Annotated in this window: 191 protein-coding genes, 15 tRNA genes, 9 rRNA genes and 2 riboswitches (2 of these 217 only partly in view); of the genes, 143 read left to right on the top strand and 72 right to left on the bottom strand. The window is 55.1% G+C overall.

Features of this window, described 5'->3' with window-relative positions; all coding sequences use genetic code 11:
- The 3 genes from glnG to glnA all read right to left on the bottom strand — a co-directional run.
- Positions 1-551: the start of a nitrogen regulation protein NR(I) gene (glnG, locus tag ACMYSP_RS12245; protein ID WP_123758056.1), read on the bottom strand. Its footprint begins 859 nt before the window's first position; the window shows 551 of its 1,410 coding nt (coding positions 1-551); the start codon lies at positions 549-551; the stop codon falls past the left edge of the window.
- An 8-nt stretch (positions 552-559) separates the two neighbouring features.
- The gene (gene glnL / locus ACMYSP_RS12240) at positions 560-1,609 is read right to left on the bottom strand and encodes a nitrogen regulation protein NR(II) (RefSeq protein ID WP_123758055.1); all 1,050 of its coding nucleotides are present in this window, start codon (positions 1,607-1,609) and stop codon (positions 560-562) included.
- 187 nt (positions 1,610-1,796) lie between these two features.
- Positions 1,797-3,206 (bottom strand): glutamate--ammonia ligase, encoded by a 1,410-nt coding sequence (glnA, locus tag ACMYSP_RS12235; RefSeq protein ID WP_123710481.1) that lies wholly within the window; start codon positions 3,204-3,206, stop codon positions 1,797-1,799.
- A 379-nt stretch (positions 3,207-3,585) separates the two neighbouring features.
- On the opposite strand from glnA, the gene typA reads away from it, so the two are divergent.
- The 8 genes from typA to fabY all read left to right on the top strand — a co-directional run bounded on the left by typA (position 3,586) and on the right by fabY (position 11,711).
- Positions 3,586-5,409, top strand: a complete 1,824-nt coding sequence (gene typA, locus ACMYSP_RS12230) for a ribosome-dependent GTPase TypA (protein ID WP_123758054.1) — start codon at positions 3,586-3,588, stop codon at positions 5,407-5,409.
- A 218-nt stretch (positions 5,410-5,627) separates the two neighbouring features.
- Positions 5,628-6,338 carry a GntR family transcriptional regulator gene (locus ACMYSP_RS12225; protein ID WP_434587070.1) on the top strand — a complete coding sequence of 237 codons (711 nt, stop codon included), beginning with the start codon at positions 5,628-5,630 and terminating at the stop codon, positions 6,336-6,338.
- Between the two features lie 7 nt (positions 6,339-6,345).
- Entirely contained in the window at positions 6,346-7,326 is a 981-nt protein-coding gene (locus ACMYSP_RS12220) for a sugar phosphate isomerase/epimerase family protein (protein ID WP_434586966.1), read from the top strand.
- 104 nt (positions 7,327-7,430) lie between these two features.
- Entirely contained in the window at positions 7,431-8,699 is a 1,269-nt protein-coding gene (locus ACMYSP_RS12215; RefSeq protein WP_434586965.1) for an MFS transporter, read from the top strand.
- A gap of 138 nt (positions 8,700-8,837) precedes the next feature.
- Entirely contained in the window at positions 8,838-9,428 is a 591-nt protein-coding gene (gene yihX / locus ACMYSP_RS12210; RefSeq protein ID WP_434586964.1) for a glucose-1-phosphatase, read from the top strand.
- 2 nt (positions 9,429-9,430) lie between these two features.
- Positions 9,431-10,285: a virulence factor BrkB family protein gene (locus ACMYSP_RS12205; protein ID WP_434586963.1), complete on the top strand. Its 855-nt coding sequence runs from the start codon at positions 9,431-9,433 to the stop codon at positions 10,283-10,285.
- 2 nt (positions 10,286-10,287) lie between these two features.
- Positions 10,288-10,725, top strand: a complete 438-nt coding sequence (dtd, locus tag ACMYSP_RS12200; RefSeq protein WP_434586962.1) for a D-aminoacyl-tRNA deacylase — start codon at positions 10,288-10,290, stop codon at positions 10,723-10,725.
- 44 nt (positions 10,726-10,769) lie between these two features.
- Positions 10,770-11,711 carry a fatty acid biosynthesis protein FabY gene (fabY, locus tag ACMYSP_RS12195; RefSeq protein WP_154145201.1) on the top strand — a complete coding sequence of 314 codons (942 nt, stop codon included), beginning with the start codon at positions 10,770-10,772 and terminating at the stop codon, positions 11,709-11,711.
- A gap of 15 nt (positions 11,712-11,726) precedes the next feature.
- Here fabY and ACMYSP_RS12190 read toward each other — a convergent pair whose 3' ends face one another.
- The 5 genes from ACMYSP_RS12190 to fdnG all read right to left on the bottom strand — a co-directional run bounded on the left by ACMYSP_RS12190 (position 11,727) and on the right by fdnG (position 18,366).
- Positions 11,727-12,650 (bottom strand): alpha/beta hydrolase, encoded by a 924-nt coding sequence (locus ACMYSP_RS12190; RefSeq protein WP_434586961.1) that lies wholly within the window; start codon positions 12,648-12,650, stop codon positions 11,727-11,729.
- Positions 12,651-12,842: 192 nt separating this feature from the next.
- The gene (fdhE, locus tag ACMYSP_RS12185) at positions 12,843-13,772 is read right to left on the bottom strand and encodes a formate dehydrogenase accessory protein FdhE (protein WP_434586960.1); all 930 of its coding nucleotides are present in this window, start codon (positions 13,770-13,772) and stop codon (positions 12,843-12,845) included.
- Entirely contained in the window at positions 13,769-14,404 is a 636-nt protein-coding gene (fdoI, locus tag ACMYSP_RS12180) for a formate dehydrogenase cytochrome b556 subunit (RefSeq protein ID WP_123758044.1), read from the bottom strand. Before fdoI ends, fdhE begins: the two co-directional genes overlap by 4 nt.
- The gene (gene fdxH, locus ACMYSP_RS12175) at positions 14,401-15,303 is read right to left on the bottom strand and encodes a formate dehydrogenase subunit beta (protein ID WP_434586959.1); all 903 of its coding nucleotides are present in this window, start codon (positions 15,301-15,303) and stop codon (positions 14,401-14,403) included. Before fdxH ends, fdoI begins: the two co-directional genes overlap by 4 nt.
- 12 nt (positions 15,304-15,315) lie before the next feature.
- The gene (fdnG, locus tag ACMYSP_RS12170; protein WP_434586958.1) at positions 15,316-18,366 is read right to left on the bottom strand and encodes a formate dehydrogenase-N subunit alpha; all 3,051 of its coding nucleotides are present in this window, start codon (positions 18,364-18,366) and stop codon (positions 15,316-15,318) included.
- Between the two features lie 156 nt (positions 18,367-18,522).
- On the opposite strand from fdnG, the gene fdhD reads away from it, so the two are divergent.
- Both fdhD and ACMYSP_RS12160 read left to right on the top strand, forming a co-directional pair.
- Complete coding sequence (gene fdhD, locus ACMYSP_RS12165) at positions 18,523-19,359, top strand: formate dehydrogenase accessory sulfurtransferase FdhD (RefSeq protein ID WP_434586957.1); 837 nt, start codon at positions 18,523-18,525, stop codon at positions 19,357-19,359.
- A 128-nt stretch (positions 19,360-19,487) separates the two neighbouring features.
- Complete coding sequence (locus tag ACMYSP_RS12160) at positions 19,488-19,700, top strand: YdgH/BhsA/McbA-like domain containing protein (protein ID WP_123758039.1); 213 nt, start codon at positions 19,488-19,490, stop codon at positions 19,698-19,700.
- A gap of 40 nt (positions 19,701-19,740) precedes the next feature.
- Here ACMYSP_RS12160 and ACMYSP_RS12155 read toward each other — a convergent pair whose 3' ends face one another.
- Positions 19,741-20,064, bottom strand: a complete 324-nt coding sequence (locus ACMYSP_RS12155; RefSeq protein ID WP_434586956.1) for an AzlD domain-containing protein — start codon at positions 20,062-20,064, stop codon at positions 19,741-19,743.
- Positions 20,064-20,723 (bottom strand): AzlC family ABC transporter permease, encoded by a 660-nt coding sequence (locus ACMYSP_RS12150; protein WP_123758037.1) that lies wholly within the window; start codon positions 20,721-20,723, stop codon positions 20,064-20,066. The genes ACMYSP_RS12155 and ACMYSP_RS12150 overlap by 1 nt, the downstream gene beginning before the upstream one ends.
- Before the next feature lie 101 nt (positions 20,724-20,824).
- Between ACMYSP_RS12150 and ACMYSP_RS12145 the strand changes: the two genes are divergently transcribed.
- The 5 genes from ACMYSP_RS12145 (at position 20,825) to ACMYSP_RS12125 (ending at position 27,735) form a co-directional block, all read left to right on the top strand.
- Complete coding sequence (locus ACMYSP_RS12145) at positions 20,825-21,373, top strand: helix-turn-helix domain-containing protein (RefSeq protein WP_434586955.1); 549 nt, start codon at positions 20,825-20,827, stop codon at positions 21,371-21,373.
- A 94-nt stretch (positions 21,374-21,467) separates the two neighbouring features.
- Positions 21,468-22,463: a substrate-binding domain-containing protein gene (locus tag ACMYSP_RS12140; protein ID WP_434586954.1), complete on the top strand. Its 996-nt coding sequence runs from the start codon at positions 21,468-21,470 to the stop codon at positions 22,461-22,463.
- Positions 22,464-22,577: 114 nt separating this feature from the next.
- Positions 22,578-24,701, top strand: coding sequence for an alpha-galactosidase (locus ACMYSP_RS12135; RefSeq protein WP_434586953.1), 2,124 nt, complete (start codon positions 22,578-22,580; stop codon positions 24,699-24,701).
- A gap of 41 nt (positions 24,702-24,742) precedes the next feature.
- Positions 24,743-26,008, top strand: a complete 1,266-nt coding sequence (locus tag ACMYSP_RS12130; protein WP_434586952.1) for an MFS transporter — start codon at positions 24,743-24,745, stop codon at positions 26,006-26,008.
- 338 nt (positions 26,009-26,346) lie between these two features.
- Positions 26,347-27,735, top strand: a complete 1,389-nt coding sequence (locus ACMYSP_RS12125) for a carbohydrate porin (RefSeq protein WP_434586951.1) — start codon at positions 26,347-26,349, stop codon at positions 27,733-27,735.
- 46 nt (positions 27,736-27,781) lie between these two features.
- Here the strand turns inward: ACMYSP_RS12125 and rhaM are convergent, their stop codons facing one another.
- From rhaM to rhaB, 9 genes are all read right to left on the bottom strand, one after another.
- Positions 27,782-28,096 carry an L-rhamnose mutarotase gene (rhaM, locus tag ACMYSP_RS12120; RefSeq protein ID WP_434586950.1) on the bottom strand — a complete coding sequence of 105 codons (315 nt, stop codon included), beginning with the start codon at positions 28,094-28,096 and terminating at the stop codon, positions 27,782-27,784.
- Positions 28,093-29,241 (bottom strand): lactaldehyde reductase, encoded by a 1,149-nt coding sequence (fucO, locus tag ACMYSP_RS12115; RefSeq protein ID WP_434586949.1) that lies wholly within the window; start codon positions 29,239-29,241, stop codon positions 28,093-28,095. The genes rhaM and fucO overlap by 4 nt, the downstream gene beginning before the upstream one ends.
- Positions 29,242-29,259: 18 nt before the next feature.
- Positions 29,260-30,279 carry an ABC transporter permease gene (locus tag ACMYSP_RS12110; RefSeq protein WP_434586948.1) on the bottom strand — a complete coding sequence of 340 codons (1,020 nt, stop codon included), beginning with the start codon at positions 30,277-30,279 and terminating at the stop codon, positions 29,260-29,262.
- The gene (locus tag ACMYSP_RS12105) at positions 30,276-31,283 is read right to left on the bottom strand and encodes an ABC transporter permease (protein WP_434587069.1); all 1,008 of its coding nucleotides are present in this window, start codon (positions 31,281-31,283) and stop codon (positions 30,276-30,278) included. The genes ACMYSP_RS12110 and ACMYSP_RS12105 overlap by 4 nt, the downstream gene beginning before the upstream one ends.
- Entirely contained in the window at positions 31,280-32,791 is a 1,512-nt protein-coding gene (locus ACMYSP_RS12100) for a sugar ABC transporter ATP-binding protein (protein ID WP_434586947.1), read from the bottom strand. The genes ACMYSP_RS12105 and ACMYSP_RS12100 overlap by 4 nt, the downstream gene beginning before the upstream one ends.
- A 53-nt stretch (positions 32,792-32,844) precedes the next feature.
- On the bottom strand, positions 32,845-33,831 hold the full coding sequence (rhaS, locus tag ACMYSP_RS12095; protein WP_434586946.1) for a rhamnose ABC transporter substrate-binding protein: 987 nt from the start codon (positions 33,829-33,831) through the stop codon (positions 32,845-32,847).
- A gap of 78 nt (positions 33,832-33,909) precedes the next feature.
- Positions 33,910-34,740, bottom strand: a complete 831-nt coding sequence (gene rhaD / locus ACMYSP_RS12090) for a rhamnulose-1-phosphate aldolase (protein ID WP_434586945.1) — start codon at positions 34,738-34,740, stop codon at positions 33,910-33,912.
- A gap of 98 nt (positions 34,741-34,838) precedes the next feature.
- Complete coding sequence (gene rhaA / locus ACMYSP_RS12085; protein ID WP_434586944.1) at positions 34,839-36,098, bottom strand: L-rhamnose isomerase; 1,260 nt, start codon at positions 36,096-36,098, stop codon at positions 34,839-34,841.
- The gene (rhaB, locus tag ACMYSP_RS12080; protein ID WP_434586943.1) at positions 36,095-37,561 is read right to left on the bottom strand and encodes a rhamnulokinase; all 1,467 of its coding nucleotides are present in this window, start codon (positions 37,559-37,561) and stop codon (positions 36,095-36,097) included. The genes rhaA and rhaB overlap by 4 nt, the downstream gene beginning before the upstream one ends.
- Positions 37,562-37,872: 311 nt before the next feature.
- Here rhaB and rhaS (ACMYSP_RS12075) point away from each other — a divergent pair, with 311 nt between their 5' ends.
- The 4 genes from rhaS (ACMYSP_RS12075) (at position 37,873) to yiiM (ending at position 41,276) form a co-directional block, all read left to right on the top strand.
- Entirely contained in the window at positions 37,873-38,709 is an 837-nt protein-coding gene (gene rhaS / locus ACMYSP_RS12075; RefSeq protein ID WP_434586942.1) for an HTH-type transcriptional activator RhaS, read from the top strand.
- A gap of 72 nt (positions 38,710-38,781) precedes the next feature.
- On the top strand, positions 38,782-39,630 hold the full coding sequence (rhaR, locus tag ACMYSP_RS12070) for an HTH-type transcriptional activator RhaR (protein ID WP_434586941.1): 849 nt from the start codon (positions 38,782-38,784) through the stop codon (positions 39,628-39,630).
- Between the two features lie 280 nt (positions 39,631-39,910).
- On the top strand, positions 39,911-40,531 hold the full coding sequence (sodA, locus tag ACMYSP_RS12065; RefSeq protein WP_434586940.1) for a superoxide dismutase [Mn]: 621 nt from the start codon (positions 39,911-39,913) through the stop codon (positions 40,529-40,531).
- 70 nt (positions 40,532-40,601) lie between these two features.
- On the top strand, positions 40,602-41,276 hold the full coding sequence (gene yiiM / locus ACMYSP_RS12060; protein ID WP_434586939.1) for a 6-hydroxyaminopurine reductase: 675 nt from the start codon (positions 40,602-40,604) through the stop codon (positions 41,274-41,276).
- A gap of 76 nt (positions 41,277-41,352) precedes the next feature.
- Here yiiM and cpxA read toward each other — a convergent pair whose 3' ends face one another.
- On the bottom strand, positions 41,353-42,726 hold the full coding sequence (gene cpxA, locus ACMYSP_RS12055; RefSeq protein WP_123758015.1) for an envelope stress sensor histidine kinase CpxA: 1,374 nt from the start codon (positions 42,724-42,726) through the stop codon (positions 41,353-41,355).
- A complete protein-coding gene (gene cpxR, locus ACMYSP_RS12050; RefSeq protein WP_004203671.1) occupies positions 42,723-43,421 on the bottom strand; it encodes an envelope stress response regulator transcription factor CpxR in 699 nt (232 codons plus the stop codon). The genes cpxA and cpxR overlap by 4 nt, the downstream gene beginning before the upstream one ends.
- A gap of 155 nt (positions 43,422-43,576) precedes the next feature.
- On the opposite strand from cpxR, the gene cpxP reads away from it, so the two are divergent.
- The 3 genes from cpxP to pfkA all read left to right on the top strand — a co-directional run bounded on the left by cpxP (position 43,577) and on the right by pfkA (position 46,302).
- Positions 43,577-44,080, top strand: a complete 504-nt coding sequence (gene cpxP / locus ACMYSP_RS12045; protein ID WP_123758014.1) for a cell-envelope stress modulator CpxP — start codon at positions 43,577-43,579, stop codon at positions 44,078-44,080.
- A 159-nt stretch (positions 44,081-44,239) separates the two neighbouring features.
- Entirely contained in the window at positions 44,240-45,136 is an 897-nt protein-coding gene (gene fieF / locus ACMYSP_RS12040; RefSeq protein WP_434586938.1) for a CDF family cation-efflux transporter FieF, read from the top strand.
- 203 nt (positions 45,137-45,339) lie between these two features.
- Entirely contained in the window at positions 45,340-46,302 is a 963-nt protein-coding gene (gene pfkA, locus ACMYSP_RS12035) for a 6-phosphofructokinase (protein WP_434586937.1), read from the top strand.
- 61 nt (positions 46,303-46,363) lie between these two features.
- Here pfkA and rraA read toward each other — a convergent pair whose 3' ends face one another.
- The 7 genes from rraA to priA all read right to left on the bottom strand — a co-directional run bounded on the left by rraA (position 46,364) and on the right by priA (position 54,480).
- Entirely contained in the window at positions 46,364-46,849 is a 486-nt protein-coding gene (rraA, locus tag ACMYSP_RS12030) for a ribonuclease E activity regulator RraA (protein WP_123758011.1), read from the bottom strand.
- Between the two features lie 92 nt (positions 46,850-46,941).
- Positions 46,942-47,868, bottom strand: a complete 927-nt coding sequence (gene menA, locus ACMYSP_RS12025) for a 1,4-dihydroxy-2-naphthoate polyprenyltransferase (protein ID WP_434586936.1) — start codon at positions 47,866-47,868, stop codon at positions 46,942-46,944.
- Positions 47,869-48,060: 192 nt separating this feature from the next.
- Positions 48,061-49,395 carry an HslU--HslV peptidase ATPase subunit gene (gene hslU / locus ACMYSP_RS12020; protein WP_123758009.1) on the bottom strand — a complete coding sequence of 445 codons (1,335 nt, stop codon included), beginning with the start codon at positions 49,393-49,395 and terminating at the stop codon, positions 48,061-48,063.
- 9 nt (positions 49,396-49,404) lie between these two features.
- Positions 49,405-49,935 carry an ATP-dependent protease subunit HslV gene (hslV, locus tag ACMYSP_RS12015; RefSeq protein WP_095105382.1) on the bottom strand — a complete coding sequence of 177 codons (531 nt, stop codon included), beginning with the start codon at positions 49,933-49,935 and terminating at the stop codon, positions 49,405-49,407.
- Positions 49,936-50,026: 91 nt separating this feature from the next.
- The gene (gene ftsN, locus ACMYSP_RS12010) at positions 50,027-51,028 is read right to left on the bottom strand and encodes a cell division protein FtsN (protein ID WP_123758008.1); all 1,002 of its coding nucleotides are present in this window, start codon (positions 51,026-51,028) and stop codon (positions 50,027-50,029) included.
- Between the two features lie 76 nt (positions 51,029-51,104).
- Entirely contained in the window at positions 51,105-52,133 is a 1,029-nt protein-coding gene (gene cytR / locus ACMYSP_RS12005; RefSeq protein ID WP_123758007.1) for a DNA-binding transcriptional regulator CytR, read from the bottom strand.
- Positions 52,134-52,284: 151 nt separating this feature from the next.
- Positions 52,285-54,480, bottom strand: a complete 2,196-nt coding sequence (gene priA / locus ACMYSP_RS12000; protein WP_434586935.1) for a primosomal protein N' — start codon at positions 54,478-54,480, stop codon at positions 52,285-52,287.
- Positions 54,481-54,744: 264 nt separating this feature from the next.
- On the opposite strand from priA, the gene rpmE reads away from it, so the two are divergent.
- Entirely contained in the window at positions 54,745-54,960 is a 216-nt protein-coding gene (gene rpmE / locus ACMYSP_RS11995; protein ID WP_045853658.1) for a 50S ribosomal protein L31, read from the top strand.
- Positions 54,961-55,082: 122 nt separating this feature from the next.
- On the opposite strand, the gene metJ is transcribed toward rpmE, so the two are convergent.
- The gene (gene metJ / locus ACMYSP_RS11990; protein WP_004869405.1) at positions 55,083-55,400 is read right to left on the bottom strand and encodes a met regulon transcriptional regulator MetJ; all 318 of its coding nucleotides are present in this window, start codon (positions 55,398-55,400) and stop codon (positions 55,083-55,085) included.
- Between the two features lie 265 nt (positions 55,401-55,665).
- Between metJ and metB the strand changes: the two genes are divergently transcribed.
- On the top strand, positions 55,666-56,826 hold the full coding sequence (gene metB / locus ACMYSP_RS11985; RefSeq protein WP_434586934.1) for a cystathionine gamma-synthase: 1,161 nt from the start codon (positions 55,666-55,668) through the stop codon (positions 56,824-56,826).
- 2 nt (positions 56,827-56,828) lie between these two features.
- Positions 56,829-59,261 carry a bifunctional aspartate kinase/homoserine dehydrogenase II gene (locus tag ACMYSP_RS11980; RefSeq protein ID WP_434586933.1) on the top strand — a complete coding sequence of 811 codons (2,433 nt, stop codon included), beginning with the start codon at positions 56,829-56,831 and terminating at the stop codon, positions 59,259-59,261.
- A 44-nt stretch (positions 59,262-59,305) separates the two neighbouring features.
- Here ACMYSP_RS11980 and ACMYSP_RS11975 read toward each other — a convergent pair whose 3' ends face one another.
- The gene (locus ACMYSP_RS11975; protein WP_123758003.1) at positions 59,306-59,677 is read right to left on the bottom strand and encodes a carboxymuconolactone decarboxylase family protein; all 372 of its coding nucleotides are present in this window, start codon (positions 59,675-59,677) and stop codon (positions 59,306-59,308) included.
- Positions 59,678-59,766: 89 nt separating this feature from the next.
- On the opposite strand from ACMYSP_RS11975, the gene ACMYSP_RS11970 reads away from it, so the two are divergent.
- Together ACMYSP_RS11970 and metF are read left to right on the top strand one after the other, a co-directional pair.
- Complete coding sequence (locus tag ACMYSP_RS11970) at positions 59,767-60,666, top strand: LysR family transcriptional regulator (RefSeq protein ID WP_434586932.1); 900 nt, start codon at positions 59,767-59,769, stop codon at positions 60,664-60,666.
- A 167-nt stretch (positions 60,667-60,833) separates the two neighbouring features.
- A complete protein-coding gene (metF, locus tag ACMYSP_RS11965; RefSeq protein ID WP_123758001.1) occupies positions 60,834-61,724 on the top strand; it encodes a methylenetetrahydrofolate reductase in 891 nt (296 codons plus the stop codon).
- 31 nt (positions 61,725-61,755) lie between these two features.
- Here the strand turns inward: metF and gldA are convergent, their stop codons facing one another.
- The 3 genes from gldA to ACMYSP_RS11950 form a co-directional block, all read right to left on the bottom strand.
- Positions 61,756-62,859 (bottom strand): bifunctional L-1,2-propanediol dehydrogenase/glycerol dehydrogenase, encoded by a 1,104-nt coding sequence (gene gldA, locus ACMYSP_RS11960; RefSeq protein ID WP_434586931.1) that lies wholly within the window; start codon positions 62,857-62,859, stop codon positions 61,756-61,758.
- Positions 62,860-62,913: 54 nt separating this feature from the next.
- The gene (gene fsa / locus ACMYSP_RS11955) at positions 62,914-63,576 is read right to left on the bottom strand and encodes a fructose-6-phosphate aldolase (protein ID WP_123757999.1); all 663 of its coding nucleotides are present in this window, start codon (positions 63,574-63,576) and stop codon (positions 62,914-62,916) included.
- A gap of 201 nt (positions 63,577-63,777) precedes the next feature.
- A complete protein-coding gene (locus tag ACMYSP_RS11950; RefSeq protein ID WP_434586930.1) occupies positions 63,778-64,638 on the bottom strand; it encodes a helix-turn-helix transcriptional regulator in 861 nt (286 codons plus the stop codon).
- A 153-nt stretch (positions 64,639-64,791) separates the two neighbouring features.
- On the opposite strand from ACMYSP_RS11950, the gene zinT reads away from it, so the two are divergent.
- Positions 64,792-65,442, top strand: coding sequence for a metal-binding protein ZinT (gene zinT / locus ACMYSP_RS11945; RefSeq protein ID WP_434586929.1), 651 nt, complete (start codon positions 64,792-64,794; stop codon positions 65,440-65,442).
- Between the two features lie 108 nt (positions 65,443-65,550).
- On the opposite strand, the gene ppc is transcribed toward zinT, so the two are convergent.
- Positions 65,551-68,202 (bottom strand): phosphoenolpyruvate carboxylase, encoded by a 2,652-nt coding sequence (gene ppc, locus ACMYSP_RS11940; RefSeq protein ID WP_434586928.1) that lies wholly within the window; start codon positions 68,200-68,202, stop codon positions 65,551-65,553.
- Between the two features lie 255 nt (positions 68,203-68,457).
- Positions 68,458-69,609: an acetylornithine deacetylase gene (gene argE, locus ACMYSP_RS11935; protein WP_434586927.1), complete on the bottom strand. Its 1,152-nt coding sequence runs from the start codon at positions 69,607-69,609 to the stop codon at positions 68,458-68,460.
- Positions 69,610-69,786: 177 nt separating this feature from the next.
- On the opposite strand from argE, the gene argC reads away from it, so the two are divergent.
- From argC to oxyR, 4 genes are all read left to right on the top strand, one after another.
- Positions 69,787-70,791 carry an N-acetyl-gamma-glutamyl-phosphate reductase gene (gene argC, locus ACMYSP_RS11930; protein ID WP_434586926.1) on the top strand — a complete coding sequence of 335 codons (1,005 nt, stop codon included), beginning with the start codon at positions 69,787-69,789 and terminating at the stop codon, positions 70,789-70,791.
- Positions 70,792-70,797: 6 nt separating this feature from the next.
- A complete protein-coding gene (gene argB / locus ACMYSP_RS11925; protein WP_434586925.1) occupies positions 70,798-71,574 on the top strand; it encodes an acetylglutamate kinase in 777 nt (258 codons plus the stop codon).
- Positions 71,575-71,644: 70 nt separating this feature from the next.
- Positions 71,645-73,018, top strand: coding sequence for an argininosuccinate lyase (gene argH, locus ACMYSP_RS11920; RefSeq protein ID WP_434586924.1), 1,374 nt, complete (start codon positions 71,645-71,647; stop codon positions 73,016-73,018).
- 289 nt (positions 73,019-73,307) lie between these two features.
- Positions 73,308-74,225 carry a DNA-binding transcriptional regulator OxyR gene (gene oxyR, locus ACMYSP_RS11915; protein ID WP_123757991.1) on the top strand — a complete coding sequence of 306 codons (918 nt, stop codon included), beginning with the start codon at positions 73,308-73,310 and terminating at the stop codon, positions 74,223-74,225.
- Here the strand turns inward: oxyR and sthA are convergent.
- Positions 74,208-75,608, bottom strand: a complete 1,401-nt coding sequence (gene sthA, locus ACMYSP_RS11910; RefSeq protein WP_434586923.1) for a Si-specific NAD(P)(+) transhydrogenase — start codon at positions 75,606-75,608, stop codon at positions 74,208-74,210. The genes oxyR and sthA overlap by 18 nt on opposite strands.
- Positions 75,609-75,804: 196 nt before the next feature.
- Between sthA and fabR the strand changes: the two genes are divergently transcribed.
- Complete coding sequence (gene fabR, locus ACMYSP_RS11905; protein WP_123757989.1) at positions 75,805-76,440, top strand: HTH-type transcriptional repressor FabR; 636 nt, start codon at positions 75,805-75,807, stop codon at positions 76,438-76,440.
- 15 nt (positions 76,441-76,455) lie between these two features.
- Positions 76,456-76,815 (top strand): YijD family membrane protein, encoded by a 360-nt coding sequence (locus ACMYSP_RS11900; protein WP_434586922.1) that lies wholly within the window; start codon positions 76,456-76,458, stop codon positions 76,813-76,815.
- Positions 76,816-76,875: 60 nt separating this feature from the next.
- On the opposite strand, the gene trmA is transcribed toward ACMYSP_RS11900, so the two are convergent.
- On the bottom strand, positions 76,876-77,976 hold the full coding sequence (gene trmA / locus ACMYSP_RS11895) for a tRNA (uridine(54)-C5)-methyltransferase TrmA (RefSeq protein WP_434586921.1): 1,101 nt from the start codon (positions 77,974-77,976) through the stop codon (positions 76,876-76,878).
- 115 nt (positions 77,977-78,091) lie between these two features.
- Positions 78,092-78,271: riboswitch (cobalamin riboswitch) on the top strand.
- A 67-nt stretch (positions 78,272-78,338) separates the two neighbouring features.
- On the opposite strand from trmA, the gene btuB reads away from it, so the two are divergent.
- The 9 genes from btuB to ACMYSP_RS11850 all read left to right on the top strand — a co-directional run bounded on the left by btuB (position 78,339) and on the right by ACMYSP_RS11850 (position 86,836).
- Positions 78,339-80,207, top strand: a complete 1,869-nt coding sequence (gene btuB / locus ACMYSP_RS11890) for a TonB-dependent vitamin B12 receptor BtuB (RefSeq protein WP_434586920.1) — start codon at positions 78,339-78,341, stop codon at positions 80,205-80,207.
- Positions 80,152-81,003: a glutamate racemase gene (gene murI / locus ACMYSP_RS11885; protein WP_187042261.1), complete on the top strand. Its 852-nt coding sequence runs from the start codon at positions 80,152-80,154 to the stop codon at positions 81,001-81,003. Before btuB ends, murI begins: the two co-directional genes overlap by 56 nt.
- Positions 81,004-81,383: 380 nt before the next feature.
- A 16S ribosomal RNA gene (locus ACMYSP_RS11880) occupies positions 81,384-82,927 on the top strand.
- Between the two features lie 70 nt (positions 82,928-82,997).
- Positions 82,998-83,074: transfer RNA gene (locus tag ACMYSP_RS11875), tRNA-Ile, on the top strand.
- A 109-nt stretch (positions 83,075-83,183) separates the two neighbouring features.
- A tRNA-Ala gene (locus ACMYSP_RS11870) sits at positions 83,184-83,259 on the top strand.
- 206 nt (positions 83,260-83,465) lie between these two features.
- Positions 83,466-86,369, top strand: a 23S ribosomal RNA gene (locus ACMYSP_RS11865).
- A gap of 93 nt (positions 86,370-86,462) precedes the next feature.
- Positions 86,463-86,578: ribosomal RNA gene (rrf, locus tag ACMYSP_RS11860) — 5S ribosomal RNA — on the top strand.
- Together the 16S, 23S and 5S rRNA genes with 4 tRNA genes alongside form the textbook arrangement of a ribosomal RNA operon.
- A 55-nt stretch (positions 86,579-86,633) precedes the next feature.
- Positions 86,634-86,710: transfer RNA gene (locus ACMYSP_RS11855), tRNA-Asp, on the top strand.
- Positions 86,711-86,760: 50 nt separating this feature from the next.
- A tRNA-Trp gene (locus ACMYSP_RS11850) sits at positions 86,761-86,836 on the top strand.
- A 98-nt stretch (positions 86,837-86,934) separates the two neighbouring features.
- Here the strand turns inward: ACMYSP_RS11850 and hdfR are convergent.
- Positions 86,935-87,756, bottom strand: coding sequence for an HTH-type transcriptional regulator HdfR (hdfR, locus tag ACMYSP_RS11845; RefSeq protein ID WP_434586919.1), 822 nt, complete (start codon positions 87,754-87,756; stop codon positions 86,935-86,937).
- A 118-nt stretch (positions 87,757-87,874) separates the two neighbouring features.
- Here hdfR and ACMYSP_RS11840 point away from each other — a divergent pair, with 118 nt between their 5' ends.
- Positions 87,875-88,213 (top strand): DUF413 domain-containing protein, encoded by a 339-nt coding sequence (locus tag ACMYSP_RS11840; RefSeq protein ID WP_004869479.1) that lies wholly within the window; start codon positions 87,875-87,877, stop codon positions 88,211-88,213.
- 24 nt (positions 88,214-88,237) lie between these two features.
- Here ACMYSP_RS11840 and ACMYSP_RS11835 read toward each other — a convergent pair whose 3' ends face one another.
- Positions 88,238-89,758, bottom strand: a complete 1,521-nt coding sequence (locus ACMYSP_RS11835) for a YifB family Mg chelatase-like AAA ATPase (RefSeq protein ID WP_434586917.1) — start codon at positions 89,756-89,758, stop codon at positions 88,238-88,240.
- Positions 89,759-90,122: 364 nt separating this feature from the next.
- Here ACMYSP_RS11835 and ilvL point away from each other — a divergent pair, with 364 nt between their 5' ends.
- The 6 genes from ilvL to ilvA all read left to right on the top strand — a co-directional run bounded on the left by ilvL (position 90,123) and on the right by ilvA (position 96,667).
- A complete protein-coding gene (gene ilvL / locus ACMYSP_RS11830) occupies positions 90,123-90,221 on the top strand; it encodes an ilv operon leader peptide (RefSeq protein ID WP_001311244.1) in 99 nt (32 codons plus the stop codon).
- Positions 90,222-90,361: 140 nt separating this feature from the next.
- Positions 90,362-92,008, top strand: coding sequence for an acetolactate synthase 2 catalytic subunit (ilvG, locus tag ACMYSP_RS11825; RefSeq protein ID WP_434586916.1), 1,647 nt, complete (start codon positions 90,362-90,364; stop codon positions 92,006-92,008).
- The gene (ilvM, locus tag ACMYSP_RS11820) at positions 92,005-92,262 is read left to right on the top strand and encodes an acetolactate synthase 2 small subunit (protein ID WP_123758140.1); all 258 of its coding nucleotides are present in this window, start codon (positions 92,005-92,007) and stop codon (positions 92,260-92,262) included. Before ilvG ends, ilvM begins: the two co-directional genes overlap by 4 nt.
- 16 nt (positions 92,263-92,278) lie before the next feature.
- Positions 92,279-93,208, top strand: a complete 930-nt coding sequence (ilvE, locus tag ACMYSP_RS11815; RefSeq protein ID WP_434586915.1) for a branched-chain-amino-acid transaminase — start codon at positions 92,279-92,281, stop codon at positions 93,206-93,208.
- Between the two features lie 61 nt (positions 93,209-93,269).
- Complete coding sequence (gene ilvD, locus ACMYSP_RS11810; RefSeq protein WP_434586914.1) at positions 93,270-95,120, top strand: dihydroxy-acid dehydratase; 1,851 nt, start codon at positions 93,270-93,272, stop codon at positions 95,118-95,120.
- A 2-nt stretch (positions 95,121-95,122) separates the two neighbouring features.
- Positions 95,123-96,667 (top strand): threonine ammonia-lyase, biosynthetic, encoded by a 1,545-nt coding sequence (gene ilvA, locus ACMYSP_RS11805; RefSeq protein ID WP_123758137.1) that lies wholly within the window; start codon positions 95,123-95,125, stop codon positions 96,665-96,667.
- Here ilvA and ilvY read toward each other — a convergent pair.
- On the bottom strand, positions 96,664-97,554 hold the full coding sequence (ilvY, locus tag ACMYSP_RS11800; RefSeq protein WP_123758136.1) for an HTH-type transcriptional activator IlvY: 891 nt from the start codon (positions 97,552-97,554) through the stop codon (positions 96,664-96,666). The genes ilvA and ilvY overlap by 4 nt on opposite strands.
- A gap of 149 nt (positions 97,555-97,703) precedes the next feature.
- On the opposite strand from ilvY, the gene ilvC reads away from it, so the two are divergent.
- Positions 97,704-99,179 (top strand): ketol-acid reductoisomerase, encoded by a 1,476-nt coding sequence (gene ilvC, locus ACMYSP_RS11795; protein WP_434586913.1) that lies wholly within the window; start codon positions 97,704-97,706, stop codon positions 99,177-99,179.
- Positions 99,180-99,301: 122 nt separating this feature from the next.
- Here the strand turns inward: ilvC and ppiC (ACMYSP_RS11790) are convergent, their stop codons facing one another.
- Both ppiC (ACMYSP_RS11790) and ppiC (ACMYSP_RS11785) read right to left on the bottom strand, forming a co-directional pair.
- On the bottom strand, positions 99,302-99,583 hold the full coding sequence (ppiC, locus tag ACMYSP_RS11790) for a peptidylprolyl isomerase PpiC (protein ID WP_123758134.1): 282 nt from the start codon (positions 99,581-99,583) through the stop codon (positions 99,302-99,304).
- A gap of 50 nt (positions 99,584-99,633) precedes the next feature.
- Positions 99,634-99,915, bottom strand: coding sequence for a peptidylprolyl isomerase PpiC (gene ppiC / locus ACMYSP_RS11785; RefSeq protein ID WP_434586912.1), 282 nt, complete (start codon positions 99,913-99,915; stop codon positions 99,634-99,636).
- Between the two features lie 112 nt (positions 99,916-100,027).
- Here ppiC (ACMYSP_RS11785) and rep point away from each other — a divergent pair, with 112 nt between their 5' ends.
- A complete protein-coding gene (gene rep / locus ACMYSP_RS11780) occupies positions 100,028-102,049 on the top strand; it encodes a DNA helicase Rep (RefSeq protein ID WP_434586911.1) in 2,022 nt (673 codons plus the stop codon).
- Positions 102,050-102,120: 71 nt separating this feature from the next.
- Here the strand turns inward: rep and gppA are convergent, their stop codons facing one another.
- Both gppA and rhlB read right to left on the bottom strand, forming a co-directional pair.
- Complete coding sequence (gene gppA, locus ACMYSP_RS11775; protein WP_434586910.1) at positions 102,121-103,611, bottom strand: guanosine-5'-triphosphate,3'-diphosphate diphosphatase; 1,491 nt, start codon at positions 103,609-103,611, stop codon at positions 102,121-102,123.
- Between the two features lie 125 nt (positions 103,612-103,736).
- A complete protein-coding gene (gene rhlB / locus ACMYSP_RS11770) occupies positions 103,737-105,002 on the bottom strand; it encodes an ATP-dependent RNA helicase RhlB (protein ID WP_434586909.1) in 1,266 nt (421 codons plus the stop codon).
- A gap of 343 nt (positions 105,003-105,345) precedes the next feature.
- On the opposite strand from rhlB, the gene trxA reads away from it, so the two are divergent.
- The 17 genes from trxA to ACMYSP_RS11685 all read left to right on the top strand — a co-directional run bounded on the left by trxA (position 105,346) and on the right by ACMYSP_RS11685 (position 120,668).
- Entirely contained in the window at positions 105,346-105,675 is a 330-nt protein-coding gene (trxA, locus tag ACMYSP_RS11765; protein WP_123758129.1) for a thioredoxin TrxA, read from the top strand.
- 332 nt (positions 105,676-106,007) lie between these two features.
- Positions 106,008-107,267: a transcription termination factor Rho gene (rho, locus tag ACMYSP_RS11760; protein WP_002883293.1), complete on the top strand. Its 1,260-nt coding sequence runs from the start codon at positions 106,008-106,010 to the stop codon at positions 107,265-107,267.
- 240 nt (positions 107,268-107,507) lie between these two features.
- Entirely contained in the window at positions 107,508-108,611 is a 1,104-nt protein-coding gene (gene wecA, locus ACMYSP_RS11755) for a UDP-N-acetylglucosamine--undecaprenyl-phosphate N-acetylglucosaminephosphotransferase (protein ID WP_434586908.1), read from the top strand.
- A 13-nt stretch (positions 108,612-108,624) separates the two neighbouring features.
- Positions 108,625-109,671, top strand: a complete 1,047-nt coding sequence (wzzE, locus tag ACMYSP_RS11750) for an ECA polysaccharide chain length modulation protein (RefSeq protein ID WP_434586907.1) — start codon at positions 108,625-108,627, stop codon at positions 109,669-109,671.
- Between the two features lie 43 nt (positions 109,672-109,714).
- Positions 109,715-110,848 (top strand): non-hydrolyzing UDP-N-acetylglucosamine 2-epimerase, encoded by a 1,134-nt coding sequence (gene wecB, locus ACMYSP_RS11745; protein ID WP_434586906.1) that lies wholly within the window; start codon positions 109,715-109,717, stop codon positions 110,846-110,848.
- Complete coding sequence (gene wecC / locus ACMYSP_RS11740; RefSeq protein WP_434586905.1) at positions 110,845-112,107, top strand: UDP-N-acetyl-D-mannosamine dehydrogenase; 1,263 nt, start codon at positions 110,845-110,847, stop codon at positions 112,105-112,107. Before wecB ends, wecC begins: the two co-directional genes overlap by 4 nt.
- 78 nt (positions 112,108-112,185) lie before the next feature.
- Entirely contained in the window at positions 112,186-112,860 is a 675-nt protein-coding gene (rffC, locus tag ACMYSP_RS11735) for a dTDP-4-amino-4,6-dideoxy-D-galactose acyltransferase (protein WP_434586904.1), read from the top strand.
- A gap of 4 nt (positions 112,861-112,864) precedes the next feature.
- Complete coding sequence (gene rffA, locus ACMYSP_RS11730) at positions 112,865-113,995, top strand: dTDP-4-amino-4,6-dideoxygalactose transaminase (protein ID WP_434586903.1); 1,131 nt, start codon at positions 112,865-112,867, stop codon at positions 113,993-113,995.
- A gap of 1 nt (position 113,996) precedes the next feature.
- Positions 113,997-115,247, top strand: coding sequence for a lipid III flippase WzxE (wzxE, locus tag ACMYSP_RS11725; protein WP_434586902.1), 1,251 nt, complete (start codon positions 113,997-113,999; stop codon positions 115,245-115,247).
- Positions 115,244-116,323, top strand: a complete 1,080-nt coding sequence (locus tag ACMYSP_RS11720; RefSeq protein WP_434586901.1) for a TDP-N-acetylfucosamine:lipid II N-acetylfucosaminyltransferase — start codon at positions 115,244-115,246, stop codon at positions 116,321-116,323. The genes wzxE and ACMYSP_RS11720 overlap by 4 nt, the downstream gene beginning before the upstream one ends.
- Positions 116,320-117,669, top strand: a complete 1,350-nt coding sequence (gene wzyE, locus ACMYSP_RS11715; RefSeq protein ID WP_434586900.1) for an ECA oligosaccharide polymerase — start codon at positions 116,320-116,322, stop codon at positions 117,667-117,669. The genes ACMYSP_RS11720 and wzyE overlap by 4 nt, the downstream gene beginning before the upstream one ends.
- Positions 117,670-117,677: 8 nt before the next feature.
- On the top strand, positions 117,678-118,418 hold the full coding sequence (gene wecG, locus ACMYSP_RS11710; protein ID WP_434586899.1) for a lipopolysaccharide N-acetylmannosaminouronosyltransferase: 741 nt from the start codon (positions 117,678-117,680) through the stop codon (positions 118,416-118,418).
- Between the two features lie 318 nt (positions 118,419-118,736).
- On the top strand, positions 118,737-120,122 hold the full coding sequence (thrP, locus tag ACMYSP_RS11705; protein ID WP_123758118.1) for a bifunctional threonine/serine APC transporter ThrP: 1,386 nt from the start codon (positions 118,737-118,739) through the stop codon (positions 120,120-120,122).
- A gap of 102 nt (positions 120,123-120,224) precedes the next feature.
- Positions 120,225-120,301, top strand: a tRNA-Arg gene (locus tag ACMYSP_RS11700).
- 64 nt (positions 120,302-120,365) lie between these two features.
- Positions 120,366-120,441, top strand: a tRNA-His gene (locus tag ACMYSP_RS11695).
- A gap of 22 nt (positions 120,442-120,463) precedes the next feature.
- A tRNA-Leu gene (locus ACMYSP_RS11690) sits at positions 120,464-120,549 on the top strand.
- 42 nt (positions 120,550-120,591) lie between these two features.
- Positions 120,592-120,668, top strand: a tRNA-Pro gene (locus ACMYSP_RS11685).
- A 499-nt stretch (positions 120,669-121,167) separates the two neighbouring features.
- Here the strand turns inward: ACMYSP_RS11685 and hemY are convergent.
- The 4 genes from hemY to hemC are packed head-to-tail and all read right to left on the bottom strand — an operon-like array spanning position 121,168 to position 125,276.
- The gene (gene hemY, locus ACMYSP_RS11680) at positions 121,168-122,364 is read right to left on the bottom strand and encodes a protoheme IX biogenesis protein HemY (protein ID WP_123758117.1); all 1,197 of its coding nucleotides are present in this window, start codon (positions 122,362-122,364) and stop codon (positions 121,168-121,170) included.
- Between the two features lie 3 nt (positions 122,365-122,367).
- The gene (hemX, locus tag ACMYSP_RS11675) at positions 122,368-123,576 is read right to left on the bottom strand and encodes a uroporphyrinogen-III C-methyltransferase (RefSeq protein ID WP_434586898.1); all 1,209 of its coding nucleotides are present in this window, start codon (positions 123,574-123,576) and stop codon (positions 122,368-122,370) included.
- Between the two features lie 21 nt (positions 123,577-123,597).
- Positions 123,598-124,338: a uroporphyrinogen-III synthase gene (gene hemD / locus ACMYSP_RS11670; protein ID WP_434586897.1), complete on the bottom strand. Its 741-nt coding sequence runs from the start codon at positions 124,336-124,338 to the stop codon at positions 123,598-123,600.
- Positions 124,335-125,276, bottom strand: coding sequence for a hydroxymethylbilane synthase (gene hemC / locus ACMYSP_RS11665; RefSeq protein WP_434586896.1), 942 nt, complete (start codon positions 125,274-125,276; stop codon positions 124,335-124,337). The genes hemD and hemC overlap by 4 nt, the downstream gene beginning before the upstream one ends.
- 348 nt (positions 125,277-125,624) lie before the next feature.
- Here hemC and cyaA point away from each other — a divergent pair, with 348 nt between their 5' ends.
- Positions 125,625-128,177: a class I adenylate cyclase gene (gene cyaA / locus ACMYSP_RS11660; protein WP_434586895.1), complete on the top strand. Its 2,553-nt coding sequence runs from the start codon at positions 125,625-125,627 to the stop codon at positions 128,175-128,177.
- 62 nt (positions 128,178-128,239) lie between these two features.
- On the opposite strand, the gene cyaY is transcribed toward cyaA, so the two are convergent.
- Positions 128,240-128,560 carry an iron donor protein CyaY gene (gene cyaY / locus ACMYSP_RS11655; protein ID WP_434586894.1) on the bottom strand — a complete coding sequence of 107 codons (321 nt, stop codon included), beginning with the start codon at positions 128,558-128,560 and terminating at the stop codon, positions 128,240-128,242.
- A gap of 138 nt (positions 128,561-128,698) precedes the next feature.
- On the opposite strand from cyaY, the gene lptM reads away from it, so the two are divergent.
- The 8 genes from lptM (at position 128,699) to corA (ending at position 135,626) form a co-directional block, all read left to right on the top strand.
- Positions 128,699-128,902, top strand: a complete 204-nt coding sequence (lptM, locus tag ACMYSP_RS11650) for an LPS translocon maturation chaperone LptM (protein WP_434586893.1) — start codon at positions 128,699-128,701, stop codon at positions 128,900-128,902.
- 35 nt (positions 128,903-128,937) lie between these two features.
- Complete coding sequence (dapF, locus tag ACMYSP_RS11645) at positions 128,938-129,762, top strand: diaminopimelate epimerase (protein WP_174510377.1); 825 nt, start codon at positions 128,938-128,940, stop codon at positions 129,760-129,762.
- Positions 129,759-130,466 (top strand): DUF484 domain-containing protein, encoded by a 708-nt coding sequence (locus ACMYSP_RS11640; protein WP_434586892.1) that lies wholly within the window; start codon positions 129,759-129,761, stop codon positions 130,464-130,466. Before dapF ends, ACMYSP_RS11640 begins: the two co-directional genes overlap by 4 nt.
- Positions 130,463-131,365 carry a tyrosine recombinase XerC gene (gene xerC, locus ACMYSP_RS11635; RefSeq protein WP_434586891.1) on the top strand — a complete coding sequence of 301 codons (903 nt, stop codon included), beginning with the start codon at positions 130,463-130,465 and terminating at the stop codon, positions 131,363-131,365. The genes ACMYSP_RS11640 and xerC overlap by 4 nt, the downstream gene beginning before the upstream one ends.
- Complete coding sequence (gene yigB / locus ACMYSP_RS11630; RefSeq protein ID WP_434586890.1) at positions 131,365-132,081, top strand: 5-amino-6-(5-phospho-D-ribitylamino)uracil phosphatase YigB; 717 nt, start codon at positions 131,365-131,367, stop codon at positions 132,079-132,081. The genes xerC and yigB overlap by 1 nt, the downstream gene beginning before the upstream one ends.
- A 78-nt stretch (positions 132,082-132,159) precedes the next feature.
- Complete coding sequence (gene uvrD / locus ACMYSP_RS11625) at positions 132,160-134,322, top strand: DNA helicase II (RefSeq protein ID WP_434586888.1); 2,163 nt, start codon at positions 132,160-132,162, stop codon at positions 134,320-134,322.
- Positions 134,323-134,470: 148 nt separating this feature from the next.
- On the top strand, positions 134,471-134,527 hold the full coding sequence (ysgD, locus tag ACMYSP_RS11620) for a YsgD/CorL family protein (protein ID WP_350028775.1): 57 nt from the start codon (positions 134,471-134,473) through the stop codon (positions 134,525-134,527).
- 148 nt (positions 134,528-134,675) lie between these two features.
- Entirely contained in the window at positions 134,676-135,626 is a 951-nt protein-coding gene (gene corA / locus ACMYSP_RS11615) for a magnesium/cobalt transporter CorA (RefSeq protein WP_123758105.1), read from the top strand.
- A gap of 50 nt (positions 135,627-135,676) precedes the next feature.
- On the opposite strand, the gene rarD is transcribed toward corA, so the two are convergent.
- Both rarD and yigI read right to left on the bottom strand, forming a co-directional pair.
- Entirely contained in the window at positions 135,677-136,570 is an 894-nt protein-coding gene (gene rarD / locus ACMYSP_RS11610) for an EamA family transporter RarD (RefSeq protein WP_434586887.1), read from the bottom strand.
- 49 nt (positions 136,571-136,619) lie between these two features.
- Positions 136,620-137,084: an acyl-CoA thioesterase YigI gene (yigI, locus tag ACMYSP_RS11605; RefSeq protein ID WP_154145220.1), complete on the bottom strand. Its 465-nt coding sequence runs from the start codon at positions 137,082-137,084 to the stop codon at positions 136,620-136,622.
- A 156-nt stretch (positions 137,085-137,240) separates the two neighbouring features.
- Between yigI and pldA the strand changes: the two genes are divergently transcribed.
- The 3 genes from pldA (at position 137,241) to rhtC (ending at position 140,712) form a co-directional block, all read left to right on the top strand.
- On the top strand, positions 137,241-138,113 hold the full coding sequence (gene pldA, locus ACMYSP_RS11600; protein ID WP_434586886.1) for a phospholipase A: 873 nt from the start codon (positions 137,241-137,243) through the stop codon (positions 138,111-138,113).
- A gap of 67 nt (positions 138,114-138,180) precedes the next feature.
- On the top strand, positions 138,181-140,007 hold the full coding sequence (gene recQ, locus ACMYSP_RS11595) for an ATP-dependent DNA helicase RecQ (RefSeq protein WP_434586885.1): 1,827 nt from the start codon (positions 138,181-138,183) through the stop codon (positions 140,005-140,007).
- Between the two features lie 84 nt (positions 140,008-140,091).
- Positions 140,092-140,712 (top strand): threonine export protein RhtC, encoded by a 621-nt coding sequence (rhtC, locus tag ACMYSP_RS11590; protein ID WP_123758102.1) that lies wholly within the window; start codon positions 140,092-140,094, stop codon positions 140,710-140,712.
- Between the two features lie 45 nt (positions 140,713-140,757).
- Here rhtC and rhtB read toward each other — a convergent pair whose 3' ends face one another.
- The gene (gene rhtB, locus ACMYSP_RS11585; protein WP_434586884.1) at positions 140,758-141,378 is read right to left on the bottom strand and encodes a homoserine/homoserine lactone efflux protein; all 621 of its coding nucleotides are present in this window, start codon (positions 141,376-141,378) and stop codon (positions 140,758-140,760) included.
- A gap of 109 nt (positions 141,379-141,487) precedes the next feature.
- Here rhtB and pldB point away from each other — a divergent pair, with 109 nt between their 5' ends.
- The 3 genes from pldB (at position 141,488) to ACMYSP_RS11570 (ending at position 144,335) form a co-directional block, all read left to right on the top strand.
- Entirely contained in the window at positions 141,488-142,480 is a 993-nt protein-coding gene (gene pldB, locus ACMYSP_RS11580; RefSeq protein ID WP_434586883.1) for a lysophospholipase L2, read from the top strand.
- A gap of 66 nt (positions 142,481-142,546) precedes the next feature.
- Positions 142,547-143,347 (top strand): sugar/pyridoxal phosphate phosphatase YigL, encoded by an 801-nt coding sequence (yigL, locus tag ACMYSP_RS11575; RefSeq protein ID WP_434586882.1) that lies wholly within the window; start codon positions 142,547-142,549, stop codon positions 143,345-143,347.
- Positions 143,348-143,435: 88 nt separating this feature from the next.
- Positions 143,436-144,335, top strand: coding sequence for a carboxylate/amino acid/amine transporter (locus ACMYSP_RS11570; protein WP_123758098.1), 900 nt, complete (start codon positions 143,436-143,438; stop codon positions 144,333-144,335).
- On the opposite strand, the gene metR is transcribed toward ACMYSP_RS11570, so the two are convergent.
- Positions 144,223-145,176 (bottom strand): HTH-type transcriptional regulator MetR, encoded by a 954-nt coding sequence (gene metR / locus ACMYSP_RS11565; RefSeq protein WP_434586881.1) that lies wholly within the window; start codon positions 145,174-145,176, stop codon positions 144,223-144,225. The genes ACMYSP_RS11570 and metR overlap by 113 nt on opposite strands.
- 243 nt (positions 145,177-145,419) lie before the next feature.
- Here metR and metE point away from each other — a divergent pair, with 243 nt between their 5' ends.
- The 8 genes from metE to ACMYSP_RS11525 all read left to right on the top strand — a co-directional run bounded on the left by metE (position 145,420) and on the right by ACMYSP_RS11525 (position 154,610).
- Entirely contained in the window at positions 145,420-147,681 is a 2,262-nt protein-coding gene (gene metE / locus ACMYSP_RS11560) for a 5-methyltetrahydropteroyltriglutamate--homocysteine S-methyltransferase (protein WP_434586880.1), read from the top strand.
- Positions 147,682-147,873: 192 nt separating this feature from the next.
- Positions 147,874-149,304, top strand: a complete 1,431-nt coding sequence (locus ACMYSP_RS11555; RefSeq protein WP_434586879.1) for a PTS transporter subunit EIIC — start codon at positions 147,874-147,876, stop codon at positions 149,302-149,304.
- A 20-nt stretch (positions 149,305-149,324) separates the two neighbouring features.
- Positions 149,325-151,070 (top strand): sulfatase, encoded by a 1,746-nt coding sequence (locus tag ACMYSP_RS11550; protein ID WP_434586878.1) that lies wholly within the window; start codon positions 149,325-149,327, stop codon positions 151,068-151,070.
- A 43-nt stretch (positions 151,071-151,113) separates the two neighbouring features.
- On the top strand, positions 151,114-151,839 hold the full coding sequence (locus tag ACMYSP_RS11545; RefSeq protein ID WP_434586877.1) for a GntR family transcriptional regulator: 726 nt from the start codon (positions 151,114-151,116) through the stop codon (positions 151,837-151,839).
- A complete protein-coding gene (locus ACMYSP_RS11540; protein WP_434586876.1) occupies positions 151,836-152,180 on the top strand; it encodes a YidH family protein in 345 nt (114 codons plus the stop codon). Before ACMYSP_RS11545 ends, ACMYSP_RS11540 begins: the two co-directional genes overlap by 4 nt.
- Positions 152,177-152,506 carry a DUF202 domain-containing protein gene (locus tag ACMYSP_RS11535; RefSeq protein WP_434586875.1) on the top strand — a complete coding sequence of 110 codons (330 nt, stop codon included), beginning with the start codon at positions 152,177-152,179 and terminating at the stop codon, positions 152,504-152,506. Before ACMYSP_RS11540 ends, ACMYSP_RS11535 begins: the two co-directional genes overlap by 4 nt.
- Before the next feature lie 19 nt (positions 152,507-152,525).
- A complete protein-coding gene (locus tag ACMYSP_RS11530; RefSeq protein ID WP_434586874.1) occupies positions 152,526-153,818 on the top strand; it encodes an anaerobic sulfatase maturase in 1,293 nt (430 codons plus the stop codon).
- Between the two features lie 102 nt (positions 153,819-153,920).
- On the top strand, positions 153,921-154,610 hold the full coding sequence (locus tag ACMYSP_RS11525; RefSeq protein ID WP_434586873.1) for a transporter substrate-binding domain-containing protein: 690 nt from the start codon (positions 153,921-153,923) through the stop codon (positions 154,608-154,610).
- A 4-nt stretch (positions 154,611-154,614) separates the two neighbouring features.
- Here the strand turns inward: ACMYSP_RS11525 and ACMYSP_RS11520 are convergent, their stop codons facing one another.
- Entirely contained in the window at positions 154,615-155,427 is an 813-nt protein-coding gene (locus tag ACMYSP_RS11520) for a dienelactone hydrolase family protein (RefSeq protein WP_434586872.1), read from the bottom strand.
- Positions 155,428-155,817: 390 nt separating this feature from the next.
- On the opposite strand from ACMYSP_RS11520, the gene udp reads away from it, so the two are divergent.
- From udp to tatD, 9 genes are all read left to right on the top strand, one after another.
- Entirely contained in the window at positions 155,818-156,579 is a 762-nt protein-coding gene (gene udp / locus ACMYSP_RS11515; protein ID WP_434586871.1) for a uridine phosphorylase, read from the top strand.
- A 139-nt stretch (positions 156,580-156,718) separates the two neighbouring features.
- On the top strand, positions 156,719-158,167 hold the full coding sequence (gene rmuC, locus ACMYSP_RS11510; protein ID WP_434586869.1) for a DNA recombination protein RmuC: 1,449 nt from the start codon (positions 156,719-156,721) through the stop codon (positions 158,165-158,167).
- A gap of 66 nt (positions 158,168-158,233) precedes the next feature.
- Entirely contained in the window at positions 158,234-158,989 is a 756-nt protein-coding gene (gene ubiE / locus ACMYSP_RS11505) for a bifunctional demethylmenaquinone methyltransferase/2-methoxy-6-polyprenyl-1,4-benzoquinol methylase UbiE (protein ID WP_434586868.1), read from the top strand.
- Positions 158,990-159,002: 13 nt separating this feature from the next.
- Positions 159,003-159,608, top strand: a complete 606-nt coding sequence (gene ubiJ, locus ACMYSP_RS11500; protein WP_434586867.1) for a ubiquinone biosynthesis protein UbiJ — start codon at positions 159,003-159,005, stop codon at positions 159,606-159,608.
- On the top strand, positions 159,605-161,245 hold the full coding sequence (ubiB, locus tag ACMYSP_RS11495; protein ID WP_434586866.1) for a ubiquinone biosynthesis regulatory protein kinase UbiB: 1,641 nt from the start codon (positions 159,605-159,607) through the stop codon (positions 161,243-161,245). The genes ubiJ and ubiB overlap by 4 nt, the downstream gene beginning before the upstream one ends.
- Positions 161,246-161,375: 130 nt before the next feature.
- The gene (gene tatA, locus ACMYSP_RS11490) at positions 161,376-161,627 is read left to right on the top strand and encodes a Sec-independent protein translocase subunit TatA (protein WP_434586865.1); all 252 of its coding nucleotides are present in this window, start codon (positions 161,376-161,378) and stop codon (positions 161,625-161,627) included.
- 3 nt (positions 161,628-161,630) lie between these two features.
- Complete coding sequence (tatB, locus tag ACMYSP_RS11485; protein WP_434586864.1) at positions 161,631-162,176, top strand: Sec-independent protein translocase protein TatB; 546 nt, start codon at positions 161,631-161,633, stop codon at positions 162,174-162,176.
- A gap of 2 nt (positions 162,177-162,178) precedes the next feature.
- Positions 162,179-162,952, top strand: coding sequence for a Sec-independent protein translocase subunit TatC (gene tatC, locus ACMYSP_RS11480; RefSeq protein WP_434586863.1), 774 nt, complete (start codon positions 162,179-162,181; stop codon positions 162,950-162,952).
- Between the two features lie 27 nt (positions 162,953-162,979).
- Complete coding sequence (gene tatD / locus ACMYSP_RS11475; RefSeq protein WP_434586861.1) at positions 162,980-163,774, top strand: 3'-5' ssDNA/RNA exonuclease TatD; 795 nt, start codon at positions 162,980-162,982, stop codon at positions 163,772-163,774.
- An 8-nt stretch (positions 163,775-163,782) separates the two neighbouring features.
- On the opposite strand, the gene rfaH is transcribed toward tatD, so the two are convergent.
- The gene (gene rfaH, locus ACMYSP_RS11470) at positions 163,783-164,271 is read right to left on the bottom strand and encodes a transcription/translation regulatory transformer protein RfaH (RefSeq protein ID WP_434586860.1); all 489 of its coding nucleotides are present in this window, start codon (positions 164,269-164,271) and stop codon (positions 163,783-163,785) included.
- A gap of 177 nt (positions 164,272-164,448) precedes the next feature.
- Between rfaH and ubiD the strand changes: the two genes are divergently transcribed.
- Positions 164,449-165,918: a 4-hydroxy-3-polyprenylbenzoate decarboxylase gene (gene ubiD / locus ACMYSP_RS11465; protein ID WP_434586859.1), complete on the top strand. Its 1,470-nt coding sequence runs from the start codon at positions 164,449-164,451 to the stop codon at positions 165,916-165,918.
- A gap of 55 nt (positions 165,919-165,973) precedes the next feature.
- Positions 165,974-166,675, top strand: coding sequence for an NAD(P)H-flavin reductase (gene fre / locus ACMYSP_RS11460; RefSeq protein WP_434586858.1), 702 nt, complete (start codon positions 165,974-165,976; stop codon positions 166,673-166,675).
- 226 nt (positions 166,676-166,901) lie between these two features.
- Here fre and fadA read toward each other — a convergent pair whose 3' ends face one another.
- A complete protein-coding gene (gene fadA / locus ACMYSP_RS11455; protein WP_434586857.1) occupies positions 166,902-168,065 on the bottom strand; it encodes an acetyl-CoA C-acyltransferase FadA in 1,164 nt (387 codons plus the stop codon).
- A gap of 9 nt (positions 168,066-168,074) precedes the next feature.
- Entirely contained in the window at positions 168,075-170,264 is a 2,190-nt protein-coding gene (gene fadB, locus ACMYSP_RS11450; RefSeq protein WP_434586856.1) for a fatty acid oxidation complex subunit alpha FadB, read from the bottom strand.
- A gap of 191 nt (positions 170,265-170,455) precedes the next feature.
- Between fadB and pepQ the strand changes: the two genes are divergently transcribed.
- The 11 genes from pepQ (at position 170,456) to birA (ending at position 182,317) form a co-directional block, all read left to right on the top strand.
- Entirely contained in the window at positions 170,456-171,787 is a 1,332-nt protein-coding gene (gene pepQ, locus ACMYSP_RS11445; RefSeq protein WP_434586855.1) for a Xaa-Pro dipeptidase, read from the top strand.
- Entirely contained in the window at positions 171,787-172,401 is a 615-nt protein-coding gene (locus ACMYSP_RS11440; RefSeq protein ID WP_434586854.1) for an IMPACT family protein, read from the top strand. The genes pepQ and ACMYSP_RS11440 overlap by 1 nt, the downstream gene beginning before the upstream one ends.
- A 40-nt stretch (positions 172,402-172,441) precedes the next feature.
- Positions 172,442-173,893: a Trk system potassium transporter TrkH gene (trkH, locus tag ACMYSP_RS11435; RefSeq protein ID WP_434586853.1), complete on the top strand. Its 1,452-nt coding sequence runs from the start codon at positions 172,442-172,444 to the stop codon at positions 173,891-173,893.
- Between the two features lie 11 nt (positions 173,894-173,904).
- The gene (gene hemG, locus ACMYSP_RS11430) at positions 173,905-174,438 is read left to right on the top strand and encodes a menaquinone-dependent protoporphyrinogen IX dehydrogenase (protein WP_434586852.1); all 534 of its coding nucleotides are present in this window, start codon (positions 173,905-173,907) and stop codon (positions 174,436-174,438) included.
- A 390-nt stretch (positions 174,439-174,828) separates the two neighbouring features.
- Positions 174,829-176,369: ribosomal RNA gene (locus ACMYSP_RS11425) — 16S ribosomal RNA — on the top strand.
- A 70-nt stretch (positions 176,370-176,439) separates the two neighbouring features.
- Positions 176,440-176,516, top strand: a tRNA-Ile gene (locus ACMYSP_RS11420).
- 109 nt (positions 176,517-176,625) lie between these two features.
- Positions 176,626-176,701 (top strand) — tRNA-Ala (locus ACMYSP_RS11415).
- Between the two features lie 206 nt (positions 176,702-176,907).
- A 23S ribosomal RNA gene (locus ACMYSP_RS11410) occupies positions 176,908-179,811 on the top strand.
- A gap of 93 nt (positions 179,812-179,904) precedes the next feature.
- A 5S ribosomal RNA gene (gene rrf, locus ACMYSP_RS11405) occupies positions 179,905-180,020 on the top strand.
- Positions 180,021-180,329: 309 nt separating this feature from the next.
- Entirely contained in the window at positions 180,330-181,358 is a 1,029-nt protein-coding gene (murB, locus tag ACMYSP_RS11400) for a UDP-N-acetylmuramate dehydrogenase (protein WP_434586851.1), read from the top strand.
- Complete coding sequence (gene birA / locus ACMYSP_RS11395) at positions 181,355-182,317, top strand: bifunctional biotin--[acetyl-CoA-carboxylase] ligase/biotin operon repressor BirA (RefSeq protein ID WP_123753640.1); 963 nt, start codon at positions 181,355-181,357, stop codon at positions 182,315-182,317. Before murB ends, birA begins: the two co-directional genes overlap by 4 nt.
- 46 nt (positions 182,318-182,363) lie before the next feature.
- On the opposite strand, the gene coaA is transcribed toward birA, so the two are convergent.
- Entirely contained in the window at positions 182,364-183,314 is a 951-nt protein-coding gene (gene coaA, locus ACMYSP_RS11390; RefSeq protein ID WP_434586850.1) for a type I pantothenate kinase, read from the bottom strand.
- Between the two features lie 502 nt (positions 183,315-183,816).
- On the opposite strand from coaA, the gene ACMYSP_RS11385 reads away from it, so the two are divergent.
- The 14 genes from ACMYSP_RS11385 to dcuB all read left to right on the top strand — a co-directional run bounded on the left by ACMYSP_RS11385 (position 183,817) and on the right by dcuB (position 199,649).
- Positions 183,817-183,892 (top strand) — tRNA-Thr (locus tag ACMYSP_RS11385).
- A 10-nt stretch (positions 183,893-183,902) separates the two neighbouring features.
- Positions 183,903-183,987: transfer RNA gene (locus ACMYSP_RS11380), tRNA-Tyr, on the top strand.
- Positions 183,988-184,107: 120 nt separating this feature from the next.
- Positions 184,108-184,182 (top strand) — tRNA-Gly (locus ACMYSP_RS11375).
- Positions 184,183-184,187: 5 nt separating this feature from the next.
- Positions 184,188-184,263 (top strand) — tRNA-Thr (locus ACMYSP_RS11370).
- Positions 184,264-184,378: 115 nt separating this feature from the next.
- A complete protein-coding gene (gene tuf / locus ACMYSP_RS11365) occupies positions 184,379-185,563 on the top strand; it encodes an elongation factor Tu (protein WP_187042249.1) in 1,185 nt (394 codons plus the stop codon).
- 229 nt (positions 185,564-185,792) lie between these two features.
- Positions 185,793-186,176: a preprotein translocase subunit SecE gene (gene secE, locus ACMYSP_RS11360; RefSeq protein ID WP_123758148.1), complete on the top strand. Its 384-nt coding sequence runs from the start codon at positions 185,793-185,795 to the stop codon at positions 186,174-186,176.
- Position 186,177: 1 nt separating this feature from the next.
- Positions 186,178-186,723, top strand: a complete 546-nt coding sequence (gene nusG, locus ACMYSP_RS11355) for a transcription termination/antitermination protein NusG (RefSeq protein ID WP_002438628.1) — start codon at positions 186,178-186,180, stop codon at positions 186,721-186,723.
- A 156-nt stretch (positions 186,724-186,879) separates the two neighbouring features.
- A complete protein-coding gene (gene rplK, locus ACMYSP_RS11350) occupies positions 186,880-187,308 on the top strand; it encodes a 50S ribosomal protein L11 (RefSeq protein WP_004097640.1) in 429 nt (142 codons plus the stop codon).
- Positions 187,309-187,311: 3 nt separating this feature from the next.
- Positions 187,312-188,016 (top strand): 50S ribosomal protein L1, encoded by a 705-nt coding sequence (rplA, locus tag ACMYSP_RS11345; protein ID WP_123758149.1) that lies wholly within the window; start codon positions 187,312-187,314, stop codon positions 188,014-188,016.
- 299 nt (positions 188,017-188,315) lie between these two features.
- Positions 188,316-188,813: a 50S ribosomal protein L10 gene (gene rplJ, locus ACMYSP_RS11340; protein ID WP_004097644.1), complete on the top strand. Its 498-nt coding sequence runs from the start codon at positions 188,316-188,318 to the stop codon at positions 188,811-188,813.
- Positions 188,814-188,879: 66 nt separating this feature from the next.
- Entirely contained in the window at positions 188,880-189,245 is a 366-nt protein-coding gene (gene rplL / locus ACMYSP_RS11335; protein WP_004118416.1) for a 50S ribosomal protein L7/L12, read from the top strand.
- Between the two features lie 320 nt (positions 189,246-189,565).
- A complete protein-coding gene (gene rpoB, locus ACMYSP_RS11330) occupies positions 189,566-193,594 on the top strand; it encodes a DNA-directed RNA polymerase subunit beta (protein ID WP_123758150.1) in 4,029 nt (1,342 codons plus the stop codon).
- 76 nt (positions 193,595-193,670) lie between these two features.
- Entirely contained in the window at positions 193,671-197,894 is a 4,224-nt protein-coding gene (gene rpoC, locus ACMYSP_RS11325) for a DNA-directed RNA polymerase subunit beta' (RefSeq protein ID WP_123758151.1), read from the top strand.
- Between the two features lie 414 nt (positions 197,895-198,308).
- Positions 198,309-199,649, top strand: a complete 1,341-nt coding sequence (dcuB, locus tag ACMYSP_RS11320) for an anaerobic C4-dicarboxylate transporter DcuB (protein ID WP_434586849.1) — start codon at positions 198,309-198,311, stop codon at positions 199,647-199,649.
- Between the two features lie 52 nt (positions 199,650-199,701).
- Here the strand turns inward: dcuB and ACMYSP_RS11315 are convergent, their stop codons facing one another.
- From ACMYSP_RS11315 to rsd, 10 genes are all read right to left on the bottom strand, one after another.
- Positions 199,702-200,013, bottom strand: coding sequence for a PTS lactose/cellobiose transporter subunit IIA (locus tag ACMYSP_RS11315; protein WP_123758153.1), 312 nt, complete (start codon positions 200,011-200,013; stop codon positions 199,702-199,704).
- Between the two features lie 3 nt (positions 200,014-200,016).
- A complete protein-coding gene (locus tag ACMYSP_RS11310; RefSeq protein WP_434587068.1) occupies positions 200,017-200,277 on the bottom strand; it encodes a PTS sugar transporter subunit IIB in 261 nt (86 codons plus the stop codon).
- A gap of 218 nt (positions 200,278-200,495) precedes the next feature.
- Positions 200,496-202,028, bottom strand: a complete 1,533-nt coding sequence (locus ACMYSP_RS11305) for a sensor domain-containing diguanylate cyclase (protein ID WP_434586848.1) — start codon at positions 202,026-202,028, stop codon at positions 200,496-200,498.
- A gap of 323 nt (positions 202,029-202,351) precedes the next feature.
- Positions 202,352-203,482: a 2-iminoacetate synthase ThiH gene (gene thiH, locus ACMYSP_RS11300; RefSeq protein ID WP_434586847.1), complete on the bottom strand. Its 1,131-nt coding sequence runs from the start codon at positions 203,480-203,482 to the stop codon at positions 202,352-202,354.
- Positions 203,479-204,249 carry a thiazole synthase gene (thiG, locus tag ACMYSP_RS11295; protein WP_434586846.1) on the bottom strand — a complete coding sequence of 257 codons (771 nt, stop codon included), beginning with the start codon at positions 204,247-204,249 and terminating at the stop codon, positions 203,479-203,481. Before thiG ends, thiH begins: the two co-directional genes overlap by 4 nt.
- Before the next feature lies 1 nt (position 204,250).
- Positions 204,251-204,451: a sulfur carrier protein ThiS gene (gene thiS, locus ACMYSP_RS11290; protein WP_434586845.1), complete on the bottom strand. Its 201-nt coding sequence runs from the start codon at positions 204,449-204,451 to the stop codon at positions 204,251-204,253.
- The gene (locus ACMYSP_RS11285) at positions 204,435-205,190 is read right to left on the bottom strand and encodes a HesA/MoeB/ThiF family protein (RefSeq protein WP_434586844.1); all 756 of its coding nucleotides are present in this window, start codon (positions 205,188-205,190) and stop codon (positions 204,435-204,437) included. Before ACMYSP_RS11285 ends, thiS begins: the two co-directional genes overlap by 17 nt.
- Positions 205,183-205,818 carry a thiamine phosphate synthase gene (thiE, locus tag ACMYSP_RS11280; RefSeq protein WP_434586842.1) on the bottom strand — a complete coding sequence of 212 codons (636 nt, stop codon included), beginning with the start codon at positions 205,816-205,818 and terminating at the stop codon, positions 205,183-205,185. The genes ACMYSP_RS11285 and thiE overlap by 8 nt, the downstream gene beginning before the upstream one ends.
- Complete coding sequence (gene thiC / locus ACMYSP_RS11275) at positions 205,818-207,725, bottom strand: phosphomethylpyrimidine synthase ThiC (RefSeq protein WP_434586841.1); 1,908 nt, start codon at positions 207,723-207,725, stop codon at positions 205,818-205,820. Before thiC ends, thiE begins: the two co-directional genes overlap by 1 nt.
- An 86-nt stretch (positions 207,726-207,811) precedes the next feature.
- A riboswitch (TPP riboswitch) is annotated at positions 207,812-207,964 on the bottom strand.
- 53 nt (positions 207,965-208,017) lie between these two features.
- The gene (gene rsd / locus ACMYSP_RS11270; protein ID WP_434586839.1) at positions 208,018-208,515 is read right to left on the bottom strand and encodes a sigma D regulator; all 498 of its coding nucleotides are present in this window, start codon (positions 208,513-208,515) and stop codon (positions 208,018-208,020) included.
- Between the two features lie 93 nt (positions 208,516-208,608).
- Here rsd and nudC point away from each other — a divergent pair, with 93 nt between their 5' ends.
- The 6 genes from nudC (at position 208,609) to ACMYSP_RS11240 (ending at position 212,964) form a co-directional block, all read left to right on the top strand.
- Positions 208,609-209,382: an NAD(+) diphosphatase gene (gene nudC, locus ACMYSP_RS11265; RefSeq protein WP_123758164.1), complete on the top strand. Its 774-nt coding sequence runs from the start codon at positions 208,609-208,611 to the stop codon at positions 209,380-209,382.
- Positions 209,383-209,421: 39 nt separating this feature from the next.
- Positions 209,422-210,486 (top strand): uroporphyrinogen decarboxylase, encoded by a 1,065-nt coding sequence (gene hemE, locus ACMYSP_RS11260; protein WP_123758165.1) that lies wholly within the window; start codon positions 209,422-209,424, stop codon positions 210,484-210,486.
- Positions 210,487-210,495: 9 nt separating this feature from the next.
- On the top strand, positions 210,496-211,167 hold the full coding sequence (gene nfi / locus ACMYSP_RS11255) for a deoxyribonuclease V (protein ID WP_434586837.1): 672 nt from the start codon (positions 210,496-210,498) through the stop codon (positions 211,165-211,167).
- A 42-nt stretch (positions 211,168-211,209) separates the two neighbouring features.
- Positions 211,210-211,800, top strand: coding sequence for a YjaG family protein (locus ACMYSP_RS11250; RefSeq protein ID WP_123758167.1), 591 nt, complete (start codon positions 211,210-211,212; stop codon positions 211,798-211,800).
- A gap of 186 nt (positions 211,801-211,986) precedes the next feature.
- Complete coding sequence (hupA, locus tag ACMYSP_RS11245; RefSeq protein ID WP_004097675.1) at positions 211,987-212,259, top strand: nucleoid-associated protein HU-alpha; 273 nt, start codon at positions 211,987-211,989, stop codon at positions 212,257-212,259.
- A 12-nt stretch (positions 212,260-212,271) separates the two neighbouring features.
- Positions 212,272-212,964 carry a DUF1481 domain-containing protein gene (locus tag ACMYSP_RS11240; protein WP_434587067.1) on the top strand — a complete coding sequence of 231 codons (693 nt, stop codon included), beginning with the start codon at positions 212,272-212,274 and terminating at the stop codon, positions 212,962-212,964.
- A 154-nt stretch (positions 212,965-213,118) separates the two neighbouring features.
- Here the strand turns inward: ACMYSP_RS11240 and purD are convergent, their stop codons facing one another.
- Both purD and purH read right to left on the bottom strand, forming a co-directional pair.
- Entirely contained in the window at positions 213,119-214,408 is a 1,290-nt protein-coding gene (gene purD / locus ACMYSP_RS11235; protein WP_434586836.1) for a phosphoribosylamine--glycine ligase, read from the bottom strand.
- Between the two features lie 15 nt (positions 214,409-214,423).
- Positions 214,424-216,013 carry a bifunctional phosphoribosylaminoimidazolecarboxamide formyltransferase/IMP cyclohydrolase gene (purH, locus tag ACMYSP_RS11230; protein WP_434586835.1) on the bottom strand — a complete coding sequence of 530 codons (1,590 nt, stop codon included), beginning with the start codon at positions 216,011-216,013 and terminating at the stop codon, positions 214,424-214,426.
- Between the two features lie 614 nt (positions 216,014-216,627).
- On the opposite strand from purH, the gene ACMYSP_RS11225 reads away from it, so the two are divergent.
- The 8 genes from ACMYSP_RS11225 to aceK all read left to right on the top strand — a co-directional run bounded on the left by ACMYSP_RS11225 (position 216,628) and on the right by aceK (position 228,125).
- A 16S ribosomal RNA gene (locus tag ACMYSP_RS11225) occupies positions 216,628-218,166 on the top strand.
- 85 nt (positions 218,167-218,251) lie between these two features.
- Positions 218,252-218,327 (top strand) — tRNA-Glu (locus tag ACMYSP_RS11220).
- Positions 218,328-218,545: 218 nt separating this feature from the next.
- Positions 218,546-221,451, top strand: a 23S ribosomal RNA gene (locus ACMYSP_RS11215).
- Between the two features lie 93 nt (positions 221,452-221,544).
- Positions 221,545-221,660 (top strand): 5S ribosomal RNA (gene rrf, locus ACMYSP_RS11210).
- Positions 221,661-222,145: 485 nt separating this feature from the next.
- Positions 222,146-223,075 carry a homoserine O-succinyltransferase MetA gene (gene metA, locus ACMYSP_RS11205; protein WP_434586834.1) on the top strand — a complete coding sequence of 310 codons (930 nt, stop codon included), beginning with the start codon at positions 222,146-222,148 and terminating at the stop codon, positions 223,073-223,075.
- 260 nt (positions 223,076-223,335) lie between these two features.
- Positions 223,336-224,937, top strand: coding sequence for a malate synthase A (gene aceB / locus ACMYSP_RS11200; protein ID WP_434586833.1), 1,602 nt, complete (start codon positions 223,336-223,338; stop codon positions 224,935-224,937).
- An 88-nt stretch (positions 224,938-225,025) separates the two neighbouring features.
- Positions 225,026-226,330, top strand: a complete 1,305-nt coding sequence (gene aceA, locus ACMYSP_RS11195) for an isocitrate lyase (RefSeq protein WP_434587066.1) — start codon at positions 225,026-225,028, stop codon at positions 226,328-226,330.
- A gap of 52 nt (positions 226,331-226,382) precedes the next feature.
- Positions 226,383-228,125, top strand: a complete 1,743-nt coding sequence (gene aceK, locus ACMYSP_RS11190) for a bifunctional isocitrate dehydrogenase kinase/phosphatase (RefSeq protein ID WP_434586832.1) — start codon at positions 226,383-226,385, stop codon at positions 228,123-228,125.
- 33 nt (positions 228,126-228,158) lie between these two features.
- On the opposite strand, the gene ACMYSP_RS11185 is transcribed toward aceK, so the two are convergent.
- Positions 228,159-228,578, bottom strand: coding sequence for an ASCH domain-containing protein (locus ACMYSP_RS11185; protein ID WP_434587065.1), 420 nt, complete (start codon positions 228,576-228,578; stop codon positions 228,159-228,161).
- A 10-nt stretch (positions 228,579-228,588) separates the two neighbouring features.
- On the bottom strand, positions 228,589-229,416 hold the full coding sequence (iclR, locus tag ACMYSP_RS11180; RefSeq protein WP_434586831.1) for a glyoxylate bypass operon transcriptional repressor IclR: 828 nt from the start codon (positions 229,414-229,416) through the stop codon (positions 228,589-228,591).
- A 194-nt stretch (positions 229,417-229,610) separates the two neighbouring features.
- Here iclR and metH point away from each other — a divergent pair, with 194 nt between their 5' ends.
- On the top strand, positions 229,611-230,686 hold the start of the coding sequence (gene metH / locus ACMYSP_RS11175; RefSeq protein ID WP_434586829.1) for a methionine synthase. Its footprint extends 2,608 nt past the window's final position; the window shows 1,076 of its 3,684 coding nt (coding positions 1-1,076); the start codon lies at positions 229,611-229,613; its stop codon lies off the right edge, out of view.

The raw sequence follows: 230,686 nt of genomic DNA, 5'->3' as shown, positions 1-230,686 counted from the left end.
TGGCGATGCAACGCATGTGCAACCAGCTCTTTACCTGTCCCGGACTCACCGTTGATCAATACACTGATTGAGGAGCGCGACAGACGTCCGATGATACGGAAAACATCCTGCATCGCTGGCGCTTCACCGATGATATCGGCCGTCGGGCTGGTGATCGTAATATTGCGCGGCTGCTGCTGCTCCTGATAGTGGCTGATCGCCCGGTCAACCAGCGCGACCGCTTCATCAATATCAAACGGCTTTGGCAGGTAATCAAAGGCGCCTTGTTGATAGGCGCTGACCGCCGCGTCGAGATCCGAATGCGCGGTCATTATGATGACCGGGAGCATTGGGTGACGCTGTTTAATTTGCTTCAGGAGCGCCAGACCGTCCATTCCCGGCATCCGAATATCAGATAACAGGACATCCGGCGTTTTGGTGGTGAGGGCGTCAAGCACCTCGTTGCCACTTTCAAATGTTGTACAGCTTAAGCCTGCTCCGGTTAGCGCGCGTTCAAGCACCCAACGGATGGAGCTATCGTCATCAACGATCCAGGCTATCCCTCGTTGCATAAACACCTCTATTTCCGAATAGGCAGGTATACCGAGAATTCGGTATGTCCCGGCCAACTGGTAAATTCAATTTTTCCGGAGTGCTGATCGATAAGACTGCGGGCGATGGAGAGCCCCAGACCGGTGCCGCCTTCGCGCCCGCTGACCATAGGATAAAACAGCGTATCCTGCAGCTGGGGCGGGATGCCCGGGCCGTTATCTTCGACATCAATACGCGCAGTAAGGCGGTAACGTACACCGTGCAGGGTCAGTTGGAAGGCGGTACGGGTACGTAAGGTAATCTCGCCCCCTTCTGGCCCCAGAGCCTGCAGCGCATTGCGCACGATATTCAGCAAAACCTGTTCAATTTGGTCGGGGTCGTGCGGCAGTTCCGGCAGGCTAGGGTCGTAATCACGAATAAGTTTGACGTTATCCGGCAGCTCCATGGATACCAGCTTCACGACTCGCTCCGCGACCTTGTGGATGCTTTCAGTGACGTGCATCCCCGGGTGTTGCGGTCCCAGCAGGCGATCGACAAGATTTCTTAAGCGATCGGCCTGTTCAATGATCACGTTGGTGTATTCCATCAGTGCAGGGTCAGGCAATGCTTTACTCAGCAATTGCGCGGCTCCTCTCAGGCCACCTAACGGATTTTTAATCTCATGTGCCAGCCCGCGAACCAAATCCCGTGCGGCGATTTGCTGTGCGTGTTGCAGCTGTTCCTGGCTCAGGCGACGCTGATTATCCATCGGCGCCATCTCTAGCAAAATGAAGCCATCAGGCAGACGCTGTGCCGTCAAGGACAGGATATGGGAACGACTATCGATAACCAGCGTGACTTCGTTATCGGTAAACCCCTGGCCGGCGAGCAGGCTTTCCTGCATCAGGCCAATATTCAGGGAAAAATAGCTCAACAGTTCCGGGAGTGGCGTGCCGAAAAGCTTACGTGAACTTTGTGCCAGAAGCTGCTGCGCTGCCGGGTTCGCGTAATGCACCGCCAGGTCGTTATCGACCAATAAAATACTGTTGATTAAAGAGTTAAGGATCTGCCCAGCATCGGGCTGAGTGCCTGTTGCCATCTGACAGTCTCCTGAAATGAGTGCACTGTTATAGTGCAGTATAGCTTTTTATGGATAAAAAGCGCATGAGATCAGCATGTTGGTGGAGAAAAAAGCCCATCCTGAGATGGGCTGAAAGTTTCCACGGCAACAAAATACCCTTGATATGCCACGCCACAACATGGCATACCCAGGATTTACAGCAAAATCAGACGCTGTAGTACAGCTCGAACTCAACCGGGTGCGGAGTCATGCGTACACGGTCGTTCTCTTCAATACGCAGGGCGATGTAAGCATCGATCGCGTCGTTGGTGAATACACCACCAGCAGTCAGGAACTCACGGTCCGCGTCCAGCGCGTTCAGTGCTTCTTCCAGAGAGCCTGCAACCTGTGGGATCTCTTTCGCTTCTTCCGGCGGCAGATCGTACAGGTTTTTATCCATGGCTTCGCCCGGATGGATTTTGTTCTTGATACCGTCAAGACCAGCCATCAGCAGCGCTGCGAAGCACAGGTACGGGTTAGCAGCCGGGTCCGGGAAGCGCACTTCAATGCGGCGTGCTTTCGGAGAGGTTACTACCGGAATACGGATAGAGGCAGAACGGTTACGGGCAGAGTAAGCCAGCATAACCGGTGCTTCATAACCCGGGACCAGACGCTTGTAAGAGTTGGTGGTCGGGTTTGCCAGGGCGTTGATCGCTTTAGCGTGTTTGATAACACCGCCAATGTAGAACAGCGCTTGCTCAGACAGACCAGCATATTTGTCGCCAGAGAACAGGTTTACGCCGTTCTTGGACAGAGACATGTGGCAGTGCATGCCGGAACCGTTATCGCCAAACATCGGTTTTGGCATGAAGGTTGCGGTTTTGCCGAAGCGGTGAGCAACGTTGTGTACCACATATTTGTAAATCTGAATTTCGTCCGCTTTTTTGGTCATGGTGTTGAAGCGGGTAGCGATTTCGTTCTGACCTGCGGTCGCTACTTCGTGGTGGTGAGCTTCAACAACCAGGCCCATTTCTTCCATGATCATACACATGGTAGAACGGATATCCTGTGAGGAGTCTACCGGTGGAACCGGGAAGTAACCGCCCTTCACGCCAGGACGGTGACCTTTGTTACCACCTTCATATTTGGTGGAAGAGTTCCATGCGCCTTCGATATCATCGATAGCAACGTGGGAACCGGAGATAGACGCGCCGAAACGGATGTCGTCAAACAGGAAGAACTCTGGTTCTGGCCCGAACAGTACGGTGTCTGCCAGACCGGTAGAACGCAGATACTCTTCCGCACGTTTGGCGATGGAGCGCGGGTCACGGTCATAGCCCTGCAGGGTGCCTGGTTCCAGGATGTCGCAGCGGATAATCAGAGTCGGTTCTTCATAGAACGGGTCGATCAGCGCAGTGGTCGCATCCGGCATCAGAACCATGTCTGATTCGTTAATACCTTTCCAGCCACCAATCGAGGAGCCATCAAACATTTTGCCTTCTTCGAAGAATTCGGCATTCACCTGATGAGAAGGAATTGTGACGTGCTGTTCTTTACCTTTGGTATCGGTGAAGCGCAGATCGACAAACTTCACTTCATGCTCGTTCAGCATCGTCAAAACGTGTTCAGCGGACATACTTAAACTCTCCCGGATTGGTCATTGTCGTCGTGGTAACGAAAACTTTTTTGCTACGTAAAGTGGCGTTGTTGCCTTAAAAAATATAAAGCGAAATCTGTGCCAACTTTTAAATTGCCCCCAAAAGGCGTTATCATGCACTCCATCGTGCAAAAGGGCTGCACCATTATGAATGCATTGCACCAATATAGTGCAATTGTGTGAACATTGGGCACCAGTTTGGTGCAAACCACCTATAAAAACCCTTTTAACGCGTCGTGAAAGCGATCACAAAGAAACTCTGCAATACTTGTTTGTGGAGGATGTTTGTGATCCTGTTTTGTACTGCGATTAATCCGTGTACAATAACGCGCTATTTCTAAATGCCTGAGGCAAAGTTGTGATCGAAAATTTGCGTAATATCGCCATCATCGCGCACGTTGACCATGGTAAAACTACCCTGGTCGATAAGCTGCTGCAGCAATCCGGTACGTTTGATGCTCGTGCCGAAACTCAAGAGCGAGTGATGGACTCCAACGATTTGGAGAAAGAGCGTGGGATTACCATCCTCGCTAAAAACACCGCTATCAAATGGAACGACTATCGTATCAACATCGTTGATACCCCAGGGCACGCCGACTTCGGAGGTGAAGTTGAACGTGTCATGTCCATGGTTGATTCCGTGCTGCTGGTCGTTGACGCAATGGATGGCCCGATGCCGCAGACGCGCTTCGTAACCAAGAAGGCATTTGCTCATGGTCTGAAGCCAATCGTGGTCATCAACAAGGTTGACCGTCCGGGCGCACGCCCTGACTGGGTCGTCGATCAGGTATTTGACCTGTTCGTTAACCTTGATGCGACTGATGAGCAGCTGGACTTCCCGATCGTTTACGCTTCTGCGCTGAACGGTATCGCGGGTCTGGATCACGAAGATATGGCTGACGATATGACTCCGCTGTATCAGACCATCGTCGATCGTGTTGCGGCACCAAACGTTGACCTGGATGGCCCGCTGCAGATGCAAATCTCCCAGCTGGACTACAACAACTACGTTGGCGTCATCGGCATCGGCCGCATCAAACGCGGTAAAGTGAAGCCGAACCAGCAGATCACTATCGTTGATAGCGAAGGCAAAACCCGTAACGGTAAAGTCGGTAAAGTACTGACTCACCTGGGTCTGGAACGTATCGAGAGTGATGTTGCTGAAGCTGGCGATATCATCGCGATCACCGGTCTGGGCGAGCTGAACATCTCTGACACCATCTGCGATCCGCAGAATGTTGAAGCGCTGCCGGCGCTGTCAGTCGATGAGCCGACCGTTTCCATGTTCTTCTGCGTTAACACCTCTCCGTTCTGTGGCAAAGAAGGTAAGTACGTTACCTCTCGTCAGATTCTTGACCGCCTGAACAAAGAGCTGGTGCACAACGTAGCGCTGCGTGTTGAAGAAACTCCGGATGCTGACGCATTCCGCGTTTCTGGTCGTGGCGAGCTGCACCTGTCTGTTCTGATCGAAAACATGCGTCGTGAAGGTTTCGAGATGGCGGTTTCCCGTCCGAAAGTTATCTTCCGCGAAATCGACGGCCGTAAACAAGAGCCGTTTGAAAACGTAACGCTGGACGTTGAAGAGCAGCATCAGGGTTCTGTCATGCAGGCTCTGGGTGAGCGTAAAGGCGACCTGAAAAACATGAATCCAGATGGCAAAGGCCGCGTACGTCTCGACTACGTGATCCCAAGCCGTGGCCTGATCGGCTTCCGTTCTGAGTTCATGACCATGACCTCCGGTACTGGTCTGCTGTACTCCACCTTCAGCCACTACGATGATGTTCGTGCGGGTGATGTTGGCCAGCGCCAGAACGGCGTTCTGATCTCCAACGGTCAGGGTAAAGCAGTTGCCTTCGCACTGTTCAGCCTGCAGGACCGCGGTAAGCTGTTCCTGGGTCACGGTGCGGAAGTATATGAAGGCCAGATCATCGGTATTCACAGCCGTTCTAACGACCTGACAGTAAACTGCCTGACCGGTAAGAAACTGACCAACATGCGTGCGTCAGGTACCGATGAAGCGACCACCCTGGTTCCGGCTCAGAAAATGACCCTGGAGCAGGCTCTGGAGTTCATCGATGACGACGAACTGGTAGAAGTGACGCCGACCTCTGTACGTATTCGTAAGCGTCATCTGACCGAGAACGATCGTAAACGCGCAATGCGCGGTTCGAAAGAAGACTAATTTTCGCTTCTTATCGATGCCTGAACCCCGCCGCTATGGCGGGGTTTTTTTGCCCTGAAGTTCTGCAATCCCCCACCATCACTCACATCAACGGACTATAGCTTCTTTACCGAGGAGAGGCCGGTCACATTTATCCCCAAAGAATAATGTAGATATTGCTATTTTTTTGCGCGTAAGAGTAAGATTCATTATCTGGTTTAAACCAAATGGGCTAAACAATAACGATGAATCAATCAACCGTCGAAAATGCGAAAGAAAAATTAGACCACTGGTTGAGGGAAGGGATAACGGCACCGGGCGGTAAACTTCCTTCTGAAAGAGAGCTTGGGGAGCTGCTGGGCATTAAGCGTATGACCCTGCGTCAGGCACTCCTGAGCCTGGAAGCGGAATCGCGAATTTTCCGTAAAGACCGCAAGGGATGGTTTGTTACCCAGCCGCGTTTTAACTACAGCCCGGAGCTGTCTGCCAGCTTCCAGCGTGCCGCGCTGGAACAGGGCAGGGAGCCCTCCTGGGGGTTTATCGCCAAGAGCCGTACTGCCAGCTTTCCCGATGCCGCACGGCCGCTTCTCGCAACAACGCCGTCGGATGAGCTGTATCTCATTACCGGTTGGGGTGCGCTGGAAGGACATAAAGTGTTTTATCATGAGACGTTTATTAACCCCAATGTTGCCCCCGGGTTTATTGAACAACTCGACAATCAGTCTTTCTCCTCGGTCTGGAAAAATGAGTACCAAAAGGACGTCGTAACGAAAAAACTGGTGTTTAAACCGGTCAGAATGTCGGGTGATATTGGTAAATTTATTGGCGGCTCCCCAGGCATGCCTGCCATTCTTATTGAGAAACACCGGGCTGACAGTAATGGCAATATCATTCAGATCGATATTGAATATTGGCGGTTTGAGGCAGTCGACCTTTTTATTAACTTGTAGGTGTCTTATGCTAACGAAATACGATGCAGAAAAAATTCTCGCTCGTGTAGATAATCTTCCCCTTTATCTTCACGCCTATGCATACCATTTTAATATGCGCCTTGAGCGGATATTACCTGGTGATTTATTAGATATTGCGCATGAGAATCATCTGCGAGGTGTGAAAATTCATGTGCTCGATGGTGAAACGCGTTCTCTCGGCAATATGAATGATATCGAACTTGCCGAATTTGCAGAAAAAGCAAAACAATTACAGCTTGATGTGCATATAGAAACCAGCGCCTCGGATCAACAAGCTATCGATCATGCTACCCGCATCGCATTAAAAACCGGCGCCACCTCTGTTCGCTTTTATCCTCGTTACGAGGGTCATTTACAAGACGTTCTGCCAAAAATTAACCTTGATATCCAGTATATTAAAGACCGCTATCAGGATAGCGGTCTGACGTTTACGCTCGAACAACATGAAGATTTGAAAAGCCACGAGCTGGTGGCGCTGATTGAACAAAGCGGGATGTCGTCTCTTTCGCTGCTGTTTGATTTTGCAAACATGATTAACGCCAACGAGCATCCGCTGAATGCCCTCGAGACGATGTCACCTTTTATTACTCAGGTGCATATTAAAGATGCCTTAATTATCAACGAGGATAATGGCCTCGGACATCAGGCCTGCAGCTCCGGTCAGGGGGATATGCCTTTTAAAGATTTACTGACCAGGCTGATTTGTCTGGGTGATGAGCAGCCTCAGGTAATGGCTTATGGCCTGGAAGAGGAGGTGGACTACTATGCTCCGGCATTCCGTTTTGCTGATGAAGGTGACAACCCGTGGATCCCATGGCGTGAAATGAGTGAAACCCCTTTACCCGATGCCGCGCTGCTGGAAGCACGCTTAGTGAAAGAAAAAGCAGATGCCATTCGCCAGTTAGAATTTGTCAGAACCACCCTCCAGCAAATAAAAAGTGAGGCCAGCCATATTATTAAATATTAATTTTAAGCTCTGATTTTTTATTTTTATATATGCCACCCGCCAGGTGTGGTCAGGGTTCTTTTTCCTTTTAAAACGAAATGATTATAAAATCATTAAGGAATCATATGCTCACAAGAAAGAAATGGGCACTCTTTAGCTTATTGACGTTGTGTGGCGGTACGATTTATAAACTGCCTTCGCTAAAGGATGCTTTCTATATACCGATGCAGGAATATTTTCATTTGACCAATGGTCAGATTGGGAATGCTATGTCTGTGAACTCCTTTGTCACAACTGTTGGTTTCTTTCTTTCCATTTATTTTGCCGATAAGTTGCCGCGTAAGTACACCATGTCTTTTTCACTTATCGCCACCGGTCTGTTAGGTATCTATCTGACAACCATGCCGGGGTACTGGGGCATACTTTTTGTCTGGGCGCTGTTTGGTGTCACCTGCGACATGATGAACTGGCCGGTGCTATTAAAATCCGTCAGCCGCCTGGGAAATAGTGAACAGCAGGGGCGGTTATTTGGCTTCTTTGAAACCGGGCGCGGCATTGTCGATACCATCGTCGCGTTCTCTGCGCTGGCGGTTTTTGCCTGGTTCGGCAGCGGCCTGTTAGGCTTTAAAGCGGGGATCTGGTTTTATTCCATCATCGTCATCAGCGTCGGGGTGATTATCTTCTTCGTGCTGAATCAGGACGACGACGACGTCAAAGTCGCAGCCGCTGACAGTGAGCCGTCAGATAAGAAAAACACCAGCATCTCTTCCGTACTGAAAGACAAAACGATATGGCTGATTGCCTTTAACGTCTTTTTTGTTTACGCCGTCTACTGCGGGCTGACATTTTTTATTCCGTTCCTGAAAAACATCTATCTTCTGCCTGTGGCGTTGGTCGGGGCTTACGGCATTATTAACCAGTATTGTCTGAAGATGATCGGTGGCCCGGTTGGCGGGATGATCTCCGATAAGATACTGAAGTCACCTAGTAAATACCTGTGTTACACCTTCTTTATCAGCACAGCTGCGCTGGTGGTCTTGATTCTGCTTCCTCATGAAAGCATGCCGGTTTATCTGGGGATGGCCTGTACCTTAGGTTTTGGGGCCATCGTATTTACCCAGCGTGCGGTCTTCTTTGCGCCAATTGGTGAGGCTAAGATCGCGGAAAGCCAGACTGGGGCTGCCATGGCGTTGGGCAGTTTTATCGGTTATGCCCCTGCCATGTTCTGCTTCAGCCTGTACGGCTATATCCTCGACCTCAACCCTGGGATCCTGGGGTATAAAATTGTCTTCGGTATTATGGCCTGTTTCGCGTTCTGCGGCGCCGTAGTCTCGGTGTTACTGGTGAAACGCATTAGCCAAAGAAAACGTGCGTTAGAGGCGGCAGAGGCGTAACGCCCGGCCCGTCAATGCTCCCTGACGCCATCAGGCCGCGAGACTCTGCGGCCTGATGGCTCTCCTGATATTCCCCCCATAGTCAAACCTCTCCTTTCCCGCTACAGTTAAACATCCAGGGTGCGGAAGGAGACAAAAATGCTCTATATCTTTGATTTAGGTAATGTGATTGTCGACATCGATTTCAACCGGGTGCTTGGGACATGGAGTGATTTGAGCCGCATACCGCTCGCGACGCTCAAGCAGCATTTCACCATGGGCGAGGCGTTTCACCAGCACGAGCGTGGCGAAATCAGCGATGAGGCCTTTGCCGAAGCGATGTGCCATGAAATGAATATGCCGCTGAGCTACGAACAATTCGCCCACGGCTGGCAGGCCGTGTTTGTCACTCTGCGCCCGGAAGTTATCGCCATCATGCAAAAACTGCGTGAGCAGGGACATCGCGTGGTGGTGCTGTCGAATACCAACCGCCTGCATACCACGTTCTGGCCGGATGAATACCCGCAGATACGCGCCGCCGCCGATCGTATCTATCTTTCCCAGGAGATGGGGATGCGCAAACCCGAGGCGCGGATCTACCAAAGCGTTCTGCAATCAGAGGGTTTTTCTGCGCAAGATGCGGTCTTTTTTGATGATAACGCCGATAATATAGCTGGGGCTGACCAGTTGGGGATAACCAGTATTTTGGTGACCGGAAAGGAGACTATCCCCGCTTACTTTGCGAAATAACTATGTTCAAAATCGTTCATCAAAAAGCAAAGCATCGTACCCGGCCCTTTGTGGCCTGGATAAAACTGCTCTGGCGGCGTATTGATGAAGACAATATGACGACACTGGCGGGAAACCTCGCCTATGTGTCGTTACTCTCTCTGGTGCCGCTGATTGCCGTCGTCTTCGCGTTATTCTCGGCATTTCCCATGTTTTCCGAGGTGAGCGGGCAGATCCGCCACTTTATCTTCTCGAATTTTATCCCGGCGACGGGGGATGTCATTCAGGGCTATATCGAGCAGTTTGTCGCAAACTCCAGCCGGATGACGGCCGTCGGGGCTTTCGGGCTGATTGTCACTTCGCTGCTGCTGATGTATTCGATCGATAGCGCACTGAATACTATCTGGCGCAGTGCCCGGACACGGCCAAAAATTTACTCTTTTGCGGTTTACTGGATGATCCTGACGCTGGGGCCGCTGCTGGCAGGGGCGAGCCTGGCGATCAGCTCTTATTTGCTGTCGTTACGCTGGGCGAGCGATCTGAACAGCGTGATTGATGATGTGCTGCGGATCTTCCCGTTAATTTTATCCTGGGCGGCTTTCTGGCTGCTTTACAGCATTGTCCCCACGACCCGGGTGCGTACCCGCGATGCGTTGGTGGGTTCGCTGGTGGCGGCGCTCCTGTTTGAGGCGGGTAAAAAAGCCTTTGCCCTGTATATCACGGCGTTTCCGTCGTACCAGCTGATTTATGGCGTGATAGCGGTGGTGCCGATTTTGTTTGTCTGGGTGTACTGGACGTGGTGTATCGTCTTGCTTGGGGCAGAAATTACTGTCACTCTCGAGGAATACCGCAAACTTAAAAAAGAAGAAACAGAATAACGATGATTGCATTAATTCAACGCGTGACCCGTGCAAGCGTAACCGTGGAGGGTGAAGTGACGGGTGAAATCGGCCCGGGGCTTCTGGTGTTGTTGGGCGTCGAGAAAGACGACGATGAGCAGAAAGCGAATCGCCTGTGCGAGCGCGTGCTGGGCTATCGTATTTTCAGCGATGCTGACGGAAAAATGAACCTCAATGTTCAACAGTCCGGCGGCAGCGTACTGGTGGTATCGCAGTTCACGCTGGCGGCGGATACCGAGCGCGGCATGCGTCCTGGTTTTTCAAAAGGCGCCGCCCCGGACAGAGCTGAAGCGTTGTATGACTATTTTGTCGCGCGCTGCCGTCAGCAGGAGATGGACACACAGACCGGGAGATTCGCTGCGGATATGCAGGTCTCTTTGGTTAATGATGGTCCTGTGACCTTCTGGTTGCAAGTATGAGCCAGCTTCCAGGCCGGTTGCGGGTAACAAAAGAGAGTACAGCTATGTATCACCTTCGTGTACCGCAAACAGAAGAAGAACTCGAGAGCTATTATCAGTTCCGTTGGGAGATGCTGCGCAAGCCGCTGCATCAGCCTAAAGGATCGGAACGCGATGCCTGGGATGCGATGGCGCATCACCAGATGGTGGTGGATGAAGAAGGGCGTCTGGTGGCCGTCGGACGGCTGTATATCAATGCGGAGAACGAAGCCTCTATTCGCTTTATGGCCGTACACCCGTCGGTGCAGGATAAAGGCCTGGGGACGCTGATGGCGATGACCCTCGAGTCGGTTGCCCGTCAGGAAGGCGTCAAGCGCGTAACCTGCAGCGCGCGTGAAGACGCTATGGATTTCTTCGCCAAGCTCGGTTTTGTCAACGAGGGCGAGATTACTACGCCAACCACCACGCCGATTCGCCATTTCCTGATGATTAAGCCGATTGCCTCGCTGGATGACATTCTGCACCGCGGAGACTGGTGCGGGCAGCTGCAGCAGGCCTGGTATCAGCATATTCCGCTCAGCGAAAAAATGGGCGTGCGCATTCAGCAATACACCGGGAAAAAGTTTATTACCACCATGCCGGAAGCTGGCAACCAGAATCCGCACCATACCCTGTTTGCCGGTAGCCTGTTTTCCCTGGCGACCTTAACCGGCTGGGGGCTGATCTGGCTAATGCTGCGTGAACGCCACCTGGGCGGCACGATTATTCTCGCCGACGCGCATATTCGCTATAGCCAGCCAATTAGCGGACGCCCGAGCGCCGTGGCTGACCTGGGATCGTTAAGCGGCGATCTCGATCGCCTTGCTCGTGGGCGCAAAGCACGTGTTCAGCTGCAGGTGGAGCTATTTGGCGGCGAGAGTCTGGGCGCGATTTTTGAAGGTATTTATATTGTTCTACCCGCGAAGCCTTTTGGCTCGTATGAAGAGGGCGGGAACGAAGAAGAGTAATTCCCACCGCACTCATCACACCGACTGGCCTGGTGAACGGATTCTCCAGGCGATATCCCCAATAGCACTACGCGCTGCCTGGCTTATCCCTGCAAGCTGAAAGAAGCCGTGAATTACCCCGAGGTAGCGCTGGCAGGTGCAGGCAACCTGCTGCTCGCTCAGATACTGATACAGTGCTTCGCCTTCATCGCGCAGAGGGTCATATTCGGCGGTGACAATATGCACCGGCGGCAGGCCGTGGAAGTCGTCGCGCCACAGCGGGCTGGCCTCCGGGTGCGTTAATGGTGTGGAAGCCAGATACATTTCGTAGCCGCTCAGCAGCGTATCGCTGGTGATGATGTAATCACTGCCGTTGCTGATGTAGGTTGGCGAGCTAGCGGTGGCATCCAGCATGGGATAAATCAGAATGAGCTGCGCCGGTTGCCAGTCTTGCGCGGCTTTCAGACGCAGTGCAGTCACCAGCGCCAGATGGCCGCCGGCGCTGTCACCGGCAAGGGTGATGTGCGCGGTATCGACCCCAAGCTGCCTGGAATGACGCTGGATAATCTGTGCCCCTTTGTAGGCATCATCGTGTGCGGTGGGAAACGTGTGTTCGGGCGCCAGCCGATATGCCACGGCGATGACCCGACAACCGCTGTCATACGCCAACTGCCGGAGCTGCTTATCATGGGTCGCGAAACCGCCGCTGATAAAACAGCCGCCGTGATAGTTGATAACGGTGGGTAGCGTGCCGACGGCATTCTGCGGCGAGACCACGCGAAAGGTCATGTCTTCCAGCGTGATATCTTCTACCTGTACCCGGGTTTCCGTCTCGCCGGCTAACACCGCGCTGGCGATGTAGCCGTTTCTCCGGTCATCAATATGTTGCTCTCGCGAAGCGGGGCGACCTGCATCGATAAAGGCCTGAACCTGCTCAGCAATACCTTTTTCCAGCGCCATTTTTTATTCCTTTAAACTGTATGGGCATACAGTGTTATAGCCTGGTTTGCGGCAAAAGAAAATGGCATTTATGACGGTGGGAGGATTATGGAAAGCGGCTCGCAAAAGTGAGACTCACCTCTGACGCGGGGAAGAGGGATGTGGTCAAATAGGTGAGTCGGGCAACGTATGCTGCCCGACATGAGAGCTGATTTACTCCCCTTCACCCGGGAACATGAACGGGTTGATTGAGCTTCTGGCAAAGCCCTCCTGCTCCATGCGGGCGTCCAGCACCAGCGATGCGAGATCGTCGGCGACGGGTTCGACGTTCGGATCTTTTTCCTGATAGAGAATCTTCAGGTAGGTTCCGCAGTCGCCGCAGCTCTCGGCCTTAATGGCCGCCTGTTCATTATCGAGAGACCAGTAGTGTAGATCCCGGCTCTGTTCGCAGTTGCTGCACTTGATGCGTACCACGTGCCATTCGGTTTCGCACAGGTTGCAGTGCAGGTAGCGTAGCCCTTGGGTCGTACCAATCTGCACCATGCTGGATACGGGCATGGAGCCGCATACCGGGCAGAACTGGCGCTGCTCACCATATTCGGCGCGTGCTTTACCTGGGATCAGGCTGGCCATTTGCGCCCAGTACAGCGATAGCGCGGCCCAGATAAACGGCGCTTTATCACTGCTGACAGCGGCAAAGTCTGAAGCAAACAGGGCGCTCGCCATCAGCTCCAGCTCCTGCTCAGAAGCTTTCTCCAGGTTTTCGATGACCGCCAGCGCCGGGCCGCTCATCTCTGGTTTCAGTTCGGCAATCAGCGAATGTAGCAGCTTGTGCCAGTGCTTATCGCGCGGCAGCACGTGAATATCCAGCGGCGGTTTACCCTGCTCGTTCGCCTCTTTGAGACGCGCGGTCAGATCCATCTGTAACGGATGGTCGTAAAGCACCACTTCCTGGGCGTGAGCAATCAGCGCAGCAAAACGCAGGTAATCACCCAGCGGATTGTTCTTCGCCAGTTCGCGCAGACGTTCAGCGCGGCGGTTATAAAGATTCTTCAGCCTGGGGAACAGTAACGGCGGAATGTACTCCGCCGTATGTTTCTCGCTCGAACCCAGCTCATCTTGCGGGATTATGCGAATACTCATTCAGTCTTGTTTTCCTGTTTCTGGCGAACTTCCCGGTACCAGCGTGGATGATGTTTCTTCGCCCACGTTTTAGTAACCCAGCCTTCCACCATCGCGGTTATGGTGCCTTTCACCCACAGGGCGGCGTATATATGCACCATGATAACCACAATTAATGCTACTGCGGCAAATGAATGCAGCATGAGCGCCAATCGGATTACCGGGATTGAGAACGCAGGTGCAAAGTAAGGGCGCCAGATGATCACACCGCTTATCAGCAACAGTACCAGGAAAATAATCGCCGCCCAGAATACGCATTTCTGGCCGAAGTTATAGCGCCCGGTGTCACCTACTTCCTCGTTGACGACGATCTTACGAATATTCTTCGCCCAAAAGATATCATCCCGATTGATTAGATTATGGTGCCAGTAGCGGAAAAACATGATGATGAATGAAGCAAACATAATCACGCCGACAAACGGGTGCAGGATGCGCGCCAGCTGCGGTGTACCCATGATCTGCATCAGCCAGTTAAAGGACGGGAAAAAGAACCCCAGCCCGCTTATCGCCGCCAGCATGAAGCAGAAGGCGGTGACCCAGTGGTTGATGCGTTCCGGCGCCGTGTAGCGCACGATGGTGTCACGTCTTTTCATTTGCGCACCTCGTCATTCTCTTCATGCAGATTGTCTTCTTCCTCGTCTGCGCGGTTCGGACCGACACCCACATAGTGGAAGATACTGGCGGCAAAGGTCGCGGCAAAACCGACCGCCGCGAGCGGTTTCCAGATGCCTTTCCAGAACTTCACGGTAGCGCTGATTTCCGGGTTTTCCGGCAGGCCGTGATAGAGATTCGGCTTGTCGGCATGATGCAGAACATACATCACGTGCGTCCCGCCAACCCCAGCCGGATCGTACAGGCCGGCATTGTCATAACCACGGGTTTTCAGCTCGGCAACGCGTTCGCCTGCCAGCACTTTCATATCCTCTTTTGAGCCAAAGTGGATAGCGCCTGTCGGACAGGTTTTCACGCAGGCCGGTTCCTGGCCTACGGTGACGCGGTCTACGCACAGTGTACATTTGTAGACGCGGTTATCTTCCGGGTTGAGGCGCGGCACGTCGAACGGGCAACCGGCGATGCAGTAGCCGCAGCCGATGCACTGCTCGGACTGGAAGTCGACGATGCCGTTGGCATACTGAATGATCGCCCCTTCTGACGGACACGCCTTCAGGCAGCCCGGATCGGCGCAGTGCATGCAGCCATCCTTACGGATGAGCCACTCCAGCTTGTCATTTTGCTCCACTTCCGAGAAGCGCATCACCGTCCAGGATTTGGCAGTCAGATCGGCGGGGTTGTCGTACACCCCGACGTTATGACCCACTTCGTCACGGAGGTCGTTCCACTCGGAACAGGCCACCTGACAGGCTTTACAGCCGATGCAGGTGGTAACGTCGATAAGCTTCGCCACCTCTTCCTGATGGTCCCGCGCACGAGGCGCGGGGGTGAAGCCGTTAGTCGCGGAGCGACGGATAATGTCCTGCGATTGATAAGCCATAGGTCGCCTCCGTTACACCTTTTCCACGTTAACGAGGAACGCTTTGAACTCCGGCGTCTGCGTATTCGCATCGCCGACGAACGGCGTCAGGGTGTTTGCGATAAACCCTTTCTTCGCCACGCCTTCGTAGCCCCAGTGAATCGGAATACCGATGGTATCGATATCTTTACCGTCGGCTTTCAGCGTGCGAATACGCTTGGTCACCACCGCCTTGGCTTTGATATAGCCGCGGTTGGAGGAGACCTTAACGGTATCGCCGTGGGCGATGCCGAGTTTATTCGCCAGCTTCTCGCCGATTTCGACAAACTGCTCCGGCTGTGCGATAGCGTTAAGCAGCGCATGCTTGGTCCAGTAGTGGAAATGCTCGGTCAGACGGTAAGTGGTACCGACGTACGGGAATTTCTCCATTTTGCCCATCTGCTCAAGATCGCCTTTAAAGACGCGAGCGGCCGGGTTGGAGACCACGTTCGGGTGCAGCGGGTTGGTGCCCAGCGGCGTTTCAAACGGCTCGTAGTGTTCCGGGAACGGCCCTTCCGCCATCTTATCGATAGCGAACAAACGTCCCATCCCTTCAGGCTGCATGATAAATGGCCCGACATCGCTGCCAGGTGCGGCGGCGCTGTAGTCTGGGATGTCCATTCCGGCCCACTTCGCGCCATCCCATTTCAGGATCTGACGCTTCGGATCCCACGGGTTGCCCTGCGGGTCTGCAGAGGCGCGGTTATACAGGATGCGGCGGTTGAGTGGCCATGCCCAGGCCCAGCCCAGGGTATTACCCAGGCCTGATGGGTCGGCGTTATCCCGGCGGGCCATCTGGTTGCCATCCGGCGTCCAGCTCCCGGCGAAGATCCAGCAGCCGCTGGAGGTGGTGCCATCATCACGCAACTGGGCGAACGAACTCAGCTGCTGGCCTTTTTTGACGATTACTGCCCCGGTCGCCGGATCGGTAATGTCCGCCAGCGCTTTACCGTTGCTTTCCATCGCCACTTCTTCGGACGCTGGTTCATGCGGTGTGGAGTAGTTCCACGTCATGTTCAGCACCGGCTCAGGCGTCGGGCCGCCTTCCTCGGCATACATCTTACGCAGGCGTAAGAAGATACCGGCGAGGATCTCTCCGTCGGTGACCGCAATGCCGGGGGCATCTGCGCCTTTCCAGTGCCATTGCAGCCAGCGGCCGGAGTTAACAATAGAACCGTTTTCTTCGGCGAAGCAGGTGGAAGGCAGGCGGAACACTTCAGTCTGGATTTTCGACGGATCAACGTCGTTCGACTCACCGTGGTTTTGCCAGAAGGTGGACGTTTCGGTGTTGAGCGGGTCGATGGTCACCAGGAACTTCAGTTTCGACAGCGAGGCGACAACTTTATTTTTGTTCGGGAACGAGGCCACCGGGTTAAAGCCCTGGCAAATGTAGCCATTGACCTTGCCCTGGTTCATCATCTCGAAGTACTGCAGTACGTCGTAGCCTTTATCCCACTTCGGCAACCAGTCGAAGCCCCAGCTGTTTTCTGCCGTAGCTTTATCGCCAAAGAAAGCCTTCATCATTGAGACGAAGAATTTCGGGTAGTTGCCCCAGTAGTTCACCTGGCCTTGCAGCAGCGGTTTCGGCGTGTTGGCGGCGAGATAGGTTTGCAGATCGGCCTGTTTTTCGCTCGGCAGAGTCATATAACCCGGCAGGCTCTGCGACAGCAATCCTAAGTCGGTGAGACCCTGAATATTGGAGTGGCCGCGCAGGGCGTTAACGCCGCCGCCAGCCATCCCCATATTGCCAAGCAGCAGCTGGATCATCGCCATGGTACGGATGTTCTGCGCGCCGACAGAGTGCTGAGTCCAGCCGAGTGCATACAGGAACGATGCCGTTTTATCGTGAGCGCTGGTTTCCGCGATGTATTCGCAGACTTTGAGGAAGTCCGCTTTCGGCGTCCCGCAGATATTTTCGACCACGTCCGGCGTATAGCGGGAAACGTGCTGTTTTAGCAGGTTCCACACGCAGCGTGGATGCTGGAGCGTCGTATCGCGCTTAGCAAAGCCGTTTTCGTCCAGCTCATAGTTCCAGGACGTTTTATCGTACTTGCGGGTTTCAGCGTCGTAGCCGCTAAACAGACCGTCTTCAAAGCTATAATCCTCACGCACGATCAGGCTGGCGTTGGTATAGGCTTCGGTATATTCACGGTTAATTTTTTCGTTGTTTAGCAGGTACAGGATCACGCCTGACAGGAACGTAATGTCAGTACCGGAACGAATCGGGGTATAGAAGTCGGCTACCGACGCGGTACGCGTAAAGCGTGGGTCGATAACAATCAGCTTCGCGCCGTTGCGAATTTTGGCTTCCATCGCCCAGCGGAACCCTACCGGGTGCGCTTCAGCGGCGTTACCACCCATCACCACAATCAGGTTGGCGTTTTTAATATCCACCCAGTGGTTGGTCATCGCACCGCGACCAAATGTTGGAGCAAGACTTGCTACCGTTGGTCCGTGTCAGACGCGTGCCTGGTTGTCGACCGCGAGCATACCCAGCGCGCGGGAGAATTTTTGGGTTAAATAACCGGTTTCGTTACTGGAGGCGGAGGCGCACAGCATACCGGTGGTCAACCAGCGGTTGACGGTGGTGCCAGCGTCGTTTTTCGCCATGAAGTTGGCATCGCGGTCTTCTTTCATCAGTTTGGCGATGCGATCGAACGCCTCGTCCCAGCTGATTTGCTGCCATTTGTCGGAGCCTGGCGCGCGATATTCCGGGAATTTCAGGCGACTTTCAGAGTGGATAAAGTCGACCAGACCCGCCCCTTTAGGGCAGAGCGCACCACGGTTGACCGGATGGTCAGGGTCACCTTCGATATGAAAGATGGATGCTTTGGCGTTTTTCGCACCGTCGCCGAGGCTATACATCAACAGCCCACAACCGACAGAACAGTACGTACAGGTGTTACGGGTTTCACGGGTACGCAGCAGTTTATATTGCCGGGTTTCCGCGAGCGCAATGGCTGGAGCAAAGCCCAGCGTTGCTGCCGTTGTGCCTGCCATACCGCCAGCGCAGATCTTAAAGAACTGCCTTCTGCTGACCTGCATGGTTCACTCCTTGTATCGACATTGTCACATGTAGTTATTTACTTTGCGGTCAGGGCCGCAAAGGTTCAGAATTGGGGGTGATCCCCCTTTCACTTGAAGGGGTATAGAGAGAATACCACATTGTGTGTATGCCTGTTCCAATACGGTTAAGACAAAGTGAACAAGAACCCTCACGAACAAATTGAAAATGTGACAGATGTCACAACTTATCGCCGGGTCACGCTCTGGAAACGCGAAGATTTGCAACATCCTCAGCCGGACGAGTTAGCTGAAGAAGTCCCGATCGCGCTGGTCTATAACGGCATCTCTCACGTCGTGATGATGGCGACGCCAAAGGATCTGGCGCATTTCGCTGTTGGTTTCTCTCTCTCTGAAGGGATTATAGAAGACCGGCGTGACATTTATGGGATGGATGTCGTGCAGGCCTGCAACGGGCTGGAAGTGCAGATCGAGCTTTCCAGTCGTCGCTTTATGGGGCTGAAAGCGCGTCGCCGGGCGCTTGCCGGGCGTACCGGCTGCGGCGTGTGCGGCGTGGAACAACTCAATGATATTGGTAAACCGGTGCAGCCGTTGCCGTTTACCCAGACCTTCGATCTGGCGAATCTTGACCGCGCGCTGGCGCATCTGAATGATTTCCAGCCGATCGGCCGTCTGACCGGCTGCACCCACGCTGCAGCCTGGGTACGTCCTTCTGGCGAACTGGCGGGAGGCCACGAAGACGTTGGCCGGCACGTGGCGTTGGATAAGCTGCTCGGGCATCGGGTCGATGTAGAAGGCGCCTGGCGCAACGGCGCAGCGTTAGTCTCCAGCCGGGCCAGCTACGAGATGGTGCAGAAAGCCGCGATGTGCGGGGTGGAGATTCTGTTTGCCGTCTCTGCTGCGACGGCGATGGCGGTGGAGGTCGCAGAGCGCTGCAACCTGACGCTGGTCGGCTTCTGCAAGCCGGGCAGGGCCACGGTATACACCCATCCACAGCGATTGATCGCTGGTTAAAAATAGATCAATTTTTTTGAATGATGAGAACAAATCCTTCCGCTTTTTGTTTGGCGATGTGAGGGCTACTATTTATCACATCAAGGCACGGCGCCTTATCCAAACAACTAATTTAAAGGGTTTACATCATGAACAGCATCAAAACTTTTGCAGCAGTTATCGCTATGACCGTCTCTTTTGGTTCCTTTGCCGCTGAAACCGTAACGGCGACCGCCATGACAATGGACGGTGCAGAAGCAAAAATCGCCGCACAGGCTCAGGCTGCCGGGGCATCGTCTTACAAAATTACCGAAGCTTTTACCGGTAACCGCGTGCATATGACGGCGGAACTGAACAAATAAGCCAAAAGCTATTGTCGAAAGAGCGCCTGCGGGCGCTTTTTTAGCTTATACCGGCCATTCGTAACAACGCGGTCACTACCGCCGCGGCAATAATCACCACGATCAATGGCATCTTGCGCCAGGCGAGAAATACCGCAAAGCCCACGCCCAGTACCCGCGCCGCTCCGGCAAAATGTTCACCTTCATAAAACGTCGTCGCCAGCGCCACGGAAAAGAGCAGCACCGTCGCGGCATCGGAAAGCAGGGCCTGAGAACGTTCGGAAAAGGCCAGGCGGTTGCCCAGTTTCGCCCCACCTAAACGCATTAAATAGGTTCCCAGCGACAGAATCGCGATACCGGCGATAAACAGCGTCATGTTACCCATTATTTTTTCCTCGCCAGCAGGCCAAACAGTGAGAGCAGCACCGGCAAACCCACCGGCGCAAAAGGCACGGCGGCTAAGGATACCAGCGCGCCGCTGCAGGCCCGGATCAGGGTGGTGCGGTTTTTAAAGGCCGGCACGACCAGCGCCAGCAAAATGGCCGGGAATACTGCATCCAGACCGATGGTTTCCGGGGACGGCAGCAGTTTACCCACCCCGGCGCCAAGCAGGGCACCCAGCGGCCAGATAATGGCCACGCCCAGGCCACACAGCCAGTAGGCTGCCCGGCGCTGTTCCGGCGTCTTTTGCGACAGGCCGAATACCACGCTTTCATCGTTCATAATGTGACAGCCGAGGAAGCTGGCGGCGCGTTTGCCGACCAGGTCGCGTACCGTGACGCCAAAGGGAATATGGCGGGCGTTAACTAATAATCCGGCAGCAGCAGCGGCTAGCGGATTGCCGCCGCTGGCGACAATGCCGATAAACATAAACTCAGAAGCCCCCGCCAGCACGGAGACGGAGAGCACAAAAGGCACCCAAATGGGGAAACCGTAGGCGATGGCCAGTGAGCCATAGGACATGCCCACGATGCCGACAGCCAGGCAGACTAAAATAATCGCTTTAATGGTGTCGCCTTTCAGGCTGGCAAAATGCTGTTTCATACTCTTTAGCCATATCGAACGAATTTCCATTATAATGAACGCAACACACATTCATTTCAAGTCGAACGAAACGTTCGATATAAAAAACGATGGGGCGATATATGACGCAGCCAATAAGCCTGATTGCCAAAAGTCTGGTGCGTGAACGTGCGCGTACCGGGCTGTCTCTCGCCGAAGTCGCGCGACGGGCCGGGATCGCTAAATCGACGCTATCGCAGCTGGAGTCGGCCAACGGTAACCCGAGTCTGGAAACCCTGTGGGCGCTCTGCGTGGCGCTCGATATCCCCTTTGCGCGCCTGCTGGAACCGCAGGTCAACACCACCCAGGTGATTCGCCGCGGTGAGGGGACAAAAGTGATCGCGGAACAAGCGAACTATCAGGCTATCCTGCTGGCTGCCTGTCCGCCGGGAGCGCGTCGCGATATCTATCTTTTGCTGACGCAACCGGGGGCCGATCGTATTTCACACCCGCACCCGGCAGGTTCGGTGGAGCATATTATTATCACCCAGGGCCGGGCGCGGGTTGGCCTGACCGACGCGCCAGAAGAGCTTGGCGAAGGGGATTACATCTGTTACCCGGCCGATCGGGAGCATGTTTTCCAGGCGCTGGAGCCGGATACTCAGGCGTTGCTGGTGGCAGAACAAAACTAACGCCATATCCGGGGTAAAGCGGCGATGCTGTTGCTGGACGCCATCCCCGTATTGCGGGACACTAACCGCCTTCCCCGCGTCGACAAGGATATGTATGTCTCTGAAAGCCATTGCTAAAGAACTTGGGATCTCGGTCACCACCGTCAGCCGTGCGCTAAACGGTTATGATGACGTGTCGCAGGAGACGCGCGCCCGGGTTCAAGCCGAAGCAAAGCGCCGTGGTTATCAGCCGAATACCTTCGCGCGGCGGCTTAAAATGGGCAAAATCGACGCCGTTGGTCTGGTGTTCCCCATGAGCCCGGCGCCGCTGAATAACACGGTATTTCACGATATGGTCGGGGAAATCAGCCACGAGCTGGCGCGCTATGAGATCGATCTGCTGCTGATTGCCGACGACGAGCAGGCCGATCAGCACGGCTATATGCGCATGGCGCAAAGCCGGCGGATAGATGCGCTGATCGTGGCACATACGCTTGACGACGACCCGCGCCTGACACAATTGCTGGCCTCTGGTTTTCCTTTTCTTGCTCTCGGACGCAGCCGCCTGCCATTACCCTATGCCTGGTTTGATTTCGACAACCATGCCGGGACCTATCGCGCCACTCGTCATTTAATCAACCAGGGCCATCAGCGCATCGCTTTTCTGGGTGAAAACAACAACCAGGCGTTTATCTCACAGCGGCGGAACGGCTATCTGGATGCGCTCCGGGAGGCCGGTCTGTCCGATTGCTGGCAGCGCCGCGTGCCGCCAACCCGACGCGGCGGCTATCAGGCCACGCTGGAGCTGCTCCGCCTGCCGGAGCCGCCAACGGCAATTATCACTGACTGCAATACTCACGGCGATGGTGCCGCCATGGCGCTCTACCAGCAGGGGCGTCTGACCGGTGATAACCGCGTGTCGCTGGTGGTGTACGACGGTTTACCACAGGACAGCATCATTGAAACCCCGGTCGGGGCGGTGATCCAATCCACTCGCCAGGGCGTCGGTCGCCAAATCGCCAGCATGGTCCGCCGGCTCATCGCTGGTGACGATCTTGCCTCTCTCCAGGTGCTCTGGCAGCCTGAATTTATCCCCGGCGAAACCAGCTGATTTACACCTCTTCACAATAATTTCCTGAGGTCTATCACGGATCCGAAACGTTTTGGTTGTTACCCGAAACGTTTCGGATCAACAGTAAGACATACCTTGTTGTGGAGATGTCTGATGTCTGATTCGATTTTACGCCTACAAAGTTCAACGGCTGATGTGATCATTAAAACTCACCCGTTTGCCGAAATTGTCTACTGGGGACCGCATTTACGTTACTTTTCGCCGCAGGATGCCGACAGTATTGTGCGCCCGGTCGCCAACGGCCGTCTGGATGTTGATTCACCGCTGACGTTAATGGCCGAGCTGGGCCACGGTTTGTTTGGCGCTCCGGGCATTGAAGGCCACCGACAGGGGCTCGACGCCTCGCCGATTTTCACGACCACTGAGGTTATCCAGGATGGACAGAAGGTCGCCGTGATCGCTGAAGACGCCCAGGCCGGTCTGCGCCTGTGCAGCGAAATTAAGCTCGACGACAGCGGAGTACTGAGCGTTCGTCACGGCTTAACCAACCTGCACCCGCAGCCCTGGCAGGTGGACCGTCTGGCGGTCACGCTGCCGGTCGCCGAACGTGCCCGGGAAGTACTGGCTTTTCATGGCCGCTGGACTCGCGAATTTCAACCCCATCGTTTGACGCTTGAGCATGACAGCATCGTGCTGGAAAACCGCCGTGGCCGAACGTCGCATGAACATTTTCCGGCGCTGATTACCGGCAGCCAGGCCTTCAGCGAAATGCAGGGCGAAGTGTGGGGCGTACATCTGGGCTGGAGCGGCAACCATCGTCTGCGGGCTGAAGCGAAAACGGACGGTCGTCGCTATCTGCAGGCGGAAGCGCTCTATCTGCCGGGCGAAATAGTTCTGGAGGAGGGAAAAACGCTCTGGACTCCGAGCCTCTATGCCAGCTATTCCTCTCAGGGTCTGAACGGCATGAGCCAGCAGTTCCACCGTTATCTGCGCGAACAGATTATCCGCTTCCCTGACAACAAGCCGCGCCCGGTGCATCTCAACACCTGGGAGGGGATCTATTTTGACCACGATCCGCAATACATCATGCGCATGGCGGATGAGGCGGCGGAGCTGGGCGTCGAGCGTTTCATCATCGATGACGGTTGGTTTAAGGGGCGTAACGATGACTGGGCGGCGCTGGGCGACTGGTATCTCGATGAGAAAAAGTACCCCGACGGTCTGAACCCGGTTATCGATCACGTGAAGTCGCTGGGCATGGAGTTCGGCATCTGGGTCGAGCCGGAAATGATCAACCCGAATTCCGATTTGTACCGCGCACACCCGGACTGGGTGCTGGCGCTGCCAGGCTATACGCCACTTCCCGGACGCCATCAACTGGTGCTGAATCTGAATATCCCGGAGGCTTTTGACTATCTCCTTGAGCGGATGAGCTGGTTGCTGGGTGAGCATGCCGTGGACTATGTGAAGTGGGATATGAACCGCGAGCTGGTGCAGCCGGGCCATAACGGCAAAGCCGCCGCCGATGCGCAAACCCGCCAGTTTTATCGCCTGCTGGATACGCTGGTCGCCCGCTTCCCGCAGATAGAATTCGAGTCCTGCTCCTCTGGCGGCGGACGTATCGATTATGAAGTGCTTAAGCGCTGCCATCGTTTCTGGCCTTCAGACAATAACGATGCGCTGGAGCGCAATACCATCCAGCGTGGGATGAGCTATTTCTTCCCGCCGGAAGTGATGGGGTCGCATGTCGGCAACCGCCACTGCCACGCCACCTTCCGCCAGCATGATATCGCCTTCCGTGGCCTGACGGCGCTGTTTGGCCATATGGGGCTGGAGCTGGATCCGGTGGGCGTTGACGAGCATGAGCGTGCGGGCTATCGCAAATACGTGGCACTGCATAAGCAGTGGCGCGACGTGCTGCACCACGGCGTGCAGTGGCGGATAGACATGCCGGATGCGACCACGCTCGCGCATGGCGTGGTCAGCGAAGATAAACATCAGGCGATTTTCCTCGTGAGCCAGCTGGCGATGCCGGATTACACCCTGATGGCGCCGCTGCGAGTGGCGGGTCTGGAGGCGGGCGCTCGCTATCGAGTGACGCTACTGGACCATCCGAATATTCAGATTACAGGAGAGGGCGGCCATACCATGCGTAAGCTGCCGGAATGGATGACGACGCCGTTGACGGTAAGCGGTGAGTGGTTACAACAAGCGGGACTGGCGCTGCCCATTCTCGACCCGGAAAGCGCCATTTTAATTGGCCTGCAACGCGTGTGATGGTGACGGGCCGAGCGTCGGCCCTTTTTGAGGAATACACAATGAATCCGACCGCCTGTACCCATAAAAATAACCCTAACTTCTGGATTTTCGGACTGTTCTTTTTTCTCTATTTCTTCATTATGGCCACCTGCTTTCCGTTTCTGCCGATCTGGCTGTCGGATGTCATTGGCCTGAATAAAACCGAAACCGGCATTGTCTTCTCCAGCCTGTCGCTGTTTGCTATCTGTTTTCAGCCGATCCTCGGGGTGATTTCCGACAAGCTGGGGCTGAAAAAGCATCTGATGTGGATTGTTACCGTGTTGCTGGTGCTGATAGCGCCCTTCTTCCTGTATGTCTTTGCACCGTTGCTGAAAAGCAATATCTGGCTCGGCGCGTTGAGTGGCGGGGCCTATATCGGCTTTGTTTTCTCCGCCGGCGCCGGGGCGATGGAGGCCTATATTGAACGGGTAAGCCGCAATAGCGGGTTTGAGTATGGTAAGGCACGTACCTTTGGTTGCCTGGGTTGGGCGCTGTGTGCCACCACGGCTGGAATGCTGTTTAGCGTTAACCCCGAATGGGTGTTCTGGATGGGGTCGATTGCCGCGCTGCTGCTGTTGATGCTGGTGGCGATCGCCAGACCGCAGGCCAGTTCGTCCGCGCAGGTGCTGGATTCCTTAGGGGCCAACCGTCCTGCCGTGGATCTTAAAACTGCCGTCAGCATGTTCCGTCAGCGTAAAATGTGGATGTTTATTCTGTATGTTGTGGGCGTGGCCTGCGTGTATGACGTCTTCGATCAGCAGTTTGCGACCTTCTTTAAATCTTACTTCGCCACCCCGGAAGCCGGCACGCGCGCCTTTGGTTTTGCCACCACCGCCGGAGAAATTTGCAATGCCATCATTATGTTTAGCTCTCCGTGGATTATTAACCGCATTGGCGCGAAGAATACCCTGCTGATTGCCGGGATGGTGATGGCGGTGAGGATGATCGGTTCGTCGTTTGCCACGACGGCGGTGGAGGTCGTGGTTCTGAAAATGCTGCACGCGCTGGAAGTCCCGTTCCTGCTGGTGGGCGCGTTCAAATACATTACCGGGGTGTTTGATACCCGACTGTCGGCGACCATCTATCTGGTGGGCTTTCAGTTTGCCAAGCAGGTGGCGGCGATTTTCCTCTCGGCGTTTGCGGGCAATATGTATGACCGGATTGGTTTCCAGGATACCTATCTGATCCTTGGGAGCATTGCGCTGGTTGTCACCATTATCTCAGCCTTCACTTTGTCAGGAAAAACGGCTGTCGACAGCGTCGGCAATAAGACGATGGCGGTGTAAGCCGGTCCAGACCTGCAATCATATTGAAACCACTTATGTATTAAGACACCAGATAGAGAACCGGAATATTCCGGTTCTCCTGGTCTGGTTATCTTATTCTTGTTATTTATGTTGCGGTATTAATTATTTCATTGGTTTATTTGTGGGGCGCTTTTTATTAAGAGTGTGCTATTTAAGTGTTATCTCGCTCACGATAATGGAGGATTAAATTTAATTACTAAGCAGGAGTTGCTATTTTTCGGTAATAAAAACAATAAAGCATGGCATTTATAAAAGCATTCACGTGGTGGATTTTAATTAATCCAATCATTGAAGTTTTATCTCTGGGAAACATAACGATGAATAAAAAAATATTAGCGGTCGCCGTTGGTTTATTATTAACGGCAAATACCGGTATGGCAAAAACGCAATCACCAACGCTTGAACAACGCCTCCAGCAGCTTGAATCGCGGCTTGCCGCGGCGGAGAATCGTGCCACTCAAGCCGAAAATCAGATCCAACAATTGAAGATTGAACAGGCACAAGAGATCCAGCAGCTGAAAACCACGCAAAGCACGATGGCAGTAAAAAGCCAGGCTCCAGATATTGAAACGAAGAAAAACACCAGCGTACCTGCGCTGACCCTTAGCGGATATGGTGATTTAAAAATCTATGGTGATGTTGAATTCAACATGGATGCCGAAAGCAAGCGCGGTTTGCTGGCGATGACCAATGCCGACGTCAGCAGCGACCCGACCTCCGAGCGCTGGGACCTCAATGGCCGCATATTGCTGGGGTTTGACGGCATGCGCAAAATGGACAATGGCTATTTTGCCGGCTTCTCGGTACAGCCGCTGGCGGATATGACCGGCTCGATGAACCTCGATGATGCCGTGTTCTTTTTTGGTCAGGAGGATGACTGGAAGGTGAAGGTCGGTCGCTTTGAAGCGTACGACATGTTCCCGCTCAATCAGGACACCTTTGTTGAGCACTCTGGTAACACCGCGAATGACCTCTACAGCGATGGCCATGGCTATATCTATATGATGAAAGAGGGGCGCGGCCGTTCCGATGCCGGCGGTAACTTCCTGCTGAGTAAGCAGATCGACAACTGGTATTTTGAGCTTAATACGCTGCTGGAAGATGGCACGTCGCTGTATGACAACGGCGGTTACCATGGCCGCAATATGGAGCAGAAAAAGAACGTTGCCTATTTGCGTCCGGTAATTTCATGGGCGAAAGACGATTTTTCTGTCGCTGCGGCGATGGAGTCGAACGTGATAAATAATGCCTATGGTTATCAGAATACCCAGGGGAATTTTGTCGATCAGTCTGACCGTACCGGATATGGCCTGACCATGACCTGGAATGGCCTGAATAGCGATCCGGATAACGGCGTGGTCGTTAATCTGAATACCGCGTATATGGACGCCAGTAATGAAAAAGATTTTACCGCCGGGGTGAATGCGCTATGGCAGCGCTTTGAGTTGGGATATGTCTACGCGCATAATAAAATTAACGATTATGCCGGGGTAATTTGCGATAACGACTGCTGGATTAAAGATGAAGGTACTTATAATATTCATACCTTCCACGCCTCGTATCAAATCCCGAACGTGATGAATATGCAGAACTTTAATATTTACCTCGGGGCGTATTACTCTCTGCTCGATAGCAACGATAAGCTGAGCCAGAGCGATGACGACGATCGCTACGGCGCCCGGGTGCGCTTTAAATACTTCTTCTGATTACCTGTCAGCATTGCCCCGCGAATCTCGCGGGGCAACTCGCCACTTACTCCAGATAAAACACCGGTTTTAGCGCGGTGCTCACCGGGCTGCTATCGGCGTTGGTCGGCATAATATCGGCCATATGCTGCCACCAGCGCTGGCAGACCTCGGTGCGGGCAATATCATCCCAGCGGGCTTCCGATTCCACCTCTACCGTGGCGAACAGCAGGTGGCGCGCGGTATCGAGGTAAATGGCGTAGTGGTGCGCGCCATGGGCTTTTAGCACCGCTTCCAGCTCAGGCCAGATGGGAGTATGTCGGCGCTGGTACTCCTCATGCGCGTCGGGGTTGACCTGCATAACGAAGGCTTTGCGGATCATAAGGCCTCCAGATAGAGCTCACGGACCTCGTCGCGGCTGGCGCTGCGCGGATTGCATGGTGCGCAGGGGTCGGCCAGCGCTTTATCCAGCCAGCCTTCAATATCAGCTTTGCTGACGCCAAGCTGGCTGAAACCTTGCGGGATCCCAACACGTTTGCTCAGGGCGCGAATGGCGTTGATGGCCTCCATGCTGGCGGTTTCATCACTCATGCCGCGAGTATCAACTCCCATAGCCTGCGCCACGCGGGCGAAGCGGGAGACGGCATGCGGACGGTTAAAGTTTTCGATCACCGGCAACAAAATGGCGTTGCACACGCCATGCGGCAGGTTATGGGTGGCGCCGGGCTGATGGGCCAGCGCGTGGACCAGACCAAGGCCGGCGCTGTTAAACGCCATTCCCGCCAGATACTGACCAAAGGCCATCTGTTCACGGGCCTCGAGGTGATGCCCATCGTCCACGGCTTGCGGCAGCCACCGGTTGATCAGGCGAATCGCCTCCAGAGCGTTCGCGTCGGTCAACGGATGCGCGCCGACGCTAACGAAAGCCTCAATGGCGTGAGTCAGGGCATCCATGCCGGTAGCGGCGGTGACGGAGGCCGGGAGATCCAGCATGACGCTGGCGTCATCGACTGCAATATCGGGGATGATATTGGGGTCGATAATCACCTCTTTGACCTGGCGTTCGCTATCGATAATCACCGCATTGCTGGTCATTTCCGCTGCTGTACCGGCGGTGGTGTTGATGGCCACCAGCGGTACGCCGGCGTTTTTCACCTTGCCGACGCCGGCATAGGCGGTTGACGGGGCCGGGTTCGCAGTCAGAATTTTCACCGCTTTGGCGGTATCGATCGGGCTGCCGCCGCCAAAGGCGATGAGGTAGTCGCAGCCTGCCGCCAGATAGGTGGCATAGCCTTGTTGCACCAGCGCCTCGGTGGGGTTGGGAAACACCTCGTCAAACAGATGATAAGACAGCTGGTGTTTATCGAGGGCTGCAAACAGGCTGTCCAGCAGGCCCAGCTTTACCAACTGACCATCGGTGACAATCAGCGCTTTTCCCCACTGCTTTTGCCCCACCAGTTCCACCATATCGCCGATGGCCCCTGCGCCGTGCAGGCTAATTTTGGGTAATGCCAACATAAAGCTCATGATTATTCTCCTTAATCTCTACGGGTTATCCTTTTGGCTGCCCCTGCGTTGCATCACCCGTCGGGTAATGATGGGCAGTGAAATCACCACAATCAGCATCGCGCCGATGATGATTGACATAACGATGCCTGGCACGTTGAGCAGGCTCAGGCCGAAGGTCACCAGCCCCATCAGGAAAGCGGCGATAATCACGCCGACCATGCTGCCGGCTCCCCCAAGAATGTTGACGCCGCCGAGTACCGCCATGGTCACCACCGCCAGCTCCCAACCCATCGCCAGCGTCGGGCGGGTGCTGCCGAGTCTCGAGGTCAGCAGCACCGCGGCCAGCCCAGCCATCAGCCCGACCAGCGCAAACAGCACGAGGTTGTGGCGCTTGACGTTAATCCCGGAGAACCAGGCCCCGGTAGGATTGTTGCCGATGGCGTAAGTCCGGCGACCAAAGTTGGTTTTATGCAGCAGGAAGGTAAAGGCGACGGCGAGCAGGATAAACAGCGCGAACTCGAAGGAGAGCGCGCCCCACACGTAGCCCTGGCCGAACCACGCGAAGCTTTCCGGGTACTGATTCAGGGCTTTGTCGCCCAGCAGAATATAGGTCAGGCCGCGATACAGACTCATGGTGCCGATAGTGATAACAATCGACGACAGGTTAAAGCGCGTCACCAGGATGCCGTTAAACAGGCCGCACAGCAGCCCCACGCCGAGCCCCACTATGACCAGCAGCGGCGTGTCCATCCCCGCCGCCGCGCAAAAGCCCATGACCGTGGAGCTCAGTGCCATCGTCGACGCCACCGAGAGATCGATTTCCCGGGCAATAATCAGCATTGCCATCGGCAGGACGATGATCGCTTTTTCGGTAAAGTTAAACGTGGCGTCCGACAGGTTCCAGATATTGAGGAAATAGGGGGACGCCAGCGCATTGGCAATAAACACCGCCAGGGTCACCGCCAGCAGGAACCCCTCCCAGCACAGCAGACGACGCAGCGGCGACGGCGCAACCGGCGCGCTTTTGATCTCTTCAGTTAGCATCATTTTGCTCATGATTTCACCGCCTGTTTCTGCCGGGCTAATGCTGCGTTACGCAGGATTAACCGCCCGTGCCCTTTATTGCTGCGCTCGTTCAGGAGCACCGCAATCACAATGACCGCGCCGGAAATCGCCATTTGCCAGAACGGTGAAATGCCGATTACCGGCAGCGCGTTATTGATAACGCCAAGGAACAGCGCGCCGCACAGGCAACCCAGTACCCGTCCGGTTCCGCCCATGGTGCTGATACCGCCGATGACGCAGGCGGCAACCACCTGCAGCTCGAAGCCATTAGCGACATCAACGTAGGCGACGGCAAAGCGTGAAATCCACAGATAGCCGCAGAACCCGGCCAGCGCGCCGGAAAGACAGAAGCTGACGAACTGCATTTTCCCGGCGTTAATCCCGGTGTAATACGCCGCCGTGGCGTTGCCGCCCGCGGTGTATAACGCCCGACCGGTGCGGCTGTAGCGCAGGAAATAGCCGACCAGGCACAGCGCAGCGATGGCACACCAGCTCAGTAATGGCAGCCCCAGTAATGAGGTGCGCGGCAGACCGAGGAACCCGGCGCTCATCTGGTGCGAATTGACCCAGCCGCCGTCGGAGAGCAGGAAGATAATGCCGCGATAGATACTCATGGTCCCCAGGGTGACCACGATGGCCGGAATACCGAGCCGCCATACCAGCAGGCCGTTGATCACCCCCATCAACAGGCCCAACAAGGTGGCCAGCGCCAGCAGCGCCACGACCGGGATCCCCGGATAGTGGGCGTTGAGCAGCGCAACGATCATCCCGGTGAGCGCCAGGTTGGCGGCCATCGACAGATCGATGCCTTTCGTCAGCAGCACCATCATCTGGCCAAGCGCGAGGATGATCAGGATGGCGGTATCGTTAAACATCTCCGCCAGATTTCCCGGCGAGACAAACGACGGCACCCGGCTGCCGATGGCGCCGATCATCAAAACGATCACCGCCGCCAGCAGCGCTTCACGGTGTTTGAGCAGTTGTCGCCCCATTATGCTGCCTCCTGTCCGGTGCCGCTGGCGGCGCTGACGATGGTTTCCGCCGTCGCTTCGCCCGCGCGATATTCGGCAACCATCAGCCCCTCGTGCATCACGATGATCCGGTCCGACATCCCCATCACTTCCGGTAATTCCGAAGAGACCATAATCACCGCCAGTCCCTGGCTCACCAGCTCGGACATAAACTGATGTACCGCCGCTTTGGAGCCGATATCGATGCCTTTGGTCGGTTCATCGAGAATAATGACGTCCGGATGGGTCGCCAGCCATTTGCCGATCACCACTTTTTGCTGGTTGCCGCCGGAGAGCGTTTCCACCGCCTGCCGCCAGCTAAAGGCTTTGACCTGCAGGCGCGTGGCGTATTCATCCGCCAGCCGGCATTCGCGGGCATCGTTCAGCACGCCGTTCGGGTTCAGCTTGCTGAGCTGCGGCAGGCTGATGTTCTGGGCGATGGGCAGGGCGATAATCGCCCCTTGTTTCTGTCGCTCTTCCGGCACGCAGACGATCCCGGCCTGGATGGCGTCCGCCGGCTGGCGAAAGCGCATCGTTTTGCCGTTGAGCACGATGTCTCCGGAGGACGGTCGGGACACCCCAGAGAGCGCCTGCATCAGTTCGGTACGCCCGGCGCCGACCAGGCCATAGAAGCCCAGAATCTCGCCTTTGCGCAGCGAAAAGGTAATATCGGCAAACTCGGTCGGGTGGCACAGGTTTTTCACCTCGAGCACCGTCTCTCCCGGGGTGCAGTCGACCTTCGGGTAGGTCTGGGTGATGGCCCGGCCGACCATCATTGCCACCATCTGCTCTTCGGTGATTGCGTGAATATCGCCGGAGCTGACGTACACGCCATCGCGCAGAATAGTGTAGTGATCTGCCAGTTCGAAAATTTCGTCGAACTTATGCGAGATAAACAAAATCGCTTTGCCGTCGAGCTTCAGGCGTTCAACGATTTGATAAAACTCCAGAATTTCATGCTGGGAGAGCGCCGCGGTAGGCTCATCGAGAATCACTACCTGCGCCTCAAAGGAGAGCGCCCGGGCAATCGCCACCATATGACGCTGGGCAATGCTGAGGGTTTTCAGCGTCGCCCGCGGGTCAATCTGCACCTCAAGGCGATTGAGGATTTCACCAGCTTTACGATGCATCGCTGGCCAGTCGAGTTTTTTCAGCAGACCGGTATGCAGATACTGGCCGACGAAAATATTTTCGGTGACCGACAGTTCGTCAAACAGCACGGTTTCCTGATGAATGGCGGTGATCCCCACCTTATGTGCTGACTCCGGGTTCGGCAGCTGAATGGGAATCGCTTTATAGAGAATGTCGCCCTCTTCGGGCTGATAAATACCGGTCATCACTTTGACCAGCGTGGACTTGCCCGCGCCGTTTTCACCGATTAGGGCGGTGACTTTGCCGGGCCAGAGATCGAGCTGCACGTTCTCAAGGGCACGCACACCAGGAAAAACCTTGGTGATGCCCTTCAGCGACAGCAGAGGAGTGGGTGCTGACATGATAGTTCTCCGGTTTTTCCCCCGCCGCCAGGAGAAGCGGGGGAGGATGAGGATTAGAAAATCTTCGAGAACTTATCGATGTTGCTGGCATCGTAAACGAACGGCTGCGCCATCGCGCCGTTGCCGTTTGCATCCAGCTGTACTTTACCCAGCTTGCCCATGTTGGCTTCGGTTTTGGTAGCGGTCCCTTTGACTAAATCGTCAGCCAGATAAGTGGCAGCGTAGCCGAGATCGATCGGGTTCCAGATGGCGAAGCTTTTGCTGGCGCCGGACTTAATCGCGCCGGCCATTTCAGACGGCAGCCCCAGCCCGGTGACGTACACTTTGCCAATTTTCCCCTGATCTTTTACCGCCTGCGCGGCGGCCACGATCCCCACCGATGAAGGCGACACGATCACTTTAAGATCCGGATAAGACTTCAACAGGCCTACCGCTTCGCGGTAGCTCTTATCAGACAGATCGTCACCGTAGGCGACGGTAACCAGATTGATGGACGGGTACTGTGGCAGCACCTTTTTCATCTCTTCAATCCAGGTGTTCTGGTTGGTGGACGTCGGGGTGGCGCTGAGGATCGCCACATCACCTTTTTCGACGTTCAACGCTTTCAGCGCGTCGGCGGCAAGCTTGACGTTGGTTTCGCCAATTAAGGCGTTATTCGACGGGTTGAGATGGATCTGCCGCCCGGCCTGCGCGACGCCGGAGTCCCAGGAGACCACTTTAATGCCGCGCTGCATTGCCTTTTTCAACACCGGCACCACCGCGTCCGGATCGTTGGCGGATATCGCGATCGCATCAACCCCCTGGGCGATCAACCCGTTAAGTACTTCGATCTGCGCTTCTGCTGTGGTGGTGGTGGGGCCGGTATAAATGACTTTAACATCACCTAACTCTTTGGCTGCCTCCTGGGCACCCACGTTTGCTGCTTCGAAGAAGCCATTGCCTAACGATTTCGCCACGAGGGCGATTTTTACTTCGGCTAAAGCGGAACCGGACAACGCCAGAGCGGCAACGGTGAGGATCAAGCTTGTCTTTATTTTCATTGCTTTTACTCCACATATTTGAGTTGGGTTTGCAGGTGACAGAGTTCGCCCCGTCTCAGTGAGCGGGGCGCGATGTTATTATGGATAAAGGTCTAACGCGGACTGCATCGGTTGCACATCAAAGCGCTTGCCTAGCGCGATCAGCTCTTCCCGGGTAATGGTCTGTTTCATGCCTCCCATCGAATAGACTTTCACCAGCACTTCGGCCGATTTTTCTGCGGTATCAATCAGGCCAAAGGTTTCGTCCAGCGTCGGGCCGCTGCCGAAGACGCCGTGGAAAGGCCACAGTACCAGAGAATGTTGCTGCATTTGTTGGGCGGTGGCCTGACCGATTTCATCGGTACCGGGCACCATCCAGGGAAGTATGCCGACGCCGTCCGGGAACACCACCAGACACTCGGTGCTGCCTTCCCACAGCTTGCGGGTAACCAGTTCGCTGTTGTTTTCCAGAACATAGGTCAGGGCAATCAGGTTGGTGGCATGACAGTGCATGATCACGCGGTCTTTGCCGTGGGTGAGCTTGATGCGTTCGCTATGTGATAGGAAATGCGCTGGCAGTTCAGACGTCGGCACGGCGTCGTCGGTCAGCCCCCACAGAATATGATATCCCGCGCCGTCGCTGTCGACTTTTACGACGCCAAGATTTGCGGCCGGATCGAGTTGAACATTACGGAAGAATTTACCTGAGCCGGTGACCAGAAACGGCTGATTTGCCAGGGTTGGCATCGGCTGGCTCAGCGAGATATAGCGCGGCCTGGCGTGGAAATCGGCCGTGAACGGAGCAATATCCGCCTCGTCGAGGCGCAGCGTCAGGTTACCGCCGTTGCGCTCGTCCCAGCCCTTCAGCCAGGCATCGGAAGTGGCTTTAATCATGCCCTGGACGAACCAGGAGTGGTTGATGTTCTGCATAGTCTTGCGTTTCCTGTTAATGCGATGCGGGGAGTGCCCCTCACCATAAATAAGTCGGTCGCCCTGCTCAGCACGGCGCAACCGGGGATGTCCTGACACTACCCGCGTTGGATCAACACCGTTTTTTCATACGCCCGCACGCTATCCAGCCACTGGCTGCCCGCCGGAGTATCGTGGCGCTGGCAATACATCTCCCAGATAGCCTGCCACGGCAGGCATTTCTGCTCTTCCAGCAGGGCCAGGCGGGCGGTGTAATCGCCGTCGGCTTCCAGCTGACGCAGCTGTTCTGTCGGTTCCAGCAGGGCGCGCAGCAGCGCTTTTTTCATGTTGCGGGTACCGATCACCCAGGCGGCGATGCGGTTGATGGAGGCATCAAAGAAATCGAGGCCAATGTGCACGCGGTCGAACAGATCGTGACGGATGATTTCGCTGGCGATGGCCTGGGTTTCATCATCCAGCAGTACCACGTGATCGCTGTCCCAGCGCACCGGGCGGCTGACGTGCAGCAGCAGGCGCGGGATATACAGCATGGCGGCGGAGATTTTGTCGGAAATCACCTCCGTGGGATGGAAGTGGCCGGCATCCAGACACAGGGCGGTCTGACGGCTGGTGGCGTAGCCCATATAGAACTCGTTGGAGCCGACGGTGTAGCTTTCGGCACCGATACCAAACAGCTTGCTCTCCACGGCATCGATATGGTGCGCCGGGTTGAGTTTCTCGCTGATCACTTCATCCAGCGCATTCAGCAGGCGCTGGCGCGGTGCGAAACGGTCGACGGTGATGTCCTTCATGCCGTCCGGGATCCAGATATTCATCACCGATGGGGTGCCGAGCTGCTCGCCAAAATAGGCCGACACGCGGCGGCTGGCCTTACAGTGATCGATCCAGAACTGACGGATGTCGTCGTTGGCATGCGACAGGGTGAAGCCGTCGGCACTCAGCGGATGGGAGAAGCAGGAAGGGTTAAAATCCAGTCCCAGTCCCTGTGTTTTTGCCCACTCAACCCAGTTACGGAAATGCTTCGGTTGGATTTCATTGCGCGCCACCGGAGTCTCTGACTCCAGATAAAGGGCATGCAGATTCAGGCGTTTTGGCCCGGGGATCAGGCTCAACGCCTGCTCAAGGTCGGCGCGTAATTCGCCGGCGTTGCGCGCTTTTCCTGGATAATTTCCGGTTGCCTGGATACCGCCGGTCAGGCTCCCTTCCGGGTTTTCGAAGCCGGCAACATCGTCGCCCTGCCAGCAGTGCATTGATACCGGCAGCCGGTCCAGCTGGCGCAAGGCCTCCTCGACATCCACGCCAACGGCGGCGTAGCGCTGTTTAGCAATCTCCCAGGCTTGTTCAAGTTGAGTGGTCATGCGCAAAGCTCCTTAGTCTGTTGGGGCTGAAACTGCGCCATAAAGCGGGCAATTTCACTGTCAGGATGTGGGGTAAAAGTGGTGAGGGCGTAGTTTTGCTGCACCACCTGACGGAATTCATCGACGTTGTTCAGCTCATCAAGGGTCATCAGCTGTATGCCGATATTGCCCAGGGTGGAGGCTTCAACGGGGCCCGCGACCACCGTGATGCCGCAGGCATCGGCACACAGCTGGTTCAGGAAGTCGTTCTGGCAGCCGCCGCCGACGATATGCAGCTGGCTGAACGGCTGGCCGCGGAGCCGGGAAAGTTCGCTGAGCACCTGGGCATACAGCAGGGCCAGGCTGTCGAAGATACAGCGCGCCAGCCCGGCATCATCGTCGGGGACCGGCTGTCCGGTTTCACGACAGGCGGCCTGAATTTCGGCGCGCATGCTGGGTGGGTTGATAAAACGTTGGTCGTTGCAGTCGATCAGGCTGCGGCAGGCTGGCCGTTCGGCTGCAAGGGCAATCAGCGCCGCCAGGTCGTCGATCTTTTGCTCGGCAATTACCCGCTGGAGCAGCCACAGGCCCATGATATTTTTCAGTACCCGATAGCGGCCTTCGGCGCCACCTTCGTTGGTGATATTCGCCTGCAGCGCGTCATCGCTGGTGCAGGGGGTTTTGCTTTCAAAGCCCATCAACGACCAGGTGCCGGAAGAGAGCCAGGCGGCATCAGGATCCTGCTGCGGAACGGCTATCACTGCGCTGGCGGTATCATGGCTGGCGACCGCGACCACCGGGATCGCGTTGCCCTGCGGGCACAACCAGTCGCCGATCACGTTGCCTGGATGGGTGGGGGCACCGAACCATTCATGCGGCGCGCCGCACCAGTTCAGCAGCGTTTCATCCCAGTTATCGCTGTTGATGTTGACCAGTTGGGTGGTGGTGGCGTTGGTGTATTCCCAGTTCATCTTGCCGGTCAGGCGGAAGCTAAAGTAATCCGGGATCAGCAGCGCGTGTGCGACCTGGCTGACCTGTTCCGGCTGTTGTTCCACTAGTGCCCGAAGCTGATACAGGGTATTGAACGGCAGAAACTGGATACCGCTACGACGGTAGATGTCAGCCCGTCCCAGCTGGGTTTCCGCCAGCGTCATCAGGCCATCCGTGCGGGCGTCACGATACGATACCGGCAGGCCAACACGCTGGCCCTGTTGATCCAGCAGGACATAATCCACACCCCAGGTATCAATGCCGATACTGTCAATACGGACGCCCTGTTCGCACACCGCCTGCAGCCCGTGACGAATTTCCGCTTCCAGGCTATCGATATCCCAACAGTCGAAACCATCGACTTTCTGCAACCTGTTGCCGAACCGATGCACCTCACGCAGCGCCAGCGTTCGCTGCCTGGGGTCATAACTGGCGAGCATCACCCGCCCGCTGGAGGCGCCTAAATCAACGGCGACACAATGACGAAAACTCATGGGGAGATCCTTATGAAAATCATTGTGTGCAGTCTAAAAAAGCCGTCACTGACTCACCTTCTTGCTACGGACAGGGAAAATCTGTCTCTGGCAAGAAAGCAAAGGTGACCGTGAGGAAGCTCACATTTCCTGTTAATCGGTGGCGGAAGCGGGGGTGTGACGGTGTCCGCAGTTCCCGAACTTTCCGGCTGTTTCTTGAAAAAGCGGCAGGCTTTACGATTTTTGCGGTCAAAAATTGAAGGTCGGATCGCCAGCCCTTTATTACTATTTCAGCACTGATTGATAGTATTTCTCATTTAGAGGGCGTTGCTATGACCATTCTGCACAGCGTGGATTTCTTTAAGTCCGGCACTTCTGCTGTAGCCATTGAGCCGCGTCTCCCTCAGTCCGCCTTTCCGGAGCATCACCACGATTTCCATGAAATCGTCATCGTCGAACACGGGACGGGGATCCATGTTTTTAACGGTCAGCCCTATACCATCAGTGGGGGCTCGGTGTGCTTTATCCGTGACCACGACCGTCATCTCTATGAACATACGGATAATTTGTGTCTGACGAACGTGCTCTATCGCGCGCCGGATGCCTTTCGTTTTCTGAATGGCGTCAGCCAGCTGCTGCCGCAGGAGCAGGAGGGCAACTATCTGTCCCACTGGCGGGTGAACCAGAATGCGTTGCAGCAGGTGCGGCAGATTGTGGAGCAGATGGAGAGCGCTGGTGCGGATTCGGATATGCACACCATCGCCGGGCGGGAGATCCTCTTTATGCAGCTGCTGGTGCTGCTACGGAAAAGCAGTCTCGCGGAAGGGGCTGCGGACAACGATGCGCGACTGAACCACCTGATGGCCTGGCTGGAAGATCACTTTGCGGAAGATGTCTGCTGGGAGGACGTCGCGGCGCAGTTTTCGCTGTCGCTGCGCACGTTACATCGTCAGCTGAAACAGCAAACGGGCATGACGCCGCAGCGTTACCTTAACCGGGTGCGGCTGATGAAGGCCCGTCACCTGCTGCGTCACAGTGATGAGAGCGTGACGGATATCGCTTATCACTGCGGTTTTGGCGACAGTAACCACTTTTCGACGCTTTTTCGCCGCGAGTTTGACTGGTCGCCGCGCGATATTCGCCAGGGACGTGACGCCATTCTTCAATAACGCGAGAGCAGTCAACGTTTTAGCGAGGAAAAACGCCAATAATTAACCGTTATTGGCGGTGGAGTGTGCGTGGTGGCCGGTCAGTTGATTCTTCGCAAAGATGAGTTCTTCGCATCTCCTTCGCAGGCGGTGGCGGTTGCGGATCGTTATCCGCAAAACGTCTTCGCCGAGCACACCCACGAGTTCTGCGAGCTGGTGCTGGTGTGGCGAGGCAACGGCCTGCATGTCCTGAACGACCGTCCCTGGCGGATCACCCGTGGCGATCTGTTCTACATCCGCGCCGAAGATAAACACTCCTACGCTTCAGTGAATGATTTAGTCCTGCAAAATGTTATCTACTGCCCGGATCGCCTGCGGCTCAATTTTGACTGGGCGGCGCATATTCCTGGTCTGTTTGGTACACCGTGGATCCCGCACTGGCGTATCGGCAGCACCGGCATGGCTCAGGTCCGCCAGGTCATTACCCAGCTGGAGCATGAAAGTAGCCGCTGCGACGCCCAGGCCAACAATATGGCCGAACTGCTGTTCGCTCAGCTGGTGTTGACGCTGCAGCGTCATCGCTACGCGACCGATAACCGGGCGGCGACCGCAAGCGAAACGCTGCTTGATAAGCTGCTGACCGAACTGGCAGGCAGCCTGAATCGTCCATTCTTTCTGGATCGGTTTTGTGAGCGCGAAGCGTGCAGCGAACGGGCGCTACGCCAGCAGTTTCGCCAGCAGACGGGCATGACCATCAACCACTATTTGCGACAGCTGCGCATCTGCCACGCGCAGTATTTACTGCAGCACACCGAACGGCTGATTGGCGAGGTGGCGACGCAGTGCGGCTTCGAAGACAGCAACTACTTCTCCGTGGTGTTCAACCGCGAAATCGGCATGACGCCAGGGCAGTGGCGGCAGCGCAGCCGTATGGCCGCCTAGGCTCGCTATTTTTATCGGATAAGTCCTCTTTCCCGGCGATGAGTGTAAAAATCGGTCAGTTTGCTCGCCTTCCTGCGGTGGTCATGAGAGGCTGATTTTCACCGTGAAAAATATTAATTGTTTGTTTACGTTAATAAAAATTCGGATATACCCCGTTGTTATAACCTTATTAAAAATACGGCATTGATAAGCGTTTTCAATATCATTTAATTAACTATAATGAACCAACTGCTTACGCGGCCTTAACACTTCCTGCCGCTCGACAATAATGGAGATGATTATGAGTTATACACTGCCAGCCCTGCCGTACGCTTATGACGCCCTGGAACCGCACTTTGACAAGCAGACGATGGAAATCCATCACTCTAAACACCACCAGGCCTACGTTAACAATGCTAACGCTGCGCTGGAGAGCCTGCCGGAATTCGCAAACCTGTCCGCTGAAGAACTGATCACCAAACTGGATCAGCTGCCGGCTGACAAAAAAGGCGTTCTGCGTAACAACGCCGGCGGTCATGCTAACCACAGCCTGTTCTGGAAAGGCCTGAAAATCGGGACTACCCTGCAGGGTGACCTGAAAGCGGCGATCGAGCGTGATTTCGGTTCCGTCGATAACTTCAAAGCGGAATTCGAAAAAGCGGCAGCAACCCGCTTCGGTTCCGGCTGGGCGTGGCTGGTCCTGAAAGGTGACAAACTGGCCGTGGTTTCTACCGCGAACCAGGATTCCCCGCTGATGGGCGAAGCTATCTCTGGCGCTTCCGGCTTCCCGATCGTGGGCCTGGACGTTTGGGAACACGCTTACTACCTGAAATTCCAGAACCGTCGCCCGGACTACATCAAAGCCTTCTGGGACGTGGTTAACTGGGACGAAGCTGCTGCACGTTTTGCTGCCAAAAAATAAGGTTGCATTGTGCTGACTGAGAAGCGAGTCTGATGACTCGCTTTTTTTGTATCGGCATAAGGAGCAGCAGATGCACTATCCGCTCAACGTCTATATCGGTCGCGTTCGCGACTTTCCCGGCAGCCGCCCGAGCGCCATCAAAAAAATTCAGGTCGATGGCGAGTTAACCCTTGGTGAGCTGGGCCTGGCAGGTGATGAGCAGGCGGAACACAAAATTCATGGCGGGCCGGACCGCGCGCTTTGCCACTATCCCCGTGAACACTATGCCGACTGGATCCGCGAGTTTCCTGAACAGGCCGATCTTTTCTGCCCGCCGGCATTTGGCGAAAACCTCTCTACCGAAGGTCTGACGGAGCATAACGTCCACATTGGCGATATCTTTCGTTGGGGCGAGGCGCTGATTCAGGTCACGCAACCGCGTTCACCCTGCTTCAAACTCAACTTCCATTTTGCTATCAGCGATATGGCGCAGCGGATGCAGCAAAGTGGCAAAACGGGCTGGCTCTATCGGGTGGTGGCGGGCGGTCATGTCTCTGGCGATGCGCTGCTGGAGCGGGTGTCACAGGTGAGTGATGTGAGCGTCTACGAAGCTGGGGCCATTGCCTGGCATATGCCGTTCGATGATGAGCAGTATCATCGCCTACTGTCTGCCGCCGGGCTGTCGGTGAGCTGGACCCGCACCATGCAGAAGCGGCGCCTGAGTGGGCAAATCGAGGATGCTTCGCGCCGGCTGTGGGGAAAATAACCGCCAGCCGGGCTACAGGGCGCGGTGATGGCTGTGGTAGCCCGGCTAAGCGTAGCGCCAGCCGGGAGAGCGCTCATCAGGTTCGTTTGTACAACGGCAGCCAAATCGTTAAACGCAGTCCACCCAGCGGGCTGTCATCGGCCTTGACCCAGCCCCGATGCTGCTGAATAGCGGCTTCGACAATCGCCAGCCCCAGACCGGTGCCGCCAGACTCGCGATCGCGGGCCTCGTCGGTACGGTAGAACGGCCGGAATATTTGCTCGCGATCCTCCGGGCTGACGCCTGGACCGTCGTCATCAACGTTTATCGTGATGCCGTCTTTATCGACGGAGAAGCTCACTGAAATTTTGGTATGTGAGTAGCGCAGCGCGTTACGCACGATATTTTCCAGCGCACTTTCCAGCGCATTCGGGTTGCCGTAGAGCGGCCAGGGGCCTGGCGGATACTCTACCGTGAAGGATTTCCCTACCTGCTCGGCTTCAAACGCGGCGTTATCCAGCACTTCACCCCACAGCTGATTCGCCTTCACCGTTTCGCTCACCAGCGCGTTGTTCGCCTGGTTGCGCGACATCACCAGCAGGTCGTTGATCATGCTGTCCAGCCGGTGGGCTTCGGTCTCAATTCGCTCCAGCTCTTTGCTCTCGCCACTGCGGCGACGCAGCAGGGCGGTCCCCAGTTGCAGGCGCGTGAGCGGGGTACGCAGCTCGTGAGAAATATCGGATAACAAGCGCTGTTGCCCGGTCATCATGCGTTCCAGCGCCGTCACCATCTGGTTAAAACTGGCCCCGGCGGCTAAAAACTCCTGCGGGCCGGCTTCCAGTTCCGGATGTTGACGCAGGTTACCCTGTGCGACCTCATCGGCTGCGTTTTTCAACTTACGCGCCGGCTTAGCCAGGCTCCATGCAAGCCACAGAAGCAGGGGAGAACTGACCAGCATCGTCACGATGAGCAGAAGCAACGGACGGTCGAACAGCAGGTTGATAAAGTCTGACTGGGAGGTACTGGCGGGGCGGATCAGATAAAGCTGGTAATTATCTTCCCCATCCCTGACGGAAAACGGGCCAACCATTTCCAGGCGGCCGTAACGTTTTTTCTGCGGATGATCGGCATTATCAGCCTGGCCGATAAAGTTGCGAATGATCTGCATTTCGTTGCGTTCTGCGCCGATAACGCGCCCTTCGCTGGTTACTAGCAGCAAACGCTGTCCCGGCGGGGCCCATTTATCGATCGCGCGAAACAGACGACGCCACCACATCAGATCGTTAGGTGGGTCTGTCGCCAGTTCGGCCTCGACGTGCTGTTCAATCATGATGCCCTGGCGCTGTTCGCTTTCCAGCAATTCGGTCATCTGGCGCGAGTCCAGCTTGGGCAACATCAGAACCAGCATCAACACCAGTGCCAGCGTAAGCCAGAAAATAGCGAAGATGCGTGCGGTTAAACTTCCTATCATGAAGCTGAAACCATCAGGTAGCCGCGGCCGCGCAGGGTTTTAAACCATGGATGACCATCTTTGCGCTCCGGCAGCTTACGACGCAGATTCGAAATATGCATATCGATGGCGCGGTCGAATGGCGTCAGGCGTTTTCCCAATACTTCCTGGCTCAGGTGTTCACGAGACACCACCTGGCCAAGATGCTGCGCCAGCAGATACAGCAGGGTGAACTCCGTACCGGTCAGCTCCAGAGTTTGCCCATCGAAATTGGCTTCCTGACGACCCGGATTGAGGCTTAATGCATCAACCTCCAGCGTCGGGGAACCCGCTTCGGTGGTTTGCTGCTGCTCGCTCCAGTGAGAACGGCGCAGAATCGCGCGTATACGCGCCACCAGTTCACGATCGTTGAACGGCTTAGGCAAATAATCATCTGCGCCCAGCTCGAGGCCAAGCACGCGATCCAGCTCGCTACCGCGGGCAGTGAGCATAATGACCGGGGTCTGGTGTGTCTGACGTAACTCTTTCAGTGTATCGATACCGTTTTTCTTCGGCATCATCACATCAAGCAAAAGTAAATCGATGCTGTCGTCAAGAAGAGCCAGTGCCTGTTCCCCGTCATGGGCCACGAGCACATTAAATCCTTCCATATCAAGCAGCTCTTTTAACAGGGAGGTGAGCTCCCGGTCATCATCAACTAACAGGATTTTATTCATTGTTTAAATACCTCCGAGGCAGAAATTACGTCATCAAGGCTCGCTAATCCATGACTTTACGTTGTTTTACACCCCCTGACGCATGTTTGCAGCCCGAATCGTAGACTGTATCTCGTTGAATCGCTACACAGACACAAACGTATTGGGAGTATGTGATGCGCAATGTTATAGCTGCCGTCATGGCCTCAACGCTGGCGTTAAGTGCATATAGCCAGGCCGCTGAAGTCGTTACCAGCGTTAACTGGCTCCCCGGAGACGACGGGGTGCAGCGCACCAGCCAGAGTCATATGTTTGACGGCATAAGTTTAACCGAACAGCAACGTCAGCAGTTACGAGATCTTATGCGACGGGCGCGCCACGACAGGCCACCCATTAATGTTAGCGAAATGGAGACAATGCATCGCCTTGTCACCGCAGAAAATTTTGATGAAAACGCTGTGCGCGCTCAGGCAGATAAGATGGCGCAGGAACAGGTTGCCCGCCAGATCGAAATGGCAAAAGTTCGCAACCAGATGTACCACCTGTTAACGCCAGAGCAGCAAGCGGTTCTCAATGCTAAACACCAGCAACGAATGGATCAGTTGCGTGAGGTTGCAAGGATGCAGAAAGGATCAGCAACCATGCTGTCGAGTAGTAGCAATACCGTGCAACCCCAGTAGTAAACCCTGTTTTCCTTGCCATAGACACCATCCCTGTCTTCCCCCACATGATGTGGGGGTTTTTTTTGCCTGTCACTCAGCAATACGACTTCTTCTCCTTGCGCCTCGTTGCGGCAAAAGTTCAGGTTATACTAAGCGCATCGCCGAAAAGGAGACTTTATGAATCAATCTTATGGGCGGCTGGTGAGCCGGGCGGCTATTGCGGCGACGGTGATGGCCTCCACGTTACTTTTGATCAAGATTTTTGCGTGGTGGTATACCGGTTCTGTCAGTATTCTGGCTGCGCTTGTGGACTCGCTGGTGGATATTGCCGCCTCGTTAACCAACCTGCTGGTGGTGCGATATTCGCTACAACCCGCTGATGAAGAACATACTTTTGGTCACGGCAAGGCAGAATCGCTGGCCGCGCTGGCGCAAAGTATGTTTATCTCCGGGTCAGCCCTGTTCCTGTTTTTGACTGGCATACAGCATCTGGCGCGTCCGGAGCCTATGCAGGCGGCAGGCATCGGCATGATCGTAACCCTGATTGCGCTGGTCAGCACGCTGGTGCTGGTCACTTTTCAGCGCTGGGTGGTGAGAAAAACGCAAAGTCAGGCGGTGCGAGCAGATATGCTTCATTATCAGTCTGATGTTATGATGAATGGCGCCATTCTGGTGGCGTTAGGCCTGTCCTGGTATGGCTGGCATCGTGCCGATGCGCTGTTTGCTCTCGGGATTGGCATCTATATTTTATATAGCGCGCTGCGTATGGGCTATGACGCTGTTCAGTCGTTATTAGACCGCGCACTTCCTGACGAGGAACGTCAGGACATTATCAATATCGTGACCGCATGGCCTGGCGTCAGCGGGGCGCACGATCTACGAACGCGGCAGTCAGGGCCGACTCGCTTTATTCAAATACATTTGGAAATGGAAGATAACCTCCCTCTGGTACAGGCGCATGTTATTGCCGACCAGGTTGAGCAGGCGATTCTAAACCGTTTCCCGGGTTCTGATGTCATTATCCATCAAGACCCCTGCTCCGTCGTGCCGCTGGCACGCCAGGGCGTTTTTTGAGCGTTGAGTTATAGTCTGTAAATTCGATGTTAAAATGTGGGGCGGATCGGCATTATTTGTATAAATTACCGCCATTTGGTCTGACCTGAATCAATTCAGCCAGAAGCGTTTGATATACTATTGCAATTATCGTCGTGCTCTCCTGTTCAAGGAGCGCTTCAGGCAACAGGATTATTTTTTGCTTCCTAAGTTCAGAGGTAGTCATGATTAAGAAAATCGGTGTATTGACAAGTGGCGGTGATGCGCCGGGCATGAACGCAGCAATTCGTGGCGTTGTGCGCGCAGCATTAACGGAAGGTCTGGAAGTTTTTGGAATCTATGACGGTTACCTCGGCCTGTATGAAGATCGCATGGTTCAGCTCGACCGCTATAGTGTCTCCGACATGATCAACCGTGGCGGTACTTTCCTGGGTTCAGCGCGTTTCCCTGAATTCCGCGAAGAGCATATCCGCGCCGTAGCCCTTGAGAACATGAAAAAGCGTGGTCTGGATGCGCTGGTTGTTATTGGCGGTGACGGCTCCTACATGGGGGCGATGCGCCTGACCGAAATGGGCTTCCCGTGCATCGGCCTGCCTGGCACCATCGATAACGACATCAAAGGTACCGACTACACCATCGGTTTCTTCACTGCGCTGAGCACTGTGGTTGAAGCCATTGACCGTCTGCGTGATACCTCTTCTTCTCACCAGCGTATTTCTGTTGTTGAAGTGATGGGCCGTTACTGTGGCGATCTGACCCTGGCGGCGGCGATTTCCGGTGGCTGTGAGTTCATTATGGTGCCCGAAGTTGAATACACTCGCGATGACCTGGTGTCTGAAATTAAAGCCGGGATTGCGAAAGGTAAGAAACACGCCATCGTAGCGATCACTGAGCACATGTGTGACGTGGACGAACTGGCTCACTACATCGAGAAAGAAACCGGACGTGAAACCCGTGCAACGGTACTGGGTCACATTCAGCGTGGTGGTTCTCCGGTTCCTTACGACCGTATCCTGGCTTCCCGCATGGGCGCCTACGCGATTGAACTGCTGCTGCAGGGCTTTGGTGGCCGCTGTGTCGGTATTCAGAACGAAAAACTGGTGCACCATGACATCATCGATGCTATCGAGAACATGAAGCGCCCGTTCAAAAACGACTGGCTGGATTGCGCGAAGAAACTGTACTAATTCTGGCGTAAGACAAACAAAAAGGCCTTCTCAGAGAGAAGGCCTTTTTTTATCGGGCGGGTTATTCGATATCCAGCGCATCCTCGGAGAGGATGATGCCGGTATTATCAGCATACAGATGGTCGCCGGAGAAGAAGGTCACGCCGCCGAAATTGACGCGAACGTCGCTTTCACCGATGCCTTCACCAGCTGCACCAACGGGAATCGCGGCCAGAGCCTGGATACCAATATCCAGATCTTCCAGGTCGTCAACCTGACGCACTGCACCATAGACCACTAACCCTTCCCACTCGTTTTGCACGGCCAGACGCGCCAGGTCGGCGTCAATTAACGCACGGCGGACGGAGCCCCCACCATCGATCAGTAAGATGTGACCACGGCCGTTCTGTTCGAGCATATCGTATAGCAACCCGTTATCCTCGAAACATTTCACCGTGATGATTTGTCCACCAAACGACGACCGCCCCCCAAAGTTGGAGAACAGAGGTTCCACTACGTTGACATCTTCCTGGTAGATGTCACAAAGCTCGGAAGTATCGTATTTCATAGGCTTAACGTTCAGTTGCTGCGAGAATTTTTAGTATATCTCGCGAATCGCATTGTTGGCAAAATCATCAATTGTTAATTGATATTTGTCAGTTAACCCGCGAGCTTGCTGCAAACAATTCCAATGACAAACAGCAGGTTGGTTAACAGCGCGGCTTTGACCGTCCGCTCCAGCATTGGACGCATCGCCGCTGGCTCGCGTTCGCGCATCACAAATCGCGCCTGCTTCACCAGCAGCGGCGTAGCGAGCATGAACAGCCAACCCCATAGGTTTTGTAGCGACATCAGATTAAACAGCGCCAGACACAGCGGAGCGCCGATAAGCAGGCTTGAGTGGTAGCGGCGGGCATTAAGCGGCCCCAGACGTACCGCCAGGGTATTTTTGCCGTTCTCTCTGTCGCTATCGATATCGCGCAGATTATTGATATTCAGCACCGCAGCGGCTAACAGGCCACAGGCGGTGGCAGGCAGGAAAATAGCGGCTGTAATGGTGTGGGCCTGCAAATACCAGCTCCCGGCGACGCTAAGCCAGCCAAAGAACAGCAGTACTGAAATATCGCCAAGGCCGATATAGCCGTAAGGGCGGGTTCCGACGGTATAGGTAATGGCGGCGATAATCGAAAGGCTGCCGAGCACCATAAAACCAATAAAATCGGCCATCGTTTGCCAGGCGCAGAACAGCAGTGCCAGCCCGGAGAGGCAAATCAGCACTACGGTAGCGATCAGCGCGCGCTTCATTTGCGCCTGAGTGATAGCCCCTTTCTGCATGCCGCGCAGTGGCCCTAAACGGTCGGGTTTATCGCTGCCCTTTACGGCATCGCCATAATCGTTGGCGAGATTCGACAGTATTTGCAGCAGTCCAGCGGTGATCAGCGCCAGTAGCGCGACCCAGGGATCGAAGTGCCCCTGATACCAGGCCAGCGTTGTGCCAACCACGATGGCGGAAAAGGCCAGAGGGAGCGTTTTTGGCCGCAGGCTTTCGAGCCAGGCCTGAGTGCGGGTTATCGGTTTTTCAGTCATAGGTTCCGGCCAATAAAAATGGGGCTATACCCGTCATCCTTCAAACAGCCTCTTTGTCGGCTTCGCCTGCTCACCCCGGTCACTAACGTTAGTCAGCTCCGGGATATTCTCAGGCTAGCCGCCGCGATGCAGCTTGAATGATTTTGTGTATCTATAGCCCCATCTAAAGTGATGAAAATATATTGGACCGGATTATAGGATAAAACGGCTCAGATCTTCATCTGCCACCAGTACATCCAGATGTTTACCAACATATTCCGCATCAATCGTGATGCTCTGACCGTTCATTTCACTGGCGTCGTAGGAGATATCTTCAATCAGACGCTCCAGCACGGTGTGCAAACGACGTGCACCGATGTTTTCGGTGGTTTCGTTCACCTGCCATGCTGCCTGTGCGATGCGCTTGATTCCCTCTTGGGTAAATTCGATGTTTACCCCTTCAGTGGCCATCAGCGCTTTGTACTGCACGGTGATGGAGGCATTCGGCTCGGTCAGGATGCGCTCGAAATCTTCGGTAGTCAGCGCTTTCAGCTCAACGCGGATCGGCAGGCGCCCCTGCAGTTCCGGGATCAGGTCAGACGGGCTGGCCACCTGGAATGCGCCGGAGGCGATAAACAGGATATGGTCGGTTTTGACCATACCGTGTTTGGTTGAAACGGTGCAGCCTTCCACCAGCGGCAGCAGGTCACGCTGAACGCCTTCACGGGAGACATCCGGGCCAGAGCTGTTGCCACCACGCTTACAGATTTTGTCGATTTCGTCGATAAACACGATACCGTGCTGCTCAACGGCATCGATGGCATCCTGCTTCAGCTCTTCCGGGTTCACCAGCTTCGCCGCTTCTTCTTCAATCAGCAGCTTCATCGCGTCTTTGATTTTCAGCTTACGCGGTTTTTGCTTCTGGCCGCCGAGGTTCTGGAACATGGACTGCAGCTGGCTGGTCATCTCTTCCATGCCCGGAGGGGACATGATTTCAACGCCCATTGGCGCAGCGGCAAGGTCAATCTCGATTTCTTTGTCGTCGAGCTGGCCTTCGCGCAGTTTTTTACGGAATGCCTGGCGCGCTGCTGACGGCTCCTGAGGCTGTTCTGCCTGGCCCCAGTTATTTTTTGCCGGCGGGATCAGCACGTCGAGAATACGCTCTTCAGCCATCTCTTCGGCGCGATAGCGGTTTTTATCAATGGACTGCATGCGGACCATTTTGATCGCCGCATCGGTCAGATCGCGGATAATCGAATCCACCTCTTTACCGACATAGCCCACTTCGGTGAATTTTGTTGCTTCAACTTTGATGAACGGCGCGTTGGCCAGTTTTGCCAGACGACGAGCAATTTCGGTTTTACCGACGCCGGTCGGGCCGATCATCAGAATGTTTTTCGGCGTGACTTCGTGGCGCAGCTCTTCGTTTAACTGCATGCGGCGCCAGCGGTTACGCAGCGCGATTGCGACAGAACGCTTGGCTGCATCCTGACCGATAATGTGTTTGTCCAGTTCGCTGACAATTTCGCGTGGGGTCATTTCAGACATGGGAGATCCTTACGCTTTAGAGGCTAATTCTTCGATGGTGTGGAAATGGTTGGTATAAATGCAGATATCACCTGCAATATTCAACGCTTTCTCTGCGATGTCGCGTGCGCCCATATCGGTGTTTTCCAACAGAGCACGAGCCGCGGCCTGAGCGTAGGGGCCACCAGAACCGATAGCGATCAGATCGTTTTCGGGCTGCACCACGTCACCGTTACCGGTGATGATTAGCGAGGCGTTTTCATCCGCGACCGCCAGCAGGGCTTCCAGTTTGCGCAACATACGATCGGTACGCCAGTCTTTCGCCAGTTCCACGGCGGCCTTGACCAGGTGTCCCTGGTGCATTTCCAGTTTACGTTCAAACAGTTCGAACAGCGTGAAAGCGTCAGCAGTGCCGCCGGCGAAGCCTGCGATCACTTTGTCGTTGTACAGGCGACGAACCTTTTTCACGTTACCTTTCATGACGGTATTGCCAAGCGTGGCCTGGCCATCACCGGCGATAACCACATGGCCGTTACGGCGAACACTTACTATTGTTGTCACGAGCAGACCCCTTGGTTACAAATGCGGAATAGGGGCCCCGCGGATGACGCGGGGCAGAATGCAATTATAGATGGGGGGGATTTTTAGGGTTTCAACCCCTGGCGGCAAGACGAATGCAGTTTGCATGCCCGGCCATCTTCAGGCGAGTGATCATATCGTTGGCGCTTTCTTTGCCTTTCAGCGGCCCAATCACCACGCGGTTCCAGCCATTGTTGGTGGTAATGCGTGAGGAGAACCCTTCAAATGCCAGCTGTGCGCGAACGGTTTCTGCCTGCTCCGCGCCTTTAAAGGAGCCGCACTGAATCATCCAGCTACGATCGTCTTTCTTCTCAGCCGGCGCTTTCTGCGCTTCTTCAACGCGCGCAACTGGCGCGGCGGCCTGGGTTTTAGGCTGTGATGTCGTATGCGCTGGCGTTTGTAGCAGATCCTGATACGGCTGCTGGGTAGACGCGGTTTGCTTCGGCTGCTGTACCGGTTTTGGTTGCGCAGCAGGCTTTGGCTGCTCGGCTACTCGCTGTTGCGCACGCGGCTGTTGTACCGGCGCCTGCGTTTGCGTCTGCGCCCACTGCTGCTGGGCAACCTGTTGCTGCTGCTGCACCTGCTGTTGAGCCAGACGCTGACGCTGCAGCGTTTGCTGACGCTGGGCCTGGGTTTGTTCGTTCCACGGAACTTCGGTCAGTTGGGTTGGCTGCTGGCGCATATCCGCCTGCATCTGTGCCAGCAACTGACGCTGTTCGTTGGTGAGCTGTTCGGGTTTCATCACTTCCCCGCCGGCCGTCGGTTCAGTCGGCGCACGCACGCCAGGCTGGCGACTTTCCAGCTCTTTAATATAGCGCCAGCGCTCTTCCGGTTTTGGCGGTAAGCCGTTTCCTGCAGCCTGACGGTTTTGCAGGGCTTCCGCTTCTTCTTTTTTATGGTGCGTGATGAAGTACAGCCCACCGATAAAGGCCACCAGCACTGCCGCCGCGATCGCAACCATCGTTGGTGAAACCGCCGCAAGGCTGCTCTGTTTGTTCCTTGAGCTTCGGGTATTACCCTTTTTGCGCCGCGAAGAAGCCGGTTGGCTGCGGCGTACATAATCTCGTTGTGCCACTATCGTTTCGCTGTCTTATTCGTTCGTCAGTCCGCCATGTTACTTAAGCGGCAAGGCTTTGACCAGAACCGGATGGTTATGCTCTGATTTTACGTGTACTGCCGCGAACGATCAGTTCGCAGTCCAGCAATCGTGAACCACTGTTCACATTGTGACCATGTAGCTGATCCAGTAGCAACAGCATCGCTTCGCGGCCGATATCAAAGCGCGGTTGCGCAACGGTCGTCAATGGCGGATCGCAAAATTCAGATAAAGAGATATTATCGAAACCCACAATCGACAGGTCGTCAGGCACTTTCAGGCCCCGGCGTTTTGCCAGCGACAGCGCGCCAAGCGCCATGATATCGCTGTGGCAGAAAACCGCGGTGGGCGGCACCGGGAGCGCCAGAAGCTGCTCCAGCGCGTTGGCTCCGGCTTCATAGGTAAAATTACCGCGCGCAATATAATGCGGGTCGATAGTTATCCCACTGCGGCGCAGCGCCTGCACATAGCCCTGGAGACGGTAATGGCACAGCGGCATCTCTTCCGGACCGGCGATGCAACCAATGCGCTGGTGTCCCAGCTCATGCAGATAATTGACAGCATTAAACGCCGCGGTGAGGTTATCGATATGTACCGTCGGCAGCTCCAGCTCAGGCGCAAACTCATTCGCCATGACCATCGGTGGCAGATTGCGTTGTTCTTCAACGCCCGCGTCGAAGGGCAGTCGTGAGCCGAGCAGCAGCATACCGTCGATCTGCTTGGTGATAATCAGGTCGATAAAGGTTTTTTCCTGGCGGTTCTGGTGAGCGCAGTCACCGATCAGCACCAGATATCCCTGTTCCGCTGCGGTGATTTCAATGCCTCGAATGATCTCGCTGAAAAAGGGATCGCAAATATCAGGCACGATGACCAGAATCGTACGTGATTCATTGCGTTTCATGTTACGCCCGAGCGACTGCGGCAAATAGCCGACTTCAAGCGCCGCCTGCTCCACCCGATTACGGGTAGTCTGAGAAACCTTATCGGGATTCATTAACGCTCGGGACACGGTTGCCGTGGAAACGTTTGCCTTCAGGGCAACGTCTTTCATCGTGGCGGCAACCACCTGTTTTTTGGGCTTCACCTGTTTTCTCCTCACTGACTCGTGCAGACACATCCCTTGTGCTCTGACATCAGCAACATTTTTAGCAGATAGTCGATGCAGAGAGTTACAGAATTTTCATGAAAAACGTGATGACTGTTGAATTTTTTCGATCCGTCTCGCAAGAGAAGGCTTAACCTTCAATAGGATCGACGTCCAGCACCCACTTTACCTTACGTGCTTCCGGCAGGGTGTTGATCAGCGCTAATGTCCCGCTGACGATATGCTGCAGGCGAACGCGCGACGGGTGCTGGAGCAGAATCTGCCAGCGCCAGCGGCCTCCGCGTTTGGGCGCCAGCGCCGGCACGGGGCCAAGCACCCACAGTTTGTCATCGGCCAACGGGCTAGCCTGCAGCAAATTGCGCAACTGCTGCAGGAACAGCGGAGCCTGCTGATTGTTATGATCTTCGGCACGAATCAGGACGTGGCTGGTCCACGGCGGCAGCTGCATGGTCTGACGTTCAGCCAGCGCTTGATCGGCAAAAGCATCGTAGCCCTGATACAGCAGCGTTTGCAGCAGCGGATGCTCCGGGTGATGCGTTTGCAGAATCACCTCGCCCTGTTTACCCGCGCGCCCGGCACGGCCAGAGACCTGGGTATAGAGCTGGGCGAAGCGCTCGGCGGAGCGGAAGTCGGCGGAAAACAGTGCGCCGTCAACGTCCAGCAGAGACACCAGCGTCACGTCCGGGAAGTGATGACCTTTGGCCAGCATTTGCGTGCCGATCAGGATACGCGCACCGCCGCGGTGGATATCGGCGAGGTGCTGCTCGAGCGCGCCTTTGCGGCTGGTGGTATCCCGGTCGACGCGGGAGATCGGAACGTCGGGAAACAGCGGCGCCAGCGCCTGCTCCAGCTGTTCGGTTCCCAGCCCGACGGGGACAAGGTGCGTCGACCCGCATGACGGACACTGACGCGGGATTGGGCGCTGACTGTCGCAGTGATGACAGCGCAGGTGATGCTGGGCCTGGTGCAGGGTGTAGTAGCTGTCACAGCGTGGGCATTCGGCAATCCACCCGCAATCGTGGCACAGCAGCGCAGGGGCAAAACCGCGACGGTTTAAAAACAGAATCACCTGGTTATCGGCCTGCAGGTGTTGCCGCATGCGGCTAATCAGGGCCGGAGAAAGTCCCGCCTGCAGCTGCTGGCCTTTTAAATCCAGCACGTGCTGCTGAGCCGGACGCGCATTGCCCGCCCGCTTAGTCAGCTTCAACTGACGATACTTACCCTGACGGACGTTATAGAGCGTCTCCAGCGCCGGCGTAGCGGACCCCAGAATGATCGGGATTTGCTCGCTGTGGGCGCGCCAGACCGCCAGGTCGCGAGCGTGATAGCGCCAGCCTTCCTGCTGCTTATAGGAGCTATCGTGCTCCTCATCGATAACGATCACCCCAAGGTCTTTAAACGGCGTAAACAGTGAGGAACGCGTCCCGATAACGATAGCTGCCTCGCCATTTTTAGCCTTTAGCCATGCCGAGAGACGCTCGCTATCATTCAGCCCGGAGTGCAGCACCTCAACCGGTGCGTTAAAGCGCTGGCGGAACCGGGCGATGGTCTGTGGCGTGAGGCCAATCTCCGGCACCATCACCAGTGCCTGACGACCCTGTGCCAGCACGTTTTCCAGGACGCTAAGATACACTTCCGTTTTGCCGGAACCGGTAATACCGGCCAGCAGCCAGGTTGAAAACCGGTCTGACGCACTGTGAATAGCGCCCACGGCGGTGGCCTGCTCAGTATTCAGACGCAGCCGTTCGCCGGGAATGGAAAAATGGGTTCGCCAGTCAGTCAGGGCCGGGGTTTCGCTCGCCAGCTCACACAGCCCTTTGCCACGCAGCGCCTGCAGCGCCGCATCGTTAAACTCCAGCTCAGCGACCTGATAGCGCCATATTTTTCCCTGACGCAGCGCTGACAGCGCCTGCTGTTGCTTCGGCGAACGCTTGAGGCTGTTGATGTCGACGGCCTGCCCCTGTTCGGTGGCAAACCAGTACCACTGCGGCGCTGCGCTGGCCGGTTTACCCTGACGCAGCAGGATCGGTAGCGCGTGGAACAGCACATCGCCGATAGGGTGGTGATAATAATCGGCCGCCCATAGCAGCAGTCGCCAGACGGTAGATGAAAACACCGGTTCGCTATCCAGCGCTTCGGCAACCGGTTTTAGCTCATCCAGCGGCAGTTCGCTGTGCTCGCTGATGGCGGTGACAATGCCAATGCGCTCCTGTTTGCCAAAGGGCACACGCACGCGACAGCCTGCTTTGACCGACATGCCTTCAGGGAGGCGATAGTCAAAGGTACGGGGCAGCGGAACGGGCAGGGCAACGTGGGCGACGGACATGTCATCTTCCTGACTTGAAATCTGGCCGCTTAGTATACACATTGTAATAAGGGCTCGCGGATCAGTTTGCATATGCTGGTCAAATTCTGTATGATTCGCCGCCTTTGGTGCGCTTCGTGCAGCATCAAACTAAACGTATTACCTGAAAGTCTCGCGCTGTGGTCAATGTACCGGTAGCGTAGAAGGTGACAGGCAATTATTAACATCGCGTGGTGTCTGGCGTTAGGGCTGGAAGAGCGACGCGGCCTTAACTGAGGTTCTCCCATGAAAAAAGATATTCACCCGAAATACGAAGAAGTTACTGCTAACTGCTCTTGCGGTAACGTCATGAAAATCCGTTCTACCGTTGGTCACGACCTGAACCTCGACGTGTGCGGTAAATGTCACCCGTTCTACACTGGCAAGCAGCGTGACGTTGCTACCGGTGGCCGTGTTGACCGCTTCAACAAGCGCTTCAGCGTGCCGGGTACCAGCAAGTAATTTGCTGAAAGAAAAAGCCGCCTCAGGGCGGCTTTTTTTGTTTTTGTCGCCAGACCGCGCTGTAGATGGCCAGTCTGTGACGTCAAAAAGGGCGGAGGTAAACTCCGCCCTTTTTCATGCGCTTAGTATTCCCACGTATCCGGGTCGATGCCCATCTCACGCATTATCTGCTTCGCCGCTTCCGGGATCTCATCGCTGCGTTCTTTACGCAGGTCTTCATCGTTCGGCAACGGTTGACCGGTAAAGGCATGCAGGAACGCTTCACACAGCAGTTCGCTGTTGGTGGCATGCCGCAGGTTGTTCACCTGGCGACGCGTGCGTTCATCGGTGAGGATTTTTAACACCTTCAGAGGAATGGAAACCGTAATTTTTTTTACTTGCTCACTCTTCTTACCGTGCTCAGCGTATGGGCTGATATATTCGCCGCTCCATTCAGCCATGAGATACCTTAATCCTCTATTCATTAGTTAAGGACCAGAACGTCTTGTCTGGCCATAATTGCGCGTAGTTTACCGTAGCGGGGCGTGTCTGACATCTGATTAGCCCCTGCGGATGTGCGCCAATGCATATAATTTTAACGGCTATTCGCTTTTTGCTCAATCTATACGCAAAGAAGTTTAGATGTCCAGATGTATTGACGTCCATTGTGACAATGATTACTCTGGTGCCTGACTTTTCACCGATTCAGCCCAGGAACTGCCCAACATGACGCGTAAACAGGCCACCATCGCAGTGCGTAGCGGTTTAAATGACGACGAACAGTACGGTTGCGTTGTCCCGCCGATTCATCTTTCCAGTACCTACAACTTCACCGGCTTTAATGAACCTCGTGCCCATGACTATTCCCGTCGCGGTAACCCGACGCGTGATGTCGTGCAGCGCGCGCTGGCGGAGCTGGAAGGCGGCGCGGGTGCCGTGCTGACCAACACCGGTATGTCGGCCATTCTGCTGGTGACCACCGTGTTCCTGAAGCCTGGTGATGTGCTGGTGGCGCCACATGACTGCTATGGCGGCAGCTATCGCTTATTTGATAGCCTGGCGAAACGCGGGTGTTATAGCGTGCTGTTTGTCGATCAGAATGATGAACAGGCGCTGAATGCAGCATTGGCTGAAAAACCGAAGCTGGTATTGGTCGAAAGCCCAAGTAATCCGTTGCTGCGGGTGGTGGATATTGCGAAAATCTGCTCGCTGGCTCGAGAAGCGGGTGCGGTAAGCGTAGTGGATAACACCTTCCTGAGCCCGGCGTTGCAAAACCCGCTGGCGCTGGGCGCCGATCTGGTACTGCATTCGTGCACTAAATACCTGAATGGCCACTCTGACGTGGTGGCGGGCGTGGTGATTGCCAAAGATCCGGCCCTTGTCACCGAACTGGCATGGTGGGCGAATAATATCGGCGTCACCGGCGGCGCATTCGATAGTTACCTGTTGCTACGTGGTTTGCGTACGCTCTCTCCACGTATGGAAGTGGCGCAGCGCAATGCTCAGGCGATTGTCGACTATCTGAAAGCCCAGCCGTTGGTGAAAAAACTGTATCATCCATCCCTGCCTGAAAATCAGGGGCATGAGATTGCTGCGCGTCAGCAAAAAGGTTTTGGCGCAATGTTAAGCTTTGAACTGGACGGGGATGAGCAGACGTTGCGTCGTTTTCTGAGCGGATTGTCGCTGTTTACGCTGGCCGAATCGCTGGGGGGCGTAGAAAGTCTGATTTCGCATGCCGCAACGATGACGCATGCAGGTATGTCGCCTGAAGCACGTGCGGCGGCAGGGATTTCAGAAACGCTTCTGCGTATTTCGACCGGTATTGAAGATGGTGAAGATTTAATTGCCGACCTGGAAAATGGCTTCCGGGCAGCAAACGAGGAATAAACATGAGTGTGAATGCGCAGGCAGGGGCGAAGGGTCGTCAGCTGCACAAATTTGGTGGGAGTAGTTTAGCGGATGCGAAATGTTACCTGCGTGTCGCAGGGATCATGACGGAATACTCGCAGGCGGGTGACATGATGGTTGTCTCCGCCGCGGGTAGCACCACCAACCAGCTGATTAGCTGGCTGAAACTCAGCCAGACCGATCGCCTTTCTGCGCATCAGGTGCAGCAGTCGCTGCGCCGTTATCACATGGAGCTGATCGCCAGCCTGCTGCCAGCAGACGCCGCCGATACGCTGATCGCCACCTTTATTCACGATCTCGAGCGCCTTGCCGGCTTGCTTGACAGCGGCGTGACCGATGCGGTCTACGCCGAGGTGGTCGGTCACGGTGAAGTCTGGTCCGCACGCCTGATGGCGGCAGTCCTGAACCACTTAGGGCAGGAAGCGGCCTGGCTTGATGCCCGCAGCTTCCTGCGTGCTGAACGCGCCGCACAGCCGCAGGTGGATGAAGGCCTGTCCTATCCGCTGTTGCAGCAGTTGATGGCGCAACACCCGAACAAACGCCTGGTGGTGACCGGTTTTATCTCGCGCAACAACGCGGGTGAGACGGTTCTGCTGGGCCGCAACGGCTCCGACTATTCCGCGACCCAGATTGGCGCGCTGGCCGGGGCTTCTCGCGTCACGATCTGGAGCGATGTGGCCGGGGTCTATAGTGCCGACCCGCGTAAGGTAAAAGATGCCTGTCTGCTGCCGCTGCTGCGCCTGGATGAAGCCAGCGAGCTGGCACGTCTGGCCGCGCCAGTGCTGCATGCTCGTACACTGCAGCCGGTCTCCGGTAGCGATATCGATCTGCAATTGCGCTGTAGCTATACCCCTGAACAGGGCTCCACGCGCATTGAGCGTGTGCTGGCCTCCGGTACCGGCGCGCGTATTGTGACCAGTCATGATGATGTGTGCCTGATTGAATTCCAGGTGCCTGCTGGCCAGGATTTCAAGCTGGCGCATAAAGAGCTGGATCTTATCTTTAAACGCGCCCAGCTGCGCCCGCTGGCGGTTGGTGTTCATGCTGACCGTAAGCTGCTGCAGTTCTGCTATACCTCGGAAGTCGCCGACAGCGCGCTGCGGCTGTTGGACGAAGCCGGTCTCCCGGGCGAACTGCGTCTGCGTCAGAAGCTGGCGCTGGTGGCGATGGTCGGGGCCGGCGTCAGCCGTAATCCACTGCACTGTCACCGTTTCTGGCAGCAGCTGAAAGGGCAGCCGGTTGAGTTTACCTGGCAGTCCGAAGAGGGTATCAGCCTGGTCGCGGTGCTGCGTGCCGGCCCGACGGAAAGCCTGATTCAGGGTCTGCACCAGTCGCTGTTCCGCGCAGAGAAACGCATTGGCCTGGTGCTGTTTGGCAAAGGCAACATTGGTTCGCGCTGGCTGGAGCTGTTCGCTCGCGAACAAAGCACGCTTTCCGCGCGCACTGGTTTTGAATTTATTCTCGCCGGGGTGGTGGATAGCCGCCGCAGTCTGCTGAACTACGACGGTCTGGATGCCAGCCGTGCGCTGGCCTTCTTCAACGACGAGGCCGTCGCCCAGGATGAAGAGTCACTGTTCTTGTGGATGCGCGCTCACCCGTATGATGATTTAGTGGTGCTGGACGTGACCGCCAGCGAGCAGCTGGCCGATCAGTACCTGGATTTCGCCAGCCATGGTTTCCATGTGATCAGCGCGAATAAACTGGCGGGCGCCAGCAGCAGCGACAAATACCGTCAAATCCACGATGCGTTTGAGAAAACCGGTCGTCACTGGCTGTACAACGCCACCGTCGGCGCGGGCTTGCCTGTGAACCACACGGTGCGCGATCTGATTGATAGCGGTGATACCATCCTGGCGCTGAGCGGCATTTTCTCCGGTACGCTCTCCTGGTTGTTCCTGCAGTTTGATGGCACCGTACCGTTCACCGATCTGGTCGATCAGGCATGGCAGCAAGGGCTGACGGAGCCGGACCCGCGCGTTGACCTGGCGGGGAAAGACGTTATGCGTAAGCTGGTGATCCTCGCCCGCGAGGCCGGGTATGACATCGAACCCGATCAGGTTCGTGTGGAATCGCTGGTGCCTGCGCACTGCGAAGAGGGATCTGTCGATCACTTCTTTGAGAATGGTGAAGAGCTGAACGAGCAGATGCTGCAGCGTCTGGAAGCGGCCCGTGAAATGGGGCTGGTTCTGCGCTACGTGGCGCGTTTTGATGCCAACGGCAAAGCACGAGTCGGCGTTGAAGCGGTCCGTGAGGAGCACCCTTTGGCAGCGCTGCTGCCGTGCGACAACGTGTTTGCGATTGAGAGCCGCTGGTACCGCGATAACCCGCTGGTGATCCGCGGCCCGGGTGCCGGCCGCGATGTGACCGCTGGCGCCATTCAGTCGGACATCAACCGTCTGGCGCAGCTGCTGTAACTCGACTCTGTCACGAGACCAGGCGTTGGTCTGGTCTCGTCGTATCAGCGTGCAGCGAACACCTCTTTGGCGGCAAACAGGCCATTCAGCGCCGCCGGGAATCCGGCATATACCGCCATCTGCATGATCACTTCGAGAATCTCTTCCTGCGATAAACCCACGTGCAACCCAGCGGCAATGTGCACTTTGAGCTGCGGGGCGGCATTGCCCAGCGCGGTTAGCGCGGCAATGGTGGCAATTTCACGGCTGCGCAAGTCCAGCCCCGGACGGGCGTAGATATCGCCGAACGGGAACTCGATCAGATAGCGGGCAAAGTCCGGGGCGATAGCCTGCAAACTGGCTACGACGGCATCGCCGCCTTTGCCGTCAACGCGCTGCAACATCTCAAGGCCGGTAGTATAACGTTCTGATGTCATGATCTTTCCTCATAGTGATAATGTGCTGTAAGGAGAGTAGAGGCATCGGGAAGCGTTGAGTAATACCCTTTTCGTGATACCTTTCCGGTATGACAAATTTGCGCTTATCTTCTCTGGACATGCGGTTGCTGCGTTATTTCGCGGTGGTGGCGGAAGAGAACAATATCAGTCGGGCAGCGCAGCGGTTGTTTATTTCACAGCCGCCGCTGAGCCGGCATATCCGCCAGCTGGAAATGCTGCTGGGGGTGACGCTATTTGTCCGTCACACCAAAGGGCTGATACTGACCGCAGAAGGTGAACGGGTGCTGGAGACGATCCGGCCGTTGCTGGCGCTGCAGGAGCATACGTTGAGCGCGTTAAGCCAGCTCTCCCGCGATCGGCAGCAGCCGTTACGACTGGGGCTGACAACCGCATTTGAACAGGGGATCTTTGCGCCGCTGGAATCGGCCCTGAGCGGCCACGTCAGCGCTCTGCACCTCATCCGACAATCTTCACCGGCCCTGGCTCAACAAGTGCGCAGGGGCAAGCTGAGCGCCGCGCTGGTGGCGCTGCCGTTAGATGCCGACGGTTTAACCTTTTCACCGCTGCCCTATGATGAACCGCTGATTGCGGCGCTGCCTGCTTCATGGCCGCAAGCCAGTATGGCCCGACTGCCCTTACACGCTCTGAATCATCGGCCGCTGTTCTGGTTTAAGCGGGAGCGTAATCCGGCGTTTTTTGACCATACCCGGCGCCTCTTTGAACGTGCTGGTTATACCCCAACCTATGTTGAAGAGCCTGCCGAACATGATGTCCTGCTGGCGCGTATTGCGCGTGGCGAAGGGATGATCCTGCTGCCGGCCTCATTTGCGGCTATTCAGCGTCAGGGGGTAGCGTTCCAGACGCTGGAGGATGCCCGTCTGCATCTGACGCTCGGATTATTAACCCGGCCGGAAGATAACGCGTTGCGTGATTGGTTGCTGCCGTTAATTGAAGAATCATTAACTTAGCGTTGAGCGACATGAATTAATCTCATCTTCGCTGAATATTCCTCACTGTTTACGCTGATTTTTCTATTGACGCCTGCCCGCTTTTCCGTCATTTTTACATCTGGACGTCTAAACGTATAGAAGTTCGCAACACGACAAACAATAAAATGCGATTGATGAGGTAAGGTATGAGCTTTTTTCACGCCAATCAGCGGGAAGCCCTGAATCAGAGCCTGGCAGAAGTGCAGGGCCAGATTAACGTGTCTTTTGAATTCTTCCCGCCGCGCACCAGTGAAATGGAGCAAACCCTGTGGAAGTCCATCGATCGCTTAAGCAGCCTGAAGCCGAAGTTTGTCTCGGTGACCTACGGTGCGAACTCCGGCGAGCGTGACCGTACCCACAGCATCATCAAAGGCATTAAAGAACGTACCGGTCTGGAAGCGGCACCGCATCTGACCTGTATCGACGCCAGCCGTGACGAGCTGCGCGCTATTGCCCAGGACTACTGGAACAACGGCATTCGTCATATTGTCGCTCTGCGGGGTGATTTGCCGCCGGGCAGCGGCAAGCCGGATATGTACGCCGCCGATCTGGTGACGTTGCTGAAAGAAGTGGGCGATTTTGATATCTCCGTGGCGGCCTATCCGGAAGTGCACCCCGAGGCCAAAAGCGCGCAGGCGGATCTACTGAATCTGAAGCGTAAAGTCGATGCGGGCGCAAACCGGGCGATCACCCAGTTTTTCTTCGACGTTGAAAGCTATCTGCGTTTTCGCGATCGCTGCGTGTCGGCCGGCATTGATGTCGAAATTATTCCCGGGATCCTGCCAGTTTCTAACTTCAAACAGGCGAAGAAGTTTGCCGACATGACCAACGTGCGTATCCCTACCTGGATGTCGAAAATGTTTGAAGGCCTGGATAACGATGCGGAAACCCGCCAGCTGGTCGGGGCGAACATCGCCATGGACATGGTGAAGATTTTAAGCCGGGAAGGGGTGAAGGATTTCCACTTCTACACGCTGAACCGTGCTGAGATGAGCTACGCGATTTGCCACACTCTGGGCGTTCGCCCGGCGGTATAAAAAAATGGCCCTCAACGAGGGCCATTCTGTTTTATTCCCATTCCTGCAGGAAACGCTGGCCGTACTGATCGGCGACCAACAGCGCGGCGTAGACCTGATCGGCCGTCGCGCCGCCAGGCATATTGTGGATGGTTTCTCCCTCTGCGCAGGCAGCTTCCGCTACGGCGCGCATCTTGCCCGGAATATCCCCTTTAATATTCAGCTGCGCCAGGGTGATTGGCAGGCCGACGCTGTGGCACAGTGCGGCAACGGTTTCGATCTCTTCCACCGGGGCATTTTCCAGCACCAGCTGGGTCAACGTACCGAAAGCGACTTTTTCACCGTGGTAGAAATGGTGGGCATCAGCCAGTACCGTCAGCCCGTTATGGATTGCGTGCGCCGCGGCCAGACCGCCGCTTTCAAAGCCCACGCCGCTCAGATAGGTGTTGGCTTCAATCACTTTCTCCAGCGCTGGCGTGACGACATGTTGCTCCGCCGCCAGCATCGCTTTTTCGCCTTCCTCTATCAGCGTGTTGTAGCACAGCTCGGCCAGCGCCAGCGCGGCCTGAGTGCACTGACCTCCCGCCATGGTCGTGGCGCCGCTGCGTGAACAGGCGCGGGCTTCAAACCAGGTCGCCAGCGCATCGCCGATACCGGCGGCCAGCAGGCGCGGTGGCGCACCAGCAACGATTTGCGTATCGACAATCACCATATTTGGGTTGCGTGGCAGCATCAGATAGCTGTCAAACTCCCCTTCATCGGTATAGATAACCGAGAGGGCGCTGCAGGGGGCATCCGTTGAGGCAATGGTCGGGGCAATCACCACCGGAAGGTGCATAAAGTGAGCTAATGCTTTTGCGGTATCCAGCGTTTTACCGCCGCCGATACCCAGCACGGCATGACAGTTGGCTGAACTAGCAATGTCCTGCAAGCGGTTGATTTCATTGCGTGAGCATTCGCCGCCAAACGGGACGATTTCCGCCACCAGGCCCGCGTCTGTCAGGCTTTTACGCAGTTTTTCCTCGGCAAAACCCAGAACAAACTTGTCTCCCACTATCAGCCAACGTTCGGCCAGTGGCTTGAGGTACTCGCCAAGGCGGGTGATGGCGTTCGCGCCCTGAATATATTTGCCCGGGGATTGAATAATGTGATCCATTTCTTTTCCTCCTGGATGATCGTGGCACCGCCCTTTGGCGGCGCGCCGATCGGGTTACAGGTTCAGATTTCCAAAAGCGTTATTCCAGTCTTGCTCAAACTTCTCTATGGCTGACTCTACCGCGGGGGTGCCAAGCATTTGTTGCGCTACGTCTAAAGGAAGGGTGATAGCTTCACAGCCTGCTAACAGACAATCCAGCGCCTGACGTGGGGTTTTAAAGCTGGCGGCCAGCACCTTGCTCTCTGGCGCATGGAGCTCCAGCAGGGATTGCAGCTCCTGCACCATGCGAATGCCGTCACCGCCCTGGGCATCGACGCGATTGACGTAAGGGGCAACATATTTTGCGCCCGCCAGCGCCGCCAGCAGTCCCTGGGAGGCGCTATAGACCGCGGTGCCCAGGGTCGGGATGCCTTCTTTCTTCAGCAGTTTGATCGCGGCTAGGCCTTCGGCGGTGACCGGGATCTTGACCACAATCCCCGGTACGGCATTGCTCAGGCGTTTGGCTTCCGCCACCATACCTTCGGCATCGCGACTCATGGTCTGGGCAAACAGCGTTCCCTCTGGCCCGACGGCTTTTTGCAGGCGTGGGAGTACCTCCCAGACCGGCGTTTTGCCTGCAGCGATAATACTGGGGTTGGTGGTGACGCCAGCCAGGGGATAGATGCGTGCCAGGCGTTCAACTTCTGCTACGTTTGCGGTGTCCAGATAGAGTTCCATAGCCTTTCCTCGATGCTCAATTCAGTGATGTTGAGATAAGGATACGGCTTCTCATTGATGGGTCGCCAGATGACAAATTTGCCAAAAACTGGATAAATGTACGCATTGCGGTTAAGGATGATTTAGATCACGTTTCTCCCGGTATACCTGATACGCCTGGGCAGATTAATCAGCGAAATATGAAGAAACACTTACAAAAATCTAGTTTTGCTGGGTTTCTTTTTCTGTCAGTTGGCTGTGGTACTGGCGGCGATATTCGGAGGGCGAGCGTTCGGTATTTTTACGAAACAGGCGGCAGAAATAGTTGCTGTCGGCAAAGCCGCAGGCGTGGGCGACATCTTTAACCTTCATGTCATGACCTTTTAGCAGCATCCTGGCCTGTTCGAGACGGACGTGATTCAGGTACTCGTTAAACCCCATTGGCCCGCATTTCTGGAACAAGTGGGAGAGATAGTTTGGCGAGAGATAAAATTCCTGCGCGACTGATTCGCGGGTTAACGGCTCGGCAAAGTGAGCCTCGATATACTGACGGATTGCCTCAAACAGCGCCTGACTACGGGACGCGGTTTGTACCTGGCTGCCGAGGAGGTCGGCGCAGTGGCTCAGCAGGCTGATAACAATACAGCGCGTTGTCCGTTGTTCCTGGGGCTGCATCAGCATCTCGTTGAGCGCCTGTAGCAGAAAAGATCCGGTACGGGGGCCGCGACGCGGAACCTGAAGTTTTTCCTCAACCTGCAGCTGACTGCCGTCCCAGCGCTGCAGAGTAAACACCAGCTGCTGCTTGCCAAACATGATGCTCAAGGTGCGACAGGGCGAGATCCTCTGGGGAAGATTCCATCCTCCGGCGGGGATATACAGCGCGTCATATTGGGTAAGTATTGGCGGATCGGCTTTTATGCCAGGATCGTACAGCTGGCCTTCAAGCATGATTTCAAGACGTGAAAAATCGGCCTTCTGCACCTCATCGGCAGCCGGACGGTGGGTGCTGGCAAAGCGGATCTGCCGGATCGCAGCCGGACCGGTAATTAACGCGTCGATGAGTTGATTGAGATCGGTATCCATACTTGCTCCATACAAGGCGCCTCGTATTTATCATACCGGACAGAGCTGAAAGGGTAAAAGCCGGCTCAGGATGGCGGGATAACGATGTTGCACGATGTGTATGATATGTTATATCGTAACATAACGTTGCAAGCGTTAACTCAGGAGAATGTAATGACCATAAAGATGTCTGCCCTTGCGTTGGGTGTTGGCCTGCTATTGGCCAGTGCTCAGACCTTTGCTCACGGCAATCATAGCCATGGACCCGCGTTAACCGAGGCGGAGATAAAAGCAAGCGAGGGCATTTTTGCCGATGGGGACGTTAAGGATCGGTCGCTAAGCGATTGGGATGGGATCTGGCAGTCGGTGAACCCTTATTTGCTCAATGGCGATTTGGATCCGGTGCTGGAGCAAAAAGCCAAAAAAGCGGGCGCTAAGAGCGTGGCCGAGTATCGGGAATATTATAAGAAAGGCTATGCCACCGATGTTGACCAGATTGGGATTGAGGACAACGTGATGGAGTTTCACATTGGTAAAACGGTCAATGCCTGCCAGTACGCCTATTCCGGCAAGAAGATCCTGACCTATGCCTCGGGTAAGAAGGGCGTGCGCTATCTGTTCGAATGCCAGCAGGCTGACTCAAAAGCGCCGAAATTTGTGCAGTTCAGCGATCATATTATCGGCCCGCGCAAATCACAGCATTTCCACATCTTTATGGGTAATGAATCGCAGGAGGCATTGCTGAAAGAGATGGATAACTGGCCGACCTATTATCCGTATGCCCTGCACAAAGAGCAGATCGTCGACGAGATGCTGCACCATTAATGAAAAAGGCCAGTGAATAAAAAACCCCGGTCGCGCGATGCTGGCCGGGGTGTTTGTTGCCCGGATAAGGCGTAAACGTCGCTATCCGGGACGGGTATTGCGCAGAGATTAGCCGGTGTTACGCATACCGGCAGCAACGCCGGCGATGGTGACCATCAGCGCCTGTTCGACGCGCGGATCCGGCTCTTTGCCTTCTTCTTCCGCCAGACGTGAACGGTGCAGCAGTTCTGCCTGCAGAACGTTCAGCGGGTCGGTATAGATGTTACGCAGCTGGATGGACTCGGCGATCCACGGCAGGTCGGCCATCAGGTGGGAATCGTTAGCAATATCCAGTACCACGTTGATCCCGGTAGAGAGCAGCTCACGCAGTTCGGCACCCAGCTTCCACAGCTCCGGGGTTACCAGGCGCTGATCGTAATATTCCGCCAGCCACAGGTCAGCTTTCGAGAACACCATTTCCAGCATGCCGAGACGGGTTGAGAAGAACGGCCAGTCGCGACACATGGTTTCCAGCTCGCTCTGTTTACCATCTTCCACCACTTTCTGCAGCGCGGTACCTGCACCAAGCCAGGCCGGCAGCATCAAACGGTTTTGCGTCCAGGCAAAAATCCACGGAATGGCGCGCAGGGATTCGACGCCACCGGTCGCACGGCGTTTTGCCGGACGAGAACCCAGCGGCAGTTTACCCAGCTCCTGCTCCGGCGTTGCGGAACGGAAGTAGGGGACGAAGTCTTTATTTTCACGCACATAGCCACGGTACATCTTGCAGGAGATGTCAGACAGCTCGGCCATGATATGACGCCACTCCGGTTTTGGTTCCGGTGGTGGCAGCAGGTTGGCTTCCAGTACCGCGCTGGTGTACAACGACAGGCTGCTGATGGTGACTTCAGGCAGGCCGTATTTAAAGCGAATCATCTCGCCCTGTTCGGTCACGCGCAGGCCACCTTTCAGGCTACCTGGAGGCTGAGACAGCAGCGCGGCGTGTGCCGGCGCGCCGCCACGACCGATGGAACCGCCGCGGCCATGGAACAGCGTCAGCTCAATCCCGGCTTTTTCGCAGGTTTTAATCAACGCATCCTGCGCCTGATACTGCGCCCATGAGGCGGCCATGACGCCGGCATCTTTTGCGGAGTCAGAATAGCCAATCATGACCATCTGTTTGCCCTGAATAAAGCCGCGATACCAGTCGATATTCAGCAACTGGGTCATGACGTCATTGGCGTTATTCAGGTCGTCCAGGGTTTCAAACAACGGTGCGACAGGCAGGGCGAAGCCAATACCGGACTCTTTCAGCAGCAGGTGCACGGCCAGCACGTCGGACGGGGTTTTCGCCATTGAGATCACATACGCGGCGATGGATCCGTACGGCGCCTCGGCGATCACTTTACAGGTGTCGAGGACTTCGCGGGTTTCGTTGCTTGGCTCCCACTGACGTGGCAGCAGCGGACGTTTGGAATTCAGTTCGCGGATCAGGAACGCTTGCTTGTCGGCTTCTGACCAGCTTTCGTAATCGCCGATACCCAGATAGCGGGTCATCTCGCCCAGCGCTTCGGTATGACGGGTGCTTTCCTGACGAATGTCGATGCGAACCAGCGGTACGCCGAAAGATTTCACGCGACGCAGCGTATCCAGCAGCTCGCCGTTGGCGATGATGCCCATGCCGCAGGACTGCAGCGACTTATAGCAAGCGTACAGCGGTTCCCACAGCTGTTCGTTCTGGGTAATCAGGCCTGCCGGCTTCGGCAGTTTCTGCCCCTTCAGACGGGCTTCCAGCCAGGCCTGGGTTTCCATCAGCTGGGTACGCAGCTTTTTCATCAGATAGCGATACGGTTCCTGTGCCCCTTCCGCACCGGCCAGTTCGCGCAGCTCGTCGGTACATTCAACCATCGACAGTTCCGAGATCAGCAGTTGAATATCTTTCAGGAACAGGTCAGTCGCTTTCCAGCGGCTCAGCAGCAGCACGTGACGGGTAATATCGGCGGTGACATTCGGGTTACCGTCGCGGTCACCGCCCATCCAGGAGGTGAAACGCACCGGGACGAAGTCTACCGGCAGCTGGTAGCCGAGGTTCTCTTCCAGCTGTTCGTTCAGCTCGCGCAGGTAGTTTGGTACCCCTTCCCACAGGCTGTTTTCAACAACGGCAAAACCCCATTTGGCTTCATCAACCGGAGTCGGGCGGTATTTGCGGATTTCATCAGTATGCCATGACTGGGCAATCAGCTGGCGCAGACGGCGCATCAACTGGTGGTGCTCGTAGTCAGCGATATCTTTGTTATCAAGCTGCTTCAGGCAGTTGTTCACTTCCACCATTTTGTGGATCAGCGTACGGCGGGTGATCTCGGTGGGGTGAGCGGTAAGGACCAGCTCGAGAGACAGGGACTCCACCGCTTTCTTAATGGTCTCTTCGTTGAGATGAGGTTGGTCTTTGAGCTTTCTCAGGGTGCGGGCAATCACTTCCGGGTTGCTGGCCGCTTCACCGTTCGGTGAAATGCTGTGGTATTGCTCTGCGGTATTCGCCAGATTCAGAAACTGGCTGAAAGCACGGGCCACCGGCAGCAGCTCGTCATTGGACAAGTTTTGCAGCGTGGTCAGCAATTCCTGGCGGTTGGCTTCATTGCCGGCGCGAGAAGACTTGGACAATTTACGGATAGTTTCGACACGATCAAGAATGTTCTCTCCCAGTGCATCCTTGATGGTATCGCCTAGCACCTTACCGAGCATACTGACATTACTACGCAAAGCGGAATATTGTTCGTTCATGTTACCCCAGACACCCCATCTCATTTTATTTTGTTATATCCGGCGCTCTGCAACAGTGAGCATCGGATAAGCAGCCGTCTTTTATAAAGCCACGTAAAAACCCCCACGTCAATTGTTGCGAAATCGCTTCAGCAAACGAATAAATGACGGTAATTTGCGAAATTTAACTCAGAGGTCGCCTGATAAGCATTACTTATGGAAATGTGACCAGAATCACCGTCCCGCCCTGGCAAAAGCGGCGGGAGCGGACTGCCCTTAATGCCAGCAGAAATGATGGACAACCTGGGTTATTAGCTCCCGGGTTGGCTTAATAAACCGGGTTTCCAGGTATTCATCCGGCTGGTGCGCCTGGTTAATGGAGCCTGGGCCTAATACTAACGTCGGGCACAGCGTCTGGATAAACGGCGCCTCGGTGCAGTAGTTCACCACTTCGGTTTGGGCACCGAGCAGTTTTTCCACGACCTGAACCAGACGGTGGTCTGGTGGACATTCGTAACCAGGAATTGGTGGATGCAGTTCGGACACCGTCAGGCGGCCCGGCCAGCGTTCGCTTACCGGTGCCAGCGCTTCATCCAGCAGCCCGTTAAGATCGTTGAGCGTCATACCCGGCAGCGGGCGAATATCCATATGCAGCTCGCAGCAGGCGCAGATACGGTTTGAGGCATCGCCGCCATGAATCGCGCCGAGATTGAGCGTTGGATACGGCACGGTAAACGCCGCATAGTGATAACGCTCTTTTAAGTCGTCGCGTAGCTGCATGATGCGGCCGATGGCATCGTACATCAGCTCAATGGCGTTCACGCCGCGTGCCGGATCGCTGGAGTGGCCAGACTGGCCCTGGATACGAATCGCGTTGGACATATGGCCCTTATGTGCGCGCACCGGCTGCAGAGAGGTCGGTTCACCGATGATGGCGCAGTCCGGACGCAGCTGGGTGGTTTCGGCAAAGTAACGGGCGCCGGCCATACTGGTCTCTTCATCGGCGGTGGCCAGGATGTAGAGCGGCTTTTTCAGCGTGCTGACATCGACATCGCGCAGGGCATCAAGGATAAAGGCGAAAAAGCCTTTCATGTCGGCGGTGCCGAGGCCGTACAGTTTGTTGTCGTGCTCGGTCAGGGCGAAAGGATCGCGGGTCCAGCGGCCGTCATCAAACGGCACGGTGTCGGTATGCCCGGCGAGCAGCAGGCCGCCTGCGCCGTGGCCGGTACTGGCCAGCAAATTGAATTTATTGCGCGTCCCCGGCACCGGCTGGACTTCAACATTGAAGCCAATATCGCGGAACCAGCCAGCGAGTAAATTGATTAAAGTCTCATTACTTTGATCCAGTGCTTCTTCGGTTGCACTGATGGAAGGTGTGGCGATCAATGCGCGGTAAATCTCGATAAAGGGCGGTAAATTGTTTTTCATTGTTGACACACCTCGGGTCATGATAGTATCAATATTCATGCATTATTTATGAATAAAAATACATTATCGTTGAGCGTAAGAAAACCCATAAAATGCAGGGAGACTCTTACGGCTTAACTGGGTGAGGAAGCGAGACGCTTCCTGGGCAAATATGACGTAAGAAGGTGAAGAGCCCCGATGTTGAAGACGCTGATTGTGGGTGCCAGCGGTTATGCCGGCGCAGAGCTAGTGACCTATGTAAATCGCCATCCTCATATGACCATAACCGCTTTGACGGTCTCCGCGCAAAGCAATGATGCAGGGAAATTAGTTTCCGATTTGCATCCGCAGCTGAAAGGCATTGTGGATCTGCCGCTGCAGCCGATGTCAGATATCAGCGAATTTAGCGCCGGCGTCGATGTTGTCTTCCTCGCGACCGCACATGAAGTGAGCCACGACCTGGCGCCGCAGTTTCTTGCCGCAGGCTGCGTGGTGTTCGACCTGTCGGGCGCCTTCCGCGTGAACGACGGTGCGTTTTACGAAAAATATTACGGTTTTACGCATCAGCATCCGGCCCTGCTTGAGCAGGCGGTTTACGGTCTGGCTGAGTGGAACGCCGACGCGCTGAAAGAGGCGAATTTAGTCGCTGTCCCGGGCTGTTATCCGACGGCGGCTCAGTTGTCATTGAAACCGTTGATCGATGCGGACCTGCTGGATCTGAACCAGTGGCCGGTGATCAATGCGACCAGCGGCGTCAGCGGCGCAGGGCGTAAAGCGGCCATCAGCAATAGCTTCTGTGAAGTCAGCCTGCAGCCGTATGGCGTATTCAATCATCGTCACCACCCGGAAATCTCCACCCACCTTGGCGCGGAGGTTATTTTTACCCCTCACCTTGGTAATTTTAAACGTGGGATCCTCGAAACTATCACCTGCCGTCTGAAGCCTGGCGTGAGCAAAGATCAGGTTGCCGCCGTGTTCCAGCAGGCCTATGCCAATAAGCCGCTGGTACGTTTATATGATAAAGGCGTGCCGGCATTGAAAAACGTCGTGGGTCTGCCATTCTGTGATATCGGTTTTGCCGTTCAGGACCAGCACATTATTGTGGTGGCGGCGGAAGATAACCTGTTGAAAGGTGCGGCGGCACAGGCAATACAGTGCGCGAATATTCGTTTCGGCTACGCTGAGACGCAGTCTCTTATTTAAGGTGTGATGATGAACCCATTAATAATTAAGCTCGGCGGCGTGTTACTCGATAGCGAAGAAGCGCTGGAGCGCCTGTTTACCGCACTGGTGAATTACCGTGAAGCCCATCATCGCCCGCTGATTATCGTGCACGGTGGCGGCTGTGTAGTAGATGAGTTGATGAAGCAGCTCAACCTGCCGGTGAACAAGAAAAATGGCCTGCGGGTCACGCCAGCGGATCAGATCGATATTATTACCGGCGCGCTGGCGGGAACCGCCAATAAGACGCTGCTGGCATGGGCGAAAAAACACCATCTGGCTTCCGTGGGCCTGTTCCTCGGCGATGGTGATAGCGTTAAGGTGACACAGCTGGACGAAGAGCTGGGCCACGTCGGTCTGGCGCAGCCGGGTTCGCCTGCGCTGATTAACACTCTGCTGGCGGGTGGCTATCTGCCGGTGGTCAGCTCCATCGGGGTCACCGATGAAGGGCAACTGATGAACGTGAATGCCGACCAGGCGGCGACCGCGCTGGCGGCAACGCTCGGTGCGGACCTGATTCTGCTGTCCGATGTTAGCGGCATTCTTGATGGTAAAGGCCAGCGCATTGCGGAGATGACCGCGGCGAAGGCAGAGCAGCTGATCGAGCAAGGCATTATTACCGACGGCATGATTGTGAAGGTAAATGCGGCACTGGATGCGGCGCGCACGCTGGGTCGTCCGGTAGACATCGCCTCGTGGCGCCATGCGGAGCAACTGCCGGCGTTGTTTAACGGCACGCCTATCGGCACGCGTATTCTGGCCTGATTTAACACAGTTGAAGACGGGGGCACAGGGCTTCCCGGCAGCATAAAACCAAATTTGAAGGAAGCACATTATGGCACTTTGGGGCGGGCGTTTTACTCAGGCAGCCGATCAGCGGTTCAAACAGTTCAACGACTCTTTGCGCTTCGACTATCGCCTGGCGGAGCAGGATATTGTTGGCTCTGTCGCCTGGTCTAAAGCGCTGGTGACGGTGGGCGTGCTGAGTGCCGCCGAGCAACAGCAGCTGGAAGAGGCGTTAGGTGTGCTGCTGGAAGAGGTGCGGGCGAATCCGCAGCAAATCCTTGAAAGCGACGCGGAAGATATTCACAGCTGGGTGGAAGGCAAGCTGATCGACAAAGTGGGTCAACTGGGCAAGAAGCTGCATACCGGGCGTAGCCGTAACGATCAGGTCGCTACCGACCTGAAACTGTGGTGTAAAGACACCGTCGCGGAGCTGCTGTCGGCTAACCGCCAGCTGCAAAGTGCGCTGGTGGAGACGGCACAGGGCAACCAGGATGCGGTGATGCCAGGGTATACCCACCTGCAGCGTGCGCAGCCGGTGACTTTTGCCCACTGGTGCCTGGCCTATGTTGAAATGCTGGCGCGTGATGAAAGCCGTCTGCAGGATGCCCTGAAACGTCTGGATGTCAGCCCACTGGGCTGCGGTGCGCTGGCGGGGACCGCCTATGACATCGACCGCGAGCAGCTGGCCGGTTGGCTGGGTTTTGCCTCGGCGACCCGCAACAGCCTCGATAGCGTTTCTGACCGTGACCACGTACTGGAACTGCTCTCTGATGCATCGATTGGCATGGTGCACCTGTCACGCTTTGCCGAAGACCTGATTTTCTTTAATACCGGGGAAGCCGGTTTTATTGAGTTGTCCGACCGCGTTACCTCCGGCTCCTCCTTGATGCCGCAGAAGAAAAACCCGGATGCGCTGGAGCTTATCCGCGGTAAATGTGGCCGTGTTCAGGGCGCGCTGACCGGGATGATGATGACCCTGAAAGGCCTGCCGCTGGCGTACAACAAAGACATGCAGGAAGATAAAGAAGGGCTGTTCGACGCACTCGATACCTGGCTGGATTGCCTGCATATGGCGGCGCTGGTGCTGGATGGTATTCAGGTCAAGCGCCCGCGCTGTGAAGAAGCGGCGCAGCAGGGCTATGCCAATGCCACCGAGCTGGCGGATTACCTGGTCGCTAAAGGGGTTCCGTTCCGCGAAGCGCACCATATCGTTGGTGAAGCGGTGGTGGAAGCTATTGCCCAGGGCAAACCGCTGGAAGATCTGGCGCTGGCCGACCTGCAGAAATTTAGCAACGTGATTGCCGATGATGTCTATCCGATTCTGTCGCTGCAGTCTTGCCTGGATAAGCGTTCGGCAAAAGGCGGCGTCTCACCGCAGCAGGTCGCTAAGGCAATTGACGACGCCAAACAGCGTCTGGTGTGAATGCGCGATTTTCACGGATCATTCTAACGGGGTGAGTCGTTGAAAAGCAGTCAACGAGGCTCGGGCCAGGCCCGGGCTTTTTTTATGCAAAAAAAAAAGCGGACACAAGGTCCGCAAAAGTTCACGTTGGCTTTAGTTGTTCGGTCAGGGAATAGGGTGAGGCCATCGTGGATTTTCTGACGTCGGCCTCGTTTCTGGGCTTATTATTGAACAGAAAACTTGATAGGGATAATCGTTCGTTGCTATGCTATCTATCGCCATGAACTATCATGGCGACGGAGGATGAATAATGAATATTCGCGATCTTGAATACCTGGTTGCGCTAGCCGAGCACCGCCATTTTCGGCGCGCGGCGGACTCCTGCCACGTCAGCCAACCCACGCTGAGCGGACAAATCCGCAAGCTGGAGGATGAACTTGGGGTCATGTTGCTGGAGCGCACCAGCCGTAAGGTTCTGTTTACCCAGGCCGGACTGTTGCTGGTGGATCAGGCGCGTACCGTGTTACGCGAAGTCAAAGTGCTCAAGGAAATGGCAAGTCAACAAGGTGAGACCATGTCCGGGCCGCTGCATATTGGCCTGATTCCGACCATTGGCCCTTATCTGTTGCCACAAATAATACCGATGCTGCACCAGACTTTTCCAAAACTGGAAATGTATCTGCATGAAGCACAAACCCATCAACTGCTGGCTCAGCTTGACAGCGGTAAGCTGGACTGCGCGATCCTCGCGCTGGTGAAAGAGAGCGAGGCCTTTATTGAGGTCCCGCTATTTGATGAGCCAATGATGCTGGCGATCTACGAAGATCACCCGTGGGCAAATCGCGATCGCGTGCCGATGTCTGATTTGGCCGGGGAAAAGCTGCTGATGCTGGAAGATGGCCACTGCCTGCGCGATCAGGCAATGGGCTTCTGTTTTGAGGCCGGTGCGGATGAAGATACCCATTTCCGCGCAACCAGTCTTGAAACGCTGCGCAATATGGTGGCTGCAGGTAGCGGTATCACGCTGCTGCCGGCGTTAGCGGTACCGCAGGAGAGAAAGCGCGATGGCGTGGTCTATATTCCGTGCATTAAGCCGGAACCAAGACGCACCATCGGTCTGGTGTATCGTCCCGGTTCACCGCTGCGTAGTCGCTATGAGCATCTGGCAGAGGCCATCCGCGGCACTATGGATGGCCATTTCGACAAAGCGTTAAAACAGGCGGTTTAAGCCATTTAACGCGGCAACCCGATAGGCTTCCGCCATGGTCGGGTAGTTAAAGGTGGTGTTGACGAAGTACTCAATGGTGTTGCCACCACCTTTCTGCTCCATAATCGCCTGGCCGATATGAATAATCTCGGCCGCGCGTTCACCAAAGCAATGAATGCCCAGGATCTCTTTCGTTTCACGATGGAACAGGATCTTCAGGGTTCCCACGCTCATGCCGACGATTTGCGCGCGTGCCAGGTGTTTAAACTGCGCACGGCCGACTTCATATGGCACTTTCATGGCCGTCAGCTGTTGCTCGGTTTTACCCACGGAGCTGATTTCCGGAATGGTGTAGATACCGGTCGGAATATCTTCGATCAGGTGGGCAGACGCCTCGCCTTTAATCAGCGCCTGCGCGGCGATGCGGCCTTGATCGTAGGCGGCGGACGCCAGGCTCGGATAGCCGATAACGTCACCAACGGCATAGATATGCGGCAGCGCCGTCTGGTACATGCTGTTCACTTTGATCTGGCCGCGGCTATCGGTTTTCAGGCCGATATTTTCCAGCGCCAGGGAATCGGTATTACCGGTACGGCCGTTGGCGTACAGCAGGCAGTCGGCTTTCAGTTTTTTGCCCGACTTCAAATGCATGATCACGCCGTCATCGACGGCTTCAATTTTCTCATACTCTTCGTTGTGGCGAATCACCACACCGCTGTTCCAGAAGTGATAGGAGAGGGAGTCGGACATCTCCTGATCGAGGAACGCCAGCAGACGGTCGCGGGTGTTGATCAGGTCGACCTTCACCTCCATGCCGCGGAAAATCGACGCATATTCGCAACCAATAACCCCGGCGCCGTAGATGATCACGTGGCGTGGCTCATGCTGCAGGCTGAGAATTGAATCGCTGTCGTAGACGCGGGGATGGGAAAAATCGACATCGGCAGGATGGTAAGGGCGTGAGCCGCAGGCGATGACGAATTTTTCCGCGGTGATGGTCTCGACGGTACCATCGTGACATTCCAGCGCGAGGGTGTGCTCATCAACAAAGTGAGCGTTGCCCTGCAAAATTTCGCAGTGGTTGCGCTCATAGAAGCCCTGACGCATATGGGTTTGTTGATTAATCACGCTGTCGGCATGGTTAAGAATGTCGGCAAAAGAAGAACGAAGAAGGCGGGAGTGGTCACTGTAGAGAGGGTTTTGGTTAAACTCGATAATACGACTGACGGCATGGCGGAGCGCTTTTGACGGGATTGTCCCCCAGTGGGTACAGCCGCCGCCGACGTTATGATAGCGCTCGATAACGGCGACGCGCGCTCCCTGTTTAACCAGTCCCATGGCGGCACCTTCACCGCCAGGGCCGGACCCAATCACGATTGCATCATAATCCCAAGAGTGTGACATGGCATTACTCACCTGTTTTATACATAAAATAAACACGATGATAACATTCGCCGGGCTTTAACCCAATTATCGTTGTGCTTTTTTGCGGCATAAAAGCAGAATCGGCTCGTAAACAATCATTCACAAAGCAGTGTAAACCGATTAGTTTTAATCTCTGGTATAGTGCCAGCAGGGCTATTGGAAGGATTCAGACATCGTGATGGGCGTAAGAGCGCTACAAAAAGAGAAAACCCGGCGTTCGCTGGTAGAAGCGGCATTCAGCCAGCTTAGCGCTGAGCGGAGTTTCGCCAGTTTGAGTTTACGTGAGGTCGCGCGCGAGGCGGGGATTGCCCCCACGTCCTTTTATCGTCATTTTCGTGATGTTGATGAGCTAGGTCTGACGATGGTCGACGAGAGTGGGCTCATGCTCCGCCAGCTGATGCGCCAGGCGCGGCAGCGTATCGCTAAAGGCGGTAGCGTGATTCGCACCTCCGTCTCCACATTTATGGAATTTATAGGCAATAACCCTAACGCCTTCCGCCTGTTGTTGCGGGAACGTTCTGGCACTTCCGCGGCGTTTCGCGCCGCTGTCGCACGCGAAATTCAACATTTCATCGCGGAACTTGCCGATTATTTAGAAATCGAAAACCACATGCCACGCGCCTTTACCGAAGCGCAGGCTGAAGCTATGGTCACCATCGTGTTTAGTGCCGGCGCAGAAGCGCTGGATGTCGGTGTTGAACAACGTCGGCAGCTGGAAGAACGACTGGTACTGCAGCTCAGAATGATCTCGAAAGGGGCGTACTATTGGTATCGCCGCGAACAAGAAAAAATGTCACATCATTCCGAATAACGTGAAGGACGAGCAATGAAACACTCAGTTCAAGATAAAGGTACGTTGTTGCTGGCGCTGATCGCTGGCTTGTCCATTAATGGAACCTTCGCAGCCCTGTTCAGCTCGATTGTTCCCTTTTCCATCTTCCCGATTCTGGCGTTACTGCTGACGGTGTACTGTCTGCACCAGCGCTATCAGAATCGCAGCATGCCCGTGGGGCTGCCGGGCCTGGCGGCCGCCTGTTTTATTCTGGGCGTTCTGCTGTACAGCACCGTGGTGCGTGCGGAGTATCCGGATATCGGGTCTAACTTCTTCCCGGCGGTGCTGTCGGTGATCACCGTGTTCTGGATTGGCTACCGGATCCGCAACCGTAAGGACACGGCGGCAGAGTAATCCGGTTGTCTGACTCACCCGGCAAACATCGCGTTGCCGGGTTCATTTCTTGCTTCTTATTTACTTCTTCGTTAACAGCACGCCGCATTCCATATGATGGGTATACGGGAACTGATCGAACAGCGCCAGGCGTGTGACGTCGTGAGTCTGGCTTAAGGTTTCCAGATTCTGGCACAGGGTTTCCGGGTTGCAGGAGATATACAGGATCCGTGGATATGCCTGCACCATTTTCTCCGTTTCACTGTCCAGGCCGCTGCGCGGCGGGTCGACAAAAATGGTCTCGCATTGATAGCTTTGCAGGTCGATACCCTGCAGGCGATTAAACTGCCGCACGCCGTTCATGGCCTGAGTAAACTCTTCTGCCGCCATCCGGATAATCTGCACGTTATCAATATGGTTAGCCGCGATGTTGTACTGTGCCGCCGCGACGGACGGTTTGGCAATCTCCGTTGCCAGTACGCGCTCAAAATTGCGCGCCAGCGCCAGCGAGAAGTTACCGTTGCCGCAGTACAGCTCCAGTAAATCCCCCGTAGACCCTTTGGTGGCATCCAGCGCCCATTCCAGCATCTGAATATTCATGGCGGCGTTCGGTTGGGTGAAGCTGTTCTCGACCTGACGGTAGATCATCTCCCGACCGGCAACCGGCAAACGCTCATCTATATAGTCCTGATCGAGTTCGATTTTGGTTTTAGTAGCCCGGCCAATCAGGTGCACGTTGAGGTTTTGTGCGCGCAACGCATCGCGCAGGGCGGTGGCCTGCTGGCGCCACTCGTCATCGAGTTTTTTGTGGTACAGCAGCGATACCACGGCCTGGTTGCTCATCGTGGTCAGGTAGTCGACCTGGAACAGCTTATGGCGCAAAACCGGGTTGTTGCGCACACCGTCGAGGATGGCGGTCATCAGCTGATTGATAAGCTCGCTGGCTGCCGGGAAGCTATCAACGCGAATGCGGGATTTAGTCTGTTGATCAAACATGATGTGGTACAGGTCATCGCCATCGTGCCACAGACGAAACTCAGCACGCATTCGATAATGACTGACCGGTGAACGAAACACCTCCGGAACCGGCGCGGCAAAAGGCACCATCATTTTTTGCAGACGGACGACTTTCTCTGCCAGCTGCGCTTCATACTGTTCGGTCGGAAGATGTTCGGGGGTCATGATGCATCCTGAATAAAATAATTACGCGGGGATTGTAGGGAAAGCGCAGGGGATGTCCAGCCCGGATAAGGTTTCAAATATAATTATAGAAGTCTGGACATCTATATGTTTCTAATTATAGCATTGTGTAACCGGTCCTGTGAGTTAAAAGGGAATCCAGTGTAAATCTGGGGCTGACGCGCAGCGGTAAGGAAGGTGGGATGAACGCATTATGCAGACACTGCCGATAGTTGGTGGGAAGTCTTCATCCATAACACACCCCAAGCCCGAAGACCTGCCGGAATACGTCGCATTTGGTTTCTATCATCGCGTGCTACTGATGAAGCCAGCGGCATCCTTTATATGTTACGGATGCTTTTACAATGATTAAAAAAGCTTCGCTGATGACGGCACTCTCCGTCACGGCATTTTCTGGCTGGGCGCAAGACAGCAATTCAGATACGTTAGTGGTGACAGCAAATCGTTTTCAACAGCCGGTCAATACGGTGCTTGCACCGACTGATGTGGTGACCCGGGAAGATATCGATCGCTGGCAGGCCAAGGATTTAAACGACGTCATGCGTCGACTGCCTGGGGTCGATGTTGCCCAGAATGGCGGAATGGGGCAGAGCTCGTCGCTGTTCATTCGCGGTACGGAAGCCAAACAGGTGCTGGTGCTGATCGATGGCGTTCCTACGCCTCGCCCTGGCATCACCAATAACCCCGATCTCAATCAAATACCGCTCTCGCTGGTGCAACGGGTAGAGTATATCCGTGGTCCGCGCTCCGCGATTTATGGTTCTGGCGCAATGGGCGGGGTGATTAACGTCATTACCCACTCTGATAAAGAAGAATCTAAGATCACCGCGGGCGTCGGCTCGGAAGGCTATCAGCAATACGACGGCACGCTGCGTCATCGCTTCGGTGATACGGTCGCCACAGTGGCGGGTTCCTATGAGGGCAATAAGGGCTTCAACGTTCAGCCTGACTCCACCTGGAGCCATGACCAGGATCGCGACGGCTTCCGCAGTAAAGCGTTCTGGGGTAGCCTCGAGCATAAATTCAACGATAACTTCGACGGCTTCTTCCGCGGTCGTAGCTATACCAACAACTCCGATTACGATCTGGGAAGTGCCCCTTACAGCGCGGCGTACAGCGCAGATGAAGAACAGCTCTATAACCAGAGCTGGGATGCGGGCCTGACCTACAGCTCCGGGATCTACTCTTCGCAGCTGATTGCCAGCTACCAGAAGGTGAAAGACTACAACTACAGCAGCATCTACGGCCGTTACAATGACGGTACGACGCTCGATCGTATGACGCAGCGTAATCTGCAGTGGGGCAATAATCTTATTGTCGGTCATGGCTCGGTGAGTGCCGGCGTGGACTGGCAGCAGCAGCGACTGACCTCGTCGGACACGGTGATATCGGATACCTATAAACGTGATAACACGGGTCTGTATCTGACCGGGCAACAGCAGTTTGGCGATGTGACGCTCGAGGCCTCCGGCCGCGAGGATCACGATGAGCAGTTTGGCTGGCACGGCACCTGGCAAACTACCGCTGGTTGGGAGTTTGTGGAGAACTATCGCGTTACCCTCGGCTACGGCACCGGCTTCCTCGCACCTTCTTTGGGGCAACAGTTCGGTTCCGCCCGTTTTGGTATCAACTCGAACCCGAACCTGAAGCCTGAAGAGTCTAAGCAGTGGGAAGCCGGGCTTGAAGGTCTTACCGGCCCGCTGGACTGGCGACTGTCGGCGTATCATTACAAGATTTCGAATCTGATTACCTATTACTCGGATCCGGTCACCTATGACGGTGAGTATGACAATATCAATTCCGCGACCATTAAGGGTGTGGAGTGGACAGGTAATATTGATACCGGCATTTTCAGCCATCGCGTGACGTTGCAGTATGTCGATCCGCGTAATGACGATAATGGTGAAGTTCTGGCCAGACGTTCTAAACGCCAGGCTAAATATCAGCTCGACTGGACGATGTTCAAGGTCGATATGGATATCTCGTGGCAGTATTATGGTAAGCGCTACGATAACAACACGTCTCAGTACAATACGACGCAGCGAATTTTGCCAAGCTATAGCACGGTTGACGTTTCTGCCGCGTATCCGATCACCGATCGCCTGACAGTTCGTGGTAAAATAGCCAACCTGTTCGATAAAGATTACGAGACAGCTTATGGCTACCAAACTGCAGGACGAGAATACTACTTGTCTGGCAGCTACACCTTCTGATCCACGTCCCACCGTACTGGTGTTTGATTCCGGTGTCGGTGGGTTGTCGGTTTATAATGAGATTCGGCAGCTGCTGCCGGATCTGCATTACATCTACGCTTTCGATAACGTTGCTTTTCCTTACGGGGAGAAGAGTGAAGAATTTATCGTTGAACGCGTGCTCGAGATTGTCACCGCGGTTCAGCAGCGTTATCCGCTGGCGCTAGCCGTCATTGCCTGTAACACCGCCAGTACCGTTTCACTTCCCGCACTGCGTGACAAATTTGGCTTTCCCGTGGTGGGCGTGGTGCCGGCGATTAAGCCTGCGGCCCGACTCACAGCGAACGGTATCGTCGGCCTGTTAGCCACCCGCGGTACGGTCAAGCGTCCTTATACGCGTGAACTAATCAGCCGTTTTGCCAATGAATGTAAGATAGAGATGCTGGGTTCTGCGGAACTGGTTGAACTGGCAGAAGCGAAGCTGCAAGGCGAGCCGGTCCCGCTGGATGAGCTACGACGTATCCTTCGTCCCTGGCTGCGGATGTCAGAGCCGCCCGATACGGTGGTGCTGGGCTGCACGCATTTCCCGCTGTTACAGGAAGAACTGCAACAGGTATTGCCGGAAGGCACACGAATGATTGATTCCGGTGCCGCAATTGCCCGTCGTACCGTCTGGTTGCTCGAGCATGAGGCGCCAGATGCAAAATCCAGTGACCCTAATATTGCCTATTGCATGGCGCTGACCGCCGGAACCGAGCAACTTTTACCCGTTTTACAGCGTTATGGCTTTGAGACGCTGGAAAAACTGCCACTTTAAGGGCGTTTTGAACAAAAAAGAGACGGTTGAAAAGTTTTTTTAAAACAGGGCTTGTCAACGTCTCAGAACTCCCTATAATGCGCCTCCACTGACACGGAACAACGGCAAGCAAGCCGCCGGGTCAGCAGGGTTTCTCCGGAAATTCTGACAGAGAAAAGCGAAAATAAACGCTTGACTCTGAATGAGGAAAACGTATTATACGGGACCTCGAAACGGTGAGCGAAAGCCGCGTTTCAACTGCTCTTTAACAATTTATCAGACAATCTGTGTGGGCACTCAAAGTGACATGGATTCTTAACGTCCTCGGACGAAAAATGAATACCAAGTCTCTGAGTGAACACGTAATTCATTACGAAGTTTAATTCACGAGCATCAAACTTAAATTGAAGAGTTTGATCATGGCTCAGATTGAACGCTGGCGGCAGGCCTAACACATGCAAGTCGAGCGGTAGCACAGGAGAGCTTGCTCTCCGGGTGACGAGCGGCGGACGGGTGAGTAATGTCTGGGAAACTGCCTGATGGAGGGGGATAACTACTGGAAACGGTAGCTAATACCGCATAACGTCGCAAGACCAAAGTGGGGGACCTTCGGGCCTCATGCCATCAGATGTGCCCAGATGGGATTAGCTAGTAGGTGGGGTAATGGCTCACCTAGGCGACGATCCCTAGCTGGTCTGAGAGGATGACCAGCCACACTGGAACTGAGACACGGTCCAGACTCCTACGGGAGGCAGCAGTGGGGAATATTGCACAATGGGCGCAAGCCTGATGCAGCCATGCCGCGTGTATGAAGAAGGCCTTCGGGTTGTAAAGTAAGCTTCAGCGAGGAGGAAGGCATTAAGGTTAATAACCTTAGTGATTGACGTTACTCGCAGAAGAAGCACCGGCTAACTCCGTGCCAGCAGCCGCGGTAATACGGAGGGTGCAAGCGTTAATCGGAATTACTGGGCGTAAAGCGCACGCAGGCGGTTTGTTAAGTCAGATGTGAAATCCCCGGGCTCAACCTGGGAACTGCATTTGAAACTGGCAAGCTTGAGTCTTGTAGAGGGGGGTAGAATTCCAGGTGTAGCGGTGAAATGCGTAGAGATCTGGAGGAATACCGGTGGCGAAGGCGGCCCCCCTGGACAAAGACTGACGCTCAGGTGCGAAAGCGTGGGGAGCAAACAGGATTAGATACCCTGGTAGTCCACGCTGTAAACGATGTCGACTTGGAGGTTGTTCCCTTGAGGAGTGGCTTCCGGAGCTAACGCGTTAAGTCGACCGCCTGGGGAGTACGGCCGCAAGGTTAAAACTCAAATGAATTGACGGGGGCCCGCACAAGCGGTGGAGCATGTGGTTTAATTCGATGCAACGCGAAGAACCTTACCTACTCTTGACATCCAGAGAACTTAGCAGAGATGCTTTGGTGCCTTCGGGAACTCTGAGACAGGTGCTGCATGGCTGTCGTCAGCTCGTGTTGTGAAATGTTGGGTTAAGTCCCGCAACGAGCGCAACCCTTATCCTTTGTTGCCAGCGGTCCGGCCGGGAACTCAAAGGAGACTGCCAGTGATAAACTGGAGGAAGGTGGGGATGACGTCAAGTCATCATGGCCCTTACGAGTAGGGCTACACACGTGCTACAATGGCATATACAAAGAGAAGCGACCTCGCGAGAGCAAGCGGACCTCATAAAGTATGTCGTAGTCCGGATTGGAGTCTGCAACTCGACTCCATGAAGTCGGAATCGCTAGTAATCGTAGATCAGAATGCTACGGTGAATACGTTCCCGGGCCTTGTACACACCGCCCGTCACACCATGGGAGTGGGTTGCAAAAGAAGTAGGTAGCTTAACCTTCGGGAGGGCGCTTACCACTTTGTGATTCATGACTGGGGTGAAGTCGTAACAAGGTAACCGTAGGGGAACCTGCGGTTGGATCACCTCCTTACCTGAAGAACCTGCCTTTGTAGTGTCCACACAGATTGTCTGATGAAAAATAAGCAGTAAAACATCTCTGCAGGCTTGTAGCTCAGGTGGTTAGAGCGCACCCCTGATAAGGGTGAGGTCGGTGGTTCAAGTCCACTCAGGCCTACCAAATTCATCCTGATACTGCGTTGTGAAACGACTCGCATACTTCAGTATGCTTCGCCCTTCCACGCCTTGTTTCAGTCTGAATTACCGGTACGAGAGATGAGTATTACGATGGGGTTATAGCTCAGCTGGGAGAGCGCCTGCCTTGCACGCAGGAGGTCTGCGGTTCGATCCCGCATAGCTCCACCATCCTTTACTGCTGAATAACAAGAAAACTTCAGAGTGTACCTGAAAAGGTATACTGCGAAGTTTTGCTCTTTAAAAATCTGGATCAAGCTGAAAATTGAAACGACACACTGTTTCCTTTCTCCGTAATAAGGAAGGAAAAACGGTGTGTTCGAGTCTCTCAAATTTTCGCAATGCGAACTGTTTTACGAAACAGCTTCGGGTTGTGAGGTTAAGCGACTAAGCGTACACGGTGGATGCCCTGGCAGTCAGAGGCGATGAAGGACGTGCTAATCTGCGATAAGCGTCGGTAAGGTGATATGAACCGTTATAACCGGCGATTTCCGAATGGGGAAACCCAGTGTGTTTCGACACACTATCGTTAAGTGAATACATAGCTTAACGAAGCGAACCGGGGGAACTGAAACATCTAAGTACCCCGAGGAAAAGAAATCAACCGAGATTCCCCCAGTAGCGGCGAGCGAACGGGGAGGAGCCCAGAGTCTGAATCAGCGCGTGTGTTAGTGGAACGGTCTGGAAAGTCCGGCGGTACAGGGTGATAGCCCCGTACACTAAAATGCACACGTTGTGAACTCGAAGAGTAGGGCGGGACACGTGGTATCCTGTCTGAATATGGGGGACCATCCTCCAAGGCTAAATACTCCTGACTGACCGATAGTGAACCAGTACCGTGAGGGAAAGGCGAAAAGAACCCCGGCGAGGGGAGTGAAAAAGAACCTGAAACCGTGTACGTACAAGCAGTGGGAGCCTACTTGTTAGGTGACTGCGTACCTTTTGTATAATGGGTCAGCGACTTATATTCTGTAGCAAGGTTAACCGTATAGGGGAGCCGCAGGGAAACCGAGTCTTAACTGGGCGTTAAGTTGCAGGGTATAGACCCGAAACCCGGTGATCTAGCCATGGGCAGGTTGAAGGTTGGGTAACACTAACTGGAGGACCGAACCGACTAATGTTGAAAAATTAGCGGATGACTTGTGGCTGGGGGTGAAAGGCCAATCAAACCGGGAGATAGCTGGTTCTCCCCGAAAGCTATTTAGGTAGCGCCTCGTGAACTCATCTTCGGGGGTAGAGCACTGTTTCGGCTAGGGGGTCATCCCGACTTACCAACCCGATGCAAACTACGAATACCGAAGAATGTTATCACGGGAGACACACGGCGGGTGCTAACGTCCGTCGTGAAGAGGGAAACAACCCAGACCGCCAGCTAAGGTCCCAAAGTCATGGTTAAGTGGGAAACGATGTGGGAAGGCACAGACAGCCAGGATGTTGGCTTAGAAGCAGCCATCATTTAAAGAAAGCGTAATAGCTCACTGGTCGAGTCGGCCTGCGCGGAAGATGTAACGGGGCTAAACCATGCACCGAAGCTGCGGCAGCGACACTATGTGTTGTTGGGTAGGGGAGCGTTCTGTAAGCCGTTGAAGGTGGCCTGTGAGGGTTGCTGGAGGTATCAGAAGTGCGAATGCTGACATAAGTAACGATAAAGCGGGTGAAAAGCCCGCTCGCCGGAAGACCAAGGGTTCCTGTCCAACGTTAATCGGGGCAGGGTGAGTCGACCCCTAAGGCGAGGCCGAAAGGCGTAGTCGATGGGAAACAGGTTAATATTCCTGTACTCGGTGTTACTGCGAAGGGGGGACGGAGAAGGCTATGTTAGCCGGGCGACGGTTGTCCCGGTTTAAGCATGTAGGCGGGAAGTTTAGGTAAATCCGGACTTCTTTTAACGCTGAGGTGTGATGACGAGGCACTACGGTGCTGAAGTAACAAATGCCCTGCTTCCAGGAAAAGCCTCTAAGCATCAGGTAACATCAAATCGTACCCCAAACCGACACAGGTGGTCAGGTAGAGAATACCAAGGCGCTTGAGAGAACTCGGGTGAAGGAACTAGGCAAAATGGTGCCGTAACTTCGGGAGAAGGCACGCTGATGGTAAGTGAAGTGACTTGCTCATGGAGCTGAAATCAGTCGAAGATACCAGCTGGCTGCAACTGTTTATTAAAAACACAGCACTGTGCAAACACGAAAGTGGACGTATACGGTGTGACGCCTGCCCGGTGCCGGAAGGTTAATTGATGGGGTTATCCGTAAGGAGAAGCTCTTGATCGAAGCCCCGGTAAACGGCGGCCGTAACTATAACGGTCCTAAGGTAGCGAAATTCCTTGTCGGGTAAGTTCCGACCTGCACGAATGGCGTAATGATGGCCAGGCTGTCTCCACCCGAGACTCAGTGAAATTGAACTCGCTGTGAAGATGCAGTGTACCCGCGGCAAGACGGAAAGACCCCGTGAACCTTTACTATAGCTTGACACTGAACATTGAGCCTTGATGTGTAGGATAGGTGGGAGGCTTTGAAGCGTGGACGCCAGTCTGCGTGGAGCCAACCTTGAAATACCACCCTTTAATGTTTGATGTTCTAACGTAGACCCGTGATCCGGGTTGCGGACAGTGTCTGGTGGGTAGTTTGACTGGGGCGGTCTCCTCCCAAAGAGTAACGGAGGAGCACGAAGGTTAGCTAATCCTGGTCGGACATCAGGAGGTTAGTGCAATGGCATAAGCTAGCTTGACTGCGAGCGTGACGGCGCGAGCAGGTGCGAAAGCAGGTCATAGTGATCCGGTGGTTCTGAATGGAAGGGCCATCGCTCAACGGATAAAAGGTACTCCGGGGATAACAGGCTGATACCGCCCAAGAGTTCATATCGACGGCGGTGTTTGGCACCTCGATGTCGGCTCATCACATCCTGGGGCTGAAGTAGGTCCCAAGGGTACGGCTGTTCGCCGTTTAAAGTGGTACGCGAGCTGGGTTTAGAACGTCGTGAGACAGTTCGGTCCCTATCTGCCGTGGGCGCTGGAGAATTGAGGGGGCTGCTCCTAGTACGAGAGGACCGGAGTGGACGCATCACTGGTGTTCGGGTTGTCATGCCAATGGCATTGCCCGGTAGCTAAATGCGGAAAAGATAAGTGCTGAAAGCATCTAAGCACGAAACTTGCCCCGAGATGAGTTCTCCCTGACTCCTTGAGAGTCCTGAAGGAACGTTGAAGACGACGACGTTGATAGGTCGGGTGTGTAAGCGTAGCGATACGTTGAGCTAACCGATACTAATGAACCGTGAGGCTTAACCTTACAACGCCAAAGCTGTTTTGGTGGACAGAGAGAAGATTTTCAGCCTGATACAGATTAGTTGGGGTGCTTTTAGCATCCTGATAACAGAATTTGCCTGGCGGCGATAGCGCGGTGGTCCCACCTGACCCCATGCCGAACTCAGAAGTGAAACGCCGTAGCGCCGATGGTAGTGTGGGGTCTCCCCATGTGAGAGTAGGGAACTGCCAGGCATCAAATTAGCAGTGAAACCGGGGCAATAAGCCGGTTGTTGTAAAGAAATTCGGTGGAGCGGTAGTTCAGTCGGTTAGAATACCTGCCTGTCACGCAGGGGGTCGCGGGTTCGAGTCCCGTCCGTTCCGCCACTTATTAAAATTAAGCCTGCTACATTAGCAGGCTTAATAGTAGCAAATTTAGGGGCGTAGCTCAGTTGGTAGAGCACCGGTCTCCAAAACCGGGTGTCGCGAGTTCGAGTCTCTCCGCCCCTGCCATATATAATCCTTTGCTCAGGCAAAGGATTTTTTTTGCCTGTCGTTTGCCCTTCAAAAGATCTCCCCCACATCCTCCGTCCCTGGAGGCGTATGTTTAGTTAATCCAGTATGCTGGTTTTGAGTATCTCGCGGATCTGCGCCTGTTTATCGCTATTCTGTAGCCAGATAGCGTACAGAGGGCGCGATAGCGTTGTGCTATCCGTCACCGTATGTAGCCCGCTTTTATCCTTCACCCAGCGCGTAGGCAACCATGTGCAACCATTTAGCGCAGCCAGTTGCTGATAGGCTAACTCGGCGGAACTGGTGGTCAGCAGGGGAACGTCATCGCTACCAATCAGTCCGACTTCATTTTGTTGAAAGTCCGGACCCCATTCCAGGCGCAAATAATTCAATTCATTCTTATTTTTAAACGGCGAGGCGCAGTAGAGTGCCAGGGTAAAATTACCGAGCAACTGGCTGCTTAATTCGTCCATTTTCGGCGATTCTGTCGTGATCAGCAGATCAAGTTGCCGTTCATGTAATTGTTTAACCAGCGATTGCCGCTGCGCAATCCGCGCTTCAAATTGCAGGTTATGGGGCTCTTTGTAGAGTCTCCCCAGCCACCCGTTAAGCATGCATTCCCATAAGGATGCGCTACCGCCAATCGAGAATTCATTATGCCGGGAGGCGTTCGCAACCTCTTTTCGCGCCGCCTGCCAGGTGTTCATCAGCGTTTCGGCGTAAGGAAGCAATTTTTCTCCGGCAGATGTCAGACGGATGTTGTTGCGATGACGGGTAAAAAGGTTAACGCCAAGCTGGTTTTCCAGCTGGCGAATACGAAAGCTGACCGCTGACTGCGTCAGATAAAGCGCCTCCGCTGCTCGCCCAAAGTGGCGAGTTCTACTCACCTCAAGGAAAGTTTTGAGCAATTCCGTATCCACACTCTTCTCCGCAAAATTATTTGTCGTAATGATTTAAATCTTTTGTTTTACACTCTGTCAAGCGTAACTAATACTCCGCGCCATAAATAGCTCGGCCAAAGAATCAGGAGCGTGTAGGATGGCGGAAAGCTTTATGACGACTAATCGTTTTTTCGATAATAAACATTATCCGCGCGGGTTCTCCCGTCATGGTGATTTCACCATCAAAGAGGCACAACTGCTGGAACAGCATGGTTATGCTCTTAACGAACTGGAACTGGGTAAACGCGAACCTGTCACCGAAGATGAAAAACAGTTTGTTTCGGTATGCCGAGGTGAGCGTGAGCCAGCAACGGAAATGGAGCGCGTTTGGATTAAGTATATGGCACGCATTAAGCGGCCTAAGCGTTTTCATACTCTGTCTGGCGGTAAGCCGCAGGTTGAAGGCGCTGAAGATTACACCGAAAGCGATGATTAAGAAAAAAGGGCGAGAGCCCTTTTTTTATGTCATCAGTTTCTGCAAATGGGTCAGCATCCGTTCTATTGCCCGATAGCCAAGGGCCTCCTGCAGGTGATAGCGCTCGATACGAGGTTCATCGCCGATGTCGGCAATGGTTCGGGCAACTTTAAGTAAGCGCTGCCAGGCGCGAATCGAGAGTCCCAGCTGTGCTAATACCTGCTCCAGCCAGATCGCGTCCTGGTGGTGGAGTGGGCACCAGATTTTCATTTCACTATTTTCCAGATCGGCATTTAGTTTCTCCTGCCGGGAGAGCTGCTTTTCACGTGCCGCCAGAACTCGCTTGCGTACACTGGCGCTATCTTCTGAGACAATGTCTTCCTGGCTGAGTACGCCGGGCGGTGGCAGAGGAATTTCCAGCGATAAATCAAAACGGTCGAGGAACGGCCCTGACAGACGTCCCAGATAGCGTAAGGTTTGTTCGGGAGAAGCCCGATTATGGTGGCCCTGATAGTGCCCGGTCGGGCTAGGGTTCATCGCGGCAATAAGCTGGAAATGCGCCGGATAGTCAATTTTCGCCCGGGTCCGTGAAATGTGTATCTTTCCTGACTCAATCGGCTCGCGCAACGCATCGAGCACTCTACGTTCGAACTCCGGGAGTTCATCGAGAAATAACACCCCGTTATGGGCCAGGGAGATCTCACCAGGAATGGGGATTGATCCGCCTCCCACCATTGCCGTGAGTGAGGCACTATGATGCGGGCTGCGAAACGGTCGTTGACGCCACTGTTTCGCAGCGCGTTGAGAGCTGAACAGGCTCAGGATCGCGGCGCTCTCTAACGCCTCCTGATTGCTCAACGGTGGCAGGATACCCGGCAGCCGGCTGGCAAGCATAGTTTTTCCTGTTCCCGGAGGGCCGATCAGCAGCAGGTTATGCCCACCTGCTGCGACAATTTCCAGTGCGCGTTTCCCCTGCTGTTGCCCCATGACATCACTCAGGTCAGGAAGCTCCTGTGGAAGGGGGTCTGGCTCCGGGAGAGGGCAGGACAATGTGTGCAGGCCTTCCAGGAAAGCACACACCTCCTGTAAATGGTTGGCGACAAGGCATTCGCTACCTTCAATGAGCCCCACCTCTGCAGCGTTATCCTCGGCAACGACAATCTGCCGCCCGGCTTTTATCGCCTCCATTGCGCTGGAGATTGCCCCAGGAACGCCACGTAGCGCCCCTGTAAGCGCGAGTTCACCGATAAACTCGTATTGATTCAGCCTGGTGGTATTAAGCTGCTCCGATGCCACCAGAAGCGCGAGAGCGATAGGCAAATCGTACCGGCCGCCTTCTTTTGGCAGATCGGCCGGAGCCAGGTTAATGGTGATCTTTTTGGCCGGGAACGTATAGCCGCTGTTAATGATCGCGCTGCGTACCCGGTCCCGCGCCTCTTTCACCGTGGTTTCAGGAAGACCCACCATGGTCAACCCGGGAAGCCCATTACTGATATGTATTTCGATAGTAATAAGCGGGGCGCTGATACCAAAAGCAGCCCGTGTGTAAACGATCGCGAGTGACATAATGCCTCCTGAGAGCCGGCATTATGTCGACTGAAAAAGTATTGGTAACCTGGAATAAGTACGTTTTAAGCGACTTATTCCAGCTATTTTGCCGAATATCGTTACATTTCATTCAATATGGAATGGGCTACGCGGGTGGACATTATGGCGATGGGCACTTCAGAGAGAAATCATCACGTCGTCATAAAAGATGGCAATAAATTGAATTTTTTTCACTTTATACTTTTCTTATTAAAAACAATTGTTTTACCTAAAATTGTTAGCCTGATCAGAAAGTGAGGCATAAAAAATTCTTGTGTTTGATGTGATGACTGTGATAACTCTTTAGGTATTCCTTCGAACAAGAAGCCAGAAAGAACAGAAAATGACAGCCCTTCTACGAGTGATTAGCCTGGTCGTGATTAGCGTGGTGGTGATTATTATCCCACCGTGCGGGGCTGCACTTGGACGAGGAAAGGCTTAGTAATCAAGCCTTAACGAACTAAGACCCCCGCACCGAAAGGTCCGGGGGTTTTTTTATAACTTAAAAATGATGAGTGAGGAGCAGATAATGACTAACAGCATAAAATTCTGTTTCTTCCGATCTATGACGGGGAAGTAACTATGAACGGGGCACAGTGGGTAGTACATGCTTTGCGAACACAGGGAGTCGACACAGTTTTTGGCTATCCAGGTGGCGCGATTATGCCGGTTTACGATGCATTGTATGACGGCGGCGTGGAACACCTGTTGTGCCGGCATGAACAAGGCGCGGCCATGGCTGCAATTGGTTATGCCCGTGCTACCGGTAAAACTGGCGTTTGCATCGCGACATCAGGCCCAGGTGCGACGAACCTGATTACCGGTCTGGCAGACGCGTTACTGGACTCTATCCCCGTCGTAGCCATCACCGGCCAGGTTGCCGCGCCGTTTATCGGCACGGACGCTTTCCAGGAAGTGGATGTTCTGGGACTGTCTCTGGCCTGTACCAAACATAGTTTCCTGGTGCAGTCTCTGGAGGAGCTGCCGCGGGTGATCGCCGAGGCTTTCCAGGTCGCCAACGCAGGCCGTCCTGGCCCGGTTCTGGTTGATATCCCAAAAGATATTCAACTGGCAAAAGGCGAACTCGATCCCTGGTTCTCTACCGTCGATGATGATATCGCCTTCCCTCACGCCGAAGTTGAACAGGCTCTGCAGATGCTGGCTACCGCGCAAAAACCGATGCTGTACGTCGGCGGCGGTGTCGGTATGGCGCAGGCGGTTCCCGCTCTGCGCGACTTTATCGGCGCCACGCAAATGCCGGTGACCTGTACGCTGAAAGGCCTGGGCGCCGTTGACGCGGAATATCCGTACTACCTCGGAATGCTGGGGATGCACGGGACCAAAGCGGCCAATCTGGCGGTACAAGAGTGCGATCTGTTGATTGCTGTCGGTGCACGATTCGATGACCGCGTCACCGGGAAGCTGAACACTTTTGCTCCGCATGCGAAAGTCATCCATCTGGATATCGACCCGGCGGAACTGAACAAGCTGCGTCAGGCTCACGTCGCGGTGACGGGCGATCTGAATATGCTGCTGCCAGCGTTACAACGGCCATTGGCGATTGATGCCTGGCGTCAGCATAACCAGGCGCTGCGTGCCGAGCACGCCTGGCGCTACGACCACCCTGGTGACGGGATTTACGCGCCGCTGCTGCTCAAACAACTGTCCGATCGTAAACCGGCCGACAGCATCGTAACCACAGACGTCGGCCAGCATCAGATGTGGTCAGCGCAGCACATGACCTACACTCGTCCGGAGAACTTTATCACTTCCAGTGGCTTAGGCACGATGGGCTTTGGCCTTCCAGCCGCGGTAGGGGCACAGGTTGCGCGGCCGAACGATACGGTTATCTGCGTCTCCGGTGACGGCTCCTTCATGATGAACGTTCAGGAACTGGGCACTGTGAAGCGTAAACAGCTGCCGTTGAAAATTCTGTTGCTGGATAACCAACGTTTAGGGATGGTTCGCCAGTGGCAGCAGCTGTTCTTCGAAGAGCGCTATAGTGAAACGACTCTGACCGATAACCCCGATTTCGTCACGCTGGCCAGCGCCTTCGGCATTCCAGGCCAGCACATCACCCGTAAAGACCAGGTTGAAGCGGCTCTCGACACCATGCTTTCGAGCCAGGGGCCATACCTGCTTCATGTCTCAATTGATGAACTTGAGAATGTCTGGCCGTTGGTACCGCCCGGTGCCAGTAATGCAGAAATGCTGGAGAAATTATCATGATGCAACATCAGGTCGCTTTACAGGCTCGCTTTAACCCGGAAACCTTAGAACGTGTGCTGCGCGTGGTACGCCACCGTGGTTTTCAGGTTTGTTCCATGAATATGGAAACCGCCGCAGACGCCAGCAACATAAATATCGAATTGACCGTTGCCAGCCAGCGTCCCGTCGAATTACTGTTTAGTCAATTAAGTAAGCTGGTCGACGTCGCCTGTGTCGAGATCCAGCAACCAACATCACAACAAATCCGCGCCTGAGCGCAAGGGAAGAAAAATGACGACGAAAAAAGCTGATTACATTTGGTTCAATGGCGAGATGGTTCCGTGGGGCGAAGCCAAGGTTCATGTGATGTCCCATGCGCTTCACTACGGTACTTCTGTATTCGAAGGCATCCGTTGCTACGACTCGCACAAAGGACCAGTGGTGTTTCGCCATCGCGAACATATGCAGCGTCTGCATGATTCAGCCAAAATTTACCGTTTCCCGGTCTCTCAAAGCATTGATGAGCTGATGGAAGCCTGCCGTGAAGTGATCCGTAAAAACGGCCTGACCAGCGCTTATATCCGCCCGTTGATTTTTGTTGGCGATGTGGGCATGGGCGTGAACCCGCCGGCGGGATACAGCACTGACGTGATCATCGCGGCGTTCCCGTGGGGAGCTTATCTTGGCGCAGAAGCGCTGGATCAGGGGATCGATGCGATGGTTTCTTCCTGGAACCGTGTCGCGCCAAACACCATTCCTACTGCCGCGAAAGCCGGTGGTAACTATTTGTCCTCGCTGCTGGTTGGCAGTGAAGCCCGTCGTCATGGCTATCAGGAAGGGATCGCCCTCGATGTGAACGGCTATATCTCCGAAGGCGCGGGTGAAAACCTGTTTGAAGTGAAAGACGGCATTCTGTTCACGCCTCCGTTCACCTCTTCCGCACTGCCGGGCATTACCCGTGACGCTATTATCAAGCTGGCAAAAGACCTGGATATCGAAGTCCGCGAGCAGGTGCTGTCCCGCGAATCGCTGTATCTGGCAGATGAAGTCTTCATGTCGGGCACGGCGGCAGAAATTACGCCGGTGCGTAGCGTTGATGGCATCCAGGTTGGCGAAGGCCGTTGCGGCCCGGTGACCAAACGTATTCAGCAAGCATTCTTTGGCCTCTTCACCGGTGAAACCGAGGATAAATGGGGCTGGTTGGATCAGGTTAACCAATAAGCATAAAAAGATGGGGCGACACGCAGCGCCCCATTTCACAGAAACTGGGAGTAACTAAAGCATGCCTAAGTACCGTTCCGCCACCACCACTCATGGCCGTAATATGGCGGGTGCCCGCGCGCTGTGGCGCGCAACCGGGATGACAGATGCCGATTTCGGTAAGCCGATTATCGCCGTTGTTAACTCCTTTACCCAGTTTGTTCCGGGTCACGTACACCTGCGCGATCTGGGTAAGCTGGTTGCAGAGCAAATTGAAGCCTCAGGCGGCGTTGCAAAAGAATTCAACACCATCGCAGTAGATGATGGGATCGCCATGGGCCATGGAGGTATGCTTTATTCACTGCCATCCCGTGAACTGATTGCCGACTCGGTGGAGTACATGGTCAACGCGCACTGCGCTGATGCTATGGTCTGTATTTCCAACTGTGACAAAATCACCCCGGGGATGCTGATGGCATCCCTGCGCCTCAATATTCCGGTTATTTTCGTCTCCGGTGGCCCAATGGAAGCCGGGAAAACCAAGCTTTCTGACAAGATCATCAAGCTCGATCTGGTTGATGCAATGATCCAGGGGGCTGACCCGAAAGTCTCCGACGAGCAGAGTGAACAGGTTGAACGTTCCGCCTGTCCGACCTGCGGATCCTGCTCGGGGATGTTTACCGCCAACTCGATGAACTGCCTGACCGAAGCGCTGGGTCTGTCGCAGCCGGGCAACGGTTCCTTGCTGGCAACGCACGCCGACCGTAAGCAGCTGTTCCTCAACGCGGGACAACGCATCGTCGAGCTGACCAAACGCTACTATGAACAGGATGACGAATCCGCGCTGCCGCGTAATGTCGCCTGTAAAGCGGCATTTGAAAACGCCATGACCCTGGATATCGCCATGGGCGGTTCCACCAATACCGTACTGCACCTGCTGGCGGCAGCGCAGGAAGCAGAAATCGACTTCACGATGAGTGATATCGACAAGCTTTCACGCAAGGTGCCACAGCTGTGTAAAGTGGCGCCGAGCACGCAGAAATACCATATGGAAGATGTTCACCGCGCGGGTGGCGTGCTGGGTATTCTCGGCGAGCTGGATCGCGCCGGGCTGTTGAACCGTGACGTGAAAAACGTCTTAGGCCTGACTCTGCCGCAAACGCTCGATCAATACGATGTCATGCTGACCAAAGACGACGCGGTGAAAAAAATGTTCCGCGCGGGCCCGGCCGGTATTCGTACCACTCAGGCGTTCTCGCAGGATTGTCGCTGGGATACCCTGGATGACGATCGCGCTGAAGGTTGCATCCGCTCACTGGAACATGCTTACAGCAAAGACGGTGGCCTGGCGGTACTGTACGGTAACTTCGCAGAGAATGGCTGTATCGTGAAAACGGCCGGCGTGGATGACAGCATTCTGAAGTTCACCGGGCCTGCCAAAGTCTACGAAAGCCAGGATGATGCCGTTGAGGCGATCCTCGGTGGCAAAGTGGTAGCCGGTGACGTCGTGGTTATTCGCTATGAAGGGCCGAAAGGTGGTCCGGGGATGCAAGAGATGCTCTACCCGACAACCTTCCTGAAATCCATGGGGCTGGGCAAAGCCTGCGCGCTGATCACCGACGGGCGTTTCTCCGGCGGCACGTCAGGCCTGTCGATTGGTCACGTCTCGCCGGAAGCGGCCAGCGGCGGCAATATCGCGATTATCGAAGATGGCGATATGATTGCCATTGATATTCCAAACCGTGGGATCCAGCTGCAGTTGAGCGATGCCGAGATTGCTGCACGTCGTGAAGCACAAGAGGCTCGTGGCGATCGGGCGTGGACCCCGAAATCCCGTGAACGTCAGGTCTCTTTTGCACTTCGCGCCTATGCCAGCCTGGCAACCAGCGCCGATAAGGGCGCGGTACGCGATAAATCCAAACTTGGGGGTTAATCATGGCCGAGTCACAACCCCTGTCTGCCGCCCCTGAGGGGGCGGAATATCTCAGGGCGGTGCTACGGGCACCGGTCTATGAAGCAGCACAGATTACGCCGCTGCAGAAAATGGAAAAGCTCTCTTCGCGTCTTGATAACGTGATCCTGGTGAAGCGAGAAGATCGCCAGCCGGTGCATAGCTTCAAGCTGCGTGGGGCCTACGCGATGATGGCGGGGCTGACGGAAGCGCAGAAGGCGCAGGGCGTGATCACCGCGTCTGCGGGTAACCACGCTCAGGGCGTAGCTTTCTCCGCCTCGCGTCTTGGCGTGAAGGCGCTGATCGTGATGCCGGTTGCTACGGCGGATATCAAAGTCGACGCGGTGCGTAACTTTGGTGGTGAGGTCCTGCTGCACGGTGCCAATTTTGACGAAGCGAAAGCAAAGGCCATTGAGCTGGCGCAACAGCAGAACTTCACCTGGGTGCCGCCCTTTGACCACCCGATGGTGATTGCTGGGCAGGGCACGATGGCGCTGGAACTGCTGCAGCAGGATGCTCATCTGGACCGCGTTTTTGTTCCGGTTGGCGGCGGTGGTCTTGCTGCGGGCGTCGCGGTTCTGATCAAGCAGCTGATGCCGCAGATCAAGGTGATTGCGGTGGAAGCGGAAGACTCCGCCTGTCTGAAAGCCGCGCTGGAAGCTGGACATCCGGTGGATCTGCCGCGCGTCGGGCTGTTTGCCGAAGGGGTGGCGGTGAAACGCATCGGTGACGAGACTTTCCGGGTTTGCCAGGAGTATCTCGACGATATCATCACCGTCGACAGCGATGCGATTTGCGCGGCGATGAAAGACCTGTTCGAAGATGTCCGCGCCGTAGCAGAACCGTCCGGCGCGCTGGCGCTGGCGGGGATGAAGAAATATATCGCTCAGCATGATATTCGCGGTGAACGGCTGGCGCACGTGCTGTCCGGCGCCAACGTTAACTTCCACGGCCTGCGCTACGTTTCCGAACGCTGCGAGCTGGGGGAACAACGCGAAGCGCTGCTGGCGGTCACCATTCCGGAAGAGAAAGGCAGCTTCCTGAAGTTTTGTCAGCTGCTGGGCGGGCGTTCAGTCACCGAGTTCAACTATCGTTTCGCTGATGCTCAGGATGCCTGTATCTTCGTTGGTGTCCGCCTCAGCCGCGGCCTGGAAGAGCGCAAAGAGATTCTGGACCTGCTGCGGGAAGGTGGCTATAGCGTGGTCGATCTTTCCGATGACGAAATGGCGAAGCTGCATGTGCGCTACATGGTCGGCGGTCGGCCATCAAAACCACTGCAGGAGCGGCTGTTTAGCTTTGAATTCCCTGAGTCGCCAGGGGCGCTGCTTAAATTCCTGCATACGTTAGGCACCCACTGGAACATTTCGCTGTTCCATTACCGTAGTCATGGGACCGACTATGGTCGCGTGCTGGCCGGCTTTGAGCTTGGCGATCATGAGCCGGATTTTGAAACCCGACTACATGAGCTGGGCTATGACTGCCACGATGAAACACATAACCCGGCATTTCGCTTCTTTCTTGCGGGTTAGTGGTTAGGCAACAGAGACCAGAAAGCATCAATAAGCGGCTCATACAGCCGCTTTTTTTGTGCGCACACGCCCAGCTCAAACGGCGTTTTTTCATCACTGCGCTCTAAAATCATCACGCGATTGCGTACCGGTTCCGGGCTGTTCTCCAGCACCACTTCCGGAATCAGGGCCACGCCGCAGCCCAGCGCGACCATCGAGACCATCGCCTCATGGCCACCCACGGTGGCGTAAATGGACGGGTTGCTGATTTTTTGCCGCCGGAACCACAGTTCGATACGCCGACGTACCGGGCCCTGATCGGCCATGATAAATGGCACCGTTGACCAGTCGGGATTTTCCACCGAAATCTGGCTACGAACCGGGCAAGGCAAGGCCGGTGCTATCAACACTACCGCCAGATTCTCCAGCATCGAAAAAGCCACCGCGCCCGGCAGCGTCTCTGGCTTGCCGGCGATCGCGAGGTCAGCTTCTCCCGTCACCACTTTTTCCATGGCGTCGGCGGCATCGCCGGTGGTGAGCTTAATCTCTACCGAAGGGTGCTCGGCGCGAAAGCGGTCGAGAATAGGCGGCAGATGGCTGTAGGCGGCGGTGACGGAGCAGAAAATATGCAGTTCGCCGGACAGTGACGGGCCTTGCTGATCGATGGTGTGGCGCAATTGCTGATATTGCAACAGCGTTTGCTGGGCAAACGTTCGCAGCTCTTCGCCTGCTTCGGTGAGCGTGACCGTACGGTTATCACGGACAAACAGCGCCTGGCCAAGGTCTTCTTCCAGGCGCTGGATTTGCCGGGAAAGCGTCGAGGGGCTGACGTGCATCGCCCGCGCGCTGCGGCCAAAATGGCGGCTTTCCGCCAGATGCAGGAAGGTTTTCAGATCGCGTAAATCCACTGGCCGCACTCCACGATTTTACATTGCAGATATTGCAATGTGACGTTGTGAATATATCAATTTCCGCAATGAATTTCCTGTCATATAGTAAGTTCATTCTCGCAAAAGCGAACCGAACAATAAGACGTACAACATCACGGAGTATCACCATGGCTAACTACTTTAATACACTGAACCTGCGCCAGCAGCTGGCACAGCTGGGTAAATGTCGTTTTATGGCTCGCGACGAATTCGCCGATGGCGCCAGCTACCTTCAGGGTAAAAAAGTGGTCATCGTCGGCTGCGGCGCCCAGGGCCTGAACCAGGGTCTGAACATGCGTGACTCTGGCCTTGATATCTCCTATGCACTGCGTAAAGAAGCCATCGCTGAAAAACGCGCTTCCTGGCGTAAAGCGACCGAAAACGGTTTTAACGTCGGGACTTATGAAGACCTGATCCCGCAGGCTGACCTGGTGGTTAACCTGACGCCGGACAAACAGCACTCAGACGTTGTACGTTCCGTACAGCCGCTGATGAAAGACGGCGCTGCGCTGGGTTATTCTCACGGTTTCAACATCGTGGAAGTGGGCGAGCAGATCCGTAAAGACATCACCGTCGTGATGGTGGCGCCGAAGTGCCCGGGTACCGAAGTTCGTGAAGAGTACAAACGTGGTTTCGGTGTACCGACGCTGATCGCCGTTCACCCGGAAAACGACCCGAAAGGCGAAGGCATGGCTATCGCTAAGGCCTGGGCTGCGGCGACCGGTGGCCACCGTGCCGGCGTTCTGGAGTCCTCTTTCGTGGCGGAAGTAAAATCTGACCTGATGGGCGAGCAGACTATCCTGTGCGGTATGTTGCAGGCTGGTTCTCTGCTGTGCTTCGACAAGCTGGTGGCTGAAGGTACCGACCCGGCTTACGCAGAAAAACTGATTCAGTTCGGCTGGGAAACCATCACCGAAGCGCTGAAGCAGGGCGGCATCACCCTGATGATGGATCGCCTGTCTAACCCGGCGAAACTGCGTGCTTATGCGCTGTCCGAGCAGCTGAAAGAGATCATGGCGCCGCTGTTCCAGAAACACATGGATGACATCATCTCCGGTGAATTCTCCTCCGGCATGATGGCTGACTGGGCTAACGACGATAAGAAACTGCTGACCTGGCGTGAAGAGACCGGTGCAACCGCGTTCGAAACCGCTCCGCAGTTTGAAGGTAAAATCGGCGAGCAGGAGTACTTCGATAAAGGCGTTCTGATGATCGCTATGGTGAAAGCGGGCGTTGAGCTGGCGTTCGAAACCATGGTTGATTCCGGCATCATTGAAGAGTCCGCTTACTATGAATCACTGCACGAGCTGCCGCTGATTGCCAACACCATCGCGCGTAAGCGTCTGTATGAAATGAACGTGGTTATCTCCGATACCGCAGAATACGGTAACTACCTGTTCTCTTACGCTTGCGTACCGCTGCTGAAAGAGTTCATGACCACACTGCAGACCGGTGACCTCGGTAAAGCGATCGCTGAAGGCGCGGTAGATAACGCCCAGCTGCGTGACGTGAACGATGCGATTCGTAACCACCCGATCGAATCAGTAGGCCATAAGCTGCGCGGCTACATGACTGATATGAAACGTATTGCTGTTGCGGGCTAACGCTTCGCTCTGAATACGATACGCCAATAAATAAAAAACCCGGCATGCGTCAGCGCTGCCGGGTTTTTTGTTTTTGCATCAATCATCGTGAACCGCTCTCAGGTAGAGCGTTTCGGTCGTTGTTACTTGCGGTACAAGACTTTGATGATGTGATAGCCAAACTGGGTGTGCAGCGGGCCGGTTGGCTCCAGCTCAGGGCAGGAGAAGACCACTTTATCAAACGCCGGAACCATCTGGCCCTGACGGAATTCACCTAAATGGCCGCCTTTTTTACCTGACGGGCAGGTAGAGTGTTTTTTCGCCAGCTTCTCGAAGTCGGCGCCGTTTTTGATCTGCTCCAGCAGGTCGAGGGCCAGTTTCTCTTCTTTCACCAGAATGTGCATTGCTGCCGCTGTTTTTGCCATGATCGTGCCTTGATAAGTTGCTATGAATCAGACGGCAATATTAGCATGCGCTAGCGGCGATACAGCACCTTAATGATGTGGTAGCCGAACTTAGTTTTTACCGGCCCGTAGGGTTTTAGCAGTGGGCAACTGAAGACGGCGCTGTCAAACGGGCCAACCATGACGCCCCGGTTAAACTCACCAAGATCGCCGCCATTGCGGCCTGACGGACATTTTGAATAGCGTTTTGCCAGATGATCAAAGCTCACGCCGCGTTCCAGTTTGGCGAGAATTTCTTGGGCCAGCTTTTCTTCTTTTACCAGGATATGCAGGGCTGCTGCGCTCTTTGCCATCGTTTTGCTCTCAGGATTATCGGTGTTGCTACCACTTTACCATTAGCCGGTAAATCTCCTCCCGGCTTTCTGCTACAATCCACACCCCGTTCGAAGATTGAGCAAGATTCCCATGCGTTTAAACCCTGGCCAACAACAAGCCGTCGAATTCGTCACTGGACCGTGCCTGGTGCTGGCGGGCGCCGGCTCCGGTAAGACCCGCGTTATCACCAATAAAATTGCGCACCTGATCCGCGGCTGCGGCTATCAGGCACGCCATATTGCGGCGGTGACCTTCACGAACAAAGCGGCGCGCGAAATGAAAGAGCGTGTCGGGCAAACGCTGGGACGCAAAGAAGCGCGCGGTTTAATGATTTCCACCTTCCATACCTTGGGGCTGGATATTATTAAGCGTGAGTACGCTGCGCTGGGGATGAAATCTAACTTTTCGCTGTTCGATGATACCGACCAGGTGGCTTTGCTCAAGGAGCTGACCGAAGGGCTGATCGAAGACGATAAAGTCGTGCTGCAGCAGCTGATCTCGACGATCTCGAACTGGAAAAACGATCTGCAAACGCCGGCGCAGGCTGCCGCAAATGCGAAGGGCGAGCGGGATCGGATCTTTGCCCACTGCTACGGGCTGTATGATGCACATATGAAAGCCTGTAACGTGCTGGATTTTGACGATCTGATCCTGCTGCCCACGCTGCTGTTGCAGCGCAACGAAGAGGTGCGTGAACGCTGGCAGAACAAGATCCGCTATCTGCTGGTGGATGAGTATCAGGATACCAACACCAGCCAGTACGAGATGGTGAAGCTGCTGGTCGGGCAGCGTGCACGGTTTACCGTGGTGGGCGATGATGACCAGTCGATCTATTCCTGGCGTGGTGCGCGACCGCAAAACCTGGTGCTGCTGAGCCAGGACTTCCCGGCCCTGCAGGTCATTAAGCTAGAACAGAACTACCGTTCTTCCGGGCGCATACTCAAGGCGGCCAACATCCTGATTGCTAACAACCCGCATGTCTTCGAAAAACGCCTGTTTTCCGAACTGGGGTATGGCACAGAGCTTAAAGTCCTCTCGGCGAACCATGAAGAGCACGAAGCGGAGCGGGTGACCGGGGAATTGATTGCCCATCACTTTATCAATAAGACGCAATATAAGGATTACGCAATCCTCTACCGCGGTAACCATCAGTCGCGGGTCTTTGAAAAGATGCTGATGCAGAACCGCATCCCGTACAAAATCTCGGGCGGTACGTCGTTCTTCTCCCGACCGGAGATCAAAGATCTACTGGCCTATCTGCGGGTGCTGACCAACCCTGATGATGACAGCGCCTTTCTGCGCATCGTCAATACACCGAAGCGTGAAATCGGCCCGGCAACGCTGCAAAAGCTGGGCGAATGGGCGATGACCCGCAATAAGAGTTTGTTCACCGCCAGTTTCGATATGGGCCTCACCCAGACGCTCACCGGTCGCGGATACGATGCGCTCACTGGCTTTACGCAGTGGCTGGGCGAGATTCAACGTCTGGCAGAAAATGAGCCGATCGTGGCGGTACGCGACCTGATCCGCGGGGTGGATTATGAGTCCTGGCTGTATGAGACCTCCCCGAGCCCGAAAGCAGCAGAAATGCGCATGAAAAACGTCAACCAGCTGTTTAGCTGGATGACCGAGATGCTGGAAGGCAGCGAAATTGACGAGCCAATGACCCTCACTCAGGTCGTCACCCGCTTCACGCTGCGCGATATGATGGAGCGCGGCGAGTCAGACGAAGAGTCGGATCAGGTGCAGCTGATGACCCTGCATGCCTCGAAAGGGTTGGAATTTCCCTATGTTTACCTGGTGGGCATGGAAGAGGGGTTGCTTCCCCATCAGAGCAGCATCGATGAAGATAACGTTGATGAAGAGCGCCGGCTGGCCTACGTGGGGATCACCCGCGCGCAGAAAGAACTGACGTTTACGCTGTGCAAAGAGCGGCGCCAGTACGGAGAACTGGTACGCCCGGAGCCAAGTCGCTTTTTGCTGGAGCTACCGCAGGATGACCTGATCTGGGAGCAGGAGCGCAAAGTGATTACTCCGGAAGAGCGGATGCATAAAGGACAGGCCAACGTTGCCAATATCCGGGCCATGCTGGCAAAAGCGAAAGGTAAGTAACAGGCAGGATGTGCCCGGTGACGCGCACCGGGGACATTTTAGCGTTGCCGCCGTATCAGGATCGGGCGGAATTAAGCCACTTCCAGCGGCCAGTGGACATAGCTTTGCCACTGGCACTCTTGTTCCACCATCTCCCGACCCAGTGGATGGTTTTCCAGCCATTCGTCCGGTAGCGTCAGCATCAGTTTCTCACCGTCGACCGTCAGCCCAATGGCGGGCAGAAGATCGTCGCGACGGCGGCTGGCAAACAGGATCGCCAGACGCAGCAAGCGGCATAAATGTTCTGCCACTCGCGGCTTCACCGCATTTTGCTGGTGGAGCGAAGAGAGGTCGATGGCGTTGGTTTGATTCAGTAATAACGTGGCGAGCAGCTTTTTTTGTGCCGGGGTGAAGCCGGGCAGGTCAAGGTTGCTCACCAGATAGGCAGCATGCTGGGGCGCGCGTTTAAAATCCACGCTCAGGCCGATTTCATGTAGCGCGCAGGCGCTGGCCAGCAGCTCGCGGCTCAGTGATTCCAGCTCCCAGCTGTCGTCCAGTTGATTTACCAGATGGGCCGCAAGATGGGTCACCCGCTGGGCCTGCTCGGTATCGATCATAAAGCGGCGCTGAATATTGCGCAGGGTTCGACTGCGAATATCCTGATCGACGGACAGATGCAGCATGCCGTAGACTAGCCCTTCACGTAGCGCGCCGCCCGCGAGGGTCATACACTGAATATTCAGTTCGCTGAAGATGGCAATAAGAATGGCCAGGCCGCTTGGAAAAACCAGCGCACGCTCTAAGGTCAGGCCTTCGATTTCCAGCTCTTCCAGGCGCCCGCACTGGATCGCCCGTTGTTTGAGCTGCTGCAGTTTGGCTAAGGTGATGCGTTCATCCATTCCCTGCGCCATCATGATTTCCTGCAGCGCCTGCACGGTACCGGATGCGCCAACGCACACTTTCCAGCCGTGATAGTTCAGGGTGTCAGTAATCGGGCGCAGAACCTCGCGCGCGGCATCTTCTGCGAGTTCGAAGTTTTCTTTCGTCAGGTTACGATCGGCGAAGTAGCGTTCCAGCCAGGTCACACACCCCATTGACAGGCTAAAGAGTGACGTGGTCTGTGCGCCTGTGCCGGTCACCAGTTCGGTACTGGCACCGCCGATATCGACCACCAGTCGGCGATCTTCACCGCCAGTGGTATGCGCCACGCCTTGATAGATCAGACGTGCTTCTTCTTCACCGCTAATCACCTGCACCGGACAGCCGAGGATTTCCCGCGCCTTCGCTAAAAACTCGTCGGCGTTGACGGCCAGGCGTAACGTGGCGGTTGCCACCACGCGAATTTGAACCGGAGGGATATCCTGCAGGCGTTCGGCAAACAGGCGCAGGCACTGCCATCCACGCTCCATCGCGTCTGCGGAGAGCGCATTATCACTGTTCAGGCCAGCGGCCAGACGCACTTTGCGCTTGATGCGGCTGAGCGTCTGGATGCTCCCGGCCACCTCGCGAACAACCAACATATGAAAGCTATTAGAACCAAGATCGATAGCTGCATAAAGCGAGGTGGAACTCATACACTTCATCCTTCACGTTGCCTCTGGGTTGACGGCGTTCTCGCGCCCGAATCACTTACCTGTGTAAGCGCATCGGGATTCACTCTCTTGCCGCCTTGATGCATCCTGAAGGATTTTGTGTATGGCATAAATCTTTAACCTGAACGACGACGGTTACGAGGCGGACCATTGCGACGCGGGCCATTACCTGTGCGTGGGCGCGCCAGGCGCAGCGGCTTAGGCAAATCGGTCATGAGTGCGTCTGGGTTGTACTTGCTGACCGGAATAGAATGACCGGTGTAGGTCTCAATCGCCGGCAGGTTCAACGCGTACTCTTCACAGGCCAGGCTGATGGAGTGACCGCTGGCGCCCGCGCGACCGGTACGGCCGATACGGTGAACGTAATCTTCGCAGTCGTCCGGCAGGTCAAAGTTAAAGACGTGCGTAACGGCTGGGATATGCAGACCACGTGCAGCAACGTCTGTCGCCACCAGAATGTCGATATCGCCACGTGTAAAATCTTCAAGAATACGCAGGCGTTTTTTCTGTGCGACGTCGCCGGTTAACAGGCCAACACGATGGCCGTCTGCGGCCAGATGACCCCAGATATCTTCACAACGATGTTTGGTGTTAGCGAAAATAATCGCGCGGTCCGGCCACTCTTCTTCCAGCAAGGTCTGCAGCAGACGCATTTTTTCTTCGTTGGAAGGATAGAACAGCTCTTCTTTAATACGGTGCCCCGTTTTCTGTTCCGGCTCGACTTCAACATATTCGGCGTTGTTCATCTGCTCAAACGCCAGTTCGCGGACGCGGTAAGAAAGGGTAGCGGAGAACAGCATGTTCAGGCGCTGGTTGGTTGGCGGCATACGGCGGAACAACCAACGGATATCTTTAATAAAGCCGAGATCGTACATGCGATCGGCTTCATCCAGTACGACCACCTGGATTGCACCAAGGTTAATGTGATTCTGTTTTGCGTAATCGATCAGACGACCGGTCGTGCCGATCAGAATGTCGACGCCGCTTTCCAGGACTTTCAGCTGCTTATCGTAGCCGTCGCCGCCATACGCCAGACCCAGCTTCAGGCCTGTCGCCTGCGCCAGAGGCTCTGCGTCAGCGTGAATCTGTACCGCCAGCTCACGCGTTGGTGCCATGATCAGCGCGCGCGGTTGGTTGACCTGGCGGTCTTCTTTAGCCGGGTGAGTGAGAAGATAATGAAACGTTGACGTCAGGAACGCCATTGTTTTACCGGTACCGGTTTGCGCCTGCCCGGCGACATCACGACCTTCCAGTGTCAGTGGAAGTGCGAGAGCCTGAATGGGCGTACAATTATGAAAGCCTTTCTTTTCAAGGGCTTCAATCACTGCCGGGTGCAGGGCGAAGTCGGAAAACTTCTGTTCTGTTAAATGTGTTTTGCTCATAGTGTGGTAGAATATCAGCTTACTATTGCATTAAGAAAGCGTATCCGTTGAAATAACGTCAACCTTTCGTTGGCTATACGCGAAATGACTTAGGCTGCATCTGCGGCAACCGAATGAATCCTCGAAAGCTTAGACTACTCAGCGAGCCGAGGGGGATTAATCTACCCGAAACGGGTTGATGACGGTTTGTTTTGGCGCCTGCGCGATGAAGTCCATGAGGGACCGGGTCGTACAGACGTCAGTATAAAGAGGCATCCTGAAGATTAACGTGTATAACGTAGCATCGGCACGTCGTTGATGTCTGCGACACCAACACACCAGGCTTATTCCTGTGGAGTTAAATATGAGCGATAAAATTATTCACCTGACTGACGACAGTTTTGACACGGACGTACTCAAGGCTGACGGGCTAACCCTCGTCGATTTCTGGGCAGAGTGGTGCGGTCCGTGCAAAATGATCGCCCCGATTCTGGATGAGATCGCTGAAGAGTATCAGGGCAAACTGACCATTGCTAAATTGAACATTGATCAGAATCCGGGTACTGCGCCAAAGTATGGCATTCGCGGCATCCCAACCCTGCTGCTGTTTAAGAACGGCGAAGTTGCGGCAACGAAGGTTGGCGCACTGTCTAAAGGCCAACTGAAAGATTTCCTCGACGCCAACCTGGCGTAAGCGGTTTGCCATTCCGGCGTCCGGGGCCCTATTTTTAGCGGAACTCTGGACGCCCGGCTAGAGTCGTGCTAAGTTAACTTCAGACTTCGTTTTAAACATACCTTTATTGTTTGAATCTTGTTTTACCCAAAGCATCCCGCAGCAATGCGCGAGAAGCTACAAATTCCGGGCTTATCACTCTTTCCGTTTGTCGTTCCAGCTCTGCGTTCTTTCCTGTGACCAGGCAACGTACAGGCACGAGATGAAGGCCGTTAACAGGCATGGAAGTTCCTGCCATACCATTCACAACATTAAGTTCGAGTTCTACCCCGAGTTTAAGAACCCACACCATTATGAATCTTACCGAATTAAAGAATACGCCGGTTTCTGAGCTGATTACTCTCGGCGAAAATATGGGGCTGGAAAACCTGGCCCGTATGCGTAAGCAGGATATTATTTTTGCCATCCTCAAGCAGCATTCGAAGAGTGGCGAAGATATCTTTGGCGATGGCGTACTGGAGATACTGCAGGATGGATTTGGATTCCTCCGCTCCGCAGACAGCTCCTACCTCGCCGGTCCCGACGACATCTACGTATCCCCTAGCCAAATCCGCCGTTTCAACCTCCGAACTGGTGACACCATTTCCGGTAAGATTCGTCCTCCTAAAGAGGGTGAGCGTTACTTTGCACTGTTGAAAGTTAACGAAGTTAACTACGACAAGCCGGAAAATGCGCGTAATAAGATCCTGTTCGAGAACTTAACGCCGCTGCACGCCAACTCTCGTCTGCGTATGGAGCGTGGTAACGGTTCTACTGAAGACTTAACCGCTCGCGTACTGGATCTGGCCTCGCCGATCGGTCGTGGTCAGCGTGGTCTGATTGTCGCGCCGCCGAAAGCGGGTAAAACCATGCTGCTGCAGAACATTGCGCAGAGCATCGCGTACAATCACCCTGACTGCGTGCTGATGGTGCTGCTGATCGACGAACGTCCGGAAGAAGTGACCGAGATGCAGCGTCTGGTTAAAGGTGAAGTTGTTGCTTCGACCTTTGACGAACCGGCATCCCGCCACGTTCAGGTTGCCGAGATGGTTATCGAGAAGGCGAAACGCCTGGTTGAGCATAAGAAAGACGTTATCATTCTGCTCGACTCCATTACCCGTCTGGCCCGTGCGTACAACACCGTGGTCCCGGCATCAGGTAAAGTGCTGACCGGTGGTGTGGACGCCAACGCCCTGCACCGTCCGAAGCGTTTCTTCGGTGCTGCACGTAACGTTGAAGAGGGCGGTAGCCTGACCATCATCGCGACGGCCCTGATCGATACCGGTTCCAAAATGGACGAAGTTATCTACGAAGAGTTTAAGGGCACCGGTAACATGGAACTGCACCTCTCTCGTAAGATTGCTGAAAAACGCGTCTTCCCGGCTATCGACTACAACCGTTCCGGTACCCGTAAAGAAGAGCTGCTCACCACTCAGGAAGAGCTGCAGAAGATGTGGATCCTGCGCAAAATCATCCATCCAATGGGTGAAATCGACGCGATGGAGTTCCTCATCAATAAGCTGGCGATGACCAAAACTAACGATGACTTCTTCGACATGATGAAGCGTTCGTAAGTTAACAAAGCCAAAAAAACGCCACGCAACCGCGTGGCGTTTTGTTTTTGGGATTTGTATGATCCAGGAAGGGAAAACAAAACGTGTATTATCGTATGATTAGCGTACCGCTCCAGGCAGAGACAACTTTAACAGACTAAAATCTATACAATAAATTTGTAATGTTCTGCTTTACCCCTTCAGGAGTTGAGACATCGTCGTTATACTTCCCGGATTAACCATGCTGAGAGCACATGTGTTGTGAATTTACTCACTGCTATTACTGAATTAATCAGTATTTTTTTATTCACTACCCTTTTTATTTTTGTTGCTCGCAAAGCGGCAAAAAAAGTCGGGTTAGTGGATAAACCTAACTATCGAAAACGGCACCAGGGTTTGGTTCCGTTAGTGGGTGGCATCTCAGTTTACGCCGGCATTTGTTTTACCTTTGCTATCGCCGATTATTACATTCCCCATGCCTCCTTATACCTGGCCTGCGCCGGGATCCTTGTGCTGGTGGGGGCGCTGGATGACCGGTTTGATATCAGCGTAAAAATTCGTGCGGTTATCCAGGCCGCCATTGCCGTCGTGATGATGACGGCAGGAAACCTGCATCTGAGCAGTCTGGGCTTTATCTTCGGCTCGTGGGAGCTGGTCCTTGGCCCGTTTGGCTTCTTCCTCACCCTCTTCGCCGTGTGGGCAGCGATCAACGCGTTTAATATGGTCGATGGCATCGACGGCCTGCTCGGTGGCCTGTCATCGGTCTCCTTCGCCGCCACCGGTATCATTCTGTGGTTCGACGGCCAGTACAGTCTGGCAATGTGGTGTTTTGCGATGATAGCCGCCATTTTGCCCTATATTTTACTGAACCTCGGCGCCCTTGGCCGTCGTTATAAAGTCTTTATGGGTGATGCTGGCAGCACCATGATTGGCTTCACCATTATCTGGATTCTGCTGGAAACTACCCAGGGCAAAACGCACCCGATCAGCCCGGTGACCGCGCTGTGGATTATTGCGATTCCGCTCATGGATATGGTGGCGATTATGTATCGTCGCCTGCGTAAGGGAATGAGTCCGTTCTCTCCGGACCGCCAGCACATTCATCATTTGATCATGCGTGCCGGGTTTACTTCCCGACAAGCGTTTGTACTGATTACTCTGGCAGCGGCAATACTGGCGCTGGTGGGCGTGGCGGCGGAATACACCCGCATCGTTCCTGAATGGGTGATGTTAATCCTCTTTTTATTGGCCTTTTTCCTTTATGGCTACTGCATTAAACGCGCATGGAAAGTGGCGCGACTGGTTAAACGCATCAGACGTAGAATTCGGCGGCACAGCGGCAATAATCCAAAATTAACCAAGTAGAACTGGGGACGTGATGACTCAACCATTACCGGGAGCACAAGCAGTGAACGTTGAGAATGAGCTGGATATTCGCGGGCTGTTTCGCGCCTTATGGGCAGGAAAAATCTGGATAGTCGGCATGGCCGTGCTATTTGCGCTGATCGTTCTGGTTTATGCCTTCTTTGCTCGCCAGGAGTGGAGTGCAACGGCGATAACCGATCGACCCACCGTCAATATGCTGGGTGGCTACTATTCTCAGCAGCAGTTCTTACGCAATCTGGATATCAAAGCCAATCTTGTGCCGGTCGACCAGCCTTCGGCGATGGATCAGGCCTACAAAGAGTTCATCATGCAGCAGGGCTCCTGGGATACCCGCCGCGATTTTTGGTTGCAGACGGATTACTACAAGCAGCGTCAGTCGGGCAATGCCCGGGCCGATGCCGCGCTGCTGGATGAGCTGATCAATAACATTCAGTTTATGCCCGGCGACCCGCTGAAAAACGTTAACGACAGCGTGAAGCTGACGGCGGAAACCGCACCGGATGCCAATAATCTGCTGCGCCAGTACGTCGCGTTCGCCAGCCAACGTGCAGCAGGGCATCTGAACGATGAACTGCGCGGCGCCTGGGCGGCTCGTACCGTACAGATGAAAGCGCAGGTGAAACGCCAGGAAGAGGTGGCGCGAGAAATTTTTAACCGCCGCACCCACAGCGTGGAAGAGGCGTTGAAAGTCGCACAGCAGCACAATATTTCCCGTAGCGAAACGGATGTTCCGGCGGACCAGCTTCCGGACTCCGAACTGTTTTTACTCGGCAGGCCGATGCTGCAGGCACGACTGGAAAATTTACAGGCGGTTGGTCCGGAATACGATCTCGACTATGACCAAAGCCGTGCCATGCTGAATACGCTCAACGTAGGGCCGACCTTAGACCCACGTTTTCAGACTTACCGGTATTTGCGAACGCCGGAAGAACCTGTAAAACGTGATAGCCCGCGGCGTGTATTCCTTATGGTGATGTGGGGAATCGTAGGGGCGCTCATTGGTGCAGGCGTTGCATTATCGCGTCGCCGGGTCCAGTGATGAAGGGCAAATGGACTTCATCACCTAATCGAAGAGAATCGATGTGAAAGTACTAACGGTATTTGGCACAAGACCCGAAGCCATCAAAATGGCACCTCTGGTTCACGCACTGGCAAAGGATCCTCACTTTGAGGCCAAAGTGTGCGTCACCGCGCAGCATCGCGAGATGCTCGATCAGGTGCTAAAACTTTTTTCTATTGTTCCGGATTATGACCTCAATATCATGCAGCCAGGCCAGGGCCTGACTGAAATTACCTGCCGCATCCTCGAGGGGCTGAAGCCGGTTCTGGAGTCGTTTAAACCCGATGTCGTGCTGGTGCATGGCGATACCACCACGACAATGGCCGCGAGTCTGGCCGCATTTTACCAGCAGATCCCGGTCGGGCATGTTGAAGCCGGTCTGCGTACTGGCGACCTGAGCTCGCCCTGGCCAGAAGAGGGCAACCGTACGTTGACCGGGCGCCTGGCGACCTGGCACTTCGCGCCAACGGAAACTTCGCGGGAAAACCTGCTGAAGGAAAACATCGCGCCGGGCCAGATCACGGTGACCGGTAATACGGTGATCGACGCGCTGTTCTGGGTTCGCGATCGGGCGCTGGGCGATGAAGCGCTGCGTACCACGCTGATGCAGCGTTACCCTTTCCTGGCGAATGGTAAGAAGATGATTCTGGTCACCGGCCACCGCCGGGAGAGCTTCGGTCGTGGGTTTGAGCAAATCTGCCAGGCGCTGGCAGAGATTGCCGCCAGCCATCCCGAAGTACAAATTGTCTATCCGGTTCACCTGAACCCGAACGTCAGCGAGCCGGTGAATCGTATTCTCGGCCACGTGGATAACGTGATTTTGATCGAACCGCAGGATTACCTGCCGTTTGTCTGGCTGATGGATAACGCCTGGCTGATCCTCACCGACTCAGGCGGCATTCAGGAAGAAGCACCCTCTCTGGGGAAACCGGTGCTGGTGATGCGTGACATGACGGAGCGCCCGGAGGCGGTAGCCGCAGGCACCGTGCGTCTGGTCGGGACCGACCGTCAGCGCATCGTTGCTGAAGTCATGCATTTGCTTAAAGATGATGCCGCGTATCAGGCCATGAGCCGGGCGCATAATCCTTATGGCGATGGCCAGGCATGTCACCGTATTTTGTCCGCACTTAAAAATAAAAATCAGGTAACGCTATGAGTTTTTCTACCATTTCAGTGATTGGCCTCGGGTACATTGGCTTGCCAACCGCTGCCGCGTTCGCCTCCCGGCAGAAGCGGGTGGTCGGCGTTGATATTAATCAACATGCCGTGGAGACCATTAACCGTGGGGAGATTCATATCGTTGAACCGGATCTGGCGAGCGTCGTCAAAACGGCGGTCGAGCAGGGCTATTTAAGCGCCACGACCACGCCGGTTGTGGCGGATGCCTATCTGATTGCGGTTCCTACGCCGTTTAAAGACCAGCACGAACCGGATATGGTTTTTGTGGAGTCGGCGGCGAAATCTATTGCACCGGTGCTGAAGAAAGGAGCGCTGGTGATTCTGGAGTCAACCTCTCCGGTGGGGGCCACCGAACAGATGGCCGCCTGGCTGGCGGAAATGCGCCCGGATCTGAGTTTCCCGCAACAGGCCGGTGAAGCGGCGGACGTCAATATTGCCTACTGCCCGGAGCGTGTTTTGCCGGGGCAGGTGATGGTCGAGCTGATTAAAAATGACCGTGTTATCGGCGGAATGTCACCGGTGTGTTCTGCGCGCGCTAGCGAACTGTACAAAATCTTCCTTGAAGGCGAGTGCGTGGTGACTAACTCCCGCACCGCTGAGATGTGTAAGCTGACCGAAAACAGCTTCCGCGACGTCAATATTGCCTTTGCGAACGAACTGTCGCTGATCTGCGCCGAGCAGGGGATTAACGTCTGGGAGCTGATTCGCCTGGCGAACCGTCATCCGCGTGTGAATATTCTGCAGCCGGGGCCGGGAGTTGGCGGGCACTGTATTGCGGTCGACCCGTGGTTTATCGTGGCGCAAAACCCGCAGCAGGCGCGACTCATCCGAACCGCCCGTGAAGTTAACGATCATAAGCCTGACTGGGTTATTAGCCAGGTGAAAGCGCAGGTCGCGGATTGCCTGGCAGCCAGCAATAAGCGCGCCAGCGAACTGAAAATCGCCTGCTTTGGCCTGGCGTTTAAGCCCAACATCGACGATCTGCGTGAAAGCCCGGCGATGGCTATCGCGAAGCAAATTGCCCATTGGCACAGCGGTGACACCTGGGTGGTTGAACCCAATATTCACCAGCTGCCGAAGCAGCTGGATGGCCTGTGTTCGCTGGCCTTGCTGGAGGATGCTTTAGCCGGTGCCGATGTGCTGGTGATGCTGGTGGACCATAATGAGTTTAAAGCCATCAGCGGCGACAGCGTGACGCAGACTTATATTGTCGATACCAAAGGGGTATGGCGGTGAGTCCAATGTTGGTCAGTGACACCCGTCCGCGTTGTCTTTCGGGCGCTGGCCCTGACCACCCTGTCCGGGATACCTCTCATGTCTCTCCATGCCAGTATTGAACCCCTGGAATGGGAAAATCGCTTCTTTGGCATTCATAGTGCGATAGTCCGTTTCCGTGACGATGCCCCGCCGCTGACCGCGCAAGCGTTGGCGGGCTGGTCACGTCTGCAAGCAAAGATCGAGGCAGAGAACCGCGAACAGCTGGATGCGCTCCAGCAGCTGGGCTTCCAGTTGGTGGAGGGCGAGGTCGATCTGGCACTGCCGGTCGGAGCCCCAGGCGGTGCGTGCGGTGACGTGGCGACCGTGGCGGATATTCCCCGGTTACGCGAGCTGGCGGCCCAGGCGTTTTCCCAAAGCCGCTTCCGCGCCCCCTGGTACGCGGCGGACGCCAGCGGCAGGTTCTATGCGCAATGGATTGAAAACGCGGTACGCGGCACGTTCGATAACCAGTGCCTGATTTTTCGCGCCGCCGATGGCGATATTCGCGCGTTTGTTTCACTGCGCCAGCTCAACGAGACGGACGCCCGAATTGGTCTGTTGGCCGGCCGCGGTGCCGGCGCTGAGCTGATGCAGGCCGCACGGTGCTGGGCCAGAGATCGTCAACTCTCTACACTGCGGGTGGCAACCCAGATGGGCAATACCGCCGCGCTTAAACGTTATATTCTCAGCGGTGCGAATGTGGAAAACACCGCGTACTGGTTATACAGGTGACAACATGATCCCATTTAACGCACCGCCGGTCGTCGGTACCGAGCTTGAGTTTATGCAATCCGCGATGGGCAGCGGCAAGCTGTGTGGCGATGGCGGATTTACCCGCCGCTGCCAGCAATGGATGGAGCAGCGTTTCGGGACGGCAAAAGCGCTGCTGACGCCTTCCTGCACCGCTTCGCTGGAGATGGCGGCGCTGCTGCTGGATATCCAGCCGGGCGATGAAGTGATTATGCCAAGCTACACCTTTGTTTCGACCGCCAACGCCTTTGTACTGCGCGGGGCAAAAATCGTCTTTGTTGATATTCGCCGCGATACCATGAACATCGACGAAACGAAGATTGAAGCCGCGATTAGCGAGAAAACCCGGGCGATTGTGCCGGTGCACTATGCCGGCGTGGCCTGCGAGATGGACACCATCATGGCTCTTGCCAGCAAATACAACCTGTTCGTGGTTGAAGATGCCGCACAGGGCGTGATGTCGACCTACAAAGGTCGCGCGCTGGGCACCATCGGCCATATCGGCTGTTTCAGCTTCCATGAAACCAAAAACTACACCGCCGGCGGTGAAGGCGGGGCGACGCTGATCAACGATCGTCAGCTGATCGAGCGCGCAGAAATTATCCGCGAGAAGGGCACTAACCGCAGCCAGTTCTTCCGTGGTCTGGTGGATAAGTACACCTGGCGCGATATCGGATCCAGCTACTTAATGTCCGATCTGCAGGCGGCCTACCTGTGGGCACAGCTGGAGGCGGCTGAACAGATCAACCAACAGCGCCTGACATTATGGCAGCGTTATTACGACGCGCTGCTGCCGCTAGCCAAGGCCGGGCGCATCGATCTGCCCGTTATTCCTGCTGACTGCGGGCATAACGCGCATATGTTTTATATCAAGCTGCGCGATATCGACGATCGCAGCAACCTGATTGCCTGGCTGAAAGAGGCGGAAATCCTGGCGGTGTTCCATTACATCCCGCTGCATAGCTGCCCGGCGGGCGAGCAATTCGGCGAGTTCCGCGGTGAGGATCGTCACACCACTCAGGAAAGCGAACGTTTGCTGCGCCTGCCGCTGTTCTACAACCTGACGTCGACCAACCAGCGTACGGTGATTAACTCGCTCCTGAGCTATTTCTCCTGATATGTCGCTGGCTAGAGCTTCACTGTGGACCGCCGCATCTACGCTGGTTAAAATTGGCGCCGGGCTGCTGGTGGTTAAACTGCTGGCAGTCTCCTATGGACCAGCAGGGGTTGGCCAGGCGGGTAACTTCCGCCAGTTGGTCACCGTGCTTGGCGTGCTGGCAGGTGCGGGTATTTTCAATGGCGTGACCAAACTGGTCGCGCAACACCATGACGATCGACAGCAGCTCAATAACGTGGTCGGTACCGCTTCGGCGATGGTGCTCGGCTTCTCGACGCTGTTGGCACTCATCTTTCTGCTGGCGGCGGCACCGATTAGCCAGGGGCTGTTTGGCCACACCCATTACCAGGGGCTGGTTCGCCTTGTGGCGCTGGTACAAATGGGGATTGCGTGGGCCAACCTGCTGCTGGCGTTGATGAAAGGTTTTCGCGATGCGGCGGGGAATGCCCTGTCGCTGATCGCCGGTAGCCTGATTGGCGTCGTGGCCTACTATGGCTGCTACCATTTTGCTGGCTATCAGGGCGCGCTGCTTGGGCTGGCGCTGGTACCGGCACTGGTGGTGGTGCCGGCGGCCATTGTGTTATGGCGGCGTGGGACCATTCCGCTCAGTGCGCTGCGGCCGCGCTGGGATAACGGCCTGGCCGGGCAGCTTTCCAAATTTACCCTGATGGCGCTGATGACCTCGGTGACATTACCGGTGGCCTACGTGATGATGCGTAATCTGCTGGCGGACCGCTATGGCTGGGAAGCGGTCGGGATTTGGCAAGGGGTCAGCAGCATTTCCGATGCCTATCTGCAGTTTATTACCGCATCGTTTAGCGTTTACCTGCTGCCGACGCTCTCGCGATTGACGGACAAATCGGCGATTACCCGCGAGATTGGCAAATCATTAAAATTTGTCCTCCCGGCGGTGGCTGCGGCGAGCTTAACCGTCTGGTTGTTACGCGATTTTGCCATCTGGCTGCTATTTTCAGACCGCTTTACGGCGATGCGCGACCTGTTTGCCTGGCAACTGGTGGGCGATGTGCTTAAGGTGGGTGCCTATGTTTATGGTTATCTGGTGATCGCGAAAGCGTCACTGCGCTTTTATATACTTACGGAAATCAGCCAGTTTACGCTGCTGACCGCTTTCTCGCACTGGCTGATCCCAGCGAATGGTGCAATTGGCGCGGCGCAGGCGTATATGGCAACTTATATTGTTTATTTCGCCCTTTGTAGTGGCGTGTTTTTACTCTGGCGTAAACGGGCATGACAGCACTGATACATGTACTGGGATCGGATATCCCGCACCACAACCAGACCGTTCTGCGGTTTTTTAACGACGAACTGGCCGCATATGACGAGCAGGCGCGTCAGTTTATGGTCGTCGGTGATGCAACAGGAGTTCGCGAGGCGTACCCGGCGTTGTCTATCACCTGCTATTCCGGGAAAAAGTCGCTGGCGCAGGCGGTCATTGCTCAGGCAAAGGCCAATCGTCAGCAGCGCTTTTTTTTCCACGGTCAGTTTAATACCGGGCTGTGGCTGGCTCTGCTAAGCGGCGGCATTCGTCCTGCCCAGTTTAACTGGCATATCTGGGGCGCCGATCTGTATGAGAATTCGTCCAGCCTGAAGTTCCGTCTGTTCTACCCGCTGCGGCGTCTGGCGCAGGGGAGAGTCGGGCGCGTATTTGCCACCCGGGGCGATCTGAGCTGGTTTGCCCGTCGCCATCCGCGCGTGCCTGGCGAACTGCTCTATTTCCCGACGCGTATGGACCCGGCGCTTAATTCGCTGGCCGATAGCGCCCCACAGACCCAGACGCTGACCATTCTGGTCGGCAACTCTGGCGATCGCAGCAACGAACATATTGCGGCGCTGCAGGCTATTCATCGGCAGTTTGGCGATACGGTGAACGTGATCCTGCCGATGGGCTACCCGGAAAACAATGCGGACTATATTCGCGAAGTGCAGGCGGAAGGCGCGGCGTTGTTCTGTGCCGCACACCTGCAGATACTGAGCGAAAAGCTGGAATTTCATGATTATCTGGACCTGCTGCGTCGCTGCGATCTGGGCTACTTCCTGTTTGCCCGCCAGCAAGGTATCGGTACATTATGTTTGTTGATTCAGGCGGGGATCCCCTGTGTGTTGAACCGGGAGAATCCGTTCTGGCAGGATATGACGGAGCAGCATATCCCGGTGCTGTTTACCGGCGATACGCTGGATGTCGCCGTCGTACGCGAGGCGCAGCGCCAGCTGGCTGGCGTTGATAAGAACCAGATTGCTTTCTTCCGGCCGAACTATCTCGCGGGCTGGCAGCAGGCGTTGCGGATTGCGGCGGGGGTCAACTCATGACATTAATGCCATTTTGCGGACTGCTGGTGGTCTGGCTGCTGTCGACGCTTTTTATCGCCACCCTGACCTACTTTGAGTTTCGCCGCGTGCGCTTTAACTTCAACGTGTTTTTCTCGTTGCTGTTTTTGCTGACGTTCTTCTTTGGCTTCCCGCTGACCAGCATTCTGGTGTTCCGCTTTGATGTGAGCGTCGCCCCGCCGGACGTGCTGCTGCAAACGTTGCTGGTGTCGGTGTGCTTCTACGCGGTCTACTACGTGACCTATAAGACCCGTCTGCGCTCGGCCACAGACGATAGCCAGCGCCGCCCGCTGTTTACCATGAACCGCGTCGAAACCCATCTGGCCTGGGGCATTTTGCTGGGTATTGCCCTGTTATGCCTTGGGATTTTCTTTGCCCATAACGGCTTCTTGCTGTTCCGGCTCAACTCTTACAGCCAGATCTTCTCCAGCGAAGTCTCCGGCGTGGCGTTGAAGCGATTTTTCTATTTCTTTATCCCGGCGATGCTGGTGGTCTACTTCCTGCGCCAGGATTATAAGGCGTGGATCTTCTTCCTGATCAGCACCGCGGCGTTCGGCCTGCTGACCTACGCGATTGTCGGCGGTACCCGCGCCAATATTATTATCGCTTTCGCTATCTTCTTGTTTATCGGCATCATTCGTGGCTGGATTAGCCTGTGGATGCTGGCGGCGGCAGGTGTTCTGGGGATTGTGGGGATGTTCTGGCTGGCGCTCAAACGCTATGGGATGAACGTCAGCGGTGATGAAGCGTTTTATACTTTCCTGTACCTGACCCGCGATACCTTCTCGCCGTGGGAGAACCTGGCGCTGCTGCTGCAGAACTACGATAAGATCGAGTTCCAGGGGCTGGCGCCGATGATCCGCGACTTCTACGTCTTTATTCCCAGCTGGATGTGGCACGGCCGGCCATCGATGGTGCTCAACACCGCCAACTACTTTACCTGGGAAGTGCTGAACAACCACTCTGGCCTGGCTATTTCCCCCACGCTGATCGGCTCGCTGGTGGTGATGGGCGGCGTATGGTTTGTGCCGCTGGGTGCGGTGGCGGTTGGGCTTATCATCAAATGGTTCGACTGGTTGTATGAGCTGGGCAACCGGGAAACTAACCGCTATAAAGCGGCTATTCTGCATAGCTTCTGTTTTGGCGCTATCTTCAACATGATAGTGCTGGCGCGCGAAGGGCTGGATTCGTTTGGCTCACGCGTGGTGTTTTTCCTCGTGATCTTTGGCATCTGTTTACTGGCGGCGAAACTGCTGTACTGGCTGCTGGATAGTGCGGGGTTGATTCATCGGCGGGTCAAGCCGCTTTCACAACCTCAGGTCAGATAAGGATGAACATGACTGAGACCATTTCGGCGCCGTTGTATCTGCTGAGAGGCTTACAACTTATCGGCTGGCGTAATATGCAGCACGCTCTGGATTATCTTTACGCCGACGGCACGATTCGCCAGGGAACGCTGGTGGCGATCAATGCGGAGAAAATGCTGGCGGTTGAGGACAATCCCGAAGTCCGGGCGCTGATTGAGGCCGCGGAGTTTAAATACGCCGACGGCATCAGCGTGGTACGCTCGTTGCGGAAAAAATACCCCCAGGCACAGGTGTCGCGCGTGGCAGGGGCTGACCTGTGGGAAGCGCTGATGGAGCGCGCAGGCGCGCAGGGCACACCGGTCTATCTGGTGGGTGGCAAACCAGAAATACTGGCCCAGACCGAGGCACAGCTGCGTGCACGCTGGAACGTCAATATCGTGGGCAGCCAGGATGGCTATTTCACCGCCGATCGACGTCAGGCGCTGTTTGAGCAGATCCGCGACAGCGGTGCCAAAATCGTCACCGTCGCGATGGGCTCACCGCGTCAGGAGATCCTGATGCGTGACTGCCGTGAAGTTTATCCCCAGGCGTTGTACATGGGCGTAGGCGGTACCTATGACGTCTTCACCGGCCATGTCCAGCGGGCGCCGCGGTTCTGGCAAAACCTTGGCCTGGAGTGGTTTTATCGTCTGGTATCTCAGCCGAGCCGCATTAAACGACAGATCCGTCTGCTGCGATATTTACGTTGGTATTATACCGGTCAACTCTGATATTCCACCGCTGTCCGGCGAGTTTGTGTACATATTCTGCGTGAATAGTTAACTCGCCTGATACTTTATTTGCCATTTCCTCAAAATTCATTAACCATTCGCATGCTTAACGCGCGACGGGCACGCGGTGCCATCGCGCAGGCAAGGCTATTTCCTTTCACTCATTCATAAAAATAACCGGTATATGCACCACACCATTGGGGAGCAATCAAGGTGACAAACCTGTCACTCCCCGGTGGCGTCGATCATTTGTGCGGCGCCATCCAGCACGCTGGATGAGGGATAAAAACCGGAGGCAAGGCAAACACAAGAGGCTATATGACAGAGAAAAAAGTGGAACTCCAGCGCGGGCTGGAGGCCAGGCATATTGAACTGATCGCCCTTGGCGGGACGATTGGCGTAGGGCTATTTATGGGGGCGGCAAGTACGCTTAAGTGGGCCGGTCCCTCGGTACTGCTGGCGTATATCATCGCCGGTATATTTGTCTTCTTTATCATGCGCTCGATGGGCGAAATGCTGTTCCTTGAGCCGGTGACCGGTTCATTCGCCGTATATGCGCATCGCTATATGAGTCCGTTCTTCGGCTATCTTACCGCCTGGTCCTACTGGTTTATGTGGATGGCGGTAGGGATCTCGGAGATTACGGCCATCGGGGTCTATGTGCAGTTCTGGTTCCCGGAGATGGCGCAATGGATACCGGCGTTGATTGCCGTCGGGCTGGTGGCGCTGGCGAATCTGGCGGCGGTGCGCCTGTACGGTGAAATCGAATTCTGGTTCGCGATGATCAAAGTCACCACCATTATCGTGATGATTGTGGTCGGGCTGGGGGTGATCTTCTTTGGCTTTGGCAACGGCGGTCATGCCATTGGCTTCTCGAACCTCAGCGAGCACGGCGGGTTCTTTGCTGGCGGCTGGAAGGGCTTCCTGACGGCGCTGTGTATTGTGGTGGCGTCCTACCAGGGCGTTGAGCTGATTGGTATCACCGCCGGCGAGGCGAAAAACCCGCAGGTCACGTTGCGCAGTGCGGTGGGGAAAGTCCTGTGGCGGATCCTGATTTTTTATGTGGGCGCCATTTTCGTGATTGTCACTATTTTCCCGTGGAACCAAATTGGTTCAGGCGGCAGTCCGTTTGTTCTGACCTTCGCGAAAATCGGTATTACGGCCGCCGCCGGGATTATCAACTTTGTGGTTCTGACGGCAGCGCTGTCCGGCTGTAACAGCGGTATGTACAGCTGCGGGCGGATGCTCTATGCGCTGGCGAAGAACCGTCAGTTGCCGGCAGCTATTGGCAAAGTCTCACGCAACGGCGTGCCTGCCGTGGGCGTTGCGCTGTCGATTCTGATTCTGCTGGTTGGTTCCTGCCTGAACTATATTATCCCCAACCCGCAGCGGGTGTTCGTTTATGTCTACAGCGCCAGCGTGCTGCCGGGGATGGTGCCGTGGTTCGTGATCCTGATTAGCCAGATCCGTTTCCGCCGCACTCATCAGGAGGCTATTGCCAGCCATCCTTTCCGTTCGCTGCTGTTCCCGTGGGCGAACTATCTCACGATGGCGTTTCTGATTTGTGTGCTGATCGGCATGGGTTTTAATGACGATACCCGTATGTCGCTGTTCGTCGGTATTCTTTTCCTCGCCCTGGTAACGCTTATTTATCGGGTTTTTGGCTTCGCCAGGCAGGGGAATGCCGAGAAAACGGCGGAATAAACGCCAAAATGAACAAAGCGTGACCAAACAGTAATTTTATTTAAAAAGGCACTAGACAGCGGGGGGGGAAGTCCGTAATATCCGACCCCGCAACGGCGCTAAGCGCCCGTAGCTCAGCTGGATAGAGCGCTGCCCTCCGGAGGCAGAGGTCTCAGGTTCGAATCCTGTCGGGCGCACCATTTAACCCGGTGCTTGAGCTGCGGTGGACTGTTTCAACAGGGCCGCGTGAAAAGATTTGTAGTGGTGGCTATAGCTCAGTTGGTAGAGCCCTGGATTGTGATTCCAGTTGTCGTGGGTTCGAATCCCATTAGCCACCCCATTATTTGATAGAGTTGTGAATTGCGAAGGTGGCGGAATTGGTAGACGCGCTAGCTTCAGGTGTTAGTGTCCTTAGGATGTGGGGGTTCGAGTCCCCCCCCTCGCACCACGACTTTAAAGAATTGAACTAAAAATTCAAAAAGCAGTATATCGGCGAGTAGCGCAGCTTGGTAGCGCAACTGGTTTGGGACCAGTGGGTCGGAGGTTCGAATCCTCTCTCGCCGACCAATTTTGAACCCCGCTTCGGCGGGGTTTTTTGTTTTCTGCACTCGCAGAAAAATCACCTATCCTCATGATATCGCTATTTATATTTCACTCATCATGATGCGACTTATTGCCCGGAATAGTCTCAATTCATTGTCCGGACAGATACATTTTCCCCCGAACCTGTGCGATAATAATCGGGTAGATGCTCATTCCATCTCTTATGTTCGCCTTACTGCCTCATAAACTCAGGAATGATGCAGAGCCGTTTAATGGTGCTTATCGTCCACTGATAGATGTCGCGTTTAGCCTCATCAAACACCATGGACATTACGTTGAGTGAAGCACCCAATTTGTTGTCAAACAGACCTGTTTTAACGCCTGCCCTGATTTCAGTGCAGGCGTTTTTTTATTTCAGGGGTCGGCAGTCGATAGCAAAAGCGAGGACGCAGGAAGAGAAAGGAAAAAGCGGGTGCTGAGAAGAGCGCTATCGCCCCCAGAAGAGGCGATAGCAAAAGGTCGGTTACGCTTGCGGGTTGTTCTGCAGGGTTAACAGCAGGCCATCACGGCGCATTAATGCCGCCTCTTCCGGCTGATGCATCCGGTCCAGCGTATCGGCAAGCCAGGCATAATCGAAGGCATCAGGACGCTGTTTCAGCGCAGCACGGAACGCGATGCTGGCTTCTTGCCATTCGCCGTGACGCATCAGGGATTGCCCCAGGGTGCTCCACAGCAATGGACGGTCGCCAACGGTTTTGATCTGCTGGCGCAGAACTTTTTCCAGCTGCTCGGGATTGTTGGTCTTCAGACGCGGGATCAGCATCGCCAGGCGGTCGTCATACTGCTTTTTCAGACCGTCGATAATAATCTGCTGCGCGGTATCGTGATCGTCGCTCTCGATAAGCAGATTAGCCATCGCTACCTGTAACGTCACCTGGCTGCGGGTTTTGCGATTCTGACTCTTCCACCATTCACGCAGCCCGTCGCTACCGCGGTCGGCCAGCGTTTGGCCCATCAGGCCAACCCAGGCCTGCTGCTCCAACGCGGCGCGGTGTTCTTCATCGCCAACGTTGGCTTTCGCCATGGACGGGATGATATCCAGCAGGGAATTCCACGCTCCGGTGCGGGTATAGGCTTGTTCAGCCAGACGCAGCACTTCCGGATGTCTGGGGGTAATTTCCAGCAGTTTATCAATGCCGTGGCGTGCCGCAAGATTCTCATTGCGGGCCAGCTGCAGGCGCACACGAGCAATCTCAACCGGGATGAGGTCATCCCCGGCCAGCTCAGTCGCGCGTTCCAGATGCTGATTGGCCCGGGCATCGTCGCCACGTTGCTGCGCCGCTTCCGCCGCCATCAGGTAGTTCACCACCGGCTGCTCAGCATGATCGGCGTTTTTCGCCATCAGCTTCTCAACCTGCTGGTAGTCGCCTTCCGCCAGCTTGAGCAGCGCCTGCTCGGTCTGTTTGCGTGCACGACGGCGTTTACGGCCGACGAACCAGCCGCGGGTATGCGCGCCGGTGCGGAAAATACGACGGAACAGCCATTCGATGGCAAACAACACCACCATCGTGAGGATCATAATGATGACCAGCCCGGTGACGCTGGTTTCGATGTTGTAGTTATCGGTCTGGATCAGCACATATCCCTGGTGCCCGGAGATAATCGGACCGACCACGATCCCGGCGATCAACAGCGCGAACAGTAAGAGAATTTTCAACATGCGTTACTCTCCTTGTGCCGCGTGTGCAGGTGCCGGTTCAGGTGCTGGCGCTGGCGCCGATGGGGCAGGGGCTGCAGGAGCCGGCGCGCTGCTCTGGGTGACGGCAGGTTGTGCCATCAGGCTACGGACGCGCGTTTGCATCAGCTTCTCTAGGATGGCCTGGCTCTGCAGGTTTTCCGGTACGCTCATCGTGATGCTTTGCTGGCTCAGCTTATCGACATCCTCAAGGAAGGCCTTGGTAGTGGCATCTTCAGTATCGTAATACGCCCGCACCCACGTCGAGACGTTGTCCAGCGCCTGCTTGTAGGTTTCTTCCTGATGGCGTGGGACCGCCTGGGCAGCAACCAGCAGACGGGAGCGAATATTTTCGCGCAGATAGACGTCCTGGTTCGGTGCCAGCAGCGGCACTGCCGTTTCGTCGCGACGGCGAATGGTAATAAAGCTGTCCATAAAGTTCTGCCAGCTTTTCTGCAGATTGACGCGCCATTCACCGATGGAGCTGGAGAGCTCTTCGCTATCGGAATCCATCGGGGAGTCATCGTCGTTGTTATCGGCGAGACGCAGGTTATCGATCTGGTTTGCGAGCTGGTTGACCTTGAGGATAATACCGTCGTAGTCCACCTGGCTGACCGCTGACAACGTAGAAATATCGTCGGTGATAGCGCGGCGAGCGCCGATCAGGCTGGGATCGTTCATATCGGCAAGGCTAGCGTCGGCGCTTTTCAGCAGCGCGGCGGCGGTGGTGACGTCCTGATCGCTCCACAACTTACGCCCGGCGGATTTCACCAGGAAATCGGCCTGTGCCAGCAGCCAGGTTTTGGCATCGCTACCGGAAATCACCGCCACTTTTTGCTGTACTTCTTCCAGCTGCTTTGTCAGCGCTTCCTGCTGATGCCTGGCGTCGGCGAGTTGGTCAGCCTGCTGCTTAAGCAGACTGTCGAATTCATTTTTCTGGCTCTCTTGCGCTTTAAGCAGCGCGGCGACCCGGTCGCCAAGCACCGTACTGGTTTCGTTCTGCCGGGAGACTTGCTGTTTATTCAAACCAAACAGGCCCACGCCAGCGGCGAGGGCAATGGCGATAGCCACCGCGCTAAGGACGAGGCTGGTTTTATTACCGCCGTTTTTCTTTCCGCTATTTTCTGGCTGTGGCGTCTTGTCCACGGCCTCCCTGGTCTCTTCAACCACGGCGGATTGGTTTTGTTGTTCCGTCATTATGGCTTCCAATGTTGAGAGTTATTGTAATGCGCGTAGCAGCGCATCGTTGTCGGCACCATCGGCAACCTGGATATCCTGCCAGCCCAAATCACGGGCCTGCCGGGCCAGGCGTTCACTGACAACGACAATGCGACAGCGTAGGAGCCACCGCTCGTGATACCACTGCGGCATCAGTGTCCAAAGCTGTTGCAGCATCTCACCGCTGGTGATGACCAGGGTGTTGATGCCGCGAGACTGCCAGCGCATTGCTTCTTCTGCGCCATCATAAAGCTTTGTATTGCGTTGATAACATTCACAAAAAGTGACTTCGGCACCGCGTTCACGGAGCGTTTCACCTAACAATTCCCGGCCACCATTACCGCGAAGAAGGAGCGCCTTCTTTCCCGCAATGTTTTGTAATTCAGGTAATTGTAGCAAGACTTCGCTGATTTCCCGATCTAATGGGTAGCGAATATTCTGACCACTGACCGTATGCAGCGCCAGTGCGGTGGTTCGGCCAATTGCAAAGTAGTCGGGACCCTGCGGCCAGCGCTGACCCAGCTGGTGCAGGCGCGCGTGAGCAAACTCCACGGCGTGCTGCGACAGCGCGAACAGAAGATCGCCGGCGGATAAGGCGGCCAGCTGACCGCTTAACGCGTGCAGTTGGCGACCGGGTGTAAATTCAATAAGCGGAAAGCTCCAGGCCTCCTGTCCTTGCAAGCGCAGGCGGCTGACCAGCTCTTCGCCTTGCGGCAGCGGACGGGTGACCAGGATGCTCATCGCGGTGCTTCTCCGGCATACACCGCGGCGAGAATATCGCGGGCGCCGTTATCCAGCAGCTCTTCTGCAAGGGAAACACCGAGACGTTCCGCCTCTTGTGGCTGACCGCGTCGCTCGCCCTGGACCATTTGCGTACCGTCCGGCGCGCCAACCAGCGCCCGCAGCCACAGCTCACCATCGATAAGCTCGGCGTAGCTGCCGATAGGGACCTGACAACCGCCTTCCAGCCGGGTGTTCATTGCTCGTTCCGCGCGGACCCGAATGGCGGTCTCGTCGTGATTGAGCGGGGCCAGCAGGGTCTGGGTCCAGCTATCGTCGAGGCGACATTCAATTCCAACGGCGCCCTGACCGACGGCAGGCAGCGACTGCTCCGGCGTCAACGGCTGGCGAATGCGCGCTTCCAGCCCCAGGCGCTTGAGCCCGGCGGCGGCGAGGATAATCGCGTCATATTCGCCGCTATCGAGTTTGCCGAGACGCGTGCCCACGTTGCCGCGCAGCGAGCGGATCACCAGATCCGGACGGCGGGCTGCCAGCTGGCACTGACGGCGTAAACTTGATGTGCCAACAACGCTGCCGTGCGGTAGCGCATCGATTGAGGCGTAATTATTCGAGACAAAAGCATCGCGCGGATCTTCGCGCTCGCAAATGGTGACCAGTCCCAGCCCCTCAGGGAACTCGACGGGAACATCTTTCATGGAGTGCACGGCGATATCCGCGCGTCCTTCCATGATGGCCAGCTCTAATTCTTTGACAAATAAACCTTTACCGCCGACTTTTGCCAGCGGCGTATCAAGGAGTACGTCGCCGCGCGTGACCATCGGCACCAGTTCTACGACCAGGCCAGGATGGCAGGACTCAAGGCGATCTTTCACATAATGCGCCTGCCATAGCGCAAGTGGGCTTTGCCGTGTGGCAATTCTCAAAACTTTGTCTAACATGCTTGTTACCGTCATTGTCGACCACAAACTATCCTAACATTGTTGCCTTAGGGATGTTAGTTTTGTGGGTATAGGGCCGTGGCGCTTTGGTCATTGACGTTTGATGCGCATTGCGGTTGCCGCAACCGTAGTGATGAATTTACACACAGTAAACGGTGCTACACTTGTATGTAGCGCATCTTTCTTTACGGTCAATCAGCAAGGTGTTAGATTGATCACGTTTTAAACCATTTGTCCGTCAGCAGTTCATCACAACCACACCGACGACGAATGGTGACGGTTTTTGTTGAAATACTGAAATCCTCCGTACTATTGTACGACGGTTTTTTGAACATCAGGCGATATGTCTTGTACCTCTATATTGAGACACTGAAACAGAGACTGGATGCCATCAACCAACTGCGCGTAGATCGCGCGCTTGCTGCCATGGGACCCGCTTTCCAGCAGGTTTACAGTCTACTGCCGACATTATTACATTATCATCACCCGTTGATGCCGGGTTACCTCGACGGTAACGTTCCCCGTGGCATTTGCCTCTACACGCCTGATGAAACCCAACGCCACTACCTTGATGAACTGGAACTCCACCGGGGCCTGCTGACGCAGGAGCCGCCGAAAGGCGAGCTGCCGATTACCGGCCTGTACTCGATGGGTAGTACTTCCTCTGTAGGGCAAAGCTGTTCCTCCGACCTCGATATCTGGGTGTGCCATCAGGCATGGCTCGATACCGAAGAACGCCAGCTGTTACAACGTAAATGCAGCCTGCTTGAAAGCTGGGCGGCATCGCTGGGCGTTGAAGTTAGCTTCTTCCTGATTGACGAAAACCGTTTCCGCCACAATGAAAGCGGCAGCCTGGGCGGCGAAGACTGCGGCTCCACGCAGCATATTTTGCTGCTCGATGAGTTCTACCGCACCGCGGTGCGCCTCGCCGGGAAACGTATTCTGTGGAATATGGTGCCGTGCGAAGAAGAAGATCACTACGACGATTACGTCATGAGCCTGTATGCCCAGGGCGTACTGACGCCAAACGAATGGCTGGATCTCGGCGGCCTGAGCTCGTTGTCGGCGGAAGAGTACTTCGGCGCCAGCCTGTGGCAGCTGTATAAAAGTATCGACTCGCCCTACAAGGCGGTGCTGAAAACCCTGCTGCTGGAAGCGTACTCCTGGGAATACCCGAATAACCGGCTGCTGGCAAAAGACATTAAACAGCGTCTGCATGACGGTGAAATTGTCTCGTTTGGCCTCGACCCTTACTGCATGATGCTGGAGCGCGTTACCGCCTATCTGCAGGCGATCGAAGATGACACTCGTCTCGATCTGGTGCGCCGTTGCTTCTACCTGAAAGTCTGTGAAAAACTCAGTCGCGAGCGCGCCTGCGTGGGCTGGCGTCGTGAAGTCGTCAGCCATCTGGTCAAAGAGTGGGGCTGGGATGAAAAGCGTCTGATGATGCTGGACAACCGGGCAAACTGGAAGATCGACGAAGTCCGCAAAGCGCACAACGAGCTGCTGGATGCGATGATGCAAAGCTATCGTAACCTGATCCGCTTTGCGCGCCGCAATAATCTGAGCGTGTCCGCCAGTCCGCAGGATATCGGCGTTCTGACCCGTAAGCTGTATGCGGCTTTTGAAGCGCTGCCGGGGAAAGTGACGCTGGTGAACCCGCAAATTTCACCGGATCTCTCCGAGCCGAATCTGACCTTTATCCACGTGCCGCCTGGCCGTGCCAACCGCACCGGCTGGTATGTCTATAACCGCGCGCCGGATATGGAATCGATCATCAGCCATCAGCCGCTGGAATATAACCGTTATCTTAATAAGCTGGTGGCATGGGCCTGGTTTAATGGTCTGCTGACGTCACGTACTCGCCTGTTTATCAAGGGCAACGGTATCGTTGATCTGGCAAAACTGCAGGAGATGGTGGCCGATGTGTCGCATCACTTCCCGCTGCGTCTGCCGTCGCCAACGCCAAAAGCGCTGTACAGTCCGTGCGAAATTCGCCACCTGGCCATTATCGTTAACCTCGAATATGACCCGACCGCGGCGTTTCGCAATCAGGTGGTGCATTTTGACTTCCGTAAGCTGGATGTCTTTAGCTTCGGTGAAGAGCAGAAGTGTTTAATTGGCAGCGTCGACCTGCTGTATCGTAACTCGTGGAACGAAGTGCGAACCCTGCACTTTAACGGCGAGCAGGCGATGATCGAAGCGCTGAAAACCATTCTGGGCAAGATGCACCAGGACGCTGCGCCGCCGGACAGCGTTGAAGTCTTCTGCTACAGCCAGCACCTGCGCGGCTTAATCCGTACCCGCGTGCAGCAGATGGTCTCTGAGTGTATTGAACTGCGTCTTTCGAGTACTCGCCAGGATACCGGCCGCTTTAAGGCGCTGCGCGTGTCCGGGCAGACCTGGGGCCTGTTCTTCGAGCGGCTGAACGTTTCGGTGCAGAAGCTGGAGAACGCTATCGAATTCTACGGCGCGATCTCGCATAACAAACTGCATGGCCTGTCGGTTCAGGTGGAAACCAACCACGTTAAACTGCCGCAGGTGGTGGACGGGTTTGCCAGTGAAGGGATTATTCAGTTCTTCTTCGAAGATGCCGATAACGACAGCGGGTTTAACATCTATATTCTCGATGAGAGCAACCGCGCTGAGGTGTATCACCACTGCGAAGGCAGCAAAGAGGAGCTGGTGCGTGACGTGAGCCGTTTCTACTCGTCATCCCATGACCGTTTTACCTACGGCTCCAGTTTTATCAACTTCAACCTGCCGCAGTTCTATCAGATTGTTGACGTAGACGGCAGACCGCAGGTGATTCCTTTCCGGAGCCAGGCGATCGGCACCACTGCGACGCCGGTGAACCAGGATACTGCCGTCTCACCGATGCTGCAGCAGCACTATTCCTGAGAACGTCTCCTGAGTACCGGTCACCCGGATAACGCGCGACGCGTCGCTATCCGGGAATCACCTTAACGGAAGCTGACGTCTTCGCCTGCCTGCTGTGTGGCCGCCTGCTCCAGCAGATCCCAGAACGTTTCCCCGCTGCGATCGCAAACCCACTCATCACCTTTTAAATCAAAATGATAGCCGCCCTGTTTCGTAGCCAGCCACACCTGATGCAGCGGCTCCTGACGGTTGATAATGATTTTGCTGCCGTTTTCAAAACTGAGGGTCAGTACGCCGCCGTTAATTTCACAGTCGATATCGCTATCGCCGTCCCGGTCGTCCAGACGCTCTTCGATGGTCATCCACAGGCTGTCAGCCAGGCGATGGAATTCACTGTCGTTCATCGTTCTACCCTGCTTTTTTGAAGATGCCGGCAGTATAGCGCGAAACAAAAGCGCGCGCAGTCGGATGCTAAACGCTTGCTTTTACGTCTTCTCCTGCGATGATAGAAAGCAGAAAGAGTGAATCACGGGCAACTATCAATGAAAAACGTTTTTCCAGCGCTTGCCGTTTTATTGGCGGTCTTTAGCCTGACCGGCTGTGGTCTGAAGGGGCCGTTGTACTTCCCTCCGGCAGAAAAGACGGCTGAACCGCCGACCAAACCGGTCGATAGCGGGATCCAGAGCTCGACGCCAGATCGTAACGATCGCGGTGATAGCGGCGGCCCGACCCAGATAAACTATTAACGATAACGTTCTGTTCCGCGCAACTGGAGTAGATGATGCAGTTCTCTAAAATGCATGGCCTTGGCAACGACTTTATGGTCGTTGACGCGGTAACGCAGAATGTTTTTTTCTCACCGGAGCTGATTCGCCGCCTGGCGGATCGTCATCTGGGCGTCGGTTTCGATCAGCTGCTGGTGGTTGAACCACCTTACGATCCTGATCTGGATTTCCACTATCGCATCTTCAACGCCGACGGCAGTGAAGTCTCGCAGTGCGGCAACGGCGCACGCTGCTTTGCCCGTTTTGTACGCCTGAAAGGCCTGACCAATAAACGTGACATCCGCGTGAGCACGGCGAACGGCCGTATGGTATTAAGCGTAACGGAAGACGATCTGGTGCGGGTGAATATGGGCGAGCCAAACTTCGAGCCCTCTCAGGTGCCTTTCCGTGCCAACAAAGCGGAAAAGACCTATATCATGCGCGCGGCGGAACAGACAGTATTGTGCGGCGTCGTCTCGATGGGCAACCCGCACTGTGTCATCCAGGTCGATGATGTAGAAACCGCGGCGGTAGAAACGCTGGGCCCGGTAATGGAAAGCCACGAACGCTTCCCGGAACGGGCGAATATCGGCTTTATGCAGGTCGTCGAGCGAAATCGCATCCGTCTGCGGGTATATGAACGCGGCGCGGGTGAAACCCAGGCCTGCGGCAGCGGCGCCTGTGCGGCGGTCGCGGTGGGCATCCAACAAGGATTGCTGGCCGAAGAAGTACGCGTGGAATTGCCAGGCGGGCGTCTTGATATCGCCTGGAAAGGCCCGGGCCAACCGTTGTTTATGACTGGCCCGGCGGCACATGTCTACGACGGATTTATTCACTTATGAAACAAGTCGGGGAAGAACAGCAGGAAATCACCGGCGCGCTGGACGATCGCGCGGTGGTGGACTATCTGTTGCAACATCCTGAATTCTTTATTCGCAATGCCGCTCTCGTGGAGCACATGCGTGTGCCGCATCCGGTGCGCGGCACCATTTCGCTGGTGGAATGGCATATGGTGCGGGCACGTAATCATATCAACGTGCTGGAAGAGAACATGATGCTGCTGATGGAGCAGGCGACGGCGAATGAAAGCCTGTTTCAGCGCCTGCTGCATCTGCAGACGCGGCTGGCGGCGGCAGAAAGCCTCGATGAGATGCTAAACCGCTTTCACCGCTGGGCCCGTGAAATCGGGCTGGCGGGGGCGACGGTGCGTCTGTTTCCCGACAGCTGGCGGCTTGGCGCACCATCGAAATTCACTCATCTGGCGCTGAACCGGCAGGCGTTTGAGCCCATCCGCATTCAGCGTCTTGGCCAGGCTCGCCATTACCTCGGGCCGCTGCATGGGCCGGAGCTGCTGGTGGTACTGCCGGAAGCGAAAGCCATCGGCTCGGTCGCGATGTCGCTGCTCGGCGGCGATGATGCCCCTGGCGTGATGCTGTTCAGCAGCCGCGACGCTCAGCATTACCAGCCTGGTCAGGGTACGCAGCTGCTGCAGGAGATCGCGTTAATGCTGCCGGGTCTGTTGGAGCGCTGGGTTGAACGCGCATGACCGACTCCCCGTTATTCACCGCCGTTGAACGTTTTCTGCGTTATCTGGGCGTCGAGCGTCAGCTCAGCCCGATTACGCTGCTGAACTACCGGCGCCAGCTCGAGGCGCTGATGGCGCTGGCTGAACCGGCAGGACTGAAAAGCTGGCAGCAGTGCGATGCCGCTCAGGTTCGTGGTCTGGCGGTGCGCAGCCGCAAGCAGGGCCTGGGGCCCGCCAGCCTTGCGCTGCGACTTTCCGCGTTGCGCAGCTTCTTTGACTGGCTGGTCGCGCAGGGCGAGCTGACGGCGAACCCGGCGAAAGGCATATCCGCCCCGAAAATCCCCCGTCACTTGCCGAAAAATATCGACGTCGATGACGTGAACCGACTGCTGGATATCGATCTCAACGATCCGCTGGCGGTACGCGACCGGGCAATGCTGGAAGTCATGTACGGCGCGGGCCTGCGTCTCTCCGAGCTGGTCAATCTCGATATCAAACACCTCGATCTGGAGTCCGGTGAGGTGTGGGTAATGGGGAAAGGCAGCAAAGAGCGCCGTCTGCCGATTGGCCGCAGCGCGGTGGTGTGGATTGAGCACTGGCTCGATCTCCGCGGGCTGTTTGGTACCGATGACGACGCGCTGTTTTTATCCAAATTAGGGAAACGTATTTCCGCGCGAAACGTGCAGAAGCGTTTTGCCGAATGGGGCATTAAGCAGGGGCTGAACAGCCACGTGAATCCACACAAATTACGTCACTCTTTTGCGACGCATATGCTCGAATCGAGCGGCGATCTGCGTGGCGTACAGGAGCTGCTTGGCCACGCCAATTTGTCCACCACTCAAATCTATACCCATCTTGATTTTCAACACCTTGCCTCGGTGTATGATGCGGCGCATCCGCGCGCCAAACGGGGGAAATAATGCGCTTTTACCGACCTCTGGGCCAGATTTCTGCTTTGACGTTTGACCTGGACGATACCCTTTACGACAACCGCCCGGTCATCGACCGTACGTTGCATGAATCGCTGGCCTTCGTGCGGCAATACCATCCGGCGCTGAGCCACTTCGACGTTCACGAGCTACACCAACTGCGCGAAACGCTGCTGGAAACGGAGCCGGAGATATACCACGACGTGACCGAATGGCGCCGCCGTGCGCTGGTGCTGGGGATGACAAATGCCGGGCTTTCCCCCGGACAGGCTGCCGAAGGCGCAGAGGCGGCGATGGCCAATTTTGCCCACTGGCGCAGCCTGATTGACGTCCCGCAGGAAACTCACGATACGCTGGCCGCACTGGCAAAAAAATGGCCGCTGGTGGCGGTGACGAACGGCAACGCGCAGCCGGAGCGCTTTGGGCTGAATGACTATTTTCGTTTTGTGCTGCGTGCCGGCCCGGACGGACGCTCGAAACCCTTTGCCGATATGTATCATCTGGCGGCCGAACGCCTGGAGCTGCCGCTCGGCCAGATACTGCACGTGGGGGATGACCTGACGACCGACGTCGCCGGAGCGATCCGCTGCGGTATGCAGGCCTGCTGGATCAAACCGCAGGGGGCCGACCTGATGCGCGCCAGCGACAGCCGCCTGCTGCCGCACATTGAAATTTCGCAGTTGGCATCTCTGACCTCGCTGATATAATCACCACTAGTTCTGTATATATTAACAGTATGCCCGGTAGACCTTGCGTGACCGGGCAGCTCTTTTCCGGCGGTGCCAATGGACGTTTCTTACCTGCTCGACAGCCTTAATGACAAACAGCGCGAAGCCGTTGCCGCTTCGCGTACCAATATGCTGGTTCTGGCTGGAGCGGGCAGCGGTAAGACGCGTGTCCTGGTACATCGTATCGCCTGGCTGCTGAGCGTGGAAAACTGTTCGCCCTATTCGATTATGGCGGTGACCTTTACCAACAAAGCGGCAGCAGAGATGCGTCATCGTATCAGCCAACTGATGGGAACCAGCCAGGGCGGTATGTGGGTCGGCACGTTCCACGGACTGGCCCACCGGCTGCTGCGGGCTCACCATCTGGATGCTAACCTGCCGCAGGATTTTCAGATCCTCGATAGCGAAGATCAGCTGCGTTTGCTGAAACGTCTGATTAAAGCCATGAACCTCGACGAGAAGCAGTGGCCGCCGCGTCAGGCAATGTGGTACATCAACGGCCAGAAAGACGAAGGGCTACGCCCGCATCATATTCAAAGCTACGGTAACCCGGTTGAGCAAACCTGGCAGAAGGTCTATCAGGCCTATCAGGAAGCCTGCGATCGCGCCGGTCTGGTGGATTTTGCCGAACTGCTGCTGCGTGCGCACGAGCTGTGGCTCAACAAACCGCATATTCTCCAGCACTACCGTGAGCGCTTCACCAATATTCTCGTCGATGAGTTTCAGGATACCAACAACATCCAGTACGCCTGGATTCGCCTGCTGGCGGGCGACAGCGGTAAGGTGATGATTGTTGGCGATGACGACCAGTCGATCTACGGCTGGCGTGGCGCTCAGGTAGAGAACATCCAGCGCTTCCTTAACGACTTCCCCGGTGCAGAAACCATCCGCCTGGAGCAGAACTACCGTTCGACCAGCAACATCCTGAGCGCGGCGAACGCCCTGATTGAAAACAACAGCGGGCGTCTGGGCAAAAAACTGTGGACCGACGGCGCCGATGGCGAACCGATCTCGCTCTATTGTGCCTTCAACGATCTGGATGAGGCGCGCTTTGTCGTTAACCGCATTAAGACCTGGCAGGAGAACGGCGGGGCGCTGGAGCAGTGCGCGATCTTGTATCGCAGCAACGCCCAGTCGCGCTTGCTGGAAGAGGCACTGTTACAGGCCAGCATGCCGTACCGGATCTACGGCGGTATGCGCTTCTTCGAACGTCAGGAAATTAAAGATGCGCTGTCGTATCTGCGCCTGATCGCCAACCGCAACGACGACGCGGCCTTTGAGCGTGTGGTGAACACCCCGACGCGCGGCATCGGCGATCGTACGCTCGACGTCGTGCGTCAGACCTCGCGCGATCGCCAGCTCACGTTATGGCAGGCATGTCGTGAACTGCTGAAAGATAAAGCCCTGGCCGGTCGTGCCGCCAGCGCGTTACAGCGCTTTATGGAGCTGATTGATGCCCTGGCGCAGGAAACCGCGGATATGCCGCTGCATGTCCAGACCGACCGGGTGATTAAGGATTCCGGCCTGCGGATCATGTACGAGCAGGAGAAAGGCGAGAAGGGCCAGACCCGTATTGAAAACTTAGAGGAACTGGTGACGGCAACGCGCCAGTTCAGCTACAACGACGAAGACGAAGATTTAATGCCGCTGCAGGCATTTCTTTCCCACGCCGCGCTGGAAGCGGGTGAAGGGCAGGCGGATACCTGGCAGGACGCGGTACAGCTGATGACCCTGCACTCGGCGAAAGGTCTGGAATTCCCGCAGGTATTTATCGTCGGTGTGGAAGAGGGGATGTTCCCGAGCCAGATGTCGCTGGATGAAGGCGGCAGATTGGAAGAAGAACGTCGCCTGGCCTACGTTGGCGTGACGCGGGCGATGCAGAAGCTGACCCTGACCTACGCGGAAACCCGTCGGCTGTACGGCAAAGAGGTCTACCATCGTCCGTCGCGTTTTATTGGCGAGCTGCCGGAAGCCTGCGTGGAAGAGGTGCGTCTGCGCGCGACGGTGAGCCGTCCGGTCAGTCATCAACGCATGGGAACGCCAATGGCGGAAAACGATACCGGCTACAAGCTGGGCCAGCGGGTTCGTCATCCTAAGTTCGGCGAAGGTACCATCGTCAATCTGGAAGGGAGCGGCGAACACAGTCGTTTGCAAGTGGCGTTCCAGGGGCAAGGTATCAAATGGCTGGTGGCAGCTTATGCACGGCTGGAAACAGTGTAACATTAAGAAAAATATCGTTTTTTTGTAATTATCTGCTAGCCTTATATGCTAAAGGGCAGGATTTGCTCTTTAGCGTTCCGTTGCGTGTTGACGCCGTTTTTGCGCTGGCGTAACATGCGCGCACGATTACGCTAAGAGGACATTCGCCTTGGACACACCCAGTAGATGCTGGCTCAACTTCCTGTCCGTCAGGAACAACTCCTAAGGCTATCCTCTTATGCTGATAGCCTTAGCGGTTGTCAGCGACCCGTCATACCCGTCGCTCTGAGTCAGGCTTAATGGTCTGAAACCCAAATTGTTTCTGTGTGCCCACCGAACTGTCCGATAATTTTTTTGCATTGGGAGTCCCGGTCATGCTGAGCGCATTTCAACTGGAAAATAATCGTTTAACACGCCTGGAAGCGGATGAAATAAAGCATCTCGCCAGTTCGGTGTGGGTCGATCTGGTGGAGCCAGACGACGATGAACGAAGCCGCGTACAGACGGAATTGGGTCAGAACCTGGCAACCCGCCCGGAGCTGGAAGACATCGAAGCATCGGCGCGTTTCTTCGAAGACGAAGACGGTTTGCACATTCACTCATTCTTCTTTTTTGAAGATGCCGAAGACCACGCCGGTAACTCCACCGTGGCGTTTACGATTCGTGAAGGGCGTCTGTTTACCCTGCGCGAGCGTGAACTCCCCGCGTTTCGTCTCTATCGCATGCGCGTGCGTAACCAGCTAATGGTTGATGGCAACGCCTATGAGCTGCTGCTGGATCTGTTCGAAACCAAAATCGAACAGCTGGCGGATGAAATCGAAAACATCTATAGCGACCTGGAAAAACTCAGCCGCGTGATTATGGAAGGCCGTCAGGGTGATGAGTATGACGATGCGCTTTCGACGTTGGCGGAACAAGAGGATATCGGCTGGAAGGTTCGCTTGTGTCTGATGGATACCCAGCGAGCGCTGAACTTCCTGGTGCGTAAGGCACGTTTGCCGGCGGGGCAGCTGGAGCAGGCGCGTGAGATCCTGCGCGATATCGAATCCCTGCTGCCGCACAACGAATCGCTGTTCCAGAAGGTCAACTTCCTGATGCAGGCGGCGATGGGCTTTATCAACATCGAGCAGAACCGCATCATCAAGATCTTCTCGGTGGTCTCGGTGGTCTTCCTGCCGCCAACGCTGGTGGCCTCCAGCTACGGGATGAACTTCGAGTTTATGCCGGAGCTGCACTGGAGCTTCGGTTACCCGGGCGCCATTGTCTTTATGATGCTCGCCGGCCTGGCGCCGTATCTCTATTTCAAACGTAAAAACTGGCTGTAGATTGTCAGAGGCCCGGATAGCGGCAGCGCCGCTGCCCGGGCATCATACGATTATCCCTTGCGTAAGCGGCGCTGGGTATACAGCGCATCGACGATAAACACCGCCAGCGCAATCCAGATAAAGGCGAAGGTCACCATCTTATCGGCCCCCGGCACTTCCCCGTAAAACACCACTGCCAGCAGGAACATCAGCGTCGGACCAATATACTGGAAGAAGCCCAGCGTAGAGAGCCGCAGGCGGGTGGCGGCGCCGGTAAAGCACAGCAGCGGAATGGTGGTAACAACCCCGGCCGCCATCAGCAGCAGATTCAGTGACCACGGGTTTTGCCCCATATGGCTGGTTGGGCTATCGGCGATAGCAAACAGATACAGCGCCGCCACCGGTAACAGCCACAGAGTTTCAACCAGCATGCCGGTTTGCGCGTCGACGGCGATCTTTTTACGCAGCAGCCCGTAAAAGGCGAAGCTAAAAGCCAGCCCCAGGCCGATAATCGGCAGCGAACCAAAGGTCCACAGCTGGACCAGCACGCCGCAAAGCGCCAGCAGGACCGCCAGCCACTGCATCCGGCGGAAGCGCTCGCCGAGGAAGATCATCCCCAGCACAATATTCACCAGCGGGTTAATAAAGTAGCCCAGGCTGGCCTCCAGCATATGGTGGTTATTCACCGCCCAGATGAAGAGCAGCCAGTTGCCGCCAATCAGCACCGCCGACAGCGCCAGCAGAAACACCTTCCGCGGCGTATGCAGCAGTTTCTTCACCTGCGGCCACTGGTGGCTGAGGCTGATCAACGCCAGCATGAAAAAGAACGACCAGATCACGCGATGGGTCAGGATTTCATCGGCGGGAACATAGTAGATAAGTTTGAAATAGGCTGGTGCGATGCCCCAGATAAAATAGGCGGCAAGAGCCAGAATAATCCCCAGCCGCGTTTGTTTTGCATCCATCAGTAGAATCCGTTACGCCAAAACAACGATGTTACTTTATTTAGCGCGCTCAACCCACCATATACGTTGCCGTGGCGCTGGCGATATAAACCTGCTCTTCGTTGTGCAGCTCTACCCGGGCCACCGCGACTTTGTTGCCGGCGCGCAGCAGGCTGCTGGTGGCGGTAAAGTGCTCGCCGCGTCCGGGACGCAGATAGTCAACGCGCAGGTCGATGGTGCCCATACGCGACAGGCGCTGGCGTAACTCTTCTTCGTTAATCGTGTCGTGTCGGGTCAGAGTACTGCCCACACATACCAGCCCGGCAGCGACGTCCAGCGCCGAGGCGATAACGCCGCCGTGCAAAATGCTTTGCGCCCAGTTGCCCACCATCATTGGCTGGTTTTTAAAGCTCAGCTGAGCAAACTCTTTTTCGTAACGCTCTAACTTCAGGCCTAAGGCGCGGTTGAAAGGCATGTGGTCGACAAAAATTTCGCCTACCAGCTTAAGGGCGGCTTCGGCAGTAAGTTCAGACATGACGATGATATCCATTCGTTAATGAGATGTTGATTTTATGCTTCTAAAACGGTGATTACCACTTTCAGAACGGATAACCAGGCAGGGCAGCCATAAACAGGTAGAATGGGTTCGGGGTAAAACAGAAATAAAAATCACTCAATCAGGAGAACAGCAATGCGTATCTCTTTGGCCTGGCTGCTGGCGCTGGGTGCGCTTCCGGCAGGCGTTTTGGCGCAGGACGCGCCGGTTAGTCGTCCCGTTCACGATACACCAGCGGTGCGCGGTAGTATTATCGCCAACCTGTTGCAGGACCACGACAACCCTTTCTTATTGTATCCCTATGAGAGCAACTATCTGCTCTATACGTGGAGCAGCGATATCAACAAGGAAGCGATCTCCAGCTATGACTGGGCGGAGAACGCCCGCAAAGATGAAGTGAAATTCCAGCTCAGCCTGGCCTTCCCGCTGTGGCGCGGGATCCTCGGCGAAAACTCGCTGCTGGGGGCCTCCTATACGCAGAAATCCTGGTGGCAGCTCTCTAACAGCAAGGAGTCGGCGCCGTTTCGTGAAACTAACTACGAACCGCAGCTGTTCCTGGGCTTTGCGACGGATTACCAGCTGGCGGGCTGGACGTTGCGTGATATCGAAATGGGTTACAACCATGACTCGAATGGCCGTTCTGACCCGACCTCTCGCAGCTGGAACCGCCTGTATGCTCGCCTGATGGCGCAAAACGGTAACTGGCTGGTGGAGGTGAAGCCTTGGTACGTCGTCGGCAGCACCAACGATAACCCGGATATCACCAAATATATGGGCTATTACCGCCTGAAGGTTGGCTACCAGCTCGGCGACGCGATTCTGAGCGCCCAGGGGCAATATAACTGGAACACCGGTTACGGTGGCGCCGAGCTGGGCGTGAGCTATCCGATCACCCGCCACGTGCGTTTCTACACCCAGGTCTACAGCGGTTATGGCGAATCGCTCATTGACTATAATTTTAACCAGACGCGTGTTGGCGTCGGTGTGACGCTCAACGATCTGTTTTAATCGTTGCACTCTGGCTCATGGGCGCTGAAAATAGCGCCTGTTTTCTTTTCAGGCAGATGGGGTCAACGTGGCGCAGGCGGAAGTATTGAATCAAACAGTGCTGGCAAAGCAGGTTTTACAGGAAACCTTCGGCTACCAGCAGTTTCGCCCTGGCCAGGAAACCATTATTGATACGGCGCTGGGCGGGCGTGACTGCCTGGTTGTCATGCCCACCGGTGGCGGTAAATCGCTGTGCTATCAGGTGCCTGCACTGGTACTGGGTGGCCTGACGGTGGTGGTATCGCCGCTGATCTCGCTGATGAAAGATCAGGTCGATCAGCTGCTGGCGAACGGTGTGGCCGCCGCCTGTTTGAACTCGACGCAGAGCCGCGAACAGCAGCAGGACGTGATGGCGGGCTGTCGCAACGGCCAGATCCGCCTGTTGTATATCGCCCCTGAGCGATTGATGCTGGATAACTTCCTCGAGCATCTCAGCCACTGGAACCTGGCGATGCTGGCGGTGGATGAAGCCCACTGTATTTCCCAGTGGGGGCATGACTTCCGCCCGGAGTATGCCGCGCTGGGCCAGCTGCGTCAGCGCATGCCGCAGATCCCGTTTATGGCGTTGACGGCGACCGCCGATGACACCACCCGCCGCGATATTGTACGCCTGCTGGGGCTGAACGACCCGCTGATTCAGGTCAGCAGCTTCGATCGCCCCAACATCCGCTATATGCTGATGGAGAAGTTTAAACCGCTCGATCAGCTGATGCGCTACGTGCAGGACCAGCGTGGCAAATCGGGCATCATCTACTGCAACAGCCGTTCGAAAGTGGAAGATACCGCCGCCCGTCTGCAAAGCCGGGGTATCAGCGCGGCGGCCTACCATGCCGGGCTGGAAAACGACATTCGGGCGGACGTGCAGGAAAAATTCCAGCGCGACGACCTGCAAATTGTCGTCGCGACCGTTGCCTTCGGCATGGGGATCAACAAACCCAACGTCCGCTTCGTGGTGCACTTCGACATTCCCCGCAATATTGAGTCCTATTACCAGGAAACCGGGCGCGCAGGGCGTGATGGCCTGCCGGCGGAAGCAATGCTGTTTTACGATCCGGCCGATATGGCATGGTTACGCCGCTGCCTGGAGGAGAAACCCGCCGGGCAGCTGCAGGATATTGAACGGCATAAGCTCAACGCGATGGGCGCATTTGCCGAAGCACAAACCTGCCGCCGTCTGGTGCTGCTGAACTATTTTGGCGAGGGGCGTCAGGAGCCGTGCGGTAACTGTGATATCTGCCTCGACCCGCCGAAACAGTATGATGGCCTAATGGACGCGCGTAAGGCGCTGTCGACCATTTACCGCGTGAATCAGCGCTTCGGGATGGGCTATGTGGTTGAGGTGCTGCGCGGGGCCAATAATCAGCGCATCCGCGAGATGGCCCATGACAAGCTGCCGGTATACGGCATTGGTCGCGATCAGAGTCACGAGCATTGGGTGAGCGTGATTCGCCAGCTGATTCATCTCGGTCTGGTGACGCAAAATATCGCCCAGCATTCGGCGCTACAGCTGACCGAAGCGGCCCGCCCGGTACTGCGTGGCGAGGTGCCGCTGCAGCTTGCCGTTCCGCGTATCGTGGCGCTCAAACCGAAGGCAATGCAAAAAACCTTCGGCGGCAACTACGATCGCAAGCTGTTCGCCAAGCTGCGCAAGTTACGCAAGGCCATTGCCGACGAAGAGAATATTCCGCCATACGTCGTGTTTAACGACGCGACGCTGATTGAAATGGCCGAGCAATCGCCGATCACCGCAGGTGAGATGCTGAGCGTCAACGGCGTGGGTACGCGGAAGCTGGAGCGTTTCGGTAAAGAGTTTATGGCGCTGATCCGCGCCCATGTCGATGGTGAAGATGAGTAGTCAGCCGGACAAAAAAGTGTCAGGATAGTTTCGGTCTTCACTATATTCCTGCTAGTAAAATTGCCGATAGATTAGGGTTCAATCATGCTGATGCTTTTCCTCACCGTCGCGCTGGTGCATATCATTGCGCTGATGAGTCCAGGTCCGGACTTTTTCTTTGTTTCGCAGACCGCCGTCAGCCGCTCTCGTAAAGAGGCGATGATGGGCGTGCTGGGCATTACCGTGGGCGTCATGGTCTGGGCGGGCGTGGCGCTGCTTGGCCTGCACCTGATTATCGAAAAAATGGCCTGGCTGCACACCATTATTATGGTCGGCGGCGGCCTGTATCTGTGCTGGATGGGGTATCAGATGCTGCGTGGTGCGCTGAAGAAAAGCGACGTCACGGCGGCGGAACCGCAGGTTGAACTGGCCCGCAGCGGGCGCAGCTTTCTGAAAGGGCTGCTGACCAATCTCGCCAACCCGAAGGCGATCATTTACTTCGGTTCCGTGTTCTCGCTGTTTGTCGGGGATGATGTTGGCGCGGGCGAGCGCTGGGGCATTTTTCTGCTGATCGTCCTTGAAACCCTGGCCTGGTTCACCGTCGTCGCCAGCCTGTTTGCGTTACCGACCATGCGTCGTGGTTATCAGCGAATGGCGAAATGGATCGACGGTATTGCCGGTACGCTGTTTGCCGGTTTCGGTATTCATCTGATCATTTCACGTTAAGTGCAGACTTTCCCGGTTTGCATCAGGCAAACCGGGACGTACTTCTCAGGCATGGCGTGCGGAAGCCAGCAACGCCCCCACCAGCATAAATAACGATCCGAACACCTTGTTCAAGGCCTTCATCTGTTTTGGACCTTTAATCCATGCCGCAATCCGCTGTGCCAGCGTCGCGTAGCCAATCATGACGATGATATCCACCACGATGGTCGTGACGCCCAGCACCAGATACTGCATGAGCTGGGGCTGATCCGGCGTGATGAACTGAGGGAACAGCGCGGCCAGGAAGACAATGCTTTTCGGGTTGGTGAGGTTGACGAACACCGCGCGCTGGAACAGTTTCCCGCGTGTTTGTGCTTTCGCCAGGGTGTTGAGGTTGAGCGAACCTGCTGCCCGCCACTGCTGAATACCCAGCCAGATAAGATAGGCTGCCCCGGCCCATTTCAGCACTTCAAAGGCCAGAACCGAACGGGAAAACAGCGTTCCCAGCCCAATCCCGACCAGTACGATATGAATGGCCAGCCCGGCCTGCAAACCGGCAATGGAGGCGGCCGCGCCACGGTAGCCATGGTTGATTGAGGTGGTCATGGTATTAATCGCCCCGGATCCCGGTGACAGGCTGAGAATGATAGATGTCAGCAGATAGGCGAACCACCACTCGAACGTCATGAGAAACTCCCTGATTGTCTGTTTTTATGCCACAATACGCTATTGTGTAAGCATTGTCTGATGCGCGATAAAAAAACGATTTTCAGTGGTTAACAGGGGTGTAAACCCGATGTTCAAGCAGCAAAAGGAGTGGGACACGCGAGAAAACGCGTTTGCGGCTTTTACGATGGGGCCACTCACCGATTTCTGGCGTCAGCGGGAAGAAGCGGAATTCAGGGGCGTAGATGATGTCCCGGTTCGCTTCGTGCGCTTTTGTGCCAAAGATAACGATCGGGTGGTGGTGATTTGCCCGGGGCGTATTGAAAGCTACGTAAAATACGCTGAACTGGCTTATGACCTGTTCCACAGCGGCTTTGACGTGATGATTATCGATCATCGCGGTCAGGGACGTTCCGGACGCATCCTCAACGACAGCCATCGCGGCCACGTGGTGCGCTTTAGCGATTATGTCGACGATCTGGCTGCGCTCTGGCAGCAGGAAGTCGCTCCCGGTCACTGGCGAAAACGGTTTATACTCGGCCATTCGATGGGGGGCGCGATCGCCACGTTATTTTTGCAGCGTCATCAGCCGCATTGCGACGCGATTGCGCTGTGTGCCCCGATGTTTGGTATTGTCATGCGTTTCCCTGACTGGATGGTGCGGCATATTCTCGACTGGGCTGAGGGCCATCAGCGCATTCGGGAAGAGTACGCGCTCGGTACCGGCCGCTGGCGGGCATTGCCCTTCTCCGTCAACGTGCTGACGCACAGCCGTCAACGCTATCAGCGTAACCTGCGATTTTATGCTGATGAACCGCAGCTGCGCGTCGGTGGGCCAACCTACCACTGGGTACGTGAGGGCGTGCTGGCCGGCGAAGAAGCGCTGGCGGGCGTTGAGAAAGACGCCACCCCGACATTGTTATTGCAGGCTGAAGAAGAACGGGTTGTCGATAACCGCATGCACGAGCGCTATTGCGAACGTCGTGCCGCAGCAGGTCATCCCTGCGAAGGTAATAAGCCACTTGTCATAGAAGGGGCATACCATGAGATCCTTTTTGAAAAGGACGCCATGCGCTCAGTCGCGCTGAATGCCATCGTCGATTTTTTCAGTCGACACAATTAGAGTCTGCCAGGTCAGGCTCTTAATCCGGCGAAATGCTCGTCGCCCTGCTTAGAGGTTAAAATTTTTATGTACCAGGTTGTTGCATCTGACTTAGATGGCACGCTGCTTTCTCCCGATCACTACTTAACCCCCTACGCAAAAGAGACGCTGCAGCTGTTGACCGCGCGCGGTATCAATTTTGTCTTCGCTACCGGTCGCCATTACATCGATGTCGGGCAGATTCGCGATAATCTCGGTATTAAATCCTACATGATCACCTCCAACGGCGCGCGCGTGCACGATAGCGACGGGCAGCAGATCTTTGCGCATAACCTCGATCGCGATATCGCGGCCGATCTGTTTGAGATGATGCGTAACGACCCGAAAGTAGTGACCAACGTCTACCGTGAAGATGAGTGGTATATGAACCGCCATCGTCCGGAAGAGATGCGCTTTTTCAAAGAAGCGGTCTTCAACTACAAGCTCTATGAAGCGGGCGAACTCGATCCGCAGGGGATCAGCAAAGTGTTCTTCACCTGCGAAGATCACGAGCACCTGCTGCCGCTGGAGCAGGCGATCAACGCGCGATGGGGCGATCGCGTCAACGTCAGCTTCTCGACCCTGACCTGTCTGGAAGTGATGGCCGGCGGTGTGTCTAAGGGGCATGCGCTGGAAGCGGTCGCCAAAATGCTCGGCTATCGTCTGAAAGACTGCATCGCCTTTGGCGATGGCATGAACGATGCGGAAATGCTGTCGATGGCTGGCAAAGGCTGCATCATGATGAATGCGCACCAGCGGCTGAAAGACCTGCATCCGGAGCTGGAAGTGATCGGCAGCAACGCCGACGACGCGGTGCCGCACTACCTGCGCAATCTCTACCTCGCCTGATATGGATTGACGACTGTTCTTTTATTGTTCAGTTGTCAACCGAACTCTCCGCTACAATGAGTGCTCTTCTTCCTGAGAGACATTCATTGTGGCGCTACTGATTATCACCACTATCCTGTGGGCCTTTTCCTTTAGCCTGATAGGCGAATACCTGGCGGGTAGCGTCGATAGCTACTTCTCCGTGCTGATGCGTGTAGGACTGGCGGCGCTGGTGTTCCTGCCGTTTCTGCGCACCCGTGGGCAATCGCCGCGGACCATTGTGCTCTACATGCTGGTCGGCGCGATGCAGCTGGGCATCATGTATCTGCTGGCTTTCCGCGCCTATGTGTACCTGACGGTCTCTGAATTTCTGCTGTTTACCGTCTTCACGCCGCTCTATATCACGCTGATTTATGATCTGATCAGCGGGCGTAAGCTGCGCTGGGGATACCTGCTGAGCGCCGGGCTGGCGGTGCTGGGCGCGGCGATTATTCGCTATGACAAAGTGAGCGATCATTTCTGGACCGGCCTGCTGCTGGTTCAGCTGTCGAACCTCAGCTTTGCTATCGGCATGGTCGGCTATAAGCGGCTGATGGAGCTGCGTCCGATGCCGCAGCATAATGCCTTTGCCTGGTTCTATATGGGCGCGTTGCTGGTGGCGGTGGCGGCCTGGCTGATGCTCGGCAACCCGCAACGGCTGCCGACCACGACGCTACAGTGGAGCGTGCTGGTGTGGTTGGGCGTGGTGGCGTCGGGACTTGGCTACTTTATGTGGAACTACGGGGCGACGCAGGTGGATGCCGGCACCTTGGGTATCATGAACAACGTGCATGTGCCGGCCGGGCTGCTGGTTAACCTCGCCATCTGGCAGGAGCAGCCTCACTGGCCGAGCTTTATTATTGGTGCTCTGGTGATCCTGGCCTCACTGTGGGTCCATCGCCGTTGGGTCGCTCCGCACTCCGGACAAACGGCAAATGATCGCAAGCGTGGTTCCGCGCTGAGCGAATAAACGCTTCGGTCACCGGCTGACGCTGCTCGCCGTCGCGCACCGCGGCGTACAGTCGGCTCCACAGTCCTTCGCCCAGGGTTTTGGTGACCACCAGACCCTGGCGCTCAAAACTTTCTACCACCCAGTGCGGCAGGGCAGCGATGCCCATGCGTGCTGCAACCATCTGAATCAACAGCAGCGTATTGTCGACGCTCTTCAGCTGCGGGCTGATCCCGGCTGGCTGCAGGAAATGGCGCCAGATATCCAGGCGACCGCGCTGAACCGGATAAATCAGTAGCAACTCTGTCGCCAGGTCCTCCGGCGAAATGCGGGTTTTCGCTGCCAGCGGATGCTCCGGCGCGAGGACCAGACGCACTTCATAATCAAACATTGGCGAATAGTGCAGGCCGCTGCGCGGCAGGATATCGGAGGTCATTACCAGATCCAGCTCGCTTTGCTGGAGGGCCGGCTGCGGGTCGAAGGTGACGCCAGAATGGAAATCCACTTCGACCTGTGGCCAGCGGGCGCGGAAATTCTCCAGCGCCGGAGTGAGCCACTGAATACAGCTATGGCACTCGATGGCGATGCGCAGGCGTGTTTGCAGCGGTTCGTGGCAATCCTGCAGCGCGCGAGTGATTTGCGGCAGCACCTGATTTGCTAGCTGCAGCAGGATTTCTCCCTGCGGCGTGAAGCGCAGGGGCTGACTTTTACGCACAAACAGGCGGAAGCCAAGGCGTTGTTCCAGATCGCTGAACTGGTGGGACAGGGCGGACTGGGTTTGATGCAGGGCTGCCGCAGCGCCTGCCAGCGACCCGCTGTTCCGCAACGCCTGTAGCGTTTTCAGGTGTTTAATTTCGATCATGAAAGTCCTTCACTTCGGCATGAAAATGTTGCGCTTGAGGAAGATACAGTAACCTTCAATTATGGATGTGTAAACATCTGGACGTCTAAACTCGTCATATTTCGACTTGCAGATGCGTTGGCTGCCTCGCTTACCCCAGTCACTTACTTCAGTAAGCTCCTGGGGATGCGCATCGTTGCCGGCTTCCTGCAAGACGAAATATTTAGCGTTTTTCTTCGGATTCAAAATATTGAGGTCTTAAAAATGACAATTATTAATCACACCCTCGGTTTCCCTCGCGTTGGCCTTCGTCGCGAGCTGAAAAAAGCACAAGAGAGCTACTGGGCGGGCAATTCGACCCGTGAAGCATTGCTGGCGGTGGGGCGCGAGCTGCGCGCCCGTCATTGGGAGCAGCAGAAGCAGGCGGGCGTTGACCTGCTGCCGGTCGGGGATTTCGCCTGGTACGACCATGTTCTGACCACCAGCCTGCTGCTGGGTAACGTGCCGGCTCGTCATCAGAACAAAGACGGATCCGTCGATATCGATACGCTGTTCCGCATTGGCCGTGGCCGAGCGCCAACCGGTGAACCGGCGGCAGCGGCGGAAATGACCAAATGGTTTAACACCAACTACCACTACATGGTGCCGGAATTCAGCAAAGGTCAGGCATTTGCGCTGACCTGGACGCAGCTACTGGATGAGGTGGACGAAGCGCTGGCGCTTGGTCACAAGGTGAAACCGGTACTGCTTGGCCCGGTGACGTATCTGTGGCTTGGCAAAGTGAAAGGCGAGCCGTTTGACCGCCTGACCCTGCTGAACGACATTCTGCCGGTGTACCAGCAGGTGCTGGCGGAGCTGGCAAAACGCGGCATTGAGTGGGTACAGATTGATGAGCCGGCGCTGGTGCTGGAGCTGCCGCAGGCGTGGCTGGACGCGTTCAAGCCAGCGTATGACGCGCTCTCAGGCCAGGTTAAGCTGCTGCTGACCACCTACTTTGAAGGCATCACCGCGAACCTCGGGACGATTACCGAGCTGGCGGTTCAGGGCCTGCACGTTGACCTGGTGCACGGTAAAGATGAGGTAGCGGCGCTGCACCAGCGTCTGCCAGCCGACTGGCTGCTCTCTGCGGGCTTGATCAACGGTCGTAACGTCTGGCGCGCCGACCTGACGGAGAAGTACGCGCAGATTAAAGGTCTCGTCGGCAAACGCCCGCTGTGGATTGCCTCTTCCTGCTCCCTGCTGCACAGCCCGATCGACCTGAGCGTTGAAACTCGCCTCGATGCGGAAGTGAAAAGCTGGTTTGCCTTTGCGCTGCAAAAATGTGAAGAGCTGTCCCTGCTGCGCGACGCCCTGAACAGTGGTGATACAGCAGCGCTGGAGGCGTGGAGCGCGCCGATTCAGGCCCGTCGCCACTCGACCCGGGTCCATAACGCGGCGGTGGAAAAACGTCTGGCGGCCATAACCGCTAAGGACAGCCAGCGCAATAGCCCGTACGCCGAGCGTGCCGAGGCACAGCGTGCCCGCTTCAACCTGCCGGCGTGGCCAACCACCACCATCGGCTCCTTCCCGCAGACGACCGAGATCCGCGGCCTGCGTCTGGACTTCAAAAAAGGCAATCTGGATGCCGGCAACTACCGTACCGGTATTGCTGAACATATTAAGCAGGCGATCGTTGAGCAGGAGCGCCTGGGGCTGGACGTGCTGGTGCACGGCGAAGCCGAGCGCAATGACATGGTGGAGTACTTCGGTGAACACCTGGACGGCTTTATCTTCACCCAGAACGGCTGGGTACAGAGTTACGGTTCCCGCTGCGTGAAGCCGCCGGTGGTGATCGGGGATGTCAGCCGCCCGGAAGCCATTACCGTGGAGTGGGCGAAGTATGCGCAATCGCTGACTGACAAACCGGTGAAGGGCATGCTGACCGGTCCGGTAACCATTTTGTGCTGGTCCTTCCCGCGTGAAGATGTCAGCCGTGAAACCATCGCCAAGCAGATTGCGCTGGCGCTGCGTGACGAAGTGGCGGATCTGGAAGCCGCCGGCATCGGCATCATCCAGATTGATGAGCCGGCGCTGCGCGAAGGCCTGCCGCTCAAACGCAGCGACTGGGATGCCTATCTGCAGTGGGGCGTCGAAGCGTTCCGCATCAATGCCGCGGTAGCGCAGGATGATACCCAGATCCACACCCACATGTGTTACTGCGAGTTCAACGACATCATGGATTCCATCGCCGCCCTGGACGCGGACGTGATTACCATTGAGACGTCACGTTCTGATATGGAGCTGCTGGAGTCGTTTGAAGAGTTCGAATACCCGAACGAAATCGGGCCGGGGGTGTATGACATTCACTCGCCGAACGTTCCCAGCGTGGAGTGGATTGAGGCGCTACTGGAGAAAGCGGCGCAGCGTATCCCGGCAGAACGTCTATGGGTGAACCCGGACTGCGGCCTGAAAACCCGCGGTTGGCCGGAAACCCGCGCGGCGCTGGCTAACATGGTAAAAGCTGCACAGAACCTGCGTCAGGCGTAATGACCTAAGCTCATCTATCCCCCAGAGGAGGCCCCGTGCCTCCTCTTTTTTTTGCTTTTTTCTTCTTTTCCTCGCGCTGACCTCTGCCGCAAATTCGGATAATCGACAGGCTATTTTATGAGCTCACTCACAAATGTGATATCATTATATTGTTATAACAATTGCCGCCAAAATAATAAAAGGAACGTCGGTATGGACTACAACCAGGTAGGAAGCGCAATTGTGAAGCACTGCGGTGGCCTGTTGAATTTACAACATGTCACCAACTGTATGACTCGGGTACGGATGACTATCGGCGATCGGTCGCAGGTTGATATCGCGGCGCTGAAAAGTATCGACGGCGTGCTGGGGGTGGTGGAAGACGACACCTTGCAGGTGATTGTCGGGCCGGGCAAGTCGACAAAAGTCGCGGATGTGATTAACGACATGTTGAAGAAACAGCCCGTCGGTGAGGCTCAGCCCGGTGGGGCCGCGCTGAGTGAGGTGGAACAAAGGGCGACGCTGGCGCGGGAAAAAGCCAAAAAGCAGACCCGAACCAAAATCATTCTTAAACACATTGCTAATATTTTCGTTCCCATTCTGCCGTCGCTCATTGCGGCCGGTATTCTGATGGGCATCAATAACGTCATTGTGAATTCGGCGGCCTCCTGGGCCCTGGCGAATCACGTTGTCGCGCTGGGCGATCTCTCGCCGACCCAGGTGGTACTCGATCAGCGGCACCTGCTTGGACTCAGTCAGTTTCTCGATATTGTCTCGAAAGCGCTATTTGGCTTCCTCGCAATTTATACCGGTATGTCGGCGGCAAAAGAGTTTGGCGGCAATGCGATCATGGGCGGCCTGTTAGGTGGCGTGACGATGCTGCCGCAGCTGACCGCCTTTGGGCTGGTGCCGGGCCAGGGGGGGCTGATTGGCGTGATTTTCTGCGCCTGGCTGATGTGCCTGCTGGAAAAACGGGTGCGGCGGATCGTGCCGGATATTGTCGATGTGGTGGTGACGCCGACGATTGTAGTGGTGGTGATGGCAGCAGCGCTGTTGTTCGTCATTATGCCGGTGGCCGGAATCATCTCCGACGGCATTCTGCATGGGCTGAACGGTCTGCTTTCCGGCGGCGGCATTGCCGCAGGCTTTGTGCTCTCGGCGCTCTTTCCGTTCTTAATCTCGCTGGGCCTGCATCATGGCCTGTTCCCGGTCCATATCGAAATGATTAATGCCACCGGCCATGCACCGCTGTTCGCGATCCAGATTATGTCCAATGCCGGGATGGTGGGGGCGGCGACAGCGGTACTGATGCTGACCCGCGATCCGGTCATGAAGAAAATAGCCAAAGGCGCCATTCCTACCTCCATTCTGGCCGTCGGTGAGCCAACCATTTTCGGCGTTAACATTCCCGCTGGCTTTGCTTTTATCACCGGCTCGATCGGGGCGGGATTTGGCGGCGTGATGGTGGTGCTATTGGGTGTCACAACCAACGGCATTGGCGCCGCCGGGCTGTCCGCGTTGCCGTTGATCGCCGACGGTAAATATTTGCAGTACATCATGGCGTGGTTGACCGGTTGTACCGCCGCTTTTGTGTTGACGTATATCGTCGGCAAAATCCGTGGTTATGACAAAGAAACGGCGTGAGAGAGGTAAAGGAGTAAAGCATGAAAGCCATAATGTTGATGTTTGATTCGTTGAATAAGCAGTTGCTGTCGGCTTACGGCAGCGATCGCGCCATCACGCCGAATTTTCAGCGTCTGCGGGAACGCACGGTACGTTTTGATAATTTCTTTGTCGGGAGTATGCCCTGCATGCCGGCCCGGCGCGAGCTGCATACCGGGCGCTATAATTTTCTGCACCGTGGCTGGTCGCCGCTGGAGCCGTTTGATGATTCCGTCCCGGAAATACTGAAGAAAAACGGTATCCATAGCCACCTGGTCACCGACCATAAGCACTACTGGCGCGATGGTGGCGCGACCTATCATTCGCGCTACAGCACCTTTGAGTTTGTGCGTGGTCAGGAAGGCGACGCCTGGAAAGGTGTCGTGGAAAAACCAGAGTATCGGTATGAGTCCGGTGAACCAGGCGAGATCAAGCAGCGGCGAATTGCCAGCCGGGTCCAGCATCAGATCAACGTCCAGTTTATGCAGAATGAAGAGGATCATCATCTGGCCCGGACGATCGGCAAGGGACTCGAGTTTCTTGAGACCAACCATGCCAGCGATAACTGGTTCCTGCAGCTGGAATGTTTCGATCCGCATGAGCCGTTTTTCGTGCCGGAAAAATACCTGAAAATGTACGGGATCGACGATCCGTCACAGTTTGACGGCTGGCCGCCTTACTACTTTGTGACCGAAACCGATGAGCGCAAGGGCCTGATCCAGAAGTATTATATGGCGCTTCTGACCATGGTAGACGCCTATGTCGGCAAGGTGCTGGATTATATGGATCGTTACGATCTCTGGCAGGACACCATGCTTATCGTCAATACCGACCACGGCTTTTTGCTTGGTGAGCATGAGTGGTGGGGTAAAAATATTATGCCGCTGTATAACGAAGTGGCGAATATTCCCTGCTTTATCTGGCATCCCCAGTGCGGTGGTGCAGGAGAATCGCGGCAGTCGCTGGCACAGACCATCGATCTCCCGGCGACGCTGCTGGATTACTTCGGGCTGGATAAACCGGCGGATATGCAGGGTCGGTCATTACTTCCGACGCTGCTCGACGATACGCCGGTGCGGGACTACGCGCTGTTTGGCTACCATGGCTGTCATATCAACATTACCGATGGCCGCTATGTCTATATGCGCTCGCCCGTGGAGCAGGGTATTGATGGCCTGTATGAGTACACGTTGATGCCGACCCGTATCAATCGCCGTTTTACGCCGCAGGAACTTGAGAAGGCGACGCTGCATCCGCCATTCTCTTTCACCAAGGGCTGTCCGGTGATGAAGATCCCGGCAGAGTCTGTGATGACCAGAGGTGCCGATCGTTTCGGCCACCGCCTGTATGACAGGGTGGCGGACCCGGCGCAGCTGTCGCAATGTCGTGACGAAAGCATGGCGCAGCAACTGAGTGAGCACATGATTGCGATGATGCGGGAAAGCGATGCCCCTGCTGAACTCTATCCACGCTATGGATTGAGCGGGTTACCGGCGGCGCTGCTGGGGCTAGACCCGAATATCCTGCCCGAGCTGGCCGGGTTTGCGCCACAGGTCCGTTATGGCTTGTTTGCGCTGCTGCAGCATCTGGAAGGGAGCGGGCAGAGCGATTTGGCACAGAAGCTACAGGCGGCCTGTCGGGTCGACTGGGATCGGGAAAATCTGTGGGCTTTCGTGCATAACCAGGTTCCGCAGGAGCAGCATCAGAACGTGTACTATAAGATGGCGTTAGAAATGCGACTGGACTGAGTGGTATCCCCGGCGACGGCCGGGGAAAAAGGAGTAGAAGTAGATGAAAGAAGAGCTGGATTATTCCCGGGGCGCGAAACCTTTATACGCCCAGCTATACGACATCCTGCTGGAGAGGTTGAAAACCGGCACCTACAAAAAAAATGATGTGCTGCCCACGGAAGCGGAGTTTGAAGAGCTGTTTGGCGTCAGCCGGATCACCGCGCGCCGTGCGCTGGCTGAACTGGTCGCGAAAGGGCTGGTAAAGCGCCAGGCGGGTATCGGTACGATGGTGATCAGCACCTCTGAGAAACAGGGAGTCAAAACCCGCATTCGCTTAGTGGATGGGCAGCAGCAACATCCTATCTCGCGTAATAACCTGAAGCTGGAGCAACTGCTGCCGCCTGAGCCGATCGCACGTGAGTTTGGCCTGGCGTCTGATGCCATGATCTATCGTCTGACCCGCACCATCTTCCGGCAAAATGAGCTGCCTGCTCAGGTGAACTATATCTGGCTGACCCCGCGACTGGGGACATTGACGCTGGAAACCTTCGACGGCGGTTTGTACAGCATGCTGGAGAAAAATAACGAAAATATTGAAAGCTTTCAGGATGTGATTACCGCGGAGCTGCCGACGGAAAGCGACTGCGCCATTCTGCAGATTAGCGCCTCGGAGCCGCTGCTGGTGAAAACCCGTAAAGGCTATAACGACCGGGGCGAGCTGGTGGAGTTTGGCATCGCCAGGCATATCGCCAGCTGCTACCAGTATATTGTCGAGAACAGCCGATGAAATGGCTAAGCCAGGGGAAGGCGCCGGATTATCGTTTTTCGCTGGCGAATGAGCGGACGTTCCTTGCCTGGATCCGCACCGCGCTGGCCTTTATGGCGGCGGCGATTGGCATCGACCAGCTGGCGACAAACTTCGCCCCCGCGCATGCCCGTGAGCTACTGGTCAGCGGCTTAAGCCTCACGGCGGCGATGCTGGCCTGGTATGCGTATCGACGCTGGGCTGGCAACGAACGCGCGATGCGTAACGGCGCTGATTTAGCCTATCCCAGAATGCTTATCTGGCTCAGTAGCGGGCTGGCGATCGCCATCTTGCTGATGCATGCGGTGCTGTTACTGCGATGACGATAACACCTCGGCCTCGTGACCCAGGACTTCAGCCGGAGCGCACCGCGCTCTCCTGGCAAAGAACCACTTTTTGCGTGTTGCTCCTCGCGCTGGCCGCGACGCGCGGCGGGTTTTCCCGTGGCGAGATGGCGGTGGTTGCCCTTGGCGGCGTCGCCGCTGCTCTGGCGGTGGTGCTGATGGTGGTCTCTTACTGTCGACAAAAACAGGCGCTCATGGAGCGCGAGCTGACCACCCATTCTTCGCTGTTGATTAAGCGACTGCTGAGCATCATCCTGAGCCTGGTCGCCCTGTCACTGGTGCTTCCGGTTTTGCTCAGACTGTAATAATAAGGATAGATTTGCGATGACAATCACCGGATGCCACGTGATGGCGAAGCCCACGGGATCGGTCTGTAATATCGACTGTACTTACTGCTTCTATCTGGAGAAAGAGGCGCTGTATCCCGAGCGTAATACACGCTGGCAGATGTCTGACGAGACCCTGGAACGCTATATTTGTCAGCATATTGACGCCCAGTCGGGAGATAACGTGACCTTTGCCTGGCAGGGCGGTGAGCCGACCATGATGGGGTTGGCATTTTTCCGCCGCGTCATCGCGTTGTGCGACAAATATGCCAACGGGAAAAAGATAACGCACGCGCTGCAGACCAACGGGATGCTGTTGGATGACGCTTGGGCACGTTTTTTTGCCGAACATCATTTTTTGATTGGCCTGTCGATAGATGGCCCCGCGCCGCTGCATAACCAGTATCGTGTGAACCGGGCCGGAAAGGGAACCCACGATCGCGTCATGGCGGCGATGGCGCTGCTCAAAGCTCATCACGTTGAATTTAATACCTTAACCGTCGTCGGCAAACACAACGTTGAGCATGCCCTGGAGGTGTATGAATTCCTGGTCGCGGCAGGCTCGCGCTATATTCAGTTTATTCCTCTGGTTGAGCGTCTGAGCAATGATGCCTCGTCGGCGCTGCAACTGGTGCTGCCCGGCGAAAGCGCGGCAAGGCTTGCCCCGTGGACCGTACCGTCGTGGCAGTTTGGCGACTTCCTCTGCCAGATTTTCGATCTGTGGGTCCGGCGTGATGTTGAACGTGTCTCTGTGCAGATGTTCGATGTGGCTATGGCGGCCTGGACCGGACAACCGCCGGTGCTTTGTGTCCATTCGGCAACCTGCGGCCACGCTTTCGCCCTCGAATCAAATGGCGATCTCTATAACTGCGACCATTTTGTCTACCCGGAACATAAGCTGGGCAATATTCATCAGCAGACCATCCATGAGCTTAACCATAGCGAACAGGCAATTGCCTTCGGGCAGGCTAAAGAAGCGCGCTTAACTACAGACTGCCGCCGCTGCGAATTTCGTCCGGTGTGCCACGGCGGCTGCCCGAAACACCGGTTCGCGGTCTCGCCGGGTGGCCATCCGGGCCACAACTACCTGTGTGCGGGCTATAAGCACTTTTTCAAACATATCACTCCGTATATGAACGTCTGGCAGCAGCTGCAGGAAAATGGCTACCCGCCGTCAGCGATCGCGCAGTGGCTGGCAAGCGAGGCTCAGCAGGCGCCGACGGCGGCGAAGCGCAACGACCCCTGCCCGTGCGGGAGCGGTCGAAAGTACAAAAAATGTTGCTGGTCGTAGCCCCAGCACGACGGAAAAAGCCCGGCAACGCGCCTGCGAAATCTTCCCGGCTGGGCTACGCTTAGCGGCACCACAGAAACCAATCATTTCCGGGAGCGAACGATGACCGGGCACGACGACTCAACGGGCACTTTACGTTTTGCTATTAATCTCGGGAACCCGGTTCTCGCCACCGTATTGCCAGATAACACTCCGGGTGGGATCTCCGTCGCCCTCGCCAAAAAGCTGGCCGCTGAATGCGGTCACGAGGCGCGGTTTATCACCTGGCCCACGGCCGGGAAAGTGGTGGAAGCCGCCCTGCAGGATCAGTGGGATATTGCCTTCCTGGCGATAGACCCCGCTCGGGAAGATGCGCTGTGCTTCACCCGGCCCTATATCACCATTGAAAGCACCCTGCTGGTCAGGGATGACAATGAGATTCGCTCTGTGCAAGAGATGGACAAGCCTGGGGTGACGATTAACGTCGGTAAGGGAGCTGCCTATGAGCTGTATCTGATTCGAACCCTAAAGCAGGCGACGATGCGGCAGTACACCACGTCCCAGGAGGCGATTCGCGCGTTTATCGACGGTGAGGGGGATATGGTCGCGGGCATTCGTCAGCCGCTCTGCAGAGTGGCGCAGCAATACCCGCAGCTTCGCGTCCTGCCCGATAGCTTCAGTCAGATACAGCAGGCGATTTGCGTACCGCGTACCCGGCTCCAGCACTACGCTTTTATCCGTGATTGTCTGGCAAGATGGCTCGATGACGGGACGATTGCCGATATGATTCATCACCATATCGGCAACCGGTAGCAGCTTAAGCGCGTTTGCCGCCGTACTGGGCAAACCATGCCAGCATGCGCTGCCAGCCGTCTTTGGCTGACTCTTCATGGTAGCTGGCGCGATAATCGGCGTTAAAGGCGTGATCGGCTTCCGGGTAGACGATGATCTCCGCTTTGGCGTTGGCGGCACGAAGCGCCTGACGCATGGTTTCCACCGTATCCTGCGGAATGCTGGCATCTTTAGCGCCGTACAGGCCCAGAACCGGCGCGTTGAGATCGACCGCGATATCCACCGGATAATTTGGCGTGTTCAGGGTTTTCTGGCCCACCAGTTTCCCGTACCAGGCCACCGCCGCTTTCAGCTGCGGATTGTGCGCAGCATACAGCCAGGTGATACGACCACCCCAGCAGAAACCGGTAATCAACAGCCGATGGGCATCGCCTTCGTGACGCGCGGCCCAGCTGGCAACATGGTCAAGGTCTGCCAGTACCTGAGCATCCGGCACTTTGCTGACCAGTTCCTGGAACAGCGTGGGGATGTCGGTGTAATCATTGGGATCGCCCTGGCGGAAATAGAGTTCTGGTGCGATAGCCAGATATCCTTCCTGTGCCAGACGGCGGCAAATGTCGCGGATATGTTCATGAACGCCGAAAATTTCCTGCACAACGATAACGACCGGCAGCAGGCCATCAACGTTTTTCGGACGAGCGTGGTACGCCGGCATGTTCTCTCCCTGAGTCGGGATCGATGTTTCGCCGGTGATAATGCTCTCCTCCGAGGTATGAACAGCGGTAGAAGCGTGCGGCGTGGCTGCAGGCGCAAAGCCAGGTTGCTTGGTTGTGGTCATGGTATTCTCCGTACCCTTTAATTATTAGCGCACCGATAACTATAGACCCTAAATACGGCAAGTTGCATAAAGGCGGCAAGGCCGTAAATCCCCAGGAGCTTACACAGGTAAGTGACTGGGTGTGTGATGCAGCCAACACCTTTGCAGCTTGAAGCATGACGGGTATAGACGTTATCGACCGGACGTTAACCAACCACACTGCCTCAAACAGACTATCTTTTGTTCAGGCTCGGTGAATATAACTTGTTAATGTGATGTTTATCACTTTTTAATGGAAAATAATTGCAATGATTTTCATCTGTAGTGATTGGCATCACAAAACTATGCGGATAGCTTCTGTAAAGTACCGTTTTGCTTCTGCTGATAATTCGACCCACAGAGGAGTTTTTTATGTCTAAGTCTGATGTTTTTCATCTCGGCCTCACCAAAAACGATTTACAAGGGGCTACGCTGGCTATCGTCCCTGGCGATCCGGAGCGTGTGGAAAAGATCGCCGCGCTGATGGATAAGCCGGTTAAGCTGGCATCTCATCGCGAATTTACCTCCTGGCGTGCCGAGCTCGACGGCAAGCCGGTTATCGTGTGCTCCACCGGTATCGGTGGCCCGTCCACCTCCATCGCCGTTGAAGAACTGGCTCAGCTGGGGGTTCGTACTTTCCTGCGTATCGGCACCACCGGCGCAATCCAGCCGCACATCAATGTCGGCGACGTGCTGGTGACCACGGCATCCGTGCGCCTTGACGGCGCGAGCCTGCACTTTGCCCCCATGGAATATCCGGCAGTAGCTGACTTTGCGTGCACCACTGCGCTGGTTGACGCGGCGAAATCGATCGGCGCGACCACGCATATTGGCGTAACAGCATCGTCTGATACCTTCTACCCAGGCCAGGAGCGTTACGACACGTTCTCTGGTCGCGTCGTTAACCGCTTCAAAGGCTCGATGGAAGAGTGGCAGTCAATGGGCGTGATGAACTACGAAATGGAATCGGCGACGCTGCTGACCATGTGCGCCAGCCAGGGCCTGCGCGCCGGGATGGTGGCCGGGGTTATCGTGAACCGTACCCAGCAGGAAATTCCGAATGCCGAAACCATGAAGAAAACCGAAAGCCATGCGGTAAAAATCGTGGTGGAAGCGGCTCGTCGCCTGCTGTAGTTTCCCCTCTCTTAATACCAGGCCGGATATTCCGGCCTTTCTTTTTTGCGCAGCGCCTCGCAGGAAATTTCTTTTCAACTGGACGTTTGTACAGCACAATTCTATTTTTGTGCCGTAAGCCGTTGCCGCAGGGGGCGTTGTGGATATCTCGATTATGATAAGTGCCATCGTGGCGCTGGCCGTCGGGCTGGTTGCTGGATGGCTGGCAACCAAAGCCAGAGCCGACCAAATCCGTGCCGATCTGATCGAAGAGCGTCGTGAGCTGGATATCGAGCTCAGTGCCGCACGCCAGCAACTGGTGCAGGAGGCCCACTGGCGCGACGAGTGCGAACTGCTGAATAACGAGCTGCGCAGCCTGCGTGAAATCAACACCTCGCTGGAGGCCGACCTCCGTGAGGTCACCACTCGCCTTGAATCCACCCGCATGCACGCGGAAGATAAAATCCGCCAGATGGTAAATAGTGAGCAGCGCCTGAGCGAGCAGTTTGAAAACCTGGCAAACCGCATTTTTGAGCACAGCAACCGGCGCGTGGATGAACAGAACCGCCAGAGCCTGCATGGCCTGCTGACACCGTTGCGTGAACAGCTGGACGGTTTCCGCCGCCAGGTGCAGGACAGTTTTGGTCAGGAGGCGCGCGAGCGGCATACCCTGGCACATGAAATTCGCAACCTGCAGCAGCTGAATGCCCAGATGGCGCAGGAAGCGCTGAACCTGACCCGGGCGCTCAAAGGGGATAACAAAACCCAGGGTAACTGGGGGGAAGTGGTGTTAACCCGCGTGCTGGAGGCATCCGGGCTGCGCGAAGGCTACGAGTATCAGACTCAGGTGAGCATCGAAACGGAAGGCCGTGCGCGCATGCAGCCTGATGTGATTGTCCGTCTGCCGCAGGGGAAAGACGTGGTCATTGACGCCAAAATGACCCTTGTCGCCTACGAGCGCTATTTCAATGCCGAAGATGATTACACCCGTGAGGCGGCGCTGCAGGAACATATCGCCTCGGTGCGTAACCATATTCGTCTGCTGGGGCGTAAAGACTATCAACAGCTGCCGGGCCTGCGTTCGCTCGATTATGTCCTGATGTTTATCCCCGTTGAGCCGGCGTTCCTGTTGGCGATAGACCGTCAACCTGAACTGATCACCGAAGCGCTGAAACACAACATCATGCTGGTCAGCCCGACCACGCTGCTGGTGGCGCTGCGCACGATTGCCAACCTCTGGCGCTATGAGCACCAGAGCCGCAATGCGCAGAAAATCGCCGAGCGCGCAGGGCGCCTGTACGACAAAATGCGGCTGTTCGTCGACGATATGTCGGCCATCGGGCAGAGCCTCGACAAAGCGCAGGATAACTATCGCCAGGCGATGAAAAAGCTGGCCTCCGGGCGCGGCAACCTGCTGGCGCAAGCCGAGTCCTTCCGTGAACTGGGCGTGGAGATCAAACGCGAGATTAATCCTGATTTAGTTGAACAGGCGACCGCCCAGGATGATGAATATCGTTCTGAAGAGGACGAAAACGCGCTGGAAGATAACGAATTTATCTCCGAACCGGCCCACCAGAAGATGTCTGCAGAGCCCTCTACGCCACGTTGAAGCGTATGGGAAATGCGCTGAATCTGTTACACTCGACGAACATTTTCTTGATAAGCAGGCATTGAGATGGTTGAGGATTCACAAGAAACGACGCACTTTGGTTTTCAGACGGTAGCCAAAGAGCAGAAGGCGGACATGGTGGCACATGTATTCCATTCTGTGGCCGCGAAATATGATGTTATGAATGATCTGATGTCGTTCGGTATTCATCGCTTGTGGAAGCGTTTCACCATTGATTGCAGCGGCGTGCGCCGTGGCCAGACTGTGCTGGATCTGGCGGGGGGCACCGGTGACCTGACGGCGAAGTTCTCCCGTCTGGTGGGTGAAACGGGTCGCGTTATGCTGGCCGATATCAACGACTCAATGTTAAAAATGGGCCGCGAAAAGCTGCGTAATATCGGTATCGTCGGCAACGTAGAGTACGTTCAGGCGAACGCAGAAGCGCTGCCGTTTGCTGATAACACCTTTGACTGCATCACGATTTCGTTCGGTTTACGTAACGTCACGGATAAAGACAAAGCGCTGCGTTCCATGTATCGCGTACTGAAGCCAGGCGGACGCCTGCTGGTGCTGGAATTCTCGAAGCCGATCATTGAGCCGCTCAGCAAAGCCTATGATGCCTACTCCTTCCATGTGCTGCCGCGCGTAGGGGAACTGGTCGCGAAAGATGGTGAAAGCTATCGCTACCTGGCTGAATCTATCCGGATGCATCCGAATCAGGACACCCTGAAATCCATGATGCAAGACGCCGGTTTTGAAAGCGTTGACTACTACAACCTGACGGCAGGTATCGTTGCGTTGCACCGCGGCTATAAGTTCTGACAGGAGGGAGCGTATGCCTTTCAAACCACTGGTCACCGCTGGCATTGAAACCACCCTCAATACTTTTCTCTGGCGTGACAAAGCGTTAAAACCTGCACGCCAGCGTCTGCTGGGGAAAGTGCTGCGCGTTGAGCTCAAAGAGCTGTCGGCGCCGGTCGTGCTGGTTTTCAGTGAACGCCAGATCGACGTGCTGGGGGCCTGGGAAGGCGATGCCGACTGTACCGTGATGACTCGTCTTAGCGTGTTGCCGCAGCTGCGTAATCGTCAACAGCTGACCGCACTTATTCGCAGCGGTGACCTGGAAGTGCAGGGCGATCTGCAGGTGGTGCAGAACACGGTGGCATTATGCGACCTGGCAGAGTTCGATCCCGCGGAGTTACTGGCACCCTATACCGGCGATATCGTCGCGGAAGGTTTCAGTAAACTGTTTCGTACCGGGGCTCGCTTTCTGTTGCACGGTGCGCAGCGCCAGCAGCGCTATGTTGCTGATGCGCTGACCGAAGAGTGGCGTCTGGCACCGGGACCGCTGGAAATGGCCTGGTTTGGTGAAGAGACGGCCGCGATAGAACGCACCCTTGCTGCTTTGGAAAAACGGCTGGAAACGCTGGAGGGCAAATGACGCCAGGAGAATTACGGCGCCTGTATCTTATTATCCGCACCTTTTTGAGTTACGGGCTTGATGAGCTCATTCCCAGGATGCGTATTACGCTCCCGCTACGCCTCTGGCGGCGGACGCTGTTCTGGATGCCGAATCGCCATAAAGACAAACCACTCGGTGAACGTTTACGCCTGGCGCTACAGGAGCTGGGACCGGTGTGGATCAAGTTCGGCCAGATGCTTTCCACCCGCCGCGACATGTTTCCGCCGCACATTGCCGATCAGCTCGCGCTGTTGCAGGATCGTGTGGTGCCGTTTGATGGTCAACTAGCTAAGCAGCAGATTGAGCAGGCGATGGGCGGTCTGCCCGTCGAAGCATGGTTTGATGATTTTTCTATTGAACCACTGGCGTCAGCCTCGATTGCGCAGGTGCATACCGCACGCCTGAAAGCGAACGGCAAAGAGGTCGTTATCAAGGTGATCCGCCCGGACATCGTGCCGGTGATCAAAGCGGACATGAAGCTTATCTACCGCCTGGCGCGCTGGGTGCCACGGCTGTTACCCGACGGCCGCCGTTTGCGACCGCAGGAAGTGGTTCGCGAATACGAAAAAACGCTGCTGGATGAACTCAACCTGTTGCGTGAATCGGCAAACGCCATTCAGCTACGACGCAACTTTGAAGACAGCCCGATGCTCTATGTACCGGAGGTCTACTCCGATTACTGTAGCGAAAACATGATGGTGATGGAGCGGATTTACGGGATCCCGGTCTCCGATGTTGACGCGCTGAACGCACAGGGCACCAACATGCAGCTGTTGGCCGAGCGAGGCGTGCAGGTCTTTTTCACCCAGGTCTTCCGTGACAGCTTCTTCCATGCGGATATGCATCCGGGCAATATTTTCGTCAGCTACGACCATCCGGAGAACCCTCAGTACATCGGGATTGACTGCGGTATTGTGGGCTCGCTGAACAAAGAAGATAAACGCTATCTGGCAGAAAACTTTATTGCCTTCTTCAACCGTGATTACCGCAAGGTGGCCGAGCTGCACGTCGATTCAGGCTGGGTTCCCGCGGACACCAATGTAGAAGAGTTTGAGTTTGCTATCCGTACGGTCTGCGAACCTATCTTCGAAAAACCGCTGGCTGAAATATCGTTTGGCCATGTTCTGTTGAACCTGTTTAACACCGCCCGGCGCTTCAATATGGAAGTTCAGCCACAGCTGGTGTTGCTGCAGAAAACATTACTTTACGTAGAAGGGTTAGGCCGCCAGCTCTATCCTCAGTTAGACTTATGGAAAACGGCGAAACCTTTCCTTGAGTCGTGGATTAAAGATCAGGTTGGCATTCCGGCACTGGTGCGTGCGTTTAAAGAAAAAGCGCCGTTCTGGATTGAAAGAATGCCGGAAATCCCTGAACTGGTGTATCAGACGCTGCAGCAGAGCCGACAGTTGCAGACCAGCGTGGATACCATCGTACGTGACTTCCAGGTACGGCATGTGCGCCAGGGGCAGTCCCGATATCTGTTTGGTATAGGTGCGGTTCTGTTACTGAGTGGTACGCTGCTGTTCATCCATCGCCCGGAATGGGGCATGATGCCTGGTTGGCTGATGGCCGCAGGCGTCGTTTCGTGGTTGATTGGCTGGCGGAAAACACGCTGACAGGTATTGTCTTTTTTATCGCGCATGCGTTATGGCGTGGAGTCTTACGAGGGCCAGACACTAAGGCGGCCCGCGGGTTGACGTGTATAATGCGTGCTAATTCTTCATCATCTGTCATAGGGGAATGTGTATGGGTGGTATCAGTATTTGGCAGTTGTTAATTGTTGTCGTCATTGTGGTTCTGCTTTTCGGGACGAAAAAGCTGAGCTCGCTGGGGTCGGATTTAGGTGCATCGATTAAAGGCTTTAAAAAAGCCATGAGCGATGAAGATAAGCCTGAAAAATCCGCTCCGGATGCAGATTTCGCGGCGAAATCTATCGCCGATAAGCCGGATGATGCGAAAAAAGACGAAGCAAAACGCCACGACAAAGAGCAGGTGTAATTCGTGTTCGATATCGGTTTTAGTGAACTGCTGCTGGTGTTCGTTATTGGCCTCATCGTGCTGGGGCCACAGCGGCTACCCGTCGCGGTAAAAACGGTGGCCAGCTGGATTCGTACGCTACGGTCTCTGGCGGCTACCGTACAAAATGAGATAACTCAGGAACTAAAACTGCAGGAGTTCCAGGATAGCCTGAAGAAAGTCGAAAAGGCGAGCCTGGAAAACCTGACACCGGAGCTGAAAGCATCCATGGATGAGCTGCGTGAAGCCGCGGAATCCATGAAGCGCTCCTATACCGCCCACGACCCTGAGAAAACCAGCGACGAAGCAAACACGATCCATAACCCGGTGGTGAAGGGGAGTGAAGCACAGCGCCAGGACATTACGCCAGCCACGGCTGAGCACCAGGCCAGTGCACCTGTACATGCGCCGGAAGAGCCCGTTGTCGACGCGCACTCCGCGACGCCAGCTGAACCTCTCCCGGCCGCCGCTAAAGAAAAAGTGGCTGTAACCGCTTCCGACTCCACTCCTGCATCAAGTGATAAATCGTAACCATGGGCGTAGAAGATACTCAACCGCTAATCTCGCATTTGATCGAACTGCGCAAGCGCCTGATCAATAGCATCGTCGCGATTCTGGTGATTTTTCTGGCGTTGGTTTACTTCGCCAACGATATCTATCAACTGGTCTCGGCTCCGCTGATTCGCCAGATGCCGGTGGGGGCGACAATGATCGCGACCGACGTGGCGTCTCCGTTTTTTACACCGATCAAACTGACCTTTATGGTTTCGGTGATTCTGTCCGTGCCGGTCATTCTTTATCAGGTATGGGCCTTTGTTGCGCCAGCGCTGTATAAGCATGAGCGCCGACTGGTGATGCCGCTGCTGGTTTCCAGCACGCTGCTGTTCTATATCGGCATGGCGTTTGCCTATTTCGTCGTTTTCCCGCTGGCGTTTGGCTTCCTGACGCACGCGGCGCCGGAAGGGGTACAGGTTTCTACCGATATCCGCAGCTATCTCGATTTTGTCATGGCGCTGTTTATTGCCTTTGGCGTGTCGTTTGAAGTGCCGGTGGCGATAGTTCTGCTGTGCTGGGTAGGGGTCACAACGCCGGAAGACCTGCGTAAGAAGCGCCCGTACGTGTTAGTGGGGGCCTTTGTCGTCGGCATGCTGTTGACGCCGCCGGATGTCTTCTCGCAAACCTTGCTGGCGATTCCGATGTACTGTCTGTTTGAGGTCGGGGTCTTTTTTGCCCGGTTCTATACCGGAAAGCGCATGACGCGTGACGAGGATGCCGCCGCGGCAGAGTCGGGGAGCAAAGAAGAGTAATCAACCGCCCGTCAGGGCGGTTGTCATATGGGAGTAGCGATGTTTGATATCGGCGTCAATCTGACCAGTTCACAGTTTTCACGCGATCGCGATGAGGTGGTAGCCCGCGCTCAGGCCGCAGGCGTGACGGGTATGCTGATTACCGGGACCAATCTGCACGAAAGCGAACAGGCCCGGGAAATGGCGCTTGGCTATGCCCATTGCTGGTCAACGGCTGGCGTCCATCCGCATGACAGCAGCAGCTGGACGGCATCAGTGGCGGAGGCGGTGTTTCACCTGGCACGTCAGCCGGAAGTGGTCGCGGTCGGTGAATGTGGACTGGATTTTAACCGCAACTTTTCAACGCCTCAGGAGCAGGAAGCCGCCTTCAGCGCACAGCTGGCGCTGGCCGCAGAGCTTGAGATGCCGGTGTTTTTACACTGCCGCGATGCCCACGAACGCTTTCTGACGCTACTGACCCCATGGCTGGACAAGCTGCCAGGCGCGGTGCTGCACTGCTTTACCGGAACCCGCGACGAAATGCAGGCGTGTGTGGACCACGGTCTGTATATCGGGATCACCGGCTGGGTGTGCGATGAACGACGCGGACTAGAACTGCGTAACCTGTTGCCGGATATCCCGGCAGAACGCCTGCTGATTGAAACAGATGCCCCGTATTTACTGCCTCGAGATCTGAGCCCGAAACCGGCCTCCCGCCGTAACGAACCCGCTCACCTGCCACATATTCTGGCAAGTATCGCGGGATGGCGTGGTGAAGAAGCGCAGCGGCTGGAGGAGATAACGGATACCAATGTCAGAACGTTATTCGGCATCCGTTTTTAACGTGGCGATCAGACTTTATGGAAGTCGGTGTTTTTGACGCTTTGCAGCACCTGCTTGTTAAGCAGGTTCAGAAGCAGCATCGAACGCGCTTCGCCGTCCGGTTCGGTGAAGATGGCCTGCAGGCCTTCAAACGCGCCGTCGGTAATCAGTACGGCATCGCCCTGGTGCGGTGTCTCCGGGTCGGTGATACCTTCCGGCTTGTAGATCGACAGCTGATGAATGACGGTGGACGGCACAATAGCCGGCTGAGCGCCAAAGCGAACAAAACTGTTCACGCCACGGGTGGCACTGATGGTCGTGGTGTGGATAATTTCGGGATCGAACTCGACGAACAGATAGTTGGGGAACAAAGGCTCGCTGACTGTAGTGCGTTTACCCCGGACGATTTTTTCCAGCGCGATCGTCGGCATCAGGCAATTCACAGCCTGTCGCTCGAGATGTTCCTGGGCCCGCTGGAGCTGCCCACGTTTGCAATACAGTAAATACCAAGCTTGCATAATAACTCTTTCCACTCTATTAGCAGCAAGCATAACAAAAGCCTGGAGCGATCGCGAAAGCCAATACCCGTGAAATTAAAAATTCCATATTCTTTCACGCTACTTTAACAAAAGTACAGCATGGCACCGGCGAACACCGTATAATCAGCCGCCTGTATAGAGGTCAATAACAACTCCATGAAATACCATGATCTACGCGACTTTCTGACATTACTGGAGCAGCAGGGCGAACTTAAAAGAATCTCCCTGCCGGTCGATCCGCATCTTGAGATCACCGAAATTGCCGATCGTACTTTACGTGCCGGCGGCCCGGCCCTGCTGTTTGAAAATCCCAAAGGCTACACCATGCCGGTCCTGTGTAATCTGTTTGGCACGCCGCGCCGCGTCGCCATGGGGATGGGGCAGGAGGATGTCAGCTCGCTGCGGGAAGTGGGTAAGTTACTGGCCTTCCTGAAAGAGCCGGAACCCCCGAAAGGCTTTCGCGATCTGTTCGATAAACTGCCGCAGTTTAAGCAGGTGTTGAACATGCCAACGAAACGTCTGCGCGGCGCTCCCTGCCAACAAAAAATCATTGAAGGCGACAACGTCGATCTGACGCGCATCCCGATCATGACCTGCTGGCCGGAAGATGCTGCACCGCTGATCACCTGGGGTCTGACGGTCACCCGTGGTCCGCATAAAGAGCGGCAAAACCTCGGGATCTATCGCCAGCAGCTGATTGGCAAGAATAAGCTGATCATGCGCTGGCTTTCGCATCGTGGAGGCGCGCTGGACTTCCAGGAGTGGTGCGCGGCTCATCCAGGCGAGCGTTTCCCGGTCTCCGTGGCGCTGGGCGCCGATCCTGCAACGATTCTGGGCGCGGTTACGCCGGTTCCCGATACCCTTTCAGAGTATGCCTTTGCTGGTCTGCTACGCGGCACCAAAACCGAAGTGGTGAAGTGCATTTCTAACGATCTTGAAGTGCCCGCCAGCGCGGAAATTGTGCTTGAAGGGTATATCGAACCGGGTGAAATGGCGCCGGAAGGGCCGTATGGTGACCATACCGGCTACTATAACGAAGTGGACAGCTTCCCGGTCTTTACCGTGACGCATATTACCCAGCGTGAAGACGCGATTTACCACTCCACCTACACCGGCCGTCCGCCGGATGAACCGGCGGTGCTGGGCGTGGCGCTGAATGAAGTTTTCGTGCCAATTCTGCAAAAGCAGTTCCCTGAAATTGTCGATTTCTATCTGCCGCCGGAAGGCTGTTCTTATCGTCTGGCAGTAGTCACGATGAAGAAACAGTACGCCGGCCATGCGAAACGCGTCATGATGGGAGTCTGGTCGTTCCTGCGCCAGTTTATGTACACGAAGTTCGTGATCGTCTGCGATGATGACGTCAATGCACGCGACTGGAACGATGTGATCTGGGCGATTACTACCCGTATGGACCCGGCTCGTGATACGGTACTGGTAGAAAATACGCCAATCGATTATCTGGATTTTGCCTCACCGGTTTCCGGTTTGGGTTCAAAAATGGGGCTGGATGCCACAAATAAATGGCCTGGCGAAACCCAGCGTGAATGGGGTCGTCCAATCAAGAAAGATCCTGAGGTGACGGCACGCATCGACGCCATCTGGGATGAGCTGGCTATCTTTAAATAATAGTAAGCGGGGCTAACGCCGCTGTTTTGCTCTATAGACCCGACAGAGGGGACGCATGACAACCTTAAGCTGTAAAGTGACCTCGGTGGAGGCGATTACCGATACCGTATATCGCGTTCGATTAGTGCCGGAAGCGGCATTTTCTTTCCGCGCTGGTCAGTATTTGATGGTGGTAATGGATGAGCGCGATAAGCGCCCGTTCTCTATGGCTTCTACACCGTCGGAGCAGGAATGTATTGAACTCCATATCGGTGCTTCTGAGCTCAACCTGTATGCGATGGCGGTGATGGATCGCATTCTGAAAGAGCGTGAAATTGAGGTTGATATCCCGCATGGTGAGGCCTGGCTGCGCGAAGACGAAAATCGCCCGCTGATTCTCATCGCCGGGGGGACCGGGTTCTCCTACGTGCGTTCTATTCTGCTGACGGCGCTGGCACAGAATCCTCAGCGGGACATCGCCGTTTACTGGGGTGGCCGTGAAGCGAAGCACCTCTACGATCTGGCGGAACTGGAAGCGCTGAGCGTGGAACACCCTGGCCTGCGGGTTGAACCGGTGGTTGAACAACCGGAAGACGACTGGCGCGGCCGCTCCGGCACCGTGTTGACCGCGGTACTGCAGGATTACGGCACGCTGGCGGAGCATGATATCTATATTGCCGGTCGCTTCGAGATGGCCAAAATTGCTCGTGAGCTGTTCTGCAATGAGCGTAGCGCTCGTGAAGATCGCCTGTTCGGCGATGCGTTTGCCTTTATCTGAATGGTCTCCCCCTCTTCTTAAGGGAGAGGGCGGATGATAGCAGAAATAAAAAACCCGCCCCTGACAGGCGGGAAAAACGGCAACTAAACTCTTCCCCGTCCGCCTTTACGCTGTCTCTTTGTTGGCTGCCCTCGCGTACCCCGGTTACATAGTTATCTATGCTCCCGGGGATGTGCTCAGTTGCCGCCGCGATACAGCGTCAATGCGTGAGGGGATATCCTCCCGATTAAACTCGTTCGAATACCGTCGCGATCCCCTGACCCAGCCCAATACACATGGTGGCCAGACCAAACTGGGCGTCTCTGCTCTCCATCTGATTAATCAGGGTGGTGCTGATACGCGCGCCGGAGCATCCTAATGGGTGACCCAGAGCGATCGCGCCGCCGTTGAGGTTGATCTTCTCGTCGATCTGCTCCATTAGCCCAAGATCTTTAATGCACGGCAGGATCTGCGCGGCGAAGGCTTCGTTCATTTCAAATACATCGATATCGTTTACCGAAAGCCCGGCTTTTTTCAGCGCCAGTTTTGAGGCCGGAACCGGGCCATAACCCATAATAGAAGGGTCACAGCCGACCACCGCCATGGCGCGGATACGTGCACGAGGTGTCAGCCCCAGCTCGCGGGCGCGGCTTTCACTCATCAACAGCATCGCGGCAGCGCCGTCCGACAGTGCCGATGAGGTCCCCGCCGTCACGGTACCTGTCACCGGGTCGAATGCCGGTCTCAGCGTCGCCAGTGCTTCCACAGTGGTTTCCGGGCGGATCACTTCATCATAGTTAAATGACTTCAGTACGCCGTCGGCATCATGGCCGCCCGTCGGGATGATTTCCGTTTTGAACGCGCCGGACTGCGTGGCGGCCCAGGCCCGGGCATGGGAGCGTGCAGCGAACTGGTCCTGCATCTCCCGGCTGATGCCGTGCAGGCGCGCCAGCATTTCGGCGGTTAATCCCATCATGCCGGCCGCTTTTGCCACGTTGCGGCTCAGCCCCGGGTGAAAATCGACGCCGTGGCTCATCGGGACGTGACCCATATGCTCCACACCGCCAATCAGACAGACGCTGGCGTCCCCGGTCATGATCATTCGGGCCGCGTCATGCAGCGCCTGCATCGATGATCCGCACAGGCGGTTGACCGTCGTTGCCGGTACCGAGTGCGGGATTTCGGCAAGGAGCGCGGCATTACGCGCAATATTGAAACCTTGCTCCAGCGTTTGTTGCACGCAGCCCCAGTAAATATCGTCAATCGCGGACGGATCAAGTGACGGGTTACGCGACAGCAGGCTACGCATCAGGTGCGCGGAGAGATCTTCCGCGCGCACGTGGCGAAACGCGCCGCCCTTCGAACGGCCCATCGGGGTGCGAACTGCATCAACAATGACAACCTGTTCCATTGTGACTCCTTAAGCCGTTTTCAGAACACCCGCCGGGCGGGCTGGTTCTACCGGAGGATAGTAGGGTTCGTTATGGCCCGCTTTACTACGCAGACCTTCCGGGACGTCATACAACGGACCGAGATGCTGGTATTGCTGCGCCATATCGAGGTATTTTGCGCTGCCGAGGGTATCCAGCCAGCGGAAGGCGCCGCCGTGGAACGGTGGGAAGCCGAGGCCATAAACCAGCGCCATATCCGCTTCGGCCGGGCTGGCAATGATGCCTTCCTCCAGACAGCGCACCACTTCGTTGACCATTGGAATCATCATGCGGGCGATAATTTCTTCATCGCTGAAGTCGCGTTTGGCCTGGCTCACATCGGCCAGCAGTGCGTCAACGGCCGGGTCTTCTTCTTTCTTCGGCTTACCTTTACTGTCCGCTTGATAGCGCCAGAAGCCGAGACCATTTTTCTGGCCAAAGCGGCTGGCGTCGAACAGGGCATCAATGGCGTCGCGGTAATCTTTTTGCATGCGCTGCGGGAAACCGGCAGCCATGACGGCCTGCGCGTGGTGTGCGGTATCGATGCCAACGACGTCCAGCAGATATGCCGGGCCCATCGGCCAGCCAAACACTTTTTCCATCACCTTATCGACTTTGCGGAAGTCGGCGCCATCGCGTAATAACTGGCTGAAGCCGGCGAAATAGGGGAACAGCACGCGGTTGACGAAGAAGCCGGGACAGTCATTGACCACAATCGGCGTTTTGCCCATTTTGCTGGCCCAGGCCACCACTTTGGCAATGGTTTTATCCGACGTTTTTGCGCCGCGAATAACTTCAACCAGCGGCATGCGATGCACCGGGTTAAAGAAGTGCATGCCGCAGAAGTTTTCCGGTCGTTGCAGGACGCTGGCCAGCTCACCGATCGGAATCGTTGAGGTATTGGAAGCCAGTACCGCATCCGGGCGTACTTTCTCTTCGGTTTCCGCCAGCACGGCCTTTTTCACTTTCGGATTTTCGACGACGGCTTCCACCACGACATCAACGCGTTCGAACCCGGTGTAATCCAGGGTTGGGTGAATCGTGCCGATCACGCCTGCCAGCTTCAGGCCATCAATTTTCCCGCGCTCAAGCTGCTTGTTGAGCAGTTTGGCGGCTTCGTTCATCCCGAGCGTCAGTGATTTATCATTAATATCCTTCATGATCACCGGCACGCCTTTCCAGGCGGACTGGTAGGCAATTCCGCCACCCATGATCCCGGCACCCAGTACTGCAGCCTGTTGCGGGGTCTCAACGTCTTTGGTCAGCTTCTTCGCTTTGGCTTTGACGTACTGATCGTTGAGGAAAATCCCTACCAGTGCCCGGGCTTCTTTGGTGTGCGCCAGCGGGACAAAGCTTTGATTTTCCAGCTTCAGTGCGTCTTCACGGCCGAAACGGGCGGCGGCTTCAATAGTTTTCACCGCCGTAATCGGCGCGGGATAATGTTTGCCGGCGGTTTGGGCGACCATGCCTTTGGCGATGGTGAAGCTCATGGTGGCTTCAATCTTGCTGAGCTTCAGCGGCTCCAGCTTCGGCTGACGTTTGGCTTTCCAGTCCAGATCGCCGTTGATTGCCTGATGAAGAATAGCGATCGCGCCATCACGCAGTTTCTCCGGTTTGACAACCCCATCCACCAGGCCAATTTTCAACGCCTGATCGGCACTGACATCTTTACCGGCAGCAATAATTTCCAGCGCGCTATCGGCGCCGAGCAGGCGCGGAAGGCGCACCGACCCACCGAAGCCCGGCATGATACCCAGTTTGGTTTCAGGCAGGCCGATGCGGAGATCCGGCGTGGCCAGACGATAGTCCGTCGCCAGGACACATTCGCAACCGCCGCCCAGCGCATAGCCGTTCACCGCTGAAATCGTGGGAACCGACAAATCTTCCAGGCGATTAAAGACGCTGTTGGCAAAATGCAGCCACTGGCTGAGCTGTTCCTGTGGTACCAGGAACAGGGAGAGGAATTCGGTAATGTCGGCACCGACGATAAAGGCCGCTTTTTCTGAGCGCAGCAGCAGCCCCTTGAGATCTTTTTGCTTTTCGAGCACGTCCAGCGCGTCGCCGAGGCTGGCTACGGTAGCGGTGTCGAGCTTGTTCACCGAGCCGGGGGCATCGAACACCAGTTCGGCAATGCCATCTTCCAGCCAGTCGAGGTACAGGTTGTCGCCTTTGTAGAGCATGTCAGTCTCCTGAATCCAGCAATGTGATCTGGTCGTACCAGATGAGACGGAGTGTGGGATTTATGTTAAAGAATTGCAAATGAGTCTTTAAATAAATGCTGGTCTGATCACACCCGGTGGAAATCACCCTGCCTGAGGCCAATGTGCTAAGATGCGGAACATCACGATCCAATAAAAGCAAAGGATGAAAGATGGAATCACTAGCCGCGCTCTATAAAAATCATATCGTTACCCTACAAGAACGTACCCGTGATGCTTTAGCGCGTTTTAAGCTCGATGCGTTACTGATTCACTCTGGTGAGCTGGTCAACGTCTTTCTTGACGACCATCCGTACCCGTTTAAGGTCAACCCGCAATTTAAATCATGGGTACCGGTGACGCAGGTGCCAAACTGTTGGCTGCTGGTGGATGGCGTTAACAAGCCGAAACTGTGGTTCTATCTGCCGGTAGATTACTGGCATAACGTGGAACCGCTGCCGACCTCTTTCTGGACGGAAGAAGTTGAAGTGATCGCGCTACCAAAAGCGGACGGCATTGGTAGCCAACTGCCGGCAGCACGCGGCAACATCGGCTATATCGGGCCGGTACCGGAGCGGGCGCTCGGTCTGGATATCTCCGCCGATAATATCAACCCGAAAGGGGTGATCGATTACCTGCATTACTATCGCTCTTATAAAACCGACTATGAGCTGGCCTGCATGCGTGAAGCGCAGAAATCGGCGGTGAATGGCCACCGTGCAGCCCACGAAGCCTTCCTTTCCGGAATGAGCGAGTTCGATATTAACCAGGCGTACCTGACGGCTACCGGCCACCGCGATACCGATGTGCCATATAGCAATATCGTGGCGCTGAATGAACATGCTTCCGTGCTGCACTACACCAAACTGGATCACCGTGCGCCGGCAGATGCGCGCAGCTTCCTGCTGGATGCCGGGGCGGAATACAATGGTTACGCAGCCGACCTGACCCGCACCTGGGCTGCGCACAGCGACAATGACTATGCGCATTTGATTAAAGACGTTAACGATGAGCAGCTGGCGCTGATTAGCACCATGAAAGCGGGCACCAGCTATGTGGATTACCATATCCAGTTCCATCAGCGCATCGCGAAGCTGCTGCGTAAGCACCAGATCGTCACCAACATGAGCGAAGAAGCGATGGTTGAAAACGACCTGACCGGGCCGTTTATGCCGCACGGCATTGGCCATCCGTTGGGTTTACAGGTTCATGATGTGGCAGGGTTCATGCAGGATGATAGCGGCACGCATCTGGCGGCGCCGTCAAAGTATCCATATCTCCGCTGCACGCGTATTCTGCAGCCGCGTATGGTGCTGACGATTGAGCCGGGTATCTACTTCATTGAATCTCTGCTGGCACCGTGGCGTGAAGGGCAGTTCAGCAAACACTTCAACTGGCAGAAAATTGACGCGCTGAAGCCGTTTGGCGGGATCCGTATCGAAGATAACGTCGTCATTCACGAAAGCAGTGTTGAAAATATGACGCGTGACCTGAAACTGGCGTAATGGATAGCTGGTTGATACCGGCCGCGCCGGTAACCTTCGTTGAAGAGATCAAAAAGAGTCGCTTTATCACGCTGTTGGCGCATACCGACGGCGTGGTTGCGGCGAAAGCCTTTGTGGAGTCCGTCAGGGCGGAACATCCGGACGCTCGCCACCATTGTGTGGCGTGGGTGGCCGGGCCGCCCAATGACTCGCAGCAACTGGGGTTTTCTGACGATGGCGAACCTGCGGGGACGGCAGGTAAGCCGATGCTGGCGCAGCTGATGGGCAGCGGCGTCGGCGAAATAACCGCTGTGGTGGTGCGCTACTACGGCGGGATTTTGTTGGGTACCGGCGGTCTGGTCAAAGCCTACGGTGGCGGTGTGCATCAGGCGCTTGCTGCGCTAACAACCCAGCGCAAGACGCCGTTAACAGCATATACTTTGCAGTGTGAATACGGGCAGTTAGCCGGGATTGAAACGCTGTTGGCTCAGTTCTCAGGACACATTGTCGAAAGCGAATATCAGGCGTTCGTCCAGCTTAGAGTGGCGCTTCCGCAAGCTGAAGTGGCCTCTTTTTCGACAAAACTGGCTGATTTTAGTCGTGGTTCGTTGCAATTATTAAAGATTGACGAATAATCCCCACCTGATTTTTTGCATATCAAAGGAAGCGCCAGAGATGCATTTTCGCGCGATAACCCGAATCGTTGGACTGCTGGTCATTTTATTTTCGGGGACCATGATCCTGCCGGGATTAGTGGCCCTGATATACCGCGATGGCGCGGGACGGGCGTTTACCCAGACCTTTTTTGTCGCGCTGGCGATTGGCTCTCTATTATGGTGGCCGAACCGCCGTGAAAAAGGGGAGCTGAAATCCCGCGAAGGTTTTCTGATTGTTGTGCTCTTCTGGACCGTGCTGGGCAGCGTCGGTGCGCTCCCGTTCATTTTTGCTGAGCAACCGAACCTGACTATCACCGACGCGTTCTTTGAATCCTTCTCGGGTTTGACCACTACGGGTGCAACAACGCTGGTGGGGCTGGATTCGTTACCTCACGCTATTTTGTTCTATCGCCAGATGCTGCAGTGGTTTGGTGGTATGGGGATCATTGTGCTGGCGGTGGCGATACTGCCGATACTGGGCGTCGGGGGGATGCAGTTGTATCGGGCAGAAATGCCCGGGCCGCTAAAAGACAATAAAATGCGCCCCCGCATCGCCGAAACGGCAAAAACCCTGTGGCTCATCTATGTCCTGCTAACCGTGGCCTGCGCGCTGGCGCTATGGTTTGCGGGGATGCCGGCATTTGACGCCATTGGCCATAGCTTTTCGACTATCGCGATTGGCGGTTTTTCTACGCATGATGCCAGCGTGGGGTATTTTAACAGTCCGACCATTAATACGATTATTGCGATTTTCCTGCTGATTTCCGGCTGTAACTATGGTCTGCACTTTTCATTGCTGAGCGGACGCAGCCTGAAGGTGTACTGGCGTGACCCTGAATTCCGCATGTTTATTGGTGTCCAGCTGACGCTGGTGGTGATTTGTACGCTGGTGCTCTGGCTACATGACGTCTACAGCTCGGCATTGACCACCGTCAATCAGGCCTTTTTCCAGGTGGTGTCGATGGCCACCACCGCGGGCTTTACCACCGACAGCATCGCCCGCTGGCCGCTGTTTCTCCCGGTTCTGTTGCTGTGCTCGGCATTTATCGGCGGCTGCGCCGGGTCGACGGGCGGGGGTCTGAAAGTGATTCGTATCCTGCTGCTGTTTAAGCAGGGGAACCGCGAACTTAAACGCCTGGTGCACCCGAATGCGGTATACAGCATTAAGTTAGGCAACCGTGCGCTACCTGAACGAATTCTGGAAGCGGTATGGGGATTCTTTTCCGCCTATGCGCTGGTCTTTATTATCAGTATGCTGGCGATTATCGCGACCGGTGTGGATGACTTTTCTGCTTTTGCCTCGGTCGTGGCGACGCTTAATAACCTGGGACCAGGGCTTGGCGTGGTGGCGGATAACTTCGCGACAATGAACCCGGTCGCGAAATGGATCTTGATTGCTAATATGCTGTTTGGTCGTCTGGAAGTGTTCACCTTATTGGTGCTCTTTACTCCCACTTTCTGGCGCGAATAACAGGAGTGCTTGTGAAAACGTTGATTCTATTTTCAACCCGTGACGGGCAGACCCGCGAAATTGCCTCCTTCCTGGCTTCAGAACTTAAAGAGCTGGGCGTTGATTCAGATACGGTTAATCTAAACCGTACAGAGGACGTCGAATGGCAGCACTACGATCGCGTGGTGATTGGCGCGTCGATTCGTTACGGGCATTTTCATTCGGCGTTGGACCGCTTTGTGAAGAAACACCTTTCGGCGTTGCAGGCACGCCCCGGCGCATTTTTCTCGGTGAACCTGGTTGCACGTAAACCAGAGAAGCGCACACCACAAACGAATAGCTATACGCGCAAGTTTCTGCTCAGCTCACCGTGGCAGCCGCAGCGCAGCGCGGTGTTTGCCGGCGCGCTACGTTATCCACGTTATCGCTGGTACGACCGCTTTATGATCCGCTTGATTATGAAGATGACCGGCGGGGAAACGGATACCAGTAAAGAGGTGGTGTATACCGACTGGAAGCAGGTTGCGAATTTTGCGCGGGAAATCGCACAAATGACGCGCAAGTAGCGCGTAAAATCGGCGCTATGGCGGGAATTTGAGCGGTTGAAAAGTTTTTTTAAAACAGGGCTTGTCAACGTCTCAGAACTCCCTATAATGCGCCTCCACTGACACGGAACAACGGCAAGCAAGCCGCCGGGTCAGCAGGGTTTCTCCGGAAATTCTGACAGAGAAAAGCGAAAATAAACGCTTGACTCTGAATGAGGAAAACGTATTATACGGGACCTCGAAACGGTGAGCGAAAGCCGCGTTTCAACTGCTCTTTAACAATTTATCAGACAATCTGTGTGGGCACTCAAAGTGACATGGATTCTTAACGTCCTCGGACGAAAAATGAATACCAAGTCTCTGAGTGAACACGTAATTCATTACGAAGTTTAATTCACGAGCATCAAACTTAAATTGAAGAGTTTGATCATGGCTCAGATTGAACGCTGGCGGCAGGCCTAACACATGCAAGTCGAGCGGTAGCACAGGAGAGCTTGCTCTCCGGGTGACGAGCGGCGGACGGGTGAGTAATGTCTGGGAAACTGCCTGATGGAGGGGATAACTACTGGAAACGGTAGCTAATACCGCATAACGTCGCAAGACCAAAGTGGGGGACCTTCGGGCCTCATGCCATCAGATGTGCCCAGATGGGATTAGCTAGTAGGTGGGGTAATGGCTCACCTAGGCGACGATCCCTAGCTGGTCTGAGAGGATGACCAGCCACACTGGAACTGAGACACGGTCCAGACTCCTACGGGAGGCAGCAGTGGGGAATATTGCACAATGGGCGCAAGCCTGATGCAGCCATGCCGCGTGTATGAAGAAGGCCTTCGGGTTGTAAAGTACTTTCAGCGAGGAGGAAGGCATTAAGGTTAATAACCTTGGTGATTGACGTTACTCGCAGAAGAAGCACCGGCTAACTCCGTGCCAGCAGCCGCGGTAATACGGAGGGTGCAAGCGTTAATCGGAATTACTGGGCGTAAAGCGCACGCAGGCGGTTTGTTAAGTCAGATGTGAAATCCCCGGGCTCAACCTGGGAACTGCATTTGAAACTGGCAAGCTTGAGTCTTGTAGAGGGGGGTAGAATTCCAGGTGTAGCGGTGAAATGCGTAGAGATCTGGAGGAATACCGGTGGCGAAGGCGGCCCCCTGGACAAAGACTGACGCTCAGGTGCGAAAGCGTGGGGAGCAAACAGGATTAGATACCCTGGTAGTCCACGCTGTAAACGATGTCGACTTGGAGGTTGTTCCCTTGAGGAGTGGCTTCCGGAGCTAACGCGTTAAGTCGACCGCCTGGGGAGTACGGCCGCAAGGTTAAAACTCAAATGAATTGACGGGGGCCCGCACAAGCGGTGGAGCATGTGGTTTAATTCGATGCAACGCGAAGAACCTTACCTACTCTTGACATCCAGAGAACTTAGCAGAGATGCTTTGGTGCCTTCGGGAACTCTGAGACAGGTGCTGCATGGCTGTCGTCAGCTCGTGTTGTGAAATGTTGGGTTAAGTCCCGCAACGAGCGCAACCCTTATCCTTTGTTGCCAGCGGTCCGGCCGGGAACTCAAAGGAGACTGCCAGTGATAAACTGGAGGAAGGTGGGGATGACGTCAAGTCATCATGGCCCTTACGAGTAGGGCTACACACGTGCTACAATGGCATATACAAAGAGAAGCGACCTCGCGAGAGCAAGCGGACCTCATAAAGTATGTCGTAGTCCGGATTGGAGTCTGCAACTCGACTCCATGAAGTCGGAATCGCTAGTAATCGTAGATCAGAATGCTACGGTGAATACGTTCCCGGGCCTTGTACACACCGCCCGTCACACCATGGGAGTGGGTTGCAAAAGAAGTAGGTAGCTTAACCTTCGGGAGGGCGCTTACCACTTTGTGATTCATGACTGGGGTGAAGTCGTAACAAGGTAACCGTAGGGGAACCTGCGGTTGGATCACCTCCTTACCTGAAGAACCTGCCTTTGTAGTGTCCACACAGATTGTCTGATGAAAAATAAGCAGTAAAACATCTCTGCAGGCTTGTAGCTCAGGTGGTTAGAGCGCACCCCTGATAAGGGTGAGGTCGGTGGTTCAAGTCCACTCAGGCCTACCAAATTCATCCTGATACTGCGTTGTGAAACGACTCGCATACTTCAGTATGCTTCGCCCTTCCACGCCTTGTTTCAGTCTGAATTACCGGTACGAGAGATGAGTATTACGATGGGGTTATAGCTCAGCTGGGAGAGCGCCTGCCTTGCACGCAGGAGGTCTGCGGTTCGATCCCGCATAGCTCCACCATCCTTTACTGCTGAATAACAAGAAAACTTCAGAGTGTACCTGAAAAGGTATACTGCGAAGTTTTGCTCTTTAAAAATCTGGATCAAGCTGAAAATTGAAACGACACACTGTTTCCTTTCTCCGTAATAAGAAAGGAAAAATGGTGTGTTCGAGTCTCTCAAATTTTCGCAATGCGAACTGTTTTACGAAACAGCTTCGGGTTGTGAGGTTAAGCGACTAAGCGTACACGGTGGATGCCCTGGCAGTCAGAGGCGATGAAGGACGTGCTAATCTGCGATAAGCGTCGGTAAGGTGATATGAACCGTTATAACCGGCGATTTCCGAATGGGGAAACCCAGTGTGTTTCGACACACTATCGTTAAGTGAATACATAGCTTAACGAAGCGAACCGGGGGAACTGAAACATCTAAGTACCCCGAGGAAAAGAAATCAACCGAGATTCCCCCAGTAGCGGCGAGCGAACGGGGAGGAGCCCAGAGTCTGAATCAGCGCGTGTGTTAGTGGAACGGTCTGGAAAGTCCGGCGGTACAGGGTGATAGCCCCGTACACTAAAATGCACACGTTGTGAACTCGAAGAGTAGGGCGGGACACGTGGTATCCTGTCTGAATATGGGGGACCATCCTCCAAGGCTAAATACTCCTGACTGACCGATAGTGAACCAGTACCGTGAGGGAAAGGCGAAAAGAACCCCGGCGAGGGGAGTGAAAAAGAACCTGAAACCGTGTACGTACAAGCAGTGGGAGCCTACTTGTTAGGTGACTGCGTACCTTTTGTATAATGGGTCAGCGACTTATATTCTGTAGCAAGGTTAACCGTATAGGGGAGCCGCAGGGAAACCGAGTCTTAACTGGGCGTTAAGTTGCAGGGTATAGACCCGAAACCCGGTGATCTAGCCATGGGCAGGTTGAAGGTTGGGTAACACTAACTGGAGGACCGAACCGACTAATGTTGAAAAATTAGCGGATGACTTGTGGCTGGGGGTGAAAGGCCAATCAAACCGGGAGATAGCTGGTTCTCCCCGAAAGCTATTTAGGTAGCGCCTCGTGAACTCATCTTCGGGGGTAGAGCACTGTTTCGGCTAGGGGGTCATCCCGACTTACCAACCCGATGCAAACTACGAATACCGAAGAATGTTATCACGGGAGACACACGGCGGGTGCTAACGTCCGTCGTGAAGAGGGAAACAACCCAGACCGCCAGCTAAGGTCCCAAAGTCATGGTTAAGTGGGAAACGATGTGGGAAGGCACAGACAGCCAGGATGTTGGCTTAGAAGCAGCCATCATTTAAAGAAAGCGTAATAGCTCACTGGTCGAGTCGGCCTGCGCGGAAGATGTAACGGGGCTAAACCATGCACCGAAGCTGCGGCAGCGACACTATGTGTTGTTGGGTAGGGGAGCGTTCTGTAAGCCGTTGAAGGTGGCCTGTGAGGGTTGCTGGAGGTATCAGAAGTGCGAATGCTGACATAAGTAACGATAAAGCGGGTGAAAAGCCCGCTCGCCGGAAGACCAAGGGTTCCTGTCCAACGTTAATCGGGGCAGGGTGAGTCGACCCCTAAGGCGAGGCCGAAAGGCGTAGTCGATGGGAAACAGGTTAATATTCCTGTACTCGGTGTTACTGCGAAGGGGGGACGGAGAAGGCTATGTTAGCCGGGCGACGGTTGTCCCGGTTTAAGCATGTAGGCGGGAAGTTTAGGTAAATCCGGACTTCTTTTAACGCTGAGGTGTGATGACGAGGCACTACGGTGCTGAAGTAACAAATGCCCTGCTTCCAGGAAAAGCCTCTAAGCATCAGGTAACATCAAATCGTACCCCAAACCGACACAGGTGGTCAGGTAGAGAATACCAAGGCGCTTGAGAGAACTCGGGTGAAGGAACTAGGCAAAATGGTGCCGTAACTTCGGGAGAAGGCACGCTGATGGTAAGTGAAGCGACTTGCTCGTGGAGCTGAAATCAGTCGAAGATACCAGCTGGCTGCAACTGTTTATTAAAAACACAGCACTGTGCAAACACGAAAGTGGACGTATACGGTGTGACGCCTGCCCGGTGCCGGAAGGTTAATTGATGGGGTTATCCGTAAGGAGAAGCTCTTGATCGAAGCCCCGGTAAACGGCGGCCGTAACTATAACGGTCCTAAGGTAGCGAAATTCCTTGTCGGGTAAGTTCCGACCTGCACGAATGGCGTAATGATGGCCAGGCTGTCTCCACCCGAGACTCAGTGAAATTGAACTCGCTGTGAAGATGCAGTGTACCCGCGGCAAGACGGAAAGACCCCGTGAACCTTTACTATAGCTTGACACTGAACATTGAGCCTTGATGTGTAGGATAGGTGGGAGGCTTTGAAGCGTGGACGCCAGTCTGCGTGGAGCCAACCTTGAAATACCACCCTTTAATGTTTGATGTTCTAACGTAGACCCGTGATCCGGGTTGCGGACAGTGTCTGGTGGGTAGTTTGACTGGGGCGGTCTCCTCCCAAAGAGTAACGGAGGAGCACGAAGGTTAGCTAATCCTGGTCGGACATCAGGAGGTTAGTGCAATGGCATAAGCTAGCTTGACTGCGAGCGTGACGGCGCGAGCAGGTGCGAAAGCAGGTCATAGTGATCCGGTGGTTCTGAATGGAAGGGCCATCGCTCAACGGATAAAAGGTACTCCGGGGATAACAGGCTGATACCGCCCAAGAGTTCATATCGACGGCGGTGTTTGGCACCTCGATGTCGGCTCATCACATCCTGGGGCTGAAGTAGGTCCCAAGGGTACGGCTGTTCGCCGTTTAAAGTGGTACGCGAGCTGGGTTTAGAACGTCGTGAGACAGTTCGGTCCCTATCTGCCGTGGGCGCTGGAGAATTGAGGGGGCTGCTCCTAGTACGAGAGGACCGGAGTGGACGCATCACTGGTGTTCGGGTTGTCATGCCAATGGCATTGCCCGGTAGCTAAATGCGGAAAAGATAAGTGCTGAAAGCATCTAAGCACGAAACTTGCCCCGAGATGAGTTCTCCCTGACTCCTTGAGAGTCCTGAAGGAACGTTGAAGACGACGACGTTGATAGGTCGGGTGTGTAAGCGTAGCGATACGTTGAGCTAACCGATACTAATGAACCGTGAGGCTTAACCTTACAACGCCAAAGCTGTTTTGGTGGACAGAGAGAAGATTTTCAGCCTGATACAGATTAGTTGGGGTGCTTTTAGCATCCTGATAACAGAATTTGCCTGGCGGCGATAGCGCGGTGGTCCCACCTGACCCCATGCCGAACTCAGAAGTGAAACGCCGTAGCGCCGATGGTAGTGTGGGGTCTCCCCATGTGAGAGTAGGGAACTGCCAGGCATCAAATAAAACAAAGAAACCTCATGCGAAAGCATGGGGTTTTTTTGTTTATCTGCTAAAGCAAAGGGCTCAGTCGAAAGACCGGGCCTTTTGTTTTTTCTGCGATTCACCGGGGAAAGGTGTCTCCGGGCCATCAGACAATACAGAAGCCCATCCTGACGGATGGGCTTTTTGTGTTTTAGCGTTATGTTTCGCTTTATGCGTAGCAAAACATCATAACATCGCACGACACCCATCCAGCCGCATTCAAACAAGCCTTCCCCCAGCAGATACGGTAAACTAGTCCGGATTTTGCATCAGGAAGCCACTATGAATCATTCTCTCAAACCCTGGAATACCTTTGGCATTGACCGTAAAGCCAAAGTCATTGTACGTGCTGATAATGAACAGCTGCTATTGTCTGCCTGGCAGAGAGCCACGGCAGAAGATCAGCCCGTTTTGATCCTCGGTGAAGGGAGCAATGTCCTGTTCCTACAGGATTATGCTGGTACGGTTATTATTAACCGCATCATGGGCATAGAGGTCACGGAAACACCCGAGGCCTGGCTCTTGCATGTTGGTTCCGGGGAGAACTGGCACCAACTGGTGCAGTTTACGCTGGAGAATGACATGCCGGGCCTGGAAAACCTCGCCTTGATTCCTGGCTGCGCAGGGTCTTCCCCGATTCAGAATATCGGTGCCTATGGTGTTGAACTCCAGCGTGTTTGCCAGTATGTCGACTGTATCGAACTGACGAGCGGCCGTAAGCAACGTCTTTCCGCCAGCGAGTGCCGCTTTGGCTATCGCGACAGTATTTTCAAGCATGAGTATCAGGATCGCTATGCCATTGTTGCGGTGGGACTTCGTCTACCCAGGACCTGGCATCCGGTATTAACTTATGGTGACCTGACCCGCCTGGATCCACAAACCGTGACGCCACGTCAGGTATTCGATGCCATATGCCATATGCGTATGACAAAACTTCCTGATCCGAAAGTAAATGGTAATGCCGGAAGCTTCTTTAAGAACCCCGTTATCAGCGCTGAGCAAAGCCAGGCGCTTCTGGCTGCATTCCCAAATGCGCCACATTACCCACAGGCGGATGGCAGCATGAAACTGGCTGCGGGCTGGCTGATCGATCAATGCCAGCTTAAAGGAAAAACTATCGGTGGTGCTGCGGTACATCGCCAGCAGGCGCTGGTCTTAATCAATGATAAAGATGCAACCAGCGATGATGTTGTTCAGCTGGCACATTACGTCCGCCAGCAGGTCGGCGAGAGATTCAATGTCTGGCTGCAGCCGGAAGTCCGTTTTATTGGCACGACTGGTGAAGTGAATGCCGAGGAGACCATTTCGTGAGAGATAATACAATCCCCCTGACATTGATATCCATTCTGGCCGATGGCGAGTTTCATTCCGGGGAGCAGCTGGGCGAACGTCTGGGAATGAGTCGTGCGGCCATCAATAAACACATTCAGACATTGCGTGACTGGGGCGTTGATGTGTTTACCGTTCCTGGCAAGGGTTACAGCCTGCCGGAGCCTATCCAATTATTAGATGAAGACAGCATTGCCGCACAGATCGAACATGGTCGGGTAACGGTACTTCCGGTCATTGATTCGACGAACCAGTATTTACTCGATCGCCTAAACGAACTGCAATCCGGGGATGCGTGCGTCGCAGAGTATCAGCAGGCGGGTCGTGGTCGCCGAGGGCGTAAGTGGTTCTCACCCTTTGGGGCAAATCTTTATCTTTCGATGTACTGGCGCCTGGAGCAGGGGCCTGCCGCGGCGATTGGCCTGAGCCTGGTCATCGGTATTGTTATTGCTGAAGTTCTCCAGAGTCTGGGAGCGGATAAAGTTCGTGTGAAGTGGCCTAACGATCTCTATCTGCAGGATCGTAAACTGTCGGGTATCCTGGTCGAACTGACGGGAAAAACAGGTGATGCAGCGCAGATCGTTAGCGGCGCGGGGATCAATCTGGCAATGCGCCGCGTTGAATCAGACGTGGTGAACCAGGGATGGATTAGCCTGCAGGAAGCTGGTGTGTCTATCGATCGCAATACGCTGGCCGCGCGCCTGATTAAAGAGCTTCGCGCGGGCCTACAACTGTTTGAGCAGGATGGTCTGGCCCCTTATCTTGCTCGCTGGGAGAAATTGGATAATTTCCTTAATCGCCCGGTAAAGCTTATTATCGGCGACAAAGAAATTTTCGGAATTTCGCGCGGTATCGATACTCAGGGGGCATTATTGCTTGAGCAAGATGGCGTTATCAAACCATGGGTTGGTGGTGAAATATCACTGCGTAGCGCGGAATAAACCAAATAAAAAGGGAGCCTGAGCTCCCTTTTTATTATGGTCATGATTATTTCCGCAACCGGACTTGCTCGACCGAATGATTCGCGCTTTTCGTCATGATTAGACTGGCGCGCTCTCGGGTTGGAAGTATATTTTCTTTAAGATTCAATAAATTAATCTCATTCCATAATGAGGTGGCGATATTCACAGCTTCATCTTTGGAAAGCTTCGCATAATTATGGAAATAAGAATCCGGGTCGGTGAAAGCCCCTTCACGGAATTTCAAGAAGCGGTTGATATACCATGTTTTCAACAGTTCTTCTGGTGCATCGACATATATAGAAAAATCAACGAAATCAGAAACGAATACATGATGCGGGTCATGGGGATAATCCATGCCACTTTGTAAGACATTCAACCCTTCAAGAATTAATATATCTGGTTGCGCCACTGTCTTATCACCATCCGGGATCACATCATAAATAAGATGCGAATAAACCGGGGCAGTAGCTGTCGGTAAGCCTGATTTCAAATCAGAAACAAATTTCACCAGCCGATGCATGTCATAAGATTGCGGGAAGCCTTTCTTCTTCATCAACCCGCGTTCTTTCAGCACGGCGTTGGGATGTAAGAAGCCATCAGTTGTAATCAATTCAACATGACGATGCTCAGGCCAGCGGCTAAGCAGCGCCTGTAATACACGTGCGGTCGTGCTTTTACCTACCGCAACGCTTCCGGCAATACTGATGATATACGGGATGCGCTGGCCATTAGTACCGAGGAATTGCTCCAGCACGGCCTGACGGCGCAGGTTGGAACTGATATAGAAATTAAGCAAACGCGACAGCGGCAAATAGATCTCTGCAACTTCTTCAAGGGAAAGATCTTCGTTGATGCCTTTTAACCGCGTGATTTCTTCCTCTGTCAGCGTCATCGGAACGGAATCACGAAGTGCAGCCCATTGGTTGCGGTTAAATTGTAGATAAGGTGTCATTAACGTCTGCTCTTTTTTGCTCATAAGCATGTTCTTAGCATCGCCAAATCAGAAGTTGCGAGGGATGCTTCACACAAGTTAATCAGGACAATGGGCAGGAGGGTAACACCAGATTGCGAGGAATAATAAGAAAAAAACTTATCGAATGATGCTTTCTAATGCAGACATCACAAGAGCGGGGTTTGTTGGTCATTATGTGTCACTTGCGTGCGGCAACCTGGTCACATCATGGCAGAAAGCGTATATGGATGATGGTTCGAGGAGGCACTGGTCAGCATATAAGGAGGTTTTGGCTGTCGGGAGACGGAAAGAAATGCCAGAGTCTGGCCTGGAAATACCTTTCCTGACATAAATAGTGAGGATGAGCGGACGTTTTAATGAGAAATAATGCCGGTTTTTTGTACGTCATTGATTGAAATTACACCGTTTTCCCATGTTTGAGCACAAAATATGAGCGATGGAACATTTTATGCAATTTTTTAGTTGCATGAATGCGTATGTCTCCCTAAAATGCGCGCTACTTGATGCCGACTTAGCTCAGTAGGTAGAGCAACTGACTTGTAATCAGTAGGTCACCAGTTCGATTCCGGTAGTCGGCACCATCAAGTGCCTGGTGGGGTTCCCGAGCGGCCAAAGGGAGCAGACTGTAAATCTGCCGTCATCGACTTCGAAGGTTCGAATCCTTCCCCCACCACCATCTTTCGGCAACGCTTTGCGGAGCCAGAGTTGCTTGGTTAAACTAAACAACTCAAACAAAAAAAAGAGAGAACTCTCTTTTTTTTGTTATAGAAAGAACTGGGTAGCCGAGTTTCAGGATGCGGGCATCGTATAATGGCTATTACCTCAGCCTTCCAAGCTGATGATGCGGGTTCGATTCCCGCTGCCCGCTCCAGACGTGCTGATATGGCTCAGTTGGTAGAGCGCACCCTTGGTAAGGGTGAGGTCCCCAGTTCGACTCTGGGTATCAGCACCACTTCTTTATCTCTCCTTCCCTGTTTCTCTCTGTTTATTGCATTCAACAAGTCGGGCATGTTGCCCGGTTGATGTGGTGATATCACCGATTTATCCGTGTCTTAGAGGGACAATCGATGTCTAAAGAAAAGTTTGAACGTACAAAACCGCACGTTAACGTCGGTACTATCGGCCACGTTGACCATGGTAAAACAACGCTGACTGCTGCAATCACTACCGTTCTGGCTAAAACCTACGGTGGTTCTGCTCGTGCATTCGACCAGATCGATAACGCACCAGAAGAAAAAGCTCGTGGTATCACCATCAACACTTCCCACGTTGAATATGACACCCCGACTCGCCACTACGCACACGTAGACTGCCCGGGCCACGCCGACTATGTTAAAAACATGATCACCGGTGCTGCGCAGATGGACGGCGCGATCCTGGTTGTTGCTGCGACTGACGGCCCGATGCCGCAGACTCGTGAGCACATCCTGCTGGGTCGTCAGGTAGGCGTTCCTTACATCATCGTGTTCCTGAACAAATGCGACATGGTTGATGACGAAGAGCTGCTGGAACTGGTTGAGATGGAAGTGCGTGAGCTGCTGTCTCAGTACGACTTCCCGGGCGACGACACTCCGATCATCCGTGGTTCTGCTCTGAAAGCGCTGGAAGGCGACGCAGAGTGGGAAGCTAAGATCGTTGAGCTGGCTGGCTACCTGGATTCTTACATCCCGGAACCAGAGCGTGCGATTGACAAGCCGTTCCTGCTGCCGATCGAAGACGTATTCTCTATCTCTGGCCGTGGTACTGTTGTTACCGGTCGTGTAGAGCGCGGTATCGTTAAAGTTGGCGAAGAAGTTGAAATCGTTGGTATCAAAGAGACTGCTAAGTCTACCTGTACTGGCGTTGAAATGTTCCGCAAACTGCTGGACGAAGGCCGTGCTGGTGAGAACGTTGGTGTTCTGCTGCGTGGTATCAAACGTGAAGAAATCGAACGTGGTCAGGTACTGGCTAAGCCGGGTTCTATCAAGCCGCACACCAAATTCGAATCTGAAGTGTACATCCTGTCCAAAGATGAAGGCGGCCGTCATACTCCGTTCTTCAAAGGCTACCGTCCGCAGTTCTACTTCCGTACAACTGACGTGACTGGTACCATCGAACTGCCGGAAGGCGTAGAGATGGTCATGCCGGGCGACAACATCAAAATGGTTGTTACCCTGATTCACCCGATCGCGATGGACGATGGTCTGCGTTTCGCAATCCGTGAAGGCGGCCGTACCGTTGGCGCTGGCGTGGTAGCAAAAGTTCTCGGCTAATCGCTGATAACATTTGACGCAATGCGCAATAAAAGGGCATCATTTGATGCCCTTTTTGTACGCTTTCGAACCAGAACCTGGCTCATCAGTGATTTTTTTTGCCATAATCATTGCTGAGACAGGCTCTGTAGAGGGCGTTGAGTCCGAAACGCAACAGAGCATTTCGGTTTGGTTGCCTCGCTCTCGCGGGGCAAAATTATTTGTCTGAATTCTTGTGACAGGTTGGTTTATGAGTGCGAATACCGAAGCTCAAGGGAGCGGGCGCGGCCTGGAAACGATGAAGTGGCTGATCGTTGCTGCGCTGCTGATTGTGGCCATCGTAGGCAACTTCCTTTATCGTGACATTATGCTAGCACTGCGTGCGCTGGCCGTAGTGGTTCTGATCGCTGCTGCCGGTGGCGTCGCGCTGTTAACCACAAAAGGTAAGGCGACCGTGGCGTTTGCCCGTGAAGCGAGAACCGAAGTCCGCAAGGTTATCTGGCCAACTCGCCAGGAAACGCTGCACACCACGCTGATTGTTGCTGCGGTTACTGCGGTAATGTCACTGATCCTGTGGGGGCTGGATGGTATTCTGGTTCGCCTGGTATCCTTTATCACTGGCCTGAGGTTCTGAGATGTCTGAAGCTCCTAAAAAACGTTGGTACGTCGTTCAGGCGTTTTCCGGTTTTGAAGGTCGCGTAGCTACCTCGTTGCGTGAACATATCAAATTACACAATATGGAAGAGTTGTTTGGCGAAGTCATGGTGCCGACCGAAGAAGTGGTCGAGATCCGTGGTGGCCAGCGCCGTAAAAGCGAGCGCAAATTCTTCCCGGGTTATGTTCTGGTCCAGATGGTCATGAACGATGCAAGCTGGCACCTGGTGCGCAGCGTGCCACGCGTGATGGGCTTTATCGGCGGTACTTCTGACCGTCCGGCACCGATCAGCGATAAAGAAGTTGACGCTATCATGAACCGCCTGCAGCAGGTTGGCGATAAGCCGCGTCCTAAAACGCTGTTCGAGCCGGGTGAAATGGTTCGTGTTAGCGATGGTCCGTTCGCTGACTTTAACGGTGTCGTTGAAGAAGTTGACTACGAGAAGTCGCGCCTGAAGGTTTCTGTATCTATCTTTGGCCGTGCAACTCCGGTCGAACTGGACTTTGCTCAGGTAGAGAAAGCCTAACCGGCGATCAAAAAAGCAGCGATTTAATCGTTGCATGAGGCGCGAAATTGACATACAATTTCGCGCCTTTTGTTTTTATGGGTCATGCGTTCATAAAACGATATTGATAACGGGGAGCCTTTTATGAAGGCGTTATACCCAAACGAGGAAATTTAAATGGCTAAGAAAGTACAAGCCTACGTCAAGCTGCAGGTTGCAGCTGGTATGGCAAACCCGAGCCCGCCGGTTGGTCCAGCACTGGGTCAGCAGGGTGTGAACATCATGGAATTCTGTAAAGCGTTCAACGCCAAAACTGAATCCCTGGAAAAAGGTCTGCCGATCCCGGTTGTTATTACCGTTTACGCTGACCGTTCCTTTACCTTTGTTACCAAGACCCCGCCGGCTGCTGTTCTGCTGAAGAAAGCTGCAGGCATCAAGTCTGGTTCCGGTAAGCCGAACAAAGATAAAGTTGGTAAAATTTCCCGCGCTCAGCTGCAGGAAATCGCGCAGACCAAAGCTGCCGACATGACTGGTTCCGACATTGAAGCGATGACTCGCTCCATCGAAGGTACTGCACGTTCCATGGGCCTGGTAGTGGAGGACTAAGAAATGGCTAAACTGACCAAGCGTATGCGCGTGATCCGTGACAAAGTTGATGCAACTAAACAGTACGACATCAACGAAGCTATTGCTCTGCTGAAAGAGCTGGCCACTGCTAAATTTACTGAAAGCGTAGACGTTGCTGTTAACCTCGGCATCGACGCTCGTAAATCTGACCAGAACGTCCGTGGCGCGACTGTACTGCCGCACGGTACTGGCCGTTCCGTTCGCGTAGCCGTATTTGCCCAGGGCCCGAACGCTGAAGCTGCTAAAGCTGCAGGCGCCGAGCTGGTAGGTATGGAAGATCTGGCTGACCAGATCAAAAAAGGCGAAATGAACTTTGACGTTGTTATTGCTTCCCCGGATGCAATGCGCGTTGTTGGCCAGCTGGGCCAGGTTCTGGGTCCGCGTGGCCTGATGCCTAACCCGAAAGTTGGTACTGTAACTCCGAACGTTGCTGAAGCAGTTAAGAATGCTAAAGCAGGTCAGGTTCGTTATCGTAACGACAAAAACGGCATCATCCACACCACCATTGGTAAAGTGGACTTTGACGCTGACAAACTGAAAGAAAACCTGGAATCCCTGCTGGTTGCGCTGAAAAAAGCAAAACCGACTCAGGCGAAAGGCGTGTACATCAAGAAAGTCAGCCTCTCCACCACCATGGGTGCTGGTGTTGCCGTTGATCAGGCTGGTCTGAGCGCGTCTGCGAACTAAGATTAGCTTTACGTGGGTGGTGGTTTTGTCTACAATACTACCCCCATGTTTCTGCTAACTTCGGTTAGACAGAGAAAAACAGATTTGTTCGTTGGAGCCTGGCCTATCCAGGCCTCCGTCGAAGACCGCAGGTGTTTCATCAGAAACTTAATCCCCTGCGTAGACGGTGACAGAACGCTAAGATTATTTTTGGATACTCTGGCTTGTTTCTGCTCACCGTATTAAGACGCTCTACTCGTTGAGTAGGGTGAAGTGAGTTCCAGAGCATGAGCTCTGGCAAACATCCAGGAGCAAAGCTAATGGCTTTAAATCTTCAAGACAAACAAGCGATTGTTGCTGAAGTCAGCGAAGTAGCCAAAGGCGCGCTGTCTGCAGTAGTTGCGGATTCCCGCGGCGTAACTGTAGATAAAATGACTGAACTGCGTAAAGCAGGTCGTGAAGCTGGCGTTTACATGCGTGTTGTTCGTAACACCCTGCTGCGCCGCGTCGTTGAAGGTACTCCGTTCGAGTGCCTGAAAGACACGTTTGTTGGTCCGACCCTGATTGCATACTCTATGGAACACCCGGGCGCTGCTGCTCGTCTGTTCAAAGAGTTCGCGAAAGCGAATGCAAAATTTGAGGTCAAAGCCGCAGCCTTTGAAGGTGAGCTGATCCCGGCGTCGCAAATCGACCGCCTGGCAACTCTGCCGACCTACGAAGAAGCAATTGCACGCCTGATGGCAACCATGAAAGAAGCTTCGGCTGGCAAACTGGTTCGCACTCTGGCTGCTGTACGCGATGCGAAAGAAGCTGCTTAATCGCAGTTATCTTTATAAAACGCTCGCTTACGTATAAACTTATTCTGATATTCAGGAACAATTTAAATGTCTATCACTAAAGATCAAATCATTGAAGCAGTATCCGCTATGTCCGTAATGGACGTTGTTGAGCTGATCTCTGCAATGGAAGAAAAATTCGGTGTTTCCGCTGCTGCTGCTGTAGCTGTAGCTGCTGGCCCGGCTGAAGCTGCTGAAGAAAAAACTGAATTCGACGTAATTCTGAAAGCTGCTGGCGCTAACAAAGTTGCTGTAATCAAAGCAGTACGTAGCGCAACTGGCCTGGGTCTGAAAGAAGCTAAAGACCTGGTAGAATCTGCACCTGCTGCCCTGAAAGAAGGCATCAGCAAAGATGACGCAGAAGCACTGAAAAAATCTCTGGAAGAAGCTGGCGCTGAAGTTGAAGTTAAATAAGCCAACCTTTCCGGTTGCAGCTTGAGTAATCAGGCTGATGGCTGGTGACTATTTAGTCACCAGCCTTTTTGCGCTGTAAGGCGCCAGTAGCATTTCACACTGTTTGACTGCTGGTTGTCCTGACAATGCATGTTTCTATCGACGACTTAATATACTGCGACAGGGTGCTCGCTCTGTGTAAATCGCGACGAAATGGTTTAAGCGTGATAGCAACAGGTATTGCGGAAAGTGTTCCATTTTCCGGTCCACAAAATAGTGTTGCATAAAAAACTGCCTTTTTGAGGCAGACGGGTCGACTTGTCAGCGAGCTGAGGAACCCTATGGTTTACTCCTATACCGAGAAAAAACGTATTCGTAAGGATTTTGGTAAACGTCCACAAGTTCTGGACATACCTTATCTCCTTTCTATCCAGCTTGATTCGTTCCAGAAGTTTATCGAGCAAGATCCTGAAGGGCAATATGGTCTGGAAGCAGCCTTCCGTTCCGTGTTCCCGATTAAAAGCTACAGCGGTAATTCCGAGCTGCAATACGTCAGCTACCGTCTGGGCGAACCTGTTTTTGATGTTAAAGAATGTCAGATCCGTGGCGTGACCTATTCGGCACCGCTGCGCGTAAAACTGCGTCTGGTGATCTACGAGCGTGAAGCGCCGGAAGGCACCGTTAAAGACATTAAAGAACAAGAAGTCTACATGGGCGAAATTCCGCTCATGACCGACAACGGTACCTTTGTTATCAACGGTACTGAGCGTGTTATCGTTTCTCAGCTGCACCGTAGCCCGGGCGTCTTCTTTGACAGTGACAAAGGTAAGACCCACTCTTCCGGTAAGGTCCTGTACAACGCACGTATCATCCCTTACCGCGGTTCCTGGCTGGACTTCGAATTCGATCCGAAAGACAACCTGTTTGTCCGTATCGACCGTCGTCGTAAGCTGCCGGCGACTATCATCCTGCGCGCGCTGAATTACACCACTGAGCAGATCCTTGACCTGTTCTTCGAAAAAGTGGTCTTTGAAATTCGCGACAACAAGCTGCAGATGGAGCTGATTCCGGAGCGTCTGCGTGGTGAAACGGCGTCCTTCGACATCGAAGCCAACGGTAAAGTCTACGTTGAGAAAGCTCGTCGTATTACCGCTCGCCATATCCGTCAGCTGGAAAAAGACGATATCAAGCATATCGAAGTTCCGGTTGAATATATCGCGGGTAAAGTTGCTGCTAAAGATTATGTCGATACAGCGACTGGCGAACTGATCTGCCCGGCGAACATGGAGCTGAGCCTGGACCTGCTGGCCAAACTGAGCCAGTCCGGTCATAAGCGCATCGAAACTCTGTTCACCAACGATCTCGATCACGGTGCGTACATGTCTGAGACTGTACGTGTCGACCCGACCAACGATCGTCTGAGCGCACTGGTAGAAATCTACCGTATGATGCGCCCGGGTGAGCCGCCGACTCGTGAAGCGGCTGAAAGCCTGTTTGAGAACCTGTTCTTCTCCGAAGACCGCTACGATCTGTCAGCGGTTGGTCGTATGAAGTTCAACCGTTCCCTGCTGCGTGACGAAATCGAAGGTTCCGGTATCCTGAGCAAAGACGACATCATCGAAGTGATGAAGAAGCTCATCGATATCCGTAACGGTAAAGGCGAAGTCGATGATATCGACCACCTCGGCAACCGTCGTATCCGTTCCGTTGGCGAAATGGCGGAGAACCAGTTCCGCGTTGGCCTCGTACGTGTTGAGCGTGCGGTGAAAGAGCGTCTGTCTCTGGGCGATCTGGATACCCTGATGCCTCAGGATATGATCAACGCCAAGCCGATTTCTGCAGCAGTGAAAGAGTTCTTTGGTTCCAGCCAGCTGTCCCAGTTTATGGACCAGAACAACCCGCTGTCTGAGATTACGCACAAACGTCGTATCTCCGCACTGGGCCCAGGCGGTCTGACCCGTGAACGTGCAGGCTTTGAAGTTCGAGACGTACACCCGACTCACTACGGTCGCGTGTGCCCAATCGAAACGCCTGAAGGTCCGAACATCGGTCTGATCAACTCCCTGTCGGTCTATGCACAGACGAACGAATATGGCTTCCTCGAGACGCCGTACCGTAAAGTCACCGACGGTGTTGTTACCGACGAAATTCACTACCTGTCTGCTATTGAAGAAGGCAACTACGTTATCGCTCAGGCGAACTCCAACCTGGATGACGAAGGCCACTTTGTAGAAGACCTGGTAACCTGCCGTAGCAAAGGCGAATCGAGCCTCTTCAGCCGTGACCAGGTTGACTACATGGACGTTTCCACCCAGCAGGTGGTTTCCGTCGGTGCGTCCCTGATCCCGTTCCTGGAACACGATGACGCCAACCGTGCATTGATGGGTGCGAACATGCAACGTCAGGCGGTTCCGACTCTGCGTGCTGATAAGCCGCTGGTTGGTACCGGTATGGAACGTGCTGTAGCCGTTGACTCCGGTGTTACTGCGGTAGCTAAACGTGGCGGTCTGGTTCAGTACGTGGATGCTTCTCGTATCGTTATCAAAGTTAACGAAGACGAGATGTACCCGGGCGAAGCAGGTATCGACATCTATAACCTGACCAAGTACACCCGTTCTAACCAGAACACCTGCATCAACCAGATGCCGTGTGTCTCTCTGGGTGAGCCAATTGAGCGCGGCGACGTACTGGCTGACGGCCCGTCCACCGACCTCGGTGAACTGGCGCTCGGTCAGAACATGCGTGTAGCGTTCATGCCGTGGAACGGTTACAACTTCGAAGACTCCATCCTCGTCTCCGAGCGTGTGGTTCAGGAAGATCGTTTCACCACAATTCATATCCAGGAACTGGCATGTGTGTCCCGTGACACCAAGCTGGGGCCGGAAGAGATCACCGCTGACATCCCGAACGTGGGTGAAGCTGCGCTCTCCAAACTGGACGAATCCGGTATCGTTTACATCGGTGCAGAAGTGACCGGCGGCGACATTCTGGTTGGTAAGGTGACCCCGAAAGGTGAAACCCAGCTGACGCCAGAAGAGAAACTGCTGCGTGCGATCTTCGGCGAGAAAGCGTCTGATGTTAAAGACTCTTCTCTGCGTGTACCAAACGGTGTTTCCGGTACTGTTATCGACGTTCAGGTCTTTACCCGCGATGGCGTAGAAAAAGACAAACGTGCGCTGGAAATCGAAGAAATGCAGCTGAAGCAGGCCAAGAAAGACCTGTCTGAAGAACTGCAGATCCTCGAAGCTGGCCTGTTCGGTCGTATCTACGCGGTGCTGGTTGCCGGTGGTGTTGAAGCTGAGAAGCTCGACAAGCTGCCGCGCGATCGCTGGCTGGAACTGGGCCTGACCGACGAAGAGAAACAAAATCAGCTGGAACAGCTGGCTGAGCAGTACGACGAACTGAAGCACGAGTTCGAGAAAAAACTCGAAGCGAAACGCCGTAAAATCACTCAGGGCGACGATCTGGCACCGGGCGTGCTGAAGATTGTTAAAGTGTATCTGGCCGTTAAACGTCAGATTCAGCCTGGTGATAAAATGGCAGGTCGTCACGGTAACAAGGGTGTTATCTCTAAGATCAACCCGATCGAAGATATGCCGCACGATGCGAACGGTACGCCGGTCGATATCGTACTGAACCCGCTGGGCGTACCGTCTCGTATGAACATCGGTCAGATCCTGGAAACTCACCTGGGTATGGCTGCGAAAGGTATCGGCGAGAAAATCAACGCCATGCTCAAGCAGCAGCAGGAAGTTGCCAAGCTGCGTGAATTCATCCAGAAAGCGTATGACCTGGGTACCGACGTTCGTCAGAAAGTCGACCTGAATACCTTCACTGATGATGAAGTACTGCGTCTGGCTGAGAACCTGAAAAAAGGTATGCCGATCGCAACGCCGGTCTTCGACGGTGCGAAAGAAGCTGAAATTAAAGAGCTGCTGCAACTCGGCGGTCTGCCATCTTCTGGCCAGATCACCCTGTTCGACGGCCGTACCGGTGAGCAGTTTGAGCGTCAGGTAACCGTAGGTTACATGTACATGCTGAAACTGAACCACCTGGTCGACGATAAGATGCACGCTCGTTCCACCGGTTCTTACAGCCTGGTTACTCAGCAGCCGCTGGGTGGTAAGGCACAGTTCGGTGGTCAGCGCTTCGGTGAGATGGAAGTATGGGCGCTGGAAGCTTACGGCGCAGCTTACACCCTGCAGGAAATGCTCACCGTTAAGTCTGATGACGTGAACGGTCGTACCAAGATGTATAAAAACATCGTGGACGGCAACCATCAGATGGAACCAGGCATGCCAGAGTCCTTCAACGTACTGTTGAAAGAGATTCGTTCGCTGGGTATCAACATCGAACTGGAAGACGAGTAACTCTCGCTCAAACAGGTCACTGGTGCCGGGGTAATACCCGGCGCCAGATTGTGCTAACTCCGACGGGAGCAAATCCGTGAAAGACTTATTAAAGTTTCTGAAAGCGCAAACTAAAACCGAAGAGTTTGATGCGATCAAAATTGCTCTGGCATCGCCAGACATGATCCGTTCATGGTCTTTTGGTGAAGTTAAAAAGCCGGAAACCATTAACTACCGTACGTTCAAACCAGAACGTGACGGCCTTTTCTGTGCGCGTATTTTCGGGCCAGTAAAAGACTACGAGTGCCTGTGCGGTAAGTACAAGCGCCTGAAACACCGTGGTGTGATTTGCGAGAAGTGCGGCGTTGAAGTGACCCAGACTAAAGTGCGTCGTGAGCGCATGGGCCACATCGAACTGGCGTCTCCGACTGCCCACATTTGGTTCCTGAAGTCGCTGCCGTCCCGTATCGGCCTGCTGCTGGATATGCCGCTGCGTGATATCGAACGTGTTCTGTACTTCGAATCTTATGTGGTTATCGAAGGCGGCATGACCAACCTGGAACGTAACCAGATCCTGACTGAAGAGCAGTATCTGGATGCGCTGGAAGAGTTCGGTGACGAATTCGACGCGAAGATGGGTGCGGAAGCTATCCAGGCCCTGCTGAAGAGCATGGATCTGGAGCAAGAGTGTGAAACTCTGCGCGAAGAGCTGAACGAAACCAACTCTGAAACCAAGCGTAAAAAGCTGACCAAGCGCATTAAGCTGCTGGAAGCATTCGTTCAGTCTGGCAACAAGCCGGAGTGGATGATCCTGACCGTTCTGCCGGTTCTGCCGCCAGATCTGCGTCCGCTGGTTCCGCTGGATGGTGGTCGTTTCGCGACTTCTGACCTGAACGATCTGTATCGTCGCGTCATTAACCGTAACAACCGTCTGAAACGTCTGCTGGATCTGGCTGCGCCGGATATCATCGTACGCAACGAAAAACGTATGCTGCAGGAAGCGGTCGACGCCCTGCTGGATAACGGTCGTCGCGGTCGTGCGATCACCGGTTCTAACAAACGTCCTCTGAAATCTTTGGCCGATATGATCAAAGGTAAACAGGGTCGTTTCCGTCAGAACCTGCTCGGTAAGCGTGTTGACTACTCCGGTCGTTCTGTTATCACCGTAGGTCCATACCTGCGTCTGCATCAGTGCGGTCTGCCGAAGAAAATGGCACTGGAGCTGTTCAAACCGTTCATTTACGGCAAGCTGGAACTGCGTGGCCTGGCCACCACCATCAAAGCCGCGAAGAAAATGGTTGAGCGTGAAGAAGCTGTCGTCTGGGATATCCTGGATGAAGTTATCCGCGAACACCCGGTACTGCTGAACCGTGCACCAACTCTGCACCGTCTGGGTATCCAGGCGTTTGAACCGGTACTGATCGAAGGTAAAGCTATCCAGCTGCACCCGCTGGTTTGTGCGGCATATAACGCCGACTTCGATGGTGACCAGATGGCTGTTCACGTACCGCTGACGCTGGAAGCCCAGCTGGAAGCGCGTGCGCTGATGATGTCTACCAACAACATCCTGTCCCCGGCGAACGGCGAACCTATCATCGTTCCGTCTCAGGACGTTGTATTGGGTCTGTACTACATGACCCGTGACTGTGTTAACGCCAAAGGCGAAGGCATGGTGCTGACTGGCCCGAAAGAAGCTGAGCGTATTTATCGCGCTGGCCTGGCCTCTCTGCATGCGCGCGTTAAAGTGCGTATCACCGAATACGAAAAAGACGAAAATGGCCAGTTTGTTGCGAAAACCAGCCTGAAAGACACGACCGTTGGCCGTGCCATTCTGTGGATGATCGTACCGAAAGGTCTGCCGTTCACTATCGTGAACCAGGCGCTGGGTAAGAAAGCCATCTCTAAGATGCTGAATACCTGCTACCGTATTCTGGGCCTGAAACCGACCGTTATTTTTGCGGACCAGACGATGTACACCGGCTTTGCTTATGCAGCGCGTTCAGGTGCATCCGTTGGTATCGATGACATGGTCATCCCGGAGAAAAAACACGAGATCATCTCTGAGGCGGAAGCCGAAGTTGCTGAGATCCAGGAACAGTTCCAGTCCGGTCTGGTTACCGCTGGCGAACGCTACAACAAAGTTATCGATATCTGGGCTGCGGCGAACGATCGTGTATCCAAAGCGATGATGGATAACCTGCAAACCGAAACCGTTATTAACCGTGACGGCGTCGAAGAGCAGCAGGTTTCCTTCAACAGCATCTACATGATGGCCGACTCCGGTGCGCGTGGTTCTGCGGCACAGATTCGTCAGCTGGCTGGTATGCGTGGTCTGATGGCGAAGCCGGATGGCTCCATCATCGAAACGCCGATCACCGCGAACTTCCGTGAAGGTCTGAACGTACTCCAGTACTTCATCTCCACGCACGGTGCTCGTAAAGGTCTGGCGGATACCGCACTGAAAACAGCGAACTCCGGTTACCTGACTCGTCGTCTGGTTGACGTTGCCCAGGATCTGGTTGTTACTGAAGACGACTGTGGCACCCTGGAAGGCATCACTATGACCCCGGTTATCGAGGGTGGTGATGTTAAAGAGCCGCTGCGCGATCGCGTACTGGGTCGTGTAACTGCTGAAGACGTTCTGAAGCCGGGTACTGCGGATATTCTGGTTCCACGCAACACGCTGCTGCACGAGCACTGGTGTGACCTGCTGGAAGAAAACTCCGTTGACTCCGTCAAAGTACGTTCTGTCGTATCCTGTGACACCGACTTTGGTGTATGTGCGCACTGCTACGGTCGTGACCTGGCGCGTGGCCACATCATCAACAAAGGTGAGGCTATCGGCGTTATCGCGGCACAGTCCATCGGTGAGCCGGGTACCCAGTTGACGATGCGTACGTTCCACATCGGTGGTGCGGCATCTCGTGCGGCTGCTGAATCCAGCATTCAGGTGAAAAACAAAGGTAGCATCCGTCTTAGCAATGCTAAATCGGTTGTGAACTCTGCCGGCAAGCTGGTAGTGACCTCGCGTAACACCGAACTGAAACTGATCGACGAATTCGGCCGTACCAAAGAGAGCTATAAAGTACCTTACGGTGCTGTAATGGCGAAAGGCGATGGTGAGCAGGTTGCTGGCGGTGAAACCGTTGCAAACTGGGATCCGCATACCATGCCGGTTATCTCTGAAGTTAGCGGTTTCATTCGCTTCACCGACATGATCGACGGTCAGACCATTACCCGTCAGACCGACGAATTAACCGGTCTGTCATCCCTGGTTGTTCTGGATTCTGCAGAACGTACCGCGGGCGGTAAAGATCTGCGTCCGGCGCTGAAAATTGTTGATGCTAACGGTAACGACGTTCTGATCCCAGGCACCGATATGTCTGCTCAGTACTTCCTGCCGGGTAAAGCGATTGTGCAGCTGGAAGACGGCACTCAGATTCACTCAGGTGACGCCCTGGCGCGTATTCCTCAGGAATCCAGTGGTACCAAAGATATCACCGGTGGTCTGCCGCGCGTTGCTGACCTGTTCGAAGCGCGTCGTCCGAAAGAGCCTGCGATCCTTGCTGAAATCAGCGGTATCATCTCCTTCGGTAAAGAGACCAAAGGTAAACGTCGTCTGGTTATCACTCCGTTAGACGGTAGCGATCCGTACGAAGAGATGATTCCGAAGTGGCGTCAGCTGAACGTGTTCGAAGGTGAACGTGTAGAACGTGGTGATGTGGTTTCCGACGGTCCGGAAGCGCCGCACGACATTCTGCGTCTTCGTGGTGTACACGCGGTAACGCGTTATATCACCAACGAAGTACAGGACGTTTACCGTCTGCAAGGCGTTAAGATTAACGATAAGCACATCGAAGTTATCGTTCGTCAGATGCTGCGTAAAGCGACCATCGAGAGCGCTGGTAGCTCCGACTTCCTGGAAGGCGAGCAGGTTGAATACTCCCGCGTCAAGATTGCGAACCGCGATCTGGAAGCGAACGGCAAAGTGGCGGCGACCTTCTCCCGCGACCTGCTGGGTATCACCAAAGCGTCTCTGGCAACCGAGTCGTTCATCTCTGCCGCATCGTTCCAGGAGACCACGCGTGTCCTGACCGAAGCAGCCGTTGCGGGTAAACGCGACGAACTGCGTGGCCTGAAAGAGAACGTTATCGTGGGTCGTCTGATCCCGGCTGGTACCGGTTATGCGTACCATCAGGATCGTATGCGCCGTCGTGCCGCGGGCGAACAGCCGGCAGCACCGCAGGTAAGCGTTGAAGAAGCTTCTGCCAACCTGGCAGAACTGCTGAACGCAGGTCTGGGCGGTTCCGACAACGATTAATCGTTGACGCTTCGCGTAAAAGCCAGTCAGGAGACCTGACTGGCTTTTTTATTATCTCCGATTGCTGCCGGGCTAATCCTTACCTTATATTCCCCATAATGAATTACATTCCATTAATGTTTTCCCCTCAATTAAGCAGCAAACAAGCCATATAAACAAAGCGCCTTCTCTTTTTCTTAATACCCATACAAATTGATGGGTAAAAATTCTACACGTATCAAAAAATCGTCAAATCAAAGGCGATATAGTCAAAAAGTCCAATTAATCATGTGATTACTTTTTTATGTCTTCAGTTTCTTGAAACCGGAGAGGGTGTCTTATATCTGCAAAACAGACCTGCGACAGGGGAGTGGGTTAACAGAACGACAGCGGTCGCTGCATTTTTGAGTTTAATAGACTGAGTCTGGGGGATGCATGGAATTCGCAATACAACTCGTCATTATTTTAATATGCCTGTTTTATGGTGCCAGGAAGGGCGGTATCGCGCTTGGTCTGCTGGGCGGTATCGGGCTGGTGATTTTAGTCTTTGTCTTTCATCTTCAGCCGGGTAAGCCGCCGGTTGATGTGATGTTGGTGATTATTGCGGTGGTGGCTGCTTCGGCAACGTTGCAGGCATCTGGTGGATTAGATGTGATGCTGCAGATTGCGGAGAAGCTTCTGCGGCGTAACCCCAAATATGTTTCGATTGTGGCTCCCTTTGTCACCTGCACCCTGACCATTCTTTGTGGCACCGGACACGTGGTCTATACGATCCTGCCGATTATTTACGACGTCGCTATCAAGAACAATATACGCCCCGAACGACCGATGGCGGCAAGTTCGATCGGCGCACAGATGGGGATTATTGCCAGCCCGGTGTCGGTTGCTGTGGTGTCGCTGGTGGCGATGTTGGGGAATTTCACCTTTAACGGTAAACATCTCGAATTCCTCGATCTGTTAGCGATCACCATTCCGTCGACGCTGCTGGGTATTCTGGCGATCGGTATTTTTAGCTGGTTTCGTGGTAAGGATTTGGACAAGGACGAAGAGTTCCAGGCCTTTATCTCGACGCCAGAAAACCGCCACTACGTTTACGGTGACACGGCCACGCTGCTCGACCGGAAACTGCCAGCCAGCAACTGGGTTGCCATGTGGATCTTCCTGGCATCCATTGCCGTGGTGGCGGTACTGGGAGCCTTCTCTGAGCTGCGCCCGGCATTCGACGGTAAGCCACTCTCGATGGTGCTGGTGATCCAGATGTTCATGCTGCTCTCTGGCGCGCTGATCATCATTATCACCAAAACCAACCCGGCTGCGATTTCTAAGAATGAGGTTTTCCGTTCGGGGATGATCGCGATTGTGGCTGTGTACGGCATTGCCTGGATGGCAGAAACCATGTTCGGCGCGCACATGAGCGAGATTAAAGGCGTGCTGGGCGAAATGGTGCAGGAGTATCCCTGGGCTTACGCCATCGTCCTGCTGCTGGTGTCCAAATTTGTGAATTCCCAGGCCGCTGCGTTGGCGGCGATTGTGCCTGTAGCGCTGGCGATTGGCGTCGACCCGGCCTATATCGTGGCCTCCGCACCCGCCTGCTATGGCTATTACATTCTGCCGACCTACCCAAGCGACCTGGCGGCGATTCAGTTTGACCGTTCGGGCACCACCCATATCGGCCGTTTCGTGATTAACCATAGCTTTATACTGCCGGGGTTGATCGGCGTCAGCGTGTCGTGTGTGTTTGGCTGGATATTTGCCGCGCTGTACGGCTTTCTGTAATAAAAAAGCAGGTGCCTCTTCAGGCACCTGCTTTTGATAGACGTGGTTTTATTTACTGTGCCGTGCGGCGATACAGCTCAATCATATCGGTGGCCAGATCCTGAATGACCATCGCATTCATCAGATGATCCTGGGAGTGAACCGTAATCAGGTTGACCGGGAGTTTGCCGGTGCCTTCATCAAGGCCGATGAGCTGAGTCTGGATTTTATGTGCGTGCTTCACAAACTCATGTGATTCGGCCATCGCCTGCTCGGAGGCGGCAAAATCACCTTTGCGTGCCAGCTGCAGGGCGGTTAATGCGCAGCTGCGTGCAGAACCGGCGTTGACCAACAGCTCCATGATGGTTGTTTCTAAATCTTCCATGGTTTACTCCATCAACTTCAGGGCTTTATCAAGAACGGCATCACCTTTCATCATGCCGTAATCCATCATATCGATAACCGCGACTTTCTTACCGAGCGGGTCGGCCATCGCCTGCAGTTTTGCCTGCTCATACTTCACCTGCGGACCCAGCAGAATGATGTCCGCTGCGGCGAGGTTATCTTTAAACTCGGCGACCGGTACGGCTTTAATCGAGACTTCAATACCCTTCTTCTGCGCAGCGTCTTGCATGCGTTGAACCAGCATGCTGGTGGACATGCCGGCGGCGCAACATAACACGATATTCTTCATAATGGATGGCCCTTATGTTCCCTTGATGCATCATCTTTATCGCGGGGAGAGGGGCACGACAACCGCTTTACCGCGATTGTGTGTAAGGCATCACAAAATAATGAAACCGGTTTCAATTTTGCCCGTGAATGAATAAAAAAACCGCTGAAATGGGCTTTTCGGGGTCATCAGCGTTAAACCCGTACGATGCAGTTTTTGCCCTGTTGTTTCGCTTTATACAACGCCTCATCCACGGCCACGACCAGTTTATCCAGCGGCTCCATGTTCCATTCTCCCAGCCCGGCGCTAAAGGTCACCGTCAACCCGTCTTCACGCCAGGTTCGCTGCGCAATCTTCACGCGCCAGCTGTCGAGAAGGGTATGGGCATTCGCGAGATGTTGCTGCGTGAAAATCACGGCAAACTCTTCTCCGCCATAGCGGTAGAGTGAAATCTGTTTGGGTTGCAGGAGCTGCAGCCCTTCGCGAGCAACGTTACGCAAAACAATGTCGCCGTTGAGGTGACCCCAGGTGTCATTAATAGATTTAAAGTTATCGATATCTACCAGAGCCAGCGCGAAGGGGTGATGATCGTTCATCAGCGCGGCGACATCGCTGTCAAAGGCACGGCGGTTTTTACAGCCCGTCAGCGCGTCAATCGTTGCCTGACGCACATAGGTAAGCTCGCGCTGCTTATTACTTTCGATGGCTTTACTCAACATGGCTTCGAGCCGCGGTGCGCGGTTAACATCCCCGGTTTTTATTGCGTTGATGATGTTCATTAACACCGTGCGCGAAGCATGCCGCAGATAGAGGCCGAACAGAACGATCACAATGGCGGAGAGCGCAAAGCCCCAGAGAACAATAGTGGTTTCGTGGCGCGACATATCAACCAGCGTGGTGTTGGCAACGCGGTAAATGACGAACCAGTCGGGATTCGTAAAAGAGTAATAGTAATACCAGGTGTCTGAGGCTTCGTCATAGAGCTGGCCTTCAGCGCTGGTCATTTTGTCCATCAAGTTTTCGCTGACATAGGGTTTAAAAAGCACGCCAGGGTCAGGATGAATAACGATTTTACCGTCACGTTGCACCACAAAAAATTCCCCCTGCATCGGGGCTGCCATCTGGCGCAGGGCATAGCCCATTGAGGTCAGATCCAGGTGAAAAGCAAGTGTGCCTTTGAGGCGACCTTCGGGTGAGATAACGGGTCTGTAAAGCGTGATGGTCGGGTGATGGGTAAAGTAATCGAGATAAGTTGAGGTATAAAGACTGAACGTACTGGCTTCGGCTTGCTTGATAAACCATGGCCTGGACTGGGGCGTAAAGGTTTGGCTCTCTTTTCCTGGTAGGACCTCCGGTGCCCGCAGATAGTGTCCCTGGGTATCTGCCAGTGAAATTGAGGAGACGCTGGGCATCAGTTCCTGGAGCTGCATTAAGTCCCGCAATCCTTTTTGAGGGTCAACGTTAACGGACTGATTTAACTGGTCATAGTTAGCAAAGAATTTCGTGGCGCGCCCGAGAATATAATCATTTCCACGCAGCAGCGATTCCGTGTAATTCACCGCGAGGTTATAGGTGAAATTACGATTAACGGAGTGATACTCCTCAATCAAATTCTTTTTTTGCGCCAGGGTAACAAACACCGCGATCAGCAAAAAACTGAGGAGAATACCCGCGAATCCAAGCAGAATGGGCATAGTGAAAGACAGTTTTCTGTTGTGACGTGCCATGTGTCGTAAATCGTTCCTGAAGATATAACCGTGGGTTAAAGCGCAGGTTTAGCCGTAATGCCTGGCGAGCGAACAAGATAACTCCTTGTCAATTATAACCATGACGCCGGGGATGATGTGATTTATCTTCGGCCACAATACCCGTGCAATGACGGCCAGCGCGGCGATGAGCAGGGCGAAAATGAGGAAGAGAAGATGTTCGCCCTGGTCAGCGTCCGCTGCTGACCGGACAAGAATAGGAAAACGGCCGCGCCGCGGCCATCATCCATTTTTCGTATTGGGTAAAGCGACGTAAAATATTTCGTCGCTTACTTTGTTTTTCATCACGGCTGCGAGGCGCGTCCCAACCAGCTATCCCAGTCTTTCCACACCGGCTGTAACCCGCGCGATACCAGAGCGTCGGCGACCTCTTCAGGACGGCGGCCATCGTGAGGCGCAAATTGCTCGAGTTCCGGATGGTTGTCGGCATACCCACCGGGCTGGGTTTTTGAAAACGCACTGACGTTGTTAATGGCCAGCGGGATCACCTGGTCACGGAATGCCGGGGATTCACGCGTGGAGAGCGACAGTTCGACGTCCGGTGCCAGCAGGCGGAAGGCGCAAATGGTCTGCACCAGCTGACGCTCGTCCATCAGCGATGCGGGTTCAACGCCACCGGCACAAGGGCGTAGCCGAGGGAATGAAATCGAATAGCGGCTGCGCCAGTAATGCTGCTGCAGCCACAGCAAATGCTCCGCCACCATATAGCAATCCACGCGCCAGCTGTCTGAAAGACCGATTAATGCCCCGAGACCGATCTTATCGATCCCCGCCTGGCCCAGACGATCCGGTGTTTCCAGACGCCAGAAGAAGTCCTGCTTGTTGCCTTTCAGATGGTGCTGCGCGTACATGCTTTCGTGGTAGGTCTCCTGATAGACCATCACGCCGTCCAGCCCGAGCGTTTTTAGCTCCGCGTACTCTTCCATGGCCAGCGGCTGCACTTCCATCTGCAGCGAGGCGAACTGGCTGCGGATCGCCGGCAGGTGGCGACGAAAATAGTCCATACCGACTTTGCTCTGGTGCTCGCCGGTTACCAGCAGCAGATGCTCAAAGCCCATCGCGCGAATGGCCGTGCATTCACGGGCGATCTCGGCTTCATCTAATGTTTTACGTTTAATACGGTTGCTCATCGAGAAACCGCAGTAGGTACAGTCATTGGCGCACAGGTTAGAGAGATACAGCGGCACGTAAAAGCTGACGGTATTGCCAAAACGCTGGCGGGTCAGCCGCTGCGCCCGCTGCGCCAGAGGCTCCAGATAGCCTGCGGCGGCAGGGGAGAGCAGGGCCATCATATCGTCACGACTGAGCTGTTTCGCTGCTATCGCGCGTTCGACATCGGCCGGTGTTTTACTGTTGATGCGCAGGCGGATGTCATCCCACTCCAGTTGTTTCCAGCGTTCGGTAAAGGTGCTCATACCAGCGTCTCCAGAAAACCGGTCAGCGGGCTGGTGGCCTGTGCCAGGGCGCTACGCGAACCTGGACCTGCCTGGCGAGCCAGCACGCCTGCCTCGACCGCCAGGCGGAAAGCCCGCGCCATGGTCACCGGGTCGTCGGCCACGGCAATGGCGGTGTTGACCAGCACGGCATCCGCACCCATTTCAAGGGCCTGCGCGGCATGGCTGGGGACGCCAATCCCGGCATCCACCACCACCGGCACCGTGGCCTGCTCGATAATAATTTCCAGCATCGCCCGCGTTTCCAGGCCCTGATTTGAGCCAATCGGCGCGCCCAGCGGCATCACTGCGGCACAGCCGACCTCCTCCAGCCGTTTACACAGCACCGGGTCGGCGCCGCAATAAGGCAGCACCACAAAACCTTCCCGTACCAGCACTTCCGCCGCCTTCAGGGTTTCAATCGGGTCCGGCAGCAGCCAACGTGCGTCTGGATGGATTTCGAGCTTCAGCCAGTGGGTCCCTAGCGCTTCCCGGGCCAGTCGGGCGGCGAAGACGGCTTCCTCCGCCGTTTTTGCCCCTGAGGTATTCGGCAACAGGCTGACGCCGGCGGCCAGTAATGGAGCGAGAATAGCGTCATTATGCTGGCGCAGATCGACGCGTTTTAGCGCCAGCGTGACCAACTGGCTGCCCGAGGTGCGAATAGCCTCGACCATGACTTCCGGCGCAGAGAATTTTCCGGTTCCGGTAAAAAGATGAGATTCAAACGTTTTGTCTGCGATACGTAACATGTCAGCCTCCGGCGATGACCTGAAAAAGCAGGACCCGATCGCCTTCCTGCAGAAGATGATGTTCCCACCGCTCGCGCGGCAGGACCTGTTGATTGAGCGCCAGCGCGATACCCGCCTGCTGCTGTTCTAACTGAAGAAGCAAGGCGGCGACGGTGGTGGCGTCGATGCACTGCATGGGTTGATCGTTAAACCAAATCTGCATGCTGCCCTCCACAGACCGGGCAACTCTGCGCGCGTTGGAGCGTCAGGCTGCGCCAGTGGCTGGTTCGTGCGTCGAATAACCGCAAGGTGTTGCGCGGCGTCGCCATACCGGAAAGCAAGGTGATAGCCTCCAGTGCCTGAAGGGTGCCCATCAAGCCGACTACCGGCCCGATAATCCCCGCCGTACGGCAGTTACGTTCCGGTTCGCTGCTATCCGGCCACAGGCAGCGGTAGCAACCCTGAGCCCACGGCGGTGTCAGCACCATCAGTTGACCACCCAGCCCAACGGCGCTGGCGGTGATCAGCGGAGTCGCCTGCGCGACACAGGCAGCGTTGATAGCCTGGCGGGTTGCCATGTTATCGGTACAGTCCAGTACCACATCCGCTTTGGCGACCTCCTGGCGCAAGGTTTCGCCGGCCAGACGTTGCTGCAAGGTGACGATCTCAACTTGTGGATTCAGCCGGGTCAGCCGCTGCCGGGCGGCGGTCGTTTTCGGGCGGGAAATATCATCGCTGGTGAAGAGAATTTGCCGCTGTAGGTTACTGACGTGTACATCATCATCGTCCGCGATAACCAGCGTGCCAATGCCCGCCCCGGCCAGATACAGGGCGGCGGGCGAACCCAGTCCACCGAGCCCGACGATCAGCACCCGGCTGGCCAGCAGCGTCTGTTGACCTTCAATCGCAATATCTTCCAGCATCAGCTGGCGGCTGTAGCGCATAAAATCGCTGTCATTCATCGCCTGCTCCCGCCATGTCCAGCAGCTGCGCAGTGGCCTGCTGCCAGTCCGCCGCCTGGGTAATGGCGCTGACCACCGCGATGCTGCCGACGCCGGTTTCCAGTACCTGTGGCGCCCGTTCCAGGCTAATACCGCCGATCGCGACCGTCGGGTAATCTGCCAGCCGCTGGATATGGCGGGCGAGTTGCTCCAGACCCTGCGGGGCGGAGGGCATCTGTTTGGTTTGCGTGGGAAAAACGTGGCCCAGGGCGATATAAGAAGGACGTGCTGCCAGCGCAACGTCGATTTCCATATCGTCATGGGTCGACACGCCGAGACGCAGGCCAACCTGGCGAATGGCGTTCAGGTCCGTTGTCTCCAGGTCCTCTTGTCCTAAATGCACGCCGTAGGCCTGATGTTTTACCGCCAGCTGCCAGTAATCATTGATAAACAGCCGGGCATGGTATTGACGACCGAGCGCGATCGCGGCGATGACATCGGCTTCAACTTCGCTATCGCGCTTATCTTTAATGCGTAGCTGAAGGGTACGCACACCAGCGCGTAGCAGGCGTTCGATCCAGACCACGCTATCGACGACCGGGTAGAGGCCTAACCGGAACGGAACGGACGGAAAATCGGGTTGATACATCAGGCTTGCTCCTTACGTAAATAGATTTCACCGCCGCGAGCGCGGAAGTCCTGCGACTTATCGGCCATTCCGCTTTCGATGTTCTGGCGGGCGGCATAGTCCCGCACTTCCTGGGTGATTTTCATTGAACAGAATTTGGGCCCGCACATAGAGCAGAAATGGGCGACTTTACCGGATTCCTGCGGTAGCGTTTCGTCGTGATAGGCGCGGGCGGTGAACGGATCGAGGGCGAGGTTGAACTGGTCTTCCCAGCGGAATTCAAAACGGGCTTTGGACATGGCGTTATCACGGATCTGCGCGCCGGGATGGCCTTTCGCCAGATCCGCAGCGTGGGCCGCAATTTTGTAGGTGATCAGCCCCTGTTTCACATCTTCTTTATTCGGCAGGCCGAGGTGCTCTTTCGGCGTGACGTAGCAGAGCATGGCACAGCCGAACCAGCCGATCATCGCCGCGCCGATGCCGGAGGTGAAGTGGTCATAGCCCGGAGCGATATCGGTTGTCAGCGGCCCCAGCGTATAGAACGGCGCTTCATGGCAGTGCTCGAGTTCCTCGGTCATATTGCGGCGGATCATCTGCATTGGCACGTGGCCCGGGCCTTCAATCATCACCTGCACATCATACTCCCAGGCGATTTTGGTCAGCTCACCCAGGGTGTGCAGTTCGGCAAACTGCGCTTCATCGTTGGCGTCCTGAATCGAGCCGGGGCGCAGGCCGTCGCCGAGGGAAAGGGAGACATCATAGGCGGCGCAAATCTCACAAATCTCGCGGAAATGCTGGTAGAGGAAGTTTTCCTGATGATGCGAGAGGCACCATTTGGCCATGATAGAGCCGCCGCGGGAGACAATGCCGGTCAGGCGTCTGGCGGTCATCGGCACATAGCGCAGCAGGACGCCGGCATGGATCGTGAAATAGTCGACGCCCTGTTCCGCCTGCTCCAGCAGGGTATCGCGAAAGGCTTCCCAGGTGAGGTTCTCGGCGATCCCGTTGACCTTCTCCAGCGCCTGGTAAATCGGCACGGTGCCGATGGGAACCGGGCTGTTACGCAGGATCCATTCGCGAGTCTCGTGAATATACCGCCCGGTAGACAAATCCATCACCGTATCGGCGCCCCAGCGCGTTGACCACACCAGTTTTTCCACCTCTTCTTCGATGGAGGAAGTCACCGCCGAGTTGCCGATGTTGGCGTTGACCTTCACCAGGAAGTTGCGGCCGATAATCATCGGCTCAGATTCCGGGTGGTTGATGTTGGCAGGGATGATGGCCCGTCCGGCAGCGACCTCATCGCGGACGAATTCTGCAGTGATATTGTCCGGCAGTCGGGCGCCGAAACTTTCCCCCGGATGCTGGTGGCGCAATACCTCCCCGCGAATGCGCTCCCGGCCCATGTTTTCACGGATAGCGATGAACGCCATTTCAGGCGTCACGATCCCCTGACGGGCATAGTGGAGTTGGGTGACGCATTTGCCAGGTTTCGCGCGCCGTGGCGTCAGTTGGCCACGAAAACGCAGCGTATCAAGATCGTCATCGGCGAGACGCGCTTTGGTATACAGGGAGCTACGTTCCTGCAGCGGTTCGCTGTCATCGCGTGCATCAATCCACGGCTGGCGCAGCGTTGACAGGCCCTGGCGCACATCGATCGCCACGTCGGGGTCGCCATAAGGGCCGGAGGTGTCGTACACCGGGATCGCTTCGTTTTGTTCGTACTGCGGCTGGGCTTTATCACCACCAATCAAGGTGGGACTAAGCTGGATTTCCCGCATCGGCACGCGGATATCCGCCTGCTGGCCCTGAATGTAGATGCGTTGCGAGCGGGGAAAGGCGGTCCCTTCCAGGGTATGGATAAAATGCTGGGCGCGTTCGCGCTGTTCCCGACGGGTGAGTTTTGGTTCAGACTTTGTTGCAGACATAGCGCATTCCAGATGAAAAAGGACATGGCTTGTCAGACGACGGATGGAGTAACAGAGGCGATCGGTCCTGGAGGGACGGTCGCATAGGACAGTTTACTCTTGTTCCCTTCGCAGGTATTAGCCTGATCAGGTTCCGCGGATCCCGAATTAACGGTCTCAGCCTTTTCCGCTTCATCCTTCGTGCTGCCTTGAGGCATCACGAACGCTGTGGTGGAAAATGGGCACTCCGACAAGATACATCCCCCTCCAGCGAGGGGGAACGTATGTAAACTACTCGTTAACAGCGCACAACTCAAGCTGTCGGCGCGATATTGTCACTGATGTTGTCTTTCAGGTTGTGCGATATCGCCAGCACGATCAGCTTGTCTTCCAGCGCGAATCGCGCTTCCAGCGCTTCGCCGATATCGGACAGCGCCTGCTGAAATTCGAGATAGTTATCGTGGTCGATGGCGTTTTCGAGGCAGGAGTCGTAGCAATCCATAATCTGCTGGGTGTTGGCTTCCAGCTGCGGATAGAGTTTGGTCGCGGCCAAAAGTGGTGTATTGCCTTCCATTTCGCCAAGAATACGTTCATAAATATTAAAATGGCCGGAGGAGAGGTAGTCCACCAGGCTTTGGCAAAAATTATCCAGCGCCTTTTCGTTCAGTCGCATAAAGGATTCTTTGCCGGGCTTCAGGCCAACCAGCTTGTAGTAAGCCACGAGCAAATGCTTACGTACATGTAGCCAGCGATCGACCAGTTTATTACTGCCTCCAACACGTTCCGTTAGGTTTTCCAGCTGGTTTAACATGGTTGACTCCGCAAGTTTAAGAAAATAACGTTGCTCACCAAAATGTAAATATAATGTTAAAAGTGCCAGTAAAACGAAGGTAGTGCAATAGATATGGATCGTATTATTGAAAAATTAGATCGCGGCTGGTGGATCGTCAGTCACGAACAAAAATTATGGTTACCCGGCGGGGAATTACCACATGGCGAAGCGGTAAATTTCAATCTTGTCGGCCAGCACGCGCTGCATATCGGTGAATGGCAAGGTGATGCGGTATGGATGGTGCGCCAGGATCGTCGGCAGGATATGGGATCGTTACGCCAGGTACTGGATAGCGATCCGGGGCTGTTTCAGCTGGCGGGGCGCGGCATCCAGCTAAGCGAGTTTTATCGCTCGCATAAATTCTGCGGCTACTGCGGCCACCCGATGCACCCGAGCAAAACCGAGTGGGCGATGCTGTGTGGCCACTGCCGTGAGCGCTACTACCCGCAAATTGCCCCGTGCATGATCGTGGCGATCCGTCGGGACGATACGATCCTGCTGGCACAGCATACCCGCCATCGTAACGGCGTACACACGGTGCTGGCCGGGTTTGTCGAAGTGGGGGAGACACTGGAACAGGCGGTGGCCCGCGAAGTGATGGAAGAGTGCGGCCTGAAGGTGAAAAATCTGCGCTATGTGACCTCCCAGCCGTGGCCATTCCCCCAGTCGCTGATGACCGCGTTTATGGCGGAGTATGATAGCGGCGACATTGTGATCGACAAGAAAGAGCTCCTGCAGGCGGGCTGGTATCGCTACGACGATTTACCGCTATTGCCGCCGCCGGGGACCGTGGCGCGCCGGCTGATAGAAGATACCGTGGCACTGTGTCGGGCAGAGGCGGAGTGACGTGGTACACTGGCGTAAAATGGGATCAGGATGAATAACATGACCGAACTAAAAAACGATCGTTACCTGCGAGCGCTGCTACGCCAGCCTGTGGACGTGACCCCTGTCTGGATGATGCGTCAGGCTGGCCGCTATTTACCGGAGTACAAAGCGACTCGTGCGCAAGCGGGCGACTTTATGTCGCTGTGTAAAAACGCCGAGCTTGCCTGTGAAGTCACGTTGCAGCCACTGCGTCGCTATGCGCTGGATGCGGCGATCCTCTTCTCGGATATCCTGACCATCCCGGATGCGATGGGGCTTGGGCTGTACTTCGAAACTGGAGAAGGTCCACGCTTCACCTCGACCATCACCTGCAAAGCCGATGTCGATAAACTGCCGGTGCCCGACCCGGAAGATGAACTCGGCTATGTGATGAATGCCGTGCGCACCATTCGCCGCGCGCTCAATGGCGATGTTCCGCTGATTGGTTTCTCCGGTAGCCCGTGGACGCTGGCGACCTATATGGTGGAAGGCGGAAGCAGCAAAGCCTTCACCGTGATCAAAAAAATGATGTATGCCGACCCGCAGGCGCTGCATGCCCTGCTCGATAAGCTGGCAAAAAGCGTCACGCTGTATCTGAACGCCCAGATTAAAGCCGGCGCGCAGTCAGTGATGATATTCGATACCTGGGGCGGCGTGCTGACCGGTCGCGATTATCAGCAGTTCTCGCTCTACTACATGCACAAAATCGTGGATGGCCTGCTGCGTGAACATGAAGGCCGCCGCGTGCCGGTCACGCTGTTCACTAAAGGCGGCGGGCAGTGGCTGGAAGCCATGGCGGAGACCGGCTGCGATGCGCTGGGCCTCGACTGGACGACCGATATTGCCGATGCCCGGCGTCGGGTCGGCCATAAAGTGGCGCTGCAGGGCAATATGGATCCTTCTATGCTCTACGCGCCTGCGGGCCGTATTGAAGAAGAAGTCGGGTCGATTCTTGCCGGCTTTGGTCAGGGCGAAGGTCATGTCTTCAACCTCGGGCACGGCATTCATCAGGATGTGGATCCTGAGCATGCCGGCGTGTTTGTCGAGGCGGTGCACCGACTCTCGGCGCAATATCACCGCTAAGGTATGGCGATGGATCTGACGTCCCTTCGTGCCAGTCAGCAGACGCTGGCCGGCTCGGTTATCCGTGAGGATCGCTGGGATCCAAATGCTTGCGGGCTGATCGGTGGCGCGGACGTCGGTTTTGAGCAAGACGGCACAGTGACGCGGGCGGCCATGGTGTTGCTCGCCTACCCGTCGCTGGAGCTGGTGGAATATCAGGTAGCGCGGGTGGCGACCACCATGCCGTATATCCCCGGTTTTCTCTCCTTTCGTGAAACCCCCGCGCTGCTGGCGGCGTGGCAACAGCTTTCACAAAAACCGGGTCTGTTATTTGTCGACGGACACGGCATTTCCCATCCACGGCGGCTGGGCGTCGCCAGCCATTTTGGCCTGCTGGTGGATGTACCAACCATTGGCGTGGCGAAAAAGCGTTTATGTGGGCAGTTTACGCTGCCAGACGACGAGGTGGGGGCGCTGGCCCCGTTGATGGACAAAAACGAACAGCTGGCGTGGGTCTGGCGCAGTAAAGCGCGCTGTAATCCACTCTTTATCAGCACCGGTCATCGCGTCTCCCTTGATAGCGCGCTGACATGGGTTCAGCGTTGTATGCAGGGCTACCGTCTGCCAGAGCCAACGCGCTGGGCGGATGCGGTTGCTTCACGGCGTCCGGCGTTTGTGCGTTGGCAAGCAAATCACGGCTGATTCAGGTACACTGCGGCTAATTTCTGACTTCGAGAATTCATCATGTTACAAAACCCGATTCATCTGCGTCTGGAGAAGCTTGAAAGCTGGCAGCACGTCACCTTTATGGCTTGTCTGTGCGAGCGCATGTACCCCAATTACGCCATGTTCTGCCAGCAAACTGAGTTTGCCGATGGTCAGCTGTATCGCCGTATTCTCGATCTGATTTGGGAAACCCTGACGGTCAAAGATGCGAAGGTGAATTTTGACAGCCAGCTCGAAAAGCTGGAAGAAGCCATTCCGGCAGCCGACGATTACGATCTGTATGGTGTTTATCCTGCCATCGATGCCTGTGTCGCATTGAGCGAACTGATTCACTCGCGCCTGAGCGGAGAAACGCTTGAGCACGCGATCGAGGTCAGTAAGAGTTCCATCACGACAGTAGCAATGCTGGAAATGACCCAGGCTGGTCGCGAAATGACCGATGAAGAGCTCAAAGAAAACCCAGCGGTAGAGCAGGAATGGGATATTCAGTGGGAGATTTTCCGTCTGCTGGCCGAGTGTGAAGAGCGCGACATTGAACTGATCAAAGGACTGCGTGCAGACCTTCGCGAAGCCGGTGAGAGCAATATTGGTATAAATTTTAAGCAGTGAGACCAGAAAACGTGATTTACCGCCTGAATTGTCGCGTCTGAAGGCTTCCATTCCGCCCCCCGTCTGGTCTACATTTGGAGGGCGAAAAAAAGTGGCTATCGGTGCGTGTATGCAGGAGAGTGCTTTTCAGGCATTTCCGTCGCACTCGGTGCTTAGCAAGCGATAAACACATTGTAAGGATAACTTATGAACAAGACTCAACTGATTGATGTAATTGCGGACAAAGCTGACCTGTCCAAAGCACAGGCAAAAGCTGCCCTGGAATCTACCCTGGCTGCAATTACTGAGTCTCTGAAAGAAGGTGATGCTGTTCAACTGGTTGGTTTCGGTACCTTCAAAGTGAACCACCGCGCTGAGCGTACTGGCCGCAACCCGCAGACCGGTAACGAAATCAAAATTGCCGCTGCTAACGTGCCGGCGTTTGTTTCTGGTAAAGCTCTGAAAGACGCAGTCAAGTAAGACCGCGTGGCAGTGTACAGTTTTAACGAAGGGGCCTTACCGCCCCTTTTGTCTATCTGGCGCCGTGTCGCGGTGCTGGTGGGTACACTGCTGCTCTCTGCCTGTAGTAGTCATTCCTCTGTTCCGCCTTTTACCGCCAGTGGCTATGCGGATAACCAGGGCGCGATGCGCATCTGGCGTCTGGATTCCAACGGCGAAGTGCATCTTCTTGCCGCCTTCAGTCCGTGGCGTCATGGCAATACCTCAACCAGCGAATATCGCTGGCAGGGCGACAAACTCAGGCTGATCGAACTCAACGTTTACGGCAAGCCCACGGAACATATTCGTGCCCGCTTTGATGACCAGGGCGAGCTGAGCTTTATGCAGCGTGAAGTGGATGGGCAAAAACAGCAGCTCTCCAGCGATCAGGTTGCGCTTTACCGCTATCGGGCGACACAGATCCGCCAGACCAGCGATGCATTACGCCAGGGGCGTGTTGTCCTCCGCCAGGGGCGTTGGCATGCTAACCGGACGGTAACGACCTGCGAAGGCCAAACCGTGAAGCCGGAGCTGGACGCGCGGGCACTGGCCTTTATTGAACGTCGCCAGAGTCATTCCTCTGTCGACGTGAGCGTGGCGTGGCTCGAAGCCTCGGATGGTGCTCAGCTGCTGCTGGTGGCCAACGAAGACTTCTGTACCTGGCAACCGCAGGAAAAAACCTTCTGACGCCCGTCAGCCATACCTTCGCGGTTCCTCTCTCTATTTTCCGACACATCCTTATGCATAACCCGCGGCTTAGCGTCTGTAGATGATAAAAAACGGGCGGCTTCAATACTGAAGCCGCCCGTTAATAAGGCGATGCTGAGATGACGCTCAGGCGTTAGCGCTGCTCGCGGGCGATCGCGCGCCAGCCGATATCGTCACGGCTGAAGCTGCCATCCCAATGAATGCCGGTGAGGAGCTCATAAGCACGCTGCTGTGCCTGGGCGACGGTATCACCCAGCGCCGTTACACACAGGACGCGACCGCCCTGTGTGACAACACGCTGGTCGTCGGTCAGCCTGGTGCCGGCATGGAACACTTTGCCATCTGCCGCATCGCTCTGCGGCAGGCCAAAGATCTCGTCGCCGGTGCCGTAGTTACCCGGGTAACCGCCGGCAGCAACCACTACACCCAGAGAGGCGCGCTCGTCCCATTCGGAGGTTTTCTCGTCCAGCTTGCCATCGCAGGCTGCAAGGCACAGATCCACCAGATCGGATTTCATGCGCAGCATGATCGGCTGGGTTTCCGGATCGCCGAAGCGGCAGTTGAACTCGATAACCTTAGGATTACCTTGCTTGTCGATCATCAGCCCGGCGTAGAGGAAACCGGTATAGGTATTACCTTCCGCCGCCATCCCTTTGACCGTTGGCCAGATAATGCGATCCATGGTGCGCTGATGAACGTCATCCGTCACGACCGGGGCCGGTGAGTAGGCGCCCATACCGCCGGTATTCGGGCCGGTATCGCCGTTGCCTACGCGCTTGTGGTCCTGGCTGGTGGCCATCGGAAGGACGTGCTCGCCGTCGACCATGACGATAAAGCTGGCTTCTTCACCATCAAGAAACTCTTCGATCACGATACGGTGGCCCGCGTCGCCGAAGGCATTACCGGCCAGCATATCCTGAACCGCGTCTTCCGCTTCTTTGAGCGTCATCGCAACGATAACGCCTTTACCGGCAGCCAGACCGTCCGCTTTGATAACGATTGGCGCGCCTTTCTCGCGCAGGTAGGCCAGCGCAGGCTCGACGTCGGTGAAATTCTGATATTCCGCAGTCGGAATGTTATGACGCGCGAGAAAATCTTTGGTGAATGCTTTAGAGCCTTCCAGTTGGGCGGCACCTTCGGTTGGTCCGAAGATTTTCAGGCCTGCTGCGCGGAAGGCGTCCACCACGCCAATCACCAGCGGCGCTTCCGGGCCGACGATGGTCAGATCGATCTTTTCACGCTGGGCAAAGCTCAGCAGTGCCGGAATATCGGTCACGCCGATATTCACGTTTTGCAGCGCAGGTTCCAGCGCGGTACCGGCGTTACCCGGCGCGACGTACACGGTGTCCACCAACGGAGACTGTGCGGCTTTCCATCCCAGCGCGTGCTCGCGCCCACCGTTGCCAATCACTAATACTTTCATGTTCTGCTCCGTGAATTAATGGCGGAAGTGACGCATGTCGGTGAAGATCATCGCGATGCCGTGTTCGTCGGCAGCGGCAATGACTTCTTCGTCGCGAATGGAACCGCCCGGTTGGATCACGCAGGTGACGCCCACCGCGGCAGCCGCATCAATCCCATCGCGGAACGGGAAGAAAGCATCAGAGGCCATCGCCGAGCCTTTAACTTCCAAACCTTCATCACCGGCTTTAATGCCAGCAATTTTAGCGGAGTAGACGCGGCTCATCTGGCCCGCGCCGATGCCGATGGTCATGTTCTCTTTGGCATATACAATGGCGTTGGATTTCACGAACTTGGCGACCTTCCAGCAGAACAGGGCATCACGCAGCTCCTGCTCTGAAGGCTGGCGTTTGCTGACCACGCGCAGATCATCGGCGGTGACCATGCCCAGATCGCGATCCTGTACCAGCAGTCCGCCGTTCACACGTTTGAAATCGAGGCCCGGCACGCGCGCCGCCCATTCGCCGCAGATCAGAACGCGGACGTTCTGCTTGGCCGCCGTAATTTTCAGCGCGGCTTCACTGGCAGATGGTGCGATGATTACTTCGACAAACTGGCGAGAGATGATGGCCTGTGCGGTTTCGGCATCCAGCTCGCGGTTGAAGGCAATAATGCCGCCGAAGGCTGAGGTTGGGTCAGTTTTGTAGGCGCGATCGTAAGCGTCCAGAATCGTGTCGCTAACCGCAACGCCGCATGGGTTGGCGTGCTTAACGATGACGCAGGCCGGTTCGCTGAACTCTTTCACGCACTCCAGTGCCGCATCGGTATCGGCAATGTTGTTATAAGAGAGGGCCTTACCCTGCAGCTGCTGCGCGGTAGCAACGGAGGCTTCTTTAACGCTTTCTTCTATATAGAAAGCAGCCTGCTGGTGGCTGTTCTCACCGTAGCGCATATCCTGTTTCTTTATGAAGTTCAGATTCAGCGTACGTGGGAAACGGCCGGACGCTTCCTGCGTCTCGCCATGATAGGCCGGAACCATGCTGCCAAAGTAGTTGGCGATCATGCTGTCATAGGCGGCAGTGTGTTCGAAAGCTTTAATCGCGAGGTCGAAGCGGGTAGCCAGAGTCAGGGAGCTGTCGTTAGCGTCCATCTCTTTAATAATGGCGTCGTAGTCACTGCTCTTCACCACGATAGCGACGTCTTTATGGTTCTTGGCCGCGGAGCGCACCATGGTCGGGCCGCCGATATCGATATTTTCGACCGCATCTTCCAGCGAGCAACCTTCACGGGCGACGGTTTCTGCAAACGGGTAAAGGTTAACAACCACCATATCGATAGGAGAGATCGCGTGCTGCGCCATGATCTCATCATCCTGGCCGCGACGGCCGAGGATGCCGCCATGCACTTTTGGATGCAGGGTCTTAACACGTCCATCCATCATTTCCGGGAAACCGGTGTAGTCAGAGACTTCGGTTACCGGCAGACCTTTGTCTGCCAGCAGGCGTGCGGTACCACCGGTAGACAGTAGCTCAACACCACGAGCGGAAAGTGCCTGCGCGAATTCGACGATACCGGCCTTGTCAGAAACACTGAGCAGGGCACGGCGGACTGGACGACGTTGTTGCATGGTATTAAATCCCCAGGATTTGAACATTACAGAGAGCGTTAGGTGAGTTTTTGTCTAAAAACTCACCTAACGCACCCAACCGGGCATCCGTGTTATTGCGCGGCATTGTAACGAAAACGTTTGCGCAACGCTCGCGAATTTTGATCTTTCTCTTTTACACAACGATCTCTTCTATATAGAAGGGCATTTCGCACTGCTTTATTAGGGGGAGATAGCCCGAGTCTGTGGATAATTCTGTGTGTAACAGGGTATAAAGCGGGGTTTTGCTGGGGAATGCAGCAGTCAGTCATTTTTCTGCAATTTTTCTATTGCGGGCTCTCGAGAACTCCCTATAATGCGCCTCCATCGACACGGAACAACGGCAAACAAGCCGCCGGGTTGAAAGAGAAAACTTCTGAAAAATGAGGTTGACTCTGAAAGAGGAAAGCGTAATATACGCCACCTCGCGACAGAGCGCTAAGCGCCGTCGCACTGCTCTTTAACAATTTATCAGACAATCTGTGTGGGCACTCAAAGTGACATGGATTCTTAACGTCCTCGGACGAAAAATGAATACCAAGTCTCTGAGTGAACACGTAATTCATTACGAAGTTTAATTCACGAGCATCAAACTTAAATTGAAGAGTTTGATCATGGCTCAGATTGAACGCTGGCGGCAGGCCTAACACATGCAAGTCGAGCGGTAGCACAGAGAGCTTGCTCTCGGGTGACGAGCGGCGGACGGGTGAGTAATGTCTGGGAAACTGCCTGATGGAGGGGGATAACTACTGGAAACGGTAGCTAATACCGCATAACGTCGCAAGACCAAAGTGGGGGACCTTCGGGCCTCATGCCATCAGATGTGCCCAGATGGGATTAGCTAGTAGGTGGGGTAATGGCTCACCTAGGCGACGATCCCTAGCTGGTCTGAGAGGATGACCAGCCACACTGGAACTGAGACACGGTCCAGACTCCTACGGGAGGCAGCAGTGGGGAATATTGCACAATGGGCGCAAGCCTGATGCAGCCATGCCGCGTGTATGAAGAAGGCCTTCGGGTTGTAAAGTACTTTCAGCGAGGAGGAAGGCATTAAGGTTAATAACCTTAGTGATTGACGTTACTCGCAGAAGAAGCACCGGCTAACTCCGTGCCAGCAGCCGCGGTAATACGGAGGGTGCAAGCGTTAATCGGAATTACTGGGCGTAAAGCGCACGCAGGCGGTTTGTTAAGTCAGATGTGAAATCCCCGGGCTCAACCTGGGAACTGCATTTGAAACTGGCAAGCTTGAGTCTTGTAGAGGGGGTAGAATTCCAGGTGTAGCGGTGAAATGCGTAGAGATCTGGAGGAATACCGGTGGCGAAGGCGGCCCCCTGGACAAAGACTGACGCTCAGGTGCGAAAGCGTGGGGAGCAAACAGGATTAGATACCCTGGTAGTCCACGCTGTAAACGATGTCGACTTGGAGGTTGTTCCCTTGAGGAGTGGCTTCCGGAGCTAACGCGTTAAGTCGACCGCCTGGGGAGTACGGCCGCAAGGTTAAAACTCAAATGAATTGACGGGGGCCCGCACAAGCGGTGGAGCATGTGGTTTAATTCGATGCAACGCGAAGAACCTTACCTACTCTTGACATCCAGAGAACTTAGCAGAGATGCTTTGGTGCCTTCGGGAACTCTGAGACAGGTGCTGCATGGCTGTCGTCAGCTCGTGTTGTGAAATGTTGGGTTAAGTCCCGCAACGAGCGCAACCCTTATCCTTTGTTGCCAGCGGTCCGGCCGGGAACTCAAAGGAGACTGCCAGTGATAAACTGGAGGAAGGTGGGGATGACGTCAAGTCATCATGGCCCTTACGAGTAGGGCTACACACGTGCTACAATGGCATATACAAAGAGAAGCGACCTCGCGAGAGCAAGCGGACCTCATAAAGTATGTCGTAGTCCGGATTGGAGTCTGCAACTCGACTCCATGAAGTCGGAATCGCTAGTAATCGTAGATCAGAATGCTACGGTGAATACGTTCCCGGGCCTTGTACACACCGCCCGTCACACCATGGGAGTGGGTTGCAAAAGAAGTAGGTAGCTTAACCTTCGGGAGGGCGCTTACCACTTTGTGATTCATGACTGGGGTGAAGTCGTAACAAGGTAACCGTAGGGGAACCTGCGGTTGGATCACCTCCTTACCTGAAAGAACCTGCCTTTGTAGTGTCCACACAGATTGTCTGATGAAAAGTAAATAGCAAGGCGTCTTGCGATTGAGACTTCAGTGTCCCCTTCGTCTAGAGGCCCAGGACACCGCCCTTTCACGGCGGTAACAGGGGTTCGAATCCCCTAGGGGACGCCACTTGCTGGTTTGTGAGTGAAAGTCGCCGACCTCAATATCTCAAAACTGGTTCTCCGGAATCACGTTTGAGATATTTGCTCTTTAAAAATCTGGATCAAGCTGAAAATTGAAACGACACACTGTTTCCTTTCTCCGTAATAAGGAAGGAAAAACGGTGTGTTCGAGTCTCTCAAATTTTCGCAATGCGGACTGTTTTACGAAACAGCTTCGGGTTGTGAGGTTAAGCGACTAAGCGTACACGGTGGATGCCCTGGCAGTCAGAGGCGATGAAGGACGTGCTAATCTGCGATAAGCGTCGGTAAGGTGATATGAACCGTTATAACCGGCGATTTCCGAATGGGGAAACCCAGTGTGTTTCGACACACTATCGTTAAGTGAATACATAGCTTAACGAAGCGAACCGGGGGAACTGAAACATCTAAGTACCCCGAGGAAAAGAAATCAACCGAGATTCCCCCAGTAGCGGCGAGCGAACGGGGAGGAGCCCAGAGTCTGAATCAGCGCGTGTGTTAGTGGAACGGTCTGGAAAGTCCGGCGGTACAGGGTGATAGCCCCGTACACTAAAATGCACACGTTGTGAACTCGAAGAGTAGGGCGGGACACGTGGTATCCTGTCTGAATATGGGGGGACCATCCTCCAAGGCTAAATACTCCTGACTGACCGATAGTGAACCAGTACCGTGAGGGAAAGGCGAAAAGAACCCCGGCGAGGGGAGTGAAAAAGAACCTGAAACCGTGTACGTACAAGCAGTGGGAGCCTACTTGTTAGGTGACTGCGTACCTTTTGTATAATGGGTCAGCGACTTATATTCTGTAGCAAGGTTAACCGTATAGGGGAGCCGCAGGGAAACCGAGTCTTAACTGGGCGTTAAGTTGCAGGGTATAGACCCGAAACCCGGTGATCTAGCCATGGGCAGGTTGAAGGTTGGGTAACACTAACTGGAGGACCGAACCGACTAATGTTGAAAAATTAGCGGATGACTTGTGGCTGGGGGTGAAAGGCCAATCAAACCGGGAGATAGCTGGTTCTCCCCGAAAGCTATTTAGGTAGCGCCTCGTGAACTCATCTTCGGGGGTAGAGCACTGTTTCGGCTAGGGGGTCATCCCGACTTACCAACCCGATGCAAACTACGAATACCGAAGAATGTTATCACGGGAGACACACGGCGGGTGCTAACGTCCGTCGTGAAGAGGGAAACAACCCAGACCGCCAGCTAAGGTCCCAAAGTCATGGTTAAGTGGGAAACGATGTGGGAAGGCACAGACAGCCAGGATGTTGGCTTAGAAGCAGCCATCATTTAAAGAAAGCGTAATAGCTCACTGGTCGAGTCGGCCTGCGCGGAAGATGTAACGGGGCTAAACCATGCACCGAAGCTGCGGCAGCGACACTATGTGTTGTTGGGTAGGGGAGCGTTCTGTAAGCCGTTGAAGGTGGCCTGTGAGGGTTGCTGGAGGTATCAGAAGTGCGAATGCTGACATAAGTAACGATAAAGCGGGTGAAAAGCCCGCTCGCCGGAAGACCAAGGGTTCCTGTCCAACGTTAATCGGGGCAGGGTGAGTCGACCCCTAAGGCGAGGCCGAAAGGCGTAGTCGATGGGAAACAGGTTAATATTCCTGTACTCGGTGTTACTGCGAAGGGGGGACGGAGAAGGCTATGTTAGCCGGGCGACGGTTGTCCCGGTTTAAGCATGTAGGCGGGAAGTTTAGGTAAATCCGGACTTCTTTTAACGCTGAGGTGTGATGACGAGGCACTACGGTGCTGAAGTAACAAATGCCCTGCTTCCAGGAAAAGCCTCTAAGCATCAGGTAACATCAAATCGTACCCCAAACCGACACAGGTGGTCAGGTAGAGAATACCAAGGCGCTTGAGAGAACTCGGGTGAAGGAACTAGGCAAAATGGTGCCGTAACTTCGGGAGAAGGCACGCTGATGGTAAGTGAAGCGACTTGCTCGTGGAGCTGAAATCAGTCGAAGATACCAGCTGGCTGCAACTGTTTATTAAAAACACAGCACTGTGCAAACACGAAAGTGGACGTATACGGTGTGACGCCTGCCCGGTGCCGGAAGGTTAATTGATGGGGTTATCCGTAAGGAGAAGCTCTTGATCGAAGCCCCGGTAAACGGCGGCCGTAACTATAACGGTCCTAAGGTAGCGAAATTCCTTGTCGGGTAAGTTCCGACCTGCACGAATGGCGTAATGATGGCCAGGCTGTCTCCACCCGAGACTCAGTGAAATTGAACTCGCTGTGAAGATGCAGTGTACCCGCGGCAAGACGGAAAGACCCCGTGAACCTTTACTATAGCTTGACACTGAACATTGAGCCTTGATGTGTAGGATAGGTGGGAGGCTTTGAAGCGTGGACGCCAGTCTGCGTGGAGCCAACCTTGAAATACCACCCTTTAATGTTTGATGTTCTAACGTAGACCCGTGATCCGGGTTGCGGACAGTGTCTGGTGGGTAGTTTGACTGGGGCGGTCTCCTCCCAAAGAGTAACGGAGGAGCACGAAGGTTAGCTAATCCTGGTCGGACATCAGGAGGTTAGTGCAATGGCATAAGCTAGCTTGACTGCGAGCGTGACGGCGCGAGCAGGTGCGAAAGCAGGTCATAGTGATCCGGTGGTTCTGAATGGAAGGGCCATCGCTCAACGGATAAAAGGTACTCCGGGGATAACAGGCTGATACCGCCCAAGAGTTCATATCGACGGCGGTGTTTGGCACCTCGATGTCGGCTCATCACATCCTGGGGCTGAAGTAGGTCCCAAGGGTACGGCTGTTCGCCGTTTAAAGTGGTACGCGAGCTGGGTTTAGAACGTCGTGAGACAGTTCGGTCCCTATCTGCCGTGGGCGCTGGAGAATTGAGGGGGGCTGCTCCTAGTACGAGAGGACCGGAGTGGACGCATCACTGGTGTTCGGGTTGTCATGCCAATGGCATTGCCCGGTAGCTAAATGCGGAAAAGATAAGTGCTGAAAGCATCTAAGCACGAAACTTGCCCCGAGATGAGTTCTCCCTGACTCCTTGAGAGTCCTGAAGGAACGTTGAAGACGACGACGTTGATAGGTCGGGTGTGTAAGCGTAGCGATACGTTGAGCTAACCGATACTAATGAACCGTGAGGCTTAACCTTACAACGCCAAAGCTGTTTTGGTGGACAGAGAGAAGATTTTCAGCCTGATACAGATTAGTTGGGGTGCTTTTAGCATCCTGATAACAGAATTTGCCTGGCGGCGATAGCGCGGTGGTCCCACCTGACCCCATGCCGAACTCAGAAGTGAAACGCCGTAGCGCCGATGGTAGTGTGGGGTCTCCCCATGTGAGAGTAGGGAACTGCCAGGCATCAAATAAAACAAAGAAACCTCATGCGAAAGCATGGGGTTTTTTTGTTTATCTGCTGTTTGTCGGTGAGCGCTCTCCTGAGTAGGACAAATTCGTCGGGAACGAATTTGAACGTTGCGCAGCAACGGCCCGAAGGGTGGCGGGCAGGAAAGCCCGCCATAAACTGCCAGGCATCAAATAAAGCAAAGGGCTCAGTCGAAAGACCGGGCCTTTTGTTTTTGTCTGCGTTTTATTCCCCGTCATACTGATACATTGCCGCAGCAAAACCCCTCTTTGATCAATCAATTATTCGCCAGCATTGCTCCCTAAACGCTGAATCATCACATTCGCTATGTTTCCTTGAGATTAAGCGCTGTATTCTGTCCCGGACGTGGTTGAAACTTTTTCACCTTCTACTTGCAGACTCGACATTTTCCTTATTCCTGGTTATTGTTAGCTGTCTGGATGTCTAAACGTTTATACGTATGCTATGAGGTAATAAAGTTATGCCAATTCGGGTGCAGGACGAGCTACCAGCCGTCAATTTCTTGCGTGATGAGAACGTCTTTGTGATGACGGCTACACGTGCGACAACTCAGGAAATTCGTCCGCTGAAGGTGCTTATCCTTAACCTGATGCCGAAAAAAATCGAGACCGAGAACCAGTTCCTGCGTCTGCTCTCGAACTCTCCGCTGCAGCTTGATATCCAGCTGCTGCGTATTGACGCGCGCGAATCCCGCAATACGCCAAGCGAGCACCTCAATAATTTCTACTGTAACTTCGATGACATCTGCGACCAGAACTTTGATGGACTGATCGTCACCGGCGCCCCATTAGGGCTGGTTGAATTTAATGACGTAGCCTACTGGCCGCAGATCAAACAGGTACTGGAATGGGCAAAAGATCACGTCACCTCCACGCTTTTTGTCTGTTGGGCGGTACAGGCCGCACTCAATATTCTGTATGGCATTCCTAAGCAAACCCGCGCGGAAAAAATTTCTGGCGTCTACGAGCACCATATCCTGCATCCTCACGCCTTACTAACGCGTGGATTTGATGACACTTTCCTGGCGCCGCATTCACGCTATGCTGATTTTCCGGCGGCACTGATTCGTGACTACACCGATTTAGAGATCCTGGCCGAAACGGAAGAGGGAGATGCCTATCTGTTTGCCAGCAAAGATAAGCGCATTGCCTTCGTGACCGGGCACCCTGAATACGATGCTAATACCCTGGCCAGCGAATTTTTCCGCGATGTGGAAGCCGGTCTGAGCCCGCAAATTCCCGACAACTATTTCCCGCAAAACGACCCACAAAACAAGCCGCGTGCGACCTGGCGCAGTCATGGAAATCTGCTGTTTGCTAACTGGCTTAACTATTACGTTTACCAGATCACTCCATACGATCTGCGGAATATGAATCCGACTTTAGACTAATCATCCAGACAACGCGATCCTTAAGCGTTTCAGCATCTTGCCTCTGGCACCTTCGGGTGCCTTTTTTGTTTCCGAAATTCACTTCACGATTGTAATTAACTTTAATCTTAATGTTATCAATATGTTGTGATGATATTAAATTAAAAATGGAAATTGTTTTTGATTTTGGAATTTTATTGAGTAGTCTTAGTTGTGTTGAGCGAAAAGCAGACAACGATCGTTCACTCGCGCCAGCGGGATCAACCAACGGGAGCTACACAATGACGCAACAGGCGACAATGACTGATGAACTGGCCTTTAGCCGGCCATATGGCGAGCAGGAAACGCAAATTTTAACGCCTGAGGCGGTGGAGTTTCTGACGGAACTGGTGAGCCGCTTTACGCCTGAGCGCAATAAACTGCTGGCGGCCCGCCTGCAGCAACAGCAGGCGATTGATAACGGAACGCTGCCTGATTTTATTTCGGAAACAGCTTCCATTAGAAATGGTAACTGGACGATCCGCGGTATTCCCGCTGATTTGCAGGACCGCCGGGTGGAAATCACCGGCCCCGTTGAGCGCAAAATGGTGATTAACGCCCTCAATGCCAACGTAAAAGTCTTTATGGCGGACTTTGAAGATTCGCTGGCACCGGACTGGAACAAAGTGATTGATGGGCAGATTAACCTGCGCGATGCGGTGAACGGGACCATCAGCTACACCAACGAAGCCGGTAAAATTTACCAGCTCAAACCTGACCCGGCAGTGCTGGTGTGCCGCGTACGTGGTCTGCATCTGCCGGAAAAACATGTGACATGGCGCGGCGAGTCGATCCCCGGCAGCCTGTTTGATTTCGCCCTCTATTTTTTCCACAACCACCAGAACCTGCTGGCGAAAGGTAGCGGCCCTTACTTCTATCTGCCGAAAACCCAGGCCTGGCAGGAAGCGGCATGGTGGAGTGAAGTCTTTAGCTTCACTGAAGACCGCTTCAGCCTTCCGCGTGGCACCATCAAGGCCACGCTGTTAATCGAAACGCTGCCGGCGGTATTCCAGATGGATGAAATCCTGCATGCGCTGCGGGACCACATTGTCGGTCTGAACTGTGGCCGTTGGGATTACATTTTCAGCTACATCAAAACGTTAAAAAACCATGGTGACCGCGTATTACCGGATCGCCAGGTGGTCACCATGGATAAGCCTTTCCTCAGCGCTTATTCACGTTTGCTGATTAAAACCTGCCACCGGCGTGGCGCGTTTGCGATGGGCGGCATGGCGGCATTCATCCCCAGCAAAGAGGCCGACCGTAACCGCCAGGTGCTTGGCAAAGTGACCGCCGATAAAGAGCTGGAAGCTAACAATGGCCACGACGGTACCTGGATCGCGCACCCCGGGCTGGCGGATACGGCGATGGCGGTTTTCAATCGCGTTCTGGGTGAACGTCCCAACCAGCTGTCCGTCAGCCGGGAAGAGGATGCGCCGATCGACGCTGAGCAACTGCTGGCGCCCTGTGAGGGTGAGCGCACGGAAGTGGGGATGCGCGCCAATATCCGTGTCGCGGTGCAGTACATCGAAGCCTGGATCTCCGGTAATGGCTGCGTGCCGATTTACGGTCTGATGGAAGATGCGGCGACCGCCGAAATCTCGCGAACCTCCATCTGGCAATGGATTCATCACCAGAAAACCCTCAGCGACGGCACGCCGGTCACCAAAGCCCTGTTCCGTCAGTGGCTGGCGGAAGAGCTGATGGTGATTCAGGAGGAGCTGGGCGAACACCGCTACAGCAGCGGGCGCTTCGATGATGCTGCGCGCCTGATGGAACAGATCACCACCTCTGATGAGTTAATCGACTTCCTGACGCTGCCGGGCTACCGCCTGCTGGCATAAGCATCAGCCGAGTTTGTTTGTCCGTGGTCACACTGCCTTCACCGATAAAGCCTGGGAAGCCAGGAATAAAATAATGGAGCATCTGCACATGAAAACCCGTACCCAACAAATCGAAGCATTAAACCAAGAGTGGACACAGCCGCGTTGGGAAGGCATTACCCGCCCCTATAGCGCTGAGGATGTCGTGAAATTGCGCGGCTCCGTCAATCCGGAATGCACGCTGGCACAGTTGGGCGCAGCCAAAATGTGGCGCCTGCTGCATGGCGAAGCGAAAAAAGGGTACATCAATAGCCTCGGTGCGTTAACCGGTGGGCAGGCGTTGCAGCAGGCGAAGGCCGGCATCGAGGCGATTTACCTCTCCGGCTGGCAGGTAGCGGCGGATGCCAACCTGGCCTCCAGCATGTACCCGGATCAATCACTGTACCCGGCGAACTCCGTCCCGGCGGTGGTCGATCGGATCAACAATACTTTCCGTCGCGCGGATCAGATCCAGTGGTCGACCGGTATTGAGCCGGGGGATCCGCGTTATACCGATTACTTCCTGCCGATCGTTGCCGATGCCGAAGCGGGATTTGGCGGCGTACTGAACGCCTTTGAGCTGATGAAATCGATGATTGAAGCCGGTGCAGCGGCCGTTCACTTTGAAGATCAGCTGGCGTCGGTGAAGAAGTGCGGACATATGGGCGGAAAGGTACTGGTACCGACTCAGGAGGCGATCCAGAAGCTGGTCGCGGCACGCCTGGCGGCAGATGTCATGGGCGTTCCTACGCTGGTGATCGCCCGAACGGATGCCGATGCTGCCGATTTGATCACCTCCGACTGCGATCCGTACGATCGTGAGTTTATCTCTGGCGATCGCACCAGCGAAGGTTTTTTCCGTACGCATGCCGGTATTGAGCAGGCCATCAGTCGCGGGCTGGCTTACGCACCCTATGCCGACCTGGTGTGGTGCGAAACTTCGAAACCGGATCTCGAGCAGGCTCGTCGCTTTGCCGAAGCCATTCACGCCCGCTTCCCTGGCAAATTGTTGGCCTATAACTGCTCGCCGTCGTTCAACTGGAAGAAGAATCTGGATGACAGCACCATCGCCCGATTCCAACAGGCGCTGTCCGACATGGGCTACAAATACCAGTTCATCACGCTGGCGGGCATCCACAGCATGTGGTTCAACATGTTCGACCTGGCCCATGCCTACGCGCAGGGTGAGGGGATGAAGCACTACGTCGAGAAGGTGCAGCAGCCGGAATTTGCCGCCGCTTCGCAAGGCTACACGTTTGTATCTCACCAGCAGGAGGTGGGGACCGGCTACTTCGATAAGGTCACGACCATTATCCAGGGTGGGGCTTCCTCCGTCACGGCGTTGACCGGTTCCACGGAAGAAGAGCAGTTCTGATCGTGTTCCCCCTCTCCCTGCTGGGGAGAGGGTTTGGGGTGAGGGGGAAGCTATGACGCGTGGCCTGGAATTACTGATTGCACAAACGATTTTGCAAGGTTTTGACGCGCAGTACGGGCGTTTCCTGGAAGTCACTTCTGGCGCGCAGCAGCGCTTTGAGGATGCTGACTGGCATGCGGTTCAGCAGGCCATGAAGCAGCGAATTCACCTTTACGATCATCACGTTGGCCTGGTGGTAGAGCAGCTACGCTGCATCACCGAAGGCAAAAGCACCGATGTGGATTTCTTGCTGCGGGTGAAAGAGCAGTACACCCGTCTGCTGCCGGACTACCCGCGTTTTGAAATTGCGGAGAGCTTTTTTAATTCGGTCTATTGTCGACTGTTTGACCACCGCTCGCTGACTCCCGAGCGGCTATTTATTTTCAGTTCGCAGCCGGCGCGCAGCTGTCGGGCACTTCCCCGACCGCTGGCAAAAAGCTTTTTCCCCGATCGCGGCTGGGAGACGTTGCTCAACAAAGTACTCACCGACTTGCCTCTACGTTTACCGTGGCAAAACAAGGCGCGCGACATCGGCTACATTAGCGCGTCTTTGCAGGAGGTGCTGGGCAGTGAGATGCTTTCCCGCAGCCATCTGCAGGTGGCGAACGAGCTCTTCTATCGTAATAAAGCGGCCTGGCTGGTCGGAAAGCTGATCACCCCGGTCGCAACCTTGCCCTTTTTGTTGCCTGTCCATCGTAGCGATGAAGGCGAGCTGTTTATTGATACCTGTCTGACTACCCATGCCGAAGCCAGTATTGTCTTTGGCTTCGCCCGCTCCTATTTCATGGTCTACGCACCGCTGCCAGGGGCGCTGGTCGAGTGGCTACGCGATATCCTGCCCGGTAAAACCACCGCGGAGCTGTATATGGCCATTGGCTGCCAGAAGCATGCGAAGACCGAAAGCTATCGGGAATACCTGTACTACATCGCGCGCAGCAATGAGCAGTTCATTGAGGCTCCGGGGATCCGCGGCATGGTGATGCTGGTCTTCACCCTGCCGGGCTTCGACCGGGTTTTTAAAGTCATTAAAGACCGCTTTGCGCCGCAAAAGGAGATGACCGCCGCCCACGTGCGTGCCTGTTATCAATTGGTGAAAGAGCATGACCGCGTCGGACGTATGGCCGACACCCAGGAGTTTGAAAACTTTGTGCTGGAAAAACGGCAAATAGCCCCGGCGCTGATGGCGTTACTGCAGTCTGAAGCCGGGGCAAAAATCACCGATCTTGGCGATCGGATTGCCATCAGCCATCTCTATATCGAACGCCGTATGGTGCCGCTGAATATCTGGCTGGAGCAGGTAAACGGCCAGGCGCTGCGCGATGCGGTGGAGGAGTACGGCAACGCCATCCGCCAGCTTGCCGCAGCCAATATTTTTCCCGGTGATATGCTGTTTAAAAACTTCGGCGTAACCCGCCATGGTCGGGTGGTGTTTTATGATTACGATGAGATTTGCTACATGACCGAGGTGAATTTCCGCGAAATACCGCCGCCGCGCTACCCGGAAGATGAGCTGGCGAGCGAACCGTGGTACAGCGTCTCTGTCGGGGATGTCTTTCCGGAAGAGTTTCGCCACTGGTTGTGCGCGGACCCGCGTATCGGACCGCTGCTGGAGGAAATGCACGCTGACCTGCTACGGGCGGATTACTGGCGAGAGCTGCAGACGCGCATTCGTAACGGTCATGTGGAAGATGTTTATGCCTATCGCCGCCGCCAGCGCTTTTGCGTGCGCTACGGCGCCATGCAGCAGGCGGGATAAGCGAAACGTTATTGAGAGCCGCGGGTTCGCGGCTCAGGACAATCGGGCGTCGGCGACTTCGATCAGCGCAAACTCTTCATAAATCAGCTCCATCTCCGGTGACCAGGTCCCTTCACGCTCGAAGAACGCCTGATGGCCCTGCTGCCAGTAGGCCAGACTTAAATCGCCTTCACCTTCCCGCGCGGCGAGTTCTGCGGTCATCTCATTAAAGCGAATGATTCGGAGCACCAGAGTGCGGATGACGCAGGCCGGCTCGCCTGCGCCGTTGAGTACGATGTGGTAGGCGCCTGGAGTGACGGGCGGGTTCTCTTGTCGATAGCTGGCAAGAGAACCGCAGGTGCCGCGTTTTTTCCCGGCGATAACCAGATCCACCAGCTCATCGGCCAGTTCGGGGGAATCGCCGAATGACCAGCAGAATGCACCGGGATAACGCTGTTGCCAGAGGGACTTCAGATCGTTCATGTTAGCGAACCCCGCCATACGCCAGCGTCACCTCTTTGGCCGCTCTAATCACCAGCGCACCCAGTTCGGTGACCCGATCGTCAGTCATGCGGGAAATCGGGCCGGAGATGGAGATGGCGGCAAACGGCTCACGGTGCTCGTCATAAATGCAGGAGGCGACGCAGCGTAAACCGAGGGCATGCTCTTCATCATCAAACGAATAGCCACGCTTGCGCGTCTGGGCCAGATCCTCTTTCAGATGGACCGGTGAGACCAGCGTCGCGTGGGTATAGGCGTGCAGACCTTTGCGGTGTAACAGGCCAGTGACCTGCTCTTCGCTGAGCTGAGACAAGAACGCTTTACCCGCCCCGGAGGCGTGCATCGGCAGTTTTCCACCAATCGGCGCGGACATTCGCATCAGCTGCGTACACTGAACCTGGTCGATAATAATCGCCTGGTGATCGCTTTGATCCAGGACGGCCAGGTTGACCGTTTCACCGGAGTCTTCCATCAGCTGGCGCAGAATCGGGTGGACGATGGCCAGCAGGTTGCGGCTTTGCAGAAAGCTGCTGCCGACGATAAAGGCATGCGCGCCTACCGACCAGTGACCCAGTTCGCCGACCTGGCGCACGAAGCCCAGTTGCTGCATGGTCGTCAACAGGCGATGGGTCGTGGAGTTGGGCAGACCGGCCTGTTGGGCCAGCTCGGTCAATGCGACGCTGCTGTGCGATTCAGCAATCCACTCGAGGAGTTTTAATCCGCGAGTAAGCGATTGAACCTGGCCGCCAGCCTGTGGGGCGGCGGGCGTCGCGGGTTTTCTGCCGCGCTTAGCGGGAACGGGAGTAGCCATCGCTGAATCCTTTTTTCTGTATCGTGGAAATAGTTTTCATTTTATTTGCACAATTTGCAATCACAACCAGACTGATCGGATGAGTGAAGCTGAACATGTCTCATATTGTCAGTCGCTCTCTTTTCCGCATGGGTGGTTTATGCCAGTATGGTTTGTTGGCCTTTTGGCCTGGGTTAGCGTTGTCGGGAGCGAGTGTGAGCAGCAAAGTTGAACAACTGCATCAGCAGTTAAAAAAACGTATTTTAGTTCTGGATGGCGGTATGGGCACCATGATCCAGGGCTATCGTCTGAGTGAAGAAGATTTCCGTGGCGCACGCTTTGCCGACTGGCCCTGCGATCTGAAAGGCAATAACGACCTGCTGGTGCTCAGCAAGCCGGAGGTGATTACCGCTATCCACGATGCCTACTTTGAGGCCGGGGCGGATATCATTGAAACCAACACCTTTAACTCGACCATTATCGCGATGGCGGATTACCAGATGGAATCCCTGTCGGCGGAAATCAACTTTGCCGCGGCACAGCTGGCGCGCGCCTGCGCCGATGCGTGGACGGCCCGGACGCCGGAAAAACCGCGTTACGTCGCAGGTGTCCTCGGCCCGACCAACCGCACCGCCTCTATCTCCCCGGACGTTAACGACCCGGCCTACCGCAATATCACCTTTGATGGGCTGGTAGCAGCGTACCGTGAATCCACCAAAGCGCTGGTGGAAGGCGGCGTAGACCTGATCATGATTGAGACGGTGTTCGATACCCTGAACGCCAAAGCGGCGATCTTTGCCGTGAAAGAGGAGTTCGACGCGCTGGGGGTAGATCTTCCCATTATGATCTCCGGCACCATCACCGATGCCTCCGGTCGTACGCTCTCCGGGCAAACCACCGAAGCCTTTTATAATTCGCTGCGACACGCCGATGCGCTGACCTTCGGCCTGAACTGCGCACTGGGACCAGACGAACTGCGCCAGTATGTGCAGGAACTGTCGCGCATTGCCGAATGCTACGTCACCGCGCACCCTAACGCCGGGCTGCCAAACGCCTTTGGGGAATACGATCTCGACGCCGACACCATGGCCGCCCAGATCCGCGAATGGGCGGAAGCGGGCTTTCTGAACATCGTCGGCGGCTGCTGCGGCACTACGCCGGAACATATCGCCGCCATGTCACGCGCCGTGGCGGGCCTGGCGCCGCGCGTGCTGCCGGAAATCCCGGTGGCCTGTCGCCTGGCTGGCCTGGAACCGCTGAATATCGGTGATGATAGCCTGTTTGTGAACGT

It is taken from the genome of Klebsiella sp. R390 (assembly GCF_051131745.1).
In the GTDB taxonomy this organism is placed as follows: domain Bacteria; phylum Pseudomonadota; class Gammaproteobacteria; order Enterobacterales; family Enterobacteriaceae; genus Klebsiella.
The sequence above is the reverse complement of the archived record's forward strand: the minus strand, read 5'-3'. Positions and strand labels throughout refer to the sequence as shown.

What these genes read in the sequence shown, in the direction of transcription:
- glnL (WP_123758055.1), bottom strand. Translation starts at nt 1,609, where the DNA reads ATGGCAACAGGCACTCAGCCCGATGCTGGGCAGATCCTTAACTCTTTA.
- glnA (WP_123710481.1), bottom strand. Translation starts at nt 3,206, where the DNA reads ATGTCCGCTGAACACGTTTTGACGATGCTGAACGAGCATGAAGTGAAG.
- ACMYSP_RS12220 (WP_434586966.1), top strand. Translation starts at nt 6,346, where the DNA reads ATGCTAACGAAATACGATGCAGAAAAAATTCTCGCTCGTGTAGATAAT.
- ACMYSP_RS12215 (WP_434586965.1), top strand. Translation starts at nt 7,431, where the DNA reads ATGCTCACAAGAAAGAAATGGGCACTCTTTAGCTTATTGACGTTGTGT.
- yihX (WP_434586964.1), top strand. Translation starts at nt 8,838, where the DNA reads ATGCTCTATATCTTTGATTTAGGTAATGTGATTGTCGACATCGATTTC.
- ACMYSP_RS12205 (WP_434586963.1), top strand. Translation starts at nt 9,431, where the DNA reads ATGTTCAAAATCGTTCATCAAAAAGCAAAGCATCGTACCCGGCCCTTT.
- dtd (WP_434586962.1), top strand. Translation starts at nt 10,288, where the DNA reads ATGATTGCATTAATTCAACGCGTGACCCGTGCAAGCGTAACCGTGGAG.
- fabY (WP_154145201.1), top strand. Translation starts at nt 10,770, where the DNA reads ATGTATCACCTTCGTGTACCGCAAACAGAAGAAGAACTCGAGAGCTAT.
- ACMYSP_RS12190 (WP_434586961.1), bottom strand. Translation starts at nt 12,650, where the DNA reads ATGGCGCTGGAAAAAGGTATTGCTGAGCAGGTTCAGGCCTTTATCGAT.
- fdhE (WP_434586960.1), bottom strand. Translation starts at nt 13,772, where the DNA reads ATGAGTATTCGCATAATCCCGCAAGATGAGCTGGGTTCGAGCGAGAAA.
- fdoI (WP_123758044.1), bottom strand. Translation starts at nt 14,404, where the DNA reads ATGAAAAGACGTGACACCATCGTGCGCTACACGGCGCCGGAACGCATC.
- fdxH (WP_434586959.1), bottom strand. Translation starts at nt 15,303, where the DNA reads ATGGCTTATCAATCGCAGGACATTATCCGTCGCTCCGCGACTAACGGC.
- ACMYSP_RS12160 (WP_123758039.1), top strand. Translation starts at nt 19,488, where the DNA reads ATGAACAGCATCAAAACTTTTGCAGCAGTTATCGCTATGACCGTCTCT.
- ACMYSP_RS12155 (WP_434586956.1), bottom strand. Translation starts at nt 20,064, where the DNA reads ATGGGTAACATGACGCTGTTTATCGCCGGTATCGCGATTCTGTCGCTG.
- ACMYSP_RS12150 (WP_123758037.1), bottom strand. Translation starts at nt 20,723, where the DNA reads ATGAAACAGCATTTTGCCAGCCTGAAAGGCGACACCATTAAAGCGATT.
- ACMYSP_RS12145 (WP_434586955.1), top strand. Translation starts at nt 20,825, where the DNA reads ATGACGCAGCCAATAAGCCTGATTGCCAAAAGTCTGGTGCGTGAACGT.
- ACMYSP_RS12140 (WP_434586954.1), top strand. Translation starts at nt 21,468, where the DNA reads ATGTCTCTGAAAGCCATTGCTAAAGAACTTGGGATCTCGGTCACCACC.
- ACMYSP_RS12135 (WP_434586953.1), top strand. Translation starts at nt 22,578, where the DNA reads ATGTCTGATTCGATTTTACGCCTACAAAGTTCAACGGCTGATGTGATC.
- ACMYSP_RS12130 (WP_434586952.1), top strand. Translation starts at nt 24,743, where the DNA reads ATGAATCCGACCGCCTGTACCCATAAAAATAACCCTAACTTCTGGATT.
- ACMYSP_RS12125 (WP_434586951.1), top strand. Translation starts at nt 26,347, where the DNA reads ATGAATAAAAAAATATTAGCGGTCGCCGTTGGTTTATTATTAACGGCA.
- rhaM (WP_434586950.1), bottom strand. Translation starts at nt 28,096, where the DNA reads ATGATCCGCAAAGCCTTCGTTATGCAGGTCAACCCCGACGCGCATGAG.
- fucO (WP_434586949.1), bottom strand. Translation starts at nt 29,241, where the DNA reads ATGAGCTTTATGTTGGCATTACCCAAAATTAGCCTGCACGGCGCAGGG.
- ACMYSP_RS12110 (WP_434586948.1), bottom strand. Translation starts at nt 30,279, where the DNA reads ATGAGCAAAATGATGCTAACTGAAGAGATCAAAAGCGCGCCGGTTGCG.
- ACMYSP_RS12100 (WP_434586947.1), bottom strand. Translation starts at nt 32,791, where the DNA reads ATGTCAGCACCCACTCCTCTGCTGTCGCTGAAGGGCATCACCAAGGTT.
- rhaS (WP_434586946.1), bottom strand. Translation starts at nt 33,831, where the DNA reads ATGAAAATAAAGACAAGCTTGATCCTCACCGTTGCCGCTCTGGCGTTG.
- rhaD (WP_434586945.1), bottom strand. Translation starts at nt 34,740, where the DNA reads ATGCAGAACATCAACCACTCCTGGTTCGTCCAGGGCATGATTAAAGCC.
- rhaA (WP_434586944.1), bottom strand. Translation starts at nt 36,098, where the DNA reads ATGACCACTCAACTTGAACAAGCCTGGGAGATTGCTAAACAGCGCTAC.
- rhaB (WP_434586943.1), bottom strand. Translation starts at nt 37,561, where the DNA reads ATGAGTTTTCGTCATTGTGTCGCCGTTGATTTAGGCGCCTCCAGCGGG.
- rhaS (WP_434586942.1), top strand. Translation starts at nt 37,873, where the DNA reads ATGACCATTCTGCACAGCGTGGATTTCTTTAAGTCCGGCACTTCTGCT.
- sodA (WP_434586940.1), top strand. Translation starts at nt 39,911, where the DNA reads ATGAGTTATACACTGCCAGCCCTGCCGTACGCTTATGACGCCCTGGAA.
- yiiM (WP_434586939.1), top strand. Translation starts at nt 40,602, where the DNA reads ATGCACTATCCGCTCAACGTCTATATCGGTCGCGTTCGCGACTTTCCC.
- cpxA (WP_123758015.1), bottom strand. Translation starts at nt 42,726, where the DNA reads ATGATAGGAAGTTTAACCGCACGCATCTTCGCTATTTTCTGGCTTACG.
- cpxR (WP_004203671.1), bottom strand. Translation starts at nt 43,421, where the DNA reads ATGAATAAAATCCTGTTAGTTGATGATGACCGGGAGCTCACCTCCCTG.
- cpxP (WP_123758014.1), top strand. Translation starts at nt 43,577, where the DNA reads ATGCGCAATGTTATAGCTGCCGTCATGGCCTCAACGCTGGCGTTAAGT.
- fieF (WP_434586938.1), top strand. Translation starts at nt 44,240, where the DNA reads ATGAATCAATCTTATGGGCGGCTGGTGAGCCGGGCGGCTATTGCGGCG.
- pfkA (WP_434586937.1), top strand. Translation starts at nt 45,340, where the DNA reads ATGATTAAGAAAATCGGTGTATTGACAAGTGGCGGTGATGCGCCGGGC.
- rraA (WP_123758011.1), bottom strand. Translation starts at nt 46,849, where the DNA reads ATGAAATACGATACTTCCGAGCTTTGTGACATCTACCAGGAAGATGTC.
- menA (WP_434586936.1), bottom strand. Translation starts at nt 47,868, where the DNA reads ATGACTGAAAAACCGATAACCCGCACTCAGGCCTGGCTCGAAAGCCTG.
- hslU (WP_123758009.1), bottom strand. Translation starts at nt 49,395, where the DNA reads ATGTCTGAAATGACCCCACGCGAAATTGTCAGCGAACTGGACAAACAC.
- priA (WP_434586935.1), bottom strand. Translation starts at nt 54,480, where the DNA reads ATGTCCGTCGCCCACGTTGCCCTGCCCGTTCCGCTGCCCCGTACCTTT.
- rpmE (WP_045853658.1), top strand. Translation starts at nt 54,745, where the DNA reads ATGAAAAAAGATATTCACCCGAAATACGAAGAAGTTACTGCTAACTGC.
- metJ (WP_004869405.1), bottom strand. Translation starts at nt 55,400, where the DNA reads ATGGCTGAATGGAGCGGCGAATATATCAGCCCATACGCTGAGCACGGT.
- metB (WP_434586934.1), top strand. Translation starts at nt 55,666, where the DNA reads ATGACGCGTAAACAGGCCACCATCGCAGTGCGTAGCGGTTTAAATGAC.
- ACMYSP_RS11980 (WP_434586933.1), top strand. Translation starts at nt 56,829, where the DNA reads ATGAGTGTGAATGCGCAGGCAGGGGCGAAGGGTCGTCAGCTGCACAAA.
- ACMYSP_RS11975 (WP_123758003.1), bottom strand. Translation starts at nt 59,677, where the DNA reads ATGACATCAGAACGTTATACTACCGGCCTTGAGATGTTGCAGCGCGTT.
- ACMYSP_RS11970 (WP_434586932.1), top strand. Translation starts at nt 59,767, where the DNA reads ATGACAAATTTGCGCTTATCTTCTCTGGACATGCGGTTGCTGCGTTAT.
- metF (WP_123758001.1), top strand. Translation starts at nt 60,834, where the DNA reads ATGAGCTTTTTTCACGCCAATCAGCGGGAAGCCCTGAATCAGAGCCTG.
- gldA (WP_434586931.1), bottom strand. Translation starts at nt 62,859, where the DNA reads ATGGATCACATTATTCAATCCCCGGGCAAATATATTCAGGGCGCGAAC.
- fsa (WP_123757999.1), bottom strand. Translation starts at nt 63,576, where the DNA reads ATGGAACTCTATCTGGACACCGCAAACGTAGCAGAAGTTGAACGCCTG.
- ACMYSP_RS11950 (WP_434586930.1), bottom strand. Translation starts at nt 64,638, where the DNA reads ATGGATACCGATCTCAATCAACTCATCGACGCGTTAATTACCGGTCCG.
- zinT (WP_434586929.1), top strand. Translation starts at nt 64,792, where the DNA reads ATGACCATAAAGATGTCTGCCCTTGCGTTGGGTGTTGGCCTGCTATTG.
- ppc (WP_434586928.1), bottom strand. Translation starts at nt 68,202, where the DNA reads ATGAACGAACAATATTCCGCTTTGCGTAGTAATGTCAGTATGCTCGGT.
- argE (WP_434586927.1), bottom strand. Translation starts at nt 69,609, where the DNA reads ATGAAAAACAATTTACCGCCCTTTATCGAGATTTACCGCGCATTGATC.
- argC (WP_434586926.1), top strand. Translation starts at nt 69,787, where the DNA reads ATGTTGAAGACGCTGATTGTGGGTGCCAGCGGTTATGCCGGCGCAGAG.
- argB (WP_434586925.1), top strand. Translation starts at nt 70,798, where the DNA reads ATGATGAACCCATTAATAATTAAGCTCGGCGGCGTGTTACTCGATAGC.
- argH (WP_434586924.1), top strand. Translation starts at nt 71,645, where the DNA reads ATGGCACTTTGGGGCGGGCGTTTTACTCAGGCAGCCGATCAGCGGTTC.
- oxyR (WP_123757991.1), top strand. Translation starts at nt 73,308, where the DNA reads ATGAATATTCGCGATCTTGAATACCTGGTTGCGCTAGCCGAGCACCGC.
- sthA (WP_434586923.1), bottom strand. Translation starts at nt 75,608, where the DNA reads ATGTCACACTCTTGGGATTATGATGCAATCGTGATTGGGTCCGGCCCT.
- ACMYSP_RS11900 (WP_434586922.1), top strand. Translation starts at nt 76,456, where the DNA reads ATGAAACACTCAGTTCAAGATAAAGGTACGTTGTTGCTGGCGCTGATC.
- trmA (WP_434586921.1), bottom strand. Translation starts at nt 77,976, where the DNA reads ATGACCCCCGAACATCTTCCGACCGAACAGTATGAAGCGCAGCTGGCA.
- btuB (WP_434586920.1), top strand. Translation starts at nt 78,339, where the DNA reads ATGATTAAAAAAGCTTCGCTGATGACGGCACTCTCCGTCACGGCATTT.
- murI (WP_187042261.1), top strand. Translation starts at nt 80,152, where the DNA reads ATGGCTACCAAACTGCAGGACGAGAATACTACTTGTCTGGCAGCTACA.
- ACMYSP_RS11840 (WP_004869479.1), top strand. Translation starts at nt 87,875, where the DNA reads ATGGCGGAAAGCTTTATGACGACTAATCGTTTTTTCGATAATAAACAT.
- ACMYSP_RS11835 (WP_434586917.1), bottom strand. Translation starts at nt 89,758, where the DNA reads ATGTCACTCGCGATCGTTTACACACGGGCTGCTTTTGGTATCAGCGCC.
- ilvL (WP_001311244.1), top strand. Translation starts at nt 90,123, where the DNA reads ATGACAGCCCTTCTACGAGTGATTAGCCTGGTCGTGATTAGCGTGGTG.
- ilvG (WP_434586916.1), top strand. Translation starts at nt 90,362, where the DNA reads ATGAACGGGGCACAGTGGGTAGTACATGCTTTGCGAACACAGGGAGTC.
- ilvM (WP_123758140.1), top strand. Translation starts at nt 92,005, where the DNA reads ATGATGCAACATCAGGTCGCTTTACAGGCTCGCTTTAACCCGGAAACC.
- ilvE (WP_434586915.1), top strand. Translation starts at nt 92,279, where the DNA reads ATGACGACGAAAAAAGCTGATTACATTTGGTTCAATGGCGAGATGGTT.
- ilvD (WP_434586914.1), top strand. Translation starts at nt 93,270, where the DNA reads ATGCCTAAGTACCGTTCCGCCACCACCACTCATGGCCGTAATATGGCG.
- ilvA (WP_123758137.1), top strand. Translation starts at nt 95,123, where the DNA reads ATGGCCGAGTCACAACCCCTGTCTGCCGCCCCTGAGGGGGCGGAATAT.
- ilvC (WP_434586913.1), top strand. Translation starts at nt 97,704, where the DNA reads ATGGCTAACTACTTTAATACACTGAACCTGCGCCAGCAGCTGGCACAG.
- ppiC (WP_123758134.1), bottom strand. Translation starts at nt 99,583, where the DNA reads ATGGCAAAAACAGCGGCAGCAATGCACATTCTGGTGAAAGAAGAGAAA.
- ppiC (WP_434586912.1), bottom strand. Translation starts at nt 99,915, where the DNA reads ATGGCAAAGAGCGCAGCAGCCCTGCATATCCTGGTAAAAGAAGAAAAG.
- rep (WP_434586911.1), top strand. Translation starts at nt 100,028, where the DNA reads ATGCGTTTAAACCCTGGCCAACAACAAGCCGTCGAATTCGTCACTGGA.
- gppA (WP_434586910.1), bottom strand. Translation starts at nt 103,611, where the DNA reads ATGAAGTGTATGAGTTCCACCTCGCTTTATGCAGCTATCGATCTTGGT.
- rhlB (WP_434586909.1), bottom strand. Translation starts at nt 105,002, where the DNA reads ATGAGCAAAACACATTTAACAGAACAGAAGTTTTCCGACTTCGCCCTG.
- trxA (WP_123758129.1), top strand. Translation starts at nt 105,346, where the DNA reads ATGAGCGATAAAATTATTCACCTGACTGACGACAGTTTTGACACGGAC.
- rho (WP_002883293.1), top strand. Translation starts at nt 106,008, where the DNA reads ATGAATCTTACCGAATTAAAGAATACGCCGGTTTCTGAGCTGATTACT.
- wzzE (WP_434586907.1), top strand. Translation starts at nt 108,625, where the DNA reads ATGACTCAACCATTACCGGGAGCACAAGCAGTGAACGTTGAGAATGAG.
- wecC (WP_434586905.1), top strand. Translation starts at nt 110,845, where the DNA reads ATGAGTTTTTCTACCATTTCAGTGATTGGCCTCGGGTACATTGGCTTG.
- rffC (WP_434586904.1), top strand. Translation starts at nt 112,186, where the DNA reads ATGTCTCTCCATGCCAGTATTGAACCCCTGGAATGGGAAAATCGCTTC.
- rffA (WP_434586903.1), top strand. Translation starts at nt 112,865, where the DNA reads ATGATCCCATTTAACGCACCGCCGGTCGTCGGTACCGAGCTTGAGTTT.
- wzxE (WP_434586902.1), top strand. Translation starts at nt 113,997, where the DNA reads ATGTCGCTGGCTAGAGCTTCACTGTGGACCGCCGCATCTACGCTGGTT.
- ACMYSP_RS11720 (WP_434586901.1), top strand. Translation starts at nt 115,244, where the DNA reads ATGACAGCACTGATACATGTACTGGGATCGGATATCCCGCACCACAAC.
- wzyE (WP_434586900.1), top strand. Translation starts at nt 116,320, where the DNA reads ATGACATTAATGCCATTTTGCGGACTGCTGGTGGTCTGGCTGCTGTCG.
- wecG (WP_434586899.1), top strand. Translation starts at nt 117,678, where the DNA reads ATGACTGAGACCATTTCGGCGCCGTTGTATCTGCTGAGAGGCTTACAA.
- thrP (WP_123758118.1), top strand. Translation starts at nt 118,737, where the DNA reads ATGACAGAGAAAAAAGTGGAACTCCAGCGCGGGCTGGAGGCCAGGCAT.
- hemY (WP_123758117.1), bottom strand. Translation starts at nt 122,364, where the DNA reads ATGTTGAAAATTCTCTTACTGTTCGCGCTGTTGATCGCCGGGATCGTG.
- hemX (WP_434586898.1), bottom strand. Translation starts at nt 123,576, where the DNA reads ATGACGGAACAACAAAACCAATCCGCCGTGGTTGAAGAGACCAGGGAG.
- hemD (WP_434586897.1), bottom strand. Translation starts at nt 124,338, where the DNA reads ATGAGCATCCTGGTCACCCGTCCGCTGCCGCAAGGCGAAGAGCTGGTC.
- hemC (WP_434586896.1), bottom strand. Translation starts at nt 125,276, where the DNA reads ATGTTAGACAAAGTTTTGAGAATTGCCACACGGCAAAGCCCACTTGCG.
- cyaY (WP_434586894.1), bottom strand. Translation starts at nt 128,560, where the DNA reads ATGAACGACAGTGAATTCCATCGCCTGGCTGACAGCCTGTGGATGACC.
- lptM (WP_434586893.1), top strand. Translation starts at nt 128,699, where the DNA reads ATGAAAAACGTTTTTCCAGCGCTTGCCGTTTTATTGGCGGTCTTTAGC.
- dapF (WP_174510377.1), top strand. Translation starts at nt 128,938, where the DNA reads ATGCAGTTCTCTAAAATGCATGGCCTTGGCAACGACTTTATGGTCGTT.
- ACMYSP_RS11640 (WP_434586892.1), top strand. Translation starts at nt 129,759, where the DNA reads ATGAAACAAGTCGGGGAAGAACAGCAGGAAATCACCGGCGCGCTGGAC.
- xerC (WP_434586891.1), top strand. Translation starts at nt 130,463, where the DNA reads ATGACCGACTCCCCGTTATTCACCGCCGTTGAACGTTTTCTGCGTTAT.
- yigB (WP_434586890.1), top strand. Translation starts at nt 131,365, where the DNA reads ATGCGCTTTTACCGACCTCTGGGCCAGATTTCTGCTTTGACGTTTGAC.
- uvrD (WP_434586888.1), top strand. Translation starts at nt 132,160, where the DNA reads ATGGACGTTTCTTACCTGCTCGACAGCCTTAATGACAAACAGCGCGAA.
- corA (WP_123758105.1), top strand. Translation starts at nt 134,676, where the DNA reads ATGCTGAGCGCATTTCAACTGGAAAATAATCGTTTAACACGCCTGGAA.
- rarD (WP_434586887.1), bottom strand. Translation starts at nt 136,570, where the DNA reads ATGGATGCAAAACAAACGCGGCTGGGGATTATTCTGGCTCTTGCCGCC.
- yigI (WP_154145220.1), bottom strand. Translation starts at nt 137,084, where the DNA reads ATGTCTGAACTTACTGCCGAAGCCGCCCTTAAGCTGGTAGGCGAAATT.
- pldA (WP_434586886.1), top strand. Translation starts at nt 137,241, where the DNA reads ATGCGTATCTCTTTGGCCTGGCTGCTGGCGCTGGGTGCGCTTCCGGCA.
- rhtC (WP_123758102.1), top strand. Translation starts at nt 140,092, where the DNA reads ATGCTGATGCTTTTCCTCACCGTCGCGCTGGTGCATATCATTGCGCTG.
- rhtB (WP_434586884.1), bottom strand. Translation starts at nt 141,378, where the DNA reads ATGACGTTCGAGTGGTGGTTCGCCTATCTGCTGACATCTATCATTCTC.
- pldB (WP_434586883.1), top strand. Translation starts at nt 141,488, where the DNA reads ATGTTCAAGCAGCAAAAGGAGTGGGACACGCGAGAAAACGCGTTTGCG.
- yigL (WP_434586882.1), top strand. Translation starts at nt 142,547, where the DNA reads ATGTACCAGGTTGTTGCATCTGACTTAGATGGCACGCTGCTTTCTCCC.
- metR (WP_434586881.1), bottom strand. Translation starts at nt 145,176, where the DNA reads ATGATCGAAATTAAACACCTGAAAACGCTACAGGCGTTGCGGAACAGC.
- metE (WP_434586880.1), top strand. Translation starts at nt 145,420, where the DNA reads ATGACAATTATTAATCACACCCTCGGTTTCCCTCGCGTTGGCCTTCGT.
- ACMYSP_RS11555 (WP_434586879.1), top strand. Translation starts at nt 147,874, where the DNA reads ATGGACTACAACCAGGTAGGAAGCGCAATTGTGAAGCACTGCGGTGGC.
- ACMYSP_RS11550 (WP_434586878.1), top strand. Translation starts at nt 149,325, where the DNA reads ATGAAAGCCATAATGTTGATGTTTGATTCGTTGAATAAGCAGTTGCTG.
- ACMYSP_RS11545 (WP_434586877.1), top strand. Translation starts at nt 151,114, where the DNA reads ATGAAAGAAGAGCTGGATTATTCCCGGGGCGCGAAACCTTTATACGCC.
- ACMYSP_RS11540 (WP_434586876.1), top strand. Translation starts at nt 151,836, where the DNA reads ATGAAATGGCTAAGCCAGGGGAAGGCGCCGGATTATCGTTTTTCGCTG.
- ACMYSP_RS11535 (WP_434586875.1), top strand. Translation starts at nt 152,177, where the DNA reads ATGACGATAACACCTCGGCCTCGTGACCCAGGACTTCAGCCGGAGCGC.
- ACMYSP_RS11530 (WP_434586874.1), top strand. Translation starts at nt 152,526, where the DNA reads ATGACAATCACCGGATGCCACGTGATGGCGAAGCCCACGGGATCGGTC.
- ACMYSP_RS11525 (WP_434586873.1), top strand. Translation starts at nt 153,921, where the DNA reads ATGACCGGGCACGACGACTCAACGGGCACTTTACGTTTTGCTATTAAT.
- ACMYSP_RS11520 (WP_434586872.1), bottom strand. Translation starts at nt 155,427, where the DNA reads ATGACCACAACCAAGCAACCTGGCTTTGCGCCTGCAGCCACGCCGCAC.
- udp (WP_434586871.1), top strand. Translation starts at nt 155,818, where the DNA reads ATGTCTAAGTCTGATGTTTTTCATCTCGGCCTCACCAAAAACGATTTA.
- ubiE (WP_434586868.1), top strand. Translation starts at nt 158,234, where the DNA reads ATGGTTGAGGATTCACAAGAAACGACGCACTTTGGTTTTCAGACGGTA.
- ubiJ (WP_434586867.1), top strand. Translation starts at nt 159,003, where the DNA reads ATGCCTTTCAAACCACTGGTCACCGCTGGCATTGAAACCACCCTCAAT.
- ubiB (WP_434586866.1), top strand. Translation starts at nt 159,605, where the DNA reads ATGACGCCAGGAGAATTACGGCGCCTGTATCTTATTATCCGCACCTTT.
- tatA (WP_434586865.1), top strand. Translation starts at nt 161,376, where the DNA reads ATGGGTGGTATCAGTATTTGGCAGTTGTTAATTGTTGTCGTCATTGTG.
- tatC (WP_434586863.1), top strand. Translation starts at nt 162,179, where the DNA reads ATGGGCGTAGAAGATACTCAACCGCTAATCTCGCATTTGATCGAACTG.
- tatD (WP_434586861.1), top strand. Translation starts at nt 162,980, where the DNA reads ATGGGAGTAGCGATGTTTGATATCGGCGTCAATCTGACCAGTTCACAG.
- rfaH (WP_434586860.1), bottom strand. Translation starts at nt 164,271, where the DNA reads ATGCAAGCTTGGTATTTACTGTATTGCAAACGTGGGCAGCTCCAGCGG.
- ubiD (WP_434586859.1), top strand. Translation starts at nt 164,449, where the DNA reads ATGAAATACCATGATCTACGCGACTTTCTGACATTACTGGAGCAGCAG.
- fre (WP_434586858.1), top strand. Translation starts at nt 165,974, where the DNA reads ATGACAACCTTAAGCTGTAAAGTGACCTCGGTGGAGGCGATTACCGAT.
- fadA (WP_434586857.1), bottom strand. Translation starts at nt 168,065, where the DNA reads ATGGAACAGGTTGTCATTGTTGATGCAGTTCGCACCCCGATGGGCCGT.
- fadB (WP_434586856.1), bottom strand. Translation starts at nt 170,264, where the DNA reads ATGCTCTACAAAGGCGACAACCTGTACCTCGACTGGCTGGAAGATGGC.
- pepQ (WP_434586855.1), top strand. Translation starts at nt 170,456, where the DNA reads ATGGAATCACTAGCCGCGCTCTATAAAAATCATATCGTTACCCTACAA.
- ACMYSP_RS11440 (WP_434586854.1), top strand. Translation starts at nt 171,787, where the DNA reads ATGGATAGCTGGTTGATACCGGCCGCGCCGGTAACCTTCGTTGAAGAG.
- trkH (WP_434586853.1), top strand. Translation starts at nt 172,442, where the DNA reads ATGCATTTTCGCGCGATAACCCGAATCGTTGGACTGCTGGTCATTTTA.
- murB (WP_434586851.1), top strand. Translation starts at nt 180,330, where the DNA reads ATGAATCATTCTCTCAAACCCTGGAATACCTTTGGCATTGACCGTAAA.
- coaA (WP_434586850.1), bottom strand. Translation starts at nt 183,314, where the DNA reads ATGAGCAAAAAAGAGCAGACGTTAATGACACCTTATCTACAATTTAAC.
- tuf (WP_187042249.1), top strand. Translation starts at nt 184,379, where the DNA reads ATGTCTAAAGAAAAGTTTGAACGTACAAAACCGCACGTTAACGTCGGT.
- secE (WP_123758148.1), top strand. Translation starts at nt 185,793, where the DNA reads ATGAGTGCGAATACCGAAGCTCAAGGGAGCGGGCGCGGCCTGGAAACG.
- nusG (WP_002438628.1), top strand. Translation starts at nt 186,178, where the DNA reads ATGTCTGAAGCTCCTAAAAAACGTTGGTACGTCGTTCAGGCGTTTTCC.
- rplK (WP_004097640.1), top strand. Translation starts at nt 186,880, where the DNA reads ATGGCTAAGAAAGTACAAGCCTACGTCAAGCTGCAGGTTGCAGCTGGT.
- rplA (WP_123758149.1), top strand. Translation starts at nt 187,312, where the DNA reads ATGGCTAAACTGACCAAGCGTATGCGCGTGATCCGTGACAAAGTTGAT.
- rplJ (WP_004097644.1), top strand. Translation starts at nt 188,316, where the DNA reads ATGGCTTTAAATCTTCAAGACAAACAAGCGATTGTTGCTGAAGTCAGC.
- rplL (WP_004118416.1), top strand. Translation starts at nt 188,880, where the DNA reads ATGTCTATCACTAAAGATCAAATCATTGAAGCAGTATCCGCTATGTCC.
- rpoB (WP_123758150.1), top strand. Translation starts at nt 189,566, where the DNA reads ATGGTTTACTCCTATACCGAGAAAAAACGTATTCGTAAGGATTTTGGT.
- dcuB (WP_434586849.1), top strand. Translation starts at nt 198,309, where the DNA reads ATGGAATTCGCAATACAACTCGTCATTATTTTAATATGCCTGTTTTAT.
- ACMYSP_RS11315 (WP_123758153.1), bottom strand. Translation starts at nt 200,013, where the DNA reads ATGGAAGATTTAGAAACAACCATCATGGAGCTGTTGGTCAACGCCGGT.
- ACMYSP_RS11310 (WP_434587068.1), bottom strand. Translation starts at nt 200,277, where the DNA reads ATGCTGGTTCAACGCATGCAAGACGCTGCGCAGAAGAAGGGTATTGAA.
- ACMYSP_RS11305 (WP_434586848.1), bottom strand. Translation starts at nt 202,028, where the DNA reads ATGGCACGTCACAACAGAAAACTGTCTTTCACTATGCCCATTCTGCTT.
- thiH (WP_434586847.1), bottom strand. Translation starts at nt 203,482, where the DNA reads ATGAGCACCTTTACCGAACGCTGGAAACAACTGGAGTGGGATGACATC.
- thiG (WP_434586846.1), bottom strand. Translation starts at nt 204,249, where the DNA reads ATGTTACGTATCGCAGACAAAACGTTTGAATCTCATCTTTTTACCGGA.
- thiS (WP_434586845.1), bottom strand. Translation starts at nt 204,451, where the DNA reads ATGCAGATTTGGTTTAACGATCAACCCATGCAGTGCATCGACGCCACC.
- ACMYSP_RS11285 (WP_434586844.1), bottom strand. Translation starts at nt 205,190, where the DNA reads ATGAATGACAGCGATTTTATGCGCTACAGCCGCCAGCTGATGCTGGAA.
- thiE (WP_434586842.1), bottom strand. Translation starts at nt 205,818, where the DNA reads ATGTATCAACCCGATTTTCCGTCCGTTCCGTTCCGGTTAGGCCTCTAC.
- thiC (WP_434586841.1), bottom strand. Translation starts at nt 207,725, where the DNA reads ATGTCTGCAACAAAGTCTGAACCAAAACTCACCCGTCGGGAACAGCGC.
- rsd (WP_434586839.1), bottom strand. Translation starts at nt 208,515, where the DNA reads ATGTTAAACCAGCTGGAAAACCTAACGGAACGTGTTGGAGGCAGTAAT.
- nudC (WP_123758164.1), top strand. Translation starts at nt 208,609, where the DNA reads ATGGATCGTATTATTGAAAAATTAGATCGCGGCTGGTGGATCGTCAGT.
- hemE (WP_123758165.1), top strand. Translation starts at nt 209,422, where the DNA reads ATGACCGAACTAAAAAACGATCGTTACCTGCGAGCGCTGCTACGCCAG.
- nfi (WP_434586837.1), top strand. Translation starts at nt 210,496, where the DNA reads ATGGATCTGACGTCCCTTCGTGCCAGTCAGCAGACGCTGGCCGGCTCG.
- ACMYSP_RS11250 (WP_123758167.1), top strand. Translation starts at nt 211,210, where the DNA reads ATGTTACAAAACCCGATTCATCTGCGTCTGGAGAAGCTTGAAAGCTGG.
- hupA (WP_004097675.1), top strand. Translation starts at nt 211,987, where the DNA reads ATGAACAAGACTCAACTGATTGATGTAATTGCGGACAAAGCTGACCTG.
- purD (WP_434586836.1), bottom strand. Translation starts at nt 214,408, where the DNA reads ATGAAAGTATTAGTGATTGGCAACGGTGGGCGCGAGCACGCGCTGGGA.
- purH (WP_434586835.1), bottom strand. Translation starts at nt 216,013, where the DNA reads ATGCAACAACGTCGTCCAGTCCGCCGTGCCCTGCTCAGTGTTTCTGAC.
- metA (WP_434586834.1), top strand. Translation starts at nt 222,146, where the DNA reads ATGCCAATTCGGGTGCAGGACGAGCTACCAGCCGTCAATTTCTTGCGT.
- aceB (WP_434586833.1), top strand. Translation starts at nt 223,336, where the DNA reads ATGACGCAACAGGCGACAATGACTGATGAACTGGCCTTTAGCCGGCCA.
- aceA (WP_434587066.1), top strand. Translation starts at nt 225,026, where the DNA reads ATGAAAACCCGTACCCAACAAATCGAAGCATTAAACCAAGAGTGGACA.
- aceK (WP_434586832.1), top strand. Translation starts at nt 226,383, where the DNA reads ATGACGCGTGGCCTGGAATTACTGATTGCACAAACGATTTTGCAAGGT.
- iclR (WP_434586831.1), bottom strand. Translation starts at nt 229,416, where the DNA reads ATGGCTACTCCCGTTCCCGCTAAGCGCGGCAGAAAACCCGCGACGCCC.